200 protein-coding genes and 3 pseudogenes are annotated in these 216,667 nt (G+C 64.4%); 96 read left to right on the forward strand and 107 right to left on the reverse strand.

Features of this window, described 5'->3' with window-relative positions; all coding sequences use genetic code 11:
* Positions 1 to 165: 165 nt before the first annotated feature.
* Both AC1DN9_RS12120 and AC1DN9_RS12125 read right to left on the reverse strand, forming a co-directional pair.
* The gene (locus AC1DN9_RS12120) at positions 166 to 1,635 is read right to left on the reverse strand and encodes a DUF2252 domain-containing protein (protein WP_478100393.1); all 1,470 of its coding nucleotides are present in this window, start codon (positions 1,633 to 1,635) and stop codon (positions 166 to 168) included.
* A 74-nt stretch (positions 1,636 to 1,709) separates the two neighbouring features.
* Positions 1,710 to 2,675 (reverse strand): AraC-like ligand-binding domain-containing protein, encoded by a 966-nt coding sequence (locus AC1DN9_RS12125; RefSeq protein ID WP_478100395.1) that lies wholly within the window; start codon positions 2,673 to 2,675, stop codon positions 1,710 to 1,712.
* Positions 2,676 to 2,830: 155 nt separating this feature from the next.
* Between AC1DN9_RS12125 and AC1DN9_RS12130 the strand changes: the two genes are divergently transcribed.
* Positions 2,831 to 3,874, forward strand: a complete 1,044-nt coding sequence (locus tag AC1DN9_RS12130) for a carbon-nitrogen hydrolase family protein (protein ID WP_478100397.1) — start codon at positions 2,831 to 2,833, stop codon at positions 3,872 to 3,874.
* Between the two features lie 8 nt (positions 3,875 to 3,882).
* Here AC1DN9_RS12130 and AC1DN9_RS12135 read toward each other — a convergent pair whose 3' ends face one another.
* The 25 genes from AC1DN9_RS12135 to AC1DN9_RS12255 form a co-directional block, all read right to left on the reverse strand.
* The gene (locus AC1DN9_RS12135) at positions 3,883 to 4,194 is read right to left on the reverse strand and encodes a helix-turn-helix domain-containing protein (protein WP_478100399.1); all 312 of its coding nucleotides are present in this window, start codon (positions 4,192 to 4,194) and stop codon (positions 3,883 to 3,885) included.
* The gene (locus tag AC1DN9_RS12140; RefSeq protein ID WP_478100401.1) at positions 4,187 to 4,585 is read right to left on the reverse strand and encodes a type II toxin-antitoxin system RelE/ParE family toxin; all 399 of its coding nucleotides are present in this window, start codon (positions 4,583 to 4,585) and stop codon (positions 4,187 to 4,189) included. The genes AC1DN9_RS12135 and AC1DN9_RS12140 overlap by 8 nt, the downstream gene beginning before the upstream one ends.
* A gap of 43 nt (positions 4,586 to 4,628) precedes the next feature.
* Positions 4,629 to 5,072 (reverse strand): acyl-CoA thioesterase, encoded by a 444-nt coding sequence (locus tag AC1DN9_RS12145; protein WP_478100403.1) that lies wholly within the window; start codon positions 5,070 to 5,072, stop codon positions 4,629 to 4,631.
* Positions 5,069 to 5,608 carry a MarR family winged helix-turn-helix transcriptional regulator gene (locus tag AC1DN9_RS12150; RefSeq protein ID WP_478100404.1) on the reverse strand — a complete coding sequence of 180 codons (540 nt, stop codon included), beginning with the start codon at positions 5,606 to 5,608 and terminating at the stop codon, positions 5,069 to 5,071. The genes AC1DN9_RS12145 and AC1DN9_RS12150 overlap by 4 nt, the downstream gene beginning before the upstream one ends.
* A complete protein-coding gene (locus tag AC1DN9_RS12155) occupies positions 5,608 to 6,381 on the reverse strand; it encodes an SDR family NAD(P)-dependent oxidoreductase (RefSeq protein WP_478100406.1) in 774 nt (257 codons plus the stop codon). Before AC1DN9_RS12155 ends, AC1DN9_RS12150 begins: the two co-directional genes overlap by 1 nt.
* A 57-nt stretch (positions 6,382 to 6,438) precedes the next feature.
* Entirely contained in the window at positions 6,439 to 7,188 is a 750-nt protein-coding gene (locus AC1DN9_RS12160; RefSeq protein WP_478100408.1) for an SDR family NAD(P)-dependent oxidoreductase, read from the reverse strand.
* 4 nt (positions 7,189 to 7,192) lie between these two features.
* Positions 7,193 to 8,806 (reverse strand): ATP-dependent acyl-CoA ligase, encoded by a 1,614-nt coding sequence (locus tag AC1DN9_RS12165; RefSeq protein ID WP_478100410.1) that lies wholly within the window; start codon positions 8,804 to 8,806, stop codon positions 7,193 to 7,195.
* Positions 8,793 to 9,524 (reverse strand): ABC transporter ATP-binding protein, encoded by a 732-nt coding sequence (locus AC1DN9_RS12170; protein WP_478100412.1) that lies wholly within the window; start codon positions 9,522 to 9,524, stop codon positions 8,793 to 8,795. The genes AC1DN9_RS12165 and AC1DN9_RS12170 overlap by 14 nt, the downstream gene beginning before the upstream one ends.
* Positions 9,521 to 11,236, reverse strand: coding sequence for a branched-chain amino acid ABC transporter ATP-binding protein/permease (locus AC1DN9_RS12175; RefSeq protein WP_478100758.1), 1,716 nt, complete (start codon positions 11,234 to 11,236; stop codon positions 9,521 to 9,523). Before AC1DN9_RS12175 ends, AC1DN9_RS12170 begins: the two co-directional genes overlap by 4 nt.
* A gap of 140 nt (positions 11,237 to 11,376) precedes the next feature.
* Positions 11,377 to 12,432 carry a branched-chain amino acid ABC transporter permease gene (locus tag AC1DN9_RS12180; protein ID WP_478100414.1) on the reverse strand — a complete coding sequence of 352 codons (1,056 nt, stop codon included), beginning with the start codon at positions 12,430 to 12,432 and terminating at the stop codon, positions 11,377 to 11,379.
* A gap of 64 nt (positions 12,433 to 12,496) precedes the next feature.
* On the reverse strand, positions 12,497 to 13,654 hold the full coding sequence (locus tag AC1DN9_RS12185) for an ABC transporter substrate-binding protein (protein WP_478100416.1): 1,158 nt from the start codon (positions 13,652 to 13,654) through the stop codon (positions 12,497 to 12,499).
* Between the two features lie 40 nt (positions 13,655 to 13,694).
* Positions 13,695 to 14,165, reverse strand: a complete 471-nt coding sequence (locus AC1DN9_RS12190) for an aromatic-ring-hydroxylating dioxygenase subunit beta (RefSeq protein ID WP_478100418.1) — start codon at positions 14,163 to 14,165, stop codon at positions 13,695 to 13,697.
* Positions 14,162 to 15,487: an aromatic ring-hydroxylating dioxygenase subunit alpha gene (locus tag AC1DN9_RS12195; protein ID WP_478100419.1), complete on the reverse strand. Its 1,326-nt coding sequence runs from the start codon at positions 15,485 to 15,487 to the stop codon at positions 14,162 to 14,164. The genes AC1DN9_RS12190 and AC1DN9_RS12195 overlap by 4 nt, the downstream gene beginning before the upstream one ends.
* A 26-nt stretch (positions 15,488 to 15,513) precedes the next feature.
* Positions 15,514 to 16,656 (reverse strand): ABC transporter substrate-binding protein, encoded by a 1,143-nt coding sequence (locus AC1DN9_RS12200; protein WP_478100421.1) that lies wholly within the window; start codon positions 16,654 to 16,656, stop codon positions 15,514 to 15,516.
* A 2-nt stretch (positions 16,657 to 16,658) separates the two neighbouring features.
* Complete coding sequence (locus AC1DN9_RS12205) at positions 16,659 to 17,816, reverse strand: ABC transporter substrate-binding protein (RefSeq protein ID WP_478100423.1); 1,158 nt, start codon at positions 17,814 to 17,816, stop codon at positions 16,659 to 16,661.
* Positions 17,817 to 17,945: 129 nt separating this feature from the next.
* Positions 17,946 to 18,677: an SDR family NAD(P)-dependent oxidoreductase gene (locus tag AC1DN9_RS12210; RefSeq protein WP_478100425.1), complete on the reverse strand. Its 732-nt coding sequence runs from the start codon at positions 18,675 to 18,677 to the stop codon at positions 17,946 to 17,948.
* A complete protein-coding gene (locus AC1DN9_RS12215; protein ID WP_478100427.1) occupies positions 18,674 to 19,489 on the reverse strand; it encodes a cyclase family protein in 816 nt (271 codons plus the stop codon). The genes AC1DN9_RS12210 and AC1DN9_RS12215 overlap by 4 nt, the downstream gene beginning before the upstream one ends.
* Before the next feature lie 16 nt (positions 19,490 to 19,505).
* Complete coding sequence (locus AC1DN9_RS12220) at positions 19,506 to 20,759, reverse strand: SDR family NAD(P)-dependent oxidoreductase (RefSeq protein WP_478100429.1); 1,254 nt, start codon at positions 20,757 to 20,759, stop codon at positions 19,506 to 19,508.
* Positions 20,756 to 21,925 carry a thiolase family protein gene (locus AC1DN9_RS12225; protein WP_478100431.1) on the reverse strand — a complete coding sequence of 390 codons (1,170 nt, stop codon included), beginning with the start codon at positions 21,923 to 21,925 and terminating at the stop codon, positions 20,756 to 20,758. The genes AC1DN9_RS12220 and AC1DN9_RS12225 overlap by 4 nt, the downstream gene beginning before the upstream one ends.
* Positions 21,922 to 23,544, reverse strand: coding sequence for an AMP-binding protein (locus tag AC1DN9_RS12230; RefSeq protein ID WP_478100433.1), 1,623 nt, complete (start codon positions 23,542 to 23,544; stop codon positions 21,922 to 21,924). Before AC1DN9_RS12230 ends, AC1DN9_RS12225 begins: the two co-directional genes overlap by 4 nt.
* A 7-nt stretch (positions 23,545 to 23,551) precedes the next feature.
* Complete coding sequence (locus AC1DN9_RS12235; protein WP_478100435.1) at positions 23,552 to 24,037, reverse strand: aromatic-ring-hydroxylating dioxygenase subunit beta; 486 nt, start codon at positions 24,035 to 24,037, stop codon at positions 23,552 to 23,554.
* Positions 24,037 to 25,350 (reverse strand): aromatic ring-hydroxylating dioxygenase subunit alpha, encoded by a 1,314-nt coding sequence (locus tag AC1DN9_RS12240; RefSeq protein WP_478100437.1) that lies wholly within the window; start codon positions 25,348 to 25,350, stop codon positions 24,037 to 24,039. The genes AC1DN9_RS12235 and AC1DN9_RS12240 overlap by 1 nt, the downstream gene beginning before the upstream one ends.
* Positions 25,351 to 25,361: 11 nt before the next feature.
* On the reverse strand, positions 25,362 to 26,354 hold the full coding sequence (locus AC1DN9_RS12245; RefSeq protein WP_478100439.1) for a PDR/VanB family oxidoreductase: 993 nt from the start codon (positions 26,352 to 26,354) through the stop codon (positions 25,362 to 25,364).
* A 16-nt stretch (positions 26,355 to 26,370) separates the two neighbouring features.
* On the reverse strand, positions 26,371 to 27,864 hold the full coding sequence (locus AC1DN9_RS12250) for an indolepyruvate oxidoreductase subunit beta family protein (protein ID WP_478100441.1): 1,494 nt from the start codon (positions 27,862 to 27,864) through the stop codon (positions 26,371 to 26,373).
* A 12-nt stretch (positions 27,865 to 27,876) separates the two neighbouring features.
* The gene (locus tag AC1DN9_RS12255; RefSeq protein ID WP_478100443.1) at positions 27,877 to 30,036 is read right to left on the reverse strand and encodes a thiamine pyrophosphate-dependent enzyme; all 2,160 of its coding nucleotides are present in this window, start codon (positions 30,034 to 30,036) and stop codon (positions 27,877 to 27,879) included.
* An 84-nt stretch (positions 30,037 to 30,120) separates the two neighbouring features.
* Here AC1DN9_RS12255 and AC1DN9_RS12260 point away from each other — a divergent pair, with 84 nt between their 5' ends.
* Positions 30,121 to 30,660: a MarR family winged helix-turn-helix transcriptional regulator gene (locus AC1DN9_RS12260; protein WP_478100445.1), complete on the forward strand. Its 540-nt coding sequence runs from the start codon at positions 30,121 to 30,123 to the stop codon at positions 30,658 to 30,660.
* Between the two features lie 6 nt (positions 30,661 to 30,666).
* Here AC1DN9_RS12260 and AC1DN9_RS12265 read toward each other — a convergent pair whose 3' ends face one another.
* The 5 genes from AC1DN9_RS12265 to AC1DN9_RS12285 all read right to left on the reverse strand — a co-directional run bounded on the left by AC1DN9_RS12265 (position 30,667) and on the right by AC1DN9_RS12285 (position 35,098).
* Positions 30,667 to 31,611: a quinone oxidoreductase family protein gene (locus AC1DN9_RS12265; protein WP_478100447.1), complete on the reverse strand. Its 945-nt coding sequence runs from the start codon at positions 31,609 to 31,611 to the stop codon at positions 30,667 to 30,669.
* Entirely contained in the window at positions 31,608 to 32,408 is an 801-nt protein-coding gene (locus AC1DN9_RS12270) for an alpha/beta fold hydrolase (protein WP_478100449.1), read from the reverse strand. Before AC1DN9_RS12270 ends, AC1DN9_RS12265 begins: the two co-directional genes overlap by 4 nt.
* Positions 32,405 to 33,403 carry a 3-hydroxybutyryl-CoA dehydrogenase gene (locus AC1DN9_RS12275; protein WP_478100451.1) on the reverse strand — a complete coding sequence of 333 codons (999 nt, stop codon included), beginning with the start codon at positions 33,401 to 33,403 and terminating at the stop codon, positions 32,405 to 32,407. Before AC1DN9_RS12275 ends, AC1DN9_RS12270 begins: the two co-directional genes overlap by 4 nt.
* Positions 33,393 to 34,466, reverse strand: a complete 1,074-nt coding sequence (locus tag AC1DN9_RS12280) for an NAD/NADP octopine/nopaline dehydrogenase family protein (protein ID WP_478100453.1) — start codon at positions 34,464 to 34,466, stop codon at positions 33,393 to 33,395. Before AC1DN9_RS12280 ends, AC1DN9_RS12275 begins: the two co-directional genes overlap by 11 nt.
* Positions 34,467 to 34,567: 101 nt before the next feature.
* Positions 34,568 to 35,098: a hypothetical protein gene (locus AC1DN9_RS12285; RefSeq protein ID WP_478100455.1), complete on the reverse strand. Its 531-nt coding sequence runs from the start codon at positions 35,096 to 35,098 to the stop codon at positions 34,568 to 34,570.
* Positions 35,099 to 35,340: 242 nt separating this feature from the next.
* Here AC1DN9_RS12285 and AC1DN9_RS12290 point away from each other — a divergent pair, with 242 nt between their 5' ends.
* Positions 35,341 to 35,733: a hypothetical protein gene (locus AC1DN9_RS12290; protein WP_478100457.1), complete on the forward strand. Its 393-nt coding sequence runs from the start codon at positions 35,341 to 35,343 to the stop codon at positions 35,731 to 35,733.
* An 81-nt stretch (positions 35,734 to 35,814) separates the two neighbouring features.
* Here the strand turns inward: AC1DN9_RS12290 and AC1DN9_RS12295 are convergent, their stop codons facing one another.
* Positions 35,815 to 37,650: a DEAD/DEAH box helicase gene (locus AC1DN9_RS12295; RefSeq protein WP_478100459.1), complete on the reverse strand. Its 1,836-nt coding sequence runs from the start codon at positions 37,648 to 37,650 to the stop codon at positions 35,815 to 35,817.
* A gap of 217 nt (positions 37,651 to 37,867) precedes the next feature.
* Entirely contained in the window at positions 37,868 to 38,458 is a 591-nt protein-coding gene (orn, locus tag AC1DN9_RS12300) for an oligoribonuclease (protein ID WP_478100461.1), read from the reverse strand.
* A 78-nt stretch (positions 38,459 to 38,536) separates the two neighbouring features.
* On the opposite strand from orn, the gene AC1DN9_RS12305 reads away from it, so the two are divergent.
* Genes AC1DN9_RS12305 through rsgA form a run of 3 tightly spaced genes read left to right on the forward strand, consistent with a single transcriptional unit; the run spans position 38,537 to position 41,118 of the window.
* Entirely contained in the window at positions 38,537 to 39,811 is a 1,275-nt protein-coding gene (locus AC1DN9_RS12305; protein ID WP_478100463.1) for a M48 family metallopeptidase, read from the forward strand.
* 9 nt (positions 39,812 to 39,820) lie between these two features.
* Positions 39,821 to 40,159: a 4a-hydroxytetrahydrobiopterin dehydratase gene (locus tag AC1DN9_RS12310; RefSeq protein WP_478100465.1), complete on the forward strand. Its 339-nt coding sequence runs from the start codon at positions 39,821 to 39,823 to the stop codon at positions 40,157 to 40,159.
* A gap of 20 nt (positions 40,160 to 40,179) precedes the next feature.
* A complete protein-coding gene (gene rsgA / locus AC1DN9_RS12315; protein WP_478100467.1) occupies positions 40,180 to 41,118 on the forward strand; it encodes a ribosome small subunit-dependent GTPase A in 939 nt (312 codons plus the stop codon).
* On the opposite strand, the gene hisC is transcribed toward rsgA, so the two are convergent.
* The 7 genes from hisC to rpsP form a co-directional block, all read right to left on the reverse strand.
* Positions 41,112 to 42,197, reverse strand: a complete 1,086-nt coding sequence (hisC, locus tag AC1DN9_RS12320; RefSeq protein ID WP_478100471.1) for a histidinol-phosphate transaminase — start codon at positions 42,195 to 42,197, stop codon at positions 41,112 to 41,114. The genes rsgA and hisC overlap by 7 nt on opposite strands.
* A 19-nt stretch (positions 42,198 to 42,216) precedes the next feature.
* Positions 42,217 to 43,218, reverse strand: coding sequence for a CobD/CbiB family protein (locus AC1DN9_RS12325; RefSeq protein WP_478100473.1), 1,002 nt, complete (start codon positions 43,216 to 43,218; stop codon positions 42,217 to 42,219).
* A 42-nt stretch (positions 43,219 to 43,260) separates the two neighbouring features.
* Positions 43,261 to 43,977: a CoA pyrophosphatase gene (locus AC1DN9_RS12330; RefSeq protein WP_478100475.1), complete on the reverse strand. Its 717-nt coding sequence runs from the start codon at positions 43,975 to 43,977 to the stop codon at positions 43,261 to 43,263.
* A 168-nt stretch (positions 43,978 to 44,145) separates the two neighbouring features.
* The gene (gene rplS, locus AC1DN9_RS12335) at positions 44,146 to 44,526 is read right to left on the reverse strand and encodes a 50S ribosomal protein L19 (RefSeq protein ID WP_478100477.1); all 381 of its coding nucleotides are present in this window, start codon (positions 44,524 to 44,526) and stop codon (positions 44,146 to 44,148) included.
* 87 nt (positions 44,527 to 44,613) lie between these two features.
* Positions 44,614 to 45,360, reverse strand: a complete 747-nt coding sequence (trmD, locus tag AC1DN9_RS12340; RefSeq protein ID WP_478100479.1) for a tRNA (guanosine(37)-N1)-methyltransferase TrmD — start codon at positions 45,358 to 45,360, stop codon at positions 44,614 to 44,616.
* 21 nt (positions 45,361 to 45,381) lie between these two features.
* On the reverse strand, positions 45,382 to 45,936 hold the full coding sequence (rimM, locus tag AC1DN9_RS12345) for a ribosome maturation factor RimM (RefSeq protein ID WP_478100481.1): 555 nt from the start codon (positions 45,934 to 45,936) through the stop codon (positions 45,382 to 45,384).
* A gap of 14 nt (positions 45,937 to 45,950) precedes the next feature.
* Complete coding sequence (gene rpsP, locus AC1DN9_RS12350; protein ID WP_478100483.1) at positions 45,951 to 46,214, reverse strand: 30S ribosomal protein S16; 264 nt, start codon at positions 46,212 to 46,214, stop codon at positions 45,951 to 45,953.
* 166 nt (positions 46,215 to 46,380) lie between these two features.
* Here rpsP and AC1DN9_RS12355 point away from each other — a divergent pair, with 166 nt between their 5' ends.
* Together AC1DN9_RS12355 and AC1DN9_RS12360 are read left to right on the forward strand one after the other, a co-directional pair.
* Positions 46,381 to 46,905, forward strand: coding sequence for an N-acetyltransferase family protein (locus AC1DN9_RS12355; RefSeq protein ID WP_478100485.1), 525 nt, complete (start codon positions 46,381 to 46,383; stop codon positions 46,903 to 46,905).
* Positions 46,902 to 47,354, forward strand: coding sequence for a TM2 domain-containing protein (locus tag AC1DN9_RS12360; protein WP_478100487.1), 453 nt, complete (start codon positions 46,902 to 46,904; stop codon positions 47,352 to 47,354). Before AC1DN9_RS12355 ends, AC1DN9_RS12360 begins: the two co-directional genes overlap by 4 nt.
* Before the next feature lie 10 nt (positions 47,355 to 47,364).
* Here AC1DN9_RS12360 and AC1DN9_RS12365 read toward each other — a convergent pair whose 3' ends face one another.
* The 5 genes from AC1DN9_RS12365 to hda all read right to left on the reverse strand — a co-directional run bounded on the left by AC1DN9_RS12365 (position 47,365) and on the right by hda (position 51,883).
* Positions 47,365 to 48,375, reverse strand: a complete 1,011-nt coding sequence (locus AC1DN9_RS12365; protein WP_478100489.1) for an inorganic phosphate transporter — start codon at positions 48,373 to 48,375, stop codon at positions 47,365 to 47,367.
* A 15-nt stretch (positions 48,376 to 48,390) separates the two neighbouring features.
* On the reverse strand, positions 48,391 to 49,035 hold the full coding sequence (locus tag AC1DN9_RS12370) for a DUF47 domain-containing protein (RefSeq protein ID WP_478100491.1): 645 nt from the start codon (positions 49,033 to 49,035) through the stop codon (positions 48,391 to 48,393).
* A 95-nt stretch (positions 49,036 to 49,130) separates the two neighbouring features.
* On the reverse strand, positions 49,131 to 49,589 hold the full coding sequence (gene folK / locus AC1DN9_RS12375; RefSeq protein ID WP_478100493.1) for a 2-amino-4-hydroxy-6-hydroxymethyldihydropteridine diphosphokinase: 459 nt from the start codon (positions 49,587 to 49,589) through the stop codon (positions 49,131 to 49,133).
* Positions 49,586 to 51,166: a polynucleotide adenylyltransferase PcnB gene (gene pcnB, locus AC1DN9_RS12380; protein ID WP_478100495.1), complete on the reverse strand. Its 1,581-nt coding sequence runs from the start codon at positions 51,164 to 51,166 to the stop codon at positions 49,586 to 49,588. Before pcnB ends, folK begins: the two co-directional genes overlap by 4 nt.
* A 30-nt stretch (positions 51,167 to 51,196) precedes the next feature.
* Complete coding sequence (gene hda, locus AC1DN9_RS12385) at positions 51,197 to 51,883, reverse strand: DnaA regulatory inactivator Hda (protein WP_478100497.1); 687 nt, start codon at positions 51,881 to 51,883, stop codon at positions 51,197 to 51,199.
* A 268-nt stretch (positions 51,884 to 52,151) separates the two neighbouring features.
* On the opposite strand from hda, the gene purM reads away from it, so the two are divergent.
* From purM to AC1DN9_RS12410, 5 genes are all read left to right on the forward strand, one after another.
* Complete coding sequence (purM, locus tag AC1DN9_RS12390) at positions 52,152 to 53,192, forward strand: phosphoribosylformylglycinamidine cyclo-ligase (RefSeq protein WP_478100499.1); 1,041 nt, start codon at positions 52,152 to 52,154, stop codon at positions 53,190 to 53,192.
* A gap of 15 nt (positions 53,193 to 53,207) precedes the next feature.
* Positions 53,208 to 54,263, forward strand: coding sequence for an AI-2E family transporter (locus AC1DN9_RS12395; RefSeq protein WP_478100500.1), 1,056 nt, complete (start codon positions 53,208 to 53,210; stop codon positions 54,261 to 54,263).
* 111 nt (positions 54,264 to 54,374) lie between these two features.
* On the forward strand, positions 54,375 to 54,932 hold the full coding sequence (locus AC1DN9_RS12400) for an isochorismatase family protein (protein ID WP_478100502.1): 558 nt from the start codon (positions 54,375 to 54,377) through the stop codon (positions 54,930 to 54,932).
* Positions 54,929 to 55,231: a DJ-1/PfpI family protein gene (locus AC1DN9_RS12405; RefSeq protein ID WP_478100504.1), complete on the forward strand. Its 303-nt coding sequence runs from the start codon at positions 54,929 to 54,931 to the stop codon at positions 55,229 to 55,231. Before AC1DN9_RS12400 ends, AC1DN9_RS12405 begins: the two co-directional genes overlap by 4 nt.
* 70 nt (positions 55,232 to 55,301) lie before the next feature.
* Positions 55,302 to 56,324, forward strand: coding sequence for a GlxA family transcriptional regulator (locus AC1DN9_RS12410; RefSeq protein ID WP_478100506.1), 1,023 nt, complete (start codon positions 55,302 to 55,304; stop codon positions 56,322 to 56,324).
* Here the strand turns inward: AC1DN9_RS12410 and AC1DN9_RS12415 are convergent.
* From AC1DN9_RS12415 to murJ, 3 genes are read right to left on the reverse strand one after another with little or no spacing between them, the layout of a single operon-like run.
* Entirely contained in the window at positions 56,321 to 56,740 is a 420-nt protein-coding gene (locus AC1DN9_RS12415) for a bleomycin resistance protein (protein WP_478100508.1), read from the reverse strand. The genes AC1DN9_RS12410 and AC1DN9_RS12415 overlap by 4 nt on opposite strands.
* Positions 56,740 to 57,591: a SirB1 family protein gene (locus tag AC1DN9_RS12420; protein ID WP_478100510.1), complete on the reverse strand. Its 852-nt coding sequence runs from the start codon at positions 57,589 to 57,591 to the stop codon at positions 56,740 to 56,742. The genes AC1DN9_RS12415 and AC1DN9_RS12420 overlap by 1 nt, the downstream gene beginning before the upstream one ends.
* 44 nt (positions 57,592 to 57,635) lie before the next feature.
* Positions 57,636 to 59,201, reverse strand: coding sequence for a murein biosynthesis integral membrane protein MurJ (gene murJ / locus AC1DN9_RS12425; RefSeq protein WP_478100512.1), 1,566 nt, complete (start codon positions 59,199 to 59,201; stop codon positions 57,636 to 57,638).
* Positions 59,202 to 59,318: 117 nt separating this feature from the next.
* On the opposite strand from murJ, the gene rpsT reads away from it, so the two are divergent.
* A complete protein-coding gene (gene rpsT / locus AC1DN9_RS12430; protein WP_478100514.1) occupies positions 59,319 to 59,633 on the forward strand; it encodes a 30S ribosomal protein S20 in 315 nt (104 codons plus the stop codon).
* A gap of 118 nt (positions 59,634 to 59,751) precedes the next feature.
* Here the strand turns inward: rpsT and AC1DN9_RS12435 are convergent, their stop codons facing one another.
* Positions 59,752 to 60,102, reverse strand: coding sequence for a DUF3579 domain-containing protein (locus AC1DN9_RS12435; RefSeq protein WP_478100760.1), 351 nt, complete (start codon positions 60,100 to 60,102; stop codon positions 59,752 to 59,754).
* Positions 60,103 to 60,265: 163 nt separating this feature from the next.
* Between AC1DN9_RS12435 and AC1DN9_RS12440 the strand changes: the two genes are divergently transcribed.
* The 6 genes from AC1DN9_RS12440 to AC1DN9_RS12465 all read left to right on the forward strand — a co-directional run bounded on the left by AC1DN9_RS12440 (position 60,266) and on the right by AC1DN9_RS12465 (position 66,779).
* Positions 60,266 to 61,471, forward strand: coding sequence for an acetylornithine/succinylornithine family transaminase (locus tag AC1DN9_RS12440; RefSeq protein ID WP_478100516.1), 1,206 nt, complete (start codon positions 60,266 to 60,268; stop codon positions 61,469 to 61,471).
* Positions 61,468 to 62,394 carry an ornithine carbamoyltransferase gene (gene argF, locus AC1DN9_RS12445; protein ID WP_478100518.1) on the forward strand — a complete coding sequence of 309 codons (927 nt, stop codon included), beginning with the start codon at positions 61,468 to 61,470 and terminating at the stop codon, positions 62,392 to 62,394. The genes AC1DN9_RS12440 and argF overlap by 4 nt, the downstream gene beginning before the upstream one ends.
* A 316-nt stretch (positions 62,395 to 62,710) precedes the next feature.
* Positions 62,711 to 63,352 (forward strand): arylformamidase, encoded by a 642-nt coding sequence (gene kynB / locus AC1DN9_RS12450; RefSeq protein ID WP_478100520.1) that lies wholly within the window; start codon positions 62,711 to 62,713, stop codon positions 63,350 to 63,352.
* Entirely contained in the window at positions 63,349 to 64,647 is a 1,299-nt protein-coding gene (gene kynU / locus AC1DN9_RS12455; protein WP_478100522.1) for a kynureninase, read from the forward strand. Before kynB ends, kynU begins: the two co-directional genes overlap by 4 nt.
* 9 nt (positions 64,648 to 64,656) lie before the next feature.
* Complete coding sequence (kynA, locus tag AC1DN9_RS12460) at positions 64,657 to 65,493, forward strand: tryptophan 2,3-dioxygenase (protein WP_478100524.1); 837 nt, start codon at positions 64,657 to 64,659, stop codon at positions 65,491 to 65,493.
* 47 nt (positions 65,494 to 65,540) lie between these two features.
* Positions 65,541 to 66,779 carry an SMI1/KNR4 family protein gene (locus AC1DN9_RS12465; protein ID WP_478100526.1) on the forward strand — a complete coding sequence of 413 codons (1,239 nt, stop codon included), beginning with the start codon at positions 65,541 to 65,543 and terminating at the stop codon, positions 66,777 to 66,779.
* Position 66,780: 1 nt separating this feature from the next.
* Here the strand turns inward: AC1DN9_RS12465 and AC1DN9_RS12470 are convergent, their stop codons facing one another.
* From AC1DN9_RS12470 to AC1DN9_RS12485, 4 genes are read right to left on the reverse strand one after another with little or no spacing between them, the layout of a single operon-like run.
* Complete coding sequence (locus tag AC1DN9_RS12470) at positions 66,781 to 67,959, reverse strand: FAD-dependent monooxygenase (RefSeq protein ID WP_478100528.1); 1,179 nt, start codon at positions 67,957 to 67,959, stop codon at positions 66,781 to 66,783.
* 9 nt (positions 67,960 to 67,968) lie between these two features.
* The gene (locus tag AC1DN9_RS12475) at positions 67,969 to 68,244 is read right to left on the reverse strand and encodes a DUF6587 family protein (RefSeq protein WP_478100529.1); all 276 of its coding nucleotides are present in this window, start codon (positions 68,242 to 68,244) and stop codon (positions 67,969 to 67,971) included.
* Position 68,245: 1 nt separating this feature from the next.
* Positions 68,246 to 70,144 carry a ferrous iron transporter B gene (feoB, locus tag AC1DN9_RS12480; protein ID WP_478100531.1) on the reverse strand — a complete coding sequence of 633 codons (1,899 nt, stop codon included), beginning with the start codon at positions 70,142 to 70,144 and terminating at the stop codon, positions 68,246 to 68,248.
* Positions 70,137 to 70,418, reverse strand: coding sequence for a FeoA family protein (locus AC1DN9_RS12485; protein WP_478100762.1), 282 nt, complete (start codon positions 70,416 to 70,418; stop codon positions 70,137 to 70,139). Before AC1DN9_RS12485 ends, feoB begins: the two co-directional genes overlap by 8 nt.
* Before the next feature lie 473 nt (positions 70,419 to 70,891).
* Between AC1DN9_RS12485 and AC1DN9_RS12490 the strand changes: the two genes are divergently transcribed.
* From AC1DN9_RS12490 to AC1DN9_RS12575, 18 genes are all read left to right on the forward strand, one after another.
* A complete protein-coding gene (locus tag AC1DN9_RS12490; RefSeq protein ID WP_478100533.1) occupies positions 70,892 to 71,251 on the forward strand; it encodes a hypothetical protein in 360 nt (119 codons plus the stop codon).
* Entirely contained in the window at positions 71,251 to 72,099 is an 849-nt protein-coding gene (locus AC1DN9_RS12495; RefSeq protein WP_478100535.1) for a VirB8 family type IV secretion system protein, read from the forward strand. The genes AC1DN9_RS12490 and AC1DN9_RS12495 overlap by 1 nt, the downstream gene beginning before the upstream one ends.
* Complete coding sequence (locus AC1DN9_RS12500) at positions 72,096 to 72,863, forward strand: TrbG/VirB9 family P-type conjugative transfer protein (RefSeq protein WP_478100537.1); 768 nt, start codon at positions 72,096 to 72,098, stop codon at positions 72,861 to 72,863. The genes AC1DN9_RS12495 and AC1DN9_RS12500 overlap by 4 nt, the downstream gene beginning before the upstream one ends.
* Positions 72,860 to 74,056, forward strand: a complete 1,197-nt coding sequence (locus tag AC1DN9_RS12505; RefSeq protein ID WP_478100539.1) for a TrbI/VirB10 family protein — start codon at positions 72,860 to 72,862, stop codon at positions 74,054 to 74,056. Before AC1DN9_RS12500 ends, AC1DN9_RS12505 begins: the two co-directional genes overlap by 4 nt.
* Positions 74,057 to 74,083: 27 nt before the next feature.
* Positions 74,084 to 75,124, forward strand: a complete 1,041-nt coding sequence (gene virB11, locus AC1DN9_RS12510) for a P-type DNA transfer ATPase VirB11 (RefSeq protein ID WP_478100541.1) — start codon at positions 74,084 to 74,086, stop codon at positions 75,122 to 75,124.
* 28 nt (positions 75,125 to 75,152) lie between these two features.
* Positions 75,153 to 75,950 (forward strand): lytic transglycosylase domain-containing protein, encoded by a 798-nt coding sequence (locus AC1DN9_RS12515; protein WP_478100543.1) that lies wholly within the window; start codon positions 75,153 to 75,155, stop codon positions 75,948 to 75,950.
* 21 nt (positions 75,951 to 75,971) lie between these two features.
* Positions 75,972 to 76,478 (forward strand): TrbC/VirB2 family protein, encoded by a 507-nt coding sequence (locus AC1DN9_RS12520; protein WP_478100545.1) that lies wholly within the window; start codon positions 75,972 to 75,974, stop codon positions 76,476 to 76,478.
* Positions 76,471 to 76,779 (forward strand): VirB3 family type IV secretion system protein, encoded by a 309-nt coding sequence (locus tag AC1DN9_RS12525; RefSeq protein WP_478100547.1) that lies wholly within the window; start codon positions 76,471 to 76,473, stop codon positions 76,777 to 76,779. The genes AC1DN9_RS12520 and AC1DN9_RS12525 overlap by 8 nt, the downstream gene beginning before the upstream one ends.
* A 2-nt stretch (positions 76,780 to 76,781) precedes the next feature.
* Entirely contained in the window at positions 76,782 to 79,244 is a 2,463-nt protein-coding gene (locus tag AC1DN9_RS12530; RefSeq protein ID WP_478100548.1) for a VirB4 family type IV secretion/conjugal transfer ATPase, read from the forward strand.
* Between the two features lie 112 nt (positions 79,245 to 79,356).
* Positions 79,357 to 80,106 carry a hypothetical protein gene (locus AC1DN9_RS12535; protein WP_478100550.1) on the forward strand — a complete coding sequence of 250 codons (750 nt, stop codon included), beginning with the start codon at positions 79,357 to 79,359 and terminating at the stop codon, positions 80,104 to 80,106.
* A gap of 42 nt (positions 80,107 to 80,148) precedes the next feature.
* Complete coding sequence (locus tag AC1DN9_RS12540; protein ID WP_478100552.1) at positions 80,149 to 81,258, forward strand: TrbL/VirB6 family protein; 1,110 nt, start codon at positions 80,149 to 80,151, stop codon at positions 81,256 to 81,258.
* A gap of 92 nt (positions 81,259 to 81,350) precedes the next feature.
* Positions 81,351 to 81,755, forward strand: coding sequence for a DUF4189 domain-containing protein (locus tag AC1DN9_RS12545; protein WP_478100554.1), 405 nt, complete (start codon positions 81,351 to 81,353; stop codon positions 81,753 to 81,755).
* A gap of 77 nt (positions 81,756 to 81,832) precedes the next feature.
* Positions 81,833 to 82,375, forward strand: coding sequence for a hypothetical protein (locus AC1DN9_RS12550; RefSeq protein ID WP_478100556.1), 543 nt, complete (start codon positions 81,833 to 81,835; stop codon positions 82,373 to 82,375).
* Positions 82,372 to 83,865: an XVIPCD domain-containing protein gene (locus AC1DN9_RS12555; RefSeq protein ID WP_478100558.1), complete on the forward strand. Its 1,494-nt coding sequence runs from the start codon at positions 82,372 to 82,374 to the stop codon at positions 83,863 to 83,865. Before AC1DN9_RS12550 ends, AC1DN9_RS12555 begins: the two co-directional genes overlap by 4 nt.
* Positions 83,866 to 83,891: 26 nt before the next feature.
* Positions 83,892 to 84,281 carry a hypothetical protein gene (locus AC1DN9_RS12560; RefSeq protein ID WP_478100560.1) on the forward strand — a complete coding sequence of 130 codons (390 nt, stop codon included), beginning with the start codon at positions 83,892 to 83,894 and terminating at the stop codon, positions 84,279 to 84,281.
* Between the two features lie 76 nt (positions 84,282 to 84,357).
* Positions 84,358 to 85,038, forward strand: a complete 681-nt coding sequence (locus AC1DN9_RS12565; protein WP_478100562.1) for a hypothetical protein — start codon at positions 84,358 to 84,360, stop codon at positions 85,036 to 85,038.
* Positions 85,039 to 85,098: 60 nt separating this feature from the next.
* Complete coding sequence (locus AC1DN9_RS12570) at positions 85,099 to 86,394, forward strand: XVIPCD domain-containing protein (RefSeq protein WP_478100563.1); 1,296 nt, start codon at positions 85,099 to 85,101, stop codon at positions 86,392 to 86,394.
* A gap of 13 nt (positions 86,395 to 86,407) precedes the next feature.
* Positions 86,408 to 88,081 carry a type IV secretory system conjugative DNA transfer family protein gene (locus AC1DN9_RS12575; protein WP_478100565.1) on the forward strand — a complete coding sequence of 558 codons (1,674 nt, stop codon included), beginning with the start codon at positions 86,408 to 86,410 and terminating at the stop codon, positions 88,079 to 88,081.
* Here AC1DN9_RS12575 and AC1DN9_RS12580 read toward each other — a convergent pair.
* Positions 88,078 to 90,942, reverse strand: a complete 2,865-nt coding sequence (locus AC1DN9_RS12580; protein WP_478100567.1) for an aconitate hydratase — start codon at positions 90,940 to 90,942, stop codon at positions 88,078 to 88,080. The genes AC1DN9_RS12575 and AC1DN9_RS12580 overlap by 4 nt on opposite strands.
* A gap of 93 nt (positions 90,943 to 91,035) precedes the next feature.
* Positions 91,036 to 91,452, reverse strand: a complete 417-nt coding sequence (locus tag AC1DN9_RS12585; protein WP_478100569.1) for a hypothetical protein — start codon at positions 91,450 to 91,452, stop codon at positions 91,036 to 91,038.
* 131 nt (positions 91,453 to 91,583) lie between these two features.
* Here AC1DN9_RS12585 and AC1DN9_RS12590 point away from each other — a divergent pair, with 131 nt between their 5' ends.
* Entirely contained in the window at positions 91,584 to 92,411 is an 828-nt protein-coding gene (locus AC1DN9_RS12590; protein ID WP_478100571.1) for a helix-turn-helix domain-containing protein, read from the forward strand.
* Positions 92,412 to 92,477: 66 nt separating this feature from the next.
* On the opposite strand, the gene AC1DN9_RS12595 is transcribed toward AC1DN9_RS12590, so the two are convergent.
* The 5 genes from AC1DN9_RS12595 to AC1DN9_RS12615 all read right to left on the reverse strand — a co-directional run bounded on the left by AC1DN9_RS12595 (position 92,478) and on the right by AC1DN9_RS12615 (position 98,504).
* Positions 92,478 to 95,063: a bifunctional aconitate hydratase 2/2-methylisocitrate dehydratase gene (locus AC1DN9_RS12595; protein WP_478100573.1), complete on the reverse strand. Its 2,586-nt coding sequence runs from the start codon at positions 95,061 to 95,063 to the stop codon at positions 92,478 to 92,480.
* 73 nt (positions 95,064 to 95,136) lie between these two features.
* The gene (locus AC1DN9_RS12600) at positions 95,137 to 95,679 is read right to left on the reverse strand and encodes a hypothetical protein (protein ID WP_478100575.1); all 543 of its coding nucleotides are present in this window, start codon (positions 95,677 to 95,679) and stop codon (positions 95,137 to 95,139) included.
* A 26-nt stretch (positions 95,680 to 95,705) separates the two neighbouring features.
* A complete protein-coding gene (locus AC1DN9_RS12605) occupies positions 95,706 to 96,713 on the reverse strand; it encodes an HpcH/HpaI aldolase/citrate lyase family protein (protein WP_478100577.1) in 1,008 nt (335 codons plus the stop codon).
* Positions 96,714 to 96,723: 10 nt separating this feature from the next.
* Entirely contained in the window at positions 96,724 to 97,500 is a 777-nt protein-coding gene (tam, locus tag AC1DN9_RS12610; protein WP_478100579.1) for a trans-aconitate 2-methyltransferase, read from the reverse strand.
* Between the two features lie 17 nt (positions 97,501 to 97,517).
* Positions 97,518 to 98,504: a malate dehydrogenase gene (locus AC1DN9_RS12615; protein WP_478100581.1), complete on the reverse strand. Its 987-nt coding sequence runs from the start codon at positions 98,502 to 98,504 to the stop codon at positions 97,518 to 97,520.
* Positions 98,505 to 98,693: 189 nt separating this feature from the next.
* On the opposite strand from AC1DN9_RS12615, the gene AC1DN9_RS12620 reads away from it, so the two are divergent.
* The 19 genes from AC1DN9_RS12620 (at position 98,694) to accD (ending at position 118,106) form a co-directional block, all read left to right on the forward strand.
* Positions 98,694 to 99,455 (forward strand): GntR family transcriptional regulator, encoded by a 762-nt coding sequence (locus AC1DN9_RS12620; protein WP_478100583.1) that lies wholly within the window; start codon positions 98,694 to 98,696, stop codon positions 99,453 to 99,455.
* Between the two features lie 232 nt (positions 99,456 to 99,687).
* Positions 99,688 to 100,134 carry a succinate dehydrogenase, cytochrome b556 subunit gene (gene sdhC / locus AC1DN9_RS12625; RefSeq protein ID WP_478100585.1) on the forward strand — a complete coding sequence of 149 codons (447 nt, stop codon included), beginning with the start codon at positions 99,688 to 99,690 and terminating at the stop codon, positions 100,132 to 100,134.
* Between the two features lie 13 nt (positions 100,135 to 100,147).
* On the forward strand, positions 100,148 to 100,513 hold the full coding sequence (gene sdhD / locus AC1DN9_RS12630) for a succinate dehydrogenase, hydrophobic membrane anchor protein (RefSeq protein WP_478100586.1): 366 nt from the start codon (positions 100,148 to 100,150) through the stop codon (positions 100,511 to 100,513).
* An 87-nt stretch (positions 100,514 to 100,600) separates the two neighbouring features.
* The gene (sdhA, locus tag AC1DN9_RS12635; RefSeq protein ID WP_478100587.1) at positions 100,601 to 102,409 is read left to right on the forward strand and encodes a succinate dehydrogenase flavoprotein subunit; all 1,809 of its coding nucleotides are present in this window, start codon (positions 100,601 to 100,603) and stop codon (positions 102,407 to 102,409) included.
* 33 nt (positions 102,410 to 102,442) lie between these two features.
* Positions 102,443 to 103,144 carry a succinate dehydrogenase iron-sulfur subunit gene (locus tag AC1DN9_RS12640; protein ID WP_478100588.1) on the forward strand — a complete coding sequence of 234 codons (702 nt, stop codon included), beginning with the start codon at positions 102,443 to 102,445 and terminating at the stop codon, positions 103,142 to 103,144.
* Positions 103,145 to 103,161: 17 nt separating this feature from the next.
* On the forward strand, positions 103,162 to 103,464 hold the full coding sequence (locus AC1DN9_RS12645) for an FAD assembly factor SdhE (protein WP_478100590.1): 303 nt from the start codon (positions 103,162 to 103,164) through the stop codon (positions 103,462 to 103,464).
* 23 nt (positions 103,465 to 103,487) lie between these two features.
* On the forward strand, positions 103,488 to 104,798 hold the full coding sequence (gene gltA, locus AC1DN9_RS12650; protein WP_478100592.1) for a citrate synthase: 1,311 nt from the start codon (positions 103,488 to 103,490) through the stop codon (positions 104,796 to 104,798).
* 151 nt (positions 104,799 to 104,949) lie between these two features.
* Positions 104,950 to 105,090 carry an entericidin A/B family lipoprotein gene (locus tag AC1DN9_RS12655; protein ID WP_478100593.1) on the forward strand — a complete coding sequence of 47 codons (141 nt, stop codon included), beginning with the start codon at positions 104,950 to 104,952 and terminating at the stop codon, positions 105,088 to 105,090.
* A gap of 125 nt (positions 105,091 to 105,215) precedes the next feature.
* The gene (locus AC1DN9_RS12660; protein ID WP_478100595.1) at positions 105,216 to 106,160 is read left to right on the forward strand and encodes a LysR family transcriptional regulator; all 945 of its coding nucleotides are present in this window, start codon (positions 105,216 to 105,218) and stop codon (positions 106,158 to 106,160) included.
* A gap of 30 nt (positions 106,161 to 106,190) precedes the next feature.
* Complete coding sequence (leuC, locus tag AC1DN9_RS12665) at positions 106,191 to 107,612, forward strand: 3-isopropylmalate dehydratase large subunit (RefSeq protein WP_478100597.1); 1,422 nt, start codon at positions 106,191 to 106,193, stop codon at positions 107,610 to 107,612.
* A 14-nt stretch (positions 107,613 to 107,626) separates the two neighbouring features.
* A complete protein-coding gene (gene leuD / locus AC1DN9_RS12670; RefSeq protein ID WP_478100599.1) occupies positions 107,627 to 108,277 on the forward strand; it encodes a 3-isopropylmalate dehydratase small subunit in 651 nt (216 codons plus the stop codon).
* Between the two features lie 33 nt (positions 108,278 to 108,310).
* Positions 108,311 to 109,399 (forward strand): 3-isopropylmalate dehydrogenase, encoded by a 1,089-nt coding sequence (gene leuB / locus AC1DN9_RS12675; protein ID WP_478100601.1) that lies wholly within the window; start codon positions 108,311 to 108,313, stop codon positions 109,397 to 109,399.
* 90 nt (positions 109,400 to 109,489) lie between these two features.
* Positions 109,490 to 110,632 carry an aspartate-semialdehyde dehydrogenase gene (gene asd / locus AC1DN9_RS12680; RefSeq protein WP_478100603.1) on the forward strand — a complete coding sequence of 381 codons (1,143 nt, stop codon included), beginning with the start codon at positions 109,490 to 109,492 and terminating at the stop codon, positions 110,630 to 110,632.
* 166 nt (positions 110,633 to 110,798) lie between these two features.
* On the forward strand, positions 110,799 to 113,513 hold the full coding sequence (locus AC1DN9_RS12685) for a motility hub landmark protein FimV (RefSeq protein ID WP_478100605.1): 2,715 nt from the start codon (positions 110,799 to 110,801) through the stop codon (positions 113,511 to 113,513).
* 26 nt (positions 113,514 to 113,539) lie between these two features.
* Entirely contained in the window at positions 113,540 to 114,352 is an 813-nt protein-coding gene (gene truA, locus AC1DN9_RS12690; protein WP_478100607.1) for a tRNA pseudouridine(38-40) synthase TruA, read from the forward strand.
* Positions 114,349 to 115,035, forward strand: a complete 687-nt coding sequence (locus tag AC1DN9_RS12695; protein WP_478100609.1) for a phosphoribosylanthranilate isomerase — start codon at positions 114,349 to 114,351, stop codon at positions 115,033 to 115,035. The genes truA and AC1DN9_RS12695 overlap by 4 nt, the downstream gene beginning before the upstream one ends.
* A 54-nt stretch (positions 115,036 to 115,089) precedes the next feature.
* On the forward strand, positions 115,090 to 116,367 hold the full coding sequence (trpB, locus tag AC1DN9_RS12700; protein WP_478100611.1) for a tryptophan synthase subunit beta: 1,278 nt from the start codon (positions 115,090 to 115,092) through the stop codon (positions 116,365 to 116,367).
* On the forward strand, positions 116,364 to 117,209 hold the full coding sequence (gene trpA, locus AC1DN9_RS12705) for a tryptophan synthase subunit alpha (protein WP_478100613.1): 846 nt from the start codon (positions 116,364 to 116,366) through the stop codon (positions 117,207 to 117,209). The genes trpB and trpA overlap by 4 nt, the downstream gene beginning before the upstream one ends.
* 24 nt (positions 117,210 to 117,233) lie before the next feature.
* A complete protein-coding gene (gene accD, locus AC1DN9_RS12710) occupies positions 117,234 to 118,106 on the forward strand; it encodes an acetyl-CoA carboxylase, carboxyltransferase subunit beta (RefSeq protein WP_478100615.1) in 873 nt (290 codons plus the stop codon).
* An 18-nt stretch (positions 118,107 to 118,124) separates the two neighbouring features.
* On the opposite strand, the gene AC1DN9_RS12715 is transcribed toward accD, so the two are convergent.
* Positions 118,125 to 118,685 carry a YggT family protein gene (locus AC1DN9_RS12715; protein ID WP_478100617.1) on the reverse strand — a complete coding sequence of 187 codons (561 nt, stop codon included), beginning with the start codon at positions 118,683 to 118,685 and terminating at the stop codon, positions 118,125 to 118,127.
* A gap of 50 nt (positions 118,686 to 118,735) precedes the next feature.
* Here AC1DN9_RS12715 and AC1DN9_RS12720 point away from each other — a divergent pair, with 50 nt between their 5' ends.
* From AC1DN9_RS12720 to AC1DN9_RS12735, 4 genes are all read left to right on the forward strand, one after another.
* Entirely contained in the window at positions 118,736 to 119,383 is a 648-nt protein-coding gene (locus AC1DN9_RS12720) for an LON peptidase substrate-binding domain-containing protein (protein ID WP_478100619.1), read from the forward strand.
* Positions 119,384 to 119,507: 124 nt separating this feature from the next.
* Positions 119,508 to 121,064 carry a lysine--tRNA ligase gene (lysS, locus tag AC1DN9_RS12725; protein WP_478100621.1) on the forward strand — a complete coding sequence of 519 codons (1,557 nt, stop codon included), beginning with the start codon at positions 119,508 to 119,510 and terminating at the stop codon, positions 121,062 to 121,064.
* Positions 121,058 to 122,338 (forward strand): Hsp70 family protein, encoded by a 1,281-nt coding sequence (locus tag AC1DN9_RS12730; RefSeq protein WP_478100764.1) that lies wholly within the window; start codon positions 121,058 to 121,060, stop codon positions 122,336 to 122,338. Before lysS ends, AC1DN9_RS12730 begins: the two co-directional genes overlap by 7 nt.
* The gene (locus tag AC1DN9_RS12735; RefSeq protein ID WP_478100623.1) at positions 122,335 to 122,844 is read left to right on the forward strand and encodes a M48 metallopeptidase family protein; all 510 of its coding nucleotides are present in this window, start codon (positions 122,335 to 122,337) and stop codon (positions 122,842 to 122,844) included. Before AC1DN9_RS12730 ends, AC1DN9_RS12735 begins: the two co-directional genes overlap by 4 nt.
* Here AC1DN9_RS12735 and nagZ read toward each other — a convergent pair whose 3' ends face one another.
* The 21 genes from nagZ to AC1DN9_RS12840 all read right to left on the reverse strand — a co-directional run bounded on the left by nagZ (position 122,845) and on the right by AC1DN9_RS12840 (position 142,158).
* Complete coding sequence (gene nagZ / locus AC1DN9_RS12740; protein WP_478100625.1) at positions 122,845 to 123,918, reverse strand: beta-N-acetylhexosaminidase; 1,074 nt, start codon at positions 123,916 to 123,918, stop codon at positions 122,845 to 122,847.
* Positions 123,915 to 124,310: a holo-ACP synthase gene (gene acpS, locus AC1DN9_RS12745; protein WP_478100627.1), complete on the reverse strand. Its 396-nt coding sequence runs from the start codon at positions 124,308 to 124,310 to the stop codon at positions 123,915 to 123,917. Before acpS ends, nagZ begins: the two co-directional genes overlap by 4 nt.
* Positions 124,307 to 125,062: a pyridoxine 5'-phosphate synthase gene (locus tag AC1DN9_RS12750; protein ID WP_478100629.1), complete on the reverse strand. Its 756-nt coding sequence runs from the start codon at positions 125,060 to 125,062 to the stop codon at positions 124,307 to 124,309. The genes acpS and AC1DN9_RS12750 overlap by 4 nt, the downstream gene beginning before the upstream one ends.
* On the reverse strand, positions 125,059 to 125,808 hold the full coding sequence (gene recO, locus AC1DN9_RS12755; protein WP_478100631.1) for a DNA repair protein RecO: 750 nt from the start codon (positions 125,806 to 125,808) through the stop codon (positions 125,059 to 125,061). The genes AC1DN9_RS12750 and recO overlap by 4 nt, the downstream gene beginning before the upstream one ends.
* A 41-nt stretch (positions 125,809 to 125,849) precedes the next feature.
* Positions 125,850 to 126,821: a GTPase Era gene (gene era, locus AC1DN9_RS12760; protein ID WP_478100633.1), complete on the reverse strand. Its 972-nt coding sequence runs from the start codon at positions 126,819 to 126,821 to the stop codon at positions 125,850 to 125,852.
* Positions 126,818 to 127,516 (reverse strand): ribonuclease III, encoded by a 699-nt coding sequence (rnc, locus tag AC1DN9_RS12765; protein WP_478100635.1) that lies wholly within the window; start codon positions 127,514 to 127,516, stop codon positions 126,818 to 126,820. Before rnc ends, era begins: the two co-directional genes overlap by 4 nt.
* Before the next feature lie 47 nt (positions 127,517 to 127,563).
* On the reverse strand, positions 127,564 to 127,920 hold the full coding sequence (locus AC1DN9_RS12770) for a DUF4845 domain-containing protein (RefSeq protein ID WP_478100637.1): 357 nt from the start codon (positions 127,918 to 127,920) through the stop codon (positions 127,564 to 127,566).
* Positions 127,921 to 127,952: 32 nt separating this feature from the next.
* Positions 127,953 to 128,924: a signal peptidase I gene (gene lepB, locus AC1DN9_RS12775; protein ID WP_478100639.1), complete on the reverse strand. Its 972-nt coding sequence runs from the start codon at positions 128,922 to 128,924 to the stop codon at positions 127,953 to 127,955.
* A 2-nt stretch (positions 128,925 to 128,926) separates the two neighbouring features.
* Complete coding sequence (gene lepA / locus AC1DN9_RS12780; RefSeq protein WP_478100641.1) at positions 128,927 to 130,738, reverse strand: translation elongation factor 4; 1,812 nt, start codon at positions 130,736 to 130,738, stop codon at positions 128,927 to 128,929.
* Between the two features lie 522 nt (positions 130,739 to 131,260).
* The gene (locus tag AC1DN9_RS12785) at positions 131,261 to 132,742 is read right to left on the reverse strand and encodes a DegQ family serine endoprotease (protein ID WP_478100643.1); all 1,482 of its coding nucleotides are present in this window, start codon (positions 132,740 to 132,742) and stop codon (positions 131,261 to 131,263) included.
* Positions 132,743 to 132,833: 91 nt separating this feature from the next.
* Positions 132,834 to 133,883, reverse strand: coding sequence for a MucB/RseB C-terminal domain-containing protein (locus tag AC1DN9_RS12790; protein WP_478100644.1), 1,050 nt, complete (start codon positions 133,881 to 133,883; stop codon positions 132,834 to 132,836).
* A gap of 22 nt (positions 133,884 to 133,905) precedes the next feature.
* A complete protein-coding gene (locus tag AC1DN9_RS12795; protein WP_478100646.1) occupies positions 133,906 to 134,547 on the reverse strand; it encodes a sigma-E factor negative regulatory protein in 642 nt (213 codons plus the stop codon).
* A 13-nt stretch (positions 134,548 to 134,560) separates the two neighbouring features.
* Entirely contained in the window at positions 134,561 to 135,235 is a 675-nt protein-coding gene (gene rpoE / locus AC1DN9_RS12800) for an RNA polymerase sigma factor RpoE (protein WP_478100648.1), read from the reverse strand.
* 495 nt (positions 135,236 to 135,730) lie between these two features.
* Positions 135,731 to 136,975 (reverse strand): beta-ketoacyl-ACP synthase II, encoded by a 1,245-nt coding sequence (gene fabF, locus AC1DN9_RS12805; protein WP_478100650.1) that lies wholly within the window; start codon positions 136,973 to 136,975, stop codon positions 135,731 to 135,733.
* Between the two features lie 75 nt (positions 136,976 to 137,050).
* Positions 137,051 to 137,290 (reverse strand): acyl carrier protein, encoded by a 240-nt coding sequence (gene acpP, locus AC1DN9_RS12810; RefSeq protein WP_007830471.1) that lies wholly within the window; start codon positions 137,288 to 137,290, stop codon positions 137,051 to 137,053.
* A 99-nt stretch (positions 137,291 to 137,389) separates the two neighbouring features.
* A complete protein-coding gene (gene fabG / locus AC1DN9_RS12815) occupies positions 137,390 to 138,133 on the reverse strand; it encodes a 3-oxoacyl-ACP reductase FabG (protein WP_478100652.1) in 744 nt (247 codons plus the stop codon).
* 24 nt (positions 138,134 to 138,157) lie between these two features.
* Complete coding sequence (gene fabD / locus AC1DN9_RS12820; RefSeq protein WP_478100654.1) at positions 138,158 to 139,111, reverse strand: ACP S-malonyltransferase; 954 nt, start codon at positions 139,109 to 139,111, stop codon at positions 138,158 to 138,160.
* A gap of 51 nt (positions 139,112 to 139,162) precedes the next feature.
* On the reverse strand, positions 139,163 to 140,140 hold the full coding sequence (locus AC1DN9_RS12825; RefSeq protein ID WP_478100656.1) for a beta-ketoacyl-ACP synthase III: 978 nt from the start codon (positions 140,138 to 140,140) through the stop codon (positions 139,163 to 139,165).
* On the reverse strand, positions 140,140 to 141,192 hold the full coding sequence (gene plsX, locus AC1DN9_RS12830; protein ID WP_478100658.1) for a phosphate acyltransferase PlsX: 1,053 nt from the start codon (positions 141,190 to 141,192) through the stop codon (positions 140,140 to 140,142). The genes AC1DN9_RS12825 and plsX overlap by 1 nt, the downstream gene beginning before the upstream one ends.
* A 95-nt stretch (positions 141,193 to 141,287) precedes the next feature.
* Positions 141,288 to 141,470: a 50S ribosomal protein L32 gene (rpmF, locus tag AC1DN9_RS12835; RefSeq protein ID WP_028248601.1), complete on the reverse strand. Its 183-nt coding sequence runs from the start codon at positions 141,468 to 141,470 to the stop codon at positions 141,288 to 141,290.
* A gap of 139 nt (positions 141,471 to 141,609) precedes the next feature.
* Positions 141,610 to 142,158: a YceD family protein gene (locus tag AC1DN9_RS12840; RefSeq protein ID WP_478100661.1), complete on the reverse strand. Its 549-nt coding sequence runs from the start codon at positions 142,156 to 142,158 to the stop codon at positions 141,610 to 141,612.
* Positions 142,159 to 142,195: 37 nt separating this feature from the next.
* On the opposite strand from AC1DN9_RS12840, the gene AC1DN9_RS12845 reads away from it, so the two are divergent.
* Genes AC1DN9_RS12845 through AC1DN9_RS12855 form a run of 3 tightly spaced genes read left to right on the forward strand, consistent with a single transcriptional unit; the run spans position 142,196 to position 144,697 of the window.
* The gene (locus AC1DN9_RS12845; protein ID WP_478100662.1) at positions 142,196 to 142,777 is read left to right on the forward strand and encodes a Maf family protein; all 582 of its coding nucleotides are present in this window, start codon (positions 142,196 to 142,198) and stop codon (positions 142,775 to 142,777) included.
* The gene (locus AC1DN9_RS12850; RefSeq protein ID WP_478100664.1) at positions 142,774 to 143,541 is read left to right on the forward strand and encodes an SAM-dependent methyltransferase; all 768 of its coding nucleotides are present in this window, start codon (positions 142,774 to 142,776) and stop codon (positions 143,539 to 143,541) included. Before AC1DN9_RS12845 ends, AC1DN9_RS12850 begins: the two co-directional genes overlap by 4 nt.
* 37 nt (positions 143,542 to 143,578) lie before the next feature.
* Entirely contained in the window at positions 143,579 to 144,697 is a 1,119-nt protein-coding gene (locus tag AC1DN9_RS12855) for an MFS transporter (protein WP_478100765.1), read from the forward strand.
* Between the two features lie 5 nt (positions 144,698 to 144,702).
* On the opposite strand, the gene AC1DN9_RS12860 is transcribed toward AC1DN9_RS12855, so the two are convergent.
* From AC1DN9_RS12860 to AC1DN9_RS12875, 4 genes are read right to left on the reverse strand one after another with little or no spacing between them, the layout of a single operon-like run.
* A complete protein-coding gene (locus AC1DN9_RS12860) occupies positions 144,703 to 145,734 on the reverse strand; it encodes a S49 family peptidase (protein WP_478100666.1) in 1,032 nt (343 codons plus the stop codon).
* A 1-nt stretch (position 145,735) separates the two neighbouring features.
* Complete coding sequence (locus AC1DN9_RS12865; RefSeq protein ID WP_478100668.1) at positions 145,736 to 146,101, reverse strand: Rieske (2Fe-2S) protein; 366 nt, start codon at positions 146,099 to 146,101, stop codon at positions 145,736 to 145,738.
* Positions 146,102 to 146,111: 10 nt separating this feature from the next.
* A complete protein-coding gene (locus AC1DN9_RS12870) occupies positions 146,112 to 146,780 on the reverse strand; it encodes an HAD-IA family hydrolase (protein ID WP_478100670.1) in 669 nt (222 codons plus the stop codon).
* A complete protein-coding gene (locus AC1DN9_RS12875) occupies positions 146,777 to 147,838 on the reverse strand; it encodes an RluA family pseudouridine synthase (protein ID WP_478100672.1) in 1,062 nt (353 codons plus the stop codon). The genes AC1DN9_RS12870 and AC1DN9_RS12875 overlap by 4 nt, the downstream gene beginning before the upstream one ends.
* 530 nt (positions 147,839 to 148,368) lie before the next feature.
* Here AC1DN9_RS12875 and AC1DN9_RS12880 point away from each other — a divergent pair.
* The 9 genes from AC1DN9_RS12880 to AC1DN9_RS12920 all read left to right on the forward strand — a co-directional run bounded on the left by AC1DN9_RS12880 (position 148,369) and on the right by AC1DN9_RS12920 (position 160,620).
* Positions 148,369 to 151,356: an Rne/Rng family ribonuclease gene (locus AC1DN9_RS12880; protein WP_478100674.1), complete on the forward strand. Its 2,988-nt coding sequence runs from the start codon at positions 148,369 to 148,371 to the stop codon at positions 151,354 to 151,356.
* A gap of 601 nt (positions 151,357 to 151,957) precedes the next feature.
* Positions 151,958 to 152,677: a sugar transferase gene (locus tag AC1DN9_RS12885; protein ID WP_478100676.1), complete on the forward strand. Its 720-nt coding sequence runs from the start codon at positions 151,958 to 151,960 to the stop codon at positions 152,675 to 152,677.
* Positions 152,674 to 154,113: a mannose-1-phosphate guanylyltransferase/mannose-6-phosphate isomerase gene (locus tag AC1DN9_RS12890; protein ID WP_478100678.1), complete on the forward strand. Its 1,440-nt coding sequence runs from the start codon at positions 152,674 to 152,676 to the stop codon at positions 154,111 to 154,113. Before AC1DN9_RS12885 ends, AC1DN9_RS12890 begins: the two co-directional genes overlap by 4 nt.
* A gap of 38 nt (positions 154,114 to 154,151) precedes the next feature.
* Positions 154,152 to 155,117 (forward strand): GDP-L-fucose synthase, encoded by a 966-nt coding sequence (gene fcl / locus AC1DN9_RS12895; RefSeq protein WP_478100680.1) that lies wholly within the window; start codon positions 154,152 to 154,154, stop codon positions 155,115 to 155,117.
* Between the two features lie 24 nt (positions 155,118 to 155,141).
* Entirely contained in the window at positions 155,142 to 156,119 is a 978-nt protein-coding gene (locus AC1DN9_RS12900) for a hypothetical protein (protein ID WP_478100682.1), read from the forward strand.
* Positions 156,116 to 156,790, forward strand: coding sequence for an acyltransferase (locus AC1DN9_RS12905; RefSeq protein WP_478100684.1), 675 nt, complete (start codon positions 156,116 to 156,118; stop codon positions 156,788 to 156,790). Before AC1DN9_RS12900 ends, AC1DN9_RS12905 begins: the two co-directional genes overlap by 4 nt.
* The gene (locus tag AC1DN9_RS12910; protein WP_478100686.1) at positions 156,787 to 158,148 is read left to right on the forward strand and encodes a hypothetical protein; all 1,362 of its coding nucleotides are present in this window, start codon (positions 156,787 to 156,789) and stop codon (positions 158,146 to 158,148) included. Before AC1DN9_RS12905 ends, AC1DN9_RS12910 begins: the two co-directional genes overlap by 4 nt.
* Positions 158,145 to 159,356 (forward strand): glycosyltransferase, encoded by a 1,212-nt coding sequence (locus AC1DN9_RS12915; RefSeq protein ID WP_478100688.1) that lies wholly within the window; start codon positions 158,145 to 158,147, stop codon positions 159,354 to 159,356. The genes AC1DN9_RS12910 and AC1DN9_RS12915 overlap by 4 nt, the downstream gene beginning before the upstream one ends.
* 7 nt (positions 159,357 to 159,363) lie before the next feature.
* On the forward strand, positions 159,364 to 160,620 hold the full coding sequence (locus AC1DN9_RS12920; RefSeq protein ID WP_478100689.1) for a WcaI family glycosyltransferase: 1,257 nt from the start codon (positions 159,364 to 159,366) through the stop codon (positions 160,618 to 160,620).
* A 94-nt stretch (positions 160,621 to 160,714) separates the two neighbouring features.
* On the opposite strand, the gene AC1DN9_RS12925 is transcribed toward AC1DN9_RS12920, so the two are convergent.
* The 7 genes from AC1DN9_RS12925 to hemC all read right to left on the reverse strand — a co-directional run bounded on the left by AC1DN9_RS12925 (position 160,715) and on the right by hemC (position 168,906).
* Positions 160,715 to 162,979, reverse strand: a complete 2,265-nt coding sequence (locus tag AC1DN9_RS12925; protein ID WP_478100691.1) for a polysaccharide biosynthesis tyrosine autokinase — start codon at positions 162,977 to 162,979, stop codon at positions 160,715 to 160,717.
* Positions 162,979 to 163,416, reverse strand: a complete 438-nt coding sequence (locus AC1DN9_RS12930; RefSeq protein ID WP_478100766.1) for a low molecular weight protein-tyrosine-phosphatase — start codon at positions 163,414 to 163,416, stop codon at positions 162,979 to 162,981. The genes AC1DN9_RS12925 and AC1DN9_RS12930 overlap by 1 nt, the downstream gene beginning before the upstream one ends.
* Before the next feature lie 17 nt (positions 163,417 to 163,433).
* On the reverse strand, positions 163,434 to 164,519 hold the full coding sequence (locus AC1DN9_RS12935) for a polysaccharide biosynthesis/export family protein (protein WP_478100693.1): 1,086 nt from the start codon (positions 164,517 to 164,519) through the stop codon (positions 163,434 to 163,436).
* Between the two features lie 303 nt (positions 164,520 to 164,822).
* On the reverse strand, positions 164,823 to 166,106 hold the full coding sequence (locus tag AC1DN9_RS12940) for a heme biosynthesis HemY N-terminal domain-containing protein (RefSeq protein WP_478100695.1): 1,284 nt from the start codon (positions 166,104 to 166,106) through the stop codon (positions 164,823 to 164,825).
* A gap of 4 nt (positions 166,107 to 166,110) precedes the next feature.
* Positions 166,111 to 167,190 carry a uroporphyrinogen-III C-methyltransferase gene (locus AC1DN9_RS12945; RefSeq protein ID WP_478100697.1) on the reverse strand — a complete coding sequence of 360 codons (1,080 nt, stop codon included), beginning with the start codon at positions 167,188 to 167,190 and terminating at the stop codon, positions 166,111 to 166,113.
* Positions 167,187 to 167,957: a uroporphyrinogen-III synthase gene (locus AC1DN9_RS12950; RefSeq protein ID WP_478100699.1), complete on the reverse strand. Its 771-nt coding sequence runs from the start codon at positions 167,955 to 167,957 to the stop codon at positions 167,187 to 167,189. The genes AC1DN9_RS12945 and AC1DN9_RS12950 overlap by 4 nt, the downstream gene beginning before the upstream one ends.
* A 1-nt stretch (position 167,958) precedes the next feature.
* Positions 167,959 to 168,906: a hydroxymethylbilane synthase gene (hemC, locus tag AC1DN9_RS12955; protein ID WP_478100701.1), complete on the reverse strand. Its 948-nt coding sequence runs from the start codon at positions 168,904 to 168,906 to the stop codon at positions 167,959 to 167,961.
* Positions 168,907 to 168,958: 52 nt separating this feature from the next.
* On the opposite strand from hemC, the gene ppc reads away from it, so the two are divergent.
* From ppc to AC1DN9_RS12970, 3 genes are all read left to right on the forward strand, one after another.
* Positions 168,959 to 171,802, forward strand: a complete 2,844-nt coding sequence (gene ppc, locus AC1DN9_RS12960; RefSeq protein ID WP_478100703.1) for a phosphoenolpyruvate carboxylase — start codon at positions 168,959 to 168,961, stop codon at positions 171,800 to 171,802.
* Positions 171,803 to 171,955: 153 nt separating this feature from the next.
* Complete coding sequence (locus AC1DN9_RS12965; RefSeq protein ID WP_478100705.1) at positions 171,956 to 172,174, forward strand: hypothetical protein; 219 nt, start codon at positions 171,956 to 171,958, stop codon at positions 172,172 to 172,174.
* On the forward strand, positions 172,171 to 177,486 hold the full coding sequence (locus AC1DN9_RS12970; RefSeq protein WP_478100707.1) for a glucoamylase family protein: 5,316 nt from the start codon (positions 172,171 to 172,173) through the stop codon (positions 177,484 to 177,486). The genes AC1DN9_RS12965 and AC1DN9_RS12970 overlap by 4 nt, the downstream gene beginning before the upstream one ends.
* 18 nt (positions 177,487 to 177,504) lie before the next feature.
* On the opposite strand, the gene AC1DN9_RS12975 is transcribed toward AC1DN9_RS12970, so the two are convergent.
* The 3 genes from AC1DN9_RS12975 to AC1DN9_RS12985 all read right to left on the reverse strand — a co-directional run bounded on the left by AC1DN9_RS12975 (position 177,505) and on the right by AC1DN9_RS12985 (position 180,570).
* Complete coding sequence (locus tag AC1DN9_RS12975; protein ID WP_478100709.1) at positions 177,505 to 178,692, reverse strand: AI-2E family transporter; 1,188 nt, start codon at positions 178,690 to 178,692, stop codon at positions 177,505 to 177,507.
* Between the two features lie 61 nt (positions 178,693 to 178,753).
* Complete coding sequence (locus AC1DN9_RS12980; protein ID WP_478100711.1) at positions 178,754 to 179,503, reverse strand: LytR/AlgR family response regulator transcription factor; 750 nt, start codon at positions 179,501 to 179,503, stop codon at positions 178,754 to 178,756.
* Positions 179,500 to 180,570 (reverse strand): sensor histidine kinase, encoded by a 1,071-nt coding sequence (locus AC1DN9_RS12985; protein WP_478100768.1) that lies wholly within the window; start codon positions 180,568 to 180,570, stop codon positions 179,500 to 179,502. The genes AC1DN9_RS12980 and AC1DN9_RS12985 overlap by 4 nt, the downstream gene beginning before the upstream one ends.
* 49 nt (positions 180,571 to 180,619) lie before the next feature.
* Here AC1DN9_RS12985 and argH point away from each other — a divergent pair, with 49 nt between their 5' ends.
* The 7 genes from argH (at position 180,620) to AC1DN9_RS13020 (ending at position 187,635) form a co-directional block, all read left to right on the forward strand.
* Complete coding sequence (argH, locus tag AC1DN9_RS12990; RefSeq protein ID WP_478100713.1) at positions 180,620 to 182,017, forward strand: argininosuccinate lyase; 1,398 nt, start codon at positions 180,620 to 180,622, stop codon at positions 182,015 to 182,017.
* A 139-nt stretch (positions 182,018 to 182,156) separates the two neighbouring features.
* Positions 182,157 to 182,999 carry a glycosyltransferase family 2 protein gene (locus AC1DN9_RS12995; RefSeq protein ID WP_478100715.1) on the forward strand — a complete coding sequence of 281 codons (843 nt, stop codon included), beginning with the start codon at positions 182,157 to 182,159 and terminating at the stop codon, positions 182,997 to 182,999.
* A 33-nt stretch (positions 183,000 to 183,032) separates the two neighbouring features.
* Positions 183,033 to 184,004 carry a UDP-glucuronic acid decarboxylase family protein gene (locus tag AC1DN9_RS13000; protein WP_478100717.1) on the forward strand — a complete coding sequence of 324 codons (972 nt, stop codon included), beginning with the start codon at positions 183,033 to 183,035 and terminating at the stop codon, positions 184,002 to 184,004.
* Between the two features lie 4 nt (positions 184,005 to 184,008).
* Entirely contained in the window at positions 184,009 to 185,382 is a 1,374-nt protein-coding gene (locus AC1DN9_RS13005) for a UDP-glucose dehydrogenase family protein (RefSeq protein ID WP_478100719.1), read from the forward strand.
* 80 nt (positions 185,383 to 185,462) lie between these two features.
* Positions 185,463 to 186,038 carry an RNA polymerase sigma factor gene (locus AC1DN9_RS13010; RefSeq protein ID WP_478100721.1) on the forward strand — a complete coding sequence of 192 codons (576 nt, stop codon included), beginning with the start codon at positions 185,463 to 185,465 and terminating at the stop codon, positions 186,036 to 186,038.
* 10 nt (positions 186,039 to 186,048) lie between these two features.
* The gene (locus AC1DN9_RS13015) at positions 186,049 to 186,801 is read left to right on the forward strand and encodes an anti-sigma factor (protein WP_478100723.1); all 753 of its coding nucleotides are present in this window, start codon (positions 186,049 to 186,051) and stop codon (positions 186,799 to 186,801) included.
* 72 nt (positions 186,802 to 186,873) lie between these two features.
* The gene (locus AC1DN9_RS13020; RefSeq protein WP_478100725.1) at positions 186,874 to 187,635 is read left to right on the forward strand and encodes an SGNH/GDSL hydrolase family protein; all 762 of its coding nucleotides are present in this window, start codon (positions 186,874 to 186,876) and stop codon (positions 187,633 to 187,635) included.
* On the opposite strand, the gene opgC is transcribed toward AC1DN9_RS13020, so the two are convergent.
* Complete coding sequence (opgC, locus tag AC1DN9_RS13025; protein WP_478100727.1) at positions 187,612 to 188,754, reverse strand: OpgC domain-containing protein; 1,143 nt, start codon at positions 188,752 to 188,754, stop codon at positions 187,612 to 187,614. The genes AC1DN9_RS13020 and opgC overlap by 24 nt on opposite strands.
* A 29-nt stretch (positions 188,755 to 188,783) precedes the next feature.
* Positions 188,784 to 190,025, reverse strand: coding sequence for a glycosyltransferase family 4 protein (locus AC1DN9_RS13030; RefSeq protein ID WP_478100729.1), 1,242 nt, complete (start codon positions 190,023 to 190,025; stop codon positions 188,784 to 188,786).
* Between the two features lie 120 nt (positions 190,026 to 190,145).
* Here AC1DN9_RS13030 and AC1DN9_RS13035 point away from each other — a divergent pair, with 120 nt between their 5' ends.
* The 6 genes from AC1DN9_RS13035 to pbpC all read left to right on the forward strand — a co-directional run bounded on the left by AC1DN9_RS13035 (position 190,146) and on the right by pbpC (position 201,070).
* The gene (locus AC1DN9_RS13035) at positions 190,146 to 196,067 is read left to right on the forward strand and encodes an alpha-2-macroglobulin family protein (RefSeq protein WP_478100770.1); all 5,922 of its coding nucleotides are present in this window, start codon (positions 190,146 to 190,148) and stop codon (positions 196,065 to 196,067) included.
* Between the two features lie 82 nt (positions 196,068 to 196,149).
* Positions 196,150 to 196,425 (forward strand): DUF2277 domain-containing protein, encoded by a 276-nt coding sequence (locus AC1DN9_RS13040; protein WP_478100731.1) that lies wholly within the window; start codon positions 196,150 to 196,152, stop codon positions 196,423 to 196,425.
* A 19-nt stretch (positions 196,426 to 196,444) separates the two neighbouring features.
* Entirely contained in the window at positions 196,445 to 196,867 is a 423-nt protein-coding gene (locus tag AC1DN9_RS13045) for a PaaI family thioesterase (RefSeq protein ID WP_478100733.1), read from the forward strand.
* 300 nt (positions 196,868 to 197,167) lie between these two features.
* Positions 197,168 to 197,794, forward strand: a complete 627-nt coding sequence (locus tag AC1DN9_RS13050) for a LysE family translocator (RefSeq protein WP_478100735.1) — start codon at positions 197,168 to 197,170, stop codon at positions 197,792 to 197,794.
* A 141-nt stretch (positions 197,795 to 197,935) separates the two neighbouring features.
* Positions 197,936 to 198,856 (forward strand): polysaccharide deacetylase family protein, encoded by a 921-nt coding sequence (locus tag AC1DN9_RS13055; RefSeq protein WP_478100737.1) that lies wholly within the window; start codon positions 197,936 to 197,938, stop codon positions 198,854 to 198,856.
* Between the two features lie 33 nt (positions 198,857 to 198,889).
* Entirely contained in the window at positions 198,890 to 201,070 is a 2,181-nt protein-coding gene (gene pbpC, locus AC1DN9_RS13060; RefSeq protein WP_478100739.1) for a penicillin-binding protein 1C, read from the forward strand.
* A gap of 343 nt (positions 201,071 to 201,413) precedes the next feature.
* Here the strand turns inward: pbpC and panE are convergent, their stop codons facing one another.
* Together panE and AC1DN9_RS13070 are read right to left on the reverse strand one after the other, a co-directional pair.
* Entirely contained in the window at positions 201,414 to 202,346 is a 933-nt protein-coding gene (gene panE / locus AC1DN9_RS13065) for a 2-dehydropantoate 2-reductase (protein ID WP_478100740.1), read from the reverse strand.
* Between the two features lie 69 nt (positions 202,347 to 202,415).
* On the reverse strand, positions 202,416 to 204,080 hold the full coding sequence (locus AC1DN9_RS13070) for an L-lactate permease (protein WP_478100741.1): 1,665 nt from the start codon (positions 204,078 to 204,080) through the stop codon (positions 202,416 to 202,418).
* A gap of 93 nt (positions 204,081 to 204,173) precedes the next feature.
* On the opposite strand from AC1DN9_RS13070, the gene AC1DN9_RS13075 reads away from it, so the two are divergent.
* The gene (locus tag AC1DN9_RS13075) at positions 204,174 to 205,331 is read left to right on the forward strand and encodes an alpha-hydroxy acid oxidase (RefSeq protein WP_478100743.1); all 1,158 of its coding nucleotides are present in this window, start codon (positions 204,174 to 204,176) and stop codon (positions 205,329 to 205,331) included.
* Positions 205,332 to 205,423: 92 nt separating this feature from the next.
* Positions 205,424 to 206,761, forward strand: a complete 1,338-nt coding sequence (locus AC1DN9_RS13080) for an MFS family transporter (protein ID WP_478100744.1) — start codon at positions 205,424 to 205,426, stop codon at positions 206,759 to 206,761.
* A gap of 13 nt (positions 206,762 to 206,774) precedes the next feature.
* On the opposite strand, the gene AC1DN9_RS13085 is transcribed toward AC1DN9_RS13080, so the two are convergent.
* Entirely contained in the window at positions 206,775 to 209,804 is a 3,030-nt protein-coding gene (locus AC1DN9_RS13085; RefSeq protein WP_478100746.1) for a helix-turn-helix transcriptional regulator, read from the reverse strand.
* 79 nt (positions 209,805 to 209,883) lie between these two features.
* Entirely contained in the window at positions 209,884 to 210,141 is a 258-nt protein-coding gene (locus AC1DN9_RS13090) for a DUF4242 domain-containing protein (protein WP_478100748.1), read from the reverse strand.
* Positions 210,142 to 210,342: 201 nt separating this feature from the next.
* Here AC1DN9_RS13090 and AC1DN9_RS13095 point away from each other — a divergent pair, with 201 nt between their 5' ends.
* The gene (locus AC1DN9_RS13095; RefSeq protein WP_478100750.1) at positions 210,343 to 211,725 is read left to right on the forward strand and encodes an FAD-binding oxidoreductase; all 1,383 of its coding nucleotides are present in this window, start codon (positions 210,343 to 210,345) and stop codon (positions 211,723 to 211,725) included.
* A gap of 13 nt (positions 211,726 to 211,738) precedes the next feature.
* Here AC1DN9_RS13095 and AC1DN9_RS13100 read toward each other — a convergent pair whose 3' ends face one another.
* Positions 211,739 to 212,299: a putative glycolipid-binding domain-containing protein gene (locus AC1DN9_RS13100; protein WP_478100752.1), complete on the reverse strand. Its 561-nt coding sequence runs from the start codon at positions 212,297 to 212,299 to the stop codon at positions 211,739 to 211,741.
* A gap of 58 nt (positions 212,300 to 212,357) precedes the next feature.
* On the opposite strand from AC1DN9_RS13100, the gene AC1DN9_RS13105 reads away from it, so the two are divergent.
* A complete protein-coding gene (locus AC1DN9_RS13105) occupies positions 212,358 to 213,614 on the forward strand; it encodes a Y-family DNA polymerase (protein ID WP_478100754.1) in 1,257 nt (418 codons plus the stop codon).
* Positions 213,615 to 213,627: 13 nt separating this feature from the next.
* Here the strand turns inward: AC1DN9_RS13105 and AC1DN9_RS13110 are convergent, their stop codons facing one another.
* The gene (locus tag AC1DN9_RS13110; protein ID WP_478100755.1) at positions 213,628 to 214,656 is read right to left on the reverse strand and encodes a purine-nucleoside phosphorylase; all 1,029 of its coding nucleotides are present in this window, start codon (positions 214,654 to 214,656) and stop codon (positions 213,628 to 213,630) included.
* 213 nt (positions 214,657 to 214,869) lie between these two features.
* Here AC1DN9_RS13110 and AC1DN9_RS13115 point away from each other — a divergent pair.
* Positions 214,870 to 215,037: pseudogene (locus AC1DN9_RS13115) on the forward strand (DNA topoisomerase IB); the annotation flags it as partial.
* A 147-nt stretch (positions 215,038 to 215,184) separates the two neighbouring features.
* Positions 215,185 to 215,410: pseudogene (locus AC1DN9_RS13120) on the forward strand (transposase); the annotation flags it as partial.
* A gap of 591 nt (positions 215,411 to 216,001) precedes the next feature.
* Here AC1DN9_RS13120 and AC1DN9_RS13125 read toward each other — a convergent pair.
* Positions 216,002 to 216,214 (reverse strand): hypothetical protein, encoded by a 213-nt coding sequence (locus tag AC1DN9_RS13125; RefSeq protein WP_478100756.1) that lies wholly within the window; start codon positions 216,212 to 216,214, stop codon positions 216,002 to 216,004.
* 52 nt (positions 216,215 to 216,266) lie between these two features.
* Positions 216,267 to 216,411, reverse strand: a pseudogene (locus AC1DN9_RS13130) (transposase); the annotation flags it as partial.
* Positions 216,412 to 216,667: the final 256 nt, after the last annotated feature.

Raw genomic sequence — 216,667 nt, forward strand, 5'->3', positions numbered from 1 at the left:
CCGAAGCGCGCAGCCTCAGGCGGATCAGGGCCGCGTGTGTCTGAGCGAAGCGAGTTTCACGCGGACCCCGCCTGAGGCGAGCACTGCAGGGAAGCCCGAAGGGCCGGCGCAGCGGGGTCGCACAGCCCGCACCGCATACCGGGCGGACCTTCCAAGAGACTTGAGCTATCCAACGCCTTGAGCCACGAGCCGCCCCAGCGCCGCCACCTCCACCACGCCTTCGCGTGCCGCGGCGGCGAAGGTGTTGTAGTCGTGATGGGTCTGTTCCGCGTAGGCGCCGGCGAAGCACACCATCGCGTCGTCGAACACGTCCGACTTGCCGAGATAGCCGCCGATCATCGCCGCGTCACCCGACTTGGCGTGCGCCAACGCCAGCGCCCAGCCGCAGATGCCGCAGTACTCGGCAAAGACCGCCGGACTGGTCGCGCCAGGTTCCAACTCGATGCTGCCCTTCATGTCGCGCAACTGGCGCACATAGAAGTCGATGCCGTCGAGCCGGCCCCAGCCGAGGAAGATGTCGGGCGAGCCCTGGATCAGGCGCTGCCCGATCACCACGCGGCGCCCCTGGTTCGAAGGCAGGCCGACGTCGGGGTTCGGAGGCAGGTAAGGCGAGAGCACGGAGGCCTGGGCCTCCTTCATCTGCAGGAACAGCGGATCGTCCTTGTCGCGGCCCTGCAGCAGCAGCACCCAGCAGCGCGTGCCGACGCTGCCGACACCCACCACTTTCTGCGCCGCATCCATGACCCGGTAGCGCGACAACAGCAAGCGCCGCTCGGGCGCCAGCGAATCGACATAGGCGGCCAGGAAGTGACCCAGGGCGTCCCGCACCGGTCTTCCCATCGAGGTATGGGTCGCGCGCACGATGAAGGGGTGCTGCTCGATGATGTGATGCCGGTCGTCGATCAGATCGGTCATCTTGTCGAGCACCTGCAGGTGGGTTCGCTTGCGCGCCTTGTCGAGCGCGGCCGCCGCGCCGGGTTGCAGCCAGGGTGGCAGTGCATCGAGCAGGCGGGCGCTGTCGATGGTGTCGTACCACACGTCGAGCAGTCCCATGCCTGCGTAGCGCCGTATGCGCTGCCGGTAGCTCTCCACGCCCGCACGTGCCGCCGCCTCGCACGCAGCCGTATCGCCGCCCAGATACTGGGTGGCCACGAACGCGCTGGCGGCCAGTCGCTTGACATCCCATTCCCAGGGACCGGGCTGTGTCTCGTCGAAATCGTTGATGGCGAAGACCAGTTGTCGCTCGGCCGATGCGAAGACGCCGAAGTTCGCAACGTGCATGTCGCCACAGGTCTGCACTTGAAGCCCGGTGGTCACGCTCGGCGCCAGATCCGCCGCCATCACCGCCGCGGAACCGCGCAGGAAGGCGAAAGGCGACTGCATCATGCGCATGTGGCGCACCGGCACCAGTTCGGGGATGCGCGTCAGGGCCTGGGCGCCAAGGATTGCGACGGGATCGACATTCGAGGGACGCTGGAACTCACCGTGACTCGCCCGGGGAATGCGCTCGCGCAACGACTTGCCGGCGGCCATGCGCTGCTCGACGCTCGGCCTCTTCGTGGTGAACGCATCCGACAGCTCCTGCGCCCTTGCCTCATGGTCGCTGTCGGGCTCGCTCCGGTGGTTCCGCGCCATGCCTCGCTCCGTCTTCTTGTTTCGTGTGCATCATTCTGAATCCAATTCGAGAGCCGATGTGGGTTCAGTGGGGCTCAGTGCGGGATCTGCTGGCGCCATTCGCGCGGCGAGCAGCCGAAGCGCTCGCGGAAGGCGCGGCTGAAGTGCGCTGCGTCGCTGAAGCCCCGGCCATAGGCAATATCACCCACCGTGCGGCCCGCAAGACGCGGATCGAGCAAGTCGCGGCTGCAGGCTTCGAGCCGGCGTTCCCAGATGTACTGCGATGGCGTCAACGGCTCGCTCTTGAACACGCGGTGGATCTGGCTGACCGACATGCCGAGTTCCTCCGCCAGCGCGCCCACCGACAGGGCAGGATCGTCCAGCCGCGCGTCGATGCGCCGCTTGATGCGCGCGAGATGGAATGCCGTCAGGTTGCTCAGGGCCGGCGAGCGCGCCGCCGGCAGCGTCTGCAGGCCCGCGACGAGGATGTTGAGGACCCCGTTCGCCACGGCGAGCGCCGATGCGGGCTGCAGCGTGTCGATGTCTTCGCGCAGCGTCCGGATCATCCCGAGCAGCAGATGGCCGGCACCCTCGCGGCCCGACACGGTCGTGGCGGTCAGCGCTTCCGTCTCGCGCAGTTCGCTGCGGAGCCGCTCGCCCGGCAGCTTGAGCACGATCTGCTCGAAGGCGTCGTCGAACAGCAGCTGATAGGGCCGCGTGCTGTCGTACAGCGCGAAATCCCCCACCGACAGCACGGCGTCCCGCCCGTCCTGCCGAACCACACCGCGGCCGCGCGCCTGGATGCTGACCAGGAAGTAGTCGTCGGAAGACCGCGCAATGTGGCCGGGCGTGCGCATGACTTTCTGCGGCCCGGAGGTCACCACCGACACGTCGAGACTCGGCAGGGTGTGCTGCCGGATGCTGCCTTCGAAATCGCCCCGGCCACCCGGGCCCGGGACCGGATCGCAGCCGAGCTGGACGTAGACATTGCAGATCATGTCCGTCCAGTACGCGAGACGCTGGTCGTGGGGAACGAGGTCGGTGCTGAGCAGCCGGGCCATCAGAGGCTCCTTCCGAAATTCGGCGTTGCAACGCTGAATCAAGAACGCCGCGCGTTCCGGACAAGGCGCATTCTGGCGGCGAACTTACGCTTCAAGCAACGCGCATGCCACCGCGCTAACCCGAAGAGATTCCTTCCAACCACCCGGAGCCCATGATGTCCAGCAAAGCCCATCCCCGTCTTCGCGTCGCCGCCGTGCAGGCGGCCCCCGTGTTCCTCGACCTCGACGGCACGATCGACAAGACCATCGACCTGATCGCGCAGGCGGCAGGCCAGGGCGTGAATCTGATCGCATTCCCGGAAACATGGGTGCCGGGCTATCCGTGGTGGATCTGGCTCGATTCGCCAGCCTGGGGCATGCAGTTCGTGCAGCGCTATCACGACAACTCGCTCGTCGTCGGCTCGGCCGAATTTGATCGCGTCAGGGATGCCGCGCGCAAGCACAAGATGTGGGTTTCGCTCGGCTACAGCGAGAAAGCAGCCGGCAGTCTGTATATCGCGCAGGCGCTGATCGACGACCAGGGCAATACGCTGCAGACGCGCCGCAAGCTCAAGCCCACGCACGTCGAGCGCACCGTTTTCGGCGAGGGCGACGGATCGGACCTCAGCGTGATCGAGACGCCGGTCGGCAACATCGGCTCGCTCTCCTGCTGGGAGCATCTCCAGCCGCTCAGCAAGTACGCTATGTATTCGCAGAACGAGCAGATCCATTGCGGCGCGTGGCCCAGTTTCTCGCTCTATCGGGGCGCCGCCTATGCGCTGGGCGCGGAAGTCAACAACGCCGCAAGCCAGGTGTATGCGGCGGAGGGTCAGTGCTTCGTGATCGCGCCCTGCGCCACGGTGTCCAAGGCGATGCACGAGATGCTCTGCACCGATCCTGGAAAGCAACAGATGCTGCTTGCGGGTGGCGGCTTTGCGCGCATCTACGGGCCGGACGGCTCGCCACTGGGAACCAACCTGCCGGAAGACCAGGAAGGCCTGGTGGTGGCCGATATCGACCTCGGAATGATCTCGCTGGCCAAGGCGGCTGGGGACCCCACGGGCCACTATTCGCGGCCGGATGTCACGCGACTGTTGTTCAACAAGACGCGGCGTGAGCCGGTGGTGGTGCAGCGGCCGGGAGAACTCGAGGCGGGAGGCTTCGAGGCGGTTGCGCCGCAGGGCGAAGCTGCTGACAAGCGCCAGACAATATCGGCCTGAGCCGCGGATCAGCGTGCCAACGCGAACGGATGCACCTGGATCTCCGCATCCGGAAAAGAGGCAACGAGCTTCAATTCGCCGCCAAGCGCCTTGATGTATTCACGGAGCGTGCTGACGTACATGTCTTCGCGACGCTCCAGCTTGGAGACCGCAGCCTGCTCCACGCTCATGGCCTTGGCCACCTCGACCTGCGTCACATGACGGGCCTTGCGCAGTTCCCGAAGCTGCATTTCGAGAAGCATGGCCTCGGCACGCGCTGCCGCGCGGGCCTGCGACTCGGGCGACATCTTGGCGCGCAATTCGTCGAACTTCCTAGCCATCGATCAGCCCTTCCTTTCTCAACATATCGAGATGTGCGTCATACAGCTTGTCGGCCATTGGCACATGCACGTCGTACCAGCGATCGTTGCCCGTCTTGTCGCCACCCATCAAAAGGATGGCGCATCGACGAGGATCGAATGCATAGAGGATCCGGTACGGCCGCCCTTCGTGTTGCACTCTCAGTTCGCGCAAATGAGCGTGCCTTGATCCTTCGATCCCCGAGGTGTGCGGGAAGCCAAGGTTTGGACCCCCTTCTTCAAGAAGCCTGACCGATGAGTCGATGGACTCCTGCTCCGCTTCCGAAAGATCCGACCACCACGCGCCCAATTCATCGGTGTACTCAATCTCCCATCGAGCCAAAATTATTCCCCCTGAATAATATTCCGTCAAGTGCATATTTTTGCACTTTCCGGCGCGCGCTTGGAAGCTCGATTCAATCTGCGCGCGGGCTCGCTCCTCCGCGGACGATCGCTTCGCGCAGCGCCGCCGGAATCTCGATCGCGCGATGGCTTTCGAGCGAGGTGGTCACCAGCACCTGCCGCATGCGCATGCGCGTCTCGCCGTCGTGATCGAAGCAGTGCAGTCCCAGCGTGATCGACCGTGTGCCCAGGCGCTCCACCGTGAGTCCGAGGTTCACGCGGTCGCCCATCCGGCTCACGGCGCGGAAGTCGGCCTCCAGGCGCACCGTGGGCAGGCCGATGCGCTGGTCGACGATGAGCTCGCGATAGCCGATGCCGAGTCCCTCATTCACCCAGTCTTCCACCAGGCCATTGAACATCACGAAGTACTGCGGATAGAAGACGATGCCCGCGGGATCGCAGTCTGAGAAGCGGATGAGCCGCTCGCGGCGGAATTCCGCTGCAACGTTTTCGCTCACGAGTTCTCCTCGGAAGAGGGTTCGCTGCGCATGACATGCACGCGCAGTTGCCCGAGTTGGCTGTGCAGTTGCCGCACCGTCTTCATGTCGAGCCCGGAGAACATCTCGAGGATCCATTGCTCGTGTTCCTTGGCCATGGCCTCGAAACTTCGCCGGCCCTTGGCCGTGAGGCTGACGATCCATGCACGGCGGTCGTCGGGGCTCGGCGTGCGCGACACCACGCCTTCGCGCTCCAGCTCGTCAGTGAGTCCGGTCACGTTGCCACCGGTCACCATCAGATAGCGCGACAGCACGCGCATCTTGAGCCCGTCGCGATAGCGATAGAGCTGCGCCATGTAGTCGAAGCGCGCCAGCGTGATGCCGAAGCGTTCCCGCAGGCGCTTGCGGATCTCGGACTCGATCTGCGTGGTGCTCGCGAGCATGCGCAGCCAGAGCTTGAGCACCGCATGGTCCTCGTGGCCTGCGCGCGCCTCGTGGCCCAGTTCCTCGGCGTCGCTCAGCGCGGCGTGCGAAGGGTCGTTGGTGCTGTCGTCCATCACGTCACTTCTCCTCCAGACACGGAGATGGACTGCCCGGTCATCGAGGCAGCACTCTCTCCGCAAAGCCAGCGCACCGCGTCGGCCACTTCGGCGGGCTGCACGATGCGGCGCTGCGGGTTGACGCCGGCGAATTCCGCCAGCGCATCGGCTTCGCTGCGGCCGGTCTTGCCGACCACGTTGGCAACGCTGGCGCGCAGGATGTCGGTGTCGGTGTAGCCGGGACAGACGGCGTTGACGGTGATGCCCTTGCGCGCCACTTCGAGCGCGAGTGAGCGTGTGAGTCCGATCACGCCGTGCTTGGCGGCCGTGTACGCGGCCACGTAGGCGTAGCCTTTCTGCCCCGCCGTGCTTGCGATGTTCACGATGCGGCCCCAGCCCGCGTCGAGCATGTCCGGCAATGCGACTTGTGCACAAAGAAAGCTGCCGGTGAGATTGACCGCCAGCATCCGCTGCCACAGTTCCAACGATGTCTTCAGGAACGGGGCGCTCTCCGCCTGGCCCGCGTTGTTGACGAGGATCGCCACCGGCCCGGATGCGGCACGGAGTGCCTCGAAGGCGGCACGCACCGATTCCGCATCGCTCACGTCAACGGCAGCGACGCCGTGACCGGTGCCGGGCAGTTCGTCCTGCACGCGCTGCAACGCGGCGCGATCACGGCCGAGCAGGGTGACGCGGGCGCCTTCGGCGGCCAGGGTTCTCGCGATCTCTGCACCGATTCCGCGTGCGGCACCGGTGACGACGGCATGGCGACCGTTCAGGGCATTGTTCATGGCGGACTCAATTGGTTGACAACTAAATAATTTTATCCGTACGTATCTCGGCCGCCGTCAGCGCATCAACCGCCCGCCGTTGAGATCGAGCGTCGCGCCGGTGGTGAAAGCGCCGGCGTCCGATGCAAGGTAGACGACGGCCGCGGCCACTTCCTCCGCCTTGCCGAATCGGCCCAGAGGGATCGAGGCCTGCACCGCGCGCTGCCGCGCCTCGTCCATCGCGTCGAGCAAAGGGCTGCGGATCGCGGCGGGAGCGACCGCATTCACAGTCACGCCTTGCGGCGCGAGTTCCTGCGCGAATGAGCGAGTCAGCGCGAGCAAGGCGGCCTTCGACGCCGCATAGTGGGCTCCAGTCGCCGCGCTCGCTTGTTGGCCGGCAATCGATGACAGGTTGATGATCCGACCCCAACCTCGGTCACGCATGTGCCGCCCGGCAATGCGGCAGCCGAGGAAGCTGCCGCGCAGGTTCACGGCCATCACGCGGTCCCATTCGTCGGCGTCGATGTCCCACAACGAAGTCGATGGTGTCAACGCGGCGTTGTTCACCAGGATGTCGACCGCGCCGAAGTGCCCCACGGCGGTGTCGAAACAGCGGACGAAGGCCATTTCGTCACGCACGTCCAGCGGCATCGCGATGCATTCGTGCCCGGCGTTGCGCAGACCGGTTGCGCCTGCGTCGGCCGCTGCGCCGTCGATGTCGGTCAGGACGACACGCGCCCCCGCTTCAGCCAATCCGTGCGCGATCGCCGCGCCGAGCCCCTGCCCCGCACCGGTCACGAAAGCCGTTCGGCCGAACAGCGAGAACATCGTGCTACTTGCGCCCGGTGGGGCGGCGGTCCCAGGTGGCTGCGGTCACGCCGCGTTCGCGCAGCTTGTATTTCTGCACCTTGCCGTTCTCGGTGCGCGGGAGGTCGTCCAGCAAGTCGATGTAGCGCGGCACGGCGAAGTAAGGCAGGCGCGCCTCGCAGAAGACCATCAGCTCCTGCGGATCCACGCGGTGATCGGGACGAGTCACCAGCGCAGCCATCACTTCGTCTTCCGCGAGCTCGGACCGCACGGGATAGACCGCGCACGAGGCCACGCCGGGATGGCTCAGCAACACCTGTTCGACCTCGAAGGAAGAGATGTTCTCGCCGCGCCGCCGGATCGCGTCCTTGATGCGATCGACGAAACGGAAGGCCCCGTCCGTGTCGCGGACCACGCGGTCGCCGGTATGGAACCAGAGATTGCGCCACGCCTCGACGGTCTTGGCCGGCATGTTGAAGTAGCCGCTCGCGAATGCGTAGGGCTCGTCGGCGCGCAGCAGAAGTTCGCCAGCCTCGCCGGGTGGCAGCTCGACATCGTCATCGTCTGCCACGCGCGCCTGGAAGCCCGGACGCAGCCAGCCCATCACGCCGCCGCGCGGCGAATCCGGCGCGGTGGCAATCGCGAAATTGGTCTCGGTCGAGCCGTAGCCTTCGAGCAACTGCACCCCGGTGCGCTCCATGAAGGCCTTGCCTGCCGCCGCCGGCACGCCGGGGCCGAGCCCGGTGCGAACGCGATGGTCGCGCTCGCCGTTGCCCTCGGGCTGCGCGAGCAGGATCGGCACCATCGCGCCCAGCAAATAGACGACGGTCGCCCCACTGGCCCGCATGGCCGGCCAGAAGCCCGATGCCGAAAAGCGCGATTCGAACACCACCTCGCAGCCGGTGATCGCAGCCTGCGCGAAGGTGTTGAGCGCGTTGATGTGGAAGAGCGGCAGCGTCGTGCACAGCACGTCGTCGACGCCGACGCCGAGCACCTCCGCGCTGTTCAAGCCCCACCAGAAGTACTGCGCGTGCGGGCAGACCACGCCTTTGGCGGGACCCGTGGTGCCGGACGTGTAGAGGATCGCGAGCGGATCGCCCGGCTGCACATCGGCCGGGGCGATGGACTCAACGCCTGCAGGATAGGACCTGACGCGCACCGCGGCAGCCGGCTGCCAAGCGTCGGCGCCATCACCCTGTACCCCCTGTGCCTCACCGATCACCCAGACCTCGCGCAGCTTCGTGCCGGCCAGATCCGCGGTGCGAAGTCGCTCGACGAATTCCGCCTCGATGACCAGCAGATTCGCCTCGCTGTTGTCGAGGAAGTATTCGATCTGCGGACCCATCGAGGCGGTGTTGATCGGCACCGTCACGGCACCGATCCAAGCCGCGCCGAGGAAGACTTCGAGGAATTCGATGCGGTTGCCGCACATCAGCGCGACCCGGTCGCCGCGCGTGACCCCAGCCTGCGCCAACGCCGATGCCCGCGACGCAGCCGCGGCGGCGGCATCGCCATGCGTCCACGCGCGCCCCGCGATTCGAAGCAGCGGCCCGCCTGCGAAGAGCGCAACCTGTCGCTGAAGCATCGCCGGCAGCGTACGCTGCGCGGGCGGCAGGGCGCGGGCCTCAGTCGTCGTCATGTGTGCCTCCGCCGAGATAGGTCGCCTGCACGCGCGGATCACTGGCGAGGTCGCCCGAGGCGCCGGACAGTGCGATCTCGCCGGTTTCGAGCACGTAGCCGTGGTCGGAGCTTTCGAGCGCAGCGCGGGCGTTCTGCTCCACCAGCAGGATCGACACGCCGTCGTCGCGCAGCTTGCGCACGATGGTGAGAATGTCGCGCACGATCAGTGGCGCGAGGCCCAGGCTCGGCTCGTCGAGCATCAGCAGGCGCGGTGCCGACATCAATGCACGACCCACCGCGAGCATCTGGCGTTCACCGCCCGAGAGCGTATCGGCGCGTTGGGCCCGGCGCTCGGCCAGGCGCGGAAAGCGGTCGTAGACGGATTGCAGGCGGCGCTTGAGCGCATCGCTGCGCAGACGCTTCGAGAACGCGCCGAGCTGAAGGTTGTCGAGCACGCTCAACTCGCCGAAGAGTTCGCGCTTCTCGGGCACGAGGCAAAGGCCGCGCTCGACGCGTGCCTCCACATCCAGGCCATGCAAGTCCTCGCCTTCGAAACGCAGAGTGCCCTTGCTTGGCAGCAAGCCCATCGCGGCAGCAAGCAAGGTGGTTTTGCCAGCGCCGTTCGGGCCGATCACCGAGATGATCTGGCCCGGATCGAGGTTCAACGACACGCCGCGCACCGCATCCACTTGCCCATAGGACACATGCAGATCCCCAATCTCCAGCATTGCCGTCATGCAACGCTCCCAAGATACGCAGCCTGCACGCGCTCGTCCGCACGCACCGCGGAGGGCACGCCCTCCACCAGCTTGGAGCCGAAGTTCATCACCACGAGCCGATCCACCAGTTTCATCACGAAGTCCATGTCGTGTTCGACGATGAGGATGGTCACGCCCTCCTCCCGCAGTTTGCGCAGCAGGTCGCCGAGCGCCATCTTTTCCTTGCGACGCAGACCGGCGGCCGGCTCGTCCAGCACCAGCAGCACCGGGTCCGCCGCGAGTGCGCGCGCGATCTCCAGGATGCGCTGCGTGCCGAGCGGCAGGCTGCCCGCCAATTCGTGCGCGCGGTCACCAAGGCCGATGCGGTCGAGTTGCCGCTGTGCTTCCTGAAGAATCTGGCGCTCCTCGGCGCGGTCGAGCCGCAAGCCCGCCTTGAGCAGGCCCGAAGTCGTCCGCGAATGCGCGCCGAGCGCCACGTTGTCCAGCAGGCTCATGTGCGGCCGCAGCTTCACGTGCTGGAAGGTGCGAGCCAAGCCGAGCCGCGCGACCTTGCGTTGCGGCATGCCGGCAATGTCCTGCCCGAGGAAGCGCACCTGTCCTGCCGTCATCGGCAGCGTGCAGGTCAGCAGGTTGAACATGGTCGACTTGCCAGCGCCGTTCGGCCCGATCAGGCCGATGATCTCGCCGGCGTTCACATCGAAGCTCACGTCGTTCACCGCGACCAGCCCGCCGAAGCGCTTGACCGCGCCCGTCACGGACAGGATCGGCGAGCCGCGTTGCGGCAGCGTGCGATGCGCCAGCGGCGCCACGGGTGCCATCGCCTCGCGCGAGGGCGCGGCGAAGCGGCCGTGCGTCCAGCGGCGCACGAAGCCCATCAGGCCGCCGCGCGCGAAATGCAGCAGCAGGATGAAGAGCGTCGCGAAGGCCACCGCCTCCAACTGGCCCGCGCGTTGCGTGAGCATCGGCAGCACATCCTGCAGCGCGTTCTTCAGCACCAGCACCAGCGCCGAGCCGACCAATGCGCCGGCGAGCTGCCCCAGCCCGCCGGCCACGGCCATCAGCAGGTATTCGATGCTTGCCCGCACGTCGAAGGGCGATGGGCTCACGAAGCGGTTCATGTGCGCGTAGAGCCAGCCTGCGAGGCCGGCGAACAGCGCGGCTGTGACGAAGAGCGAGAGGCGCACGCGATACGCATCCTCGCCCACGCTCGCCAGCAGCGTCGCCCCGCCGCGCAGGCTGCGAATCGCGCGACCCGGCCGCGATTGGAGCAAGTTGACGCTGAACAGAAAGGCCAGCCCGACGAGCGCCCAGATCAGGTAGTAGATCGCGCGCGGATCGGCCAGCGACCAGCCGGCGATGGTCAAGGCCGGGATGTTCGACAGGCCCGTATGACGCCCCAGCGCATCAACATTGCCGAACAGCATCGCGATCGACAGTCCCCAGGCGATGGTGCTCAGCGGCAGGAAGTGCCCGCCCAAGCGAAGCGTGAGCATGCCGATCGCCAGCGCCGAAAGGCCGGTCAGGAACAACGCGAACAGCAGCCCGATCCACGGCGACATGCCTTGCGCGGTCGTGAGCCATGCCGTCGCATAGGCCGCGATGCCGACGAAGGCCGCCTGGCCGAACGACGTCGCGCCGCCGATGCCGGTGAGCAGCACAAGCCCCAGCGCAACGAGCGCGCCGATGCCGATGTCGTTCAACAGCGAGACAGTGAAGTTGCCGGCCAGCATCGGCGCGACAGCCAACGCTGCGATGAGCAGGCCGATCCACACACGGCGCTGGCTCAGCAGGCTGCCCTGCGCAACCGTCGCCTTGCTTGTCTTTTCGCCGAGCGCGAGCGACGCCTCGCCCGGTGTTCCGATCGATTGGCTCATTGGTCCACCTCGTCGTCTTCCTCTTCGGAGTGAACGGTGAGGTACGACCTCAGCATCAGCACCGGGATCAGCAGGCTGAACACGATCACGTCCTTGAACGCGCCGCTCCAGAACGATGCGAAGCTTTCCACCACGCCCACCGCGAGCGCGCCGATGGCCGTCATCGGGTAGCTCACGAGGCCGCCGATGATCGCCGCCACGAAGGCCTTCAGGCCGATGATGAAGCCGGAGTCGTAGTACATGGTTGTCACCGGCGCGATGAGCACACCGATCAGTCCCGCCAGCAACGAGGCACTGCCGTAGGCCAGCAGCGCGGTGCGCGCCGGACGGATGCCGACCAGCCGCGCGCCGACACGGTTGACGGCCGTGGCGCGCAGCGCCTTGCCCGCGACCGTGCGTTCGAAGACGAGGAAGAACAGGCCGCTCAACACGATCGCCGAAGCCACCATCAACACCACCTGCCCGCTCACCGTGAAGCTTTCCCCGATGGAGATGACGCCGCTGGCGAGCGGGTTGGTGCGCGAGCCTTCAGGCCCGAAGAACAGCAGGCCGAGGCCCGACAGCAGGAAGTGCAGCGCAAGGGAGACGATCAGCAGCACCAGCACCGACGCGTCGGCGATCGGCTGGAAGACCACTCGCGCCAGCAGCGGCGCGATCGGCACCACGAGCAGCACCGTCACGGCAATCTGCACCGCGGCCGGCGCGCCGGCCCGCGACGCGGCCCAGGCCAAGGCGCACGGCACGAGCGGCAGCACGCCCCAGGCCAGGATGGCCTTGGGAATCTTCGCGGCCTCGCCCCTTCGGATCAGGCTTCCGACTTCGGTGAGCACCGCGAGCGCGGCCAGCACGATCACCAGCCCGATGGTCGGCGGCAGACGGCCGGTCTCGAAGGCCGCCAGCGTCAGCGCTGCAAAGGCCGCGATGTCGCCGAAGGGCACGAACACCACCCGGGTGACGGAAAAAATCAGCACCAGTCCCAGCCCGGCGAGCAGATAGACCGCGCCATTGGCGAGTCCGTCAGTGCCCAGGATGAGCGCCACGTCCCATGTCATTGCAGAAGTCCTCAGAAGTGTTGGAATGCCCTGCGCAGGGTGCCCCTGTTCGTGGGGTGGGCCATCATTGCGCCAGCTTCCACTGGCCGTTGTCCAGCTTCACGATCACGCGGGCGCGCTCGTCCACGCCGTAGAGATTTCCCGGCTTGAAGTTGTAGACGCCGTGCGTTCCCACCACTTCCTTGGTGCTCGCGATGGCGTCGCGCAGCGACAGCCTGAACTCGGGCGTGCCCGGCTCGCCCTTGGCCCGCGCAGCGGCGTCGGTGAAGACCAGCCAGCCGTCGAAGGAATAAGCCGAGAAGGCATCGCTGGTCGGCGCGTTGTTGACCTTCTGGAAGATCTTGCGGAAGTCCAGCGCGATCTTCTTGGTCGGGTATTCGTCCGGCAATTGCTCGGCGACGATCACCGGGCCGGTCGGCATCAGCGCGCCCTGCCCCGCGGCGCCGACGACGCGCACGAAGTCGGGGTTGATGAGGCCGTGTTGCCCATACACCGGGCCCTTGAAGCCACGTTCGTTCAATGCCAGGAAAGGCAGCGCGCCCGGCGTGCCGGCACCGCCGGTCATCACCGCGTCAGGCTTCATCGCCAGCAGCTTGAGGATCTGCCCGGTGACCGAGGCATCGGCCCGTGCATAGCGCTCGTTGCCCAGCACCTTGATGCCGGCAGCGGGCGCCGACTTCATCAGCGCTTCGTAGACGAGGTCACCCCAGGCGTCGGAAAAGCCGATGTAGCCCACCGTCTTGACGCCGTCCTTCTTCATGCGCTGGACCACGGCGTCGATCATCAACTGCGTCGGCTGCGCGACGGTGAACACCCAGGCGTTTTCTGCCGGGTCGAGCTGGATCGGCGTGAGGCCGATCATCGGCACCTTGGCGTCGCGGCCGACCTGCGCCATCGCGATCGCGGCGGGCACGCCCGAAGTGCCCATCAGGATGTCGACCTTGTCTTCTTCCACCAGCTTGCGCGCGTTGCGCCCGGCCGTGGTCGGATCAGAGCCGTCATCGAGCACGATCAACTGGATCTTGCGGCCGTTGACCTCCGGCTTGTAGGCAAGCGCGGCCTGCATGCCCTTGGCGTACGGGACGCCCAGAGACGAATTGGGACCGGAAAGCGAAACGCTCAGGCCGACCTTGAGATCGGCGGCGAACGCGGTCATCGCGAGACCGGCGCCCAGCGCGGCAACAAGCGCGGTGCGCGTCAAGGTCTGCATCAAGCTCTTCATGTCGTGACTCCTGGTGGGGTGAAATGGATGAGCAACTCGCTCAGATGAACAACTGGATGGCCGGCAGGGCGCGCCAGGCATTGAGAAGATCGATGCGCTTGAGCCGGATGGACCAGCCGGCCGCGTCGCGAACGAGAAGATGGCGGCAGGTGCCGGCGAGCGTCACCTGGTCCTCGCCGCGCGCCTCGACATAGATGAAAGGCGTGCGCAGCGCGACTTCGCCGCTCGCGGCGTCCTCGCGCTCGACGACCGAGCGTTGCAGCACATGCTGGCAATGGCTGGCCGGATGCTGCGAATGCGCACGCGGGTTCTTGAGACGGTCGATGCGCAACTGCAGCAGCAGGCGGTCTTCGTAGGCGATGGAGTTGTGCGATTGCGGATCGACCTGCGCCGCACCCAGCAACGGCACCCAGTAGCGACCGTCTTCGGCGAACAGCGCCAGCCAGTCGTCGAAGCGGCGTGCGTCGAGCAGCGCGGCTTCCTCGGCGATGAAGTCGCGGGGATCGGTCATGGTTGGGTCTCCATGCCTGCCGTCATGAACTTCGCCCAGGCGCGGAACTGGTTGCGCATCAGCAGTTCGTTGGTGCCGTTGGTGGTGATCGACGACTGCGCGAGCTCGGCAGGATCGAAATCCCGATGCAGGCTCACCCACTCGTTGCCTTCCGCGCGGAGGCCCTGCTGGATGCTCTCGAAGAGATGCACGTCGTCGTGCGCCACGACCGACATCGGCGAGAAGACGAGCCGGTTGTAGCTCATGGCCCGCTCGAAGAGCAGGTCGGGCGCACCGACAGCGCGGAAGCTCCAGGCTTCGATCAGCGTGCGGTTCGCGGCCAGCGGGCGAATCACCCGGATGGCCTGCGGCGAGCCCTTGACGGACAGGCTGGGGAAGAAGACCGAGTTCTGCGGTGAGCGCTGCAGGATTTCCATCGCACGCTCGGCACCGTGAGCGGCGCGCATCGCCGCTTCGTAGTCCGGCAACTGCGCGTAGTTCGAGTGGATGCTGAAGTTGACGCCGAGCACGCTGTGCCCGTTGGCGAACACGCGGCCGCCCATCTTGTCGAAGAAATCGTAACCAGAACCGAAGGGCAGGATCTGCTCCATCGCCATCGGCTTGGGCTCGTCGGGCGCGCGGCCCTGCCAGAGCGCATCGGCGGCCTGCGTGGCGGATTCGTGCGTCGACATCGGATGCACCGTGTCGTTGATGTTCTCCAGGTACATCTTCCAGTTGCAGTGGATGACGTTGCGCATCACACCCCCGCCGACGGTCAGCCGACCCTCGGGCGAGCGATCGACCATGTTGTCGATGGCGCTCAGCACCTCGCCGAAGTACTCGCCGAACTCCGGGCCGTCGTCCGACAGCCGGGCGAAGACGAAGTCGCGGTAGACGGTGACATGCTTGAGCGCCGTCAGCCCCTGCCCCGATTCGCATTCCTTCAGGCGCGTGCCTTCATAGCCACTCTTGAGCGGAATGCCGAGGGGCGCCCCGTCGAGCTTGTAGGTCCAGGCGTGATACGGGCAACGGAAGAACTTGCCCGTGTTGCCGCACTCGTCGGACACCAGCCGGCTGCCCTTGTGCGCGCAGCGGTTGTAGAACACGCGGACCGTGCCGTCGGGCTGGCGGACCATCATCACCGGCCGGCCGGCGAGGTCGAGCGACCAGAAATCGCCGGCATTGGGCACCTGGCTCGCGTGACCCACGTAAAGCCAGGTGTTGGCGAAGAATTGCTCCTGCTCCAGCGCGAAGAGTTCCTCGCTCAGGTAGACGTCACGATGCACGCGGTCGTCCTGCACAAGCGCTTTGATTGCGTCGGGGCGATTGCGGTAGGTGTTCATCGCGGGTCTCCTGGATTTGCGTCAGGTCAGGGAACCAGCTTCCACTGGCCCTTTTCGCTTCGCACGATGACGACTGCGCGCTGGTCCGAACCGTAGCGGTTGTCGGGCTTGAAGTTGTAGATGCCGTGCGTCCCGGTCAGCTCCTTCGTGCTCACGATGGCGTCACGCAGCGCCGTGCGGTACTGCGGCGTGCCAGGCTCGCCCTTGGTGCGGGAGGCCGCATCCGCGAGCAGCAGGTACGCGTCGTAGGTGTAGGACGAGAAAGCATCGTTCGGTGCCGAGCCGTTGGCCTTCTTGTAGGCATCGCGGAAGGCCATCGACACCTTCTTGATCGGATTGCTGTCGGGCAACTGGTCGGCGACCAGCACCGGCCCGCTCGGCACTTGCAGCCCTTCGATGGAGGCGCCGCCCACGCGCACGAAGTCTGCATTGATCAAGCCGTGCGTGCCGTAGATCTGGCCCTTGTAGCCGCGATCCGCCAGCGCGAGGTAAGGCAGCGCGCCCGGCGTGCCGGAGTTGCCGGCGAACACCGCATCGGGCCGCGCCGAAATGATCTTCAGCACCTGGCCGGCGACCGACGAATCGCTGCGCGCATAGCGCTCGTTCGCCACGACCTTGATGCCGGCCGCGTCCGCGCTCTTCACGAGCGAGTCGTAGGCCAGGTCGCCCAGCGCGTCCGAGAAGCCGATGTAGGCCACGGTCTTCACGCCGGACTTCTTCATGCGGTCGACGACCGCCGACACCATCAGCGGGAAAGGCTGCGAGACCGTGACGGTCCAAGCGCCTTCCGGCCCGGGAATGGTGACGGGCGTGGGCGAGATCAGCGGCGTGTTGAGTTCGCGCGCGACAGCGGCGATGGCCATCGCACCGGGAACGCCCGAGGTACCGATGAGCACGTCGACCTTGTCCTCCACCACCAGCTTGCGCGCATTGCGACCTGCGGTCGTCGGATCGGAGGCATCGTCGAGCACGATGAGCTCGACCTTGTGGCCGGCCAGCATCGGGTGCTCGGCGATGGCAGCGCGGATGCCTTTTTCATAGGGAATGCCAAGCGCAGAAACCGGGCCCGAGAGCGAGCTGATGAAGCCGACCTTGAGGTCCGCGGCTGTTGCGTGTGCTGCAGCGAGAGCGATGGCGGTCAGGCCGAGGAGTCGAGTGAGATTGCGCATGTTCAGTTCACCAGCTTCCATTGGCCTTTATCGAGCTTGACAATCACGCGGGAACGCTCGTCGGAGCCGTAACGATCGGTGGGTTTGAAGTTGTAGACGCTGTGCGTGCCGACCAGCTCCTTGGTGCTGACGATCGAATCGCGCAATGCCACGCGGTAGGCCGGCGTTCCGGGCTCGCCCTTGGTGCGCGAGGCGGCATCGAGGAACAGCAGCCACGCGTCGAAGGAGTACGCGGAGAAAGCATCGGTCGGCATGGCGCCGTTGGCCTTCTGATAGGCGTTGCGGAAGTCCATCGACACCTTCTTGATCGGATTGCTGTCAGGCAACTGCTCAGCGACGATGACCGGCCCGGTCGGCGCCAGAAGGCCCTCGACCGAAGCGCCGCCGACGCGCACGAAATCGGGGTTGATCAAGGCGTGCGTGCCATAGATCTGGCCCTTGTAGCCGCGCTCGGCGAGCGCCAGATAGGGCAGCGCGCCGGGCGTGCCCGACGTGCCGGTGATCACCGCATCGGGACGCAGCGCGACGATCTTCAGCACCTGGCCCGTCACCGACGCATCGGCGCGCGCATAGCGCTCATTCGACACGACCTTGATGCCGGCCGGCTCGGCGCTCTTCTGCAGCGCGTCGTAGACGAGGTCACCCCAGGCGTCGGAGAAGCCGATGTAGCCGACCGTCTTCACGCCCGACTTCTTCATGCGTTCGACCACCGCGCTCACCATCAGCGGCGCGGGCTGCGGCAGCGTGACCATCCATGCCCCTTCTTCGCCGGGCAAGTTGGCGTTGGCGATGGAGATCAGCGGCGTCTTGGTTTCGCGCGCGACGGCGGCGATCGCGAGTGCGCCCGGCGAACCGGCCGTGCCGATGATGACGTCGACCTTGTCCTCGTCGATCAGCTTGCGCGCGTTGCGTGCGGCAGTGGAAGGGTCCGACGCATCGTCGAGCTGCACCAGCTGGATCTTGTGGCCGTTGAGTTCGGACTTGTACGCGACCGCGGCCTTGATGCCCTTGTCGTACGGAATGCCGAGCGAGGAAACCGGCCCCGACAGCGAAGTGATGAACCCGACCTTGAGGTCGGCGGCCCACGTGTTCGCTGCGGTGAGCACACCGGCGGCGGCGGCAACGCCGGCCATGGTGCGGATGCGGGTCAGGACTTTCATGCAAGGCTCCTAGAAATGAACAACCACATGATTTGTGAAATATTTAGAGTTAAACAATACTATCGAGCCAGTGGCGCGACGACAAGGGAGAGAAAACGATAGGTGGGTGAATTTGCGGACGGTGCACTGCTACAGGGCCAGACTGCCCACGCTGGTGCCGCCGCACACGTAAAGAACCTGCCCCGTGACAAAGCTGTTCGCCGGGTCGGCAAAGAAACGCACGGCCCGTGCCACATCGGCCGATTCGCCGAGTCGCCGCACCGGCACGGATGCCGCGAGCGCGCGTTCCTTTTCGCTGCCGGCTTCGACGACGTCGTAGAACATGTCGGTGCGGATCGGCCCCGGCGCGACCACGTTCACCGTGATGCCCTCGGGCGCGAGTTCGAGCGCCCAGGTGCGCGCCATGCCGAGCATGCCGGCCTTGGTGGCCGAGTAGTTCGTGCGCGTGGCCAGGCCGAGCGCTGCGCGCGACGACAGCAGCACCACACGGCCGAAGCGCTGCGCGCGCATCGCGGGCAATGCGGCCTGCACGAGCTGGATCGCGCAGCCCAGGTGCAAGTCGACCAGGGCATCGAGATCATCGAGCTTGACGTCGGCGAGCAGCGCGGGGCGGATCACGCCGGCGTTGTGGACGACGGTCGTCACCTCGAAGCGACGAACCAATTCAGCCACGGCCTGAGTGGTGGCGGCGCGGTCCGCGAGATCAACCTCGATGCTGTGCAGCTTCGGATGGTCGATGTCAGCACGCCGCCTTGCCAGCGACACCACTTCGTAGCCCTGTGCGAGCAAGTCTTCGCAGATCACCTTGCCGATGCCGGCGCTGCCGCCAGTGACTGCGGCCACCTTCGCTGATGCACTCATGCCGAAGCTCCCACCAGCGCAAGCACGCGCAGCGGGCTTCCACTGCCCTTCTCGATCTTGAGCGGCGGGCAGATCAGCACCGCGCCGGCCGGCGGCAGCAGGTCGAGGTTGCTCAGGCACTGCAAGCCATAGCGTCCCGCGCCATGCATGTAGTAGTGGCACGGATACGGCGGCCGCAGGTGATAGCCCTGGCCCGCGTCGGTGCCGATGGCCTCGGAGCCGAAGCCGAGCACATCGCGCTGCTCGACCAGGAAGCGCACGGCCTCCGTGCTCGGGCCCGGCGTGTGCTGGCCGGTCTCGTCGAAGTTCTGATAGGCCTCGGGGTCCTGGCGCTTCGACCAGTCGGTGCGCATCAGCACCCAGGCGCCCTTTGGGATGCGGCCATGACTCGCCTCGTATTGCTCGATGTCTTCGATGGTGAGCAGGTAGTCGGGATCGTCCTTCACCTGCGGCGAGCAGTCGATGACACAGGCCGGCGCGACGAAGTGCTGAACGGGGATCGTGTCGACCGAGTTGTTCGGCAGATCGCGGCCCGAGATCCAGTGGATCGGCGCATCGAAGTGCGTGCCCGTGTGCTCGCCGCAGGAGAAGTTGTTCCAGTACCAGCCGGGTCCGCGCTCGTCGTACTTCGACACTTCCTCGATGCGGAAGGGCCAACACTGGCCCATCTCGGGCGGCAAAGCGATCTGCGGAAACTCGGGCGTCAGGGTCTGCGTGAGGTCGACGACGCGGATGCGGCCGGTCGACATGGCGCTCACCAGGCCGCCGAGGATTTCGGCGGTGGACATCAGTTCGGTTGTTGCTGTGGTCATTGATCTTCTCCTGGGCTCAGCTTCCGCCCGCCGCCAGTTCGCGCTCCAGCACCTTCGGGTTGTCGCGCCAGCGCTCCAGCCACTCCTGGGCCACATCGCCGGGGTACACGTCCTCGACGCCATCGCGCAGCGCCTTCACGATGGCGTTGGCCAGCGCGCCCGGCGCCAGCTTCGGCGGCGGCGTGTGCTGGTTCCATTCGTCGTCGATCGGACCGGGGAACAGGTTGATCACGCGGATGCCGGCCGGCCGCATTTCGGCGCGCAGGCATTGGGCCAGCGAATGCGCAGCGGCCTTCGACGCGCTGAACGTGCCGTGGGGCGGGAAGTTGCTCAGCGCGTAGATCGACAGCAGGTTGACCCACGCCGTCGCGCCGGTCACCCCGTCAGCCGAACGACCCTTGAGCGCCGGCCCGAACTCCTGTGCGAGACGCAGCAGGCCAAAGTAGTTGATGTCCATCTCGGCCTTGGCCACGTCCGTGCCGCGCCGCGCGCCGATGCCGAAGCTGCGATGCACCTCGGCGTTGTTGATCACGATGTCGACCTTGCCGCCGATCTCGCCGGCCAGTTCGCTCACCGAGCGCCCATTGGTGAGATCGAGCGGCACCAGCGTGACTTGCGGCAAGGCGGTGATGTCCTCCAGGCCGCCCATCTTCTTCCAGGGCTCGGCATGGCCGACCCAGACGATGTCGGCCCCGGCCTTGACCAGTGCGCGCACGATGGCTTGCCCCACTTCGGTCTTGCCATCGGTCACGAGCACCTTGCGGAATTTCGGGTCGCTCGTCATTTCTCTCAGCATCTTGTCGTCAGCCATGTGGGGGCTCCCTTCGTTCGGAAATCCAATGAGTACGGCCTGCCCGGCGCGGTCGAGCCGGGCGCCGACACGCACGCGCGCCGGGGCATCGCCGACCTCGCCATGCAGGTGGACCATGAGCGTCGGACCGGCATCGAGGTGCACCAGGCCCAGTCGCCAGGGCAGTCGCTCGCGGAAGAACAAGTCGTTGCTGTGATGCAGCGTGGTGCTGCTGAGCAACTCGCCTTCACCGCTCTGCTCGCGCCAGTGGAGTCGCGGCGACAGGCACTTGTGGCAGGCTTCGCGCGGCGGGTATTGCACCGTGCCGCAGTCTTCGCAGGTCTGCAGTTCGAAGCGGCCCTCGGCGGCAGCGGCGGTGATGCCCAGCGCGACACGGCCGCGCGCCCATGGCGGCAGGTTCATCTGCCGGGTGCGCAGCACCGGGTTCTTGCGCTTGGGGCGCATCAGGGGCATGGTCATGACGGCCTTCCGAAAATCACTGCGCCCGTACACAGGCAGCGGTCGTAGGTCACCATGCCGAAGCCGGCGACCAAACCCAATGTCGCATCAGGCACGGTGCGCGCCTCGGCGGTGCCGGTCAATTGACGGATGGCTTCCGTCATCCCGAGGAAACCGCCCGCCGCACCCGCCTGCCCGGCCGACAGTTGGCCGCCGCTGGTGTTGTTGGGGAAGGTGCCGTCGTTCGTCATGCTGTGCGATCGCACGAAGGCCGAGCCTTCGCCCTTCTCGCAGAAGCCGAGGTCCTCGAACTGCATCATCACGATGACGGGGTAGTCGTCGTAGGTCTGCACGAAATCGATGTCGGCAGGCTTCGCGCCGGCCTGGGCATAGAGATCGTCGCGGTCCATGCGCCAGCCGCCCTGGACCATCACCGGGTCTTCGGAATACGCGTTGTGCCGCTCGATCGCGCCGCGAATCACCACGTGGGCCAGTCCGAGGTCGCGCGCCCGCTCTTCGCTCATCACGAGGAAGGCTTCCGCGCCGGCGCAAGGCATCACGCAATCGAAGAGATGGATCGGGTCGGAGATCGGACGCGCCGAGATGTACTCTTCGAGCGTCAGCGGCTTCTTGAACATGGCATGCGGGTTCTTGAGCGCGTTGCTGCGCTGGTCGACGCAGATGCGGCCGAAGTCCTCGCGCGTCGCACCGAACGTGCGCATGTAGTTCGACGTGATCATGGCGAAGATCGAGTTCGGTCCGCCAGAGCCGTAGGGATAGGTCGCGTCGCGCGCGAAGTTGCTGAAGCTGCCCAACGTCTGCCGGAACGAATCGACATGGTTGGTGTCCGCCGCGACGCATGCCACCACGTCGGCGTCGCCCGACTGGACTGCGCGCGCTGCACGGCGAAGGCACATCACGCCCGATGCGCCACCGGTCGGCACATGGTCGAGCCAGCGCGGCGAGAGACCCAGATGCTGCGTCACGCCGACCGCGGTATCGGGCGCCAGCGAGAAGCTGCTCACGCACAAGCCGTCGATCTGATCCTTCTTGACGCCGCTGGCCTTCACCAGCGATTCGATGGCCTGGCCGAGGAACCAGTGCGCCGTGTGCGTCGAATAGCGCATGTAGGGCACCGTCACGGGCACCGCTACGGCCACGCCTTCGTAGGAAAGCCTGCGCTTCATGACTGCCTCTTCTTCATTGAGCGGGTGTCGATGCAGTGCGGTTGGCCCGGCAATGCTTGGGCCAGTTCGCGCAATTGGCCGCGCTGAATCTTCTGCGAGGCCGTGAGCGGCAGTGCATCGACAAAGGCGACGTAGCCCGGAGCCTTGTAGTAGGCCAATTGCGCCAGCGCGTGTTCGACAATGCTGGCCGCGATCTCCGCCGGCGAAGATCCATCGATGTCATCGCACATCACGATGCATGCCAACACTTCATCGCCGCGCACGGTGTCCGGCGTGGCTGCGACGGCGGAGGTCTTCACGGCCGGGTGCTGGTTGAGCACACTTTCGACTTCGACAGCGGAGATGTTCTCGCCGCTGCGACGGATGACATTCTTCTTGCGGTCGACGAAGTAATAGTTGCCTTCGCCATCGCGTCGCACCATGTCGCCGGTGTGGAACCAGCCATCGGCCCAGGCATCACGTGTGGCTTCTTCGTCTTTCAGGTAGCCGGAGAAGAAATAGCGCTTCGGATCGGCGCCGGAAGACCGCACGAGCAGTTCGCCCGGTGTGCCATCGGCGACATCACGGCCCTCGTCGTCGACGAGGCGAATCTCGGCGAATTCCTCGCAGCGGCCGAAGCAACTCGTGCCGACATGGCGCGGTTCGTGGTTCGCCATCACGCACGCGGCAGCGCCGGTCTCGGTCATCGCCCAGGCCTCGACCAACGGGAAGCCGAAGCGCGATTCGAACGGCGCGTGGTTCTTGCGGTCCACGCCGGCACCGAAGCCCCAGCGGATGGCGTGCTCGCGGTCCGATGTCGCCGCGGGCGCCGACAGCAGCATCGCCGGCATCACGCCGAGGTAATGCGCGATCGTGGCCCGGCTCTCACGTGCACTCTGGAGCCAGCTCTTCGGATGGAAGCGATCGAGCTGCACCAGGCAACCGCCCGCGACCAGCACCACCATGGTCGAGAACGCCATCGCGTTCACATGGTTGAGCGGCAGCGGCGTGATGATGCGTTCGGCATCGGGCCGGACCGGGCAGAGATCGCCCAGCTCCGCGTACCACTGGCCTGCACGCAGGAAATACTCGTTCGACAGCATGCAGCCCTTGGGCCGCCCGGTGGTGCCCGAGGTGTAGAGCAATGCGCATTCTGTCGCGAGGCCGATTGGCTCGCCAGCATGTGGTGGCGCGGTCTTCGATGGTGGAACGGCATCATCCGGCCCCATGGTTTCGAAGGGCCGGCCGGCGGTCTCGGCCGCGGCGCGCAGGTCGGCCGCGCGGTGCGGCAAGGTCACGGCCAGTGCGATCTCGCTGTGGCCGATCAGGTAGCTCAGTTCGGCCGACCGCATTTCCGCGTTGATCGGCACCACGCTCACGCCCAGTGCATTGAGAGCGAACCAATGGAAGAGAAAGGCCGGCCGGTTTTCCAGCAACAGGCCGACGCGATGGCCATGGCCGTAGCCAGCCTTCGCATAGGCGGCCCGGAGCCGATCGACCTCGGCCGCGGCGGCGCCCCAGAGGATCGGGCCGGGTGCGATGCCATAGGCCTCCGCCGTGACCGATTCGGTGAACAGGAATTCGCCCCGCGGCGTACGCCGCGCGCTCGCGCTGAAGGCCCCGTGAACAGTTGCGTGCATGGCGGACCTAGATGAAGAGCTGCACAGCGGGCAGGGCCGCGTCGCAGTTGAGCAGGTTGACGCGCTTGAGCGTCATGCGCAAAGCGCCGTCCTGCACCGTGAGGTGGTGGAAGAAGGTGCCGACGTAGAACTGAAGCTCGTCGCCCTGCGATTCGGTGTAGTGGAACTCCGAGCGCACGACGAAACGGTTCGCCGCCGCATCGAATTCCTCGACGGTCGGTGTCTGCAACAAGTGGTGGCAACGGCTCGCCGGCTGCTGCGAAAACGCGCGCGGACTCTTGAGCCGCTCGATGCGCAGGTCGCGCAACAGCTTGTCTTCGTAGAGGTGCGAGGTGTGGTTGATGCCGTCTTCCTGGTCCGGCACCAGCGGAACCCAATAGAACGCGTCGTCCGTGAAGAGTGCGTTCCATTCCTCGTAGCGCTTGGCGTCGAGCAGGCGGGATTCGTTGACGACGAAATCGATGAGATCCTGGCGGGTCACGTCGGGCTGCATCACATCGTCTCCGTGATGTATTGGGCCCAGCTTCGGTACTGGTTGCGCATCGGCAGTTCGCTCGTGCCGATCGTCGTGATCTCTCCGCCCTTGGTTTCAGCCGGGTCGTAGTTGCGATGCAGGCTGACCCATTCGTTGCCGCTCGCGTGCAACCCTGCCTGGATTCCTCGATACGCCTGCAGATCGTCATGTCCGACCACCGAGAACGGCGAATTGATGAGCCGGTTGTACATGGTCGTGCGCTGCAGCAATTCGGGCGGTGCGCCCTTCAGGCGGAAAGTCCAGCTCTCGATCAAGGTCTTGTCGACCGAGATCGGCCGAACCACGCGGATCGCCTGGATCGCGCCCTTGATGGTCAGGTTGGGGTAGTAGACGGTGTTGTGCCGCGCCATGCCGAGGATCTGCGCAGTGCGCTCCTCGCCGTAGCGAGCCTTCATCGCGTCGTCGTACGCGGGGATCGCCTTGTACTTGCTGTGGATGCTGAAGTTGACGCCGGTGAAGCTGTGGCCGTTGTCGTAGGTGCGAACGCCCATGTCCTCGAAGAACTTGTAGTCGGACATGAAGGGCACGAACTGCTCGATCGCCATCGGCTTCGGTTCATCGGCGGACTTGTCGGCCCACATGTTCTTGGCCGTTCCGGCGGAGGACTCGTGCGCCACCATCGGATGCATGGTGTCGTTGAGGTTCTCGACGAACATCTTCCAGTTGCACTGGTGCATGAAGCGCAGGCAGCCGCCGGCAATCTCCAGTTCGCCTTCAGGCGAGCGGTCGGCCATGTTGTCGATGGAGCTCAACGAGTCGCCGAAATACGCCTCGAAGTCGGGGCCGACATCGTTGATCTTGATGAAGATGAAGCCGCGGTAGCTGCGCACGTTCTTCAGCGTGGTCAGGCCCTTGGCAGACTCGCACTCGTGTAGTTGCGTGCCCTCGTAGCCATTCTTGAGCGGGATCGACAGCAGCGAGCCGTCAGTCTTGAAGGTCCATGCGTGGTAGGGGCAGCGGAAGAACTTGCCGGTGTTGCCGCAGGGCGCCGTCACGAGTCGCGAGCCCTTGTGGGCGCAGCGGTTCATCATCGCGCGCACCGAACCGTCGGTGTGGCGAACGATGATCAGCGGCCGGCCGGCGAGCTCGGTGTTCAGGTAGTCGCCCGGCTTCGGGATCTGGCTTTCGTGGCCTGCGTAGTTCCAGGTGTTCGCAAAGAAATGCTCCTGCTCCAGCTCGAACAGTTCGGCGCTGGTGTAGAGGTCGCGGTGCACGCGATCGGCCTGCACCAGCGCACGCACGGCGTCGGGGTTGCCTCGGTACGAAGTCATGTTGTTCTCCTTCAGATGTCCAGCACCAGTCGCTGTCCCTTGACGCGCGAGATGCAGATCTGCATGACGTTGCCTTCCGCCTTCTCACGCGCGGTCAGCACATAGTCGCGGTGGTCGATGTCGCCCTCGATCACCGGCGTCGCGCACACGCCGCATTCGCCGCGCTTGCAATCGAACATCGGGTCGCAGCCATGCTCGATCAGGCAGTCGAGGATGCTCTGGTCGGCGGGCACGGTGAAGCGCTGGCCGGACTGGAGAAGCTCGACCTCGAAGGGGTGATCGCCCTCTTCCACCATCGGCGTGGTGAAGAGCTCGAAGTGCACGCGGTCATGACTCCAGCCCCGCGCCTGCGTCTGGGCGAGCACGGCGTCGAGCATGACCTTGGGGCCGCACACATAGAGGCGATCACCCGCAGGACACGCATCGAGCAGTGCGCCGATGTCGAACGGTCCGCCGCGCTCTTCATCCGAATGCACGAGCAGGTCATCGCCCAACACCGATTGCAGTTCGGGCAGGAAGGCCATCAGCTCGCGGTTGCGGCCGGCGTAGTGCATGCGCACGGGCAGCCCTTCAGCTCGGCGGCGCGTGGCCATGCTCGCGAGCGGCGTCACGCCGATGCCGCCTGCCAGCAACACGGTACCGCCAGGGCCGGTGTGCAGTGGGAAGTCGTTCTTCGGCACTTCGATGGTGACCGTGTCGCCTTCGTGCAGCCGCTCGTGCATGAAGCGCGATCCGCCGCGGCCTTCGGCTTCCTTGCGGACGGCGATCACGTAGTCGGCCGGAGCATCGGTGGCATCGGCCTGCGCGGCGAAGTTGATCAGCGAGTAGTGGCGCCAGTCCTGCGTACCGTCGGGCAGTTCGACCTGCACGCGGATGTGCGCCCCGGCGGTGTAGCCGGGCAGCCCCCCACCGTCCGCCGCACGCAGTCGGAAAGTCTTGATCAGTGGATTCAGTTCGCGCGCTTCGACGACGCGCAGTTGCAATGTGGCGGGCTGGGCAGACATGGGCAGGTTTTCCGGTTCAGGCGAGCGCGTGCTGTGTGAGCGCGGCGCGCAGCTTGTGGCCGTGCTCGTCGGCCAGTGCGGCATCGCGCAGCTCGCGCAGGGTGGCAGGCGCGATGGCGCTGCCCGCGCGCTGCAGGGCATCCATCACGGTGTCGTAGTTGCGCAGGCCACGCTCGTGGGTGTCGCTGTAGCCCTTCACCAGGCGCTGGCACTGGGCGATCTCGACGGCGAGTTCGGGGTTGCGCCCGGCGATGTCGGCGATGCGTCGCAGCCATTCCTCGATGCGGCGGTTCTCCTCCGCATAGCGCAGGGTCGAACGTCGCCAGCGCTTCATCCAGGCGACAGTGCTGAGCATCAGGTAGCCGTGCAACGAGCTGGTCTGGATGACACGGCCGCGCTGCGTGAGGCGCTCGACGAGCTTGCGCGGCAGGGTCGAGTTCATCAGCCAGCGGCCGATGCCGGCCGGCAGCGTCTCGCAGATTTCCTGCAGGCGCGGATGCATGTATTCGTTGATCGCCAGCACCTGGCCGTCCTGCACGCTGGCCTCACCGCGCACGCGCTCGAAGCGCGATGAACGGGTCTTGAGGGCGGCGACGCGTGCCGTGTCTTCGTAAGACATCCACAGCGCCAGATGGCGGGCGGTTTCGCGCAGCAGCTTGCCGTCGTCATTGGCGGGCAAGGCGGCGACGGAGGCCATGCGATCGAGATAGAGGCCGGCATAGTCGACGTCCTGGTAGTCGATGAGGCGGCGGATGCCTTCGAGCAGAAACGGTTGCGCGCCAGCGGGAAAGTCGCGCTGCACTCGTTCGACCAGCGCGCGCACGGCGGGATGGCGTGGCTGTGGCGGGGCGACTTGCACCGGCGCGGCTTCCGGCTCCGGTTCGCCCTGCGCACGCGCGAAGGCACCGCCGAAGGCCTTCAGGCTTGGCTTGACGCCGACGCCGCCGTGTTCGATGGTGGCCTCGAACTGCGCGCGGCTGAAGGGCAGCACGCCGGAACCGGCCAGTGCACCGAAGAGCACCGCACTGATCACGCTGCCGGAAGCCTCCGCGGCCTTCGCCATGTCGAAGCGGATGAAGCGCTTCGCGGCGCGTTCGGCGTGCGCAAGAAGTTCGGTGCTGTCGACGCGGCCGTCACCCATCGAGCTCTTCTCGGCGATCGAGTACACGCGGTGGGTCGATGCGATGAGCGTGGTGCGGTCGCCTGTGACCAGGCCGCGCTGCACGGCTCGGCCGGCTTCCATGAGTTCCGACGCGAGCACGATGTCGACGTCGCCGGGCAGCGGCATCAGCGCCAGCACCGGCTGGCCGTGATCGGCCTCGGCCTGCGCCTGCGGGTATAGCTCTACGTAGTAGATGGTTGCGCCGGTCCGCTGGGCCACGCCCGGCACCGAGGTGGTCTGGGCGAAATAGCCGTTGGCTTCGCCCATCTCGACGATCCAGTCGGCGAGCACGCCGCCGCCTTCGCCGCCCATGGCGAGGATTGCAATCTTGATTGGTTGATGTCGCATCGTGGTCAATCTTCAGAACGCATAGTCCGCGCGGCGCTTGGCCTCGCTCTTCTGCAACCAGCCGATGACGCGCTGGCGCACGCTGTCGCGCAGGCGATCCCAGCGGCTCGGGTTGCTCACGATCTGTGCCTTGTAGAAAGAGGGACACAGCACCGCTGCATGCGAGACCTCGCCGCACACACCGCAACCGACACAAGTGTCGAGCACGGTCGCGACCGGGTCGACGCGCAGCGGATCGGGGTTGGGCTTGATTGACAGCGACGGGCAACCCGACAGCCGGATGCACGAATGGTCGCCGGTGCAGGTGTCGGAATCGACGCCGAACTTCTCGCGCACCATGCGCTTGCCGTCGGCGATGGCCTTGCGCACCATCGGCTTCTCGCGGCGCTGCTTGTTCAGCATGCATTCCGATTGCGCGATCAGGACCTTCGGTCCCTTCTCCTTCGTGGTCAGGGCTTCCTTGAGCGTGTCGCGCATGCCCGCGACGTCGTAGGTGCGGCGCATCGTCCGCACCCACTTGACGCCGACGCCGCGCACCGCGCGCTCGATCTCGTGGCCGGTGCTGCGGGTTGCATTCACCGCCTTGGACGACAGGATGTCCTGGCCGCCGGTCGCGGAGGTGTAGTTGTTGTCGACGACGATGGTGAGGTTGTCGCTCTCGTTGAAGACCGCGTTGGCGATGCCGCTCGTCAGGCCGTTGTGCCAGAAGCCGCCATCACCCATCATCGAGATCGCGCGCTTGCCTGCCTGCGTGTTGAGCGCCGCAGCGCCCGCGGCACCGAGGCCGTAGCCCATCGTCGTGTTGCCGATGTTGAACGGCGGCAAGATGGAGAACAGGTGGCAGCCGATGTCCGCGCTCACATGGTGCGGGCCGAGTTCGCGCTCGACCAGCTTCATCGCGCTGAAGATCGGACGCTCAGGGCAGCCGGTGCAGAAGCCCGGCGGGCGCGCATGCACGCTGTCGCCCAGCGGCTTCGCGGGTTCGGCCATCGCGACGAGCGGAATCACCTTGCGCACCGGCGCGGGCACCGGCAGAGGTTGGAGGCGGCCATAGCGTTCGCAGAAGCTGCGCGCGCCCTTGAGCAGTTCGGCGGCGGTGTATTCGCCGGCGACGGGCAGCATGTCCTTGCCATGCAGCGCCGTGGTCGAACCCGCCTGGCGCAAGATGGTCGCGAGGTTCTGCTCGACGAAGTTGGGCTGGCCCTCTTCCACGATCATGACGGCGCGCTTGCCTTCGCAGAAGCGCAGCACCTCGCTCTCGATGACGGGATAGGCCACGTTCATCACATAGAGCGGCACCTTCGAGTTGCCGTAGACGTCGGCCAGATCCAGCCGTTCGAGCGCACGGATGAGCGTGTTGTAGCTGCCGCCCTGGACGATGATGCCGATGTCGTCGGCGCCTTCGGAGAAGAATTCGTTGAGCTGCCGCTCTTCGATGAAGCGCACGGCGGCGGGCCAGCGGTCCTTCACCTTTTCCTGCTCGTGCTGGAAGCTGGCCGGTGGCAGGACGATGCGGCTCACGTCGCGCTGCGGGTTTTCGAGTGCTTCCTTGAGCGTGAACTTCGAGCGGCGGTTGTCGCCGGCAATGAATTGCCCGTGAACGTGGCATGCGCGAATGCGCAGTTGCAGCATCACCGGCGTATGGCTGGCCTCCGACAGATCGAAGCCCTGCTTGACCGCGTCGACGATGCTCGGCAGGTTGGGCCGCGGGTCGAGCAGCCACATCTGCGACTTCATCGCGAAGGCGTGACTGCGCTCCTGCATGATCGAAGAGCCTTCGCCGTAGTCCTCGCCGACGATGATCAGCGCGCCGCCGGTCACGCCGCCCGAAGCCAGGTTGGCCAGGGCGTCAGAGGCGACGTTGGTGCCGACCGTGGCCTTGAAGGTCACGGCGCCGCGCAGCGGGTAGTTGACGGAGGCCGCCAGCGTCGCGGCGGCAGTCGCCTCGCTCGCGCTGTTCTCGAAGCGGATTCCGTGCTCAGTGAGGATGTCCTGGGCGTCGGCCAGGACATCCATCAGGTGCGAGATCGGCGCGCCCTGGTAGCCCGCGACGTACGAAACGCCGGATTCGAGCAAGGCCTTGGTGACTGCCAGAATGCCTTCACCCCGAAACACCTCGCCACCGGTCAGCCGTAGCTTCTTGACTTCCTCGACGAATGATCGTTCTGCCATGGCGCCCTCTCCGGTTAGGGATTTGCTGGGTTCCCAACGGAACCGCGGTCTCTATAATGTTGACAACTGAATGTATTCACAATCATGAATAACCCTAGACATGCAAGCAGCGTGCCCGCCGCGGATCCGGGGCCATTCACAGTCGACACGCCGGGCGAGAAGCCTCGATTCGTCGACGACTACCTGCCTGCGTTGCTGGCGCAGGCAAGTCAGCTGATCTCCTCCGAATTCCACGTGGTCGCGCGCAAGCACGGCTTTTCGGTGTCGGAATGGCGCGTCATGGCGTCGCTGGCGGGCGGCGAGGCGATCAGCATCGGCCAGCTTGCGCAGGTGACGGTGACCAAGCAGCCCACGGTCACGCGGCTGCTCGACCGCATGGAAGCGCGCGAACAGGTGGAGCGCCTGCCCCACGACAGTGATCGGCGTATCACTCTGGTGCGGATCACGCGCAAGGGCACGAAGGCGGTGGAACATCTGATGGAATTGGCGCGCGAACACGAGCGGCGCGTGCTCGAGCCCTTCGGCCTCCAGCGCGCGGAAGAACTCAAGGACACGCTGCGTCACATCATCGAACTGCATGCGCGTGTGCCGGGCGAGGCAGGCGAGACGGCCGAAGAGGTTTGAAGCGCGTCAGCGCCCGGGTACAAGAACCGCCCGGCCGCGATGGCCGCGCTGGCTGATCCAGTCCATCGCCTTTGCGGCTTCTTCGAGGGCGAAGGGCTGGACATCCAGCCGTAGCCGGCCATCTGCCAGCCGGGCCAGAAGTTCAGGCGCCGCCGAGCGGCCCGCTGCTTCGCGGCGGAACATGTTGAGCGGCAGCAACGACACGTCTCTCTGCAGAAAATGCGCGATGTCCAGCGAGAGCGCGTTGCCGGCCGTGTAGCCGACAAGCACGGCTCGGCCGCCGGGCCGAATGCGCGGCAGCGCGACGCTCAAGACATGTCCACCGACGGTGTCGACCAGCAGGTCGGCCGAAACGCTCTCCAGGGCCCGCGCCGGGTCATCGCCGAGCACCACGACCTTTGCGCCGGACGGCATCGATTGCGCCTGCGCCGGGTTGCCGACGGCTGCTGTCACGTCCGCACCGACATCAAGCGCAAGCTGCACCGCCATCGATCCGACCGCACCCGTCGCACCTGTCACGAGCACGCTCTCGCCTGCGGAGAGATGCGCGATGTCATGCAGCGCGACCCATGCGGACGTGCTGGGCGAGAAGAAGGCTGAGCCGATGGCGGCAGACACGCCGTCCGGCAGCAGGCCGAGCGCTTCGTCGGGCGAATCGATCAGTTCGGACCAGGTACCGTCGAAGAGCGTGCCCAATCCGCTGCCGCGCAGCCATACGCGCTGGTCCTTTGCGTACTGCGCGCTGTCGACCACGACGCCAGCCGCCTCGACGCCTGGTGTGTAGGGAAAAGGCGGATGCTTCAAGAAACTGCCGCGCCACACCGTGCGGTCGATATGGCCGACTGTCGCTGCTTCCATGCGCACGATCGTACGGCCGGCTCGCGCGACTGGGTCTGCAACATCCTCCAGTACGGGAGGCGCATCGAATGCGTGCACGCGTATGGCTTTCATGCCAGCGTCTCCAGAAAGGAGAGGACCACTTGCGCAAATTCCTCAGGCAACTGGTCGGGCAAGGGCACCATGCCGCCCGCGATGTCGACGATGCGCGCGTTCGCGAGATGCTCTAGCAGTTCAGCCGCATGCGGAGCGGCGAAGGGATCGTCGGTGGCGCGGATGATCAGCGTGGGTTGCGTCACGCGATGGATGCGATCCTCCATGCGGTAGGCGGCCACGGCGCGATGGCCGTCTTCGGGGCTGCCGCTCACCTTCAGCGCATCGCGTACGAAAGCTTCGAGCAATTCGGGCCGGCCGGCCGGGTAGAAACCTTGCCTTCGTTGCCACAGCGCGGCGAGATGCGTCCCGTCATCGGTGGGTTCGACCTCATCGATCGGGGGACGTCCGGCACGTGCGCGGCGGAACGCGTCATCGGTGAAAGGCGTCGACGACAAAACCAGCCCGCGCACGCGATCCGGAAAAGCCGCCGCCAGTTCGGCCGCGATCACGCCACCGGTGTGATGGCCCACCACAGCGGCGCTTCGGATCTGCAGTGCATCGAGCAATTCGCACGCGACCCGTGCCCATTGCTCAATGCTTGCCGGTCCATCGCCGGCCGCGGAATCGCCGAAGCCCACGGTGTCCATGGCGATGGCGCGATGGTGCGCGCCGATCAGCGGAAGCACCGCGCGGTACTCTGACCAGCTGCGCGGGGACTGATGCAGCAGCAGCACGGCCGGCGCCTCGCGATCGCCGCATTCGGCGTAGTGGATCTGCCCAGGCGACAGGTCGGCGAAGGCACGCCGGATGGTCATGAGTGCGTCTCGGTCGCTGGCGGCTGCCAAAGCCCGGCGTGCCTGAGCATGCCGAGCGTTCGCGAAAGCACATCGCGGCGATACGCCGCCACGTCGCGACCTTCGTAGTCGTAGAAACCGCTACCGCTCTTGAGGCCGAGCCGCCCTTCTTCGACCATGCGGTCCACGATGGCAGGCGCGGTGTAGCGTGCGCGGTCGATCGATGCTGACATCTCACGGCTCGCGTGATGCAGGATGTCGCAGCCGCCGAAGTCGATGAACTCGACGACGCCGAGCGCGGCGAAGCGCAAGCCCAGGCCGTAGCGCGTGGCCTTGTCGATTTCTTCGGCGGTGGCGGCGCCCTCCTCGATCATGCGGGCCGCCTCGTTCATCACCAACGCCTGCAGGCGCGGAACGATGTAGCCCGGCGCCGCGCCGCACACGACGGGCAGCTTGCCGATGGCCTCCATCAGGGCCTTGGTGCGAGCGAGCACGGCAGGATCGGTGCCAGGGTGGCAGCTGAGCTCGACGACCGGGATCACATACGCCGGGTTGAGCCAGTGCATGTTGAGAAAGCGCTCGGGCCGCCGCACCAGCGCCGCAAGCTGCGTCACGAGGATGCTGCTGGTGGTGGAGGTGAGGATCGCGTCGTCGCTGCAATGCCGATTGATGTGCTCGAAGGCATCGCGCTTGGCCTCCAGCGTTTCCGGCACGCCCTCGAACACCAGTTCGGCTGCTGCCAGAGCGGCAGGCGCATCGGCTGCGTTCACGAAGTCGACGCGCGCCGCGATCGCACGCACCTGCGCGGAGTCGATCACGCCGAGTTGAGCGAGCCCGGACAGGCTGGCCTCGATCTCGGTCTGCGCTTCGCCGCGAAGCTTGTGCCACGCCTCATCGCTACGCGGGCGCAGGTCGATCAGCGAAATGCGGTGACCGGCGTACGCGAACGCGATCGCGATGCCGCGCCCCATGCGCCCCGCGCCGACGGCGGCGAATCTCGGCAGTTCACTCGCCATCGTGCAATCTCTGCTTGAGTTGCGCCGGCGTCAATCCGGAGAGACCGAGCGCTTCCAGCGTGCGCGGACCCTTGCGCAGATCGCGGCCGAGGAAACCGCCGACGATCGCCAGCAACCCGTGCGCAATCGGTGCGTCGACGCCGGCATAGCGGGCCGCGGAAGCCAGGAACGCCAAGCCGAGCTCGGTGTCCTCGGTGATGTAGCGGTGCGCATAGAGGTCGATGTTTTCGCGCCAGTCGCCCGATTTCACCAACTGCTTGTGCGCGTCGCCGTACATCCACTGATCGTTGTTGTAGTGGTCCGCCAGCGGATAGTGCGGCGCGCCCTGACCGAAAGCCTCGCGCACCGCCATGCGTTCCTGGTCGAGACGGTCGGTCACGTCGCGCACTGCGCGCTGCGTGCCTTCGTTGTGGATGTCCCAGCGCTCGAAGTGCTGCAACGGCGCGGCGTTCATCACCATCAACGGTGGATGGATGACAGGGCCTGCGTTCATCAGCGCGCCGGAGAGCGCATCGCCGCAGCCGTGCACGCTGGGATAGGCCTTGCGGATCACCTCGATCGCTTCCTGCGATTTACGCGCCGGGTACACGCCGGTCGGCAGGCGAATGGCACGGATCGTCACATTCACCTCGCGCTCACCATGCTTGCGCGCGAGATAGGGCAGCGTGCCGGTTTCGGCCCAGGCCACGTCGGCACGGTTGCCGGCTTCGGCCACCACGCGCGCCATGACGTAGCTGCCGAAGGTGCCGGGCGGGAGGAACACGACCTGCCCATCGACGAGGTGCGGGGCCATCGCACGGGCAATGTCTTCCTGCGCGATAGCCGGCGTGGGAATGACGATCAGGTCGGCGCCGCGCAATGCGGCTGCGATGTCGGACGTGGCGAGCGCCAATGGTACGTCGCGCGTGCCGGCGGCGTCCTTGAGCGTGATCGAACTTGTTCGAAGGAGCGGCTCCAGCGCCGCGGCATCACGACGCCAGAGACGCACTTCATGGTCAGCTTCGGACAGGTCTGCGGCAGCCGCATAGGCGCCGTGGCCGCCGCCGAGAATCGCGATTTTCATAAGGCAACAGTTGAAGAAACGAGGTGGACGAACCGGCCGCAGAAGCGGTCACGGAGGATTCGAGGCCTCATTACATTACTTTTCAACTGTTCATATGTCAATTAAATTGAGGTCGTATTAGCGTTTGTCACTAGGCGCGCGGAGCGGGAACGGCCGCCAGTCGACCTTGCAATTCGGCGGTGCACCCGGTAGGCGCCCTTGGGCTTGCGCGTGCGTGATTCGACCTGGGCCCGCGTGCGCAACGGGTTCGCTTCAGGTGGCACCGGAGAGGCATGGTGCATTTCGAACCTTTGCTCCTTTTGCTTCAGGTAGTGCATGAGCACGTGCGAAGTCATGTTGATGCCCAATGTTCCGAACGCGGCCGGCAGGATGTAGAGCGCGATCGAGAGTTCCGACGCAAAGACGACGTCGTCTGCGAGCGAAGGTGTCGCGCGGGCCGAGACCGACAGCGCGTGCAGCAGAAAGATGTCCGCCGCTGCCAGTCCGATGAGCAGCAGGCCGAACACCAGCACCGTCGTCTTCGAGAACTCGCGCCGCACGAAGAGCGTGACGAAGATGGCGGCGGGCATCACGACCGAGAACAGCACCAGGGACCAGAAACGAAGCTGCGTGAAGACCGTTGCATCCGACATGGACGGATTGAGCCATCGGCCACGCCCAGGAGTCTGTCCGCCGTGTGAATCCGGCGTAAAGGCTGTTTTCGGCCTCCGTTTTCGTAAAGTCACCGGGCTTTACGCTGCGTTCATCAGATTGCCATGCCGCGAGGCCAACATGCTTAGCTCGAATGAGAAGCAGACGAGAAGCAAACGCCATGGCACATACCCCATTGCAATCCAAGAGCAACTCTCAGACGACCCCCGAGCCTGACTCGGACATGACCATACCCAACCTTGTCGCGGAGGTTTTCGAGGAAGCGCCCATTGCAGAGCGCCGCAGCCTCGTCGAGGCGCTGATGCGGCCACTGGGCGTGTTGTCTCTCGTGGCCATTGCCAACGGCATCTTCGCGAAGATCCGGTTCCGCAATGCCGGCCATGATCTGAGCGTCCGGCTCGAGGACATCCAGAACGTCCATACCGCCGACGTGGTCGCGCTCGTCCATCACGCCCAACAGGTCAGCGTCGAGACTGTCGACGGACTGGCCCAACTGCTGGGGTCGTCGGGAGGCATGGCGAGTTCGGCTGCCGCGACATTGCTGATCGCGCTGCTCGTGCAGCGCGCGCGGTCGCGGAGTAGTTCGCAGGCAGCCCCTGACGACCCGTCACCGTAGCGACCCAACAAAACAAAAAGCCCGTACTTCCGAAGAAATACGGGCTTGCGAATTGCAAGGCAGCCTCACGGCCGCCGTCACTCAGCGGCCAGGCTTGAATCCACGCTTCTGCGCGTCGCGCGGAACGAAGACCTTGCCGCCGCCGCCGGCATGGCCGCGGGGCGCGAAACCCTCGCCACGGCCACCGCCGGCTCCGCCGCGCGGTGCGCTGTCACCCCAACCCGGCTTGCGACCGTAGCCGCCGCCTTCGTTGCGGTCGCCGCCGAAGCCTGCATTGCCCTGGTTCTGGAAGCCACGCGGTGCCGGAGCGCCCGGGCCGCGGGCGTTGCGATCGTTGAAACCGCTGGCGCCGGCATAGCCGCCGCCGAAACCGCCACGATGACCGCCACCGCCGCCGCCGCCGCCGAACTTGCGATCGCGTGAATGGGGTTCACGGCTATCGCGGCCACGGCCGCCGAAGTCGCCTTGCGGGCGCGATTGCGGCGCGCGCTGTTGGGGCTCCAGGCCGGGGATCACTTCGGACTTGAACTGCTGGCGGCTATAGGCCTCGATGTCGAAGATCCTGCGGCGGTCGCGGAACTCGGCGAAGGTGATGGCCAGGCCGTCGCGCCCTGCCCGGCCGGTACGGCCGATACGATGCGTGTAGTCCTCGGCCTTCATCGGCAGGCCGAAGTTGAAGACGTGGGTGATGGTCGGCACGTCGATACCGCGCGCGGCGACATCGGTTGCGACAAGGATCTGCACCTGGCCCTGGCGCAATGCCATCAGGCGGCGATTGCGCAGGCCCTGGCTCAGAGCGCCGTGCAGCGCAACGGCGCTGAAGCCGTCCTGCTGCAGGTCATTGGCGAGGCCGTCGCACTCGACCTGCGTGCTTGCGAACACGATGGCCTGGTTGATGGTGGTGTCGCGCAGCCAGTGGTCGAGCAACTTGCGCTTGTGCTGGGTGTTGTCTGCCCAGAAGAGCGCCTGCTTGATGTTGGCGTGCTTTTCTTGCGGGCTATCGATGGTCAGGCGCTGCGGTTCGCGCATCACGCGCTGCGCGAGCTGCTGGATGCGTGGCGCGAAGGTCGCGCTGAACATCATCGTCTGCTGGCGTTCGATGGTCAGCTGGTTGATCTCGGCGAGATCGTCCGAGAAGCCGAGGTCGAGCATGCGGTCGGCTTCGTCGACGACGAGGAACTTGACCTGTTCGAGCTTGATCTGCATCGAACGCTGCAGGTCGAGCAGACGGCCCGGCGTGGCGACGACGAGGTCGGCGTTCTGCAGCTTGGCAATCTGCAGTTGATAAGGCATGCCACCAACCACGCTGGCGATACGCAGGCCGCGGCAATGCCTGACCAGATCGATCGCATCGTGCGCAACTTGCTGTGCCAGTTCGCGCGTGGGGCAGAGCACCAGCGCGCCGGGTGTGGCAGGCTTGAAATTGCGCGTGTTGGTGGGATCCTTGCGCTTTGCCTTTTTCGGCGGCGCTTCGCCGCGGGCGGCGGCCTCGGCGGCAAGGCGCTGGAATTCGGCCTTGGCGGTAGCTTCGGCTTCGGCTTGGCGCTGCAGCAGGGTGTGCAGCACGGGCAGCAGGAAGGCCGCCGTCTTGCCGCTGCCGGTCTGGCTGGAAACCATCAGGTCGACGAAACGAGTGGTGCCGCCGGCATCGCCGCTGATCGTCATTGCGCGAGGGATCGCCTGTTCCTGCACGACGGTCGGCTGGGTGAAGCCGAGGTCTTCGACAGCTGCGATCAGTTCGGGCGCGAGGCCCAGCTTGACAAAGCCGTTGGGGAGCTTGGGTTGCTCGACAGCCTCGGCTTCGAGCGCCTCGAGCACGGGCGTGGTGATGGAGATGGATTCGGCTTCGCCCGAAATGGCGAAGTTGTCGGATTGCACAGGCGCGAAGTCGCCCTGCGCTTCAAAAGCGTCGGTCATTGAAAAGTCTCATACGCGAGCGCTGCCGTAGGCGGCGCCCCGTCGGGTGGTGAAAAACATCAACCATCCAACGACGTTCAGCTTCGACTTTCGTCGCGGCTGCGGCCCATTCAGTCGGGCGCGATGTGCAAGATAGGGAGATGCAGGAAAACGCTGTCTGAACCCCTGGGTACTCAACAGCGAAGCCCGTGATTATTGCACGGCTCCGGGTTTTTACCTAATCCTGGATGCGAAGGAAGGTCTCGCGGTAATGCGCAAGTTCCTCGATCGATTCATGGACGTCGGCGAGCGCCGTGTGGGCTTGTTGCTTCTTGAACGCGTTGTAGGCGGCCGGTTTCCACCGCTTGGCAAGCTCCTTGAGCGTGCTGACGTCCAGGTTGCGGTAATGGAAGTAGGCCTCCAGCTTGGGCATGTACTTGACCAGGAAGCGGCGATCCTGCCCGATGGTGTTGCCACACATCGGCGAACCGCTCTTCGGGATGTAGCGAGAGATGAACTGGATCAGTTGTTGCTCGGCCGCTGTTTCGTCGAGCTTGGAGGCCTTGACCTTGTCGATCAGTCCGCTGCGACCGTGCGTGCCCTTGTTCCAGGAATCCATGCCGTCCAGCACTTCATCGCTCTGATGGATGACGAGGACGGGGCCGTCGATCCGCGGCGTGAGGTCGGGGCCTGTGACGACTACGGCAATCTCGAGCAGCCGCTCCCTTTCGGGGTCAAGGCCGCTCATTTCGCAGTCCAGCCAGACGAGGTTCTGGTCGCTCTTCTTGAGCGTGGCCGCGGACGCAGCCGGTTCGATGGATTCGGGCATCCGCCGATTGTCGTCGATGCCCCTTCAGGCGACCGGCCCGCAGGCGAGCAGAGGGCCTGCGGGCTAAACTCGACCGTCATGCCTACCACCTCGTCCGCCCCCCTTGCCTTCACCCTGGCCTTCGCCGTGGCGCTGGTCGTCGGGCTGGTCGTGAAGTTCTGGCTTGCCACACGACAGGTGCGGCACGTTGCGCGCCATCGCAACGCGGTTCCGGAGGCCTTCGCGCAGGCGATCGCGCTGGAGGCCCACCAGAAGGCGGCGGACTACACGATCGCGAAAACGCGACTGGGGGTGCTCGAGATGGCGTGGGGCGCCGCCGTGCTTCTTGGCTGGACGCTGCTCGGCGGACTCGACCTGCTCAACAAGGCACTGCTCGCCTGGATGGACGGCGGCATGCTGCAGCAGTTGGCACTGCTCGCCGCTTTCGCGCTGATCGGCGGACTTCTCGAGCTGCCCTTCACGCTGTGGCAGACCTTTCGGCTCGAAGAGCGTTTCGGATTCAACAAGATGACCTGGCGGCTATGGTTCGCAGACGCGATCAAGGGCCTGGTTCTGGGTGCAGTGATCGGCCTGCCGATCGCCGCGCTCATCCTCTGGCTCATGAGTGCGGCCGGCGCGCTATGGTGGCTCTGGGCCTGGGGCGTGTGGATGGCATTCAACCTGCTGCTGATGCTTGTCTATCCGACTTTCATCGCCCCGATCTTCAACAAATTCCAGCCGCTGGACGATGCCGCTCTCAAAGCCCGCGTGACTGCGCTGATGCAACGCTGTGGCTTTGCGGCCAAGGGACTGTTCGTGATGGACGGCAGCACGCGCAGTGCGCATGCCAACGCCTATTTCACCGGCTTCGGCGCCAGCAAGCGCGTGGTTTTCTACGACACACTGCTACGCCAACTCAATGCCGGAGAGGTCGAGGCCGTGCTCGCACATGAGCTGGGTCACTTCAAGCACCGGCACGTCGTGAAACGCATGGCAGCCATGTTCGCGCTGAGTCTGGCCGGCTTCGCCCTACTGGGCTGGCTGTCCGTGCACACATGGTTCTTTGTCGGGCTGGGTGTGCAACCCAATATGTCGGCGCCCAACAGTGCGCTCGCCATCCTCCTCTTCATGCTCGCCGTGCCCGTGTTCGGGTTCTTCGTGGCGCCGCTGCCGGTGCTGATCAGCCGACGACACGAGTTCGAGGCAGATGCCTACGCGGTCGCCCAAACCAGCGGCGCCGACCTGTCCGCTGCGCTGCTCAAGCTTTATCAGGACAACGCTTCGACGCTCACGCCCGATCCGGTGTTCGTCAAGTTCTACTACTCGCACCCACCCGCGTCCGAACGCCTCGCGCGCATGGCCGGGGCAACCTGAAAGCCGACGATGAGCAGCATGTTGACATTCAAAGACTGGAAGTCCCACCCACGACGCGCCATGAGCGCCACGGAAATCGTGGCAAGCCTGGCACGTCTCGAAGGCTGGAAGTTGGCAGGCGACGGCGCGAACGTCGCGATCGAAAAAACCTTCACCTTCGCGAACTATTTCGAGACCATCGCTTTCGTGAACGCACTCGTCCTGGTGGCGCACAAGCAGGATCACCACCCGGATCTCTCGGTGCACTACGACCGCTGCGTCGTGCGATTCAATACACACGACGTGGACGGCATCTCGGCGACGGACTTCGAGTGCGCATCGCAGGCCGACGCACTGCTTGCAAACTGAGCCGCCCATGGAACGCATCCTTGGCTAAGCAGCGCGCCGGCACGAACGGCGCGGCACTGCGCGACGGACTTGTTGTCGCCGGTCACGGCCGCCACTGCATTGTCGAAACGCCGGAAGGCGAGCGCGTCATCTGCCACCCGCGCGGCAAAAAGAGCCAGGCCGTCGTCGGCGATCGCGTTCAGTGGCAGGCGAGCCAGGACGAAGGCACGATCGAAAAGGTGCTGCCGCGCAAGAATCTCTTCTATCGACAGGATGAGATCCGGACCAAGTCGTTCGCGGCCAATCTCGACCAAGTGTTGATCCTCATCGCCGCGGAACCCGAATTCTCCGAAACCCAGTTGACGCGCGCATTGATAGCCGCCGGGGCTGAACGCATCACGCCGCTGATCGCGCTCAACAAGAGCGACCTGAAGGCACCTTTCGAGCGCGCGTGGAACCGACTCGCCCCTTACCGGCGCATGCACTACCAAGTGCTGCCGCTGGCTCTCACAGCTTCGGGCGATACCGATCGCGCCACACTGACGACACTGCTGACCGGCAAGACCACGCTGGTGCTGGGCCCCTCCGGCGCCGGCAAAAGCACGATGATCAATTTGCTGGTGCCCGGCGCCACGGTCCTGACAGGCGAGATCTCGCAGGCTCTCAACTCGGGCAAGCACACGACGACCAGCACGACGTGGTACTGGATGGACAAGGCGAGCAGCACCGCGTTGATTGACTCGCCGGGCTTCCAGGAATTCGGCCTGCATCACATCGAACCGATGCAACTCGCGCATCTGATGCCCGACATCGCCGAGCATGCGACCGACTGCAAGTTCTACAACTGCACGCACCTGCACGAACCGGGTTGCGGCGTGATCGGGCAGTTGGATTCGGCCTCGCACCCGGGCGCCATCAGTGCGTCCCGCTACCGCATCTACGGCGAGTTGTTCGCCGAACTCAGTCAGACGCGCTACTGAGCGCCGAGGATGGCAGCCAGCGCATCGACCAGTGCCGAGCACTGATCACGCGTTCCGACGGTGATGCGCAGATATTGCGCGATTCGCGGTTGGCGAAAGTGGCGCACTAGAACCGCTCTTTCGCGCAACGACGCGGCAAGACCGCCGGCATCAAGTGCAGGGTGCCGCACGAACAGGAAATTGGCCTGGGACGGCAGCACCTCGAAGCCCAGGTCTTCCAGTTGCAGCACCAGCCCTTCGCGAGTGTCGATCACGTCGTTGCGGGTCCGCTCGAACCAGGCTTGTTCCTCGATGGCTGCCACGGCACCCGCCGACGCGAGGCGGTCGATCGGATAGGAGTTGAAGCTGTTCTTGACGCGCTGAAGCCCATCGACGAGATGCGCCTGACCGCAGGCAAAGCCGACCCGCAAACCGGCGAGCGAGCGCGACTTGGAGAGCGTCTGCACGACGAGCAGGTTCGGATAGCGGTCGATCAAGGGAAGCGCGCTTTCGCCGCCGAAATCGACATACGCCTCGTCCACCAGCACCACGCGACCCGGGCACGCCTGAAGCAGCGCCTCGATGCGAGCGAGCGGCAATCCGATGCCGGTCGGCGCGTTCGGATTGGCGATGACGATGCCCGCGCAGCCGCCCGCAGCACGCGCAACCAGTGCCTCGGCATCGATGCGCAGACCCTCGTCAACGGGCGGGAGTTCGCATGCGATCCCGTAGAGCTGCGCGTAGACACGGTAGAAGCTGTAGGTGATGTCCGGGATCAGAAGGGGTTCGGCCTGCTGAAAAAACGCGAAGAACGCGTGGGCCAAAACCTCATCGGAGCCATTGCCCACAAAGACTTGCGAAGCATCCAGCCCATGCCGTGCGGCAAGGGCCTCGCGCAACACCGTCGATTCGGGGTCGGGGTAGCGCTCGAGACCGCTTTCCGCCGCGCTTTGGATGGCATGGATCACGTGCGGCGACGGCGGATAGGGATTCTCGTTGGTGTTGAGCTTGACGAGATTGGCGATACGCGGCTGCTCGCCAGGCACATAGGGTTCGAGCGCCTCGATGCGCGGGCTCCAGAAGATCGGGGATTTCGACACGATCGCGCCCTCTTGAGGCTCAGCCCAGCAAGCGCGCCAAGGTGAGCAGCGCCAGTAGAACCATCCACATCACGACCGATCGCCAGACAAGACCGACGACGCTGCGCAGGTGTGCCGGCTCGGGCTCGCGTCCCGGAGTACTGCCGCTGTCCGGGATCTGGCCGTCGGCGAACGAATCTCCGGCTTGCGCGCGCGGCAATGGATCGGTCATCGGCACGGCGCTCAACGTACCCCCACCGAGCCGCACGTTGATCGCACCGGATGTCGCGGCAAGGATGACGCCGTCGTTCCGGTTCGGAAAACGGCGAGCGTCGTTGCGCCAACAGTCGATGGCCTCTTCAAAGCTACCCACGACCGCAAAGCCCAGGGCCGTGATTCGGGCAGGCAGCCAGTCGATCAGTCCCCAGGCGCGCTCCGCGGCTTGCTGAACCCAGATGCTGGAAGGTTGCGTCGATGCGCCGCTCTTGTGCGCCCAATAGCGCGCGACGAATTCGCTCATCCGGTAGAACACCGCCCCGGCAGGACCGAGCCCCACCGCCGCGAGGATCGAGAACCACGCAAGCACGCCAAAGACGTGCCGATGCGCGGCGATCACTGAGTGCTCGATCACGTGTCGCACGATTTCGCTGCGCGGCAGGTTGACGGCGTCGACATGCTGCCAATGCGCGAGCAACGAGCGCGCCAACGGTTCGTCGCCCTCGTCGAGGGCATCGCGAATGCCGGTGAAATGATGGCTGAACTGTCGGAATCCCAAGGTGACGTACAGGATCGCAATGCTCCACAAGACCGCAAAGGGCAGCCCTATCGTCAGAATCAGAAGCCAATGCACGGCCAGCGCAAGCACGGTCGGCACGAACACCGCAAGGGACCAAGCCACCCAGCCGTGATTTGGCTTGCCGGCGTCGAAATTGCGGCTGGTCCAGCGCGTCCATGCAAGCACGCCGCCATAGATGGGGTTGTGGTACGCCAACGGACGCACCTGCTCGATCAGCAACGCGCACAGGATCGCAAAGAAGCTCATTCGTCGATGATACGAGAGCCTTTGCGGGATCCCATGGGCCGCTCAGGCAGAGAGAAAACGGTAGAGATTGCGCAGCATGCCTGCCGTCGCGCCCCACACGAAGCGCTCCTGGTCGCCATCCTGATATGGCATCGAAATCCATTCGCGCGACTTGAGGTCGTTGCCGGTCATGCTGTGATGACGGTGGTTTGCCGGATTCATCAGAAACGAGAATGGCACTTCGAAGGCCTCTGCGACTTCGTAAGGATTGATCGTCAGCTCGAAATCCGGCCGGACGAGCGCGACGACCGGCGTGACGATGAACGACGTGATGGTCGTGTAAGTCGGCAGATTGCCCAACACTTCGATGTACTCGGCCGACAGACCGACCTCTTCCCAAGCTTCGCGAAGCGCAGCGGCGGCAATGTTGGCATCCTCTGGATCAACCCGGCCGCCAGGAAATGCCACCTGTCCCGAATGGTTCGTCAGGCCCGCAGAGCGTTCGGTCAGCAGGACGGTGGGCGTATCCCGCATCACAACGGGCACGAGCACGGCCGCTTGGGCGGGCGGCCGGTCCATCATCCGGGGTTCGCGCCGCAGTTCGGGAGTCCATGCAGGCGGTGCGGCAAAGCGCGCACGCAATGCGCGGGCGCTGAGCTGATCAGGCGACACCGCCGGCAAATCGGCATCAACGAAGGTCACCGGCACCTCGCGCGGGTCGAACGACGGCAGAACCGGCGGGAGCACGGCATTGATCGTTTCGACGGGAGAAGCGCGCATGGCCGATGGGAGAGTGGTCAAGTGAATGGACTTGGTAAGTTAAACGCAAAAACGGTGCAAACGTGGGACACGGCACCACAACAAAAATCACGAATACCCCGCTCGAGCGGTGGACCAATGCAAAAAGCCGCCTCGAACGGCGGCTTTTTGCATGACATGGTCTACCTATTATTGGGCGGCCGTGGCTGCCGACTTGCCCGGCAACTTTTCCTTGATGCGAGCCGAGCGGCCGCTGCGATCACGGAGGTAGTACAGCTTGGCACGGCGCACATCGCCGCGACGCTTGACTTCGATGCCGGCGATCAGCGGGCTGTAGGTCTGGAATGTACGCTCCACGCCTTCGCCGCTGGAGATCTTGCGAACGGTAAAGCCGCTGTTGAGGCCGCGATTGCGCTTGGCGATCACGACGCCTTCGTAGGCCTGTACGCGCTTGCGGGTGCCTTCGACGACGTTCACGCTGACGATGACCGTGTCACCGGGCATGAATTCGGGGATCTTCTTGCCGAGACGGGCGATTTCTTCCTGCTCGAGGGTCTGGATGAGGTTCATGATTTCCTGATGTCGATCATGTCCGCGCTACACAAAAGGCACCTTCGGATGAAGGAGCGGCCGGGCAGAGGATCGGGGAACCGAAGATTATAGCTTTTTTTGGAGGGCTATCTCATCCGACTTGCTAAGGCGGCCCGCGCGCCGTGCGGCATCGATGAGATCAGGACGTTTCTGAAGCGTGATCGCCAGCCGCTGATCGCGGCGCCAACGTTCGATCTGAAGGTGATGCCCCGACATGAGGACCGCTGGCACTCCCTCCCCATTCCACAACTCGGGCCGAGTGAAGTGCGGGCAATCGAGCAATCCGTCGAGGGCGGGATTGAAGCTGTCCTGAACGTGGCTGGCCTCGTCGCCCAGCACACCAGGTTGCAACCTGGCCACGGCATCCAGAAGCGCCATGGCGGCAATCTCGCCGCCCGACAGCACGAAATCGCCCAGACTGATCTGATGCGTGACCCTTGCATCGATGAAACGCTGATCGATGCCCTCGTAGCGACCGCAGACCAGAATTGCGCCATTGCCGACCGACCAGCTTTCGACCGCTTCATGGCGCAACGTTTCACCAATGGGTGAGAACAGTATGACTGGCGCTGCTGCGCCGCGCGATGACAGGGCGGCATCCAGGCAAGCCGACAACGGCTGCGCCATCATGACCATGCCAGGTCCGCCGCCGAATGGCCGGTCGTCGACGCGCCGGTAGTTCCCTTCGGCGAAGTCACGCGGATTCCAAAAGACGACCTCGACCTGCTTCGACTCGTAGGCGCGACGGGTGACGCCGCTCGAGAGAAGCGGCGTGAACAACTCCGGGAACAAAGTGATGATGTCGAAGCGCATGACGGCGCCAACCCGGACCGGTCAGTAGTCCGGCTGCCAGTCGACCGTGATCAGCCGACCCGCCAGGTCCACCTTGTCGACGAAGGCCGATACAAAAGGAACCATGCGCTCGACCGGCTTGCCGTCTTCTTCGGCAGCTAGGACCAACGTGGTCTGCGGGCCGGTGGCGAGCAATTCGCGCACCTTACCTAGTGCGATGCCTTCGCGATTCACGACGGCGAGCCCTATGAGATCGACCCAGTAGTACTCGTCATCGCCGGCAGTCGGAAAACTTGAACGAGGTACGAAAACACGCGCGCCGCGCAGTGCTTCGGCCGCATTGCGGTCCGGAACCTCAGTGGACGAGGCGACGATGCAATCGGAATGTTCCTTGGCCTCGCGGATCGCGAGCCGGAATGCGTGGCCAGCCGCAGCGCCCGGGGGCTGCAGGAACCAGCGCTTGGATGAAAAAAGCGCCTCGGGTTGGGCGCTGTGGGGCAGAACCTTGAACCAGCCCTTGATGCCCCAGGCATCGACGATGCGCGCCACTTCGATTGCATCCGCCGGAAGGTCGGCGGCCTCGAGGGTGGGCAGCATCGCGTGCCAGCGGCTTAGGCTGCTGCCTTGGGCACGGCTGCGGCCGCTTGCTTGATCAGACGGGTGACCGTGGGCGAAGCTTGCGCGCCAACGCTCTTCCAGTAGGTCAGGCGATCCTGAGCGATGCGGATGCTTTCTTCATTTTCCTTGGCGATCGGGTTGTAGAAACCCAGGCGCTCGATGAATCGGCCATCGCGACGGACACGCTTGTCCGACACGACGATGTTGAAGAACGGACGACCTTTGGAGCCGCCGCGGGAGAGTCGAATAACGACCATGATTTATCCTTCGGGTGGTGCGACGAACCCGACTGGGCCCGCCCACAATGTTCTTCCAGCGTCGAGACACGCGACATGGCCACCCGGCCAGCGACACGCTGAAAAGCCCACGATTATAGCCCGGACCCACTTTTTTCTACACCTCGGCCCTGCCGGGAGTTGCTGTATGACGACCATCCGCCCCAGTTGCGACGAAGACGTCGCCGCCATCACCGCCATCTATGCGCATCACGTTCTGCACGGGACGGGTACCTTCGAAACCGAGCCACCGAGTCCTGCCGACATGGCCGCACGACGCGCCGATGTCCTGTCGAAGAACCTTCCCTACCTCGTTGCGGAGCAAGACGACGAAATTCTGGGCTTCGCCTATTGCAACTGGTTCAAGCCACGTCCTGCCTATCGCTTTTCGGCCGAGGACTCGATTTACCTCGCAAACAGTGCGCGGGGCCAGGGCCTCGGCGCGAAGCTGTTGGCGGCGCTCTGTGAGGCGACAGAAGCGGTCGGTGTGCGCAAGTTGATCGCGGTCATCGGCGACTCGGCCAATGCCGGCTCCATTGGCGTGCATCGCGCGCAAGGCTTCAGCCATGTTGGCGTCTTGAAGGACTGCGGGTGGAAATTCGGCGAATGGCGGGATGTCGTGCTCATGGAAAAGGTCCTGGGTGAAGGCAGCTCAACAAGGCCGGAGCAATGAAAAACAAGACGGTGGCGGCGTGGCTGGCCTTCCTGGGCGGCCCCTTGGGCCTGCATTGCTTCTATCTCCGCGGCCCATCGAGCATCCTGGGTTGGCTGCTCCCGATTCCTACAGCCCTCGGCCTGTACGGAGTCGAGCGCGTGCGGACATACGGCCTTGACGACGCCTGGAGTTGGCTGCTGATCCCCCTGCTGGGATTCACGATCTCCGGATGTGCGCTGACCGCCATCGTGTATGGCCTGATGACGCCCGAAAAGTGGAATGCTCGCTACAACGCGAAGCTTTCCACCGACTCGGCACCTGCGACCGGAGGCACGAACTGGCTCACCATCGGAGCCGTCGTGCTGGCATTGCTTTTCGGGAGCACCATCCTCATGGCGAGTCTGGCATTCAGTTTTCAGCGCTACTTCGAGCACGAGGTCGAAGCAGGCAGAAAGATTTCGCAGTAGGACCCGAGCCTCAGAACACCTGGATACCGATCCAGTAAGCGATTGCCGCCACAAAGGCCGCCGCCGGGATCGTGAATATCCAGGCCCAGACGATGTTGCCGGCCACGCCCCAACGCACCGCGCTGGCGCGCTGCGCCGAGCCCACGCCGACGATCGCGCCAGTGATGGTGTGAGTGGTCGATACCGGAATGCCGAGCGCGGTCGCCAGGAAGAGCGTCAGCGCTCCGCCGGTTTCGGCGCAAAAGCCGCCGACAGGCTTGAGCTTGGTGATCTTCTGGCCCATGGTCTTGACGATGCGCCAGCCGCCGAACATCGTGCCTAGCGAAATGGCTGCATAGCAGGCCACGATCGTCCATGTAGGCGGGAGTTCGGCATCCGCGGCCGCGTAGCCGGTCGCGATCAACAGCATCCAGATGATGCCGATGGTCTTTTGTGCGTCATTGCCGCCGTGACCCAGACTGTAGGCACCGGCCGAGATCAATTGCAAACGCCTGAACCACCGGTCCACGCGCGAAGGCGTGGACCGCCTGAACGCCCAGGCCACCACGATCATCATGAACGAGCCGAGCAGGAACCCGAGCAGCGGCGAAACGAAGATGAATGCCACGGTCTTCCAGATGCCCGAGGCGATCAGCGCACCTGAGCCTGCCTTGGCGATGACTGCGCCCACAATGCCGCCGATGAGTGCGTGCGACGAGCTGCTGGGAATACCGTAGTACCAGGTGACGAGGTTCCAGCTGATGGCGCCGACCAGCGAGCCGAAGACGACGTGCACATCCACGACGCCCGGCTGCACGATGCCTTTGCCGATCGTTGCCGCCACGCTCAGGTGGAACACGAAGATCGCGATCAGGTTGAAAAAAGCCGCAAACACCACAGCCTGACCTGGCTTGAGCACACCTGTCGAAACGACTGTGGCGATCGAGTTCGCCGCGTCGTGGAATCCATTCATGAAATCGAAGGCGATGGCCAGAACGACCAGCACCACTACCACCCAGAGGGCGACCTGAACCGTTGCCATTCGAAGCCCGCGGTTTCAGGAATTTTCGAGGACGATGCCCTCGATCACGTTGGCGACGTCTTCGCACTTGTCGGTGATCGTTTCGAGCAATTCGTAGATGGCCTTGAGCTTGATGACCTCGCGCACATCGGGCTCTTCGCGGAAGAGTTTGCTCATCGCGCTGCGCATCGCGCGGTCGGCGTCCGATTCGAGACGATCGATTTCCTCGCAGGTCTTGAGTGTGGCTTCAGCAGTCGCCGGATCCGTAATCCTGCCCAGGAACTTCACGGCGTCCTTCACCCTTTCGCAGCACTTGACACTCAGCGCAGTCAGGCGCGTGATTTCTTCCGTCATGTGGCGAACGTCGTAGAGTGCCATGGTCTCGGCGGAATCCTGGATCAGGTCGGCCACATCGTCCATCGTGTTGATCAGCTTGTGGATCTGCTCACGGTCGATCGGCGTGATGAAGGTCTTGTGGATCAGCCGGTTGACATCGTGCGTGACGCGGTCGGCGGCGCGCTCGGCGTTGTCGACGTCACGGTTGTATTGCTCGCGCAGGTGCAGGTCGCCGTAGTTCGCCACGAGTTGCTCGAATGCGCGCGCGGCTTCGACAATGCGGTCGGCATGCTGGTTGAACATCTCGAAAAAATTCCCCTCGCGGGGCAGCAGCTTGCCGAACATGGCGGTCTCCTGGGTTCGCGGCCGCCACAGCACATTTGTGTGACGCCATCGTGAAAAAATCCGCGCAAGTGTACTGGGCAGCCCGGGCGCAGGGGTCAGAGGCGTTCGATCTGCTGGTCGGCGACTCGTTGGATCTGGGCCGCCGTGACAAGGACCGGCGCGATTTCTGCCAGAGGCAACAAAACGAATGCACGCTCCGTCATCCGGGGATGGGGGAGCGTGAGCGTCGCTGTATTCATGACGACCTCGCCATGGCAAAGCAAGTCAAGATCGAGGGTGCGCGGCGCATTCCGGAACGGTCGCTCACGGCCCGCGCCGGCTTCGAGACGGTGGAGTTCTTCCAACAGGGCCTGTGGTTCCAAACGTGTATCGAGTTCAACGACGGCGTTGATGAAGTCCGGCCCCGACGCATCGACGGGCGCGCTCCTGTAGAGCGACGAGCGTGCAGTCACCCGCGTCTGGAGCAACCCGTCCAGGTCCGACATGGCGCGCAACACGGCCGCGCGCGCATCGCCAAGGTTGGCGCCGATCGCGACATAGGCGCGGCCTTTCATTCCACGGTTGCGCCGCCTGCTTCGCCACCGCTGCGCGGCAAGCGCCGACGCCGGCGCTTGCGTGGCGCCGTGGCAACTTCGCCATCGGGCGGTAACGCGGAATCGACTTCGGCAGCCGGTGAAGCCGCTTGCCGTCCGGGGCCCGTGCCGCCTGGCGTTCGCGCGGGAACGCGCTGCCGAGTCTTCTTGTGGTGCTCGTCGCGGACCTGGTCCATCAGGTCCTGCCGCCGCAGGTCATCGGCCGTGCTGAACTCCTGCCACCACTCGGCGATCGCTTCGCCGACTTCGCCAATGTCTGCGCGCAGCCGCATGAAGTCGAATGCCGCACGAAATCGAGCCTGCTCGACCAGGCTGTACGGCGTGGCGCCGATGCGCTTGTCGAAGCGCGGCTGCATCATCCAGATTTCGCGCATGTCGGCGGCGAGCTTGCCACGTCCTGAGACGTCACCGATGCGCGCATTGAAGACATCGTCGATCGCGTCCTGCAAGGCGGGGAATGGCGGTTGAGGACGCTGCCCATGCCGGCCCTGCTGACGCTGCGCCCAGCCGTCGCGGACGTCGGCCCAAAGCACGCATGCGAGCAGGAAGCTCGGCGCCACGGGCTTGCCTTCGCCCACACGGCGATCGGTGTCCTGCAACGCCGCTTTCACGAATGGCTGGTCGGCGCGTTCCACAACCACGTCGAGCAGCGGATAGATGCCTGTCGAAAGGTCGAGCGCACGAAGCTGCGCGATGGTCGCGACCGCATGCCCCGTTTGCAGCAACTTGAGCATTTCATCGAACAAGCGGCTTTGGGGCACGTCCGCCAGGAGGCGGCTCGACTCGACGAGCGGCGCGGCGGACTTGGGTTCGAGCTTGAAGCCGAGCGCGGCCAGCTTGGCGGAGAAGCGAATCGCACGAATGATGCGCACCGGGTCCTCGCGGTAGCGCGTGATCGGATCGCCGATCATGCGCAGCGTGAGCTTCTTCGCGTCCTTGATGCCATTGTGATAGTCGACCACGATCTGGCTGGCCGGGTCGTAGTACATCGCGTTGACGGTGAAATCGCGCCGTGCAGCGTCTTCTTCCTGCGGGCCCCAGACGTTGTCACGCAACACGCGGCCGCTGGCGTCCACGGCGTGCTTCATGCCGGCGAGTTCGCCCTTGCTGGTGCGCTCGTTGCCCGCTACCTGCTCGGCGCCCGCGCTGTCCATGTAGGCGCGGAAGGTCGAGACCTCGATCACTTCGTGCTCGCGGCCGCGGCCGTACACCACGTGCACGATACGAAACCGCCGCCCGATGATGAAAGCGCGACGGAACAGGCTCTTGACCTGCTCGGGCGTGGCATTGGTCGCGACATCGAAGTCCTTCGGCCGCAAGCCCAGCAGCAGGTCGCGAACCGCTCCGCCGACCACGTAGGCCTCGAAACCGGCTTCCTGAAGGGTCGTGACGACGTTCTTGGCCCGCTCATCGACGAGGGCCGGATCGATGCCGTGCACCGAGGCGGCCACCTCCTGGCGCTTGCCGAAACGGGCCTTGCCGGTGGATGAGCCGCCGCCGGATTTGCCGAGGAGTTTGTCGATGAATTTCTTGATCATTGGAAGGAAGGGTTCGGCGCGCGAAGCGCCTCATTCATTTTCGAGCATCGACCGGATCAACGGAATCGTGATCGCGCGCTGGGTTTGCAGGGCGTAGCCGTCGAGCTGCGTGAGCAGTTCCATCAGGCTTCCGAGGTCTCGGCTGAACCGATGCAGCATGTAGTCGAGCACTTCGTCCGACAACATCACGCCGCGGCTGTCCGCGGCCTTCCGCAGTACGGCACGACGCTCAGCTTCGCTCAGGACCTGCAAGTGGAACACATGGCCCCAGCCGAGGCGCGTGCGCAGATCCTCGCGCAAGGGCAGGTCGGCCGGCGGCACTGCACCGGCCGCCACGACGCCACGCTGGAGGCTCTGCGCGTTGACGAACCAGTTGAACGCCGCGTGCTGCTGCACCGCTGTGTAGAGATGCACTTCATCCAGCACCACCGCGCCCCAACGCTCGTCAAATTCGGGAGGATCGGTCACGCCCGCATGGAGCCAGCCGGCGCTGGCGCCCTGGTCCTTCAACGCTGCCCGGACGGCTTCGAGCAGGTGTGTCTTGCCACTGCCGCTGTCGCCCCACAGATAAGTCGGCACCGGCGAATGGAGCGTCGGGACGTGCGCGTCGCCCACCCATAGCGTCAAATGCCGCAACGCCGGTTCGTTCGGCCCGGCGAAGAAGCCGGCCAGCGTCGGACCGGTCGCGATGCCGATGTCGAGCGCGAGCTGCTTCATGCCGCGACTGCCGCGAGCGGTTGAGGTGGCGCGTAGGACGCGAAAAAAAGATTCATAGGACAGGGCAGAGCGCCGCGCGACTGCCGGAAGGCGCCCACCCCTTTCCGGGAGGGGTGGCGCAAATACACGGAGACACGGAGTGACCAGCCCGGGAGAGGGTCAATGAGCGCCCTTAAAATCGTGGCGAATTCTATCGGCCCGACCGCATCGGTCGCCGGCGTCATTCTCCTCTTCCTTCCGCCTCCCCTCCCTCAGCCCGGCCCAGCCCATGAACTCCAACTCCTCCTCTCCGCTCAGCTACAAGGATGCCGGCGTCGACATCGACGCCGGCGATGCGCTGGTCGACCGCATCAAGCCGCTCGCCAGGAAGACGATGCGCGAAGGCGTGCTGGCCGGCATCGGCGGCTTCGGCGCCCTGTTCGAAGTGCCCAAGCGCTACAAGGAGCCTGTCCTCGTGAGCGGCACCGACGGCGTGGGCACCAAGCTCAAGCTCGCCTTCGAATGGAACATGCACGACACCGTCGGCATCGATCTCGTGGCGATGAGCGTGAACGACGTGCTCGTCCAGGGGGCTGAGCCCCTCTTCTTCCTCGACTATTTCGCCTGCGGCAAGCTTGACGTCGACACGGCGGCTGCAGTGGTCGGCGGCATCGCCCGCGGCTGCGAACTCAGCGGCTGCGCCTTGATCGGTGGCGAGACGGCTGAAATGCCCGGCATGTATCCCGCTGGTGAGTACGACCTCGCAGGATTCGCTGTCGGCGCGGTCGAGAAATCGCTGATCCTCACCGGCCAGAACGTGAAGCCGGGCGATGTGGTGCTGGGTCTGGCATCGGCCGGCGTGCACTCCAATGGCTTCAGTCTGGTGCGCAAGGTCATCGAACGCGCGGGCAACGCGCTGCCCGCTACGCTCGACGGCAAGCCGTTCCGCGAGGCTGTCATGGCGCCGACGCGGCTCTACGTGAAGCCGGTGCTGGCAGCGCTCGCCAAGCATCCGATCAAGGCGCTGGCGCACATCACGGGCGGCGGCCTGCTCGAGAACATCCCCCGCGTGCTGCCCGAGGGCACCGCCGCCCACCTTCGCAAGGGCAGCTGGCCGCAGAGCGAACTCTTCGCCTGGCTGCAGAAAGTCGCCGGCATCGACGACATCGAGATGAACCGCACCTTCAACAACGGCATCGGCATGGTGGTCGTGATCGACGCTGCCGAGGCCGTAGCCTGCGCGGCGACGCTGCGCTCGGAAGGCGAGACCGTGCACGAGATCGGCGTGATCGCCGAGCGTGGGTCCGGCGCGCCCGTCGTCGTCGCCTGAGCAACCCTGCGCCGCGTGAGCGAGTCCACACCCGTCCCTTCGCGCGCGCTGATCGCGTCCAGCTACCTGCTGATTGCCGGGGCCCTGCTGTTGGTCATGTGGCAGGGCTTGCTGCCCGGCCTGCTGTGCGTCTGCATCGGCTTCCTGGGCACTCGATGGATCGCCCGCCTGCTGGACGCAACACTTCGAGGCTCCCGACGACTGAGTGCGAACGATCCGGCTTGGTCCATGACCCCGCAGTTTCCCCGTGTTGCCGCGGCGACCTTGGTGATGCTGGCGCCGATCGGCCTGCTGACGCTCGGGTTCGCGGAGGCTCGAGAATTCGTTCTGAACGCGCCTGAGCAATACCAGGAACTTCTCGACTTCATCGCCCGCACGGTGCTGGAGTTGCGGCTCAAGTTGCCCGCCATCGCCGCCTATCTCCCTGAAGGCTCTGCGGAGGTGCAACGTGTCATCGCCGGCTACCTGCGCGCCCAAGCCGGCTCGCTCGCGCTGACCGGTCGTGCGTGGCTGGGCGGCGTGCTGTTCGCGTACGTCGGCCTGATCGTCGGCTCATTGGCCGCCATTGCCAATCAACCTCCTTCGAACCGCCCGCTGGCCCGGCAACTCAGACATCGCATCGTCCTGTTCGGCGAAGCGTTCGGACAGATCGTCGCCGCGCAGTTCTGGATTGCGGCCTTCAATACCTTCCTCACGGCCATATTTCTGCTGTTCCTGCTACCGCTTTGGAAGATGGAGTTGCCCTACACCCCGGCGCTCATCACCCTCACCTTCGTCGCCGGGCTGGTGCCGATCGTCGGCAATCTCATCTGCAACACCGTCATCACGCTGGTGGGGCTTTCGGTTTCGCCGTTCGTGGCGCTGGCTTGCCTTGCGTTCCTGATCCTGATCCACAAGGCCGAATACCTTATCAACGCCAAGGTGGTCGGAAGCCGCACGCAAATGTCGGTCTGGGAGTTGCTGGCCGTCATGTTCGTGGCCGAAGCGGTTTTTGGTCCAGCGGGTCTGGTGGCGGCTCCGCTGTTTTACGCCTATCTCAAGAAAGAACTGAAGGCGGCCAGGCTCGTCTAGGGCATCCAATGTCCTGAATTGATCGATTCCAGTCCGACTCGGGATGGTTGATCGCCTTCCATTGCTGGAAAATCGGTCGCATCATCCACCGACATTCGAAAGTCGCCGCCCATGAAGACCTGTCTCATAGTGATCGATGCGCAGGAATCCTTTCGCCATCGCCCGTATTTCGACGATCGCAGTCTGGCACCCTATCTGGCGGCCCAGAATGCGTTGATCGCGGGCTTCGCTGCGGTCGGGGCGCCCATCGTGCGGGTCCTCCATAGCGATGGGCCAGCCGTTTCAGACAACCCCTTCGCGCTGGAATCCGGGCAGGTGCGGCCCATCGAAGGCCTGGCTGCCTTCGAGCCCGCGGCCACATTCACCAAGGGCCGCCACAGCGCACTTGTCGGCACCGGACTCGACGTCTGGCTGACCCGGAATCGCATGGATCGCATCGTGATCAGCGGCATCCGCACCGAGCAATGCTGCGAAACGACGGCGCGCCACGCCTCGGACCTGGGCTGGCAGGTCGACTACGTTCTCGATGCCACGCTGACCTTCGACATGATTCAGCCCGATGGCAAGACGCTACCGGCGGCCGACATCAAGATGCGCACAGCCACGGTGCTCGAAGGCCGGTTCGCCACGATCTGTGGCGTAGATCAGGCGCTGGCGCGGCTGGCATGAGTCCCATCCCTCGAAGCTTGCGCGTCGCAATCCTCGCGTTCGACGACGTAGAGGCGCTGGACCTGGCGGGGCCCTACGAGGTCTTCACCACAGCCAGCCGAATGCAGCAGCGAGACACGCCAGCCAGTCCGCCTCTTTTCGAGGTGACTTGCGTCGCACGTTCCAGGGGGCCGATCCGCATGCGAGCGGGGCTTTGCGTGCTGCCCGGTCACAGTTTCGACGACGCGCCGAATCCGGATGTGTTGATCGTGCCCGGCGGCGTGGTCGATGTCGCGATGCAATGCAGCGCGACGACATGAGCCTGCACCTCGTCGCACGCCTCGCCGGCGAGCCGCTGGCACAGCGGACAGCAAGACAGATGGATTTCGCATGGACCCGGCTCGACTGACGGGCGAAACGCCGATCCGCGTTGTCTTCGCGCTGCTGCCTCAAAGCCTGGTGCTCGACTGGGCCGGTCCGGCGGAAGCGCTCCGGATCGCGAATCAGCTGCTCGTGTCCGGGGGGCAGTCGCCGCGATTTGAATTGGTGTTTGCAAGTCCACAGTCGACCTCGGCGAGTTCGGCCGGCATTACCCTGACGGGCCTGCAGCCGCTGCCTTCGGACTGGAACGGTCCATCCTGGGTGGTCCTCGTCGGCTCGCCCGGCGAAACGATCGCTGTCGACAACGACCCGGCGCGGGCCCTTCTGCACTGGCTGCGCGGCTTGCGCCTCGAACGCGGACAACTGGAAGTCGTCACGGTGTGCGCTGGCGCCTTGCTGGCTGCCCATGCCGGCCTGTTGGCGGCCCGGCGGGCTACCACCCACCACCATCACCTCGATGAACTGCAACAGGTCGAGTCTCGTTGCGACGTCGTAGCCAATCGCGTTTTCGTGCTGGACCCGCCGATCTACAGCAGCGCGGGCGAAACGACCGGTATCGATCTGATGATTCACCGCATTGCCGAGACCTGCGGCGAACCGCTCGCGGCAAGGGTCGCGCAAACAATGGTCGTCGCGCTGCGGCGCGGGCCGAACGACCCCGAGCTCTCGCCCTTCCTGGCTTATCGCAATCATTTGCATCCCGCGCTGCATCGCGTGCAGGATGCTGTCAGCGCACAACCCCAGGCCGACTGGTCCGTGCCCCGCATGGCCGATGTTGCGCGCACCTCTCCGCGTCACTTGACCCGGCTGTTCGTGGAGCATGCCGGCGTGGCGCCGCTCGAATACCTGCGGCGCCTGCGCCTTGCTACGGCGCAACTGGCACTCCAGTCAGGTGCCAACGTCACGCGTGCCGCGGAAATCTCGGGATTCGGTTCCGATACGCAGTTGCGCCGCGCATGGCGGCAGTTCGGGCGACAGGATTCGTCGCCCTCGTCCGGCAAATTCCGCGCAAGCCGCTCTGCGGCGAACTAAAGGTATCCGCAGAAGCGCAGGACATGCCCGTCGGGCTCGCGGATCGCAAATTCGCGCAAACCCCAAGGCTGAGAGGTTGGCGGCTCCAGAACCACGACGCCGCGCCTCACATAGGCGGCATGCAATCCGTCGACATCGCGCCCTACATGGATCACGATCTCGCCGCGCCACGGCGAAGCTTCACGCCGGCCGCATTGCCAAAGGCGGATGTACACCGGGTCGCCGTAGCTTCGATCACCCTTTTTCACTCTCGCATAGCTTGGCGGTTCGCCGGCGATGAAGTCGAGTTCGAAGCCGAGCACGTCGCGGAAATAGCGGGCCGCGCGCGCCGCATCGGCCACCGGAAGCACCGGCTGGATGCCGTGAAATTCGTGCAGCGTGCCCAGATCAGCCGCAACGGGCGGTGTGGATTCCATCAGCTCTCCGCGCGTCGCAATGCGGCGACACGTTCGGCGATGGCGTCGATATCGAGCGCATCTTCGGCGTGCGCGAGATACGTCTCGAGGTCGCGCACGGCCTGCGCGCAATTGCCCTGCTCGGCATGTGCCAGCCCCCGATCCCGGTGTTCGGCCCAAGCCTCGGGAAGCAGCGCGATCAGCCGGTCTTGCACCGCGATCGCGCGCTGCCAGTCCTCCTGGGCGTGATGGATTTCCTTCAGGTTGCGCAGCATTCGTCCGATGATTTCGCGCGGCGTTGCGGGCTGAAGGTAAAGTCCCAACGGCACATCGAAGTCGCCGACCAGCCCGTTGCTGCGCTTGTAGGGTTCGAGCCGTTCGCTGAGCTCCTCGCGGGAAAGAGACTTTCCGGTGAAGGGATCGATGACCACCTGCCCTTTCGGCAAAGTGACCTTGAGCATGAAATGCCCAGGGAATCCGACGCCGCGCGCCTGCAGGCCAAGGCCGTGTGCAAGCTCCATCCACAGGACCGCGAGCGAAATCGGAATGCCGCGCCGGGTTCGCAGCACGGCATTGAGAAAGCTGTTGTCGGGGTCGTAGTAGTCGTTGACGTTGCCGCCGAAGTTCAGGTCATGAAAAAAGAACTGGTTGAGCGCCCGTAACCGTTGGAGCGGCGCCGCATCAGCCGGCAGTCGACGCTTGAGACGCGCGAGGAGTTGATCAACGTCGCCGAGCACCTGCTGCACGTCGAGTTCCGGATATTCGTCCTGGGCCAGGCTTGCTGCCGCCTCGAGCAATGGAAATTCTTCATCGCTCTTGACAAGCGAATCGAAATACTCGAGAGCGGTGGGCGCCGAGAAGCTGAACGTCATGTGGCTTTGTAGAGGAGCGGGCGGGGACCGTCAAGGCGTGCCGTTCAGTGCCGCGCGAAACTGCGCAGCTTGACGCCGACGACCGCGAGAACCGCGAAATAGAGCACGGCGCCGCCCGCAATCAACGCCGCCAGCAGCCCGATGCGTTGCAGACGCTCCGAACGCATACCGATCCAATCGAAATGCTGCGCACCCCAGATCAGCAGGGCGGAGAGCACCGCCGTGCCGATCAAAACCTGCAATAGGAACTTGCCCCAGCCCGGCTCGGGTTTGTAACTGCCGCGCCGGATCAATCCGATCAGCAGCCAGACCGCATTGACGAGCGCTCCAATGCCGATCGTGAGGGTGAGCGCCGCGTGCTGCAGCACCGGCACCAGCAAGAAGTTCAGAGCCTGTGTGAGGACCAGCACACTGACCGCGATCAACATCGGCGTGCGCATGTCATGCTTCGCGTAGTAACCGGGCGCCAGGACCTTGATCGCTACCAGGCCCATCAGGCCGACGCCATAGCCCATGAGCGCGACAGTCGTACGCTGGACATCGGTTTCGCCGAATGCACCGTTGTGGAAGAGCACGGCAACCAGCGGCTGCGAGAAAACCAGCAACGCCAGCGCGCACGGCGCCGACAGCAGGACCACCAGGCGCAGACCCCAATCCAGCATCGACGAATAGCGCGCGTCGTCCTTGGCGGCACGGGCGCCAGCGAGCTGCGGCATCAGAACCACGCCAAGGGCCACGCCCAGCATGGCGGTGGGAAACTCCATCAGGCGATCGGCATTGGTGACCCAGGTGACGCTGCCAGTCGCGAGGTGCGACGCGATCTGCGTATTGATGAGCAACGAAATCTGCGCCACGCTGACACCGATCAGCGCAGGGAGCATCAGCTTGGTGATTTTCCGTGTCGTCGGGTCATTCCACGAAGCACGAATCGCGCTGGCGCTGGCGCCGATCCGCGGCATCATGCCGAGGCCGCGCAATGCGGGAATCTGGAGCGCGAGCTGCAACGCGCCGCCGACCATCACGCCGACGCACTGGGCGTAGATCGGCTCGATGCCGTGCCGGCTAAACAAGGGCGCGCCAACGACGATCGACAGGATCAGCGCCACATTCAGCAGCACCGGCGAAGCTGCGGGAACCGCAAACTTGCGCCAGGTATTGAGCACACCGCCCGCCAATGCGACCAGCGACATGAAGCCGATGTACGGGAACATCCACCGCGTCATGACGACCGCGGCGTCAAAGCCGTGGGCGGTCTGCTTCAGGCCACTGGCCATGGCCCACACCATGAGAGGCGCCCCGATCACGCCGAGCACGCAGACGACTACGAGCGTCCAGGTCAGCAGGGTCGCCACATGGTCGACCAGATTTTTCGCTCCTTCGTCGCCCCGCTCGGTCTTGCAGGCCGCCAGAACGGGGACAAAGGCCTGGCTGAAGGCGCCCTCCCCGAACACCCGCCGGAACAGATTCGGGATCCGGAAAGCGACGTAGAAGGCGTCAGTCATCGCGCTGACGCCAAATACTGAAGTCATGAGGACGTCGCGGATGAGGCCGGTCACCCGGGAAGCGAGCGTCAACAACGAGACGGTAGAGGCGGATTTGAACAGGGACACGGGGCAGAAGTGTATGTGCCTGCCCGTGTTCTCCGGATGGAATAGGACGGGTCTGAACGCCTCGCCTATAATGGAGGGCTTTGCTGCATCATCCCCAGACACTCAAGGAATATCACCGTGGCATCCACCAAGCCCAAGAAAAAGAACCCGCGCCTCGCGTCGGGCCGTAAACGCGTCCGCCAGGACGTCAAGCTCAACGCCGCGAACACCTCGCTGCGTTCCAAATACCGCACCGCCGTGAAGAACGTCGAAAAGGCCGTCCTGGCCGGCGACAAAACCAAGGCGGCAGAACTCTTCGCGAAGGCCCAGAGCGTCGTCGACACCGTCGCCGACAAGGGCATCTTCCACAAGAACAAGGCTGCTCGCGACAAGAGCCGCCTCGCGGCCAAGGTCAAGAACCTGGCCCTCGCCCCTGAAAAGGCCGCCGCCTGACGCTTTCAGGCAAACAGCCCGGACTGGTTCGCTGGTCCGCCGTTTGATCGGGGTGCGCTGCAGCAAAGTAAAAAACCGCCTTCGGGCGGTTTTTTCATGGGCGCTCCCTTGAACGCTTCTATTTCTTATCGACTGCGACAGGCCTCGCGACGGCCACAGGCAGGGAATCCGGTACCAGGCAGGCTTCGGCGACTTGCAAGTCGTTGTCCTTGGCGAAATTGAGACAGAAATCCCAGGCCATGGGTTCGGCGTCGCGCAGTTCGCGATTGACGACGACGCACTTCACGCCGTTGATGACGGTTGGGACACACCAGGGCGAATAGTTCAGGTGGCTTCCCGGTTGGGGGCCACCGGGACGGAACGAGCACATCACGCCCGCCAAGCGTTCCGCCCAGTCACTCGGGCGAAATGTCCGGCCATCTCGAGTGATGCCCTGGATGAAAACTTCTTTGGCGTTGGGAGAAACCATCGGTTGGCGAGAGTGAATGCACGGGCTCGTGCTGCGCCGCACAACGATTCTATCCGGGGGTCCCTTGGGCGACATGCACAGGGGCATTGCTGTGATGAGCAATCCTCACTGAAGCCGTCAAACTGGACGCCTAGAATCCGCGTTCCCTTTTCCGGAGATACGCATGAGCGCCACTGCCGCCCCCTCCTCGCCCCACGTCATGAACACCTACGGGCGCCTGCCGATCGCGCTGTCGCACGGTCAGGGATGCCGAGTCTGGGACACCGAGGGGCGTGCGTACCTCGACGGCCTGGGCGGTATCGCGGTCAATACCCTGGGTCACAACCATCCCGAACTGGTGCCCGCGCTGCAGGACCAGATCGCCAAGCTGATCCACAGCTCCAATTACTACTACGTGCCCGGCCAGGAGCAGCTCGCAGCCAAGCTGACCGAACTCTCGGGACTGACCAACGCCTTTTTCTGCTGTACGGGCCTGGAGGCCAACGAGGCTGCGCTGAAGCTGGCGCGCAAGTTTGGCCACGACAAAGGCATCGAAAGGCCCGAAATCGTGGTTTACGAGGCCGCGTTCCATGGCCGCAGCATCGCCACGCTGTCCGCCACGGGCAATCCCAAGGTGCAAAAGGGCTTCGGCCCGCTGGTTGAGGGCTTCATTCGCGTTCCGCTCAATGATTTCGATGCGCTCAAGAAAGCCACCGAAGGCAACCCGAACGTCGTGGCCGTGTTCTTCGAGACCATCCAGGGCGAAGGCGGTATCCATCCCATGCGCTGGGAATACCTGCGCCAGGTCCGCCAGCTCTGCGACGAGCGCGACTGGCTCATGATGATCGACGAGGTGCAGTGCGGCATGGGGCGCACGGGCAAGTGGTTTGCTCATCAGTGGGCCGGCATCAAGCCGGACGTGATGCCGCTTGCCAAGGGCCTGGGTTCGGGCGTGCCGATCGGCGCCGTCGTTGCGGGACCACGCGCCGCCCACATTTTCGGGCCGGGCAATCATGGCACGACCTTCGGCGGCAATCCGCTCGCCATGCGCGCCGGCATCGAGACGATCCGCATCATGGAAGAGCAGAAGCTCCTGGATAACGCAGCCAACGTCGGGTCGCACCTGAAAGGCGCGCTGGAGCGCGAACTGGGCACCGTGCCCGGCGTGACGGAGATCCGCGGCCAAGGACTGATGCTCGGCATCGAACTCGACAGGCCCTGCGGCGTCATCCTCAACCGCGCCTGTGACGCAGGTCTGCTCCTGAGCGTGACGGCCGACAGCGTGATCCGCCTCGTGCCGCCGCTGATCCTCAGCATTGCCGAAGCGGACGAGATCGTCGCGATCCTGGCGCCGCTGGTGAAAACCTTTCTCGCGGAGCCTCTGCCATGACAGCCCAGCCGACCATCAGACACTACCTGCAGTTTTCGGATTTCACCGCAGACGAGTATGCGTACGTGCTGGCGCGCGCCGCACTGATCAAGAAGAAGTTCAAGGCTTACGAAAAGCACCAGCCGCTGGTCGACCGAACGCTGGCCATGATCTTCGAGAAGGCCTCGACCCGCACGCGCGTGAGCTTCGAGGCCGGCATGTACCAACTGGGCGGCAGCGTGGTGCATCTCACCACAGGCGATAGCCAACTGGGCCGTGCCGAGCCCATCGAGGACAGCGCCAAGGTCATTAGCCGCATGGTCGACCTGGTGATGATCCGCACCTTCGAGCAGACCAAGATCGAGTCCTTCGCCGCGCATTCGCGCGTGCCGGTGATCAACGGGCTGACCAACGAATTCCACCCTTGCCAAATCCTCGCGGACATCTTCACCTACATCGAGCACCGCGGCTCGATCGCGGGCAAGACGGTGGCCTGGGTCGGTGACGGCAACAACATGGCCAATACGTGGCTGCAGGCCAGCGAGATCCTGGGCTTCACGGTCCATGTGAGCACGCCGAGCGGCTATGAGGTCGACCAGTCGATCGCGGGAATCCGCTCCTCGGAGAGCTACAAGGTGTTCAAGGACCCCATGGAAGCCTGCCGCGGCGCCGACCTCGTGACCACCGACGTCTGGACCAGCATGGGCTACGAAGCCGAAAACGAAGCTCGCCGCGCGGCCTTTGCCGATTGGTGCGTCGATGCGGAAATGATGCGCGAGGCGCAACCCGACGCTCTGTTCATGCACTGCCTGCCAGCACACCGTGGCGAGGAAGTCGAGGCCGATGTGATCGATGGACCGCAATCGGTCGTCTGGGACGAGGCCGAGAACCGGATGCACGTCCAGAAAGCCCTCATGGAGTACCTCCTCCTCGGGAGGGTCTAGCTCGCCCCCAGGTTGCCCCGCACTTCGTGTCGGGGCGCCCACCCCCTGCCGGGGGCGCAGCCCGTGGCCCGGCGGAGCCGGTTCCACGGCTACCCACGAACAGGCGCGCTACGCGCAGCCGAAGACAAAGCGCAACGCCGGTATTCACCGGCCGGCGAAGCCAAGCCCGTTGGTGAAACACCGCGGAACCGGCTTTGCCGGGCCGCTGGTGTTGCCCCCGGTAGGGGGTGGGCGGGCTACACGAAGTGAGCCCAACCTGGGGGCGAGTTGTTTTAAAACGACACCACGACCCCATTCGCGGCGCTAACTTCGCGCCATGAACCAAAAACTCTGGGATATTTCGCCGCCGGTGCATGAAGGCGCGCCAGTATTTCCGGGCGACACGCCCTATCGGCAGCGCTGGGCCGCCACCATTTCACCGGGCTGCCCGGTGAATGTCAGCGAGATCACGTTGTCGCCGCACGTCGGCGCCCATGCCGACGCGCCACTTCACTACGACCCCGCCGGCGCCACGATCGGCAACGTCGACCTCTTCCCGTATCTGGGCCCTTGCCGGGTGATTCATGCCATCGGATGCGGGCCGTTGATCGAATGGCGGCATCTTGCGCATGCTGTCGAAGGTCTGCCACCGCGCGTGCTGGTGCGTACCTACGAACGTGCACCAACCGCTTGGGACGGTGCCCTCGCGGCCTATGCCCCCGCCACCATCGAGCGCCTCGCCGCGATGGGCGTGAAACTGATCGGCATCGACACCGCGAGCATTGACCCGGCCGAGAGCAAGACGCTCGAAAGCCATCAGGTCATTCGCCGCCTCGGCCTTCGTGTGCTCGAAAACCTCGTCCTCGACGACGTTCCCGAAGGCGACTACGAACTCATCGCCCTGCCGCTCAAGTTCGTGAGCGCGGATGCCTCTCCTGTTCGCGCGGTTCTGCGCGAACTTCACCCAAGCCAGCCATGACACTCGACGACTGCCGCCAACTCGATGCCCAGGACACTCTCGCTATCCTGCGCGACCAGTTCTCCCTGCCCGAGGGCGTGATCTATCTCGACGGCAACTCGCTGGGCGTGCTGCCCAAGGCCGTCCCCGCGCGCATCGCCGCCGTGATCGCCCAGGAATGGGGCGAGGGGCTCATCCGATCATGGAACAGTGCCGGCTGGTTCGACCTGCCGCAGCGACTGGGGGACAAGGTGGCTCGGCTGATCGGCGCGGCGCCCGGCGAAGTTGTCTGCACCGACAGCACGTCGATCAATCTCTACAAGGTGCTCTTCGCCGCCCTCAGTCAAGTCAGCCAGGCGGCAGCCGGCGACAAAGGCAAGCGTCGCATCGTTCTCAGCGAGCGCAGCAACTTTCCGACCGACCTCTACATCGCCGAATCGATGTGCCGCGAGCGCGACTTCACGCTCCGACTGATCGACGTGAGCGATCTGCCCGCCGCGCTCACGGACGAGGTTGCAGTCCTGATGCTCACCCATGTCAACTACCGCACCGGCGCGATGCATGACATGAAGGCAGTCACCGCCGCGGCCCACGCAGCCGGCGCACTCACGGTGTGGGACCTCGCGCACAGCGCGGGCGCGGTGCCGGTGGCACTGAACGACAGCAATGCCGACTACGCGATCGGCTGTGGCTACAAGTACCTGAACGGCGGTCCCGGCGCGCCGGCCTTCGTCTGGGTGCACACCCGGCACGCCGGCCAGTTCCAACAACCGCTTTCGGGCTGGTGGGGGCACGCGGCGCCCTTCGAGTTCACGCCGCACTATCGCCCCGCGCCGGGCGTGGCGCGCTATCTCTGCGGCACCCAGCCCATCGTTGCGCTGGCTGCCCTCGAATGCGGCCTCGACACGGTGCTCGCAGCAGACGCGTTGGCGGACGGCCAGGGCAGCATGGCGGCGTTGCGCCGAAAGTCGCTGGCGCTGACCGACACCTTCATCGCGCTCGTGGAAGCACGCTGCCCCGGCAAATTCACGCTCGTGACCCCGCGCGATCACGACCTGCGCGGCTCCCAGGTCTGCCTCGCACTTCGCGACGGCGGCCCGGGCGCCTACGCGATGGTCCAAGCACTGATTGCGCGCGGCGTGATCGGCGACTTCCGTGCCGGAGACGCGCAGATGCCCGACATCCTGCGCTTCGGGTTCACGCCGCTGTATCTCCGGTTCGAGGAAGTGTGGGATGCGGTCGAGCACCTCGTCCAGGTGCTCGAGCGCGAGGAATGGAAACGCCCCGAGTTCAATCAAAAACAGGCCGTGACCTGAGGAATTACGATGAGTACCGAAAAAATCGTCCACGACGAAAAGGCGCAGCTCGATTTCAGCGGGTCGATGAGCTACACCGACTATCTGAGCCTGGACGCGATCCTGACATCCCAGCACCCGCGATCGCCGGCGCACGATGAACTGCTCTTCATCATCCAACACCAGACAAGCGAGCTATGGATGAAGCTCATGCTGCATGAGCTTCGCGCGGCGATCCGCTGTATCGCGGGAGACGATCTGTCGAGCGCCTTCAAGATGCTGGCGCGCGTGTCGCGCATCATGGAGCAGCTGGTGCATGCATGGGATGTGCTGGCGACCATGACGCCACCCGAGTACAGCGCGATGCGTCCCTACCTCGGGAGCTCCAGCGGCTTCCAGAGCTGGCAGTACCGGTGCATCGAGTTCGCGCTCGGCAACAAGAACGCCGCCATGCTCAAGCCGCACGAGCACCGCGCCGACCTGCTGGCCGAGGTTGAGCAGGCCTGGCGCTCGCCGTCCCTCTACGACGAGGCGCTGCGCCTGCTGGCACGCCGCGGCATCGACGTGCCAGCGGATCACCTCGAACGCGACTGGTCGCGCCCCTACGAGGCGAGCGACGGCGTCGAGCAAGCCTGGCTCAAGGTATACCGCGACCCGAAGAATCACTGGGAGCTCTACCAGCTCGGCGAGGAACTCACCGATCTCGAGGACGCCTTCCGCCTTTGGCGTTTCCGCCACGTGACGACGGTTGAGCGCGTCATCGGCTTCAAACGTGGCACAGGTGGCACCGGCGGCGTAAGCTATCTGCGCAAGATGCTCGACGTTGTGCTCTTCCCCGAAATCTGGAAGCTGCGAACGGATCTGTGACCGAGGGGGAGCACCCCATGACGGAGACAAGAAAATGGAGGTGACCCATGTTCAGTGACGACGAACTCGCTCAATTGCGTGCACACGGCATCGTTCTCTTTGCCAAGCGCGTGATCTTCGACGCGCAACCGCCGATGTCCGCCGAGCAGATCGCCGCCGTGCAGGCGGTCTGCGCCGGGCCGCTTCCACCAGACATCCTTTCGCTCTGGCGCGCGACGGCTGGCGGCCGCCTCGACTACGACCTCCATCTGCATATGAACGGCAACGAGGAGTCCTTCAACTGGAATGAACTCTTCTGGAACGGCAGCGACACCTACCACGACCTGCAAGGCTGGATCGACCATGAACTCGCGGGTGCCAAGGAAGCCGCCGCCGAAAGCGCCGACGCCTGGGACGGCAAACTGACCCTGCTGCCTTTCGGCGGCTTCGAATACTGCGACCGTGTCTATGCGGTGGTCGAATCAGGCGCCGACTACGGCCATGTCCTCGCCTGGAAGCAAGGACTCCCTTCGGCCTGGGCGCATGAGATGCACGAAGACGGGATGACAACCGTGGCCCACGATCTGTGCGCGGCCTTCGAGGCGCTGCATCTCGACGAAGATCCGCTCAAGCCGGCAGGCGAATATTTCACCGGGCAGACGCTCATCGAATACCTTGACGAAAGGCACGAGGACCACGGCCTGTCCATCGAATTGATGGACAAGCTGATCGCCTTCTATCGACAGGCGATGGTCGACTGGCGATCCGCGCTCGCCGACGGTACGCTGGGCCAAAACGGCGCGCTCTCGCGCATCGCACTACGGCATGCGGTCGCCACGGACGACGCAACGCTGGTCGAAAAGCTGGCCGCCTCAGGCGTTGCGCTCGACGGACCGTTGGCCGGCAGCGCGATCGCAACCGACTTGGCGCTCAGCCACGGCGCGCACGCGGCGGCGGCGGCCCTCGTGCGTGCCGGTGCGCCTGTGGCGCACGACGCGCTGGACTACATCGACAGCGCTGTGTCACCGGAACTCGTCGACCTGCTGCTCTCGCGCGGCGCCGAGCCCACTGCCACGGCCATCGCCGAGTGCGTGGCCTGCGGCGCACCCGCGGCCGCGCGCCTGATCGCCGACGCCTATGGGCGGCAGCATGACGACCTTCCGACCGCATACGCCACCGTCAGGGACGGAATGCTCGCAGAACTCGAATCGTCGCTGGTCGAGGTCCACGCCGGGAGGCTGACCCACTACCTGGGGCCCGTCGGTCTCGCAAAGCGCGTAGACCACCTGCAGAGCTTCAGCCTCTGAATCAAGCGTCGTAGAGCCAGGGGACGTCTAGCAGCTTGGCGCCGAACAAACGCAATGCCGCATCGCGTCCCATGCGCACGAGGCCGGTCGCGTGAAAGATCTCGCCGTTGCGCCGGGCCCGCGCCTGCACATTGGCATTGCGTTCCCAACGCGCGCTGGCGTAACGCGCGAAGGCTGCTGGCACCTCTGCCGCGGTGCCGCCGTCCAGTGCCTCCGCCAGTGCAACGGCGTCCTCGATCGCCATGCCCGCGCCTTGCGCCAGATAGGGCAGCATGGGATGCGCCGCATCGCCGACCAAGGCGACGCGGTCGCCGGCCATCTGACGAGGACTGGTGAGCGGTGGCCGGTCATTGAGCGTCCATGCTCGCCATGAAGGCACCGACTCGAGCAAAGCCTGAAGCTCACCGCAGGTGCGGCCGGTCGCATATTGCAGCGCCGAGAGGCTGGTTGCTTGATCCCAGTCGCGCGCATCGCCGACGGGTGCCGCCTCGGCGAGCACGACGACGTTGAGCGCGTCGCCTCGGCGAACAGGATAAGCCACCGCATGCAGCCGGGGACCCAACCACACATCGACCCTCGTGCTGCGGAGCGCGGCGGGCAACGCCGACTGGTCGACCATCGCGCGCCATGCCGTATGACCGGTGGCACGGGGCGGTGTCGCGTCTTCGATCACACAGGGGCGCACCGTGCTCCATAGGCCGTCGGCACCAATCAGCGCATCGCCCTCCCACACACGAGCGTCGGTACTGGCCACACAGACGGTGTCGCCGCGCGCAGTCACCTCCGTCACGCGAGCGCCGGTGGTGAGCTTGACGGCGCCGCTCCCGCGCACCGCCGACAGCAGGACCGCGTGCAGATCGGCGCGATGGACGCAGAGATAAGGCGCCGCGTAGTTGTGCAGCATGGCATTTCCGAGCCGCAGCCGGGCGATTTCCTTGCCATCGATCGCGCTCTGAACGACGAGCGCTTCCGGCCTCGCGGCAATGCGCATCAGGCCTTCCGAGACACTGAGTGCCTGCAGTCGCCGCGTCACGTTGGGGCCGAGTTGAATGCCAGCGCCGATTTCTGCAAAGGCGACAGCTTGCTCGAGCAGGTCGATCCGATGGCGCCGGCGCCCCAGCGCGAGCGCACTCGCGAGGCCCGCGATGCCTCCTCCTGCAATCAGGACGTGCGCAGACATCGTGCGGTCTCAGTGCGAGCGCGCGACGCTCGATTTGCTTCCGTCGACCGCCTTGCCGCTCGCCGTCGAGCAACTGCCGCAGCTCTCGCACGAACCGCAGCCCGAGGTCTTGCCAAGCGACGCCGCCAGTTGCTGCGCGCGTTCAGCATCGACAAGGCCCGCGCGCTGCGAGCCGGCGGCGACCTTGGCCGCGGCTGCGCGGCGCCAGCTGCCGGGCATCCAGCGCCAAACGGCATAGATCGCGGCGAGTGCGACGATCAGCGCGACGACGATTTGTTGTGTCATCTCATCCTCCTGTGAGCGCCAGGGCCACCCGATAGGTGATCCAGCACGCAATGTAGGCGAGTCCGAACAGGTAGCCGGCCATGATCCATACATAGCGCCAGGAACCCGTCTCGCGTTTGACGGCCGCCAGCGTCGAGATGCATTGTGGCGCGAACACATACCAGACCAACAACGACAGTGCGGTCGCGAGCGACCAACTGCCCGCGATCAGCGGAGCCAGCTGCCCCGCAACGTCGTCGCCGGTGGCCGAAAGCGCATAAACCGTACCCAGCGCGCCTACTGCCACCTCGCGTGCCGCCATGCCCGGCACGAGCGCGATCGAGATCTGCCAGTTGAAGCCGATGGGCGCGAAGATGTGCTCCAGGCCACGGCCTATCATTCCGGCCAGGCTGTACTGAATCGCAGGGCCGGTCGCGCCTTCGGGCGGCGACGGAAAGGTCGACAGGAACCACAGCAGGATCGTGAGCGTCAGGATGATCGTCCCGACGCGCTGAATGAAGATCCATGCCCGCTCGTAGAGCCCCAGCGCCAGATTTCGCAGGTTGGGCCAGCGGTAGGCCGGCAGTTCCATCATCAGTGGCGAATGCTGCTTGTTGTCGCGGAAGCGCTTCATGACCCAGGCCACGGCCATCGCGGAGACGATGCCGAAGAGATACAGCGCGAACAACACCACACCCTGCAGATTGAACACACCGCCGATGGTGCGCGCCGGAATGAACGCCGCAATCAGCAACGCATAGACCGGCAGACGCGCCGAGCAGGTCATCAGCGGCGCGATCATGATCGTCGTGATCCGGTCGCGCCAGTTGGTGATGGTGCGCGTGGCCATCACGCCAGGAATTGCGCAGGCGAAGCTCGACAAAAGCGGAATGAATGAGCGGCCCGACAGGCCGACGGTGCCCATCAAGCGGTCGAGCAGGAACGCCGCGCGCGGCAGGTAGCCGGAATCTTCCAGGGCCAGGATGAACAGGAACAGGATCAGGATCTGCGGCAGGAACACGATCACCCCGCCGACGCCGGCGATGATGCCGTCGACCAGCAAACTCTGGAGCATTCCTTCCGGCACGTAGTGCTTGATGAACTCGCCGAATGCGGTGGTCGCATCCTTGATGGCGTCCATTGGCACCTCGGCCCAGCTGAACACGGCCTGGAACATCAGGAACATCGTGAGCGCCAGCACCAGCATGCCCCACACCGGATGCATCACGACGCGATCGATGCGGTCGCTGGTCGCCAGGCTGCCCACCGGCTCATGCACGGCGACGGAGAGGATTCGCCTCACCTCGCGCTGGGTTTCGAGCACGTCGTCGAGTGCCGGGGCCTGCCAGGCGCGCGGCACCGCGGCAGCCACCGGCAGGTCAAGCGCTTCGATGAGGTCCTGTGCGCCGTTGCTGTGCACGCCTACCGTCTCGACCACCGGCACGCCGAGTTCTCGAGCGAGGACGGCGCTGTCGACCACGATGCCCTGCTTCCTGGCCATGTCGGTCATGTTCAGCGCCACCACCATCGGCAGGCCCAGGCGCTTGGCCTCGAGCACGAGCCGCAGGTTGAGACGCAGATTGGTCGCATCGGTCACGCACACCAGCAGCTCGGGGGGCGCCTCCTTGCTCTTGCCCGTGACGACGTCGCGCGTGACGGCCTCGTCGGCGGACAGCGCGTTGAGGCTGTAGGCGCCCGGCAGGTCCAGCACGAAAACGCGGCGACCGGCTGCCGTCCGCAAAGTGCCTTCCTTGCGCTCGACGGTCACGCCCGCGTAGTTGGCGACTTTCTGGCGGCTGCCCGTCAGCAAGTTGAACAACGCCGTCTTGCCGCAGTTGGGATTGCCCAGCAGCGCGATGCGCTCCGGCGGGTTCGTCGACACGGCGGCACCAGGCTGGAACGTGAGGGTCGCCTCAACCATGGCCGGCTGCTCCCGGCGTCACGCGAATCAACGATGCCTCGTGACGGCGCAAGGCAAAGGTCGTGTGGCCCAGCCGAACGGCCAGGGGCTCACGACCGGGAACGCCATTGGCGACGATGCACACCGCTTCACCGGGGACGAATCCGATCTCTGTGAGCCGCAAGACCAATTCGCGGTCTTCCGACGAATCGGGCCGAAGCACGTCGAGCACGGTGGCCCATTGGCGGCTGGGAAGCTGATGGAGGCTGATGGCGGCCAAGGCCGCACCGGTCATTGTGGTCACCCGCGGAATCCGAATCTTCAAAATGAGAATTATTCTCGAAATCGAGGACCAGCGGGCGAATAGGCTGGCGAAGGCCACAAGCATTCATGAATTGGCACAACAACGCGCGCTTTCAGGCCCTTCAGATTCATTTGTCAGAAACGTCTCGAAAGCTCTCGGATGAGTTACTGAAAGATACATTGAAGGCTACACTGCGCCGATAAAAAATCGGTTCAGGGAGTTTCAGTGATACATAGCAACGCTATCGGCCAGCGGTTTTTGGCACGCCTGTCCAATGCCCGGACGGGGCCCGCGAACTTCGCGCTTCGCGGCTTCCATCAGTTCGGCCTTCCTCGTCATCCAGCGATCCAGCCGTGAGCGCGGCTGCGATGACGCGCGCCCTGCGGGGCTGCGCAGCCTTGCCCGTCGTTTTTGTACTTGGCGCATGCGGGACACCTCCGGCACAGGACTACGGCGGCAGTTGGATGCCCGTGAACAGGTTCCAGGACACGCCGGCTGAGATTCCACTGTCTCCGGCCTACACCTTCTACGCCACGCCCATCGATGCAACGCTGAAGACGATGCTCGAGCGATGGGCGACGGACAGCGGCCTGAAGCTCTCCTTCCGCTTGGGCTCCGACTTCGCGCTGTACAAGCCCGTCGCCCGGATCCGCACCACGGATCTCCAGGCGGCGGCATCCGAGCTGACCGCCGTCTACGCGGCGCAAGGCGTCTCCGTCACGGCTGATAGCAAGCAAATCCTGGTGCAGCCCGCCAGCGATACCCACGTCGGTCCAGTGTCGCCCAACGACCGAGGCGATCCTTGCCAAACCGGGCTTTGCTGATGTTCAACAAGAATTCCTCCACTCCGAAAATCGACGAGGCCGTTGCCAAGGCCGTCGATTTCGAGCTCACCATTGCCGATATCGCGCGCCGCAGCGAGCGGCGCGCATGGGGCGTGGCAATCAGCGCCATCGCCATGGCGCTGATTCTTGCGGGCGGCTGCTTCTACATGCTGCCGCTCAAGGAAAAAGTGCCGTTCCTCGTCATGGCCGACGCCTACACGGGCACGAGCACCGTCGCCCGCCTCACCGATGACGTCGTCAACCAGCGGATCACCGCCAGCGAAGCCATCAATCGCAGCAACGTCGCTCATTTCGTGCTGGGGCGAGAGTCGTACGACCTGGCGCTGACAAACCTGCGTGACTGGACCACCGTCCTGACGATGTCATCGCCCGGCGTCGCTGCTGCCTACACGAGCCTGCATTCGTCACTCAACCCGGACAGCCCTTTCAAGACCTACGGCAAGGACCGCGCGATACGCGTGAAGATCTTGAGCATCGTCCTGCTCAACGGCGGCGCCAAGGCCACCCCGAGAGGAGCCACGGTGCGCTTCCAGCGCAGTCTCTTCGACAAGCAGACCGGCGCCAGCCGGCCGTTGGACAGCAAGGTCGCGACGATGGAGTTCACCTACAAGCCCAACCTGAAGATGGACGAACAGCACCGGATCGAGAATCCGCTGGGCTTCCAGGTCACAAGCTATCGCGTCGACCAGGATTACGCCTCGGCGCCGCCCGAAGAAATTCCCGTCTCGTCAGCGCCCGATCTCGTCGTTCCGCCGCCGCCAATCGCCGAGCAGGGCGCGACCGAAGCGCCCGCGACAACTGCAAGCGCCGGGGCGCAGCGCCGATGAACCCGTCGAATCGATTTTCTCTGGCCGCCGTCGTGTGCGTCGTCGCGGCCATTGCCATGCACAACGCCAGCGCACAGGCGGTGCAGCTCTACGAATACCAGACTGACAGCATCTATCAGGTACGCGCCGGATTGGGCATCACCACGCAGATCGAGCTGAGCCCCAATGAAAAGGTCCTCGACTACAGCACTGGGTTCAGCAACGGCTGGGAGCTGACCCGGCGCGACAACGTCTTCTATCTGAAGCCCAAGAATGTCGACGTCGACACGAACATGTCGATCCGCACGGAGACGCACGCCTACATCTTCGAGTTGAAAGTCGTCGCCACCGATTGGACGACGCTGGAATCCGCGCGCGCCGCTGGCGTCCAGTACAAGATCAGGTTCAGCTATCCGTCCGATGCGAGCTTCTCGAATGAAGTCGTCAAGGCCGAGCGCGCGCCGGAACTCAGCACCTCGCTGGTCAAGGGCCGCGCATACAACTTCGACTACGACTACGCGACCCGCAGCACGGGCGCGCCGTGGCTGATCCCCGCGAGCGTCCACGACGACGGGCGATTCACGTACATCAAGCTGAGCGACATGAAGCAGTTCCCTACCGGGAACTTCCCTTCGATCTACATGCGCCAGGCCGAGCACGGCGAAGACTCGGTGGTGAACACCACCGTCGAGGGCAACACCATCGTCGTTCACGGCACCTACCCCTACCTGATCGTTCGCCATGACAGCAACGTCGTGGGCCTCAGAAGGAACACCGTCAAGTGAGCCAGAACGACACTCCGGGGAGCGACAACACCTTCGCGCCCGACAACCCCTATTTCGACCGCTTTCAACAGGCCGATCCCCCCGATCTGGATGCTGCCGCGCCCGAATTGAGGAGCAGCGAGATGCGTCGCATGAACCGACGCGCCCTGGGCTTTCTGGCGGGCATCGTCGTTCTGCTCGCGGCAGCTGCGCTATGGATGTTCGACAGCGTGCTCCAACGCAAGGACGGCCAAAAAAAGCCGCTCGAAGAGACGGTCACCGTCCCTGCGGCGCCACAGCCACACCTGCCGCCGCCTCTTCCCGCGACACGCCAGGCCGAAGCCATAGCGCTCGCACCGCCGCTGCCGGCGCTACCCCCGCAAACCCAGCTGGCCACGACCAGACAGGGGCCGCATCAACCAAGCTTGATGGAGCGCCGCATGATGTCGGCCGAGAGTTCCGCCGCCATCGGAGTGGGCAGCAACAACGCGCGGCCACCCTCCTCGCCTGCGGCTCAGTCTGCAGGCCCGTTCGGCGGCCCAGGCTCGGAACAGGGCATCCCGCCCAATAGCGCATATTCGGCGAAGGCACTGGCGCAGACATCCAGCGCCGAGCCACTCATCCGGCCTGACACATTGATGCTGCGCGGAACCTACATCCGCTGCGTGCTCGAGACCCACGTCGTTACCGACATCCCCGGCTTCACTTCGTGCGTCGTCACCGAGCCCGTCTACTCTTTCAGTGGCAAGCGCCTGCTGCTGCCCAAGGGTTCCAAGGTGCTCGGCAAGTACAGCACCGAACCGAACGGTCCTCGCGTGGCCGTCATCTGGGACCGCATCGTCACGCCCACCGGCATCGACGTGAACATGGCCAGCCCAGGCGTCGACAGCCTCGGCGGCGCGGGCCATCCAGGCCACCTCGACGAGCATTGGGGGGCGCGTATCGGCTCGGCCATGTTGATCAGCCTCTTCAGCGACGCATTCAAGTACGCGGCCGCCGAATACGGCCCCAGCGGCACGACTGTCGGCAGCGGCGGAGTCGTCGTCCAGTCGCCCTTCGAAAGCTACACGGCCCAGACGCTGCAAAGCCTTGCCACGCAAGCCGTCAGACGCGCGGCCAATCGGCCGGCCACCGTGACCATCCATCAGGGGACCGTCGTGAATGTCTATGTCGCCAAGGACGTGGATTTCAGCGGCGTGGTCGCGCGCTACTGAACCATCGACACGATCGGATTGCACGCCATGACTGACGAACCCGTTGCCGCCGTCTCGAACGAATTCCTGGCCTACCAGTATGAAGTACTGGGCATCCAGGACTACATGACCTCTTCGGAGGTCACCGAAATCTGCATCAACCGACCGGGCGAGCTCTATCTGGAAAGGCGCGATGGCTGGCACCGGAAAGAGGCGCCTGGCCTGACCTTCGCCCGAGCCCTGCAGTTCTGCACCGCCGTCGTCAACGAAAGCAACACAGGCCAGCGCATCACGGACGCCAATCCCGTCGTGTCGCTGACCTTTCCCACCGGCCAGCGCGCTCAGTTCGTCATTCCACCGGCCTGCGAAGCCGGCAACATATCGATCACGATCCGGCTGCCCTCGAAGCAAATGAAAACCCTGGCCCAGTACCAGGAGGACGGCTTCTTCGATCAGATCCTCGAAGAGGGGAACGGCATCGGCGAGCAAGACCGCGAACTGCTCGAACTGCGCGCGGCGCGCCGCTACGCCGACTTCTTCCGGCAGGCCGTTCTCAGCAAGAAGAACATCGTGGTCTCCGGCGCCACCGGCAGCGGCAAGACGACCTTCATGAAATCGCTGGTCCGCCACATCCCGGCGGAAGAGCGGCTGGTCACCATCGAAGATGCGCGCGAGCTTTTCATCGACCAGCCCAACGTCGTGCATCTTCTCTACGCCAAGGGCGGCCACAGCACCAGCAACGTCACGGCCAAGAGTTGCATGGAAGCGTGTCTGCGCATGAAGCCCGATCGCATCATCCTCGCGGAGCTGCGCGGCGACGAATCGTTCTACTTCATCCGGAACTGCGCCTCCGGGCATCCCGGCTCCATCACGAGTTGCCACGCCGGCAGCACCGACCAGACCTGGGACCAGCTCGCGCTGATGGTCAAGGCCTCCGCCGAAGGCGCAGGACTGGAATTCGCCACCATCAAGCGCCTTCTGATGATGACCATCGACATCGTGGTGCACATGAAGGCGCACGCCGGGCGCCGCTACCTCACCGGCATCGACTTCAGCCCCGGTCGAATGTCCCCCCCGAACACCGCCTAGTCATCGGGCCGCAACGAACAAACAAGAAATGGGAGAACGCGTTGTGCTACCTGGAATTGAAATGATGGGCTGCCCGAACCTCGCGGTTCCGGCAACCGTGATGCGCCACGTCGTCGATGTCGAATCGGGCGCCAACCCCTATGCGATCGGCGTTGTGGGCGGACGGCTGGCACGTCAGCCGAAGAGCCTGGACGAAGCGGTGGCAACGGCACGCATGCTGGAGGCCAAGGGATACAACTTTTCCCTCGGCATCGCCCAGGTCAACCGGGCCAACCTCGGGAAGCACGGGCTCGACACGCACGAGAAGGCCTTCGATCCCTGCTCGAACCTGCTGGCCGGCTCCCGCATCCTCGCCGATTGCCACACAAGCGCCGGCGGGCACTGGGGGAAGGCATTCAGTTGCTATTACTCGGGCAACTTCGTGACGGGATTCGAGCACGGCTACGTACAGAAGATCTACGACTCGATCAGCCGCGGCAGCACGGTCGCCGGCACTGGCACCACGGCGGCGACGATTCCGCTGCGACAGGCCGCACGTTCGGCAGTCTCCTCGTCCATTGGCGCCAAAGGAAACACGACTGCGCGCGCAACCAGCGCACCTGACCGGATCGCCATGCGCAGCATGACGATGGACCACGAACCAAGCATGCCGATTGCACCCGACACCACGACCGCTGGACCGGTGACCAACGCAGGCGCCGGCGGCGGATCGAACATCTTCGTGCCGCAGGTGCGCGGCCCGGGCGATTCGCGAGCCACTTCGACAGCTCCCGCCGGCCGGACTGGCCAGCGCAAGGGAGGCCTGGACGGCGCGTTCGTCTTTTGACGGCCCAGGCGATCCGGCTGCGTGATCGCGGCCACCCAGAAAGCGGCGCAGACCGCCTTTTCATCCAACCAGAGAGGAAAACCTGAAATGCAAACTCAACACGTCACCTGCAACCTTGCCCATTCATCCCGACGCGCCCGTCTGCGCTCGCTCCTCGACACGACGCTCGTCGCTGCCCTCCTCGCGCCCGGCCTGGCCGCGGCCCAGGTCGGTGGCTCTGAAGCACTGACCACCACCTGCGGATTCCTCGGCAGCATCCTGAGCCTGCTGAATGCGGCATCGGTCGTGGTCGTCACCATCGCGGTCATCTTTTCGGGCTACCAGATCGCCTTCGCGCACAAGCGCATTTCCGATGTCGCCCCCGTCATGATCGGCGCCATCCTGATCGGCGCGGCGAGCCAGATCGCCAAGATGTTCCTCTCCAGCAGCTCGGGCAGCAACGCCTGCTCTACCGGCACCTCCAGCATCTGGACGCCCACGATGGATCACCTGGCCTCGGCGGTGCAGCTGCTGGCCTCGCATGCTTGAGAACCCGATGTTCCGCGGCTGCACCCGCCCGCCCATGTTCCTGGGCGTGCCCTACGTGCCCTTTTTCATGGGCGCGGGCGGATGCATGTTGCTCGCGATGTACTTCAACCTGTTCTATCTGCTGTTGACCCCGCCGGTGATCTTCGTCATGCGACAGATGGCGCGACGCGACGAAATGATCTTCCGGCTGCTGGGGCTTCGGCTGCAGTTCCGCCTCAGGGCCCGGAACATCCAACAGCACGACGGCATGTGGGTCTTCACGCCCAACAGCTACCGAGGCCAATCCAAGGACGACAGCTGACCATGTCGAAACCACTATTCAGTCCCGATACAGCCATCGGTGAGTTCGTCTCGCTGTCCACCCACGTCTCGCCGGCAGTCATCAAGACCACCGGAGGCGATTTCCTCCTGACCTGGCGTCTGGAGGGCCTGCCATTCGTCGGACGCGAAGAGTGGGAACTCGAGCACCGTCACAACACATTCAACCGGATGCTGCAAACCCTGCGCGCGCCGGATTTCGTCAATGTCGCCTTCTGGGTTCACGACCTGCGCCGCCGCCGCGCCATCACGGACACGAGCCGCTTCGAGCACACGTTCAACCAGTCCCTGTCCGATGCCTACTATGGCGCGCTGTCGGCGCAGAAGCTCATGCAGAACGAGCTGTACCTCACCATGATGTACCGCCCGGTGGTAGGCGGAAAACGCCTCGTCGAAAAATCGAGCGACCTGTCCAGGCTCGAATCCGAACAGCAGCAAGCCATCAGCAAGGTGCACGAGTTGGCCGGCAACGTCGAAGCCGTCCTCAAGGACTACGCACCTACCCGCCTGGGCATGTACGAGACCTCCAACGGCACCGTGTTCTCCGAGACGCTCGAATTCTTCGGCTACCTGCTCAACCACATCGACGAGCCCGTGCCGGTGCTGCAGGCGCCGGTCCACCGCTATCTGGCGGTCAGCCGGCAGCGCTTCTCCGCCAAGACCGGTGACTTCGCTCTCACCACGCCGGCCGGCGTCAACCACTTCGGCGCCATCCTCAACATCAAGGAATACCCGAGCGGCACCTATCCAGGCATCCTCAACGGACTGAAGTACCTCGATTTCGAGTACGTCATCACGCACTCCTTCAGTCCCATGGGCCGGCACGACGCGCTCAAGGCGCTCGAGCGCACCAAGGGCATGATGATCTCCTCCGGCGACAAAGCCGTCAGCCAGATCGTCGAGATGGACCAGGCCATGGACCAGCTCTCATCCGGCAACTTCGTGCTCGGCGAATACCACTTCACTATCGCCATCTACGCGCCGGACCAGGCGACGCTGACCCAGCACATCGCCACCGCGCGTGCGGAGCTCTCCAATGCCGGCTTCGTGTCGGTCAAGGAAGACCTCGCCATCACGGCTGCTTTCTATGCGCAGTTCCCCGGCAATTGGAAGTTCCGCACCCGCCTCGCGAATGTCAGCTCGCTGAACTTCCTCGGCCTCTCGCCGCTGCACAACTTCGCCAAGGGCAAGAAGCATCGCAACCCATGGGACGACTGCGTCACCACCTTGCAGACGACCAACGGCCAGCCCTACTACTTCAACTTCCATGCCACGCACCCCGGCGAAAACTCGCTGGGCGAAAAGGCCATCGCCAACACCATGGTGATCGGCAAGTCAGGCACCGGCAAAACGGCGCTGATCAACTTCCTGCTCAGCCAGGTGCAGAAGTTCGAGCCATCGCCGACCATCTTCTTCTTCGACAAGGACCGTGGCGCAGAGATCTTCGTTCGCGCTTGCGGGGGCAACTACCTCGCGCTCGAAAACGGCATGCCCACCGGCTTCAATCCCTTCCATTGCGAACGCACGGAAGCGAACGTTCAGTTCCTCTCCGACCTCATCAAGGTCCTGGCCGGCAAGACCGTCTACAGCTCGCGCGAAGAGGAAGACATTTTTCGCGCGGTCGAGAACATGCTCGACACGCCCATGCACCTGCGCAGCATGAGCAACTTCCAGAAGAGCCTCCCCAACATGGGCGACGACGGCATCTTCATTCGCCTGCGCAAGTGGACCGCGGGCAACTCGCTGGGCTGGGTGTTCGACAACCCGGCGGACACCATCGATCTGGATCGCGCCAACATCATCGGCTTCGACTACACCGACATCATCGACAACCCCGAAGTTCGGGTGCCGGTCATCAACTACCTCCTGCACCGGCTCGAAGCCTTGATCGACGGCCGCCGGCTGATCTACGTGATGGACGAATTCTGGAAGATCCTTGCCGGCGAGGGCGGTCTCAAGGAGTTTGCGAAGAACAAGCAGAAGACCATCCGCAAGCAGAACGGCCTCGGCATTTTCGCGACGCAAAGCCCGGAAGACGCGCTCGCCAGCGACATCGCCGCCTCGCTCATCGAGCAGACGGCCACCATGATCCTGCTGCCCAACCCGAATGCGAGCCGCGAGGACTACGTCGACGGCCTGAAGCTCACCGAATCCGAATACCAGGTCGTCGTGAGCCTCGACGAACGCTCGCGCCGCTTTCTCGTCAAGCAAGGGCACATGTCGTCGGTGTGCCAGCTCGACCTTCGCGGCATGGACGATGCGTTGGCGGTCATTTCGGCGTCGACCGACAACATCGAAATCATGCACAGCGTGCTGCGCGAGCGCGCCGCCGCTGAAGGGGTCGCAGTGAATGATCTGCGACCTGACCAGTGGCTCCAGACCTTCTACGGAAGGCGCAAGGGCAGCGGCAAGACACGGCCGGATTCGCGTCAGACGGATGGTCGCTGAACGGTGCCAGACCACGCTGCCTATCGCCCATCCTCCAAGCACAACACCGATGTTCCCCAGTCCCCTCCGAACCCACCGGCCGGCTCGACGTCGCCATCTGCACATCTCGCTGATGCTCGCCTCCGCGCTGTCCGCATCCGTTGCGCATGCGCAATGGTCCGTTGTCGACCAGGACGCCAACAGCAAGCTCGACGACATCGAGCGCAAGATCGCCAGCACCAACGAGCAGTTGGGCAGCGCCCAAGAGGGTGGCGACGCGAGCATCAACAAGAACCTCGACACGCTCAACAAGCGCTTCGACCTTGACACGTCCAACGCATCACATTCACCCGGTATGCGTGTCGAGGATCCGAAACAGCCTTGGGCCCAGTTGCAACTCGAGCAAGGCGCGGAGCAATGCAACCAGATCGCGGCTTCGCAGCAGGCTTTCTGCATCGAGCTCGTCAGGACCAGGAATGCGCAATACATGTACATGAAGACCATGTATGACAACACTGGTGCGCGCAACAAGCGCTTGACTGACCTGGTAGACGCGCGCGGTCGCCTCGAGGCCCATGACTTCGGCAAGCTCGAAGACAACACCAATCAGATCCTGGCGCTCCAGACCCTCATTGCGCTCGACCGGCAGCAGATGGAATCCGTCAATCACGCCTATCAGGCACGCATCGACTATCTCAACACCCAGATCACCAGGCAGGCCAGCGCGGCGACCAGCGGGATTCCCGTGGACGGGGGCGACCTCAGCGGCGCGATCGGTTCGATCGTGGGCAGTGTGGTCAGCGGCGTCGTGCTGAAGGGTGGCTTGAACATTTCCAGGCATGAGAGCGCTCCGGGCCAGCGAACGCTGAGCATCGAACAGTAGTCCGCACGCACGCCATCTCACGCAAAGCAGGAACACATGCCCATGGCAGACGCCAGCAATTTCGTCTTCTTCCAGTTGATCAACGACTACCTCCGCGACGAGATCAACACCTTCCAGTGGAACCTGCTGACGAGCACGGCCCGGTTGATTGGTGCGATCGGGCTGATGTTGCTCACGGTCTGGATCGTGTATCAAGGCTTTCGCATCGTCACGGGGCGCACGCAGCAGCCCATGATGGCGTTGGTGGGTGATGCGCTCAAGGCCACGCTCGTCATCGGCATCGCCACGAGCGCGGCAAGCGCGTCCTCCTCTCTTTACTGGACGCTGACTGATGGCACGGCCAGCGCCATCACCTCGCTGGTTTCGCCGAACTCCGAGAGTCCTTACCAGAGCATCGACAAGAACCTTGCCTACATGCAGGGCATGCTTTCGACAATCGATATGCTGGCCAGCGGCGGCGATCCTTCCGTGGACAGCGCCAAGGAGAGAGCCAAGTGGTTTTCCGGCATCGGCATTGCCGGCCCGGGCCTGGTTGGCGGATCGATTCTTCTACTCAACAAGATCGCCATAGCCCTGTTCGTGGGGTTCGGGCCGCTGTTCATCGTCTGCCTGTTGTTCGAGCAGACGAAGTCGCTGTTCAGCAAGTGGCTGTTCTATGGCATCGGCACGATGTTCTCGCTGGCAGTCCTCAGCTTCATGGTGGGGCTGGCGAACAACGTGATCCAGTCCGTGGCGGCGGCGTTCCTGACCAAGTACGCGGCGATGCTGGCCGGTAGCAATGGCGGTGTCGACGGCGAGGGGATCACATCGATGGCGCTGCAGCAAGGCGGCCTGGGCTTGATCCTCACCACGCTGATCGTGAGTGCGCCGCCGATGGCTGCGGCGTTTTTTCAGGGGACGCTCGGGAGTTTCATGTCGTATTCGGCGTTTGGAAGCGTCGGCGCGAGTGGGGCTGCGCGTGATGCGCATGCGCTGGCGCAAGGGCGGGGGCCACAAGTTGGCCTGCCGCTGGGGCAAGGCGCCGCGAACGGCGGCGATCCTGCGTCGTTTCCCAATTCTTCCCAAGGAGGCGCCATGGTCCGAGCCACGCCTCAACCAGATGCAATCAAACAGGGCGTCGCCCGCCTTGGTAACACACGAGGAGTCGTATGAGGCATTCAAGAAACCTTGCTCTGCTAGCCGTTCTAGGCGCAATGTACATACCAACGGCATTCTCGGAGGGCCCATGCCCATCGGGACAGCGAATGGTCGGTCAGCAGGGTGCTCCCGGTGCAGTCTTTCCCATCTGTCAGCCCATTCCTGGCCATGGCAGTTCTCCGCCACAGCCGCGCGAGGTATGGGCCAACCGGTTCGGAGCCATAGCTTTTGACGGAAAGGCGGGCGCCGCAGGCATCGTCGCCGATCAGGACAGTGAATCCAAAGCGCAACAGATGGCGCTGGCAGAGTGCGCGAAGGATGGTGCCCAGAACTGCAAGATCAAGATGTCGTACGGCAACCAATGTGTTGCAGTTGCCTCCAGCGCCAACCGAAGCGGCTTTGCCCGCTCACCGGCTTTGCAGACTGCAGGGACCGAAGCCGTTGCCGCTTGCGGGGAGCCTTCTTGCGAAGTCGTCTACAGCGCCTGCAGTCTTCCCGTGCGCGTGCGATAGGCCCCAGAACCATGAAGCCACGTCTTGCCGGCGCTTTCATGCTTCTGGCGCTCCTCACCTCTGCATGCAACTCATCCATGAAAACACTCGACATCAAGCGCAACCCGAATCCGAAGATGCGATATGAGATCACGCTGGCTGTTCACGATGCGCCAGGCCCGTTCGAATCCGTGTCGGGATATATGCAGCATCAAGTTCTAGACAAAGCGTGCGTCCCGGAAATTCCATTCGAGGGGGCGAAGGTGATGCCCGACCACCCTGTCGACTTCGCGTTCACTCGTATCAACGATCAAGAGTACGTGGGCACCGTTTATCTCGATCTGCTCCAAGACGACGACTACTACGGACTGGGCGAGTGTCACTGGACCATGACACTCGCAGGCGTCGTCCTCAAGACGCAATCCGCGTCCTTCGTTTCATCCATTCCGTTGTCAAGCATCGTTGCGCGAACCCCAAATTCTGCATACCTTCCAAAGAAGGCCTACTTCGCGAAGGCCAGCGAACCCGCTGTCATGTCCATCAGCGGCATGCCGTTCGGAACACCCGTCGCTGAATATGCCGCCAAGCACCCTGAAGAATTCTTCGTCGTCACCTTGACGAGCAGTGAGATCCGCCAATGATCGCGGGCACTCGCGAACACGCTGCGCTTGCAAATGACGCCTACAGCGATCGATCGAAAGACATAGGTGGAGACAAGTTCGTCTTCATCGATGAAGTCCGCTACAGGATCCTTGCCACAGCGGACCGATCGTCCGGCTACCAGGGTACGGCTTACGAGCGCCTCGACACAGGCGCCGTGGTGATCGCCCATCGCGGTACCGAATCGGTCAAGGATGGCATCACAGACGCAAGCATGGTTGTCGTCGGCCGAAACAATCAACTCGACGATGCCATGGCCTTCACTCAGCGCGTTGTGGAAGAGGCCAGGAAATGGGCTGAACTGAAACACCAATCGCTCAATGTCACCGTCACCGGGCATTCTCTCGGCGGCACTCTGGCTGAGATCACAGCCGCCAAGTACGGCCTGCCCGCCGAGACGTTCAATGCCTACGGCCCCGCGAGCCTGAAGGACCTCCGCGACCATGACGTCGATGTGAACGGCCGGTACCCCCATATCGTCAACCACGTCCGTGCCACCGATGTCGTGGGGGCCGGCAGCCCTCATTTCGGCGAGGTCCGCACCTATGCCGCTCCGCAGGATATCGAGAGTTTGAAGCGGGGGCGCTACCTCGAAACGGGATTGCTTCACCTGCCCACCAATCCGTTCCTCACCGCTGACTTGTCTGCACACAAGATGAGCAACTTTCTGCCCAACAACGATGCCACTGGCAGTTCGATCATCAACGCGGACAACGAAGCGCGGGCACGCACCTACCACGGTGCCATCGAACATTTCCACAAAGACGTTGTGCAGAACCGAATCGATCTGACGATGGTGGTCAATCGCGCTCCCTCACCGCTGCACGCACTGAATCCGCTCGACCCCGCAGTCAAGCTCAAGTTGCAGGCAATCGATGCGGGGATGACCATGACAGGTCAGATCGTGGCGAACCAGGTGACGCAGGGCGTGCGTGTGGCTGAGCGCACGGGCCAGCAAACTGCACAGCTTGTGAGCGATGGCGCTGCCCGTGCGTACGAAGCGCCGACTCGTTCAGGCTCGTGGTCTGACAAGAAGACCGCAACGAATCCAGCTTCAGCTACGCGCCTGGATCAACCAGATCACCCCGACCACGCACTTTTCAAACAGGCCCAAGGTGGCGTGCATCTGATGGATGCAAAGGTCGGTCGCACGCCCGACGAGCGCAGCGACAACCTGGCCGCGGCGCTGGTGGTGGCTGCGCGCAGCGACAGCTTGAAGCGCATCGATCACGTGGTGCTGAGCACCGACAACTCCAAGGTGTTCGCCGTGCAGGGCGCGTTGGATTCGGCGCTCAAGAAGATTGCAAGCGTGCCAACGGTTGACGCCCTCGACACGCCGGTCGCGCAGAGCACCCGGATCCTGGATCAGGCCATTCAGCAGAAGGCGGTGGAGCAACAAGCACAGCGACAACGCCAAGACCCAATGCCCTCGCAACTTCAGCAGCGCTCCGGGGCAACGATGGCAATCTAGAACACGCGCGAACAGGGAGAAAAAGGATGAACCAAAAAAATGTGTCGAGCACAACCCATGACCGTATTCGCAGAAGGACGATGAAACGTCGCATGGGTTGGCTCGCCCTGGGTCTGGTGCTGCCGGCATACGGCCAGTTTTACGAGCCGCTCCAATTCCGCGCCAACGATCCATTTGTCTTTTGCCACTACGGGTACGAGCCACTGCAGATCAATGCCTGCTGGATCCCTGTTTCGCCGTACACGGGTGCGTTGGCATTGACGGGCGTGTGCGATCCACCCAATACCTACGGGCGGCCCTGGACGGCACGCGACATCCAGGCATTGCAGCAGTATGTGACCGCATGCCCCGCAGCCGTGAACAGCGGCGAGTGGTCGGGCAGTGGCGATCCTCAAACGACGCCTTTTCAGCATTGACCCGCAAGGGGCGGGTCCCTTCGAGTCGTCGCGGACGCATGCGCCACGACGTCGCCCAAATCCAATAGGTCTTGACATGAAACAAATCATCCGTCCTTCCGCACTCGCGCTCTGTCTTGCGCTGGCGGGCTGCAGCGGCAGCGACTCTTCAGCCGCGACCACATCGAGCACGGCGCAAGCATCGCGTGCTGTTCCGGACGCTGTCGCACCGACGACTTCTCCCACAGTCGCACCATCAAACCCCTACAAGAAGGACGAGTTGCAGGCCTTTGCAGGCGGCGGCACCCGGATTCTGAGTTCGCAGATCGGCGACTTGAATGGCGATGGTCGGCCTGACGCCCTGATCGTTCTCGATCCGCCGAGTACCAGCCAGACGGCAGGAGAAGGCCCATCGAGACCAATGCTGCTGGTGACTCGCAACGCTGATGGCCATCTCCAGGTGGCTGCACGCAACGACAGGATCGTTCCCTGCGAGCGATGCGGTGGTCTTGCGGGCGATCCCTTTGGTTACGCGCGCATCGACAAGGAGGGATTCACCTTGGTGACGGAAGGCGGCTCTCGCGGGCACTGGTGGAACGAATACACCTTCAAGTACGACACAGCGCGACGCAATTGGATGCTCGAAGAAGTCCGACGCGGCGTCAGGGACACGGTGGATGGCAGCGCCAGTGAGATCACGCTGACAGAGAAGAATTTAGGGACGGTGCGGTTTGAGGACTTCGACCCGTCCACATTGCCGCAAGTGACATTGCCCTGACTGCATCCTGCCGCAGAGCAGGGACGCAGAAAGCTCGACAGAAATGGAAAGAGGGAGTGAATGACGACAAATCGAGAAGCCCAGCTAATGCTGGATGCCGTGGCCGCGGGCATCAGGGCGCCGAAGGAATTGGCCAACTTCATGGCTCAGGTGACCTACGAATCCAGTGATCTCAAGCGGCTCGAAGAAGGTTTTCGATACACCAGGAACATCGCTCAGATCCCCGTTGACTCGGCGTTGCGAAAGGGTCGGGAAGCATTGGAGGCGGCTCGCCTGGAGGCATTGAGCGGCCGCCCTGAACAGCTGGCTGATCTTATGTACGGCGGTCGGATGGGCAACAACGAGCCTGGGGATGGATTCAGGTACCGCGGTCGCGGGTACATACAGTTGACCGGGAAGAATGGTTACCGTGAAGCGGGTGAGGTATTGGGTCTTGATCTTGTCGGTCACCCGGAGTTGGCCGCCGAACCGGAAACTGCCTCGAAGATTGCAGTCTGGTACTGGAACAGGTATGTGCACCGCGTCGCGCCCGAAGACGTCACAAGCGTCACCCATATCATCAACAATGGCGAAATCGGCCTGGCAGAGCGGAAGGCCCGCTTTGCAATTTGGGAAACCAAGCTCACTCCTGAGTTGATGGCAAGCCTGACCGGGAGCGAAGCGATCATTCCAGTGTCGACCGTGGCGCATCGACAAGCGGCGGCCAAGGTTGGCGCTCACGGTGAGGCCGTCCGCGAACTGCAAAACCAACTCAACAATCTCGGCTATACCGACAAGCGCGGCAATGCGCTCAAGGCTGACAGCCACTTCGGCGCCAACACCCTCTACGCCGTCAAAGCTTTTCAGCTGACCCATGGTCTGACGCCGGACGGCATCGCCGGCCCCCATACATTGGGCAAGCTTGATGCGTTGGTCCAACAGACAAGGCAGGCGCAGCAGGTTCCTGCTGCGCCCGTCGCTCAGATCGACAACGCCATGCATCCCGACCACGCGCTGTTCAAGCAGGCGCAAGGCGGTGTTCACAAGCTCGATGCCCAGGTCGGCCGCACACCCGATCTGCAGAGTGACAATCTGGCCGCTGCACTGGTGGTCACTGCGCGCAGCCACGGAATGAGCTCCATCGACCACGTGGTGCTGAGCACGGACACCTCCAAGGTGTTCGCAGTGCAGGGCGCATTGGATTCGGCGCTCAAGCGGGTCGCCAGCGTGCCGACGGTCGAAGCACTCAACACGCCGGTCGCTCAAAGCACGCAATGCCTGGATCGGACCATCGAGCAACAGCAACAGGCCGCGCTCACCCAGGCCCAGCTCGCGCAACAGTCGATGCGCGAGCCATCGCCTTCGCGCGTGTCATGAGCAGGCGACACTCGTGAACAAGTCCAAATTGTGCTGGGCAATCGGCCTGACTTTGATCGTCATGGTGGCGGCCAGCTACTTGTCTGGCTTCATCGTCCTGGTGTTGCTCCACCTCGGCGCCGAATCGCTCAGGTGGGACACCTACCTGGGCTACGTCAGGGCGCTCGACGTTCCACAGGTGCGACCCTATGCCGGCCACATCAAATGGGCCGGCTATATCGGCTTCGGCCTCCCGCTTGCCGCCTGGTCCGCCGCGCTGCTTCTGCTGGTCAGGAAAAAGCCACCCTCCCTCCACGGCGACGCGCGATTCGCGGAAGCCGGTGATCTGAGCAAAGTCGGCATGTTCAAGCCTTCGAGCAATGGCATCCTGGTGGGAAAGTTCAGGGGCGAACTGGTCCGGCTGGGCGGCCAGCAATTCGTGATCCTGGCTGCGCCGACGCGCTCCGGCAAGGGCGTGGGCGTGGTGATACCCAACCTGCTCGACTACCAGGAATCGATGGTGGTCCTGGACATCAAGCAGGAAAACTACGAACTCACCAGCGGCTGGCGAGCCACCCAGGGCCAGGCCATCTATCTGTTCAATCCGTTCGCCGAAGACCGGCGCACGCACCGCTGGAATCCGCTGAGCTATGTGTCGAAGGACCCCTCTTTCCGCGTGTCCGACTTGATGAGCATCGCGGCGATGCTCTACCCGGACGGATCGGACGACCAGAAATTCTGGGTCAGCCAGGCGCGGAATGCGTTCCTGGCCTTCACGCTGTACCTGTTCGAGAAACTGGAATTCGAAGTCAGGAACGGACTGCCACAAGAAGCACGAGCGACGCTTGGCGGCGTCTACCGCCTGTCATCGGGCGACGGCACGGATCTGCGCAAATACTACGAGGGCCTCTCGAAGGAACCGTTTCTCAGTGACAACACGAGGTCGGCCTTCGCGAACCTGTTGTCGCAAGCGGACGAGACTTTCGCTTCGATCCTGGGCTCGTTCAAGGAGCCTCTCAACGCCTGGATCAACCCGGTACTGGATGCGGCGACCAGCGCCGATGACTTCCTGCTGACGGACGTGCGGCGCAAGAAGATGACGATCTACATTGCCATTCAGCCCAACAAGCTGGCCGAGAGCCGGCTGATCGTGAATCTCTTCTTCAGCCAGCTCATCAATCTCAACACGCGCGAGTTGCCGCAGAACAATCCCGGCCTGAAGCACCAGTGCCTGCTGCTGATGGATGAATTCACTTCCATCGGAAAGGTGGACATCATTGCCAATGCGGTCTCCTACATGGCCGGCTACAACATCCGCCTGTTGCCCATCATCCAGAGCGTGGCGCAACTTGACGCCACCTACGGCAAGGAAGTCGCCCGCACCCTGATCACCAACCACGCGCTGCAGATTGTCTATGCGCCACGCGAGCAGCAGGATGCCAACGACTATTCGGAAATGCTCGGCTACACCACGGTGCGCAAGGAAAACCTGACGCGCAGCCGCGGCGACGTTTCACGCGGGCAGTCCGAGGAACGGCGCGCGCTCATGCTGCCGCAGGAACTGAAGGCCATGGGGCCGGACAAGGAAGTCTTCCTGTATGAAGGCATTCCTCATCCGGTGATGTGCGAGAAGATCCGCTACTACCAGGACCGCCGCTTCACGGCGCGTCTGCTGCCCAAAGTGGATATTCCCGCGCTGGCGATCTAGGCGGCCAGCAATTGCCGCAGCACGAACGGCAGGATGCCGCCGTGCTTGTAGTAGTCGACCTCGATCGGTGTATCGATGCGCAGGCGCACGGTCACCTCCTGGTGGCTACCGTCCGAACGGTGCACGACGAGCTTGACGTCCATCTGCGGCTTGAGTTCGCCGCCGATCACCACGTCGATCTTTTCTTCGCCGGTGAGCCCTAGGCTTTCCCACGAATCGGCACCGCGGAACTGCAACGGCAGCACGCCCATGCCGACGAGGTTGGCGCGGTGGATGCGCTCGAAGCTGCGGGCCACCACGGCCTTGATGCCGAGCAGCTGCGTGCCCTTGGCTGCCCAGTCGCGCGAAGAGCCGGTGCCGTATTCCTCGCCCCCGAAGACGATCGTCGGCACGTCTTGTGCGATGTATTTCATGGCGGCGTCGTAGATGAACATCTTCTCGCCACCCGGCTGGAAGAGCGTCACGCCGCCCTCTTCACGCGAGCCGTCGGCTCCGGCGGGAATCATGAGGTTCTTGATGCGCACGTTCGCGAAGGTGCCGCGCATCATCACGTCATGGTTGCCGCGGCGCGATCCGTAGCTGTTGAAATCAGCCTTCGACACGCCGTGTGCCTTGAGCCAGATTCCGGCGGGCGAGCTTTCCTTGATCGAGCCGGCCGGAGAGATGTGGTCGGTCGTGATCGAGTCGCCGAAGAGCGCCATGATGCGTGCGCCGGTAAAGCCGGCGTCGGTCGCATGCGGCTCCATCTTGAAGTCTTCGAAGAACGGCGGCTCGGCGATATAGGTGGACTTGGGCCAATCGTAGACCTGCCCGGTCGTCCCCTTGATGCTGCTCCACAGCTTGCCGGGGTTGTCCTTGATCTGCTCGTAGTTCTTGCGGAATGCCTTGGCGTTCATGGCGTAGCGCAGGTTCTCGTCGATCTCCTTTGCGGTGGGCCAGATGTCGCCGAGATAGACGTCCTTGCCCTTCTTGCCCTTGCCCACGGGCTCGGTCATGAGATCGACCATGACGTTGCCGGCGATTGCATAGGCGACGACCAGCGGCGGCGAGGCGAGGAAGTTGGCCTTGATGTTGGGATGAATGCGTGCCTCGAAATTACGGTTTCCGGAAAGCACCGCAGCGCCGACCATGTTGTTCTTGGTGATCACCTCGTTGATCTCCGGCGCCAGGTCGCCGGCGTTGCCGATGCAGGTCGTGCACCCGTAGCCCGCGAGATAGAAGCCGAGCTTTTCCAGGTACGGCAGCAGTCCCGCCTTTTCGAGGTACTCGGTCACGATGCGCGAGCCGGGCGCCAGCGATGTCTTGATGTGCGGCTTGACGGTGAGCCCGGCCTCCACCGCCTTCTTGGCCAGCAGGCCGGCCGCGAGCATCACGCTTGGGTTGGACGTGTTGGTGCACGACGTGATGGCGGCGATCAGCACGTCACCGTTGCCGATCGTCACCTTGCCCGAGGGCGACTTGGGCGCCGCGGCGCCGACGTGTGCGGCTTCGCGCGTCGAGCGGTTCGCGACCATTTCGACATTGGGTCGCGGTGAGCCCGGCACCGGATCGTGATCCTGCTCGGCCGTCTCGCCTTCGTGCGTCAGGGGGAAGCGCACGTTCAGCGTCTCGGCCGGCAGATTGAAGCCGTTGGCCTCGATGGGCTTGCTGTAAAGCTCCGAGAACTTGGTGGCGAGATGCCCGAGGTCGATGCGGTCCTGCGGCCGCTTCGGGCCGGCGAGGCTGGGCGTCACGGTACCGAGGTCGAGCTTGACGACCTTGGTGTAGTTGAGCGCGCCAGGCGCGGGCATTCCGAAAAGCCCTTGCGCCTTGTAGTAGGCCTCGAAGCGCTCGACTTCCTTGTCGGTGCGGCCGGTGCCCTTGAAATAAGCCACCGTCATCTCGTCGACGGGGAAGAAGCCCATCGTCGCGCCGTACTCGGGCGCCATGTTGCCGATGGTGGCGCGGTCCGGCACCGCGATCGATGCCGCACCCGGACCGAAGAACTCGACGAATTTGCCGACCACCTTCTCGCCGCGCAGGATCGCCGTGACGTAGAGCACCAGGTCGGTGGCCGTCATGCCCTCGCGGAGTTTGCCGGTGAGTTCGAAACCGACCACGTCGGGGGTCAGCATGTAGACCGGCTGTCCCAGCATCGCCGCTTCGGCCTCGATGCCGCCCACGCCCCAACCGACAACGCCAATGCCGTTGATCATGGTCGTGTGACTGTCGGTACCCACCAGCGAGTCTGGGTAGTACACGGGAGGATCGCCGCGGTCACTCGCGCTCTTGTAGACGCCGCGCGCAAAGTATTCGAGATTGACCTGATGCACGATGCCGAAGCCGGGCGGCACCACGCCGAAGGTGTCGAAGGCCTGCATGCCCCACTTCATGAACTGGTAGCGCTCGTTGTTGCGCTGGAATTCGAGCTTCATGTTGAGGTCAAGCGCCTTGGGCGTGCCGTAGTAGTCCACCATGACCGAGTGGTCCACCACGAGGTCGACCGGCACCAGCGGCTCGATGGTCTTGGGCGACTTGCCGAGCGACTTCGCCACGCTGCGCATGGCTGCAAGATCGGCCAGGAGCGGCACGCCGGTGAAATCCTGCAGCACCACGCGCGTCACGACGAAGGGAATCTCCTCGGTGCGCTCCGCATTGGGTGCCCAGTTGGCGAGTTGTTCGACGTGTTCCACCGTCACTTTCTGGCCATCGCAATTGCGCAGCACGGACTCGAGCACGATGCGGATCGAAACCGGCAGCTTCTCGACGTTCGGATACTGCTTGGCCAGGTCCTTGAGAGACCAGTACTTCCCGGCCTTGCCCGACGCGGTCTTGAAGGTTTTCAACAGGGGGGCAAAGGCGTGTGCCGGTTCTTTGGCCATAGGGAAACTCCTGTGAGGTCGTGGAAGCTCCGCAAAGATAGCAGGGTTCCACGACATCGGCAGTAATCTGGCACGCCGAACCACATCAAAGGCTCAGGTCGCCAGTGCCGCGCGTCCTGTATTGCGGCTTTGGCGAAGGCCGACCCACTGCAGTTCGGCTAGCACGACGACGGTCAGGGCCTGCGCCAGCACCCAGGCCCAGCCCAGCGCCGTGATGACGGACCCGGCAGTGGCCAGCAGCGCCACACAGGCCACCGCCCAGGCGAAGTTGCCTGCGACCACCAGCCCGATAAGGCGGCGCGGCGGCAACGCGCGACTCGCCATCCAGGCCGCCGCGGCGGCGTAGGCCAGCAGGAAGGTGCCGGTCGCGAGCAGCAGCGGCGCCGGCAGCCCGGTCATGCGGGCCATTCCATTCAAGAGCACGAACTGCAACGCCCCGGTGGCTGCACACGAAACGGCATCGACCCACATCACGCGGGACAGAAAACGAGGGGAAGCAAAGACGGACATGACAGACTCCTTGATCGACACGCTGCAGGCCCTTCCTGCTGCGTTGGGGTCCATCATTCCGGCTGTCCGGCGGCCGGTCGATGACGTGAAAGGTCATGGCCGCGGCGCAAGGCTTCACTAGGATGGCAGCCATGAGCACCCACCAACCCTCCCCCACAGCGGCCGATCCGTTCGGCACTCACCTGCGCCACTGGCGCCAGCATCGCCGCCTGAGTCAACTCGATCTGGCCAACGAGGCGCAGATCTCGACCCGCCACCTCAGCTATGTGGAGACCGGGCGCGCCGAGCCGAGCCGGGAAATGGTCCTGCGCCTGGCCGAACGACTCGAAGTGCCCCTGCGGGAGCGCAATGCCCTGCTGGTGGCTGCGGGTTATGCGCCGATGTACCGGCAGCGTTCGCTGGACGATCCCGCGCTGGCCTCGGCCAAGCGGGCGGTGGACCTGGTCCTGAAAGGGCACGAGCCATTTCCCGCGCTGGCCGTCGATCGGCACTGGAACCTGGTCGCGCACAACGCGCTGGTGCCCTTGCTGATGGCCGGCGCGGCACCGGAACTGGTCGAGCCGCCGATCAATGTCCTCCGCCTCAGCCTGCATCCAAACGGCCTGGCCCCCAGGATCGCCAACCTGCACCAATGGCGCGCGCACCTGCTCGAGCGCCTTCAACAGCAGATCGCCGCAACGGGCGACGCCTCGTTGTCGGCGCTGCACGACGAACTGGCCGCCTATCCGTTGCCGAACGTCAGCCACGACGCCCCCGCCGCCGGCGGCGAACTGACCAACGTGGTGGTGCCCTTCCAACTCGTGACACCGGACGGTTTGCTGAGCTTCATCAGCACCACGACCATCTTCGGCACGCCGGTGGACGTCACGCTGCAGGAACTCGCGGTGGAATCGTTCTTTCCGGCGGATGCGCAAACAGCAAAGGCGCTGGCTGTGCTGGCCGGGCAAAAGCCGGGCTGAGTCGGCTCGATCGCGACAAACAAAAAGCCCCGCCAAGGCGGGGCTCTCTGAAGGTTTGTGCGTCGATCAGGCAGCGACCGTCGCCGCAACTTCCTTGTAGTCGTCGATCTTGTCGAAGTTCAGGTACTGGTAAATCTGCTTGCTGGAAGCGTCGATCACGCCGACATCCGTCATGTACTCCTCACGCGTCGGGATGCGGCCGAGGCGCGAGCAGATCGCGGCAAGTTCGGCGCTTCCGAGGTAGACGTTGGTGTTCTTGCCCAGGCGGTTCGGGAAGTTCCGCGTGCTGGTCGACATCACCGTCGCGCCTTCGCGCACCTGCGCCTGGTTGCCCATGCACAGCGAGCAACCCGGCATCTCGGTGCGGGCGCCGGCGTTGCCGAACACGCCGTAGTGGCCTTCCTCGGTGAGCTGATGCGCGTCCATCTTGGTCGGGGGCGCGATCCACAGCTTGACCGGGATGTCGCGCTTGCCTTCGAGCAGCTTGGACGCCGCGCGGAAGTGGCCGATGTTCGTCATGCACGAGCCGATGAACACTTCGTCGATCTTCGCGCCGGCAACGTCGGACAGCGTCTTCACGTCGTCAGGATCGTTCGGGCAGGCCACGATGGGTTCGTGGATGTCGGCCAGGTCAATCTCGATCACGGCCGCGTAGTCGGCATCGGCATCGCCCTTGAGCAATTGCGGGTCCTTGAGCCAGGCCTCTTGCGCGGCGATGCGGCGAGCCAGCGTGCGGGCGTCGGCGTAGCCTTCGGCGATCATCCACTTCATCAGCGTGACGTTGCTGTTGATGTACTCGATGATCGGTTCCTTGTTCAGGTGCACCGTGCAACCGGCGGCCGAACGCTCGGCCGAGGCGTCGCTCAGCTCGAAGGCTTGCTCGACCTTGAGATCCGGCAGGCCTTCGATTTCGAGGATGCGGCCCGAGAAGATGTTCTTCTTGCCCTTCTTCTCGACCGTCAGCAGTCCCGACTTGATGGCGTAGAGCGGAATCGCGTTGACCAGGTCGCGCAGCGTCACGCCCGGCTGCATCTTGCCCTTGAAGCGCACGAGCACCGATTCAGGCATGTCGAGTGGCATCACGCCGGTAGCGGCCGCGAAGGCCACGAGGCCCGAGCCGGCCGGGAAGCTGATGCCGATCGGAAAGCGCGTGTGGCTGTCGCCGCCGGTGCCGACGGTGTCGGGCGTCAGCAGGCGGTTCAGCCAGCTGTGGATCACGCCGTCGCCCGGACGCAGCGAGACACCGCCGCGCGTCGCCATGAAGTCAGGCAGTTCATGGTGCATCTTCACGTCGACCTTCTTCGGATAGGCCGCCGTGTGGCAGAACGATTGCATGACCAGGTCGGCGCTGAAGCCCAGGCAGGCCAGGTCCTTCAACTCGTCGCGGGTCATCGGGCCGGTGGTGTCCTGGCTGCCGACCGAAGTCATCTTCGGCTCGCAGTACGTACCCGGGCGCACGCCCTGCCCTTCGGGCAGACCGCAGGCGCGGCCGACCATCTTTTGCGCGAGCGAGAAGCCCTTCCTGGTGTCGACCGGGCTGACCGGCAGACGGAACAGCGTCGACACCGGCAGGCCCAGGGCTTCGCGCGCCTTGGCCGTGAGGCCGCGGCCGATGATCAGCGGAATGCGGCCACCGGCGCGCACTTCGTCGAAGAGCACGTCGCTCTTGACGGAGAACTCGGCAATCACCTTGCCATCCTTGAGCGCCTTGCCCTCGTAGGGGCGCAGTTCGACGACGTCGCCCATGTTCATCTGGCTGACGTCGAGTTCGATCGGCAGCGCGCCCGAGTCTTCCATCGTGTTGTAGAAGATCGGCGCAATCTTGCCGCCCAGGCAGACACCGCCGAAGCGCTTGTTCGGCACGAAGGGAATGTCTTCGCCGGTGAACCAGAGCACCGAGTTGGTCGCGCTCTTGCGCGACGAGCCCGTGCCGACGACGTCGCCGGCGTAGGCAACCAGGTGGCCGCGTGCGCGCAGGTCTTCGATGAACTTCACCGGGCCGCGCTTGCCGTCCTCCTCGGGAACGATGCCGGGGCGTGCATTCTTGTGCATCGCGAGTGCGTGCATCGGGATGTCCGGACGCGTGGTCGCATCGGGTGCGGGCGACAGGTCGTCGGTGTTGATCTCGCCCGCCACCTTGAAGATGCTGACGGTGATGCTTTGCGGCACTTCGGGACGGCTGGTGAACCACTCGGCGTCGGCCCAGCTCTGCAGCACGGCCTTGGCGTTGGCATTGCCCTTGTCGGCCTTTTCCTTGACGTCGTGGAATTGGTCGAACATCAGGAGCGTTTTCTTGAGGCCTTCGGCCGCGACGGCGCCGACTTCGGCGTCGTCCAGCAGGTCGACCAGCGGTCCGATGTTGTAGCCGCCGAGCATCGTGCCGAGCAATTCGGTGGCGCGAGCGCGCGACAACAGTGCGCTCTTTTCGGTACCGTGTGCCACGGCGGCGAGGTAGCTCGCCTTGACCTTGGCTGCGTCGTCCACGCCCGCAGGCACGCGATGCGTCAGCAGGTTGAGCAGGAACTCGGCGTCGGCCGGGGCCGGCGCCTTCATGAGCTCGATCAGTTCGGCGGTCTGCTTGGCGGTCAGCGGCAGCGGCGGGATGCCGAGCGCGGCGCGCTCGGCGACATGGTCAACGTAGGCTTGCAACATCTTTCTTTTCTCCGGAAACACAAATGGGCGGGCGGCTCCCGCTCGGGAAGCAAGAGCCGCGCCTTGGGGACGTCTACTTCTTGACGGGGGTCGCCGAGTCGGCGCCTTCGAACAGGCTCTTCGGCGGATTCTTCTTCATGTCCTCGGCGACCTCGACCTGCTTGGCCGCCTGGCATTCGTCGGCCAGCCGCAAGCCTTGCTTCTGGCTCATCAACATCGACTTGTTGCCGAGCTGCAGCCACATCGCGCCTGCGGACGGGTCCTCCAGGCGGATCGCGCCGGTACGGCTTTCGACCGGATGGATGCGATAGCGCTTGCCGTCATGCGTCAGGATGAAGAAGCCTGGCTTCTTCTCGTCGGCCTGGATGTTCACGCTGGCGCCGAGTTCGCACTTGATAACGCCCGTGTAGACGCGTTCGGCGACTTTCAGGTCTTCAGCCGACAGGGTGACGTCAGTCTCCTCACTGATCGGCTGCTTTTCTTCCATCTTCTTGACGATCTTCTTGGGCAGCACCTTGTGGGTGACCTTCGGCTTCTTCGCCGGGGCATCGGTTTGGGCCATTGCTGCCAGCGGCATTGCGAAGGCGGCAGCGGCAATCAGCGCAATTGTCTTCATGGTGTGGTTCTTTCGCGGGTTGGGTTTCAGGATGACGACGGGGCAAACCACGCCTGCGCCTCGGTTGGCAAGGTGCGGCCTGTGGCATGCGCCCGTTCTAGGACCTGCCAGAAATGTCGGTAACTGGCGCGGTCATGCAATGTGCCATCGATGCTGACCGGTGCCCAAGCGGCACCAGCCGCGGTCGCAATGATTTTTGTAGCGATTTGAATCTGCCGATCATCGGGCGCGAATGCTTCGAGGATCGGGCGGATCTGGCTGGGATGGATGCTCCACATGCGCGTGAAGCCGAACTCGTTGGCCGCTTTCTTCGCCGCGCTGCGCATCGCTTCGACATCGTTGAATTCGGTGACAACGCAATGCGAAGGCACCTTGCCGTGCGCATGGGCGGCGGAAGCGATTTCGAGCTTTGCACGCACCACGAGCGGATGGGTGAACTGTCCCGCAGCCCCCATGCCCTCGGCAGGAATCGCGCCTCCATGGGCGGACACGAAATCCATCAGGCCGAAGCTGAGTGATTGCACCCGTGGATGCGCGGCGATCTCGAAGACATGGTGAACCGCGAGCGGCGATTCGATCAGCACGTGCAGCGGCAGTGCCTCGGCGCTGGCGGCGTCGAGGGCCTCGACCGCAGCGTGCACGTCTTCGACCGACTCGACCTTGGGCACCATCAGATGGCTCAGCCGATGTCCCGCCCGCCCCGCAATGGTGATCACATCGCCGGCAAAAGCTGGATGATCGACCGGATGCACCCTCGCGCCGACACGCATGCCTGGAGCGGCGGAGAGCGCAAGTTCGGTGACGAGTGCCGCATGTTCGGCCTCGCCACCCACGGGCGCGCCGTCCTCGCAATCGAGCGTGACGTCGAAGACGCAGGCACCAAACTCCGCGGCCATCTCGGCCTGCAACGCGAGGCTCTTGCGCATACGCGCTTCGACCCCGCTGTAGTGATCGCAAACCGGCAGCACGACCGCGCCGGCCTGGGCGCCAAGAAGAACCTGGCGCGGATGAACAACTGAAGAATCCGCGCTCATCGTGACAACCTCATGCCTTTCGTTTCGCGACGATGAACATGCGCGGAAATGCAAGCAGCAAGCGGCCATCGGCGCGCGGCGGATAAGCCGTTGCGATCCGACGTTCGTATTCCGCCAGGTAGCTGGCCTGCAACTCGGGCGTCAAGCGATCGACGAAGGGCTTCAGACCGGTGCCGCGAACCCATTCGACGATCGCGGCCGCGGAAGCCATCGGGTGCTGATAGGCAGTGCGCCAGACATCGACCTTTTCTGCATCTGCGGCGAAGAGGTCGTAGTAGCCCTCGATCCCCAGCAGATCCGTCCGCAGCTTGTCGGCATTGCCGATTGCGTGCGCCCAGGGAGCTTCTCCGGCGACTTCGCGCATCAGGCGATGCGTGGGTTCTTGCCGGTTGTCGGGCATCTGGATCGCCAGGACACCGCCCGGCGCCAAGGCTGCGAAGAGTCTCGGGATCAGGGTCTCGTGATCAGGTACCCATTGAAGGGCGGCGTTGGCGTAGATGAGGTCGGGCGGCGACTCGGGCCGCCACGTTGCGATGTCGCTCAGTTCGAAGCGCGCTTGCGGCAGGCGCTCGCGCGCGCTCGCCAGCATGGCATCGGAATTGTCGGTCCCGACGACTTGCGCCGTCGGAAACCGATGCACCAGCAGCTCGGTGGAGTTGCCCGGCCCGCAGCCGAGGTCGAACACGCGCGCGGCTTCGGCCAGTGGCACCCGCGCAAGCAACTCCTGCGCGGGGCGCGTGCGCTCATCCTCGTAGCGACGATAGAGCGCGGGGTTCCAGTCGAGCATGGCCGGCGGATGCGTGCTCAGAGCAGATGGGCGACGCCAGCCTGTTCGTCTTGCAATTCCTTGAGCGTCTTGTTGATGCGCTCCTGGCTGAAGGCGTCGATGTCGAGGCCCTCGATCAGCTTGTACTCGCCGTTTTCGGTGGTGACCGGGAAGCCGAAGATCACGTCCTTGGGAATGCCGTACTGACCGTCGGACGGGATGCCCATCGTGACCCACTTGCCATTGGAGCCCAGTGCCCAGTCGCGCATGTGGTCGATGGCGGCATTGGCAGCCGAGGCGGCCGAAGAGAGGCCGCGCGCATCGATGATGGCGGCGCCGCGCTTGCCGACGGTCGGCAGGAACACGTCGGCATTCCAGACCTGGTCGTTGATCAAGTCCTTGACGCTCTTGCCACCGACGGTGGCAAAGCGGTAGTCGGCGTACATCGTGGGCGAGTGGTTGCCCCAGACGGTGAGCTTTTCGATGTCGCCCACGGCGGTGCCGGTCTTGGCGGCAATCTGGCTGGCGGCGCGGTTGTGGTCCAGGCGCAGCATGGCGGTGAAGTTCTTGCGCGGCAGGCTGGGCGCGCTCTTCATCGCGATGTAGGCATTGGTGTTGGCGGGGTTGCCGACCACGAGCACCTTGACGTTGCGGCTCGCAACCTGGTCGAGGGCCTTGCCCTGGGCCGTGAAGATCTGGGCGTTGGCGGCCAGCAGGTCTGCACGCTCCATGCCGGGGCCACGGGGACGCGCACCGACGAGCAGTGCATAGTCAGCGTCCTTGAAGGCGACGAGCGGGTCACCGGTCGGGATGACGCCGGCGAGCAGCGGAAACGCGCAGTCTTCGAGTTCCATGATCACGCCCTTGAGCGCCTTCTGGGCTTTCTCGTCGGGGATCTCGAGCAGTTGCAGGATGACCGGCTGGTCCTTGCCGAGCATTTCGCCGGAGGCGATGCGGAACAGCAGGGCGTAACCGATTTGGCCAGCGGCACCGGTGACGGCAACGCGAACAGGCTTTTTGCTCATGGGAAAACTCCAGGAAATGGTGAAACGGTGCATGGCCGCGGAGTGCGGCCGCGAGGTCGGCCCGGACGGTGGCGCCCTGGCTTCAGGCCGTCTCGGATTTTATGCCGATTTACTGTTTTGATGGCGCCTGTCTTATGTCTTATATAAGATGTCGACCCGAAGACGCCATTGAAGCGCGCGACCGATGCCATGACCACCACCCCTACCGCCATCGCGGATCTCTCGACACCGTCGTTCAGCCCGCTCTATCAGCAGATCAAGTCGTTGATCCTGCAGAGCCTGCACGCCGGCGAATGGAAGCCGGGGGAACCGATCCCGAGCGAAATCGACCTCGCCGCGCGTTTCCGCGTCAGCCAAGGCACGGTACGCAAGGCGATCGACGAATTGGCGGCCGAAAATCTCGTGGTGCGGCGCCAGGGCAAGGGCACCTTCGTCGCGACACACGCCGAGCAACACGTCCAGTATCGTTTTTTGAAGCTGGTGCCCGACAGCGGCGATGTCGACAGCGAAGGGCCGGCCGAGCGCGAAATCGTCGACTGCCGTCGGCAGCGCGCCGCCGCCGATGTCGCCCGCGCACTGGCCCTGCGCACCGGCGATGCAGTGCTGCAGGTGCGACGCGTGCTGGCCTACCGCGGCACACCCACCATCCTCGAAGACCTCTGGCTACCGGGAGCCCCCTTCAAGGGTCTGACGGCGGAGCGCCTCACCGCGTGGCACGGCCCCATGTACTCATTGTTCGAGACGGAGTTCGGCGTTCGCATGGTCCGCGCCGAAGAAAAGATTCGCGCCGTACTGCCCGACGAAGAACAAGCGACGCTTCTCGCCGTCACGACGGCGACACCGCTGCTGAGCGTAGAGCGCGTGGCCCATACGTACCACGACACCCCGATGGAATTGCGTCGCGGCCTCTACAGGACCGACACCCATCACTACCGCAACGAACTCGGGTGATGATCTGTCTCTTCCCTTCCCTTCAAGCAATGCGCGCACACTCCCGTCCCGGGGCTGCCGCGGAACCGGCTTCACCCGGCCGCAGGCAACTCCCACGACTAGGGGTTGGTAACCATACGACGTGGGCAAGCCTGGGTGCGAGCAACAAGCGTGTTGCGTTGCAATAGAATTTTGAGTTGTTTGCATTTCTGCTACAGATTGCCGCCCCCCTAAAAAAATACTGAAAGCCCCCATGACAGAGCTGGCCACACCACCCCGACCGCAGCGGCGCGAGTTCCGCAACATCAACGCCATCACCGATCTGACGACCTACCGGCTTCCTCCGGCCGGCCTCGTGTCGATCCTCCACCGCGTGAGCGGCGCGCTGATGTTCCTGCTGCTGCCCTTCATCATCTGGATGTTCGACACGTCGGTGTCTTCCGAGATTTCGTTCGCTCGCTTCAAGGCTGCCTTCAACAGCGGCCTTGGTTTCGTTCCGGGCTGGTTCATCAAGCTCGTTGCGCTCGCGCTGATCTGGGCCTACCTGCACCACATCATCGCCGGCCTGCGCCATCTGTGGATGGACGTGAGCCACGCTGCGGTGAGCAAGGAATTCGGCAAGAGCTCGGCCATTGCCACGCTGGCGCTCAGCATCCTGCTGACCGTCGTCCTCGGCGCCAAGCTGTTCGGCCTGTACTGAAAGGGAGCAATCGATGTCTGTGAACTACGGCTCCAAGCGCACCGTCGTCGGCGCGCATTACGGCTTGCGCGACTGGCTCAGCCAGCGTGTCACCGGCGCCCTGATGGCGCTCTTCACCATCATCCTGCTGGCACAGGTGATCTTCTCGCGCGGTCCGATCGGCTATGACACTTGGGCCGGCATCTTTGCCGCGCAATGGATGAAGGTGCTCACCTTCGTGGTGATTGCCTCGCTGCTCTATCACGTCTGGGTCGGCATGCGCGACATCTGGATGGACTACGTCCAGCCCGTCGGCATCCGCCTCGTGCTGCAAGTTTTCACGATCGTCTGGCTTCTGGCGTGCGCAGGTTGGGCCATTCAAGTGCTTTGGAGGCTGTGATGCCCCCAAGCTTTTCGTTTCACGTAATCGCTGCCCCCCGAGGGGGCGAGGCCTCCCTTGGGGCGGCCCGGCAGGAGTCCTGACCCCATGACCTATACAAAAGAACAAATCACGAAGCGCAAGTTCGACGTCGTCATCGTCGGTGCCGGCGGCTCCGGCATGCGCGCCTCGCTGCAGCTGGCGCGGGCCGGCCTCAATGTCGCCGTTCTGTCCAAGGTGTTTCCGACGCGCTCGCACACCGTCGCGGCGCAGGGCGGCGTTGGCGCCTCGCTCGGCAACATGAGCGAAGACAACTGGCACTACCACTTCTACGACACGATCAAGGGTTCCGACTGGCTCGGCGACCAGGATGCGATCGAGTTCATGTGCCGCGAAGCACCAAAGGTTGTGTACGAGCTCGAACACTTCGGCATGCCCTTCGACCGCAATCCGGACGGCACGATCTATCAGCGCCCTTTCGGCGGCCACACGGCCAACTACGGCGAGAAGCCGGTGCAGCGTGCCTGCGCGGCGGCTGACCGCACCGGCCACGCGATGCTGCACACGCTCTATCAGAAGAACGTCGAAGCACGCACGCAGTTCTTCGTCGAGTGGATGGCACTGGACTTGATCCGCGACGCCGAAGGCGACGTGGTCGGCGTGACGGCACTCGAAATGGAAACCGGCGACCTGCACATCCTGCAGGCCAAGACCGTGCTGCTGGCCACCGGCGGCGCCGGGCGCATCTTCGCGGCATCGACCAACGCATTCATCAACACCGGCGACGGGCTCGGCATGGCCGCACGTGCGGGCATCCCGCTGCAGGACATGGAGTTCTGGCAGTTCCACCCGACCGGCGTGGCCGGCGCCGGGGTGCTGTTGACCGAAGGCTGCCGCGGCGAAGGCGCGATCCTGCTGAACAGCAACGGTGAACGCTTCATGGAGCGTTACGCACCGACGCTCAAGGACCTCGCACCGCGTGACTTCGTCTCGCGTTCGATGGACCAGGAAATCAAGGAAGGCCGAGGCTGCGGGCCCAACAAGGACTACGTGCTGCTGAAACTCGACCACCTCGGCGCCGAAACGATCCACAAGCGCCTGCCCTCGGTGTATGAGATCGGCATCAACTTCGCCAACGTCGACATCACCAAGGAACCGATCCCGGTCGTGCCGACCATCCATTACCAGATGGGCGGCATCCCCACCAACATCAACGGCCAGGTCGTCATCCAGAAGGGCGAGGAAAACAGCGCCGTGGTTCACGGCCTCTACGCCGTCGGCGAATGCTCGTGCGTGAGCGTGCACGGCGCGAACCGCCTGGGCACGAACTCACTGCTCGATCTGCTGGTGTTCGGCCGCGCAGCCGGTAACCACATCGTCGAGTTCAACGACAAGCTCAAGGAGCACAAGGACCTGCCGGCCGACGCCGCCGACCGCACATTGGAGCGTCTCAACCAACTCGAGCGCTCCACCAGCGGCGAATACGCCCAGGACGTGGCCAACGAAATCCGGTCGGTCATGCAGCAGCACGCCGCGGTGTTCCGCAAGCAGGCATCCATGGACGAAGGCGTCCAGAAGATCGCAGCCGTGCGTGAACGCGTCGCGGAAGTCACTCTCAAGGACAAGTCGCGCGTTTTCAACACCGCGCGCATCGAAGCCCTGGAAGTCGACAATCTCATCGAAGTCGCGCAGGCCACGATGGTTTCGGCCGCCGCTCGCAAGGAATGTCGTGGCGCGCACACGGTCGAGGACTACGAGCGCCCGGCGGACGATCCGGTCGCGCCGCTCGGCCGGGACGACGCGAACTGGATGAAGCACACGCTCTGGTACAGCCAGGACAACCGCCTCTCGTACAAGCCTGTCAAGCTGCAGCCGCTGACCGTAGAGTCCGTGCCGCCCAAGGTCCGCACGTTCTGAGATTCCACGACACAAGCATTACAAGGCATCACGATGAAGCGCACATTCCAAATCTACCGTTACGACCCGGACAAGGACGCCAAGCCCTACATGCAGACCATCGAGATCGAACTCGACGGCCACGAGCGCATGCTGCTGGACGCCCTGATGAAGCTCAAGGCGCAAGATCCTTCCTTGTCGTTCCGCCGCTCCTGCCGCGAAGGCGTTTGCGGCTCGGACGCCATGAACATCAACGGCAAGAACGGCTTGGCCTGCCTGACCAACATGCTCACGCTCAAGGGCACGATCGTGCTGAAGCCGCTGCCCGGCCTGCCGGTGATCCGCGACCTGATCGTGGACATGACGCAGTTCTTCAAGCAGTACAACTCGATCAAGCCGTACCTGCAGAACGACACGGTGCCGCCCGAAAAGGAACGTCTCCAGTCACCCGAGGAGCGCGACGAGCTCAACGGCCTCTACGAGTGCATCCTGTGCGCGAGCTGCTCGACCAGCTGCCCAAGCTTCTGGTGGAATCCCGACAAGTTCGTCGGCCCCGCCGGGCTGCTGCAGGCCTATCGCTTCATTGCCGACAGCCGTGACGAAGCCACCGGCGAGCGCCTCGACAACCTCGAAGACCCGTACCGCCTGTTCCGCTGCCACACCATCATGAACTGTGTGGACGTGTGCCCCAAGGGCTTGAACCCGACCAAGGCCATCGGCAAGATCAAGGAATTGATGGTGCGCCGCGCCATCTGACAAAAGCCTTGGACATCATGCAAGCCACCGACGATCTCAACCAGCCGATCGGCGTACGCGCGCTGAGCAAGCTGAAATGGCGTTGCCGGCGCGGCTTGCTCGAAAACGACCTGTTCATTGCCCGTTTCTTCGAGCGGCACGAGGCAAGCCTGACCCTTGGGCAGGCGCAGGCACTGGAGACATTGATGGACCTGTCAGACAACGATCTGCTCGACCTTTTGCTTCGTCGAAAGGAGCCCGAGCCCGGATGGGCCGGTGCCGGAGTGATCGAACTGCTGCAGTTGATGCGCACCGACGGCGCGCAATTCCTATCTTCCTGAACATATCCATTGAAAGACCCGAAATGAAAGCATCCGAGACCAAGGCCACGCTGTCGTTCAGCAACGGCGGACAGAACGTCGACCTACCGATCTACAAGGGAACGATGGGCCCCGACGTGATCGACATCCGCAAGCTCTACGCCCAGACAGGTATGTTCACCTACGACCCGGGCTTCATGTCGACGGCCTCGTGCGAATCGGCTATCACCTACATCGACGGCGACAAGGGCGAACTGCTCTACCGCGGCTATCCCATCGAGCAACTCGCGACCAACTGCGACTTCCTCGAGACCTGCCACCTGCTGCTGTACGGTGAACTGCCCAACCCGGACCAGAAGGTCAACTTCACGAAGCTCGTGACCAACCACACGATGGTCAACGAGCAGATGCAGTTCTTCCTGCGCGGCTTCCGCCGTGATGCCCATCCGATGGCCATCATGACCGGCCTGGTCGGCGCGCTCTCGGCCTTCTATCACGACAGCACGGACATCAACAATCCGAAGCACCGCGAAATCGCCGCGATCCGCCTGATCGCCAAGATGCCGACGCTGGTGGCCATGGCCTACAAGTACACCGTGGGCCAGCCCTACATGTACCCGAAGAACGAACTCAGCTATGCAGGCAACTTCCTGCACATGATGTTCGCGACGCCGTGCGAAGAGTACAAGGTGAGCCCGGTGCTCGAACGCGCGCTCGACCGCATCTTCATCCTGCACGCAGACCACGAGCAAAACGCCTCGACCTCGACCGTGCGCCTGTGCGGCTCGTCGGGCACCAACCCGTTCGCGGCGATCGCGGCCGGCGTGGCCTGCCTCTGGGGCCCTGCCCACGGCGGTGCCAACGAAGCAGCGCTCAACATGCTCTACGACATCCAGAAGGCCGGCGGCGTCGAGAAGATCGGCGAGTTCATCAAGCAGGTCAAGGACAAGAACTCGAATGTCAAGCTGATGGGCTTCGGGCATCGGGTCTACAAGAACTACGATCCGCGCGCGAAGCTGATGCAGGAAACCTGCAAGGAAGTGCTCGGCGAACTGGGCCTCGAGAATGATCCGCTGTTCAAGCTGGCCATGGCCCTCGAGAAGATCGCACTGGAAGACGAATACTTCGTGTCGCGCAAGCTCTACCCGAATGTCGACTTCTATTCGGGCATCGTGCAGCGCGCCATCGGCATCCCGGTCCCGCTGTTCACCGCCATCTTTGCGCTCGCGCGCACTGTCGGCTGGATTGCCCAGTTGAACGAAATGATCGGCGACCCCGACTACAAGATCGGCCGTCCTCGCCAGTTGTTCGAAGGTTCGCCCAAGCGCGACGTCAAGCCGATCACGCAACGCTGATCGCTGCTTTGCCCTCACCCAGGAAAGCTGCCTTCGGGCAGCTTTTTTGCGTTTTGGCTTACATGGCCTGAATGGGCGGGACGGTAATTTTGGAATCGGAGGGTCACTGCTTCATTCACCTGTTCCTTTTCGATTCCTAAGGAGTTCCGTCATGAAAAAAATCGCTGCAATGATGGCCGTCACTTTTGCCTTCGTCATCCCGCTCGCTGGATGCAACACCATGAAGGGCGCAGGCCAGGATATTCAGAAGGGTGGCCAAAAGATGGAAGACGCGGCGACGAAGAAGCAGTGAGGATTTGGACGCCCGCGGCGCTCATCGCGCCGCGGCAATGAAGTCATCGCAGATCACGATGACTCAACCCCCAAAACAAGGAGAAAATAGGGCCCACCATCTCTGAACGAGATGCCAGAGCCCTTATGACTTCCTCCGAACGCAGTTTCGCCCGCCGCATCGACCTGACGTCGCTGCAGTTGTTCGTGGCCGTCTGCGAACTGGGCAGCATCGGACGGGCAGCGGAGCGCGAGTTCATTGCGGCTTCGGCCATCAGCAAGCGCCTGTCGGATCTGGAAGCCACCCTTGGCACCCCCCTCCTCTATCGCCACGCGCGCGGCGTCGACCTGACACCCGCGGGCGAAAGCCTGCTCCATCACGCCCGCTCGGTGCTCTACAGCCTCGAAAAGATGCAGGGCGAGCTCAGCGAATACGCGGACGGCGTGCGAGGCCACGTTCGCGTCCACGCCAACATCTCGGCCATCGTCCAGTTCCTGCCGGAAGACCTCGGCGCATTCACGCGCGAGCACGACGCCATCAAGATCGATCTTGAAGAGCATCTCAGCAGCGAGGTCGTGCGGGCGGTCCACGAAGGCGCCGCCGACCTGGGCGTCTGCCATCTGCCGGAGGGCACGAGCGAACTGCAGAGCCTTCCCTATCGCAAGGATGCGCTGGTGTTGGTCGTGCCGGCGCGACATCCGCTTGCGTCGAAACAGGCGGTCGACTTCGCCGATTCCCTGGATTTCGACCACGTCGGACTGCACACCAACAGCTCCATCTACGTCGCCATGCACCAAGCCGCGCTGGCCCAGAACCGCGCGATCAAGCTTCGCATTCACGTGACGGGACTCGACGCGATGTGCCGGATGATCGACAACGGCCTCGGCATCGGCGTGATGCCGCTTCGCGCCTTCGAGCTCATGCAAGGCGGCATCGGCCGCGGCCTGAAGAACATCGCGCTCAACGACCGGTGGGCCGCGCGGGAGATTCGCTTGGTCGCGCGCGATTTCTCCACCCTCCCGGTAGCGGCCCGCATGCTCGTCACGCACCTGCACTCGCCTTCCTCGGCGCCCGAACAACTCGCCGCATAAGACATTCATTTCCCCACGAAAGAGACCACCATGTCACGCACGCTTTACGACAAGCTCTGGGACGAACACGTCGTCCACACCGAGGAAGACGGCACCGCGATCCTCTACATCGACCGTCACCTCGTCCATGAAGTGACCAGCCCCCAGGCTTTCGAAGGCCTGCGCGAAGCCGGGCGCAAGCTGTGGCGTATCAGCTCCGTGGTGGCGACCGCCGACCACAACACACCGACCACCCACTGGGAGCGCGGCTACGACGGCATCGAGGATCCGATCAGCAAGGAGCAGATCACCACGCTCGACAGCAACATCAAGGAATTCGGCGCCGCCGCGTTCTTCCCGTTCCTGAGCAAGCGCCAGGGCATCGTGCATGTGATCGGCCCCGAATCGGGCGCCACGCTGCCGGGCATGACCGTCGTGTGCGGCGACTCTCACACCTCCACGCACGGCGCCTTCGGCGCGCTCGCGCACGGCATCGGCACCAGCGAGGTCGAACACGTCATGGCCACGCAGACGCTGCTCGCCAAGAAGGCCAGGAACCTGCTCGTGAAAGTCGAGGGCAAGCTGCCCCTGGGCTGCACGGCGAAGGACATCGTGCTCGCGATCATCGGCAAGATCGGCACCGCGGGTGGCACAGGCTACACGATCGAATTTGCCGGGTCCGCGATTCGAGACCTGACCATGGAAGGCCGCATGACGGTCTGCAACATGGCGATCGAAGCCGGCGCGCGCGCGGGAATGGTGGCCGTTGACGAAAAGACCATCAACTACGTCAAGGGCCGCCCCCTCTCGCCCACGGGTGTCGAGTGGGACCAGGCCGTGGCCTACTGGAAGACGCTGCACTCCGATGCCGACGCGCATTTCGACACGGTGGTCGAACTCGACGCAGCGCAGATCAAGCCGCAGGTGACCTGGGGCACTTCGCCCGAAATGGTCGTCCCGGTGGACGGCCGCGTGCCGGATCCCGACAAGGAAAAGGACGCGAACAAGCGCGGCGCGATCGAACGCGCCTTGACCTACATGGGCCTGGAGCCGAACAAGCCGATGAACGACATCCTCATCGACAAGGTGTTCATCGGCTCCTGCACCAACAGCCGCATCGAGGACATGCGCGAAGCCGCTGCGATGGTCAAGAAGCTCGGCCAGAAAGTTGCCAAGAACGTCAAGCTGGCAATGGTCGTTCCCGGCTCGGGCCTCGTGAAGGAACAGGCTGAGCGCGAAGGTCTGGACCTGATCTTCAAGGCGGCAGGCTTTGAATGGCGCGAACCCGGCTGCTCGATGTGCCTCGCCATGAACGCCGACCGGCTGGAGCCGGGCGAGCGCTGCGCATCGACCAGCAACCGCAATTTCGAAGGACGGCAAGGCGCCGGCGGCCGCACGCACCTCGTCAGCCCCGCCATGGCCGCGGCCGCCGCTGTCCACGGTCATTTCGTCGACGTACGTCAATTCGCCTGATTAGGAGCCACACCATGCAGAAATTCACCGTGCACAAGGGCCTCGTGGCACCGATGGACCGCGAGAACGTCGACACCGACGCCATCATCCCCAAGCAATTCCTGAAGTCGATCCGCAAGACCGGCTTCGGCCCGAACCTGTTCGACGCCTGGCGCTACCTGGATCCGGGCGAGCCGGGCCAGGACCCCAAGTCGCGCAAGCCCAATCCGGACTTCGTGCTGAATCAACCGCGTTACGCGGGCGCCTCGGTGCTGCTTGCGCGCAAGAACTTCGGCTGCGGATCGTCACGCGAGCACGCGCCCTGGGCGCTCGACCAATACGGCTTCCGCGCCATCATCGCGCCGAGCTATGCCGACATCTTCTTCAACAACAGCTTCAAGAATGGCCTGCTGCCGATCGTGCTGAGCGAATCGCAGGTCGCGCAGCTTTTCGACGAGACCTTTGCGTTTCCGGGCTACAGCCTGACCATCGACCTTGAACGCCAGGTCGTGATCAAGCCGGACGGCACCGAGATTCCGTTCGAAGTCCAGGCTTTTCGCAAGTACTGCCTGATCAACGGACTCGATGACATCGGCCTGACGCTGCGCCACAAGGACAAGATCAAGGCCTTCGAGACCGAGCGCCTGGCGACGAAACCGTGGCTGTCGCACCAGTTGATCGCCTGATTGCCCACAATCAAAACTTCCAGACGAACCTTCATGAAAATCGCAGTACTCCCCGGTGACGGCATCGGMACCGAAATCGTCGCCGAGGCGCTCCGTGTCCTCGAAACGCTCGATCTCTCGTTCGAGACCGAAACCGCACTCGTCGGCGGCGCAGCCTACGAGGCCCACGGCCATCCGCTACCCGAATCCACGCTCAAGCTCGCCAAGGAGGCCGATGCGGTGCTCTTCGGCGCCGTAGGCGACTGGAAATACGACAAGCTGGAACGCTCGCTGCGGCCCGAGCAGGCCATTCTTGGCTTGCGCAAGAACCTCGGCCTGTTCGCGAACTTCCGTCCGGCCATCTGCTACGAGCAGTTGGTCGATGCATCGAGTCTCAAGCCCGAGCTGATCGCCGGACTCGACATCCTCATCATTCGCGAACTGACGGGCGACATCTATTTCGGCCAGCCACGCGGCCGCCGCACGGCCGTCGACGGCCACTTCCCGGGCGCCGAAGAAGCCTTCGACACCATGCGCTACTCGCGCCCGGAGGTCGAGCGCATCGCCCGCGTCGCGTTCCAGGCGGCGCGCAAGCGCAGCAAGCGCGTGACCAGCGTCGACAAGGCCAACGTGCTTGAGACCTTCCAGTTCTGGAAGGACATCGTCACCGAGGTCGGCAAGGAATATCCCGACGTCGAACTCGACCACATGTACGTCGACAACGCAGCCATGCAACTGGTCAAGGCGCCCAAGAAATTCGATGTGGTGGTCACCGGCAACATGTTCGGCGACATCCTCTCGGACGAGGCCGCGATGCTCACCGGATCGATCGGCATGCTGCCCTCCGCATCGCTCAATTCAAGCAACCAGGGCCTCTACGAGCCCAGCCACGGCAGTGCGCCAGACATCGCAGGCAAAGGGGTTGCCAACCCTTTGGCTACAATCCTGTCCGCTGCCATGATGCTCCGCTTCTCCCTGAACCAACCCGAGGCTGCCGACCGAATCGAGTCGGCGGTCAAGCACGTGCTGGCTCAGGGCTTGCGTACGGCAGACATCTGGTCCGCTGGTACCACCAAGGTAGGCACCCGCGAAATGGGCGATGCCGTGGTGGCTGCCATCACCAAAAAGACGATTACCGGCTAACCGCAGCCCGATTCGTCACGCCCCTCCCCGGCTCTGACGAGCCGGGCGCAAAGAGAAGACAACTTTCTTTTTTCACAAGGGCAAACTGAAATGGCGAACGCAAATCAACCTCTGGTCGGCCTCGTAGGCTGGCGCGGCATGGTCGGCTCGGTCCTGATGGACCGCATGCAGGCCGAAGGCGACTTCGGACTGATCGAGCCGGTCTTCTTCTCGACTTCCAACGCCGGCGGCAAGGCCCCGGCCATGGCAAAGAACGAGACCACGCTCAAGGACGCCCACGACATCGATGCACTCAAGAAGTGCGACATCGTCATCACGGCCCAGGGTGGCGACTACACGACGGAGGTCTTCCCTAAGCTGCGCGCAGCCGGCTGGAAGGGCCACTGGATCGACGCGGCATCCACGCTGCGCATGAACGACGACGCGATCATCGTTCTCGATCCTGTCAATCTCCCGGTCATCGAGAACGCGCTGGCCAAGGGCGGCAAGAACTGGATCGGCGGCAATTGCACGGTCAGCTGCATGCTGATGGGCGTCGGAGCGCTCTACAAGGCCGGCCTGGTCGAATGGATGACCAGCATGACGTACCAGGCGGCATCCGGCGGCGGTGCCCAGCACATGCGCGAGTTGCTCACCCAGTTCGGCACGATCAATGCCGAGGTGCGCGCCCTCCTCGACGACCCGAAGTCGGCCATCCTTGAAATCGACCGCAAGGTCCTGGCCAGGCAGCAATCCTTCTCTGCCGCTGAAACGGCGAACTTCGGTGCTCCCCTCGGCGGCAGCCTGATTCCCTGGATCGACAAGGACCTGGGCGACGGCATGAGCAAGGAAGAATGGAAGGGCGGCGCCGAAACCAACAAGATCCTCGGCCAGGGCGCGGGCTTCGGAACGGCTGCGACGCCGGTGGACGGCTTCTGTGTGCGGATCGGCGCGATGCGCTGCCACAGCCAGGCGCTGACCTTCAAGCTCAAGAAGAACGTCCCCGTGGCTGATATCGAGGCGTTGATCGCCGCCGACAACCAATGGGTCAAGGTCGTGCCGAACAACCGCGAAGCCACGGTCAAGGACCTGACGCCCGTCGCAGTCACCGGAACCATGACGATCCCGGTCGGCCGCCTGCGCAAGCTGGCCATGGGCCCCGAATATGTCGGCGCCTTCACCATCGGCGATCAACTGCTCTGGGGCGCGGCCGAACCGCTGCGCCGCATGCTGCGCATCCTTCTGGAAGCCTGAAGCGTCCCGAGCGCGTCCTCCGGGACGCGCGCCGTTGCTGTGCCGCAACGGCCAATGCATGACGAAGTTTGCACGCACTGGGTAGATAAGGCCTGTCGCCTTGTCAGTGGGGGGTGTTGATGTTAACGTCCCCTTACACTTTTGGGCCGAGCTGCCCCCTTACAGCATGACACGACAACCGTTGACCGCGGCCCGCCTCTCGGCCACACGCCCCGCTCCGACGACCTTGGGTCGCGGACAGCTTTCAGTACTCAGTGCAGCTGTCKCGGTGGCGTTGGGGGCCTTCAGCGCCGACTCCAGTGCAGTGACGCTCGGGCGCCTCAACATCCAATCAGCCCTCGGCGAGCCGCTGCGCGCTGAAATCGAGGTCGCCGACCTCACTCCGGCAGAGGCGGATGGCCTCAAGGTCAACATCGCTTCGTCCGCCGCCTTCAAGGCTGCCGGCGTTCCCTACAACTCCGCGCTGTCCGATGTTCGCGTCGGCGTCCAGCGACGGGCCGACGGGCGCTACGTCGTACGGCTCACCAGCAACCGGCTGGTCAGCGAGCCCTTCATCGACCTGCTGCTCGAAGCCAATTGGAGTTCGGGACGGATCGTCCGGGACTACACGATGCTGCTCGATCCCCCGACCAGCCGCCAGGCAGCCGCACCCGTCGCACCGACTGCGCCGCAGATCAGCGCGCGCCCACAAACCGCAGCGCCTGTCGTGGTTCAGGCGCCGCCGGTGCGTTCGCAGCGCCCCGCTGCGACACCAGCAGTTCCGCCGGAACCCGATGCAATTCGCACCGGAACAGGCAGCGCCACGGGAGATCAACAGGTCACCGTGAAAGCAGGTGACACAGCGAGCAAGATCGCGGGCGCATACAAGCCGGCCGACGTGTCGCTCGACCAGATGCTGGTGGCACTTCTGCGCGCCAATCCCAATGCCTTCATCGGTGGCAACGTCAACCGGATCAAGGCCGGCGCGGTGCTGGATGTACCCGGTGCTTCCCAAGCCGAAGCGATTCCGCCGGCCGAAGCCAAGCGCACCGTGGTGGCACAGAGCCGCGATTTCGGCGACTACCGTCGGCGCCTTGCGGAAAACGCACCGACGTCCCAGGTGGCCGATGCCAGCCGTCAGGCCACGGGCAAGCTGCAGGCCAATGTTGAGGACCGCAACGCTGCGAACGCTGCCAGCGACAAGCTGAAGATCTCCCAGGGCATCACTCCCGGCCACCCGACCGAAGAGCAGATCGCTCAGGCGCGACAAGCGCAAGAGAGCAACGCGCGCGTCGCCGAGTTGTCGAAGAACATCAGCGATTTGAACAAGCTGCAGGCTACCGGAGGCAGCGCCGCCCCGGCCGCTGCGCCGAGCCCTGCACCCGCTCCTGCCGCTACTCCCGCTCCTGCCCCTGCCCCTACTGCGGCGGTTGCCGCGCCCGCAATTCCGCCCGTAACAACAGCGGCACCCCCTGCCGCAGCACCAACGCCCAGCGAGACCGCTGCGACCCCCGCCCCTCCAATTGCGGCTGCCCCTGTGGTCGCCGCCGGCACAACGCCGGCTGCTGCCGCACCGGCGCCCGCACCTGCGCAGCCGCCAGCCGCCGCCGCGACGCCCGCGCCCAAGGCAGCCAAGCCTGCAGCGCCTCCGGCACCCGCAGAGCAGGGCTTCTTTGCGGAACTGCTCGAAAACCCACTCATGGTCGGGGCGGCTGCGCTGATCGCGTTGCTGATCGGCTTCCTGCTCTACCGCGTACTCGGCCGCAAGCGTCGCGACGCAGGCGACAGCGTCTTCATCGAGAGCCGAATCCCCAAGGACTCCTTCTTCGGCGCCAGCGGCGGCGAATCGGTCGACACGAAGAATCGCGGCAATTCAGTGGTGTCCTCACTCTCGTACTCGCCCAGCCAACTGGATGCCGGCGACGTCGACCCCGTGGCGGAGGCCGATGTCTATCTGGCCTATGGTCGCGACCTGCAGGCCGAGGAAATTCTGCGTGAGGCGTTGCGCGTGAACCCGGAACGCACCGCAATTCACCTCAAGTTGCTGGAAATTCACGCCAAGCGCCGCGATCTTCGCGCTTACGAGGCACTCGCCGCGGACGTTCACAAGCTCACCGGCGGCACCGGGACCGACTGGAACCGCGTCGTGGAACTGGGCAAGGATCTGGATCCTGGCAACCCCTTGTACGAATCGGGCGGCCGCGGCGCGTCGGCGGCAGAAGCTGCTGCCTTCGCCGGAACGCTGGCAGCGGCGTCGACTGTAACGGCACCTGCAACCGCACCCGCCCCTCTGGCCGCTGCGGCCGAGCCGGCCGAAGCCCCGCCTCCGGCTTTCGTGCCCTCCGTGGCGCCGCTGGACTTCGATCTCGATCTGAGCAAGCCGCCGGTACCTGCGGCAACCGCGCCGGTGCCCATCAGCGCGACCCTGCCGCCCGTGCCGGTTCAGCCCGCTCGCGAAATTCCGCGCGCCGTACCCGTTTCGGGGGGCATGAATGGCCATGCAGCGGCGAGCCACGCGCCTCGCCTCGATCTTGAAAACGACTTCGACACCGCCCCCGGGGCCCTGGAGCCGATCACGCGCGCTCCCTCGTCGTCCGATGAAGAACGCACACAGCCGGCGCCGCTGCGCGCCGGTCTCCCGGCAGACTCCGGGTTCATCGAATTCGACATGAGTTCGCTGGCCGGCCTGTCGAGCCGCAACCCCGGCGACACGGAACGTGGCCGCCTAGAACCCGTGGAGGAAAGCGGCGAGGGTCCGCACGCGATCAAGCTCTCCCTGGCACGCGAACTCAAGGCGCTCGGCGACGTCGAAGGCGCCCGCTCGCTGGTGGAAGAAGTCGCCGCCGAAAGCTCCGGCGACATCAAGGCCGAGGCCAAGCAGCTCCTCGGTCAGTTGCGCTGAGTGGCCATGCGGCCGCCGATCCTGTCGTGAGGCTGGCTCTCGGTGTCCGTTACAACGGTCAGGCTTACGAAGGCTGGCAAAGCCAGCTTTCGGGCCGGACCGTGCAGGACAAGCTCGAAGCCGCCCTGACCAAATTTGCCGCACAGCCGATCTCCACGCTCTGCGCAGGCCGCACCGATGCAGGTGTCCATGCCCTGATGCAGGTGGTGCATTTCGACACTTCCGTCGATCGCGCGCCCTTTTCCTGGATGCGTGGCACCAACCGATTTCTCCCCGACGATATCGGTGTGCAGTGGGCGCAGCCCGTCCCCGATCAGTTCCATTGCCGCGCGAGCGCGCTCGCGCGCCGCTACGTCTACATCCTTTCGCAATCGCCGGTTCGCCCCAGCCTTGACGCCGGGCGCGTGGGCTGGTCAATGTACCCGCTGGACGGCGATGCCATGCGTGCCGCCGCGGAAATGCTCCTGGGTCAGCATGATTTCAGTTCGTTCCGGGCCTCGGCTTGCCAGGCGCGCTCGCCGATCAAGAACTTGCGCCGCATTGTCATCACGCGGCACGGAGATACGGAGCGTTGCCGCTGGCACTTCGAGTTCGAGGCCGATGCGTTCCTTCATCACATGATCCGCAACATCATGGGCTGTCTCGTGCGCATCGGCCGGGGCGACGAACGGCCGGAATGGATGCTCGAAGTCCTGGAAGCGCGCAGTCGCGTGGTCGCGGCGCCAACCTTCTCGCCGAACGGCTTGTACTTTCTCGGACCGTTGTATGCCGCCGGCTGGGGTCTCCCGCCCGAGGCGACCCTGGACGGAGGAGGCGCTGCGTATGATGGCCCGCCATGAACGCCACCGTCTCGAGCAGCCGCACTCGAATCAAGATCTGCGGGCTGACGCGCGAACAGGACGTTGACGCCGCCGTGGAGGCTGGTGCCGATGCGATCGGATTCGTCCTTTATCCGCCCAGCCCGCGCGCGGTGACGGTGGAGCGAGCGGCGGATCTGGCCTCTCGGCTTCCGCCCTTTGTCACGCCGGTATTGCTGTTTGTCAACGAAGACACGACACGAAGCGTGGGAGCCCTCTCCTCGGTAACCGGCGCCATCGCCCAGTTCCACGGCGACGAGACGCCCGAACAATGCTGGGAAGGCTGCGGCCGGGGCGCCCACCGGTTCATGCGTGCAGCCCGGATTCCGCTGGGCGCCGCCGGCGCGGGCTTCGACCTCGTAAAATACGCGTCCGATTACTCCCGCGCCCAAGCCATCCTGCTCGACGCTCACGTCGAAGCCTATGGCGGCGGCGGCAAGGCATTCGATTGGTCACTTCTTCCACCCGCCGTCGACGCTCACCTCGTCTTGAGTGGTGGGCTCACACCTGCAAACGTGGGCGATGGCATTCGCCAGCTGCGGACGCGCTGCAAGTCGCTGTCCGTTGACGTGAGTTCGGGCGTCGAAGCCTCCAGGGGCATCAAGGACGCCGGAAGGATTCGCGAGTTCGTCGCCGCAGTTCGCGCGGCCGATGCCTCTTCCTAGTTTGCTGCCGGCAGCCCGTCTCGATCGTCGGGCGCTGGCCCACTGATCGAGACCATGAACACCTATCAGCAACCAGACGCCACCGGCCACTTCGGCATCTACGGCGGGACCTTCGCCAGCGAAACGCTGACCCACGCCATCAATGAATTGCGTGACGCCTACGCAAAGTACAAGGACGACCCGGAATTCCTTGCCGAATTCCGCTACGAACTCGCGCATTTCGTTGGCCGGCCGTCGCCGATCTATCACGCCGCACGCACCAGCCGCGAAATGGGCGGTGCGCAGATCTATCTGAAGCGCGAAGACCTCAACCACACCGGCGCCCACAAGGTAAACAACACCATCGGCCAAGCCATGCTGGCCAAGCGGATGGGCAAGCCAAGGGTGATCGCAGAGACCGGCGCTGGCCAGCACGGTGTGGCTACCGCCACCATCTGCGCGCGCTATGGCCTCGAATGCGTGGTCTACATGGGCAGCCAGGACGTCAAGCGCCAAAGCCCCAATGTCTACCGGATGAACCTGCTGGGCGCGACCGTCGTTCCGGTGGAGTCCGGCAGCAAGACCCTGAAGGACGCCCTCAACGAGGCCATGCGCGACTGGGTCACGAACGTCGAGAACACGTTCTACATCATCGGCACGGTCGCCGGGCCTCACCCCTACCCGACCATGGTGCGTGACTTCCAGAGCGTGATCGGCAACGAATGCATCGATCAGATGCCGGCCATGCTCGCGGCGCAAGGCATCACCGGCGAAGCCGAAGGCAGGCAGCCCGACGTGGTGGTCGCCTGCGTGGGCGGGGGCAGCAATGCGATGGGCATCTTCCATCCCTACATTCCGTTCGAGGGCACGCGGCTGATCGGCGTCGAGGCGGCCGGCGAAGGCCTGGACAGCGGCAAGCACTCCGCTTCGATCCTGCGCGGCAGCCCCGGTGTGCTGCACGGCAACCGTACGTACCTGCTACAGAACGAAGACGGTCAGGTGACAGAAACCCATAGCATCAGCGCGGGTCTCGACTACCCCGGCGTGGGGCCCGAGCACGCCTACCTTGCCGACATCGGTCGCGCCGAGTACGTCGGCATCACCGATACCGAAGCGCTCGAGGCGTTCCACTATCTCTGCCGCACCGAAGGCATCATCCCCGCGCTGGAATCGAGCCATGCAGTGGCCTATGCCATGAAGCTGGCAAAGACGATGCGCCCGGACCAATCGATCCTGGTCAACCTGTCCGGCCGCGGCGACAAGGACATCGGCACGGTCGCCGATCTCTCAGGCATCGACTTCTACGACCGGCCGTCGATGCGCGGCCTCAACGTGAAGGGAGGCAAGGCATGAGCCGCATTGCAGCCACCTTCGAAGCCTTACAGAAAGACGGCCGCAGGGCACTGATTCCGTACGTGACAGCGGGCTTCCCTTACGCCGACATCACGCCCGATCTCATGCACGGCATGGTCGAGGCCGGCGCCGATGTGATCGAGCTCGGCGTTCCGTTCTCCGATCCGATGGCGGACGGTCCCGTGGTCCAGCAGGCCGGCGAAGCCGCCCTGGCCCTGGGCATCGGCACGAAGCAGGTTCTGGCCATGGTTGCGGCCTTCCGCCAGAAGGACCAGGCCACGCCCGTCGTGCTGATGGGCTACGCCAACCCGGTCGAGCGCTATGACGGCGTGCATGGCAAGGGCAGCTTCGTCCGCGATGCAGCGGCGGCTGGCGTCGACGGCATGCTGGTGGTCGACTATCCGCCCGAGGAGTGCGAGGAATTCGCCGCCGACCTCAAGGCGAAAAACATCGACCTGATCTTCCTTCTCGCGCCGACCAGCACCGACGAGCGCATGGCGCAGGTCGGTCGCATTGCTTCCGGATACGTCTACTACGTCTCGCTCAAGGGTGTGACCGGTGCCGGAAACCTCGACACGGAAGCGGTCGGCCAGATGATTCCACGCATCCGCCAGCACGTGAAAGTGCCTGTCGGCGTGGGCTTCGGCATCCGCGACGCACGCACCGCGCAGGCCGTGGGCTCGGCGGCCGACGCCGTCGTGATCGGCAGCCGGATCATTCAATTGATCGATGGCCAGCCGCGCGACGCAGTCGTGCCCCTGGTGCGGGAATTTCTGGCCGGAATCCGGCAAGCACTCGACGCCCTGCCCGCAGCCATTCCGAAGAACGCGGCTGGCCGATAATCGCCGCCAACACAAGGAGCCCCCATGAGCTGGCTTGAAAAACTGCTACCCCCAAAGATTGCGCCGACCGACCCGAGCGAGCGCCGCCAGATGCCCGAGGGCCTCTGGATCAAGTGCCCGAGCTGCGAGACCGTGCTCTACAAGACGGATCTGGAACACAACCAGAATGTCTGCCCGAGCTGCGGCCATCATCACCGCATCGGTGCGCGAGCGCGTCTCGACGCCTTTCTCGATTCCGAAGGCCGCTACGAAGTGGGCCAGGAAGTCCTCCCGGTCGATGCCCTCAAGTTCAAGGACAGCCGCAAGTACCCCGAACGCCTCAAGGAAGCGCTGGAAAACACCGGCGAAACCGATGCGCTCGTCGTCATGGGCGGCTCAGTCCACAGCATCAATGTCGTGGTTGCCTGCTTCGAGTTCGACTTCATGGGCGGCAGCATGGGCAGCGTGGTCGGCGAGCGCTTCGTGCGCGGCGTCGAAACCGCCATCGAGCAGAAGGTGCCGTTCATCTGCTTCACCGCAACCGGTGGTGCGCGCATGCAGGAAGGCCTGCTCTCGCTGATGCAGATGGCGAAGACCAATGCGGCGCTGACGCACCTCGCCAAGAAGGGACTGCCTTACATCAGCGTGCTGACCGATCCGACCATGGGCGGCGTGAGCGCAGGTTTTGCGTTCGTGGGCGACGTGGTCATCGCCGAGCCGAAGGCGCTGATCGGTTTTGCCGGCCCGCGCGTGATCGAATCGACCGTGCGCGTGACCTTGCCCGAAGGCTTCCAGCGCGCAGAATTCCTCCAGACCAAGGGCGCCATCGACTTCATCTGCGATCGGCGCGAGCTGCGCAAGACGGTGGCAAACACCCTGGCGATGCTGTTGCGTCAACCCGCGGACGCGGTGATCTGACAGGCGCGAAGACCCGGCTTACGGCCCCAGGGTGAAGACCGAAGCCATCGCGCTGCCCAGGACGATCGCGCCGACCTGCAGCAGCACGATGGCGACCAGCGGTGAGAGGTCCACGCCGCCGACCAGCGGAACGAAGCGCCGCAACGGCCGCACCAGCGGGTCCGCCAGGCGCGCAATCAAGTCGTGCAGCATCGAAGACGCATTCGGCACCCACGACAACACCGCGTAGACAATCAGCAGCGCAGTGAGCCCCGACACCGCGAGCTGCAGCAGACCGATGAGCGACACCAGCGGAAGGATCGTCCAATGGCCAAGTCCGCCCATCAGCAACCACAGCAGCACGAACTTCGCCATGACGAGCAGCCAGGCGGCCACCGCGCTGGCCAGGTCCCAGCGCTTGACCGAAGGCACGATTCGGCGCAGCGGCAGCACGATCCAGTCAGTGATGGCGAACACGAAGCGCCCCAGCGGATTGCCGAACGGCACCCGGTGGTATTGCATGTAGAGACGCAGCAGGCAAGCGCCGCCCAGAAGGCCGACGATCACGTCGAGCAGGAACGATGGGATCTGATAGAGCATGGCGCGAGGTCGTGAGCGGAATGCGATGATAGCCACGCCAAGGTTCACCAATGACGACACAACCCGTTCTGCGCTCCCTTCCCTTGTTCCCCCTGGGCACCGTGTTGTTTCCCGGCGGCCTTCTGCCCTTGCGCATCTTCGAGGTGCGCTACCTCGACATGATCGGCAGATGCCACAAGAACGGCTCGCCCTTTGGCGTGGTCAGTCTCACGCAGGGCTCGGAGGTTCGCAGGGCGGGGGCTGAAGCCGAGCGCTTTGCCACGCTCGGTACCTTCGCAACCATCCGCGAATTCGAATCGCCGCAAGCCGGGTTGATGCAGATCGAATGCGTCGGCACGCAGCGCTTTCGCATTCGCTCGAGCGAATTGCAGAAGCACGGGCTGTGGACGGCCGAGGTCGAATCCATCGCCGACGATCTGCCTCTCGAGGTTCCCGACGACCTTCGCCACGCGGCCGACGCGCTGCGTCGACTGGTCGACACGCTGGAAGAGCGTCGGCGCAACGAAGGCGACCCGAACGTTCGCTTGCCCATTCCGGAACCCTGCCGCTTCGGCGATTGCGGATGGGTCGCCAATCGCTGGTGCGAACTGCTGCCGGTGCAGCCCGAACTCAAGCAGCGGTTGATGGAACTCGACAGCCCGCTGATGCGCCTCGAACTGGTCAGCGATTTGTTGGCGCGCACCGGCATCGTCAAGTAGCCTGCTACAAGTTCGATAGCAATCGATCCAGCATCGGTGCGCCATGGAGGGCGGTTCGCCACGAGCCCTGCAAGGCTAAAATGGCGGGTTGCGCGCGCCTCCGCGCGCGCCACCATCCAGCCCCATGTCCGACCACCTGACACCCTCTGTTCCCACCCCCGCCGCAACGCCAGCCGCGGCCATTGACGACAACCAGCTCATCGCCGAACGGCGCGAAAAACTGAAGGCGCTGCGCCAAGCCCAGGCCGAGGGCAAAGGGGTCGCGTTTCCGAACGACTTCAAACCCGGTCACCGCGCAGCGGCATTGGTTGCCGCACACGGCGAGACGTCGCCCGAAGTGCTCGAGGCCGCTCCCATCGAGGTCAGTGTCGGCGGACGCATGATGCTCAAGCGCGTGATGGGCAAGGCCAGTTTCGCCACCGTGCAGGACGCCACCGGACGCATCCAGCTCTACGTCACGCGCGACGCCGTCGGCGAGGACGCCTACGCCGAGTTCAAGCGCTGGGATCTGGGCGACATCGTGGGCGCCGAAGGCACCGTCTTCAAGACCAAGACCGGCGAACTCTCCGTCAAGGTCACGAAGCTGCGCCTCCTGACCAAGAGCCTGCGGCCATTGCCGGACAAGTTCCACGGCATGGCTGACCAGGAACAGAAGTACCGCCAGCGCTACGTCGACCTGATCACCGATGCAACGGCACGCGAACGCTTCGCCGCGCGCAGCCGGGCCGTGAGCGCCCTGCGCGAGTTCATGGTGGCCAATGACTTCCTCGAAGTCGAGACGCCGATGCTGCATCCCATTCCAGGCGGCGCCAATGCCAAGCCGTTCGTGACGCACCACAACGCGCTCGACCAGGAGATGTTCCTGCGCATCGCGCCGGAGCTGTACCTCAAGCGACTGATCGTGGGCGGCTTCGAACGCGTGTTCGAAATCAACCGGAGCTACCGCAACGAAGGCATCTCGGTGCGGCACAACCCCGAGTTCACGATGATGGAGTTCTACGCGGCGTACTGGAACTACCGCGATCTGATGGACTTCACCGAAACGCTGATCCGCACGATCGCCGACAAGGCGGTCGGCACCCAGCAGTTGACCTACCAGGGCAAGGAAGTCGACCTGACCCAACCTTTCGAGCGGCTCACCATCCGCGAGGCGATCCTCAAGCACACCGATGCCGGATCGAATGTCGACGACGCGGCCTGGCTGGTCAACGCCCTGCGCAAGCTCGGCCTGAGCGAAGAGAAGGACAAGCTCTCGCAGCGCAGCCTCGCAAGCCTGCAGGTGATGTATTTCGAAGAGACCGTGGAAGAGAAGCTCTGGCAGCCGACCTTCATCATGGAACACCCCACCGAGATCTCGCCGCTCGCACGCGCCAACGATGATCGCCCCGAAGTGACGGAGCGCTTCGAGCTCTACATCACTGGTCGCGAGTTCGGCAACGGCTTCAGCGAGCTCAACGATGCCGAAGACCAGGCGGCACGACTGAACGCGCAGGTCGCGGCCAAGGACAGCGGCGACGACGAAGCGATGTACTTCGACCACGACTTCGTGCGCGCGCTGGAATACGGCATGCCGCCTACCGGTGGCTGCGGCATCGGCATCGATCGCCTGATGATGCTTCTGACCGATTCGCCGAGCATTCGCGACGTGATCCTGTTTCCGGCATTGCGGCGGGAATCTTGAGTACACGCGGCCCGGCGATCGGGATCGACTTCGGCACGTCGAATTCCGCCGTCGCCTTCGTGGCGGACGATGGAATGGCGCGTCCGCTGCCGATGGAAGGTACTGCAACGACGATCCCGACAGCCGTGTTCTTTAACGCCGAGGAACGCACCACGCACTTCGGTCGCGAGGCGATCTCGCTCTATCTGGCGGGCACCGAAGGCCGGCTGATGCGATCGCTCAAGAGCCTGCTGGGCAGCTCTCTCATGCAGGAGCAGACCGAGATCTTCAACGAGCGGATGCGCTTCGAGGACATCATCACCCTGTTCCTGTCGGAACTGGGTATGCGGGCCCGCAAGCAACTCGGAGCGCAGCCGAGCCGCGTCGTGGTCGGGCGCCCGGTTCGCTTCGTCGATGATGATCCGGAACGCGACAAGCTGGCGGAGAGCACCCTGAGGCGCGCAGCGAAGAACGCCGGGCTGGGTGAAGTGTCATTTCAGTACGAGCCGATCGCAGCGGCATTCGACTACGAGCGGCGCATCGATCGGGAGTCTCTGGTCCTGATCGTCGACATCGGCGGCGGGACCTCCGATTTCACGGTGGTGCGCCTGGGTCCCGAACGCATGGCGAACGGCGACCGAGCGGCCGACGTGTTGTCCACTACCGGCGTGCACATCGGCGGCACCGACTTCGACCAGCGACTGAGCCTCGAATGCGCGATGCCGGAACTCGGCTTCCGCCATATCGGGCCCCAGGGCCGCGAAGTGCCGAGCCGCACATTCTTCGACCTCTCCTCCTGGCACCTGATCAACTGGCTCTACGCGCCCAAGGCGATTCGGCAGGTGCAGGATCTGCGAACCAGCTACCTCGACACGCGCCTGCATGACCGCCTGATGAACGTGCTCGTGCACCGCGAAGGCCACCGGATCGCTAACGAGGTGGAAGGCGCCAAGATTCGCGCGTCCATGTCGGACGACAGTGTCGCCATCGACCTGTCGTGCGCGGAATCCGGCCTGGCGGTGACCCTCGGAGCCGATGCCATGGCACAACACCTCGCCGTCGCGCTCGACAACGTCGTCGCCTGCGCTCGGGATTGCGTCCAGCGTGCCTCGCACGGCAGCGGAAAACTCGACGCGATTTATCTGACAGGTGGATCGTCGGCGCTCCGTCCATTCCAGAGCGCACTTCGGACGGCGTTCCCCGGCGTCGAGATGGTCGAAGGCGATCTTTTCGGCGGTGTCGCCGCCGGACTGGCCTACGCCGCGGCTTCGGAACGTGTACCGGAACCCGCATGAAGTATCTCGCCGCATACCCTGCGGCACTTCGCGCCCAGGTCGAGCAACTCATCGCACAGGGTCGCCTGGGCGACTTGCTGAAGAAACGCTACGGCAGCACGCACGACATACGCACCGACCGAGCGCTGTACGACTACGTGAGCGATCTCAAAAGCGAGTTCATGCGCAACGCGGAGCCGCTGTCCAAGGTCGCGTTCGACAACAAGCTCCACGTGATCCGGAACGCGCTCGGTACCCACACGACCGTCTCACGCGTGCAGGGCAGCCGCTTGAAGGCAAAACGCGAGATCCGCGTGGCGAGCCTGTTCAAGGAGGTGCCGGAGGAATGGCTGCGGATGATCGTGGTCCATGAGCTGGCCCACACCAAGGAGCGCGAGCACGACAAGGCCTTCTACCAACTGTGCACGCACATGGAGCCGGACTACCACCAGTACGAGTTCGACCTGCGTCTCTATCTGACGCATCTCGATCAGGGCGGCGACCGTCTTTGGTCGACCGCAGTCTAATCAAGGGCGCGGCAGCATCTCGACGGCTTGGCAGTACGCGGTCGACTGCATCAACGCCGTCCACTCCAGCGCCGGGGTCCTGGGCAGCAGGCTCAAGCGGCGCGCTTCACTCGCACCGTTCGGTTTCCACTGCCCGCTCCGCGCGGCTGCAGCGAAGCCATCGAGCAACTCGTCAAGCGCAGAACCCTCTCCGACGCTCTGGTTGCAAAGCAGCGCCAAGTCGCAGCCCGCCTGGAGAGCGGCCAGCGCCGCATCGGTATAGCTCAGCAGATTGCCCTGCACCCGGCGCGCTGCTTCCATGCTGAGGTCGTCGCTGAACACGGCGCCGTCGAAGCGCAACTTGCCGCGCAGGATCTCCTGAAGCCACTTCGAGGAAAACCCGGCCGGCCGCGCATCGACCTTCGGATAGACCACGTGCGCCGGCATGACCGCCGCGAGCGAGCCGACCAGCCAGTCGTAAGGGCGGGCATCGTCTGCAAGGATCGCCTTGAGGCCGCGCCGATCGACAGGAATCGCGACATGCGAATCGGCCTTGACGAAGCCGTGTCCGGGAAAATGCTTGCCGCAATTGGCCATGCCCGCCTGCAGCAATCCGTGCATCAGACTCCTGCCGAGCAGGGCCACAACGCGAGGATCGCGGTGAAAGCTGCGGTCACCGATCACGCTGCTTTCGCCGTAGTCCAGGTCGAGCACGGGCGTAAAACTGAAATCGACGCCACAAGCCCGGAGTTCGGTTGCCAGAACGTGCCCGCAGGCAACCGTCGCCTGGGTCGCCCGGAGCGGATCATTCATCCACATCTCGCCGAGGGTGCGCATGGACGGCAACCGCGTGAAGCCATCGGTGCGGAAACGCTGAACGCGGCCGCCCTCATGGTCCACGCAGATCAGGATGTCGGGTCGCAGCGCCTTGATTTCGGCATTCAGCGCGCACATCTGGGCGCGGTCGCGCCAGTTCCGCGCGAAGTGAATCACGCCGCCGACCAGCGGATCTGAGAGACGGCGGCGGTCGGCGGCGTTGAGTTCGGCTCCCGCGACATCGATGATCAGCGGGGCATGTTGTGCTTTGTCGGTCATTCCTTGCGCTCGATGACGACGAAACTCGCCGCATAGTCGGTTTCATCGGTCACGGTCACGTGGGCGCTCAGGCCCTGCCCTTCGAACCAGTCCTTGAGGGGGCCGTGCAGCACGATCACGGGCTTGCCGCTCTTCAGGTTGGCAATCTCGCAGTTCCGCCAGCTCATCGGCATGCGCATGCCCATGCCGATCGCCTTGCTGAAAGCCTCCTTGGCGGAAAACCGGGTGGCCAGATAGCGCAAGCCCCGATGGGGCCAACGGGCGCTGCGCGCCTGCCAGGTAGCGTACTCGGCGTCGCTCAGGACCTTCCGCGCGAATCGATCGCCCTGGCGCTCGAAGGTGGCGGCGATGCGCCGGACATCGCAGATGTCGGTGCCGATGCCGAAGATCACGTTGCCTCGTCGATACGGCGCAAATACTCGCGCGTGGCCGCGACGTAGCCGAGTTCGAGAGCGTCCGACACGAACGCGTGGCCGATCGACACCTCCCGCACGCCGGGCACGGCGCGCAGGAATTCCGTGAGATTCTCGCGGCTCAGGTCGTGTCCGGCGTTGACCTCGAGGCCGGCGGCATGCGCGGCGCGCGCGGCTTCCACATAAAGCTGCAGAACGGCTTCCGCCTTCGAGGTATCGCGCGAGGCGGCGTAGCCCTCGGTGTAGAGCTCGACGCGATCGGCGCCGACCGCCTTGGCCGCCGCCATCATTTCCGGATTCGGATCCATGAACAGGCTCACGCGCACGCCCAGCGAACGCGCCTCGGCGATCACGGGCCGCAGGCGATCGGCATCTTCAGGGAAGCTCCATCCGTGGTCGCTGGTCGACTGGGTTTCGCTGTCCGGCACGAAGGTGGCCTGGTGCGGACGCAGTTCGCGCACGAACTCCATCAGATTGTGGAAAGGATTGCCCTCGATGTTGAACTCGGCCGCCGGCCAGTCCCTGTGCAGCAAGGCCGACAGATCGTGCACATCCTGCGGGCGGATGTGCCGCTCATCTGGCCGCGGATGCACCGTGATGCCGTGCGCCCCGGCGTCGAGACATAGCGCGGCCGCGAACAACACGCTCGGAATGCCGAGCTGCCGCGTATTGCGCACCAGCGCGACCTTGTTGAGATTGACCGAAAGGGCGGTGGAAGTGGAAGAGCTCATAGGGCTTGCAGGTCCCGCATCATCTGCCGCGTACGCAGCGTTGCAACGCCGCAATGGTAGTTGAGCAAGGCGCGCAATTGGGTACGAAGTGCGCCGTTGACGCCGGCACATGCCCTGAGTGTCGACGCGAATGGCGCACGGTCGTCGAGCGCGGCCTGCAGCATCAGCCAATCGGCGCCCTGCAGTGCGGCCTCGTCGTCAAAGGCTTCACGCAGGCCGGCTTCGGGGACGAGCGCATAGCGGTCGCCCGGCGTCAGTGGCGCCAGCGTGAGCGTCTGGGCGTTGAGCGCCGGCAGGAAGCCGACCTCGCGCAGCAACAGCAGTTCGAAGGCGCGCAGCGCGGCGGATTGCGTGGCGGCCTGCGCACCGGCATGGTCGCCGGCCAACACCTGGACCACCGCGGCATAGGCATCGAAAAGTGCCTCGTGCGGGTCGTCCCGGGCCAGTAGGCGCAGCAGCAACTCGTTGACGTAGTAGCCCGACAGCAGCGCCTCGCCCGTCGGCATCACATGGCCACCCATCCACTCGGCGCCCTTGAGGGTGCGGATTTCGGCGTCGCCACTGAAGTTCAGCTGCAGCGGCTGCAGCGGCAGCAGCACGGGCCGGAAATTGGAGCTGGGTCGCTTGGCGCCCTTGGCCACCAGCGCGATACGGCCATGGTGCCGGGTGAAGGTCTCGAGGATCAGGCTCGATTCGCTCCAGTCGTAGCGATGCAGCACATAGGCCGGCTCATGAGTGGCTCGCATACCCGCAGGCTTGCTCCGATCGGGGGAGCATCAGCCTCTGCTCATTCGTAGCCGAAGGAACGGACGCGGGCTTCGTCGTCGGCCCAGCCGGACCGCACCTTGACCCAGAGCTCGATGAACACCTTGGCGTCCATCAGCTTCTCGAGTTCCTGGCGCGTCTCGGTGCCGATGCGCTTGATGCGCTCGCCCTTGTCGCCGATGACCATGGCCTTGTGGCCGTCTCGCTCCACGACGATCGTCGCAGCGATCTTGAGCAGGCGCTTGTGGCCCTTGCGCGCGGGCGGCTCTTCCTCGAACTTGTCAATGATGACGGTCGACGTGTAGGGAAGTTCATCGCCGGTCAGGCGGAACAGCTTCTCTCGTACCATTTCGCTGGCCAGGAACTGTTCGCTGCGATCGGTGAGTTCGTCTTCGGCATACCACCAGGCTTGCTCGGGCAGGTATTTCTCGCAAATGCCGAAGACGCGCTCGATGTCCTTCGAATTCTTTGCCGACATCGGCACGAACTCGGCGAAGGCATGCTTCTGCTGCATGGTCTGCAGCCACGGCGCGATGTCGGCGCGGCGATGCACGTTGTCCAGCTTGTTGGCGATCAACACTGTGGGAATCCCGCTGCCGAGCAGCTTCAGCACGCGCTCATCCGCCGCGGTGAAACTGCCGGCTTCCACCACGAAGAGGATCAAATCCACGTCCGACACCGCCCCGACGACCGTCTTGTTGAGGGAGCGGTTCAGTGCGTTGGCATGGAGCGTCTGGAAGCCCGGCGTGTCGACGAACACGAACTGCGTGGCGCCGAGCGTGCGCATGCCGGTGATGCGGTGGCGCGTGGTCTGCGCCTTGCGCGAGGTGATGCTGATCTTCTGGCCCACCAGTGCATTGAGCAGGGTCGACTTGCCGACGTTGGGCTTGCCGACGATGGCGACCAGGCCGCATCGTTGAGAAGACGAAGCCGGGTTGGCAGCGTCCATCCCGCCTTCCGGCGGATGGGGAGCGGAGTCTTTGGGGTCGTTCATGGGGATGCCTTCGCGCCGCGCGCCTTGAGCCGGATCAACATCGCCGCCGCGGCAGCCTGCTCGCCGGCACGGCGCGAGCCGCCGATACCGTGCTCGCGCAGACCCAGATCAGGCGCTTCGCATTCGACCTCGAAGGTCTGCTTGTGCGCCGCGCCGAGTGTTCCGACCACGCGATAGACCGGCAACTTCATTTTGTGGCCCTGGAGCCATTCCTGCAATTCGGTCTTGGGGTCCTTGGCCGCCGCATCCATGCGTGGATTGATCTCGACGGCCACGTACAGACGCTGCACGAGCGCTTGAGCGGCAGCGAAACCAGCATCCAGATAGACGGCGCCGATGACAGCTTCGAGCGCATCGGCCAGGATCGATGGCCGATTCGATCCGCCCGAACGCGCCTCGCCCTCGCCAAGCCGCAACAGCGGCGACAACGCCAGCTTGATCGCGAGCTGATGCAGCGTGTCCTGCTTGACCAGATTGGCCCGAACCCTGGACAGATCGCCTTCGGGCATTTCCGAAAGGCGCGTGAAGAGCAGGTGCGATACGGCGAGATTGAGGACGGAATCGCCGAGAAATTCGAGCCGCTCGTTGTGATCGGCCGAAAAACTGCGATGGGTCAGGGCCCGCTGCAGGAGCCGCGGATCCGCAAACGAATGCTGAAGGCGCGCCTGGAGCGCGGCGAGGCCACTCTCGGTCACGGCGCGATCGACGCCGCCAACCCGGCAAGCCTGGGGGTGCGTTTCATCTAGCTCGATTGGCCTCGGTACTTCAACACGAGATAGGCCGGCCCGAAGAGGTGGATTTCGCGGTCGTAGGCAAAGGACACAATCACCTTGTCACCATCCTTCTTCACGTCGAGATCCCTGCCGCTGACGGACTTGAAGTCATCGATGGCCTGCGCGCGGTCGAAGATGGCGCGGACTTCGGGCACCGTCGTGCCTTCCTTGGCCTTGTTCGCGGCCTTGGTGATCGCCTGATACTCGATCAACGTCGGAATGACCTGCGCCACCACCACGCCCACACACGCGACCACGATGGCCACGAACAAAAGCCCCACGAACGAGATTCCGCGCTGTTTCTGTTTTGCCTGCTGAGTTCTCATGCCCTCTTTCCCCTCGATGAAATGCCGAATATTTATTGGAACGTGCCGATGCGCCTCAGGTCACCGAAATTCATCCAGATCAGGAACGCCTTGCCGACGATATTCTGGTCTGGAACGAACCCCCAATAGCGCGAATCGAGCGAATTGTCTCGGTTGTCGCCCATCATGAAGTAATAGCCCGGCGGCACTTTGCACACGACACCTTCAACACTGTAGCGGCAATTTTCCTGGTTCGGGAACGGCATGATTTCAACTTCGGAAAGGCCGGCGCGGCGCGTTTCATCGTTGAGCAGCTTGTGCTGCGTGTCGCCGAGCTTTTCCGTGTATTGCTTGAGGTAGCGCATCGTCTCCTCGTCAAAATAGTCCGGCACGGCGTCCTTGCTTACCGGCTGGCCGTTGATCGTGAGCTTCTTGTTCAGATAGGCCACCTCGTCGCCCGGCACGCCCACCACGCGCTTGATGTAGTCCATGCTCGGCTTGGGCGGATATCGGAACACCATGACGTCCCCGCGCGCTGGCGGTCGACCGTCAGTGATCTTGGTATTGATTACCGGCAGGCGGAGCCCGTAGACGAATTTGTTGACGAGGATCAGGTCACCCGTCAGGAGCGTCGGCATCATGGAGCCCGACGGAATCTTGAATGGCTCGAACAGGAACGAACGCAGCAGGAACACCACCAGGATCACGGGGAACAGACCGGCAGTCCAGTCCAGCCACCATGGCTGCATGACCAGGCGTTCGCTGGCCTTGGCGTCGACCGTGTCGACCTGTGTGATGCCCTGGCGAGTCAGTTCCTCGCGCCGTTTGGCGAGTGCGGCGTCGAGCGCCTCGGCCGCACGCCGGCGCTTGGGCAGGAAATAGAAGCGCTCGGCGAGCCAATAGATACCGGTGACAACGGTCGCCAGGAAAAGCAGCAGTGCGAAGTTGCCTTCGACCGCGCCGAAATACCAGGCACCGACATAGCCGACGAAAGCCGCGAGAATCAGTGAAGTGAGGAATGCCATCTTTAGTCTTCGACTTGCAGGATGGCGAGAAAGGCCTCTTGCGGGACCTCGACCGAGCCGATCTGCTTCATTCTTTTTTTGCCCGCTTTCTGCTTTTCGAGCAGCTTGCGCTTGCGGGTGATATCGCCGCCATAACACTTGGCAAGCACGTTCTTGCGCAGGGCCTTGATTGTCTCACGCGCAATGATGTTGGCCCCGATGGCCGCCTGGATTGCAACGTCGAACATCTGGCGCGAAATGATCTCGCGCATCTTTGAAACCACCGCCCTGCCGCGGTACTGGCTCTGGCTCCGGTGCACGATGATCGACAGGGCATCGACCTTCTCGCCGTTGAGCAGGATGTCGACCTTGACGACATCCGACGCGCGGTATTCCTTGAACTCGTAGTCCATGGACGCATAGCCACGGCTGACCGATTTGAGCTTGTCGAAGAAATCGAGCACGATCTCACCCAACGGCATTTCGTAGGTCAACATGACCTGCCGGCCGTGATAGGCCATGTTCATCTGGACGCCGCGCTTTTGATTGGCAAGCGTCATGACCGCTCCGACGTACTCCTGCGGCATGTAGAGATGGACGGTGACGATCGGCTCGCGGATCTCGGACATGCGGCCGACGTCGGGCATCTTGGAAGGGTTCTCCACCATGATGACCTCGCCGTCGCTCTTGACGACCTGGTAGACCACACTGGGCGCCGTCGTGATCAGGTCCTGGTCGAACTCGCGTTCCAGGCGCTCCTGCACGATCTCCATGTGCAGCAGGCCGAGAAAGCCGCATCGGAATCCAAAGCCCAGGGCCTGCGACACCTCCGGCTCGTAATGCAGCGACGAATCGTTGAGCTTGAGTTTTTCGAGCGCGTCGCGGAGCGAGTCGTACTCGCTCGCCTCTGTCGGATAGAGGCCGGCGAAGACCTGGGGCTGGATCTCCTTGAAGCCCGGCAATGCTTCGGTCGCGGTAGCGGCCGCACCGCCGGTGCCAGCCTTGATCAGCGTGACGGTGTCGCCCACCTTGGCGGCCTGCAGTTCCTTGATCCCGGCAATGATGAAGCCAACCTCACCGGCTTCGAGGGACTCACGCGCTTCCGTCGCGGGAGTGAACACCCCCAGGTTGTCGGCGTTGTAGGTTGCGCCCGATGCCATCATCTTGATTCGCTCGCCCTTGGCGAGACGGCCATCGACCACGCGCACCAGCATCACGACACCCACGTAGGCGTCGAACCAGCTGTCGATGATCATGGCGCGCAACGCGCCGTCGGGATTGCCGCGCGGCGATGGGACCTTCGCGACGATGGCCTCGAGAATTTCGTCGATGCCCATGCCGGTCTTTGCCGAACATGGGATCGCATCGGTCGCATCGATGCCGATGACATCCTCGATCTCGGCCTTCGCGTTGTCGGGATCCGCCTGTGGCAAATCCATCTTGTTGAGCACCGGCACCACTTCAACGCCGAGGTCGAGCGCGGTGTAGCAGTTGGCCACCGTCTGCGCTTCGACACCTTGGCTCGCATCAACAACGAGCAGCGCGCCTTCGCATGCAGAGAGCGAGCGACTCACTTCGTAGGAGAAGTCGACATGGCCCGGTGTATCAATCAGATTGAGGTTGTAGACCTGTCCATCGCGTGCCTTGTAGTGCAGTGCGGCGGTCTGTGCCTTGATGGTTATCCCACGCTCTTTCTCGATGTCCATCGAGTCGAGCACTTGCGCCTCCATCTCGCGGTCGGCGAGTCCACCGCAACGCTGGATCAAGCGATCCGCAAGCGTCGACTTGCCGTGATCGATGTGCGCAATGATCGAAAAATTTCTGATGTGATTCATCAACGGGAACGCTTAAGTACTTGAATTGGCTCGCGCGAAGTCGGGAGCGCACAAGAAAAAAGGGCGCGTCTACAAGAGACGCGCCCTGAACCAACAAGCAATGGCAACTGCAGTAGTTGGAACTTCATTGTAGGCAAAAAGGGGGGCGCGTACAGCCGGGCCAGAGCCCTCGGACGGTCGTTGCAGGTCAGCAACATGGTGCTTATGAACAGCTTATCAACAGCATCGGTGGAGCAATTCCTTAACAACTTGTGGGTGAACTGTGGACCGACAGTGGACGGATAGCGGGCATCTCGCATCGTGAAGATCACCGGCCCGCTTATGCACGGACCGGCGTCTGGAAGGCCTCTATTCTACCGAAACTCGTCATTAGATGACTGTTAAGTTAGTGAGTACAAACTAAATTGAAGGATCAGGGACGGGAAAAATTTTTTCATCGCAATGCTGCCCGCGCGCGACAACCTCGAAAAAAAGGCCCCAAACCCGACTGTTGGGTGGGGCCACTTGACGCAGGACCCGAGTTCAGCGTGCAGGCCGGAGCAGCGCATATTGCGCCCAGTCGCCTCGACGGAAAAGCAGGCTGACAGGCTTGCTCTTATCTGACTTCGCCAAGACGGTCTCGAAATCCTTCACGTTGGCCACTTCCACATTGCTGATCGCCAGCACGACATCGCCTTCGCGCAGTCCGGCCCGGGCCGCAGCGCCGGTGGCCGCATCGATCTTCACGCCGCCCTTGAGCTTCAACTCCTTCTTCTGCACTTCAGTGAGATCGCTCAACGTCAGCCCCATGGACTTTGCGGCAGCGGACGCCGGCGTCTTGCTGGAAGAATCATCACGATCCGACGCTTGCCTGGCGGGTTTGTCAGGCTCGATCTCCGCGATGGTCACGTTCAGATCGCGCACATTGCCACGGCGGAACACAGTCACCGAACTCTTGGTGCCGGGCTTCGTGTTTCCGACAAGACGCGGCAGATCGCTGGGCTTCTCGATGGATTTGCCATCGAACTTGGTGATGATGTCGCCCGGCTCGATCCCGGCTTTCTCGCCTGGCGATCCGGTCTCGACGCCACGGACCAAGGCACCTTGCGCCTTTCCGAGACCGATCGATTCGGCCACATCCTTCGTGACTTGATCGATCTGCACGCCGATTCGCCCACGCGAAACGCGGCCGAACGCGCGCAATTGATCGCTCACACGAATGGCCTCATCGATCGGGATCGAGAAAGAGATGCCCATGAACCCACCAGAGCGCGAGTAGATCTGGCTGTTGATGCCGACGACTTCGCCGCGCATGTTGATCAAGGGGCCACCGGAATTCCCGGGATTGATGGCCACGTCCGTCTGGATGAAAGGCAAGTAATCCCCGGTGTCGCGCTGCTTGGCGCTCACGATGCCTGCTGTGACGGTGTTCTCCAGGCCGAAAGGCGATCCGATCGCCATCACCCACTCGCCGACACGCAGTTTCGAAATGTCGCCGACCTTGACCGCGGGAAGACCGGTCGCGTCAATCTTCACGACGGCAACATCGGTCCGCTTGTCGGCGCCGACGATCTTTGCCTTGAATTCACGCTTGTCCGTCAAGGTCACCAGCACTTCGGATGCGCCGTCGACCACATGCGCGTTGGTCATGACGAAACCATCCGGCGAGAGGATGAAGCCGGATCCCACGCCGCGAGGCCGCTCCTCTTCCTGTGGTGCTTGGGGCCTGTTCGGCCGGGGGCCCTGGCGCGGAATGCCTGGCATCGGCTGGCCGAAGAAGCGCCGGAAGAAGTCCTGCATCTCCTCATCCATCTCGCCGTTGCCGGCTCCCTGCGTCACCTTCTCGACGGTGCGAATGTTGACCACCGCAGGGCCGACCTGATCGACCAGATCGGTGAAGTCCGGAAGCACGCGCGCTTGCGCGAACGCAGGGGTTGATGGCAGCAACGCGGCGGTCGACACGACGGCGAAAGCACAGGCAACCAGGCATGAGCGGAATGTGTTCCCCTCGACTTTGAACATCATCAGCTTCTTTCGTTTGAGAGTCTTAGACAAAAACACCATCTATGAGCGCACACGAAACGTGAGGTTCAACCCGCGGTTTCGGCCCGGCGATTCAACGCGCTCGGACAAGACCTTGCGCAAGGGCGTCGAGCGTCTGTGGCGGCACTTCCCCCACCGCTGTCAGCCACCAATCGCCGTCCTTGTCGGCCAACCGGCGTGTGAGCGTAAAGGTTGCTCCCAGCGCAAGCAGAACTTCGCGAGGCTTGCGCTGCGCATCGTAAGGCTCCAGGAACAGCGAGACCGAAGCAAGACCGTCCGAGAAGGTCCACTGCATCGTATGCCCCTGGCCCTCGCCAGCCAAGGGACGCCGATAGCAATTGATCGGCTTGAAGCCGGCAACACCTTTCTTGAGCGCCCATCCCTCGCGCTGCGCCGTGGTGCGCTCGAGCTCGGACTTCTCGATGCGATAACCAGCCGTGCTGCCCATCATCTGCACCAGCGCGTGGATCTTGATCGGTGCATCGAGCTGAAGTTCGGAAAACGCCGACTGTTCGATCACCTTGTTCTCGCCATCGATGGTCTGCAACTTCACCACCAGCCCCGAGCGCCGCTCGCTCCAGACTCGGTAACCGAACCGGAGCTTGTCCCTTGGTTCAAGTTGCACCACATCGGTGTCAAAGCCAGCCACGCGGTCTTTACCGATCACATGAACATCATAGAAATCCGCGATGGACGAATCGGGCGAACCCAACAGGTTCGGGAACAACTCAAGGCTTTCGCGCTTCTCGCTTTTGACGACCTTTGATTCCGGCAGGAAGGTCACGACATGATCGTTACGCCGAAATGTCGAACGGGGGGGCCCCGACAAGGCTTCGATGCGCTCCATCTGAAGATCGCCTTCGCACACATGCCAGATCCGTGCACTTGAGAGGTTTCCGGCTTCGGCAGAGACGACGAATGTGCCCGCGTAGCTACGTTGCCGCGACGCGGCGTGCATGCGCTGGAGCCATTCGACGACGCCCAGCGACGGGGCTTCGCTGACGTTGGCGCCTTTGGCTGGCGGCGAGGAGATCCGCGTCTGGGCGACAGCAGCCTCCGCCATGCAAAGCGCAGCCATCAAGATCACAGACCTACGCGCGGGAATTGGCATCGAAACAGTCATCGCATGAGGCACAGGCACGCAATCAGCGCGAAGGTCTTTCGAAAGTGGCGTTGCGCAGGAAGCCCGATGGCAGCTGCGCGCCGCCAACCTGCTGATGAGCCTCCAGGAGCTGATCGAGCCTCGGATCGCGCAGCATGACCTGCGGGTTTCCGTTTCCAACCAGCACGCGTGTAGGGACAAGGGTCTGAGACGCCTGCTGAGCGACATTCGCGGTCGCGACAACCGCAGTCGGAGCCTGTTGCTGCGCCAACTGCGCGCCCACCGGCCGAGCCCCTTCGACACCTACCCAATTCCACCCAATGGCTGCCGCGGCCGCCAAAGACGCGGCGCCGGCGACCAGTTTCCACCGAAACACAGGCTCATTGGCAGCCTTGAGGTGCCGAGCCTGCAACCGCTTTGCATTGGTCGGGACCGCGACAAGTGCCGGTGTAGCGGGCTCCGCAGCCAGTCGACTTTGAAGGCGGGACAGAAACGATGAGGTGTCGCTGCATGCCGCATGCCCCCCCGAACGCAGCACATCACCGACCAAATGATAGGTCTGCCATGTCGCACGCAATTCTTCGTCGACACCGACCTTGCCAATTACCTGGGCGAACTCATCGTCGCGCAGGTGGCCATCGGCGAGCGCGGACACCTGCTCACGAGCTATGTTTGTGTGGTTCATCTCATTCACCTGCTTACCAACGCTTGCCAGACTGGTTGTCCAGCAAGGGCTTGACCCTGGCCGAAATCGCTTCGCGTGCCCGAAAGATCCGCGATCGCACCGTGCCGATCGGACAACTCATGACCTCGGCAATCTCTTCGTAACTCATACCCTCGATCTCGCGCAGCGTCACTGCCTGCCGAAGCTCGGCAGGCAGCGCTTCCATCGCCGCTTCGACCGCCGCCGCAATTTCGTTGGCAGCCAGAACGGATTCGGGGGTCTCGTCGCTGATTGGTTCGTTTCCGGGTCGGTAAGTTTCATCGTCGTCTTCGGAAGACGAACGCAGAGCGCTCTCCGTGACGGTCGGGTCGCGCTTCATGTCCACCAATGCCTTCTTGGCAGTGTTTACCGCGATCCGGTAGAGCCAAGTGTAGAACTGCGCCTCGCCACGAAACTGATGCAGGGCGCGGTAGGCGCGGATGAAGGTTTCCTGGGCGATGTCTTCGACCAGATTTACATCTCGCACCATGCGGCCGATCAATCGTTCGATCCGACGCTGGTACTTGATGACGAGCAGTTCAAAGGCCTTCTGATCCCCGGCCACGGTGCGCTGAACAAGCTGAAAGTCAACCTCTCCCGGTCTCGCGGCTTCGACCGGCGCGTCGGTGAGACCGGCGTCCGGTGGTACGGGAGGTGGCGAAACTGTCATGGCGAGGAATAAGGCGCATTGGCCGCGATCGGATCCTGCGCCCGTGCGGCCGGATCATCCGGAGCGGCGCGCGAATATAGCGCACGGCGCAAATCCCGCCATCGGGCAGGCACGGCATTCCGATCAAGCCAGATCCAGCGTCGCGTCCGGACGGACTCCGTCAGGCAAATCAGCAGCAAGAACTGGAGGTCCAATGCCACGCTCGCCCGGGCCGTTCGAACTGGGATGCGTCCCGACATCGTCCAGTGTTGCCCGTCAAAGGTCAAATCGGCCGGGGCTGAGCATCTGAGCACACCAGTCCATGCCGCCATCCCGGCGACGACTGCGCTGAGCAGCAGAATGCCCTCCCGCCAACCCAGGGTAGCCGATTGAAGACAGGCAACGGAGACGCCGCAGACGCCCAGCCCCCACAAAATAAGGAGGAGGCGCTCGGCATTGCGCGAGCGCCCCACCGGATAGCTCACCGATGGGGCGCTGTGCATGAGTCGGGCAGGATCAAACGCGCTTGAACACCAGCGTGCCGTTGGTGCCGCCAAATCCGAAGTTGTTCTTGACCGCGACATCGATCTTGAGATCACGCGCTTCATTTGCGCAGTAGTCGAGATCGCACTCCGGATCTTGATTGAAGATATTGATCGTCGGCGGGCTCTTCTGATGATGCAGCGCCAAGACGGTAAACACTGATTCGATACCGCCGGCGCCGCCGAGCAAATGACCTGTCATCGATTTCGTCGAGTTGACGACAAGCTTTTTGGCGTGATCGCCGAAGGCGTTCTTGATCGCGTTGGTCTCGTTCAGGTCACCCAGCGGCGTCGACGTTCCATGCGCGTTGACATACTGCACCTGATCAGCGTTCACGCCGGCATTGGCGAGCGCCATCTTCATGGACCGGCGCGGGCCATCCACATTCGGCGCAGTCATGTGATAGGCGTCCCCACTCATCCCGAAGCCAGAGACTTCCGCGTAAATCTTGGCGCCCCGCGCCTTCGCATGCTCGTATTCTTCAAGAACCAGCACGCCAGCACCCTCGCCGAGCACGAACCCGTCACGATCCTTGTCCCACGGCCGAGAGGCGGTCGTCGGATCGTCGTTGCGAGTGGACAAGGCTCTTGCTGCCGCAAACCCGCCCAAGCCAAGCGGAGATACCGTGGATTCAGCACCGCCGGCAATCATCACATCGGCATCGCCGTACTCGATCATGCGCGCGGATGTCCCGATCGCATGCAAGCCCGTGGTGCACGCAGTGACGATAGCGATATTGGGGCCCTTGAAGCCGTACTGAATGGAGACGTGGCCCGAGATCATGTTGATGATCGACGCCGGCACGAAGAACGGAGACACGCGGCGCGGACCACGGTTCACCAGTTCGGCATGGGTGTCTTCAATCAACGGCAGCCCGCCGATACCCGAGCCGATATTGCACCCGATGCGTACCGCCTGCTCGTCCGACAACGCATCGCCCGTCGGAAGGCCGCTGTCTTGCACCGCCTGCATTGCTGCGGCGAGCCCGAGGTGAATGAAGCGGTCCATATGGCGCGCTTCCTTCTCCGGGATGTACTGCTTGATGTCGAAACCCTTCACTTCACCTGCGAACTTGCAAGAGAAGCCGCTCACGTCGAACTTGGTGATGGTGTCGATGCCCGATTTCCCGGCCAATAGATTGGCCCAGGACTCGGCGACGGTGTTTCCGACAGGAGCGAGGCAACCGAGTCCGGTCACGACGACGCGGCGTTTGGTCATGCCGGCAAACCTTTCTGGGAGCACTGAGACCATTGCACGGCGCAGGCCTATGGAATGGAGACTCAGCTTGGCCGATCAGGCCTTTTGATTCTTGGTGGCGTAGTCGACGGCGTTCTGCACCGTCGTGATCTTCTCGGCGTCTTCGTCCGGGATCTCGATGCCGAACTCGTCCTCGAGCGCCATCACGAGTTCGACCGTGTCGAGCGAGTCTGCACCGAGATCGGCAACAAAGGCCTTTTCGTTGGTGACCTGGGACTCTTCAACGCCGAGTTGTTCGGCAATGATTTTCTTGACACGTGCTTCGATATCGCTCATTTGGTTCCCTCTGAGGGTTGTAAGTAATCGGTGGATTTTAGCCGGCCGCGTTGTGGCATTTGCCGCACAGCGGTCGTTGAAAGGGATTGCGTCTGGAGCTTACATATGCATGCCGCCATTCACGTGCAGTTCCTGCCCCGTGACATAGGCGGCTTGCGGAGAAGCCAGGAAGGCGACGGCATGGGCAATGTCCGCCGGTTTGCCCAGGTGGCCGAGCGGAATCTGGGCGAGCAGCGCCTGCTGTTGCGCCTCGGGCAGGCTGGCGGTCATATCGGTTTCGATGAAGCCCGGGGCAACGCAATTGACAGTAATGTTGCGACTCCCGAGTTCGCGCGCCAAGGCGCGCGTCATGCCCGCGACGCCGGCCTTTGCAGCGGCATAGTTGGCTTGGCCTGCGTTGCCCGAAGCGCCGACCACACTGGTGATGTTGATGATGCGGCCGTAGCGCTGCTTCATCATGGGCCGAATCACCGCGCGGGAAAGACGGAAAACCGCCTTCAAATTGGTGTCGAGCACGGCATCCCAATCCACATCCTTCAGGCGCATTGCAAGCGTGTCGCGGGTGATGCCTGCGTTGTTCACCAGCACGTGGACTGCGCCGTAGACCTTCACGATTTCATCGATCAGCGCCTCGACCGCCGCACCGTCATTGACGTCGAGCGCGCATCCGCGGCCGTCATATCCACCCAAGGCCGCCGTGATCTTGGCCGCGCCCTCTTCGGTGGTGCCGGTACCGATGACCTTGAGCCCGCGTTGGGCCAACTCGAGCGCGATCGCCGCACCGATACCACGAGACGCGCCAGTAACCAGCGCGACCTGTCCTTCAAATTTGGGTGTGCTCATGAAAACAACCTTGGGGCTCGGGCCTCAGATGCCGAGCATTTGCCTGGTTTCGGCGAGGGTCGCCGGGTCGTAGACCGAAACTGCGGCCATCTCGGGTGCGATTCGCTTCGCCATGCCGGACAGTACCTTGCCTGGACCGCACTCGACGACGGCTTCAACGCCTCGGGACTTCAAGGCCTGTACGGTCTCAACCCATCTCACGGGACCCGCGGCCTGACGCACCAAGGCGTCGCGAATCAACTCGGGATCGTCTGTGACGCTCACGTCGATATTGTTGATGACAGGAATCTGAGGCGCCAGAAGCGCCATCGGTGCGAGGCGCTCACGCAACGCCTGCGCAGCAGGCTTCATCAGACTCGAATGGAAGGGCGCGGAAACAGGCAAGGGCAATGCCCGCTTTGCGCCGCTCGCCTTCAACACTTCGCAAGCCTTGTCGACGGCAGCCTTGCTTCCCGCAATCACGGTCTGCATCGGATCATTGAAATTCACCGCTTCGACGACCTCGCCGCTGCCCGGTCCGAACGCAGCGGTCACTTCAGCGCAACCGGCCTTCACCTTTTCCGCGTCCATGCCCAGGATGGCCGCCATCGCCCCCACTCCGACCGGAACAGCCTGCTGCATGGCCTGGGCGCGAAAGCGCACCAGCGGTGCAGCCTGGGCCAACGTGAGGACTCCGGAAGCGACCAGCGCGGCGTACTCGCCCAGTGAGTGGCCAGCTACGACCGACGGACGACCCCCTCCCTCTGCCAGCCAGGCACGCCAAGCGGCCACACCTGCGACCAGCATCACCGGCTGGGTATTGGTGGTCAGGGCCAGGGCCTCCTTGGGGCCTTCATGAATGAGACGCGCGACGTCTTCGCCGAGGGCATCGGACGCCTCGCGCAAAGTTTCGGCGACTGCAGGGTGATCGCCCCAGGCGTCGAGCATCCCGACAGCTTGCGAGCCCTGTCCCGGAAAGACAAAAGCGAAGGTTTTCATTGTTCGTGTGTGTCCTGGCGCGCAATTGCCCCGTCGGGCAGCGCGCAAGTATCAATAGTCCAACAACACCGCGCCCCAGGTGAAGCCACCGCCAACGCCTTCGAGCATCAAGGTGTCGCCCTTCTTCACCTTGCCGGAGCGCACGGCATGATCCAGGGCCAACGGTATGGAGGCAGCCGAAGTATTGCCGTGCTCATCGACTGTCACGATCAGCTTTTCACGGGGCAATTTCAGTTTCCTGGCGGTGCCTTCCATGATCCGGATATTTGCCTGATGAGGAATCAGCCAGTCGATATCGTCGTCCGTCTTGCCCGCTTTTTGCAGGGTGGCGCGAGCGGCTTCCTCGAGGACACGCACAGCCAACTTGAATACCGCCTGTCCATCCATGTGAAGCAAAGGCGTGCCGAGCACGGATCCACCTGACACGTGACCTGGCACACAGAGGATGCCGACATGCTTGCCATCAGCATGCAGATCGCTGGAAAGTATCCCGGGTTCGTCGCTGGCCTCGAGGATGACGGCACCTGCGCCATCGCCGAAGAGCACGCACGTGGTGCGATCGTTGAAGTCCAGAATGCGGGAGAACACTTCTGCCCCCACGATGAGAGCGCATTTGGCGCTGCCGGTGCGAATCATTGCATCTGCAACGGTCAACGCGTAGACAAAACCGCTGCACACTGCCTGGACATCGAACGCCGGGCAACCGGCGATTCCCAGCTTGTGCTGGAGAATGGCGGCCGACGACGGAAAGACCATATCTGGCGTCGAGGTCGCAACGATGATCAAGTCGATATCGGCCGCACTGCGGCCCGCAGCCTCAAGTGCATGCCGTGCCGCCTCGAGACCCAGATCGCTGCTTGACACATCTGGTGCAGCGAAATGTCGAGCCCGGATACCGGTGCGCTCGATGATCCATTGGTCCGAAGTCTCGACGCCGCGCGCGGCCAAGTCTCGGGCGAGGTCGTCGTTGGTGACGCGGCGTGGCGGCAGGTAGCTACCGGTGCCTGTAATACGAGAGAAAGGGGTCATCAAACGTGGAGCGCCGCGGTGTCGGCCGACGCCGCCGATTCTTGCCGCGCGAGCAGTGGCGCGGCGTGGGCGATGCGGGCCCGCACGCGATCGAGCAGGTTGTTGCGAGCGGCATCATAAGCGCGATCAAGGGCATGTCCGAAGGCCACTTCGTCGGCAGAGCCATGGCTCTTGAACACCAACCCTCGAAGGCCGAGCAATGCCGCGCCGTTGTATCTACGATGATCCAAACGTTTTTTAAGCGCTTTTAGAACAGGATAGGACACGATCGCAGCAAATTTGCTGAACAAGCCGCTTGTGTACTCGATGCGAAGAAAATCGACAATCATTGAGGCGACGCCTTCGGTCGCCTTGAGAGTGACATTTCCGACAAACCCGTCGCACACGACGATGTCAGTTGTCCCCTTGAAGATGTCGTTGCCTTCCACGTTACCGTAGAAGTTCAAGTCCTGTGAAGCAGCCGCTTTTCGAAGCAGTTGGCTCGCTTTCTTGATGGTTTCGCTGCCTTTGATGGCCTCTTCCCCAACGTTGAGGAGCCCAACAGTCGGTGATTCATTGCCGGTCAAGGCAGACACCAGCGCCGACCCAAGCACTGCAAATTGCAAGAGATCTTCGGCGTCGCAATCGACATTGGCCCCAAGATCAAGGACCGTCGTCGCACCACCCTTGCTGTTTGGCAATTGAGGCGCGATGGCAGGCCGATCGATCCCGTCGAGGGTCTTCAGCAAATATCTCGCGATGGCCATGAGCGCGCCGGTGTTCCCGGCCGAAACCGCAGCCTGGGCTGCGCCGTCCTTTACTTGCTGGATAGCGACCCGCATCGACGAGTCTTTTTTCTTGCGAAGCGCGACTTCAATGGGATCGTCCATGCCGACCACTTCGCGCGCGGGAATGACGGTTGCACGAGGATGCGAGAAGCCGGCAAGTGCGTCAGGCATTCCAACGAGAAGCAGCGAGGCCTCCGCATGACGATCGAGAAACGCTCGGCAGGCCGCGAGCGTGACGCGCGGGCCATGGTCGCCGCCCATGCAATCAACAGCAAGCGTGATCACGGACGGGGCGGGAGCAAGTGCAGACGGTGTGGCCATCAAAACAAAGGCCCGACGCTACGGAAAAAGTAGCTTCGGGCCTTGGCCTTGAAACGAAATCAGGCTTCAGATTTGGTCTTAAGAACCTTGCGGCCACGATAAAAGCCGTTCGGGCTGATGTGGTGACGCAGGTGCGTCTCGCCCGTGGTGGGCTCAACGGCGATGCCGGGCACGCCCAGCGCGTTGTGCGAACGATGCATGCCGCGCTTCGACGGCGACTTCTTGTTTTGCTGGACGGCCATGCTGGCTCCTGGAAGTATTCGGGTGGGTTGGTGTGCATGCGGGGCGGCGATAACGCTTTCAAAGCACTAGCGGCGGCGCGCGCGAAGCCCATGAGTATAGCCTAACAGGGCACCGAGCGCCAATGGACTTGCCTCCGGGCTACTTTGACTTGTCCGATCGCAGTGCGCCCAGGACCGCGAAAGGATTGGGCCGTTCGGCCTCTGCTGCCTCGAAATCGGGATCCACGGCCGAAAGCCGCGTCGGTTCGGGGCAAGCCTCGTGCCGCGGGGTCACTGGAATTTCCATCAGAAGTTCGTCTTCGATGAGTTCGTGAAGATCAAAGTCGCGGCTCGCCACCAGCACGTCCTCTTCCGCTTCCTCGTCTTCGGCGGCTGCGGTGGCCTCGTCGGCGGCAAAGCGGTACCAGCGGTCGACATGCAACGGCACATCGACCGGCGAAAGGCACCGTTGGCAAACAAGGGGGGCAAGGACATCCGCCGTCAGGTGCAGCCACGAAACAACCGCGCCGTCGGGGCCAGCGCGGCCCTGGCCGACAGCTTTCCAGCGAACCATCAAGTTCTCGGCGGGATCGACCAACTCAGCGCGCAAGCGCTTGTAGTTTCGGATGGGGTCGTTTCCGGAAATGGCAGCAGCGGCTTCGGCGAAGCCGTTCACGTCAAGGCGACCGGGGGCAAATTCTCTCGTCATCCACGCCAGTCTAAACCGCTCGCGCACAATCCTGTCCATGCAACGCCAAGTGATACTTGCTTCGACCTCGCGCTATCGGCGAGAACTCATGCTCCGATTGCGCCTGCCTTTCGACGTCCACGCGCCGGAAGTCGATGAAACGCCCATGGCGGACGAGACGCCACGCGTGCTCGCCGAGCGACTCGCGCTTGAAAAGGCGACGGCGGTTGCGCGTCGTTTTCCCGAGGCCGTCGTGATCGGATCCGATCAAGTGGCCGACCTGTCCGGCGAGCCCCTTGGAAAACCCGGGGACCACGCTCGCGCCACTGCCCAGTTGCGACGCATGCGTGGGCAGACGCTGATATTCCAGACGGCCGTAGCCGTGGTGTGTCAAAACACGGGCTTCGCACAGCGGGATCTGGCGCCCGTGAAAGTGACGTTTCGCGACCTGAGCGATGCAGCCATCGAGGCCTATTTGAATGCCGAGCAACCCTACGACTGTGCCGGGAGCGCTAAAAGCGAGGGCCTGGGCATCGCATTGCTCGATTCCATAGAGAGCGATGACCCGACCGCGCTCGTCGGCCTGCCGCTGATTCGAACGGCCAAGATGTTGCGGGCGGCAGGAGTCGACCTGCTGTGAACACCAAGGCGTATGGAAAGCTGTATCTCGTCCCAGCGCCGCTCGATTTCGGATGCGACGAGCAGACGGATCTTCAAGATGCATTGCCCCTAGGTACCTTGCAAGTGGCTGCGCAGATCACCCACTGGATCTGCGAAAACGCGAAGTCTGCCCGCGCCTATCTCAAGCGCATCGACGCCGTCGTGCCGCTCGCCGCTCCTTTGCAGGCCCTGCAGATCCAGGAGCTGCCGCGTGAGGTCCATAAGAAGGGCGATCACGGCGGGCAATTCGATGCACGACCACTTCTGGCCGCCGCCCTGGAAGGTCATGACGTGGGGTTGCTCAGTGAAGCGGGCATGCCTGCCGTCGCCGACCCCGGCTCATCGGTGGCGAAGGCTGCCCACGAACTGGGCGTTGCAGTCGTCCCGCTGACCGGCCCCGTGTCGCTCCTGCTGGCATTGGCGGCAAGCGGTCTGAACGGCCAGAACTTCGCCTTCGTTGGTTATCTCCCGCAGGACGCCGACGCGCGCGTTCGGCGAATTCGCGAACTCGAGGCGCTCGCACTCAAGACCGGCCAGACGCAGCTTTTCATCGAGACGCCCTATCGCAATGCTGCCGTGCTGCAGGCACTCACGCAGACGCTGCAGCACAACACCCGCCTGGCAGTGGCCAGAGGGCTCACGCTCGCGTCTTCGCACGTTCGCAGCGAGACCGTGAAAGCCTGGCGTGCAAAGCCGGCGCCTGCGGATGAGCGCACACCGGCCGTGTTCGCCATCGGCCGCTAGAGGCCAGTTCGACGCGATGACGGTCGTTCCCGCAAGCATGCGCTTGGCTTCGCGGGCGCAATTCTTCTGTTCAGGGTTTGTCTTCGCGACGTGGGGAGTCCACATCCCTACCGTGAAAGCGCACTACGGCGTCAACGAAGCCCAGTTGGGCCTCGCACTGCTGGCAGCGGGCATCGGCGCGCTCCTCGGTCTGACGCAGGCGAGCCGCTGGATCGGCCGCTACGGCGCTGGCCGCATGGCCGGTCTTTGCGGCTCGGCCTACGCACTGCTGCTCGCGGGTCTATTGATGGCGCCGGGCTATGCCGCGCTACTGGTCCTGCTCGCGACATTCGGCATCGCGACGAGTGTGTTCGACGTCGCAATCAACACCGAAGCGGCGCAGCTCGAACTCCAAGGCGACAAGCCACTGATGAGCGGCATGCATGGCATGTTCAGCCTGGGCGGCATGGTCGGCGCGACCACGGGCAGCGCGGCCATCGCGGCGGGATTGGGCGCGCAACACCATTTGACGCTTGTCGCCACGACCATGGCGCTCACGGTGGCGGTATCCGCTCAACGGATGCTCCCCAAGGAGGCGACCGCATTCGCCAGCGGAGACAGCGGTTTTCGGCTGCCTCGCGGCACCCTCGCGGTACTCGGGCTCCTGGCCGCGCTCGGACTGATTGCGGAGGGCGCGATCTACGACTGGAGCGTCCTCTACCTGCAACAGGAACTGGGTAGCCCTCAGCAGCAGGCAGCCCTCGCCTATGCGAGTTTTTCGGCGGCAATGGCAACCGCGCGCTTCGGCGGCGATGCGATGCGGGCACGCTTCGAGCCGGCCGTACTCCTGCGTGCGAGCGCCCTGCTGGCGGCCGCGTCCATGACGCTGGTATTGATCACCGACACACCCTGGTTGGCCTTGGTCGGATTTGCAGGCGTCGGCATTGGATTCGCCAACGTGGTGCCCGTTCTTTTCGCAGCATCCGCCCGCGTGCCCGGCGTCGAGCCGGCGCAGGGCATCGCCGCGGTATCGGCGGTCGCCTATCTGGGCTTCATGGCGGGACCGCCAGTGATCGGGTTCCTGGCGCAAATCAGCACGCTGACCGCTGCGCTGTACGTCGTGGTGCTTTTCGCCGCGGGACTGGCGGCTTCGGCGCGCCACGCCAATACGACCTGAATCGGTCAGTGCAGCACAGGCGCGGCGCGCATCGCCCGCACTGACGCGTCGCCAAGGGCGGCGCCGAATTTCTTGGCGAGCTTCTCGGCGACGTTGTCGCGACGCGTGTAGTCGATGACTTCTTCGGCCTTGATCACTTCGCGTGCCACGTAGTCGACATTGCCGAGTTGATCTGCGAGGCCCAGCTCGATCGCCTGCTGGCCGCTCCAGAACAGTCCACTGAACAGGCCCGGGGTATTGACCTTGAGACGATCGCCGCGACCGCTCTTGACCACCTCGATGAACTGCGCGTGGATCTGATCCAGCATCTGCTGCGCGTGCGCGCGCTGGGGTTCGCTCATCGGACTGAACGGATCCAGGAAGCCTTTGTTCTCCCCGGCCGTGAGGAGCCTTCGCTCCACGCCCACCTTGTCCATGAGGCCGGTGAATCCGAAGCCGTCCATCAGCACGCCGATGCTTCCGACGATGCTGGCCTTGTCGACGAAAACCTTGTCGGTGGCAGCGGCGATGTAGTACGCGGCGGAAGCGCAGGTCTCTTCGACGACGGCGTAGATCGGCTTGTTGTATTTGGCGCGCATGCGCTTGATTTCGTCGTTGATGATGCCCGCCTGCACCGGGCTGCCGCCCGGCGAGTTGATCAGCAGTACGATGCCCTTGGCACCTTCGTCTTCGAAGGCCGTCTTCATTGCTGCAACGACGAATTCAGCGCTCGCATCCGCGCCGCTGGCGATTTCGCCCTTGATTTCGACCACTGCGGTATGCGCTGTCGTCTTCGCCGCCGTGGGCGTGGCGCGCGACACGGCAAACCACGCCAGGAAGATGAAGAAGGCCAGCCAGGCAAGACGCACGAAGATCTTCCACCGCCGGGCCGCTCTTTGTTCGCGCAAAGCCGCAAAGGCCAGTTTTTCCAGGGTCGCGCGTTCCCAGCCGGCCTGCTGCGTCGGGTCGTTCTTTGACATGTTCATTGAAGTAGAGACGGGCGCAGCGCGCTCGAAAGGCTCGAAACCCTCGGGCTCCTTGCGGTTGGAATCTGTCATTTCAGAAGGCGAGAGGTTGGAGGTTCCAGTCAGTATGCCAGTGGACAACGCCGTCCCGTTCGCTCAACGTGATCTTCACGAGGCCGCCACGACAAGGGCCCCCGGCGCATTCACCGGTATCCGGCTTGTAGACCGCGCCATGCGTCGCGCACAGGAGCCATTGCCCGCTGTCGTCGAAGAAGCGATCGGGCTGGAAATCCAGTTCCATCGCGACATGGCTGCAGCGGTTCAGGTAGGCATGCGGCCTGCCCTCGAATCGGATGGCGAAGGCGCGGCATGTCTGGCCACCATGCACCACATCGAACGGCACTCCGCGGCCGCCCTCGACCAAGTCAGCGGCATTGCAGAGAGGAACGCATTCGCTCATGCCCGAATTGTCACGCGTTCGCGAGAAGCCATTCCGTCAGACCGGAAACCGAATGAGCCACATGCACGGGCGACAAGGCCTCGAAGTCGTCGGATTCGTGGGCCCCATAGCTCACGCCGAGGCTCGCGCAGCCTGCATTGATCGCGAGTTGGAGGTCGTGTGTGGTGTCTCCGATCATCAGGGTTCGTTCGGGCGGCACATCGAGCTCTTCCATCAGTTCGAGCAGCATGCGCGGATGAGGCTTCCCGAAGGTCTCGTCCGCCGTGCGAGAGGCGTCGAAGCGATCACGCAAGGCGACAGTCGCCAGCGCCTCGTTCAGTCCGCGCCGAGACTTGCCGGTCGCAACGGCCAGCAAGTGGCCGCGCGCCCGGAGCGCATCGAGCATCGGCAGTACGCCGTCGAACAGCACAAGATCGTCCTGATGCTGAAGATAGTGGTATCGGTAGCGAGCGCCGAGTTCGGGGTACTTTTCCTTCGGTACGTCCGGTGCCGCGCGAGCGAGCGCTTCCGCAAGGCCGAGCCCGATCACCCAGGCGGCGTCGTTTTCGCTCGGCTTGGCGCCGCCGACGTCGACCACCGCGGCCTGAATGCAGCGAACGATCAGGCGTGTCGAGTCGTAAAGCGTTCCGTCCCAGTCAAAGGCGATCAGGTCGAAGCGGCGTGGGCGGATATCAGTCATTGAGGGGTTGTCACGGGGTGAGTCGCAAGCACTTCCAGTGCAGGTTTGGGCATCAGTACATGCAATTCCGGCGGCAGGTCCGCCTGCAGTGCCATGCGTTCATTGCTCGCGGGATGGGTGAACTGCAGGCGCCATGCGTGCAGGAACATGCGCTTGAGGCCGAGTTTCTGAAGCGCCCGGTTGCGCTCGAAATCGCCGTACTTGTCGTCCCCAGCGATGGCATGTCCAGCCGAAGCCAGATGGACGCGAATCTGGTGTGTTCGGCCGGTCTTGATGGTGACTGCCAGAAGCGACACCGGCGCGGCATCTCCGGCCAGGGTGAAACGGGCCAGCACTTTCACCAGCGTAACGGCTCGCATCGCATCGGGATGGTCCTTGGCTACGACGCGCACGCGACGCTCGCCAGCCTCGGAAGCGCCGGGCGGACCCGCCAGGAGATATTTGGCCAGGGGCGCGTCAAGCACTTTCTTATTAGCGGGCCAACTTCCTTCGACCAGAGCGAGGTAGGTCTTTCCCGTTTCGCGCTCCCGGAATTGGTCCTGCAATGCGGTCAACGCGCTGCGCTTCTTCGCAATCAGAAGAATGCCGGACGTTTCCCGATCGAGTCGATGCACGAGTTCCAGGAAGCGGGCAGCAGGCCGCGCCCTGCGCAACTGCTCGATGACGCCAAAGCTGACGCCGCTGCCGCCATGAACGGCAACGCCCGCAGGTTTGTCGATCGCGATCAGTGAGTCGTCTTCGTGCAACAGGGGGAATTCACGTGCGGGCACGGGAGAGGAAGCGCCCTCCTCCGTTCGAGGCGATACGCGAACCGGCGGCAAACGCAGCACATCGCCGGCGGCCAGGCGGGTCTCGGCCTGCGCGCGCCCCTTGTTGACCCGCACCTCTCCCGACCGAATGATCCGGTAGACGTGGGTCTTTGGTACGCCCTTGAGATGGCGGAAGAGGAAGTTATCCAACCGTTGGCCCGCAGACTCCTCGTCGACTGTCAGAAAGCGAACTTCGGCCACCGCGGGACTCGGCTTCGCACCTATAATGTTTTTCACCAGCGCGGTCATGTAAGTGCTTGATTAATCAGAAGTTTAGAGCACTGCAGGAGGCGCTGTGAGGTCGATGCCGCTTTGATGTCGAGTTCGCAAGCCACGCGCAAATGCGCAAGGCGGCGGGCGCTTCACCCGAGTCAAGCCGACGCCCACGAAACACCGATACGGAATACCCCAGCCGGCAGGCTCAAAGCTGCCGGCGGATCGAAGCGAGTACCTTGTGTTGATGCTATTGGTTCAACTTGTTCTGCGTTGGCTGATGCCGACGAGTTCAGGCATTGAGCCGCCAGCTTCGCGCGCCACCATTGCGCCAATCGCTATAAAAAGTGTAGCGAGTCAACATCACATCGGGCTCGCGCCCATCCATGCGCCCCCACCCTGGCCGGCATTGAGTTGACTCTCGATGCGGCTGTCCGCGCTCGCGCGGTGGCCACCATCCGCCAGGGCTTAGCGGCAATTCCTTCGTTTCGCGACGCGTCGTCCGTGCATCGTTAGGTCCGTCATGGACCGGTAGAACGAGACGAACATACAAAGGACAACGCATCATGAAACGGATGCTGATCAACGCCACGCAGGCTGAAGAACGCCGCTTGGCCATCGTCGACGGGCAAAAGCTCCTCGACTACGAAATCGAGATCGAAGGGCGCGAACAGCGCAAGGGCAACATCTACAAGGCAGTGGTGACGCGCGTCGAGCCGTCGCTGGAAGCCTGCTTCGTCGACTACGGCGAAGACCGCCACGGCTTCCTGCCGTTCAAGGAAATCTCCAAGCAATATTTCGCAGAGGGCGTGTCGGCCAGCCAGGCACGGATTCAGGACGCGATCAAGGAGGGCCAGGAACTGGTCGTCCAGGTCGAAAAGGAAGAGCGCGGCAACAAAGGTGCGGCGCTGACGACATTCATTTCGCTGGCCGGACGCTACGTCGTGCTGATGCCGAACAATCCGCGCGGCGGCGGCGTGAGCCGGCGGATCGAGGGTGACGACCGGGCCGAACTGAAGGAAGCGATGGACCAGCTCGAATATCCCAAGGGGATGAGCATCATCGCGCGCACTGCAGGCATCGGACGCTCGGCACCCGAACTGCAGTGGGACTTGAACTACCTGCTCAAGCTCTGGGCCGCCATCGACGGCGCTGCCAAGGGCGGCAAGGGCGCCTTCCTGATCTACCAGGAATCCTCGCTCGTGATCCGTGCCATCCGTGATTACTTCAATCACGACATCGGCGACATCCTGATCGATACCGACGACATCTACGACCAGGCGCAGCAGTTCATGGCGCACGTGATGCCGGAGCATGCTTCGCGCGTGAAACGCTATCGCGACGATGCGGCCCTCTTCAGCCGATTCCAGATCGAGCATCAGATCGAGTCGGCCTATGCCCGCACGGTGCAGTTGCCCAGCGGCGGCGCCATCGTGATCGATCACACGGAAGCACTCGTCTCGGTCGACGTCAACTCGGCACGCGCCATCAAGGGCGGCGATATCGAAGAGACGGCCACTCGCACCAATCTCGAGGCCGCGGACGAAGTGGCGCGCCAGATGCGTCTGCGCGATCTGGGCGGCCTGATCGTGATCGACTTCATCGACATGGACGAGTCGAAAAATCGCCGTGAAGTCGAAAGCCGGCTGCGTGACGCTCTGCGGCAGGACCGTGCGCGTGTGCAGTTCGGGTCGATCAGCAAGTTCGGCCTCATGGAAATGAGCCGCCAGCGGCTGAAGCCCGCGCTGAGCGAAGGCTCGTCAATCCCCTGCCCCCGTTGTGGCGGTTCCGGCCACATTCGCGACACCGAATCGAGCGCGCTGCAGATCCTTCGCATCATTCAAGAAGAATCGATGAAGGACAACACGGCGGCAGTGCACGTGCAGGTTCCGGTCGAGGTTGCCTCGTTCCTCCTGAACGAGAAGCGCCCAGAGATCGCCAAGATCGAACTCAAGCAGCGCGTGACCGTGCTGATGGTGCCCAACAAGACGCTCGAAACGCCCAATTACAAGCTGGAGCGCCTCAAGCACGACGATCCGCGTCTCGATCACATCGAAGCCAGCTACAAGATGGCTGACGAGATCGAAGACCCGACCTCCGTCACGCGCCGCTCGCAAGAGCCTACCAACAAGCAAACGCCGGTCATCAAGGGCGTCCTGCCCGACGCACCGGCGCCCGTGGTGGCACCGAAGCCCGAGACCGCTCGCCCACCCGTTTCTGCTCAGGCAGCCGCAACCCCGGCAACAGCCGCCCCAGCGGTGGCCAAATCGGCCGAATCCGGCCTATTCGGTTGGATCAAGAGCCTCTTTGGCGCCACACCGGCGCCCGCACCCGCGCCGGTCATTCCTGTCGAAGCTCCAAAGCCGCGCAAGGAAGGTCGCACGGGCCGCGACGGCGAAACGCCGCGCACCGCGCGAGACGGTGAACAGCGCCGTGGACGCGGCGAGGGCCGTAGCGGCCGCGACGGCGAGCGCCGCGGAGGCCGTTCAGGCGAGCGCCGCGAAGGCGAACGTCGGGACGGACGCAACGAGGCTCGCAACGACAGCCAGGTTCGGGAGCCGCGCGAAGCACGGCCCGCCCGCGACGGTGAGCGCCGCGGACGTGGCGAGCGTCGCGAAGGCGATGCGCGGCAGCAGCCGGTCGAGACGACGGAAGTTCAGTTCGACGCTCAGGCAGCCGCCGCAAACAGCCCTTCTGGCGACTTGGGCGCCCCGTCGGAACGCACGCCGCGCGGACGCGGCGAGCGCCGGGACCGCGGTGGCGAACGCAACGCGGACGCTTCGCGCGAACGCAGCGGCGATGCGACGCGCGACGCAAGCCTGAGTGGAGAGGCAACGCCAAACGCCGGACAGGCTGATCGCGGCGGACGCAACGGTCGGGAAGACCGGGCGCCCCGCAACGAGCGCGGTGAAGGTCGTCGGGAACGGCGCTACGAGGGCCCCGCGCAAATCAGCGAGTTGCCCACGCCTGACCAGCAACCGGTGCTCGACCGCAACGCCGTCAATGAAGCCAGCACCCAAGAGGCCCAGGGAGCGGAACTTGCACCGCGTCGCGAGGGCGACGAGCGTCGCGGGCGCTCCCGCGATCGATACGGACGCGACCGCCGCGACCGTGGACCTCGCGAAGACGGCGATGTGAATGAATCCGCTTCGATGCCCGTCTCGACCGCAGAAAGAGACGATGCCCAAGAAGCGCCGGTTCCGGTTCGCACCCCACAGGTCGTCACCGCGCCGGCCGCACCCATCGTGGTGGAAGCCAAGGCCCCATCTACGCGTGCACTCCCGAAGGTCCAGCCATTCGTTCTACCCCTCGACGAACTGGCTCAAGTCGCCGAGGGCTCGGGCCTTCACTGGGTCAATTCGGACGCCGAGCGGGTTGCGCAGGTCCGCGCAGCCATCGCCGCTGAACCCAGGCCCCTGCACGTTCCTCGCGAGCGCCCGCCCGCGATCGTGATCGACGAAGGTCCGTTGGTGCTCGTCGAAACCCGGCGCGATCTGGCTGGAATGGTGTTGCCGTTCGAGAAGGCGGCTCAAGACTCGGGCGCTCGCCCCTGAGTCACAGGGAGGCTCGCCCTCCCTTTTTTCTCGTCTCAAAAAATGGCATGGCCGGCGCCCGCGCGCGCCGGCTCCCGAGGGAGAACGCCCTCGGCGCCAGAATTGGCCGACACCATCGTCCGTGCGACGCTGGCATCAGGCGGCCAGTGCCACCCTGAAGATTCCGCTATCAGTGCGTTCCTGACGCCGCCCGTGGGGCTGCGCGCGCACCAAAAACTGGCCTTCGACCCAGGCTCCCGGTTTCTGTATCGAGACCCCGCGTCTCGAAGCGACGTGTGATGCTGCATCGCACAAAACGAAGCCTTCTGGACTTATTCACGTTTCGCCAAACGGCGTATGTAAACAACACCTTCTCCTACAGCCCCGTTAACAATTTGTCATACCAAAGGACTACACTGTGCTCGAGCATGCTGCGATGCATCAAACGCGTTCGCACTTCTCATTACAGAGGAAGAAGACTAGGCCGTTTGGCGGACGATGTACGGCTTTTGTTGACACGACAGCGGCAGGCGCATATGTTCAAATTCTTGCCGATAGTAGTAAAGCGTTACACTGCCCCGCTCACCCGATTGAGGCAGCACCCGTTACGGGAGAATTGCAAATGTTTCGTTCTGACTCGACCGCAAATGGCAACGTGGTCCGACGTTTTTCTCCTGATGGGGGCGGCCCTTCTGCACCCGCATATGCACAGCCACGCCGGCTGACCTACCTTGAACGCACGGCAAAGCGGACCATCGACATCGTCGGCGCGCTGACTTTCTTCGCCCTCTTCGGCCCGCTTTATCTGATCGTGGCCTTGAGCGTTGCTGTCAGCATGGGTCGGCCGGTTCACTTCTGGCAAAACCGGCTTGGCGAAAGCGGTCAGCGCTTTCGCTTCTACAAGTTTCGGTCGATGGTGCGCAATTCGGAGGATGTGCTGGACGAGTTCCTGAGCCGCAATGACATGGCCCGGACCGAGTGGGACACCTTCCAGAAACTCGAGAAAGACCCTCGGATCACCCCCATCGGCGTTTTCATCCGCAAGCTCAGTCTGGACGAACTGCCCCAGTTCTGGAATGTGCTCAAGGGTGACATGAGCCTGGTCGGCCCGCGCCCGTGCATGGAGCGCCAACGGAGTCTCTATGGCAAGGGCTGGGAGCACTATTGCGCGGTGCGCCCCGGCATTACCGGGCTGTGGCAGGTGAGCGGCCGCAACCGTCTTTCCTACGCGCGCCGCGTCGAACTCGACGTTGAGTACGTCTGCAACTGGTCGCTTTGGCTGGACGTCAAGATCTTGTTGAGGACTGTTCGCGCGGTCGTGAGCGGCGAGGGGTCGCGGTGACTTCCGTGCAGCCCGTGGTGCTCTGCGGCGGCAGCGGCACCCGCTTGTGGCCTCTTTCGCGCAAGACACTGCCCAAGCAGTTCGCCCCGCTGGTGGGCAACAAGAGCCTGCTCCTTCTCACACTGGAGCGTCTGCGCAAGCTCAACACCGAAGTGACTTGCGTGGCCGCCGAAGAGCATCGATTTCTTGTTCAGGAAGGCATCGATGCGGCACAGGTCAGCGGCAAGCAGTTGCTCGAGCCCGTCGCTCGCAACACCGCTGCCGCGATGGCGGCGACTGCGCTGCTCGCCGATCCGGATCAACTGTTGCTCTTTGCACCGGCCGACCACCACATCCCCGACGCCGACCGCTTCGTCGAGACAATCCGGCAGGGCATTCCCGCAGCGTTGCAAGGGTACCTGGTGACTTTCGGCGTCGAACCCACCTTCCCGAGCACGGCCTATGGCTACATTCGCCAGGGCGAAAAACTCAACGGCGACTTGGCAGCCGAGGCAGGTCACGCCGTGGCCGCCTTCATTGAAAAGCCCGCAGCGCCGCGCGCCGAACAATTGCTGCTCGAAGGCGGCAACCTCTGGAACGCCGGCATCCTGCTCGTGCAGGCCAAGGTACTGATCGCTGCGCTCCAAGAGCACGCCGGCGACATTCTCGACTCATGCAAGGCTGCTACCGCAGCCATCGAGACCGACGGGGATTTCCTGCGAATGGACAGTGCAGCCTTCGCACGCTGCCGCAGCCAAAGCATCGACTATGCGGTGCTCGAGAAATGCGACCGGGTGGCCGTCATCCCGTTTCAAGGCCGGTGGAGCGATGTGGGCAGTTGGAATGCAGTCGCCGATCTCCACGAAACGGATGTCAATGGCAACCGCATCAGCGGACACGGCTTTGCGATGAGCGCCAGCAACACCTTCATCCACGCGCCCAGCCGCCCGGTGGTCGCCCTGGGGACCAAGGATCTGCTGGTGGTCGACACGCCCGATGCATTGCTCGTCGTTCACAGGGAATATGCGGAACAGGTCAAGGACGTGGTGGCCCTGCTGACCGCGCAAGGTCATAGCCAGGCGACCCGGCATCGTCGGATTCCCAGGCCGTGGGGCGCCTACGACAGCATTGACGACGGCGAGCGCTTTGCCGTCAAGCGGCTGACCGTCAAGCCGGGAGCGCGACTCGCGCTGCGGATGCACCATCACCGCGCCGAACACTGGGTCGTCGTCAAAGGGGCGGCGCGAGTCGTCTGCGACGAGGCAGTGCGACTCGTGAAGGAAAACGAATCGATCTACATCCCCGTGGGTGCGGTCTATCGCCTTGAAAACGCGGGCAAGACCACGCTCGAGGTGATCGAAGTACAGACCGGCGGCTACCTGGGCGACGACGACGTCGTGCGCTTCGACGAGGCGTCGCTGGCCGCGCAGGGCGAAAGAAAACTCGCCTGCGCCTGATTCTTGATTCTTCAACCTTGCGTCGAGGGTGATTCCCAATGAACGAGTTCCAGAAGCGAATCTTTGTGGCGGGTCACCGCGGCATGGTGGGCAGCGCGATCGTCCGCAGCCTGACCGACAAGGGTTACACGAACATCATCTGCCGGAGCCATTCGGAACTCGACCTGACCGACCAGTCACAGGTGAGGGCCTTCTTTTCCATGGAAAAGCCGCAGGAGGTGTATGTGGCAGCCGCCAAGGTCGGCGGCATCCATGCCAACAACACCTACCCGGCCGAGTTCATCTACTCGAACCTGATGGTCGAGGCAAACCTGATTCATGAATCCTGGCGCACGGGCGTGAGCAAGCTTCTGTTTCTCGGGTCCAGTTGCATCTACCCGCGCCTCGCGCCGCAACCGATGGCCGAAGACGCCTTGCTGACAGGCAAGCTGGAGCCCACCAACGAGCCCTATGCCGTCGCCAAGATCGCGGGCATCAAGCTCTGCGAGAGCTACAACCGCCAATACGGATGCGACTTCCGCAGCGTGATGCCGACCAATCTTTACGGCCCCGGCGACAACTATCACGCCGAGAACAGCCATGTGTTGCCGGCGATGATCCGACGCTTTCATGAAGCGAAGTTGTCGGATGCGCCCTCGGTCGTCATCTGGGGCACAGGCTCACCGAAGCGGGAGTTCCTGTACGTCGACGACATGGCGAGCGCTTGTGTCCACATCATGGACCTTCCGCGGGAGGTCTACGCCGCCCACACGGAAGTCATGGCAAGCCACATCAATGTCGGAACCGGCGAAGACCTGTCGATCGCCGAACTCGCGCAGATGGTGAGCGACGTCGTGGGCTATCGGGGCGAGATCCAGTACGACACGAGCAAGCCGGACGGCACACCCCGCAAGCTGCTCGAGATTTCCCGGATCCGCAAGTTGGGTTGGATGCCGAGAATGACGCTGCGCGAAGGAATTGCGCATGCCTACGAAGATTTCTGCAGCGAAGAACTGGTCGCCTGAGCCGGCTTGCCCGCCGGGTTCGTCATGATGCAAGGATCCTCGGTTTCTCTGATTCCACCGGGCGGCGGCGGTGTGCAGGACTATGCGACCGTCGTCGGTGGCCCACTTCATGCGCCGCCGCTGGAACTCACGCCCAGCACCGACTCGTCGTCGTGGTCCGGGGACCTGCTGTTGCTGCACTTCAGCGGCTACGGCTTCCAGAAACGCGGCGTGCCGATGTGGCTGATCAAGAAGATCAACAGCCTGCGCACGCAGTTCAAATCCTTCGGCGTGGTCTTCCATGAGCTCTTCGCGTTCGGACCGCCATGGGGCTCGGCATTCTGGCTCAACGGATTTCAGAAGGGGATCGCGCGCGAGCTGGTATCGATTTCCGACTTCTGGCTGACCAACCGGGACGAGTCGGCCCGATGGCTGCTCGATCAATGCGACGGCATACCGCATCGCGTCCTTCCGGTGTTCTCGACCGTCGGCGAGCCGCAGTCCATCGAAACCGAGAGGCAGCCACGGGTGGTCGTATTCGGGAGCTCGGGCGTGCGGGCGAACGTCTATCAGTGGGCTGACGGCGAGATCTTCCACTGGGCCCGCAAGGCGGGCCTAGAGATTCACGACATCGGTCCCCGTTCGCCGGACAGCTCGCTCGTGCAACGGCTTCAACAGGAAGGCGTCGTTTCGCATGGAAGGCTTTCAGTGGAAGAGGTCAGCAAGGAGCTGGCGGCGGCAATGTGCGGTGCCCTGGCCTACCCCACCGACTACGTCTCGAAAAGCAGTGTCTTTGCTGCCTACTGCGCGCACGGCATCTGCCCTGTATTGCTCTCCAAGGAATATGGCTCTCATGACGGCCTGACGCCCAACGTGCACTATGCTGCGGGATTCGGCTCGCTGGACCTGGCGAGCTCGGATACACGCGCCATCGGCCGCGAAGCGCGCCAGTGGTATGAACCACATCGCATCGATGCGCACGTGTCTGCCCTGAGGACGTTGGTGACCGAGGTCCAAAAGTGAACGACCTGCAATTTCTCTGGACATCACGCGAGCGACCCGAATTCGGTTCGAGGCGCTGGCTGGTGGTATGGGCGAAGCGGGCGCTCCAGTTTCGTGCCTTGATGGCCATGACCTGGCACCGGCGCAAGCTGCGTTCCAAGGGCACTCGGATCGGGCAGCTTTCCGTGCTGGACTCGCCCGACCTGAAGGGCTCGCCAGCCAATATCAGCGTCGGGGAGCGGACGTTCATTGCCCGCTCCGCGGAGATCGTCGCGCTTGAAAAAGTCACGATCGGCTCGCGCGTCGTCATCAACGACCGGGTGACCATCCTGACGGGGAGCCACCATGTCGGCGATCCCACCTGGCGCCAATTCAGAAAGCCGGTCCGCATCGACGACTACGCCTGGATCGCCGTCGGCGCGACCATCCTGCCCGGTGTCACGATCGGCTATGGTGCTGTCGTCGGGGCGGGTGCCGTTGTCGCCAAGGACGTTCCAGCCCTGGCTGTGGCAACCGGCAATCCCGCAACCATTCGCCTTGACGTGCGGCCGCGGGATCTGGACTACGACCCTGTCATCTTCCTCGCACCCTACGAAGCATGGGTCGGGCGCAGCAAGGGCGCGCTTGTCTCTCCGGCCGATGGCTTCCCGGCGGACAAGGCGGCCATGAAGCACGAGAAGCCCTCGCCATGAACGGGACGACGCTCGCCACCCCCGCCTCCTATCCGAAGGCGTTGAACAAGCCCCTGGCACTCAGTCGCGCCGGATGGATGTTCATCACTGTGTTCCTGATCGTCGTGTACGAGGGCGCCGTGCGAAAGTGGGTGGCGTCTTCCGTCACCCTGCCATTGATCCTGCTGCGCGACCTCGTGGCGCTGGCCTTGATTTTTTACGCCTGGAAGAACGGCCACCTGCGGCGCCAGATGAAGGTCGTGGCCGTCCTGATCACCTGGTCCTGCCTGGTGTTCGGATGGGGCCTCCTGCAACTCGTCGCAGGCGAAAGCTCCCCCGTCATCTTGATCATCGGCATTCGCTTCTGGCTGCTCTATACATGGTTCGCGGTGGCTGCCTTCGCTTCCATGACCGAGGCCGACTATCGCGCGGCCATGCTGTTGGGCGCCTGCATGATGCTGCTGATGGCGCCGCTTGCGATATTGCAGCACTTCTCTCCGCCCGGCGCGCGCATCAACGCACAGTTGGACACCGAAGACGAGGAAGGCATCTTTCTCGCCGTGGTCGGCGTCGTGCGCACCACCGGGACGTTCAGTTTCACCTCCGGCTACGCCACATTCATGACCATGGTGGCCCCACTCGTCTTTGGTGTCCTGTCCGCCAGGAAGCACCGGACAGGGCAATACGTGTTCGCCATCTCGGCTTTCGCGGCCTTCGCTGTGGGCGCGTTGGTGAGCGGCTCCAGAACTGCGGTGATCTCGTCAGGGCTGATGTTTGTGACCTACCTGGTGGGCAGGCTGTTTTTCTCGAAGGTGCAGCACAAGGCGGCGGCCGCTCTCGCGGTCGTCGCGGCGGTGGCCTTTTTTGCCGTTTTCGCTTTCTTCTTCCAGGAGTCCATCAGCGTCACGCAAACGCGTTTTGAACAGGCATCGGAGGTAGAAGACTTCTGGGGGCGCGTTCTCACGATCCTCATCGGTGAGCCCGATGTGTTCAGGGTGGTCAATTGGTTGGGCAGCGGTGTGGGCTACGGTTCGAACCTGGCAACCTTCGTGCGCGTCGGCACCTCCGAGGCGTTCGCGCTGGCCGAATCCGAGGGTGGACGCATCCTTCTGGAAGGCGGACTCCTGGGCTTCGCCTACGTGTTCTTCAAGCTCATCGTCATCGCTGTCGGTGTTTTCAAGAGCCTGCGGGTCGCCGCGAAGACGAACTCACCCTACCCGCCGGTCATGTGGGTCACCGCTACGCTCGCCATCCTCACATGGCAAGCGAGCGGCCAACTGACCGCCAACGGCATGCTCGGCATCGTGCTCGCTTTCGCCCTCTTGCTCTTCCGATACCCGCGGCTTGAGATTTTCCCGACGCGTGCCCCCCAAACGTGAGACTGCTTCACTTCGTTCCTTCGGTCGATCCCCGCAGCGGAGGCACCATCGAAGGCGTCAGGCGGCTTCGGGATGCCCTCGCAGATCTCGGCCACGAGTGCGATCTGATCAGCCTCGACAGCCCGGATGCGGATTTCGTGACCGGGTTTCCTGGCCAGGTCACTGCGCTCGGCCCCCCGACCAGTAGCTATCTCTACAACAGTCGGGTGGTCCCGTGGCTCGAAGCGCATGCCGACAGCTACGACGCGGTGATCGTCAACGGTCTCTGGCAATACACCGGCTTTGCCGCGTGGCGCGCCCTGAGCCGCTCGACGACCCCGTACTTCGTCTACACGCACGGCATGCTCGACCCCTGGTTCAAGCGCCGCTATCCGCTCAAGCACTTGAAGAAGTGGCTGTATTGGCCGTGGGCCGAATACCGGGTGTTGCGCGATGCGGCCGCGGTGATCTTCACCTGCGAGGAAGAACGCCTGTTGGCACGTCAGTCGTTCTGGCTCTACCGGGCCAGGGAAGTCGTGGGCTCGTACGGCACGTCCACGCCGCCTTCGAACGCGCCGGCGCTGTCGTCGGCATTCCTCTCGACATACCCTGAGCTTCAAGGCAAGCGGTTGCTGCTCTATCTCGGCCGCATTCACGAGAAGAAAGGCGGCGATCTGCTGGTAGACGCCTTCGCGCGTGTGCTCGGCGACTCGCCGGATCTGCACTTGGTCATGGCCGGTCCGGGGGATGACGACATCGTGGGCCAACTGAAGGGTCGCGCCGAGCAGCTGGGCATCGCTTCCCGCATCAGTTGGACAGGGATGCTGTCCGGCGACCTCAAATGGGGAGCGTTCTACGCCGCCGATGTGTTCTGCCTGCCCTCGCACCAGGAGAACTTCGGCATTGCCGTCGTCGAAGCGCTCGCGTGCGGCAAGCCCGTGCTCATCAGCGACAAGGTGAACATCTGGCGCGAAATCATGAACGACGACGCAGGCATGGTCGGCTCCGACACGCTCGAAGGCACCGTCGCCACGTTGCAACGCTGGCTGGCATTGCCGCGCGCAGAGGTCGCCGCCATGCGCATCGCGGCATTGCGATGCTTCCAGGAACGGTTCCAGATCGGTCAGGTGGCGGAAACGCTCGTCCGGATCATCGGCGACCACTCGCCCGGGACTTCGCATTTCGGCCCCATCGAGCGCGCGCCGAGCCAGCATCGGAACGCTGCCTGAGGGGTCAATGAAGCTTCTCGTCTACGGCATCAATTTCGCGCCCGAACTGACCGGCATCGGCAAATACACCGGCGAGATGGTCGCGTGGCTCGCCGCGCAAGGGCACGAAGTGCGCGTGGTGACGGCGCCGCCCTACTACCCCGATTGGGCCGTCTGGCCTGCCTACAACGCATCGCGCTATGCCCGTGAAGAGTGGCATGGGGCGACGGTCATCCGCACGCCGCTGTGGGTGCCTCGCAAGGTGACCGGGCTGCGTCGCCTCCTCCACCTAGGCAGTTTTGCGCTGACCAGCATTCCCGCACTGTTCGCGCAATGGAACTGGAAGCCGGACGTCGTCTGGGTCACCGAACCACCCTTGTTCTGTTCGCCCGCGGCGCTGGCCTTTGCGCGCCTTCGCTCGGCCAAGTCATGGCTGCACATTCAGGACTACGAAGTGGATGCCGCCTTCGAACTCGGGCTGCTGAAGGGCGCGCGGCTGCGATCGCTCGTCGCGTCCGTCGAGCGCAGCCTGATGCGGCGCTTCGACCGCATTTCGACCATTTCCATGCGCATGCGGGAGCGCGCGAGCAGCAAGGGCACCGAAGATGCGCGGCTCGTCTCGCTGCCCAACTGGGCCCATGTGTCCGGCATCCAGCCCCTGGGATGCGAAAGCCCCTACCGCGCCGAGCTTGGTATTCGATCAGACGCCGTGGTCGCGCTCTACTCGGGAAACATGGGCTCCAAGCAGGGACTCGAACTGCTTGCGGAGACTGCCTCCGCGCTGGCGGGTCGGCCGGACATCGAATTCGTGTTCTGCGGCAACGGCGCGGGCCGGGCCGAACTCATGCGGCGCTGCGAAAAGCTGTCCAACGTGCGCTTTCTCGAGCTTCAGCCAAGGGAGCGGCTGGGTGATCTCCTGGGCCTTGCGGATATCCATCTGCTGCCGCAGCGCGCGGATGCGGCGGACCTCGTGATGCCATCCAAGCTCACGGGCATGTTGAGCAGCGGCAGGCCGGTGGTGGCCGGCGCCCGCCCCGAGACCGAACTCGGCCAAGTCGCCTCGCAATGCGGCATCGCTGTCCCGCCGGACAACCCCAAGGCCTTCGCGGACGCGGTCGTGTCGCTCGCTTCGCAACCCGAACTGCGGCGTGAACTCGGACTTCGCGCCCGGCGCTACGCCGAAGAACGCTTCGACCGCGATGCGGTGCTCAAGCAGTTCGAGCGCGACCTCCAGGATTGCATCAGCCCCGAGGCCTCCGGCCGGCGCGGCCAGGCCCGTTCGTGAAACACCGCGGAACCGGCTTCGCCGGCCCGCTGGTGTTGCCCCCGGCAGGGGGTTGGCGGCCACACGAAGTGGGCAAGCCTGGGGGCGAGCACTCCTACTGCTCTTCGGGCAGGATGCTCTCGTAGTTGTAGTTGGTGTGGCGGTAGCGGCCGTACTTGTAGGCACTGTAGCCTCGGCGTCCGATATTCATCGCATTCAGCAGCACGCCGGTGGCGACCTTGCCGCCCATGGAAAGCCGGCGCGTGCTTTCCTTGATCTCACCCATGGTCGACAGGTCGGACCGTGCCACCAACAGCACGGTGCCCGTATGTGAGGCAACCGTGCTGGTATCGGCGGCCACCAGTACCGGCGGCGTGTCGATCACGACCAGGTCGTACTGCTCGGACAGACGATCCAGCGTCGACTTGAAGGAGTCCGACACCAGCAGCTCGGCCGGGTTCGGAGGCAATTGGCCGGTCGCCAGGAAATCCAGGCTCGGAACCACCTGCCGGTGAACGGTTTGCTGAATCGTCAGGCTGCCGGMAATCAATTCCGACAGCCCGCCGTGGCGCTGCAAGCCGAAATACTGGTGCGTATGGCCACGGCGAAGGTCGGCGTCGATCAGCAAGGTGCGGCGTCCGGCGGCGGCCATCAGTGCCGCGAAATTCGCCGACACGAAACTCTTGCCGACACCCGGCGTCGGCCCGGTGATCAGCACCCGGTTGTTGGGCGACTCCAGCATCGCGAACTGCATCGCAGTGCGCAGGCTCCGCAGGCTTTCCACGGCGGGGTCATCCGGATGTTCGATCGCGAGCAGCCTGACGCCGGTCGCGCCAGTCAAGCGCCGTTTGGCGATGGCGTCCTGGTTGCCGCTCAGCGGAATGGAAGAGAACACCGGCAACCCGGTATTGGCCTCGACTTCGTAAGGATCGCGAATCCGGCGTTCGACGAAGGCATTGCGCACGAACGCTGCAACGATGCCGAGGAACAGCCCCAGCGCCAACGCGGCCGCCATGATGACATTGCGATTCGGCTTGATCGGGTAGAGCGGCAACACAGGCTCGTCGAGCACGCGAACGTTGCCGACCTTGCCTTCCTTCACGAGACGCAACTGCAGCGCGTTGTTGAGCAGCGACTGGTAAAGCTCGGTGTTCACCTTCACGTCGCGCTCCATGCGAACCGCTTCCTGCTGGATCGCCGGCAGCCCCTTGATCTTCGTCTGGATCTCGGCCATGTCTGTCTTCAGGGCCGCGATCTGCGAGTCCAGTGTCTGGATCAAGGGGTGGTTCGAGGTGAAGCGGGCCTCCAGTTCGCGCCGGCGCTGCTGCGCGTCCAGCAACTTCGTCTGGCGATCCACCGCCTGACCCAGCACGAGATTGGCTTCCTCGCTGAAGGCCACCGTCCCCTTCTGGTTGCGATAGCGGTTGTAGACTTCTTCCGAAGCCTCGAGCTGCTTCTTGAACTGCGGCAACTGGACGTCGAGGAAGGCGAGTGTCTTCTGCGCTTCCGCCGATTTACGTTCGACGTTTTGCTTGACGTACTGGTCGCCGACCGCGCGCAGTATCCGTGTCAGCCTGTACGGATCGGTGTCCTGCCGCGACACATTGATGATGCCGGATGCCTTGCCCCGTTCCGACGCGCTCAGGCTGTTCTGAAGGGCGATGATGGTCGGCAGTTTGGCGAATCGCTGGACGTTGAAGTCCGCGCCGGACTTGCCGGCGAGCTTGGCGACCAGCAACTCGATCTGTCCGCGCGCCGAATCGGTCTTGAGGAGCGTGCCGACGGTGCCTGCCACCGGCTCGGGCAACCCCGGCCCCGAAAGCGTGTAATTGCCATCGCCCTTGGCGGTGATGGTGAAGAGCGTGCCTTCGAGTTCTGCCGGCACCTCGAATTGGTCGACCACGATGGCTTCCTGGCCCGAAACATAGCCCTGGAGCCACAGGAAACCGGGCTCCGAGAGGCCGCTCGAGCGGCGGGCCATCCAGCCTCCGATATAGGGAACGTAGCGCGGAGCCGCCGCGATATAGAGCCTCGTCGCGTCGGCCGCTTCGGCTGCGATCATGCGCGAGCGGAGGATTTCGATTTCCGCACTCGCCGGCGTCTTCAGGTCGATCAGGCCGCCGGCCTCTCCCAGGACGCCCTTGCCGCCGGTGTCCGGCTCTTCGACCTGGATGACCATATTGGTCTCATACACGGGCCTTTCCAGGAATGCGTAGACGAATCCGACCGCGAACACGACCAGCGTGATCGCGGCAATCAGCCACTTGTTCGCCAGCAGCACCTCGACATATCGCCCGAGGTCGAAATCCTCCTCTTCGGTCGGGCCGAACGAGCTGGGACTGGGACTGGGACTGGGCTTGGGGGTGGTGGGGGAGTTCATCAGCTGGATACTCTAGAAATGCGTTTGGCCCACTGCTGGGCACCATCCTCTATGAGCGACAGCGCGCGCCGGAATGCATCGCGGCCCGCGCGATACGGGTCGGGCACATCCTGATCGCTGAACTCGCAAAGCCGAAATACCTTGCCGGTGGCAAATTGATAGCGCTCCTCGATCTCGCGCCGTTGTTGGCGGTCCATCACCAGAATCAGGTCGGCCCGCTGGCACATGTCCTTGCTCACCTGCTGCGCGCGATGACCGGCAATGTTGATTTCGCGTTCATCCATCAACTCGCAGGCGATCGGATCCGCCGACTGCCCGAGCAGCGCTTCGAGCCCGGCGGAGGTGATCTGCGTTTCCGGCAACGCGGCTCGCAACAAGCCCTCGGCCATTGGACTGCGGCAGATGTTTCCTATGCACACGATGAGGACGTTTCGGATGGTCACGTCGGTCGCGCCTACGGGGTCGGCCTGATGACCGCGCGATACGTCGTCGCGGTGGTGGCGGTCGGGAGAACCAGGTTCAGGACGCGATTCCACTGCACCAGCGGCACCGGGTCGACATAAACCACATCCTTCGCACGCAAGTCGAAGCCGTCCGCCATCGCGATGGCTGTCGGCGTGGCCGCATCGAGATGGAAGATCGCCTGGCCGCCCTTTTCTTCGTTCCGGATCACATAGATCTGAAGCGGATTCGCGGTGGTCAGATTCACACCACCCGCTTCGGTCAGGGCGTCGTTGAGCGAGAGCTTTCCATTGCGCATCAGCAGGCCGAGTTGCTGCGTCACTTCACCCATCACCGTGACCTTGCTCTCGTCGCGATTGCGCACATAGATCATGTCGCCGGATTTCAAGGGAATGCGGCTGGGATCGATGCCCGCGTCCGCCATGGCCATCAGGTTGATGCGCGTCGTCTTGCCATCGCGCGTCAGGTTGATGGCCGAGCGATCGCCCGTGGGCGCTATGCCGCCGGCGCGATTGATCGCCTCGGAGAGCGTCATCGGAATATCGGTGAACACAAGCAGGCCAGGCGCCCGAATCTCACCTTCCATGTAGGCGCGCTTGCTCCGGAAGGCCTCGACACGCACGCTCAGCTGGGGGTTCTTGTAAACACGCGACAGACGCTTGACGAGCGCGTCTTCCATTTCCTGGATGGTCATGCCGGCCACGTTGAGCGAGCCGGCGAATGGAAAGCTCAACTGTCCCGTGTTCGACACGATGTAGCCGGGCGCCGGCGAAACGCTGGCCGGGTCAGCCACCGTTGTAGCCGGAGTGGTGCTGAACACAATTTCCGGGTGGTCCAGCACAGTGATGCCCACGACGTCACCCGGTCCGATCCGGTAAGGACCCGGCTCACCCAGCAGCCCCATGACTTCGGGACCCAGCGTGGTCAGCTGAGTGGCCGCGCGCTGGGCCCGAATCAACTCGGGCGTGATCTCGGTGATGGCACCGGCCGGCGGCGGGTCGATCCCGGGCGACGAGAAACCTGAAGGCGAAACGGCTTTCGCAGCGTCATTGCCCGAGGAACGGAACCCGGGGGCCAACGGCGCGCAGCCTTGCACCAACAGCCCTACGGCGATCAAACAAGCTGCATGTAGTGAAAAGCGTTTCAAGACCGACCTCATCGTGACCCAAGAATGAATACTTTTGCAAACAGTTACGCACTGTACAACAGGAAAGGTTGCCACTCAAACCCTTTCTTGGCGTAGTTCATTAGGCAGAGGAAGACGTAGGAAAAAGACGATCCGAGACGTCATCCAAAATACCCGGCCCCGTCCGAATGGCCGAGGCTATTGGTCAGAGTGCTATGAATTCAATAGCACGTTTCCTCACGCCGCCGCGAAGGATCAAGGGTTTTCAGTTTGCGCGGCACGCTTCCAGGCTGCAGAGGCCTGATCGGCATCGTCGCGGGCTTCGGCGAGTTGCGCAAGCGCCTGCCAGGCCCGCCTGTGTAAATTAGCGTCTTGTAAGCCCAGTCCTGCCTGTGTGAGCAACTGTTGCGCCTTGCCCCAGAGCTGTCGCTTCATGCAGGCCATGCCGGCCAGATACTGCAAATTGGCGTCTCGGGGGTTGTTCCGTTGCGCCGATTCGATGCGAGCGAGCCATTCGGCATCGACCGAATCGAGGCCCGCCTCGAGCGCCCGCACGAGCTTCACGCGAAGGGATTCGCCGAGACTGTTCGGCTGCTGGACCATCCGTTCCCAGACCGGCAGCAGCCAGGCGCGCGCCGTCGTCAGGTCGCCGCGCAAAGCCACCATGCGCTGGGCGGCGTGGATCGCGACTTCGGGCATTTCGCGCTCCCAATCCTCAAATGCACCCCATGCACGCATCAATTGGGCCGAGTCATGCACGCCCGACAGCAGTTCTGTCGCCAGGCCGCGCACGATGCTTTGGGCGGCGGATTCAGAGAACGCGCGGTGCTTGGCGAGAAGACGCGCGGTTTCGAGCGCCTCCAGCGTTCTCCCATCCTGCCGGGCCGCCTTGAGCCGAAGCCTCAGCGCCAGGGTGCGTCGTTGCGCGCCATGAGGCAACTCCTCGAGCCGCGCCAAGGCGGCCGGTGCGTCGCGATCGTCGAGCGCCCACCGCGCGGCACGCAACTGCACGCCCTCGCGGGTTTCCGGCGTGACCGTCAATCCTCGCTCCGCACTCTCGTTGAGCGCCTGCTGTAGATGGGCGTCGCGTGCCGGGCGATCCTGCAGCGACTGGGCGCTCTCCGCCGCCAGAAGATGTGCCATGACGCGCACCTGGTGCGCCTGCGGGAGCCGGGCATCCAGCGCGGCAAGCGCCCTCTCCTGACCCAGCGCAGCCAATGCAGCCTTGCGCGAGCGCGAGAAGCGGCCCGCGAGAAGCTGAACCGCCGCGTCAAGCAGGGAAGCGTGCAGGGCGCGCTCCTTTTGCTGCAGGCGCCACTGGCGCGCCTGCTTCGGCAGGGAAAACAGCGCCGACAACCCACGCAACGCGAAATGCAGGAAAACAAACGCGACAAACAGGAGCAGCAGGACGAGATTCAGCGACAGATCCACGCGCCATGGCGGCCAGAAGACAGTGATCGTGCCCTGGTTGTTGCCCGCGAAAAGCGCCACCGCGGCCGCGACGGCAAAAAGTCCGAGAATCCAGAGAGCTGCGCGCATGACCCTAGCGACCGGCGGCGGCCGTGGCAAGTGCGGCCAGGGTTTCTTCGACCTGCGGCGGCTCGCTGGTCTTGACCTGCGCCTGGATCTCCTGGAGCAAGGTCGCCGCGGCCTGGACGCGGCGCGAGGCGGGATCGAAATAGCGATTGATCGATGCCGACACGGAAGCCAGTTCACTGCGGGCTGTCTCGACCTGCCGCGAAAACACGGAAAGCCGGGCGTTGAGCAGCTTGAGCTTCAGGTTTTCCCGCAGGAAGAATGTCTGGTCGGGCGTGAGCAGCACCGCTTCGGGTCGCTCGATGCGACCGACGCGCAGCAACGAGCGGGCCTCGTTCTGCACCAAGAGAAGGAAGCGTTCCCACCATGGCGCACCGGGCGGCAAGGGTTCGGTCTGGAGCGAATTCACGCCCCTGCCACGTACCGCGACCGCGTTGCCCACTGGCAGGTCATCGACGCTGCGGATCAGTTCGTCGATTCTCTGAAGCGCGTCGCCCGCATCGCCGTTGGCAGTGGCGCGCAGCCTGTCGGCATCGTGCTGCATCGCGCGCTGCAACGGCGCGAGACGCGGCTGCGCGGCGCGCGCGATCCGCAGATCGCCGGCCTTGAGTGCCGCCAACAGCGGCTGCACATTGCCCGTGACCTGTGCCTGCTGCAATGCCAACCGGACGGCGGCCTCGATGTCGACCACCAGGTTCTCGTCGCGGGAGCGCGACAGGCTCTGCATGAGTTCCTCGAGTTGCGAGCGCTGGAGTGCAACTTCACCGACGCGCGTTTCGGTCAGGGCAAGACGCGCGGCCGTGTCGCGAACGACCTCCTGCGCCTGCCGGGCAAGGGTCCGGGCTTCCAGGGACTGCGCCAGGGCGTCGGCGCTCTGGCGCGCGAGTTGTTCCTGCATGCCGCTGACCCGTTGCCAGAGCGTGATCGAGACAATGAGGGCGACCACCGCGACGACCGCAAGCAGTCCGAGCAGCACCCTCGACAGCAGCGCAGCGGCGGCCGAAGCGCCGGCCAGGGGAGCGGCCTGCACGGTGGGGCGTGCGGTGGAATCCGGCACGGGCTCGATCAGGACGGAAGCGTCGCTCATGCGAAGGATTCTATCGACGCGATCAGCGCCGGCAGGGACGGGTTCGAGATGCGGACGCTGCCGAAACCCGCGGCACGCGCGGCATCCGCGATGCGTTCGTGCGTGGCGATTGCACGCGCCGCGCGCCAATCGGTGTCGGGGGTCATGCGACGCAGGTTGGCGATGGATTCCGAGCTGCTGAACAGCCAGATCAGCGAGCCGGCCGCGGCTTCGACCGCCGCGCGTCGCTCGTCCTCGCCGAATGCGGGTGCCAGCCGCCGGTAGGCGGCCACGGCGTCGCAAGTGCCTCCCGCCTCAGTGATCTCGCGCGCGAGCCATTCGCGACCGGTGGCCTGTCCGGACGCGTCCCCGCCCCGAACGATCAGCACCCGCGTGCCGGGCCGCACTTGCGGTCGCACAAGCTGCCAAAGGGCCTCGGAATCGAACTGCGCGGCGTCGGAGGACGGCGCGTCGATCGACGACGCAGGCACCCCGGCTTCGCGCAGTCCGCGTGTCGTACCGGGGCCGGTGGCCCAGAAGCGGCAGCGCGCGTCGGCTGCGACAGCCGTATCGCGAAAGAAATGCCCGGCCGCCGCCGCGCTCACGAACATCAAGGCGTCGTAGTCGTGAATCCGCTGCCGCGCGGCATCGAGGGCTTTGGGGTCATCGAGCGGCGCGATGGTGATCAGCGGCAACGCGACGGCATCGCATCCCGCCGCACGCAGCGCGTCGACCCATTTCGCCGCCTCTTGAGCGGGGCGCGTGACGATCACTCGTCGCGGGATCATTTCAATGCGCACCCGCCGCGCGGAGCATCCTGGCAGCGGTGTCGCCGAGTGCCCCTGCCTGGGCAGAGTCAGCCGCCTCCGCGACGGCATGCACGCGCACCAGCGGCGCTGCGCCTTCAGGGTCGCCCCAGGCCGCGTCGATACGCAGCGCGCCCGTGGGCTGCCACCGCGCATGTGCCGCCAAGGGCATCGAGCAACTGCCGCCCATTGCGCGGCTCACCGCGCGTTCGGCTGCCGTGGCGAGCCCGTCGGGTCGGCTCGACAAGGGCGCCAGCAACGCGATCAGGTCCGCACGATCTGCACGGACTTCGATGCCGAGCGCGCCCTGGCCGGCAGCGGGCAGCATGGTGTCAGGCTCGAAAGTCTCGCGAATACGGCCTTCGAGACCGAGCCGCTTGAGCCCGGCGGCCGCCAGCACGATCGCGTCGTATTGCCCTTCGTCGAGCTTGCGCAGTCGTGTGTCGAGATTGCCGCGCAAGGGTTCGATCCGCAGATCGGGTCGGAGCGCGCGAAGCAGCACCACGCGCCGCAAGCTCGACGTGCCGACCACCGCATTCATGGGCAGCGCCTTCAGCGAGGGATAACGTGGCGACACCAGTGCATCGCGAGGATCCTCGCGCTCCAGCACGCAGGCCAGCGCGAAGCCTTCAGGGAGATCCATCGGCACATCCTTCAATGAATGCACCGCGATATCGGCGCGCCCTTCTTCGAGCGCGAGTTCGAGTTCCTTGACGAACAGGCCCTTGCCGCCGACCTTGCTGAGCGAGCGATCGAGGATCTGGTCGCCCCGCGTCGTCATGCCGAGCAGACTGACGGTGTGGCCCTGTTCTTGCAGCAGCGCCTTGACATGTTCGGCCTGCCACATTGCCAGGCGGCTTTCGCGCGTGGCGATCACGATGTTGCTCAAGACCGTTCCAGTGAGAGAGAGTACCTGTGGGGATGCTAGCATGTTGCGCCGCAGCAACGTCGCCGCAGGCCCATCTGACGAGGAGAAGTTTCGAATGAAGACGACCCCCTCCCCTGCAGCCCCCAAGCGCAGGACGAGTGATGAAGACCAGCCGCTGATTGCTGACATCCGACTGCTCGGACGCATCCTGGGCGACGTGATCCGCGAGCAGGAAGGCGAGGAAGCCTATGCGCTGGTGGAGAAGATCCGCACGCTGTCGGTCGCATTCCGGCGCGATGCGGACCACGCGGCGGACCGCGCTCTCAAGAACCTGCTCAAGGGCCTGAGCGCTGCCGAGACGGTGAGCGTGATTCGCGCCTTCACCTACTTCAGCCACCTCGCCAACCTGGCCGAGGACCGGCATCAGATCCGCCGCCGCACCGAGGCCGAACGTGCCGGAGACAGCGCCGAGGGCAGTCTGGACGTTGCGCTCGCACGCATCCGAAAGGCCGGCATCAAGCCTGAAGCGGTGGTGGAATCGCTCGCGCACAGCTACGTCTCCCCGGTGCTCACGGCGCATCCGACCGAGGTGCAGCGCAAGAGCATCCTCGATGCCGAGCGCGCGATTGCACAACTGCTGGTCGCGCGCGACGAGATCGCGTTGCGACAACTCGCCTTCGCAGGCAAGAAGGACGCGCTGACGCCGCACGAGTACGCGGAAAACGAGAAGCAGATGCGCACCCGCGTCACGCAGTTGTGGCAGACGCGCCTGCTGCGCTTCTCCAAGCTCACTGTGGCCGACGAGATCGAGAACGCGCTCAGCTATTACGAAGCGACATTTCTGCGCGAGATCCCCCGCGTGTACGCCGAGTTGGAAAAAGCCCTGGGCAGCGGCGGCAGCATCCCCTCCGTGGCGCCCTTCCTGCGCATGGGCCAGTGGATCGGCGGGGACCGCGACGGCAATCCCAACGTGACGGCCGAAACGCTCGAATACGCATTGCGCCGCCAAGCCGAGCTTGCACTTCGCCACTACCTGACCGAAGTGCACTTCCTGGGCGGTGAACTCTCTTTGTCGGCCACACTGGTGGACGTGTCGGTGGAGATGCAGGCACTGGCCGAGCGCTCGCCCGACAAGAACGAGCATCGCGTGGACGAGCCCTACCGCCTCGCGCTCACCGGCATCTATTCGCGGCTTGCGGCCACGTTGCGCGACCTCACCGGCGGACAGGCCGCGCGCCACGCGGTGCCGCCGCAGAACCCCTATCTCCATGCCGAGGATTTCCTGGCCGACCTGCGCACCATCGAGGAATCGCTCGTGGACCAGCACGGCGCGGTGTTGGCCACCCCGCGCCTGCATCCGCTGATCCGTGCGGTGGAAGTGTTCGGCTTCCATCTCGCCACGGTGGACCTGCGGCAGAGCTCGGACAAGCATGAAGCCGTCGTGGCCGAACTGCTCGCCACTGCACGCATCGAGCCTGACTACGCCGCGCTGGCCGAAGAGGCCAAGCAGACGCTGCTGCTGCGTCTTCTGGATGACGCACGCCCCTTGCGCGTGCCCGATGCGGACTACTCCCCGCTGGCAAAGAGCGAACTCGCGATCTTCGCGGCGGCACGCTCCGCGCGCGCGAGGTTCGGCGCGGCAGCCATCCGCCACTACATCATCAGCCATACCGAGACAGTCAGCGATCTGCTGGAAGCCCTGCTCCTCCAGAAGGAAGTGGGACTGCTGCGCGGCACCCTGGCCGAGAACGCCACCTGCGACCTCATCGTCGTGCCGCTGTTCGAGACCATCGAGGACTTGCGCAACGCAGCGCCGATCGTGCGGGCCTTTTATGCACTGCCCGGCATCCATGCCCTGATCCAGCGTTCGGGCGCCGAGCAGGACGTGATGCTCGGCTACAGCGACAGCAACAAGGACGGAGGCATCTTCACCAGCAATTGGGAGCTCTATCGCGCCGGCCTGGCGCTGGTGGCGCTGATCGACGAACTCAATGCGGAAAGCCGTGTGCCGATCCGGCTGCGGATGTTCCACGGCCGCGGCGGCACAGTGGGACGTGGCGGCGGTCCGAGCTACCAGGCGATCCTCGCGCAGCCGCCCGGCACGGTGCGCGGGCAGATCCGGCTGACCGAGCAGGGCGAGGTGATCGGTTCGAAGTACGCCAATCACGAGATTGGCCGGCGCAACCTCGAGACGCTGGTAGCGGCCACGCTGGAGGCGACGTTGCTGCCGACAGCAAAGGCGGCGCCAAGCGCCTTCATGGCCGCGGCGGCGGAACTGTCGACTGCCAGCATGGCCACCTACCGCGCGCTGGTGTACGAGACGCCCGGCTTCATCGACTACTTCTTCAGCGCCACGCCGATCCGCGAAATCGCGGAACTCAACATCGGCTCGCGGCCTGCTTCACGCAATCCGAACCGCAACATCGAAGACCTGCGCGCGGTACCGTGGAGCTTCAGCTGGGGGCAATGCCGGCTCACGCTGCCCGGCTGGTACGGCTTCGGCTCCGCGATCGAGCAGTTCCTGGCGGCGGGCAATCCGGCGGCTCGCAAGGAGCGCCACGCGCTGCTGCAACGCATGTACGTGCAATGGCCCTTCTTCCGCACGCTGCTGTCGAACATGGACATGGTGCTCGCCAAGAGCGACCTCGCCCTGGCCTCGCGCTACTCGGAACTGGTGGCGGAACGCAAGCTGCGGCAGAAGATCTTCTCGATGATCGAGGCCGAATGGCACCGTACATCGGACGCGCTGGTCGTGATCACAGGCGCCCGGCAGCGGCTGGAGGGCAATGCCGAGATGCAGCGTTCGATCCGGCATCGCTTTCCCTACATCGATCCGCTGCACCACCTGCAGGTCGAATTGATGCGGCGCTATCGCGCCGGGCAGGTGGACGAGCGGCTGCAGCGCGGCATTCACATGTCGATCAACGGCGTCGCAGCGGGGCTGCGGAACACCGGCTGAGGAAGGGCGAGAACACGCGTCGTCCGCCGACACCTACACCAACCAGCGGCGAATGAGAAATAAAGGGTATGCAATGAAGAGTACCCTGTCCCCTACGTTCACAGCTCTCGCAATCGCGCGGCGGCTCAAGGGTCGTTCACAGGAATCTTCGCCATGTCTTCCCCGCAATCGCTTGCCCGTTCCCCAATCGACTTCGTCAGCGGCGACTTCGATGCTCTGGCAGCTCACATGCGACATTGCGCGCTGGCACAAGGGCGATGGTTTGCCGTCGGGAGCCATCTACAGCGGGTGCGTTCGGTCGCCGCCGGCCGCATCGTGACGATGGCCTGCGTGGCCATCGTGCTCGCCATCGGACTGTTCGCGGTCGCTTGAGCGCCGCCGCGGTCGTCGACCGGCTCAACGCGCTCAGCCGGTACGCACGCCATCTCCTCCTGGGTCCGCACCAACCGGTCGAACCACCGATCCGCGCCGAACTGTTCGGCGCGCAACGCTTCGAACAGCACGGCCACAGCCTGGCCCGTGCACAGGTGGTGGAGCGCGGCAGCTCTCGCGGCGACGCCACGCCTTTTTTCCCGCGGGTCGACAAGAACCTCGAATCGCTGCGCGGGGCCTTCGACTACATCGCGCTGATTTCACAGAGCGGGCGCTATGTGCCCCCTGCGGCCGAATGGCTGCTCGACAACTTTCATCTCGTCGAAGCGCAGCTCCAACAGATTCGCGAGGGCGTGCCCCGCAGCTACTACGCGCGCCTGCCCAAGCTCGCGGCGGCGCCGTTGGCCGGGCTGCCGCGCGTCTACGGCATCGCCTGGGCCTATGTGGCCCATACCGACAGCGTGCTGAACAATGAGCTGTTCACCGCCTTTCTCAACGCCTATCAGGACGTCGACGAACTTACGCTGGGCGAACTGTGGGCGCTGCCGACCACGCTGCGCGTGGTGCTGCTGGAAAACCTGCGGCGCGTCACCGAAAGCATCGCCGAGAACAAGGTAGCGAGCGAAGTCGCGCACGCGGCGTGGGATGCGGGCGAGTCGCTTTCCGTGCAAGACCTCGATGTGCTCTACCGTGCGCTGCAAAGCCGCGGCATGCAGGAAAGCTATCTCACCCAACTGTGGCAGCGCCTGCCGGTCGAGCACGGCAACGACGCGCCTGCGCTCGTCAAATGGACCGAACAGCACTGCCCGAACGGCCCCGCGCTGATCGCGGACGCGCAGACCGCGCAGGCCGCCGCCAACCTCACGGTGGGCAATATCATCACGACGCTGCGCATGATCGGCCAAGTCGAGTGGGCCGACCTGATCGAGCCGGTCAGCCGGTCTTTGCGCGTGCTGCGCGAGCTTCCGAGCTTCAGCCGCGAAAGCGAAATCACGCGCCAGCAGATTACGCACGCGATGGAGCAGGTCGCGCGCATCAATCGCCGCCCCGAGCGCGAAGTCGCCCAGGCGGTCGTGCGGCTGGCCTTCGATGCCGCGGCCAATCCGCACGAGCTGGACGACGCGAACCGCTGGTCACTGGCCGAGCGAACGGCAGGCTACTACCTTTTCGGCGAAGGCCGTCCGGCATTGACCGCCGCGCTGGCGCCTGCGCGCGGCAACGGCGCGCTGCCGCTTTCTCTGCGCAAGATCGCCCACCGCAACTGGCGCCTGCCGCTCTACCTGCTCACGATCGTCACCGGCACTGCGCTGTTGCTGGCTGCGGCGGTACACGGCTTGAATCGCGCCGGATGGCCGGACGCGGCGTGGACTTCGATCGTAGCGCTGGTGCTGCTTGCATGGCCGCTTTCCGAAGCCGTGATCGCGCTGGTGCACCGCATCGTGGCAGAGTCGACCCGGGTGCGCCCGCTGCCGCGGCTGGATTTCGCGGAAGGCATTCCGCAAGTGCATCGCGTGCTGGTGGTCATTCCGTCCATGCTGAGTTCGCTCGAAGCCAACGCGCAGCTCGCCCATCGCCTCGAACTCCACTGGCTCGCGAACCGGGAGGACCATGCGCAGTTTGCGCTGTTGACCGACTGGGCCGATGCGCCGCTTGCCTCGATGCCTGACGACGCGGCCTTGCTGGACGATGCGGTGCGGCGCATCGCAGCGCTCAACGAAACGTATCCCGCACCGGCGGGCGCTCCTCCGCGCTTCGCTCTGCTGCATCGTCCGCGGACCTGGTCCGATACCGAACAACGCTGGATGGGCTGGGAGCGAAAGCGGGGCAAGCTCGAGATGCTGCTGCGCCTTCTTGCCGTCGACGATGCGAGCGGCTTCGTACCCACGGCCGGGGGACTGCAGCTCGCGGCACGCATCCCCTATGTGTTGACGCTCGACAGTGACACGGGCCTGCCCCCGGGCACGCTGCGCGAACTCGTCGCGGTGGCGGCGCATCCGCTGAACGCGCCGCAGATCGACGGGGCCGGCCAGCGCGTGACGGCTGGTTTCGGCATCTTCCAGCCACGCATCGTCACACCCTTTCCCGAGCGGCGCGAGCGCTCGCCGTTCCACTGGATGTTCGCGGGCCAATGCGGACTCGACCCCTACAGCAACAGCGCTTCCGACCTCTACCAGGACGTCTTCGGCACCGGATCTTTCACCGGCAAAGGCCTGCTCAACGTGCAGGCCGTCCATGCCACGCTGGACCGGCGCGTGCCCGACGGCGTCGTGCTGAGCCACGATCTGCTCGAAGGCACGGTGGCCCGCTGCACCGTGGTGAGCGACCTGGTCCTGATCGAAGACCATCCGCACCATCCCGGCGTTGCCGCCTCGCGCGTCCACCGCTGGACGCGCGGTGACTGGCAGCTGTTGCCGCTGATGCTGCGCGCACGACGCTTCGGCATCGACGCACTCGGACTGTGGAAGATGGGCGACAACCTGCGGCGAACCATGGTCGTGCCGGCGTCGACGGCGTTGCTCGCATGGGTCGTCTTCACCGATTCGTTCCCGTTGAACTGGGCGCTCGCCGCCGTCGGCGCGGCGCTCGTGCTCGGCCCGTTGCTGGGGGCGCTCGCAGGGTTGGTGCCGACGCGGCGCTCGATCGAACTGCCCCACTTCTTCGATGTCGGCGTCGCGGAGTTCCTGCGCGCCACGGCCAGCGCCGCGTGGCAATTCGTGCAACTGGCAGCGCAGACGCGCCTGCTGCTCGATGCCTCCGCGCGCGCCGCGTGGCGGCTCGTCGTGAGCCGCCGGCATCTGCTCGAATGGACGACTGCGGCCCAGGCGCAGACACAGGCGCGCTATGACCTGCAGGCGTTCTTGCGCAGTGCAGCGCCCACGAGCGCCGTCTGCATGGCATTCGCCGTCGCGTCGTTGTGGAGCCCGTATCCGCAGCTGGGCGCCGCTCTCTTCGTGCTGTGGGCGCTGGCCCCCGTCGCCGCGTGGTGGAGCAGCCGCATGCCGGCGAAGACCGAAGGCGAACTGAGCACCGAACAGCGCGGCTACCTCGAAACGTTGGCACGCGACACCTGGCACTTCTTCGAGCATGTGGTCGGGCCCGAGGACAACCACCTGCCGCCCGACAACCTGCAGCTCGAACCCGAACCCACCATCGCGCACCGCACATCGCCGACCAACATCGGCATGTACCTGTTGGCGTGCTGCTGCGCGCGCGAGTTCGGGTGGATCGACACCAAGGCGCTCGCCGCCCGGCTCGCCGCGACGCTCGACACCATCGACCGCCTCGACAAGCACGAGGGTCATCTCTACAACTGGTACGACACACGCACGCTGAGGATGCTGCCGCCGGCCTACGTGTCGAGCGTGGACAGCGGTAACCTGGCAGGCCATCTCATTGCCGTGGCACAGGCCTGCCGGAGGTTCTCCGCCGGAAACGCCGAGCTGGAGATGCTCGCCCAGCGTTGCGAGACCTTGTGCGCCGGCATGGATTTCCGCGGGCTCTATGACACCAAGCGCCACCTCTTCCACATCGGTCTCCGGGTGGAAGAGAACGCGCTGGATGCGAGCTACTACGACTTGCTCGCCTCCGAATCGCGCCTCCTGAGCTTCCTTGCCATCGCCAAGGGCGACGTGCCGCGGCGCCACTGGATGGCGCTCGGCCGGCCCTTTCTTTCGGTGGGCGTCAAGCCGGGCCTCAAATCCTGGTCGGGTTCGATGTTCGAATACCTGATGCCGGCGCTCGTGATGGCGGAGCCGGTCGGCGGCTTGCTGCAGGTGGCGAACCTCGCCGCGATCTGCGAGCAGCAGGCCTTCGGCTCCATGCAGAACCTGCCGTGGGGCGTTTCCGAGTCGGCCTATTTCGCGCAGGACCATTCGCTCGCCTACCAATACTCGCCCTTCGGAGTGCCGCGGCTTGCGCTGCGTCGCACGCCGCCGACCGATCGCGTCGTCGCGCCTTATGCCACCGTGATGGCGGCGCTGCTCCGGCCGGCCGACGCGGTCGTGAACCTGCGGCTGCTCGAGTCGCTCGGCGGACGCGGCGAGTTCGGCTTCTTCGACGCGATCGATTTCACCGTCTCGCGTCAACCCGCGGGGCAGCCTTTCACTGTCGTGCGCAACGTCATGGCGCATCACCACGGCATGTCGCTCGTGGCCTTGTGCAATGCCGTCCGCGACGATGCGCCACGCCGCTGGTTCGGCAGCGCGCCGCTGGTGCAGGCGCACGAGTCGCTGCTGCACGAGCGCACGCCGCGACAGATCATCGGCAGCGCCGATCCGCGCACGCCGCCGGAGCCCGCGACTGGCGAGGCGCCGCCGATCTTCCAGCCGCGCGTGGTCGATCCCATGGAGCCAAGCTTTCAGCCCACGCACTTGCTGTCGAACGGCAAATACACGGTGGCCCTGCGTGCCAACGGCGCCGGCGTGAGTCGCTGGCGCTCGTTCAACGTGAGCCGTTGGCGGGACGATCCGCTGCGCGACAGCTACGGCACCTTCTTTTACGTGCGCGACACGCACAGCCCCGCGCTCTCCTCACTGACCGCCCTTCCCGCCCCCGGAGAGCACTGGCGCTACCGCGCTCGCTTCCTGGCCGACCAGGTCCAGTTCGACGCGAGCGGGCCCGGGCTGCAGGCGCGCATCACGGTGCTCATCAGCCCGGAGGACGACGCCGAACTGCGCACGGTTTCGCTGCACAACACTGGCAGCGAAACGCGCACGCTGGATCTCATCTCCTTTTTCGAGCCGATGCTGTCCAACCCCAAGGCTGACGAGGCGCATCCGGCTTTCGCCAACCTCTTCGTCGAAAGTCGCTGGGAGCCGGCCTGGCGCGCGCTGCTGATGTCACGCAAGCCCCGTTTGCACGGCGACCCGGGGGTGGCTGCCGCGCACTTCGTCGCGGCGGTCGATGCACGGGTGCTGTCCGTCGACTGCATGACCGACCGGCGCGCCTTCGTCGGACGCAATCGCGCACCCGCGACGCCGGCGTTCGACCCACAACCTTTGGCGCCCGGCGGCACGCCGATCAACGGCCTCGATCCGATCGCCTGCCTACGCGTGCGTCTTTCGATTGCACCGGGCGCCACCGCACGCGTGACCTTCGCGACCGCCGCCGACGAAAGCGTCGAAGCATTGATGCCCAGCATCGATCGGTACCTGCAGCCGATGCACGTCGAACGCGCGACACGCATGGCCGCCACGCTGGCGCAGTTGAGGTTGCGCGATCTCAGCATCGATCCCGCCAAGAACATCGCGCTGCAGGACCTCACCACTATCCTGGCCAACACCACGCCCCGCGTGATGCGCGATCGGGGCTGATCGACCTGCGGCAGATGACTAATCCCCCAACAGCTCCCCGATCGGCTGCAGGTCCTCCACGTGGTCGCAGATGGCCTTCGCGACCATCATGATCGGAATCCCCAGCAGCAGCCCCCAGATTCCCCAGAGCCAGCCCCAGAAGATCACGCCGACGAACACGGCGACCGGATTCATGCGGCTCGAACGACTCGTGAGGAAGGGCATCAGCAGACTGCCCACCAAGGTATGGATCAGCAGCGAAACCCCACCGACCAGCAGCCCCATCTGAACGGTATTGAATTGCAGGAAGGCCAGCAGCCCCGCGGCCGCCATGACGATGACCGACCCGATGTAGGGAATGAGGTTGGTGATCGCCGCCACGATGCCCCACACCGCGGCGTTCTCCAGCCCGATGGCCCAGAAGGCAAGGCCCGTGGCAACGCCGACCAGTGCGCTGGTCAGGATCTGGACGATCAGGTAGCGCTCGATGTGGTAGGTGATGTCGTCCAGCACATGCACGGTGATTTTTTTCTTCTGAAGGCTGGGGCCCGTGATCTTCACGAGCTTGCGGCGAAAGGTATCCCCCGAACCGAGGGCAAAAAAAGTCAGGAAACCAACCAGCGTGAGCTGCCCGGCCGCAGCGATGAGGCCGACAGTGCCGCTCCACAGGTAATCGCGCACGTTGAAGGACGGCCGCTCGACGATCACTCGCGCCACGCCTTTCCGGGCCGCGACCTTGGCCGAGTTTTCTTCCGCAGCCTGTTCGATCTGCGCCGCGGCTTTCTGCACCGTATCGAGCGCGCTCGGGTCAGCGTTGCGGGGACCTGTGTGCATCGCCAGACGAAGCTTCTGCGCGGCGACGGGCAATGAATCGAGCAGCGCCGAAGCATTGCCGGAAAGCGAATAGCCGGTCCAGCCGAAGGCGCCGCCGATGCCGAGCAGGATCACGGCCGCGCCGATCCAGCGCGAGATCTTCCAGCGCTCGAGCAGATCGACCAACGGCGACAGGGCGTAGGTCAGCATCAGGCTCACCAGCAGTGGAATGAAGACTGCCGCCGCCCAATGCAACGCAAACACGCTGGCGAACACGGCCAGCACCACCAGCGACGCACTGCGCACGTCGACCGGCATGTGCAGCAGGACGCGTTCGGGTTGCGTTTCCGCAGACAGGGCTTCCTCTTCGGTCTCCGCCTGGGCCTTCGATTCGGACTCGATCACGTCACTCATGACCTAACCTCCGTGCTGCGCACTGCGGTGCGAGCTTGCTTGGGGCGGCCCGGCGCGGCACTCATCGCGGCTCCTTCAGCACTTCTCGGACCGTCGACAGCTGACGACGCGAAACCACGACGGGCTCCGGAACGCCGTCGAGCCGCAGGGCCCAGCCTTCGGCATCCTCGCCATCGTCGTATTTCTCGAGCGCGCGAATCGCCGAACGTGCCACCAGCGCATTGCGGTGCACCCGCACGAAGCGCGCGGGATAGCGCTCCTCGAGTTCGGAAAGCGAGCCGTCGAAGATGTGGCTGCGAGACACTGTGCGGACGGTGAGGTACTTGAACTCGGATTTGAGATACAGCACCTCGGACAACGGCACGCGCTCGGTGCGGCCGCGATCCTGGATGAGCAGCACGTCTTGCGGTTCCTCCGCGGGCGCCGGCCGCCGGTCTCGGAGATGCCGCTCGACCTTCTGCAAAGCCTGTTGAAGGCGTTCGCCCCTGACGGGCTTCGTCAGATAGTCGACCGCTTCGAGCTCGAAGGCTGTCACCGCGTGCGCGGCATAGGCCGTGACGAACACCACGGCTGGCGCACCTTGCTGGCTGCGAAGGCTGCGCGCAAGTTCAAGGCCGTCGATGCCGGGCATGTGGACGTCGAGCAGCACGACATCGAAATGGGTGGCGGCCAGGCATTTCAATGCCGCGTCGCCGTTCGCGGCCTCGGCCACGACTTCGGCGGCGGGCGAGTTGCAGTCGGCCAGGAGCGCGCGCATGCGGGAGCGCGCCAGCGCTTCGTCATCGACGATCAGGGTGCGAAGAGTGCTCATGATCCAGCGGGAATGGCAATGCGGACACGGTAGTTCTTCTGGTCCATGCCGGCGCTGAATTGCGCCTGCATGTCGTGCAGAAGGCGCAGCCGGTCGCGCACATTGGCGAGTGCGATGCCGTGGCCGCGCGGAAGGGGTTCGTCGGCCCAGCGCAGAGGAGGAAGACTGTTGATGACCTCGATCAGCACCATGCTGCCCCGGCGTTCCGTGCGGATGCGCAGCTTGGCGGTTTCCGGGCTCGGCTCGACGCCATGCTTGACCGCGTTTTCCACGAGCGGCTGCAGCAGCAGGGGCGGCAGGCGGGCCGAGTTGGCATTGGGGTCGATGTCCCAGCGCACGCGCATGCGGTCGCCGAAACGCACCTGTTCGATGGCAAGGTAGCGCTCGGCCAGCGCGATCTCATCAGCAAGGGTGACCGACTCGCCGGGGTCGGCCAGCGCCTGCCGGAACAGTTCACTCAGGTCCTCAAGCATCGCTTCGGCCTTCGCAGGCTCTTCGCGCACGAGTGCGATCGCGCTGTTGAGCGTGTTGAAGAGAAAGTGCGGCCGGATGCGCGACTGCAGTTCCTCGAGCCTTGCGGTGGTCGCCGCCGGGGTCTGCCCCCTGGCTCGCAGCACCAGCGCCGCCATCATCAAGCTTGCAAACAAGGCGCCCGCCAACGCACTGGCTACCCAAGGGGCTGTGCCGACGACGCCCGTCAAGCGCAGCAGCCCGCACCCGTAGAGGCCCGAGACCGCCCCAAGCAGGGCCCCGGCCACGTATTGCCCTCGCAGCGGCAGCCGGCCAAGCAGCTTCTTGAGCGCACATGCGGCAAGCAACCAGAGCAAGGTCGCGGGCAACGCGCCGCCCGTCACCGTTGCGGCAAGCAGCAGCCACTCGGACACCGTGGGCGCGAGAAACAGCGCGACAATCGCGACGACTGTCTCCACGAACAGCACCGCGCGCAGCACCACGCCGATCTGGCACGCATCGAAAACCACCGACCCGGCGCGCAGCGGCGCGCGCACCCCGGCCTGCATGGGCGTCGACGATGAAGGGGCGGCCGATAAAATCGACGGGTTGCGCATCAATGAAACACTGGGTGACAAACCCATTATTGCCTCCCGATCGTTTCCCATGACCCAAAACCAACTCGACAAGAAATCCGAAGCCTGGTCCGCCCTGTTCTCCGAACCGATGAGCGACCTGGTCAAACGCTATACATCGAGTGTCTTCTTCGACAAGCGGCTGTGGCAGGCCGACATTGAGGGTTCGCTGGCGCATGCGGCGATGTTGGCAGCACAGGGCATCATCGCCGCGCAGGACCATGCCGCAATCGAACGCGGGATGATGCAGATTCGCAACGAAATCGAATCTGGAAGCTTCGAATGGAAGCTCGACCTCGAAGACGTGCACCTGAACATCGAGGCCCGCCTCACACAATTGGTAGGCGACGCCGGCAAGCGGCTCCACACCGGCCGCAGCCGCAACGACCAGGTGGCGACGGACGTCAGGCTCTGGCTGCGTGGCGAGATCGACCTGATCGGCGGACTCCTGGTCGACCTTCAGAAGTCGCTGCTCGACATCGCCGAGAAGAATGTCGAAGTGATCATGCCGGGCTTTACCCATCTGCAGGTGGCGCAGCCGGTGAGCTTCGGCCACCACATGCTGGCCTACGTGGAGATGTTCTCGCGCGACGCCGAGCGCATGGCGGACGTCCGCAAGCGCGTCAATCGCCTGCCGCTCGGTGCAGCCGCCCTCGCAGGCACGAGCTATCCGCTGGACCGCGAGGCCGTGGCCACGGCGCTCGGCATGGACGGCGTCTGCCAGAACAGCCTCGACGCCGTGAGCGACCGCGATTTCGCGATCGAATTCGCCGCGGCCGCCTCGCTCGCCATGGTTCACATCAGCCGGCTGAGCGAAGAACTCGTGTTGTGGATGAGCCAATCCTTCGGTTTCATCGACATCGCCGACCGCTTCTGCACGGGCAGCTCGATCATGCCGCAGAAGAAAAATCCGGACGTGCCTGAACTGGCGCGCGGCAAGACCGGCCGGGTGGTTGGTCACCTGATGGGGCTGATCACCCTCATGAAAGGCCAGCCGCTGGCCTACAACAAGGACAACCAGGAAGACAAGGAGCCCCTGTTCGACACCGTCGACACGCTCAAGGACACGCTGCGCATCTTCTCGGAAATGGTCGGCGGCATCACGGTGAAGCCCGAAGCCATGGAAGTCGCGGCCCTGCGAGGCTATGCCACTGCCACCGACCTGGCCGACTACCTGGTCAAGAAGGGCCTGCCTTTCCGCGACGCCCATGAGACCGTGGCGCACGCGGTCAAGGCGGCGATTTCGCACAAGGTGGACCTGTCGGAACTCCCGCTGACTGTGCTCCAGGGCTTCAATCCGACGATCGAAAAAGACGTTTACGGCGTGCTCAGCTTGCGCGGCTCGTTGACGGCGCGCAACATCCTCGGCGGCACGGCACCGGCGCAGGTGCGCCAGCAGATCGCCCGGCACCGCGCGCGGCTTTCCTGAGCAATACGCCATTGGACGGGCCCATGCCGGCCGTCAGATGTGTTCCCAATTGTAAATTTGTAGTGCTAAAGTTTGGCATGCTTTGCGCTTGCGCTCCTGGAGGCCGCCGCCCGAAGCCCGTCATCGAGCGCCCAATCCCATGGAAACATCCAGCTGCGTCGTCGTCATCCTGACTTTCAATTCCGCCTCGATCATTCGGGAAACCGTGTCGCAGGCGAAGAAGGTGAGTCCTCACGTGTTCGCGGTCGACTCGCATTCGACCGACGGCACGCCCGCGATCCTGGCCGAATTGGGCTGCACCGTCGTGCAGCGTCCTTTTTCGAACTACAGCGACCAGCGCAACTGGGCCATTTCGCAGATCGAGCCGTCTTACGGCTGGCAACTCCACCTCGACGCCGATGAAGTGCTCGATGACCGGGCGGTCGCCGAAATCAATGCGGTTCTGGCCGACACGCCCGAGTTCGACGCCTACCTGATCCGCCGGCGCGACTATTTCATGGGCAAGATGCTGCGCTTCAGCGGCGTCAATCCGTGGCACCTGCGGCTCTTTCGCTCGGGTGTCGGGCGCTGCGAATCGCGGCTCTACGACCAGCACTTCATCAGTCCCGCAAAGCCCGGCCGGCTGAACGGCTTCATGCACGACAAGAACTCCGCCCGGTTGAGCGACTGGATCGCAAGCCACAATCGCTGGAGCGATGCCGAAGCCAAGGAAAAGCTCGGCCCCTGCACCGCGTCCGACAACGTCTTGCAGCCGCGGCTGACAGGCGATGCGCGCGAACGCACGCGCTTCATCAAGGAAATCTATTACAAGCTTCCCACCGGCCTGCGTTCGGTCAGCTACTTCGTCTACCGCTATGTGTTTCGCCTGGGCTTCCTGGACGGCAGGACGGGGTTCTACTTCGCTTTCTTCCAGGCACTGTGGTTTCGCATGCTGGTCGACGCGAAGATGTATGAAAAACGCACCCAGCAATCCCTGAATTGACCCTGAATCGACATTTACGGAGTGATCACGCGCATGCGTCAATACAACGCCTCCAAGCGAATGCTCGTCACCGGCGGCGCCGGTTTTCTCGGCAGCCACCTGTGCGACCGCCTCCTCGAACAGGGGCATGACGTGCTGTGCGTCGACAACTTCTTCACCGGCACGAAGCGCAACGTCGAGCACCTGCTGGACCATCCGCGCTTCGAACTGATGCGGCACGACGTCACCTTTCCTCTTTATGTCGAAGTGGACGAGATCTTCAACCTCGCCTGCCCGGCGTCGCCGATCCACTACCAGCACGATCCGGTGCAGACCACCAAGACCAGCGTGCACGGCGCCATCAACATGCTCGGGCTGGCCAAGCGCGTGCGCGCCAAGATCCTGCAGGCTTCCACCAGCGAAGTCTATGGCGACCCCGAGATCCATCCGCAGGTCGAAGAATATTGGGGCCGCGTGAACCCGATCGGCCTTCGCAGCTGCTACGACGAAGGCAAGCGCTGCGCCGAAACGCTGTTCTTCGACTATCACCGCCAGCACAAGCTGCGCATCAAGGTCGTGCGCATCTTCAACACCTACGGGCCGCGCATGCACCTGAACGACGGCCGCGTGGTGTCGAACTTCATCGTGCAGGCGCTCCGTGGTCAGGACATCACCATCTACGGCGACGGCCAGCAGACGCGCAGCTTCTGCTACGTGGACGACCTGATCGAAGCGATGCTGCGCATGATGAACACCGGCGACGAGGTGCCCGGCCCGATCAACATCGGCAACCCGGGCGAGTTCTCGATGCTCGACCTGGCCAACAAGGTCATCGAACTCACGGGCTCGAAGAGCAAGCTGGTGCGCATGCCGCTGCCCGCGGACGACCCCAAGCAGCGTCGCCCCGACATCTCGATGGCGCAAAAGGAACTCGACGGCTGGGCGCCCCGCACCCAGTTGGATGAAGGACTGAAGCAGACAATCGCCTTTTTCGACAAGATCCTCGCGGAATCCACCGCGACCTGACCTCATGAATATCACGATCATCGGCACCGGCTACGTCGGGCTCGTCACGGGCGCGTGCCTTGCAGACATCGGCAACAACGTCTTCTGTCTCGACGTGGACGAACGCAAGATCGCCACGCTCAACTCGGGCGGCATTCCGATCTACGAACCCGGCCTCGGCGACCTGGTCGAGTCGAATGTCGCGGCCAAGCGCATCTCCTTCTCCACCGACATCGAAGCCGCCGTCGCGCATGGCGACGTCCAGTTCATCGCCGTCGGAACGCCGCCTGACGAAGATGGCAGCGCCGACATGCAGTATGTGCTGGCCGCCGCCCGCAACATCGGCAAGTACATGGACAGCTTCAAGGTCGTGGTCGACAAGTCGACGGTGCCCGTGGGCACGGCCGACCGCGTCACGGCAGTCATCCAGGAAGAACTCGACAAGCGTGGACGCTCCGACCTGCGCTTCTCCGTCGTCAGCAACCCCGAGTTCCTGAAGGAAGGTGCGGCGGTCGAGGATTTCATGCGGCCCGACCGCATCGTCATCGGCTATTCGGACGACGATCACGGCCGCGAAGCGCTGGGCTGGATGCGCAAGTTGTATGCACCCTTCAACCGCAACCACGAACGCACGCGCGTGATGGACGTGCGCTCCGCCGAGTTCACCAAGTACGCCGCCAACGCGATGCTCGCCACGCGCATCAGCTTCATGAACGAGCTGGCCAATCTGGCCGATCGCGTGGGCGCCGACATCGAAGCGGTGCGCCAGGGCATCGGCTCCGACCCGCGCATCGGCTACAGCTTTCTGTACTCCGGCACGGGCTACGGCGGAAGCTGCTTCCCCAAGGACATCCAGGCGCTGGCGCGCACCGCGCGCGGCAACGGCCAGACGCTGCGCGTGCTCGAAGCGGTGGAAGCCGTCAACAACGAGCAGAAACGCGCACTCACCAACAAGGTGCTCGCCCGCTTCGGCAAGGACCTGAGCGGACGGACCTTCGCGCTGTGGGGCCTGGCCTTCAAGCCGAACACCGACGACATGCGCGAAGCACCCAGCCGCGTCGTGATCGACGTGCTGCTTCGCGCGGGCGCCAAGGTGGTGGCGCACGACCCGATCGCGGTCGAGGAGACCCGGCGCGTGCTGCAGCTGGATTTCGCGGACGCACCCTCGCTGCTCGACCGGATCAGCTTCTGCTCGCCCAAGGACCCGATGAGCGCCCTCGACGGTGCGGACGCGCTGGTCATCGTCACCGAGTGGAAGGCCTATCGCAGCCCCAACCTCGAGCGGCTCAAGTCGCTGATGAAGTCGCCGGTGATCTTCGACGGCCGCAACCTGTACGAGCCGAGCACGATGAAGGAAGCCGGCATCGTCTATCAAGGCATCGGGCGCAACAGCTTCTGAGCCCGAAGACGTCGCGCTGAATCCGAGCGGGCGTCTGGTCCGTACCCACGGCATGCCCACCGTTGGCACACAATCCGCCCATGAGTGCTCCCAGCCCCGACGCCGAATTGATCGCACTGATCGATCGGGTCGGGCAGCGCGACGAATCAGCCCTCCGCCAGCTGTACGAACGCACCTCGCCGAAGCTGTTCGGCCTCGCGATGCGCATCGTGCGTCAGCGCGAATGGGCGGAAGATGTCCTGCAGGAGACGTTCTTGACGATCTGGCGCGTGGCGGGCGACTACCGCAACTCGCTCAGCCCGCCGATGGCATGGATGGGCCTCATCGTGCGCAGCCGGTCGCTGGACCTGCTGCGCCGTCGCACGGCAGACCGCGCCCAGTCCACGCAAGAGTTCGACGAGGTGATGGCCGAGACCTTCGAATCCGATGCCGCCAGCCCCATGGACACGGCTGACGCGAGCGAGCAGGCATGGGCGCTGCACCAATGCCTGCGTCAGCTCGAAGGCCGGCAGCGCGAACTCGTGAGCCTGGCCTACCTGCGCGACCTGAGCCACGTCGAACTGGCCGAACAGCTCAAGCTGCCGCTGGGCACCGTCAAGACATGGATTCGGCGCGGGCTTGAAAAGCTCCGCACCTGCATGAAGCAATTCGCGTGAGGGCTGCCACATGAACCTCTCCGCCCACCCCGAATTGCTCGAATTGCTTGCGGCGAGCCACGCGCTCGGCACGCTGCGGGGTGGCGCCCGCCGACGCTTCGAAGCCATGGCACGCGAGCAGGCGCCTGTGCGTGCCGCCGCGCTGGCCTGGCAAGGCCGGCTCGCGAGCATGGCCGAGCTTCAACCGTCCGTGACGCCGGATCCGGCGGTCTTGACACGCATCCGCAACCTGATCGATGCGGAAAAGCAGCAGGAAGCGATTGCGGCCCAGCGTCAAGCGCCTGCGCCGCCTGCCCCCGAGAACGGTGGCTGGATGCACAGCCTCGCGCTCTGGCGCGGCGCCGCGGCGGCCGGGGTGTTCGCCGCCGTGGTGGCGATCGTGGTGGGCCTGAATCTCCAGCAGCAGTTGCGCAATGCGCCGAGCGAGCAATACGTTGCCGTGCTGTCCGATGACAAGGCTGCCGCGTCCATGCTCGTGACCTTCGATCCGAAGAACCGGCAACTCGTGCTCCAGCGCCTCGGCGACTTTCGCGAGAGCGAGGACAAGTCGCTTCAGCTGTGGGCGCTTCCCCCAGGCCGTGCGCCACGCTCGCTCGGTGTGCTCGGCAGCGAATCCACGATCAGGCTGACAGCTTCGGAGGCCGATGTGCAAGGCGTCCCGGCGCTGGCGATCTCGCTCGAACCGAAGGGCGGTGTTCCGGCCGGGCAACCGCCGAGCGGCCCGATCCTGTTCAAGGGCCCGCTGATCCAGAAGGCGATCTGACGACCCGTTACCATTTGCCGACGCGTGGGCACGACTCGCCAACGCATTCAAGTCGAAGGACGTTTTGATTCCATGGTGTCGATGAAAGCTTCCCGCCTTGCCGTTCTCTCGCTTGCGCTGCTGACCGCGCTCGCATCGCAGGCGCAGACCACCTCGGTCAACGACGCCACCGCACGCTCGCCCGCCTACGTTGCTGCCCAAGCCCGCTGGCAGAGCGAATTGGACGCCTTCGCGAAAGCCGACCGCGAACATCCGCCCGCCAGCGGCGGCGTGCTGTTCGTCGGCAGCTCCACCATCCGCATGTGGCCGGACATCGCGCGGGACTTCCGACAGCAGCCGGTCGTGATCAACCGCGGCTTCGGCGGTTCGACGATGGAAGATTCCAGCTTGTTCGCCCGCGAACTCGTCGTACGCTACAAGCCCAGGCTCGTGCTGGTCTACGCCGGCGACAACGATCTCGCCGAAGGCCGTACGCCGATGCAGGTACTCGAAAGCTTCGCGCGCTTCGCGAACACCGTGCGCGCCGAACTGCCCGACACCCGAATCGCATTCATCTCGGTCAAGCCGAGCCCTTCGCGCGAGAAGCTGATGCCGCAGATCCGCGAGACCAACGACGTGATCGCAGCCTACCTCCGAAGGCTCCCCAACAGCGAATTCATCGACGTGTACACGCCCATGCTGGGTGCAGACGGCCGACCGCGCGCCGAGTTGTTCCGCGCCGACGAGCTGCACATGAATGACCAGGGCTATCGCCTCTGGCAGTCGTTGATCGAGTCGCACCTGCCGGATCCCGCGACTCGGCCCGATCCTTCAGTCGCCCAGGGGCTGCGTTAAGCGGCCAGGCGTCTTCTTCCGTTCGTCCCCCCACTGGCTGATGCGCGCGACAGCGTAGAGCCCGCAGAACACCACGGCCAACAGCAGCGCATCGCCCCACCAGGGGCGTGCGGTCTGGCTGTCGCCGTAGATGGCCAGCACCAACAGCACCACCACCAGGTGCGCGCAGAACACGGGCAGCGAAGCCCGCCCCATCGCCTCCAGCCAATGCAGCCGCGGCATGCGCCGCATGAACGCCGGCCCGAACCGGATGGTGAGAATGCCGAGCACAACGAGGTTCACGATCCGAAGTGGTCCGAGCTGCCATTTGTCGAACAGCAGGTTGAGTTCCGCGTCACCGCCGAATGGCGCCTGCCCGTTGATGCCGTGATGCCGCCAGTAGACGCCGTAGACCGCCACCGCAGCGGCGACTGCGACCACCCACTTCGGAAATTGGAAAGGCCGGGCGCCGGGTGCATTGCGGCTCGCGCCCATCCACAAGCCGGCGAACCACAGGAATTGCCACGCCAATGCGTTGAAAGCGCCCGTCTCGTGAAACGGCACCGACAGCCCGAGGTGCCGAGCAGCGAATTCGTAGAGCCATTCGCTCAAGCCGAACTGCGCCACCGCCCAGATCGTCGCGCTCACCGTCATCACGCCAAGCCAACCGCGCCGCAATGCAAAGGCCAGCACCCACGGGCTCATCAGCATGAAGAAGATATACATCGGCAGGATGTCGAGGAGCGCCGGCTCGTAGATGAGCAGCAGCGAATAGATGAAGGCCTCGTGCGGATTGGCGAGATAGAACGACAACAGGTTCTTGACCGCCGGCTGGTCGATGCGCAGCCCCACTGCCGTGATGATCGTGAACAGGAACAGCAGCGTTGCCGCTTGGCTCAGATAGACCTTGAGCGCGCGCCGCCAGAAGGCCCGGCGCATGGAGTTCACGCCCTGGTTGTAGCTGACGCGGCTGTAGACCAGTCCCGACACAAAGGCCGACAGCAACACAAAACCTTCCGCGGCCGAGACGAAACCGAAGGGCTGCCCCAACGGATCGGTGAGGCGGGTTGGCAAATGGGTGACTGTCATCAACACGAGCATGAGCCCGCGCAGCGCGTCGATTTCCCAGTAGCGTTTCACTGGATGACCAAAATTCGTCGGGGGAATACCTACGCCAGCCTGCGGATCGCGTCGATGACGGTGGCGCTGTAGTTGCGCCATGTATAGGTGGCGGCGTGCTGCATCGCCTGCACCTTCATGGCAGGAAGCTCTTGCCTGTTCTGATTGAACCAGGCGAGCTTCTCGGCGATTTTCTCCGGCGAGCGAATCGGCACCAGGAAGCCGGTCTTGCCCTCGATGACCAGGTCTTCACCACCCGTGTTGGGCGTGATGACCAGCGGCAACCCCTGGCTCATGGCTTCCTGCATCACGAGCGCACGTCCCTCGAACAGCGAAGGCAGGCAGAAGACGTCGCAGCTTCGCATCAGCGTCAGCACTTCGGCGTGCGGTCGGCCACGCTCATAGGTGAAGTCAGCGTACTGCCGGCGGTAGAAGTCGTGGCCGCTGAGCGGTGTCCCCATCACGATCAGTTCGATGTTCTCGCCCTCGAGCAGGTGCATCGCCTGCAACAAATCGGCGAGTCCCTTGCGTTGGCCCATCGAGCCCGCGAAGAGCACGCGCAACGGGCGCGACGGGTCGACCGTTTCGGTCTGCTCGATGGGAGCCGAGAGCGGCGAGCCGAAAGGGGACACCACCCGCGCCTTGTCCGCTGCCCATGCCGGCAATGAATCGGCGACAAAGCGGCTTGGAACGACCACCAGGTCGGCAAGCTCGAGTTCCTGGACCTTGCGCCCCACCTTGGCCTCGGAATCGGACATGCCGCCGCCCAGCGTATCGACCCACTCGGGAAGGCGCTGCGCTTCGTCCTGCATCAGCCGACGGCCGACTTCCCAGTAGGCGATCGGAAGGTCATAGACGCGATGAATGCCGAGTGCCTTCGCCGCCTTGAAACTTTCGACCGCCGAGTCCTCGTAGGCGTAGACGGCGCCGAGGCGCTCCTGCCGGTGCACGCGCGGCAACACCCGCGCCACGAAGCGATCGAAATCACGGAGCACCCCGTCGATCGACGCGAACCCTTCTTCATGGCGCCGCAAGTAGTCCCAGCCGTATCGATTGCACATCATCCGCGCGAACTCGCGCCACGGATGCAGGAGGAGCTTTTCATTGGGCAGATCGAAGCGTCGCCGAAGGAGGTCTCGACCGAACTTCTCGGGCACCAGCTTGAGGGCGAGGCTGTCCGAACGAACGGCGAAAGTGGTTGCAAAGCGAGCCAACATATCGGCGGCTTCCAGGCCATCGAGCATGGCTCGAACGTTCTGGTTGCCGGCGGGGTGGCTGAACAACAATTTCATACCGATCGATCATAGTGGAGGCACATTGCGTGCCAGAGCCGCGCGTCGCCCATGCGCTACCCTTCGTGCCGAAGGAGAAGTCCGTTGAAAACAAGAACGACATCGCGCTGCCTGGCCACCATGACGCTGGCCCTGTGCGCCCTGGGTGCGCACGCCTTGCAGGTCACCAGCCTCACGCCGCAGGGCGAGATCGCGCGCATTCGCCAGGTCGTTGCCAAGTTCGATCAGGCCGCCGTCAACTTCGGCGACCCCAAGGCGCCGGCACCGCTCGCGGTCAGTTGCACCGACGCGCAAGCCGCCAAAGGCACGGGGCGCTGGACCAGCGACAAACAATGGGTCTTCGATTTCGAGAACGATCTGCCCCCCGGCGTGCGCTGCACGGTCACGCGCGTGGCTGGATTCAAGTCGCCCGCTGGTGCCGATCTGGCCGGGCCCGAGCGCTACCAGTTCAACAGCGGCGGCCCTTTCATTCGCAACTGGCAGCCGAGCTACGGAAAGATCGACGAGCAGCAGTTGTTCATGCTCGAACTCAGCGGCCCCGCCATGCCCGAGAGCGTTCAGGGCAACGTGTGGTGCGCAGCGGACGGCATTGGTGAACGCATCCCGGTCAAGCTGATCGATGGTGCGCAGCGCAGCGCGCTGCTCAAGTCTTTCGGCCGCGACAAGGACGCAGAAAAGTCCCCCCAGCGTTTCGTGACGCTGCAGTGCAATCGAACGCTGCCCGCCGGCAGCCGCGTGCAGCTTGTCTACGGCAAGGGCGTCGCCACGCCTTCGGGCGTGGTCAACAACGTTGAACGACGTCTCAGCTTCGAGGTGCGGGAACCCTTTGCGGTCTCGTTCAGTTGCGAGCGCGAGAACGCGCAGTCCGCGTGCCTGCCGCTGCGGCCGATGGAACTGCGGTTCAACGCATCGGTGACCCGCAAGCTGGCCGCACAGATCGCGCTCAAGGGCGATGGCAAGACCTTCAAGCCGAAGTTCGAAGACAACGTGGCGAACGACGAGGACGCGGTGGTCGAATCGGTGAGCTTCCCGGCGCCCTTCGCCGAGCAGACGCAGTTCACCATCGAACTGCCGCCGACGTTCCAGGACGCCTCCGGCCGCGCGCTCGCTTCGCCCGACAGTTTTCCGCTGAAGGTCTCGACCGGCGCGATGCCGCCGCTCGCCAAGTTCGCCGCATCGCCCTTCGGTGTGGTCGAGCGCCTGGCCGAGCCGGATGGCGTGGCGCTGATGCCGGTGACGGTACGGCGCGTCGAGCCCGCGCTGCAGGTCCAGGCACTCACGCCCGGCAAGGTCAGCGACATGAATCCGAAGACCGACGCGGAAATCATCGCGTGGTTCCGCAAGGTGCGCCGCTACGACAACTACACCGTCTCTCGCAAGCAGGCGGCCCGGGACGTGAAGGGCGCGCTGCCGAAGGTGATCGACAAGGACGATCGCGACAACATCCAAACGCGCATGGTCTCGTTGCTCGCAGGACAGAGCGGCGTCAAGTCGCTGGACATGCCCAAGACCGAGGGCACGGACCCTCGGCCTTTCGAGGTGGTCGGGATTCCGCTGACGCCGGGCTTTCACGTATTGGAGATCGCATCGCAGAAACTCGGAGACGCGCTGCTCGACGAACGCTACGGCAACGGCCGCACGATGTACGTGCGCACCACTGCACTGGCGACCAACCTCGCCGTGCACTTCAAGCTGGGCCGGGAGAACTCGATGGCCTGGGTGACCACGCTGGACAAGGGCAAAGTGGTGGCGAACGCCAGTGTTCGCGTGTCGAGTTGCGACGGCAAGGAAGTGGCCACGGGCACGACCGACGTGAACGGCGTCGTGCAGTTGTCGGGTATCTCGTCCAATGCACCCGGTTGCTCAAGCGACGAGGACTACAGCGCCGACGCCTACTTCGTCAGCGCCCGCGCCAAGGATGCGACGGGCGTCGAAGACCTCGCCTTCACCTGGACCGATTGGCAGCGCGGCATCGAGCCCTGGCGTTTCAATGTGCCGACGAGCCTCGAAGCCGAGCCCGACCGCATTGCCCACACCGTCTTCGACCGCACGCTGCTGCGTGCCGGCGAAACGGTGTCGATGAAGCACCTCATCCGCACGCAGACCCGCAACGGCTTCGGGCTGCCCGCGGACTTTCCCGACACCCTGGTCGTGACGCATGTCGGCAGCGGCCAGCAGTTCACCCAGCCGATCAAATGGCGCAACACCGCGACCGGCGGCCGCAGCGCAGAGAACACCTTCGACATCCCATCTGCCACCAAGCTCGGCATCTACCAGGTCGAGTTGCACAGCGGCGCCGGCGACGGCCAACGCAGCTACGGCACCGGCCAGTTCCGCGTGGAGGAGTTCCGCCTGCCGGTGCTCGAAGGCCGTATCGCGCCCAGCGACAAGAACCCGCTGGTCGCCGCCACCGCAGTGCCCGTCGACGTGCAGATCAACTACGTGGCTGGCGGCGGCGCGGCCAATCTGCCGGTGCGCGTGTCGGCGATGGTGCGCGGCAAGAGCCTCTCGTTCCCCGACTTCGATGCCTTCAGCTTCTCCCCACCCCGAAAGGAACGCACCGCGGCGAGCGACACCGGGGAAGAGGATTCGGCCGCGGACGACGCGCGCATCGTCGCCGACAAGCTGCCGCTCACGCTTGACCGCAACGGTGCCGGCAAGGTCGTCATCGACAAGATTCCGGCCGACAAGGCCACGCCGCGCGAACTGCTGCTCGAAGCCACCTATTCCGACCCCAACGGCGAGGTCCAGACCTTGCGCAGCACGCAGACGCTCTGGCCCGCCGCCGTCATCGCCGGCATCAAGACCGAAGGCTGGGTCTCGACGCGGCAGAAGATGCGTTTCCAGGCGCTCGCGCTCGACCTCGCCGGCAAGCCGCAGGAGGGCGTGACGCTCAATGTGCGTGCCGTGGCTCGCATCACCACGACGAGCCGCAAGCGGATGGTGGGCGGCTTCTACACCTACGACAACAAGACCGACGTCAAGGACATCGGCACCGTGTGCAGCGGCAAGAGCGATGCACGTGGCCTGCTCCTGTGCGAAGTCGACCTCAAGGAATCGGGCGAGATCGAACTCATCGCCAGCGCCACCGACAAGGACGGCCGCGACAGTCGTGCCGCCAGTTCTGTCTATGTCACGCGGCAGGGCGAACTCTGGTTCGGCGGCGCGGACAACGATCGCATCGACGTGCTCCCGGAAAAGAAGAGCTACCAGCCCGGCGACGTCGCCCGCTTCCAGGTGCGCAGCCCTTTCCGCTTTTCGACGGCGCTGGTGTCCGTCGAACGCGAGGGCGTGATCGAGACGCACGTCGTGCAGCTCAATGGCCAGGATCCGACGATCAGCCTGCAGATCAAGCCCGACTGGGGACCGAATGTCTACGTCAGCGTGCTCGCGCTGCGCGGGCGGCTGCGCGAGGTGCCGTGGTACAGCTTCTTCACCTGGGGCTTCAGGGCGCCGCGCGAATGGTGGACGGCCTTCTGGTACGAGGGCAAGGAGTACGTCGCGCCGACGGCGCTGGTGGACCTCAGCAAGCCGGCATTCAGGCTCGGATTGGCCGAGATCCGCGTCGGCACCCTGGCCCACCAGATCGACGTGAAAGTGGCGAGCGACAAGATCAGCTACCCGGTGCGCGGCCAAGCGCGAATCACGATCACCGGCAAGCTCCCCGACGGCAAGCCTGCAGCCGGCGCCGAAGTGGCGCTCGCGGCGGTGGACCAGTCACTGCTGGAACTGATGCCCAACGACAGCTGGAACCTGCTCGAAGCCATGCTCCAGCGGCGCAGTTGGGGCGTCAGCACTTCCACTGCGCAGATGGAAATCGTCGGCCGGCGGCACTACGGCCGAAAGGCGGTGCCGGCCGGTGGCGGCGGGGGCAAGAGTCCGACCCGCGAACTGCTCGACACCCTGCTGCTGTGGAAACCTGCGATCGTGCTCGACGCCAGCGGACAGGCCACGGTCACGGTCCCGCTGAACGACGCGCTGACCACCTTCAGGATCGTCGCCGTCGCCGATGCCGGTACCGGGCTGTTCGGCACCGGCCAGACCTCGATCCAGTCGACGCAAGACCTGCAGATCATCAGCGGCCTGCCGCCGCTGGTGCGCGAAGACGACCAGTTCCGCGCGCAGATCACGCTGCGCAACACGACTCACAAGGACATGAAGGTCGAGGCCACGCCGCGTGCCGCGCTGCTGACGCTGGCGCCTCAGACGGTGGACATCCCGGCCGGCGAAGCCCGCGAAGTGGCGTGGACCGTGACGGCGCCGGCGCAGCTCGCGCAAACACGCGCCGAAGCCATCCTGTGGGAAATCGAGGCCCGGGACACCCTGGGCGATGCGCGCGATGCGCTCAAGGTGCGCCAACGCATCGTGCCCGCCGTGCCGCTGACGGTGCAGCAGGCCACGCTCGCGCAGGTCGATGGACCCTTCACCCTCGACGTGTCGCCGCCGGCCGACGCCCTGCCCGGGCGCGGCGGCCTGCGTCTCTCGCTGCAGCCTCGATTGGCCGAAGGCCTGACCGGCGTGCGCGACTGGTTCGCCGCCTATCCCTACGCTTGCCTGGAGCAGAAGACCAGCAAGTCCATTGGCCTGCGCGATGTCAAGGCATGGCAGGTGGTCGTCGGGCAGTTGCCGAGCTACCTCGACAGCGACGGACTCGCCAACTACTTCCCGCCGCGCGACGGCGAAGCCAATCGTGGCAGCGACATCCTCACGGCCTATCTGATGGCGGCGACGCATGAAGCGGCGGCGCTCAACCCGGCTTTCGCACTGCCCGACGCCGCGCGGGCCCCCATGGAACAGGGCCTGATTGCTTTCGTCGAAGGCCGCATCCAGCGCGAGTTCTGGAGCCCCCGCAAGGACCTCGACGTGCGCAAGCTCGCCGCGCTCGAAGCGCTCTCGCGTTACGGAAAGGCCCAAGGCCGAATGACCGGGAGCATCGCCATCGCGCCCAATCAGTGGCCAACCAGCGCAGTGATCGACTGGCTCAACATCCTCAAGCGCGTGCAGGACGTGCCACGGCGCCAGCAACGCATCGAGGAAGCCGACAACGTCCTCAGGGCGCGCCTCGGCTACCAAGGGACGCGGCTGGTCTTCAGCACCGAACAGGACGACTATTGGTGGTGGCTGATGGTCAATGGCGATGTCAACACGGCGCGCCTGCTGCTCACGGTGATGGACGACCCGGCATGGAAGGATGACATTGCCAAGCTCGCCAACGGCTTCATCGGCCGGCAGCAGAACGGCGCCTGGCACACCACCACGGCCAACCTGTGGGGCGGCCTGGCGCTCGAGAAATTCTCGAAGCAATTCGAAAGCACGCCTGTCACAGGCATCACGGCCGCCAGCCTCGGCGCTGCCAAGGCACAGGTGGACTGGAGCAAGGTCGAACGCGTCAAGCCTGGCGATGTCGGCGGCGCGCCCAACCAGACCACGGCATTCGGCGCACCGGCGTCGCCGGGGAACCTGCGCAACAACAGCATGTTCCTGCCATGGCCCACATCGCCTGCTTCGCCTGCAGCCCACGACACGCTGCTCGTGACGCAGAGCGGCACCGGCAAGCCGTGGTTGACGGCGCAGTCGATCGCCGCCGTCGAACTCAAGGCGCCATTCGCGGCGGGCTATGCGATCAAGAAGGCCGTCACCCCCGTCGAGCAGGCAGTGCCCGGCATCTACACGCGCGGCGACGTGTTGCGCGTGAGCCTCGAAGTCAATGCAAGCGCTGACATGACGTGGGTGGCGATCACCGATCCGATCCCCGGCGGCGCGACGATCCTCGGCGGCGGTCTGGGGCGCGATTCACAGATCGCGACGCAGGGCGAGAAGCGCTCCGGCCGCGGCTGGCCCGCCTTCGAGGAACGCAGCTTCGAGGCCTTCCGCAGCTACTACGAATACCTGCCCAAGGGCGTCGTGAAGATGGAATACACCGTGCGGCTGAACAATGTCGGCGACTTCGCGCTGCCGCCCAGCCGCGTCGAGGCGCTCTATGCGCCGGAGATGTTCGGCGAGGCGCCGAATGCGCGGGTGAAGGTGGAGGCGGCGAAGTAGCGGCGCACGTCACGAACACCGCCGGCTTGAGCTTCTGCCCGATCTTGAGCAAACTGCGCGCTGCCCTCAAGGAGTGATGACGATGTGCAGAAGCATCAAGACCCTGTTCAACTTCGAGCCGCCCGCGACGGAAGAGGAGATGCGCGCCGCATCGCTTCAGTTCGTCCGCAAGCTGAGCGGGTTCAACCATCCATCGAAGGCCAACGAAGCGGCCTTCGATCGCGCGGTCGAAGACGTCACGGCCGCGGCGCGCGCGCTCATCACGTCGCTGGTGACGACCGCCGATCCGCGCGACCGCGAGATCGAAGCGGCGCGCGCCCGCGCCCGCACGGCTGCGCGCTTCGGCGCAGGCCAGTAGAGAGAAAGAAAGGACCCCGATGCCTTCCGTGACCTCCATGCCCTCCCCTGAGCAAATCCAGAAGATTCTCGATCCCCTCTTCCCCGGCCTGATGGGCGTCCGCGTCGTGACGCTGGAGCCCGAGCGCGTCGTCGCCGAGCTTGAAGTGCGATCGGACCTCTGCACGGCCGGCGGCATCCTGCATGGCGGCGCGTACATGGCCTTTGCCGACACCCTGGGCGCCGTGGGCACCATCGTCAATCTGGCGCAAGGCAAGCGCACCACGACGACGGACTCCAGCACCAAGTTCATCGGCGGCGCGAAGGTGAACACGACCGTGGTCGGCGAATCCGTCGCGCTTCATCGCGGGCGCACCACCATGGTCTGGCAAACGACGATCCGATCGCAGGAAGGCAAGCTCTGCGCGGTCGTGACGCAGACTCAACTTGTGCTGGACGCCTAGGGCCTGTTAACACATGAATCACCCTCGCGTGAGGCCCCAGAGAGGGCCCAATCTAGGCGCCAAGCGGAACTGGGGTGCGCCCCCAGTGAGCATTGGCAACGACGAGTGGGTCCTCTCTGGGGCCTCACCCGAAGGGCCGGGGCGGCAAGGGGCGCAGGGCGTCGTTGCGGKCCTTGCCCGGGGGATCACCCCGGGCTGCGGCCCGCGCCTAGCCCTGCACCCCTTGCCGCCCCGGCGCGAGGGTGATTCATGTGTTAACAGGCTCTAGCCGCCCGTGCGCACCCACTCGGAAATACCTCCATGTCCATTGAACTCTGGCTCACTTTCGTTGCCGCATCGGCGGTGCTGCTGATCATCCCGGGGCCGACCATTCTCACGGTCATCAGCTATTCCGTGGCGCACGGCCGGCGCGCCAACGTGCCGCTGGTGGCGGCGGTGACGCTGGGTGATTCGACCGCACTGGTGGTCTCGCTGCTCGGCCTGGGCGCATTGCTCGCCACCTCGGCGTTCTGGTTCATGGTGATCAAATGGGTGGGCGGCCTGTACCTGCTCTTTCTGGGTATCAAGCTGTTGCGCGCCGGGATCTCGCCGGCCGAACTCGCGGCGCCCGCTGCGCCGGGTTCACGCTGGAGGCTGTTCGGCAACACCTATCTGGTCACGGCCCTGAACCCGAAGGGCATCGTGTTCTTCGTGGCATTCCTGCCGCAGTTCATCAATCCGCGCGCCGATGTGACGCAGCAGCTCTGGCTCCTGGCGATCACCTTCGTGGCGATGGCGACGCTGAATGCCACGCTGTACGCGGTGTTCGCAGGCTCCGCGCGCAGGCTGCTGGCCTCGCCTCGGGCCCAGAGGCGCTTCAACCTCGCGGGCGGTTCGCTGCTCTCGGTCGCGGGGATCTGGGCGCTCCTTGCGCGGCGTCCCGGCTGAAAAGGGGCGCGCGCGATCGGCGCCGTCACGCACGGGTGGTCATGCAAATGCGGCCCGGATGGTCAACCATGGGCACGCGTCTTGCTGGTCGGATGACGTCGCGCGGTCTTGTTCCCGCGCACGCCTCGACCTGGAGACTGCATGAACGCGCGCTACCTCGGCCTCTTGCCCACGCACGGCCGGTTCGACTACACCCCCATCACCCGGCGGACCGACCATGCATGGCCGAACGGCGCGCGCCTGGCGGTCTACATCGGGTTCAATCTCGAGCATTTCGCCTTCGGCGAAGGCCTGGGCGCCTGCATCGGGCCGACGGCGCCGCATCCCGACGTGTTGAACTTCTCGTGGCGCGAATACGGCAATCGCGTGGGCGCGTGGCGGTGCCTCGAACTGTTCGACAGCCTGGGGCTGGTCTCCAGCACGCTCCTCAACACTGCGCTCTATGACCATTGCCCCGAGTTGGTTGCGGCCTCGGTCGCACGAGGGGACGAACTCATCGGCCACGGGCACAGCAACGCCGAGCGGCAGGCGGACATGGACGAGGCCGGCGAAGCCGCGCTGCTTGCGCACTGCCGCGCCCGCATGCGGGCACACAGCGGCACGGCACCCGATGGATGGCTTTCGCCCTGGATCTCGGAAAGCCATCGCACGTCCGACCTGCTCGCTGAGGCGGGCTACAGCTACACGCTCAACTGGTGCCACGACGATCAGCCTGTGCGCATGCGTACGCGCAGCGGACGCTCGCTGTGGTCGGTACCGTACCCGCAGGAGCTCAACGACATCCCGATGATCGTCGCGCGCCAGATGGACGCCAAGGACTTCGCCCGGATGATCATCGACAACGCCGACGAGATGCTCGACCAGTCTCGCCGGCAGCCGCTGGTGATGGGCGTCGCGCTGCATCCCTACATCGTCGGTCAGCCCTACCGTCTGCGGCACCTGCGCCGCGCGCTCTCGCATCTCGCTCGCATGCGCGATCGCGGCGAAGTCTGGTTCACCACGCCGGGCGCCATCTGCAAGCACATGGAATCGATCGCGCCCGTCGAGGCTGTGGCAAGCTAGCAAGCCGGTCGCCATGCGCGGCCGCCCTTGCTCATGCCACGCCGACTGTCGACCTTCCTCTTTCTGCTGCCGACCCTGACCGCAGTGCTCGCCGCGCCCGCGTGGGCGCTCGCCACCTTCGACGAAGTTCGGCGCGATTTCCGTCCTTCCGACACGATGGTGCTGGATCGCGACGGCGAGCTGCTGCAGCGCGTGCGCACCGACTCGACTGTTCGACGCGGCCAGTGGATCGAGCTCGCCGACATCTCGCCGGCCCTGCGCACGGCGATGGTGTTGAGCGAAGACAGGCGCTTCTACGAACACAGCGGCGTCGACTGGCGCGCCGTGTCCTCTGCGGCCTGGGGCAACCTGTGGAACACGCGCACGCGCGGCGCCTCGACGATCACGATGCAGCTCGCAGGTCTGCTCGACGACGACCTGCGGCGCAGCGGCAGCGGACGGAGCCTGACGCAGAAGCTCGGGCAGACGGTTGCCGCACAGCGGCTGGAGCATGGCTGGCGCAAAGACCAGATCCTGGAGGCGTACCTCAATATCGTGCCGTTCCGCGGAGAGATCGTCGGCATCGACGCACTCGCGCGCACCCTCTTCGGCAAGGCGCCGCACGGGCTCGACGCGCGCGAAGCGGCTGTCGCGGCGGCTCTGGTTCGCGCGCCCAATGCCAAGCCGACGGCGGTGGCGCAGCGCGCCTGCGAACTGATGCGGTCAATGGAGCCTGGGAGCAGGCCCGACTGCGATTCGATCGACATGCTCACCAGCGCGGCATTGCAGCGGCGGAGCTTCGATGCCAGCGAAGGTATCGCGCCGCATCTTGCGCGGCGGGTCGTTGCCTCTCGCGGCGACAACGGACCGGAGAGCATCCGCACCACCTTGCGCGCACCGCTGCAACGCGTCGCGCTCGGCAGCCTGCAGCGGCATCTGCGCGAGCTGCGCGGCCGCAACGTGGAAGACGGCGCCGTGATCGTGCTCGACAACGCATCCGGCGAAGTGCTCGCCTGGGTCGGCTCGTCGGGTGGTTTGAGCCGTGCATCGGAGGTCGATGGCGTGCTTGCGCAACGGCAACCGGGCTCCACGCTCAAGCCCTTCCTGTATGCCGAAGCCATCGCCGAGCAGCGACTGACGGCGGCTTCGCTGCTGGACGACTCATCGGCGCAGATCGCCACGGCGAGCGGCCTCTACATCCCGCAGAACTACGACCACCAGTTCAAGGGCTATGTGTCGGTGCGTACCGCGCTTGCCGCTTCGCTCAATGTGCCGGCGGTTCGCACGCTGATGATGGTCTCGCCCGAGGCTTTCGCGCGCCAGTTGCGATCGGCCGGCATGGCGCTCGCGCAGGGCGGTGACTACTACGGGTACAGCCTCGCGCTCGGCAGCGCGGAAGTCTCGCTGCTGGGGCTGGCCAATGGCTACCGGACCCTGGCCAACGGAGGCCGGTTCGGCGAGACGCTGTATCTGCCGGCACGGCCGTCGATCGCGCCGAACGCCGGCAAGACAGCGAGCAATGCGCCCGCCATCGATCCCCGCGCCGCGTTCATCGTGGGCGACATCCTGAGCGATGCCAATGCACGCGCACGCACCTTCGGGCTCGACAGCGTGCTCGGCACCCGCTTCTGGACGGCGGTGAAGACCGGCACCAGCAAGGACATGCGCGACAACTGGGCCATCGGCTGGTCGCAGCGCTACACGGTCGGCGTGTGGGTGGGCAACGCCGGCGGCGCACCGATGTGGGATGTGAGCGGCACCAGCGGCGCTGCGCCGGTGTGGGCCGAGGTGATGGGGTTCCTGCACCGCAACGAACCCAGCCGCGCGCCATCTCCACCGCCCGGGCTGGTGCAGGCTCGCGTGCGTTTCGGCGACGAACTCGAGGCGGCGCGCAGCGAATGGTTCATCGCAGGCACCGAACAACCGATGTTCTCGCTGGCGCCGGATGTATCCGTGGCCGAGAGCGCGCCGCGCATCACATCGCCGTCGAACGGAACCATCATCGCGCTCGATCCCGACATTCCGCCCGATCGCCAGCGCGTGCGTTTCGAGGCGGAAGGCCGCGGCGTGCAATGGCGCATCGACGGCAAGCCTTTCGTGCGCGGCAGCAACGCACTCTGGCTGCCCTGGCCGGGCCGGCATGTGGTGGAACTGCTCGATGCGCAAGGTCGCGTGGTCGACCAGGTCAGGCTCGAAGTGCGCGGCGCCGGGGTCGTCGCCAATGCAAAGCGCTGATCCAACGCCAGGGTGCTCATAGGCGCATTCGTCCGACACCTGTCAGCGCGCACCGATAGCCACGTACCGCCAAACGACGGACAGAATCGGCGCACGCCAGCCCACGACCGAGAGCGTCGAAGGCCGCTGGAGCCAGGCATCGGTGTGGCCTATCACTGTTTCCACAGTCCACACAAATGGGGCGAAAAATGTTGATCAGGATGAGAACCGTGCCGCAGGCCCAGGACCCGCGAATCGTCATCGCATGGATCCGCGCATGCATCTGGGCAAGCGTCGAAGGCTGGCCCTTCTGCCGGCTGAAGTAGGTCCGGAGCGAAGCCTCAAGTGCGCTCAGGTGGCGCGCTCAGGTGCGGCTCGACTCTCTTGTGCGCCGCGCTTCGTAGGTCTTGAGGTGCGCATAGGCGACGCGCAGCAACGACAACTGCTTGCCATCGCCGCCGCGTCGCATCAGGTCACCCACGATGTGATCCGCCTCGATGGGCGCTCCGCGCTCGATGTCCTTGAACATCGATGCGGTCATCAGGGAATCCGGCGCCGTGACGATGGCACGGGCACGCTCCAGAGCCACAGGGCGCAACGTGAATCCATTGCGGGCGGCGATGGCGGCGCATTCGTCCACCATGCCAACGGCGAGGTCCACGGCCCCACCCCGCACGATGTCGCCGACCGCACCCCGCATGAGACAAGTCATGCTGGCGGCCGAGGCAATGAGCACCCATTTCTCCCACATGTCCTGCAGGATGCTGTCGGAAGCGTGGCCGTCGAAGCGAGCCTTGCCGAAGGCCGCTTCCAGGGCCTGAACGCGCGCGGAGCGCGTACCGTCCAGTTCACCGTAGGTCAGGCCATGCACGTCGCTGAGATGCAGAACGGTGCCTTCGTCATCGAGCACCGCCGAGATCATGCAGAGGCCGCCAAGCACGCGCTCCTTGCCGAAGCGCTGCGCCAGGTCGTCCAGGTGACGCATTCCATTGAGCACCGGGAGGATCGCGGTGTTCGGCCCGACAGCCGGCGCGAATGAATCCATCGTCTCGGCCAGGTCATAGGCCTTGCAGCCGACGATCACCACGTCGTAAGGACCACCGATGGCGTCTGCCTGCACGGAGGGCGGCGACGGCAGAGTGAAATCGCCGTGCGGACTCTTGATCACGAGGCCGGTCTTCGCGAGCTGTGCCGCTCGCCGAGGACGCAGCAGGAAGGTTACGTCTTCTCCAGCCTGCAACAACCTGCCACCGAAATACCCGCCCAGCGCACCCGCGCCCACAACCAAGAAACGCATCGGATTTCCCCGCTCAGAAGATGAAAGAGCGGATTCTGCGCTGCTGGCGCGCGTCTTGCCGGCGCAGTGCTACTTGACGACCATGAGCGTGAACGGCCACACGTACGCCTGCAGCGTCACGAGGACGCCGACAAGGGACGCCAGCGCGATCGAGTGGAAGAACACGTAGCGGAGGATGTCGCCTTCGTGGTTGAACCAGCGGGTCGCAGTCGATGCGACCACGATGGATTGCGCGTCGATCATCTTGCCCATCACGCCGCCCGCACTGTTGGCCGCGCCCATGAGGTTGGGCGACAACCCAAGCTGGTCTGCCGCCACCTTCTGCATGCCGCCGAAGAGCACATTGGACGCGGTGTCCGAGCCCGTCAGCGCCACGCCCAGCCAACCCATCAAGGTGCCGAAGAAGGGGTACAGCACGCCGGTGTTGGCGAAGGCCAGGCCGAGCGTGCTGTCGAGCCCCGAATACCGCGTGAGCGTGCCCAGCGCGAGCATCAGCGCGATCGTGAGCAACGAGAACTTCACGAGGTTGAGCGTACGGCCGTACGCAACGACCAACTGGCCGACGCTGTACTTCGCGACCAGGCCGCCGACGATGGCAGACAGGAGGATGCCCGTGCCCGTCGCCGACAGCAGCGTGAACGCATACACCGCGCCCTCCTTGGTCGGCTGCGGCACCACGGGCGGCACCTTCTCGACCAGGTTGTGCAGCCCTGCGATCGGGAAGTTGGGCGCAAACAGGCCATTGAGCCACGCCTTGACCGGCGGCAGGCCCCAGAGGAACACGAACACCGTCATGATCGCCCAGGGCGTCCAGGCGCGCACCAGTTCGGCGGTCGAATGGCGGGTTCGTGTCGTCGTCGTTGCTGCCGGCGCGCCACTGTCGTCCTCATGTCCCTTGAGCGATACCGAGCGCCAGATGGTTGCGGGCCGCCACACGCGCAGAAAAAGGACCAGCGACACCATCGAGACAATGGCCGCGATGATGTCCACCAGTTCGGGGCCGACGAAATTCGACACCAGGAATTGCGGCACCGCAAACGACACGCCGGTGACCAGGATCGCCGGCCAGATTTCCATCATCGCCTTGCGGCCGGCGAAAGCCCAGATCAGCCAGAAAGGCACCAGCAGCGAGAAGAATGGCAACTGCCGACCGATCATCGCCGTGACCGCCATCAGGTCGTAGCCATGCACCTTGGCCAGCGTGATGACCGGGGTACCCAGCGCGCCGAAGGCGACCGGCGCGGTGTTGGCGATCAGCGAAAGGCCCGAGGCCGCAAGCGGCGAGAAGCCCAGGCCGATCAGGATCGCGGCGGTCACCGCCACCGGCGTTCCAAATCCCGCCGCACCCTCGAAGAAGGCGCCGAACGAAAACGCGATCAGCAGCAACTGCAGGCGCCGATCCTCGGTGACGTCGGAGAGCGAATCCTGAAGCACCTTGAAGCTGCCGTTCTGCTCGGCGAGCTGTTGCAGATAGATGATGTTCAGCACGATCCAGCCAATGGGCAGAAGGCCGGTGATGCCACCCAGGAACGCCGCGCGGCCCGCCAGTCCGGCCGGCATTCCGAAGGCGAAGACGGCGATCAGCAGCGCACTCAGCAGGCCCAGCCCCGCAGCGAAATGCGCCTTGACGTGAAGGAGACCGAGGCAAACGAGCATCACGACGACGGGGATGGCCGCCAGTGCCGTCGAAACCACCATGCTGCCGAACGGGTTGTACACCTGCTGCCATGTCATGGAGCCCACCTTTTCTTGTCGAAATTTGGTCGGAGGAGGCCCTGCGGATAATAGGCACTGGACAACGAACAGACAACCTAGGAGCCCATTCCCGTGCCAGACCTCTCCAAGATCACGAACATCGAAGACCTGCGAGTCATCGCCAAGCGCCGCGTGCCACGCATGTTCTACGACTACGCCGACTCCGGAGCCTGGACCGAAGGCACCTATCGCGCCAATGAAGACGACTTCCAGAAGATCAAGCTGCGCCAGCGCGTCGCAGTCAACATGGAAGGCCGCTCGACCCGCAGCACCATGATCGGCGAGGAGGTCGCGATGCCCGTGGCCATCGCGCCGACCGGCATGGCAGGCATGCAGCACGCCGACGGAGAGATCCTCGGCGCGCGCGCGGCCAAGGCCTTCGGCATTCCGTTCACGCTGTCGACGATGAGCATCTGCTCGCTCGAGGACATTGCCGAGGCCACCGATCGCCATCCGTTCTGGTTCCAGCTGTACGTCATGCGGGACCGGAAATTCATCGAACGACTCATCGAGCGCGCCCGCGCGGCCAATGTGTCGGCGCTTCAGTTGACGCTCGACCTGCAGATCCTCGGCCAACGGCACAAGGACATCAAGAACGGCCTGACCGCGCCGCCCAAGCCCACGCTGAAGAACCTCATGAACCTCGCGACCAAGCCGCACTGGTGCATGGGCATGCTGGGGACCAAGCGCCGCACCTTCCGCAACATCGCAGGCCACGCCGAGAGCGTGAAGGACCTGTCGTCGCTGTCGTCCTGGACGGCAGAGCAGTTCGACCCCACGCTCAGTTGGGCTGACGTCGAATGGATCAAGAAGATCTGGGGCGGCAAGCTCATCCTCAAGGGCATCATGGACGTCGAGGATGCGCGCCTCGCCGCATCCAGCGGCGCGGATGCGCTGATCGTCTCCAACCACGGCGGCCGCCAGCTCGACGGCGCCCCTTCGTCCATCGCGGCTCTCCCGGCCATCGCCGAAGCGGTGGGCACCGAAATCGAAGTCTGGATGGATGGCGGCATCCGAAGCGGCCAGGACGTGCTCAAGGCCCGCGCGCTCGGCGCCCGCGGCACGCTGATTGGTCGCAGCTTCCTTTACGCGCTGGGTGCGTACGGCGAAGCGGGTGTCACGCGTGCATTGCAGATCATCCAGCGCGAACTGGACCTGACCATGGCCTTTTGCGGCCGCACGCAGATTGACGAGGTCAACTCCAGCATCCTGCTGCCCGGGACGTTCTGAGGAGCTCGCGGCGCCGGCTGACAGCGCGCGCCTCTCGGGTGCGGCAATATGTCGACCGCCGCAAATAGCAATCAGAGAGGCGCGATTTCCCCATGAGCACAGTCACATCCACCGCGGGGGCCACGCCCTTCGATCCTTCGACATCCCACCGGCCCTACACCAGCGAAGAAAAGCGCCACCGCATCTTCGCGATCATGGCGGCCTCCTCGGGCAACCTGGTCGAGTGGTTCGACTTCTACGTCTACGCCTTCAGTGCGCTCTATTTCGCGCCCTCGTTCTTTCCCAAGGCCGACCCGACGGCGCAATTGCTCAACACGGCTGGCGTGTTCGCTGCCGGTTTCCTGATGCGCCCCATCGGCGGCTGGCTCTTCGGCCGCGTGGCTGACAAGTACGGCCGCAGGACATCGATGCTGATCTCGGTGACGATGATGTGCGCCGGATCGCTGGCGATCGCGTGCCTGCCCACGTACGCGGCCATCGGCGCGTGGGCGCCCTTCCTGTTGCTGGTCTGCCGGCTGTTCCAGGGCCTTTCGGTGGGTGGCGAGTACGGCACCACGGCGACCTACATGAGCGAGGTCGCATTGCGCGGCCAGCGCGGCTTCTTCTCGTCGTTCCAGTACGTCACGCTGATCGGCGGCCAGTTGCTTGCCGTGCTGGTGATCGTCGTCCTCGAACAGCTGCTGACCGAGGCCGAACTCAAGGCCTGGGGCTGGCGCATTCCATTCGTGATCGGCGCCATCGCGGCAGTGGTCGCCCTATTCCTGCGCCGCACGCTGCAGGAGACACAGACCGCCGAAGTTCGCGCCAACAAGGAAGCCGGCAGCCTCGCCGGGCTGTTCCGCAACCACAAGGCTGCCTTCTTCACGGTGCTGGGCTACACGGCGGGCGGCTCGCTGATCTTCTACACCTTCACGACCTACATGCAGAAGTACCTGGTCAACACGGTCGGCATGCCGATCAAGACCACCAGTTACATCATGACGGTCGCGCTCTTCGTCTACATGTGCATGCAACCGGTGTTCGGCGCGTTGTCGGATCGCATCGGCCGTCGCACGAACATGCTGCTGTTCGGCGGCCTCGGGGCGCTCGCCACGGTGCCCATTCTCACCGCGCTGCAGAGCGTGACGAGTCCGGTCGCGGCCTTCCTGCTCATCATCCTGGCACTGGCGATCGTGAGCTTCTACACCTCCATCAGCGGCATCGTGAAGGCGGAGATGTTCCCGCCCGAGGTCCGTGCGCTCGGCGTCGGGCTTGCCTATGCGGTGGCCAATGCGCTCTTCGGCGGCTCGGCGGAATATGTGGCCCTGGGCCTCAAGTCCATCGGCCACGAGACGGCGTTCTATTGGTATGTGACCGCGATGATGGTGCTTGCCTTCGTCGTGAGCTGGCGGCTGCCGCGCCAGGCCAGCTACCTGCAGCACGATCACTGACGACGGGCTGCGTTCACCGGACATCCTGCTTGTCGACCAGCGCGTGCCGGATCGCGAAGGCCGCGGCCTCGGTCCGGTTCGCCGATTGTGTCTTGCTCAGGATGCTGCTCACATGGTTGGCGACCGTGTTGGGGCTGACGAACAGTTCCCGCGCGATCTGCCGATTCCCCTTTCCGGCCGCCACGAGGCGCAGCACCTGAGCCTCTCGACTGCTCAGCCCGGCCGGGTAGCGCGGCGCCGTCGTCGTGGCGATCCTCGTGCGGCAGACTTCGACACGGACCGCCAGAGCGCGCATGTCGAGTGCCGCGGCCTCTGCCGCGGCCTCATCGAGCACGCTCAGTGCGGCTTCGCGATCGCCTGACGCATCCCTCGCCAGCAGCACCCGCGCGTAACCCAGGCACGCATGCGCGAAGGCGGGCCGCGCCTGCTGGGCGCGATTCATCGACACGGCCGCCTTGAAGTGCGCCTCCGCCTCGCCCCATTGCCGCATGGCGGCCGACAGCAGCCCCAGGAAGGCGTCTGCCGCGCCAAAGCAGGCGATGGACGTGCCAACGAAAAGATTTCGGCCGCGACAGGGCTCGAGCAGACGGTAGAGCACCGCCGCACGCGCGGCGTCACCCAGGGCCGCGCACACCTGCGCCAGGTAGGCCAGGCTCGCCAACCAGATGCCGTCGCGCGGCAACGATTGAAAGCCGCCCGCCGCCAGGATTTCGAATTCGGAGCGCGCGTCGTCGAGCTGGTCCAGCTCGACGTAGATCAGCGCCAGGCCGGGTCGCCACAGGTTCGTCTGTGCGTTGTGATGCACGAAGTGCCGCACCAGGGGGGCCACTTCCTGCAGACGGCCCTGCTCGCGGCGCAAGGTGAACATCTGCACTCCGTAGACGCCTGCGGCATCCAGGCCCGGCATGCGATTGCCGATTTCAAAGGTGCGCCGTGCCAGTCGCTCCGCATCTTCGAAGCGTCCTTCGAAAAGCGCGTGCATGGCACGCGACGATGAGGCGACGTATCGGAAGAAAGGCTGCCTGAGTTCATCGCTGCCGCGCTCGTAGCGCTCCAACTGCTCCCGCCAGGTGGCCATGTCGCCAAGTTCGAAGGTGTCGAACATGCGCCACGCCAATGCGGAGAACATGAGGAAGCGGTCGCCCTGCTTCATGGCGATCTCCATCGCCTCGTCGGCATTGGCCACTCGCTCTCCGATGCGATCGTGGTGCCATCGGGCGGACAGCGTTGCGAGCAGCGTGATCGCGAGCGTCGACGGGTCGCCAGCCTCTCGGGCGACGCTCACGGCCTCCGCGTGCACTCTCGTCGCCTGGACTTCCTCGCCGCTGAAGATGAGCGCCCGGGCGAGCGAACTCAGCAACTGCGCCTTCAGTGCGCGATCGTCCGCGCCCAGGGCATTGAGCGCGTCGCGCAGAAGCCGCGCCGCCGCAATGCCGGGCAAGCCAGGGCACCAGCTTGCCATTTCGAAGCCGATGGCGGCCCGGGCAAGCTCGTGGGCGGCGTCGAGTGGCATGCTTGTTCGTGCCGCCTGTTCGAAGACTTCACGCGCCTGCAGGTATTCGCCGGCGCGGGTATGGGCCTCGCCGAGTGCATTGAGGGTGCGGCAGCGCGCCAGCCCGTCGCTGCCTCGGGCGACATCCATCGCCTGGAGCGCCAGGCGGTAATAGCGTGCCGCCTCTTCGTGAGCCAGCAAGGCATCAGAGCTCTCCGCGGCCTTCTGGGCGTAGTGAATCGCACGCGCTGCATCGCCGCCCGGCAGCGCGGCCCAGTAGTGGTAGGCGAGCGCAGGGAGTTGATTCGCCGTGGCATCGCCATGGATCTGCTCGATCGCGCGCCCGACCTTGAGATGCAGCCGGCTGCGGCGCGGCGGCGGGATCTCGTCATACAGCGTCTCCCGAAACAGCGCGTGCCCGAAGTGATAGCGACCGGGTTCGTCGAGGGCCTCGATCACACGCGACTGCAGCGCCTCTTCCAGTGCACCGATGCATGCGTCCTCCTCCACGTCATCAATGGTACGGACCAGAAGACCGACGTCGAAAGTGCGGCCGATCACCGATGCGCAGGCAAGCACCTGATTGGTGAGGGGCGACAGGCGATTCAGCCGCTGGCCGATCACTTCGCGGACCCCTTCGGGAATGCGGCGCGGCCCGTTGACGGCCAGCATCGAGGCCGCGGCTCGCGGTCCGTCGGCGAGCACCTGCTCCTGAATCAGCAGGCGGGTCATCTCCGAGATGAAGAGCGGATTGCCCTCGGTCTGGCGATGCACGGCTTCGGCAAGTGCGAGCGGCACCGTGGCGCCGCCGGCAGCCAGCGTCATCATGCGAATCGTCTCGTCGTGGCCCAGGCCGGTCAGGCGCAAGCGCTCGAAGCCCTGGTGCCTGGCCAGTTCACCCAGCGTGCTCGACAGGGGATGCTGGCGCGACAGTTCGATGTCGCGGTAAGTGATGAGGACGAGAATCCGGCAGGACAACAGATCAGGGGCGATGAATTCGAGCAGACGCAGCGACGAAGCATCGGCCCAATGCAGGTTGTCCAGCACGAGCAGCAACGGCTGTTCCGCGGCGGCGCGTTTCCAGAACCCGGTCATCGCGTCGAAGAGACGGAATCGGGCCTGCGCCGGGTCGAACATGGGCAGCGTCTGCGCGCCCGCGGCTGGGTTTTGCTTCAGGTCGGGCAGGATCTCCCCCAGCGGCGACGCGGCGTGCACCAGGATGCGCCGCGCAGTCTCGTCGTCGTGCGTCTCGATCCAGCCGCGGAGAAGTTGCAGCCAGGGCCAGTACGGCGGCGCGCCGGGTTCCTCGTTGCAGCGGCCCCAGAGCACCTGCATGCCGCGCGCCGTGGCCCGCTGGGCCAGGATCTGCGCGGTATGCGACTTGCCGATGCCGGGTTCGCCCGCCAGCGCCGCAGTGCCGCCGGTGCCGGCCAGAGCGCGTGTCAATCCGCTTTCGAGCGCGACGAGTTCGCGCTCGCGGCCGACGAATCGGTCGGTCGGCAGACGCGCAGTGTCGTCAGCTTCAATCGTCGCGGGAGGTGTGCGCTGCAACGGCGCACCACAGCCGTCGCAGAAGGTCGCATCCGATCGGGCATCGCGACCGCAGCGGGCGCATTGCACGGCGCGACCGCTAGACGATGGCTTCCGGACGAATCTGGCTGACCTCGATCACCACGTCCGCGGGAACCTGGGCGATGCGCGCCGCCTTGTAGATCTCCTCAGCGCTCGGTGCCTCGTAGAGGCAGTACGTCTTCTTGCGGTCCGCGGAAAGGAATGAGAACAGCCAGTTCACGCCGACGTCCGCGTTGATGCGCTGGATGACCGCGACGTCCGCCGCAGCAAGCTCCAACTCCTCCGCGAACTGTCGCTCGATCAGGAACAGTGGCATACGACCTCCTTACCCGGCAGGCCACGATCGGCCCGAGTCGGAATTGGGCGACAAATCCACCGCACGGTCAACGCAACGACCGGCATAGTCAATCCTGACCATTCGACCTGTCTCGAACGCATTCTCAAAATGATCAAACCGGCGGATCGTCAAACCGTCGGTGGCTTCCTAGACTTCGCTCACCTACAAAAGGAGTGACTCATGCTCGACGAAGCCAATCTGGAGGCCTTCAAGGGCCAACTGCGCGGGACCCTCATCCAGCCGGGAGACGCCGCCTACGATGAAGCGCGCAAGGTCTACAACGCGATGATCGACAAACGGCCGCGGCTGATCGCGCGCGTCGCCGACGTTGCCGATGTGATCGGATCCGTCAATTTTGCGCGCGAGAACAAGTTGCTCCTGGCCGTGCGCGGCGGCGGGCACAACGGCGGCGGCCTGGGCATGTGCGACGACGGGTTCGTGATCGATCTTTCGGGGCTGCGCGGCATCCGGGTCGATCCGAAGGCCCACACCGTGCGCGCGGAAGGCGGCTGCACCTGGGGCGACATCGATCATGCGACGCACGCCTTCGGCATGGCGACGCCAGCCGGCATCATTTCCACCACCGGCATCGGCGGCCTGACGCTGGGCGGCGGCATCGGGCACCTGTCTCGTCGCTTCGGCCTGACGATCGACAACCTCCTGAGCGTGGATGTCGTGCTCGCAGACGGAAGCTACGTGACCGCCAGCGCCAAGGAGAACGAAGACCTCTTCTGGGCCGTCCGCGGTGGCGGCGGCAACTTCGGCGTGGTGACCTCGTTCGAATACCGCCTCCATCCGCTCAGCACTGTCGTGGCAGGGCCCACGCTCTGGCCGCTGGAACGCTCCGCGGAAATCCTCGCCTGGTATCGCGACTTCATCGGCAAGGCGCCCACGGAACTGAACGGCTTCTTTGCTTTCCTGACCGTGCCGCCGGGGCCGCCATTTCCCGAAGAACTGCACCTGAAGAAGATGTGCGGCGTGGTCTGGTGCTACGCAGGTGACCCGGCCCGTGCCGAAGAAGCGCTGGCACCGGTGCGAGCCATGAATCCGGCGCTGTACGGCGTCGGGCCCATGCCCTACCCGATGCTGCAGAGCGCCTTCGACGGGCTGTATCCACCAGGCCATCAGTGGTATTGGCGCGCTGACTTCGTGAACGAGCTTTCGGACGAAGCGATCGCACAGCACGTGAAGCACGGCGCGCTCATGCCGACGATGCAATCGTCGATGCACTTGTACCCGATCGACGGCGCCGTTCAGCGCGTCGGGCGCAAGGACACACCCTTCAGCTACCGCGATGCGCGCTGGGCATCTGTGATCGTGGGAGTCGATCCCGACCCCGCCAACCGCGAAAGCATCACTGGCTGGTGCAAGAACTATTGGGATGCGCTGCATCCCCACTCGGCCGGCGGCGCGTACATCAACTTCATGATGGACGAAGGCGAGGATCGCGTGAAGGCGACCTACCGCGAGCACTACGACCGGCTGGCTACCGTCAAGAAGCAATACGACCCGGGCAACCTCTTCCGCGTGAACCAGAACATCCGCCCGGCGGCAAGCGCCTGAGGGCGCCTGAAGATCAGGGTTCGGCTTCCCAAAGCGTGGGATAGCGCCGCACGAAGCCGTCCTCGGTCACTTCAAGCATCGCCGCGTAGTCGAAGCGCGGCGCCGCGTACCAGTAGTCCGATTCGCCGCGCCGCTCGTAGCGCTGGCCGAGTTCGACCAGGCTTGCGCTTTCGAGATCGAGCCAGGCGGCCGGCGCATCGGAGGCCTCACCGGGCGCCAAGTGGAGCCGGCGCACATGCAGCAGATTGGTGGCGGGCGTGAATCCGAGATCGAGATCGATGCAATGGCCGAGTTCTGCCACCGGCGCGTCGTTGAGCTTCCAGGCACCATGGGCGTCGCGCACGATGGAAAGGTCGATCGCCTCGCTGCCCAGCCAGCCGCGCACCGTTCCCCACTGCGTGTGCCAGGCACGGTCGCATCGCACACGATAGTGCAGTTGGGCGTAGCGCCCGTCTTCGTGGCGGAACGCCGCCGCCCCGTCGATCTGCCAGTTGTCGCCATTGCGGTCAAGGCGGCAGACATCGTGCCCCGGAGAGCCGAGGCGGCGCCAGAGCATGGAAGCGACGGTCTGCATACGTCGGATGATGGCACCGGGTGCCTGCTCTGCGCAACCCTGCATTGGGCAGACGACAATGACGGCCGTGACGACAGCACCGATTCGCCGCATCGCGCACCTTGACATGGATGCCTTCTACGCATCGGTCGAGCTGCTGCGCTATCCGCAGCTCAAGGGCCTTCCGGTTGTGATCGGCGGCGGACGCCGCAGGGTCGACGAGGTCCTGCGCGACGTGCCGGAGGGCGGAACGCTGGCGGACATTCCGGTCACTTCCTTTCCGCTTCTCAAGGACTACGCTGGCCGCGGGGTGATCACCACGGCAACCTACCCGGCACGTCAGTTCGGCGTCGGCTCGGCGATGGGCCTCATGAAGGCTGCGAAACTGTGCCCACAGGCGATCATCCTGCCCGTGGATTTCGACGAATACCGCATGTATTCACGCAAGTTCAAGCAGGTCATCACCGAGATCGCGCCGGTGATGGAGGACCGGGGCGTCGATGAGGTCTACATCGATTTCACCGAGGTGGCGGGCGGGCAGCGAGAAGGTGGGCGGGTGCTGGCACGGCTGATCCAGAAGTCGATCTTCGATGCGACCGGTTTGACCTGCTCGATTGGCATCGCGCCCAACAAGCTGCTGGCCAAGATGGCGAGCGAATTCCACAAACCCAACGGCATTTCGGTGGTGTTCGAGAGCGACCTCCAGGGCAGCATCTGGCCGCTGCCCTGTCGGAAGGTCAATGGCATCGGCCCCAAGGCCGACGAAAAGCTGCAACGGCACGGCATCCGCACCATTGGCGAGCTTGCAGCACGTGATCGCGACTGGCTGATCACGAACTTCGGCAAGGCCACCGGCGCGTGGATGCATGAAGTCGCCTGGGGGCGTGACGACCGGCCGGTGGTCACCGAAAGCGAGCCGGTTTCGATGAGCCGCGAAACGACCTTCGACCGCGACCTTCAGGCCGTGCGAGACAGGTCCGAACTCGGCGCCATCTTCACGTACCTGTGCGAGAAGCTCGCCGAGGATCTGCAGCGCAAGGGTTACGTCGGCAAGACCATCGGCATCAAGCTGCGCTACGACGACTTCAAGATCGCGACCCGCGACCAGACGATCGACCACTTCACCGCGGACGCCAAGGCCATCCGGCACATCGCGGGACTCTGCCTCAAACGGGTGCCGCTGGAACGGCCGCTGCGTCTGCTGGGTGTACGTGTCGGTGCGCTGGCGAAGGCTGGTGAAGCCGACGCGATACCAGCAGCCCCACCCACGCCTGGGGGGCGGCGCGCTTCGTCCGACGACGCCGGCTCGGCGGCACGGACCGCCTCGCTCTTCTAGCGCTTGCGCAATTTCAGAGCGGGGGGACGCCGTTCTGCCATTGCGCCCAGTTTGAAACGATGTAGTCCACGACGCGACTGCCCACCAACTCGACGTTCTCGACTGCCTCGGCGAAGCCGCCGGCCGTTTCGCCCGGCGCAGGATCCAAGTGCTGTAGAGTGGTTTCGCGCGGATTGCCTTGATCGAAGTTGACTGCGCCGCGCAGACTCATCACGCGATCGGTGCCGTGACTGCGCTTGATCACGAGTGTGACCGCCGCCGCTTCCATCTCGGTGATGACGTAATCGTCCGCACCATAGAGCTTGGCGATGTACTGCGCCTGGTTCGACATGCCGGGACCGTGGAAGAAGGTGTCGCCGGTCATGTGGGTTCCGGTGCCGACGAAAGGTGCGCGGCGGGCGGCGGCCTGCGGGTAGCGCTGACGATAGGCTCGGGCGGCGTCCGAATCCTTCAACGGCGTGCCGGCGGACAGCTTCATGGCCCACGCCACGAGTTCGGGGTTCAGTTTGAACCGGCGATACTCCTCATAGCCCTTGCGCGGCATGAAAGTCGGTTCGCCGGCCTTGTTCTCTTCGGGCGCCCAGCGATGGCCGAGGTCATAGTCGACCAGCCAGGTGGCCCAGCTCACTTCTCCGATCGTGCCGCGCGACGGCGGCGTGCCTGCCACGCCCGAGATCACGTAGTAGGCCTTGGAGAAATCGAATTTCGGGTTCTGCAGGATTGCCTGCATCGAGGACGACGAGTTCACCTTGCCCATGCCGAGGACCGCGCCGCAGACGCCGTCGGCGTTGCAGTACACAGGCTGCAGCGCACCTGGAACGCTGATGGGCGTTGCGTTCATCCAGTAGCGTTCGTACCAGTGCTGGAATTCGCCGGCACGGTCTCCCGTGTTCTTGCCGATCTCGAACATCGAGGCGACGAACACCTTCACCTTGATGGGCTCGGCAACGTGAGGTTGCGACGTCGAGGCGCAACCCGCGGCGAATAGCGCCACGGAAAACAGCGCAAGCAGACGCGTACGAACAGACCGAACAGGGGACATGAAGCTTCTCCGAGTGAATGAGAGAAATGGAATTTCGACGGCAGACGGCGGCGCACCGACATCGTTCGCAGCGTCCTACAGCGGCAAGGGGGCCGTTCGGTGAGGCTGGAGCCCTCCGTGCTGCATTCGCTCGAGATTGTCGCAAACCTCATGCCTTCCAACGGATTTCGCCCCATTCCACTCGCCAATGGTCTGGTCTACATCAACCCGGCCATGCCCGGACTTCGGCGCTACAAGCGCGGCGACACATTCCGGTATCGGGATGCCAATGGCGCCTGGGTACGAGACCCTGATCAACTCGCCCGCATTCGGGGTCTCGCGATTCCTCCCGCCGACAAGGACGTCTGGATTTGGTCGCTCCAGAACGGTCATCTTCAAGCAACCGGCGTCGATGGACGCGAAGACGCCGATCTCACGCCGATGATGCGTGACCTCGGGCGGTTGCTCTTGCAGATGTGGAGTCAAACTGAGCAGATCATCGAAGAACTCAACGCCCGGATCGGGCATTTGGCCAGGGGCAGTGACCTGTGCCGGCGGTTGCAGACGATCCCTGGAGTCGGTGTACTTCTGGCAACGGCAATCGTCTCTGCCATTGGTAACGGCGCTCACTTCAGTCGAGCACGCGACCTGTCAGCCTGGGTGGGCATCGTGCCGCGGCAGTTCTCCACGGGCGGCAACACACGTTTGCTCGGAATCACCAAACGCGGCAACAGCTATCTCCGTCGGCTGTTCATCCAAGGCGCTCGCGCCTTGTGGGTCTGGAAGGACAAACATCCGGACGATCCACTGCAACGCTGCTGATCGAGGTTGGCCAGCGTCGGCACGCCCACGTGGCGATATGTGCGTTGGCCAACAAGCTAGCGCGTATCGCTTGGGCCGTCATGCGATCGGGTTGCGACTTCGAGTCGCACTATCGACGGCCACCGATGGCGGCAGCGACGAACTGACAAGATCTCGAAACTATCCGCAGCCCGCGCAGCACTGAGCATGGCGCAAACGACCATCCGTCGCCCCTGGCAACCCGTCTGGACCTCCGGCGCCTGAACGCCTTTGCACTAATTGGGACAGGAGCGCGCGGCTTCATCATGCAGGCCAAGGGTCTGACAGGCAGAGACCTCGACAGGCCGGATAGATAAACGCGAGTCGTTCTACGCCCACCAGTTGGGAGCTTGCGGTTTCGGGGCGGACCATAGAGAAGTCCATGCTCCACACCTCGTTGGGGTGCAACGGGCGGACGAGCGGCTGCCGCTCAGGCACAGGCAGCTTCTTGCGCCGGCGCTTGCGCACCATCAGACCTTCCTCGCGATAAAGCCGATAGGTGCGCTTGACGTTGATGGCCCAGCCATCAATGCGTAGCCTGCCGGCTGTGCAGCATTCGGTAGCCGTGGCGGCGATGCTGGCCCGCGAGTTCCTTCAGGCGCTCACGCAAGGCCTTGTTGCCGTCGTCGCGAGGTGCGTAGCGCAGCGTGCTGGCGCTCATGCCCACCAGCCTCAATGCCTGGCGTTCGCTCAGGCCCCGACCCTGGAACTGCCGCACGACCTCGCGTCGTGCCGACACGGCCACTATTTTCCCTTGAGCACCTCGCGCATCGCATCGATCTCCAGCATCGAGTTCGCCAGCAACCGTTTGAGCTTGCCGTTCTCGGCTTTCAGGGCTTTCAAACGCTGTGCGTCCGAGGCCTTCATTCCGCCGAACTTGGCCTTCCAAGCGTAGTGGCTCGGTTCACTAAAGCCGTGCTTCCTGCACAGCTCCTTGCCCGAACACGGATACAGTGCCCTCGGGGCGAAGATTGCCGAATGCACGCGGGATGTTCGCCTGTTACACGCGGCCGAAGCACGCTTGCTCACGTTTTTGGATCAATACCGTTCTGACGTGTGTTGCGCTTTGGTGTTTGGAAACGCAAAAAGCCCAGCCTGATAGGGCTGGGCTTTTTGGGGCTGTAAGAGCCTGACGATGACCTACTTTCACACGGGAACCCGCACTATCATCGGCGCTGAGGCGTTTCACTGT

It is taken from the genome of Variovorax sp. 05L425, assembly GCF_056397705.1.

What these genes read in the sequence shown, in the direction of transcription:
- sdhD (WP_478100586.1), top strand. Translation starts at nt 100,148, where the DNA reads ATGTCTGTGAACTACGGCTCCAAGCGCACCGTCGTCGGCGCGCATTAC.
- AC1DN9_RS12525 (WP_478100547.1), top strand. Translation starts at nt 76,471, where the DNA reads ATGCTTGAGAACCCGATGTTCCGCGGCTGCACCCGCCCGCCCATGTTC.
- AC1DN9_RS12295 (WP_478100459.1), bottom strand. Translation starts at nt 37,650, where the DNA reads ATGACCGACGCTTTTGAAGCGCAGGGCGACTTCGCGCCTGTGCAATCC.
- AC1DN9_RS12975 (WP_478100709.1), bottom strand. Translation starts at nt 178,692, where the DNA reads ATGAGTGACGTGATCGAGTCCGAATCGAAGGCCCAGGCGGAGACCGAA.
- AC1DN9_RS12500 (WP_478100537.1), top strand. Translation starts at nt 72,096, where the DNA reads ATGAACCCGTCGAATCGATTTTCTCTGGCCGCCGTCGTGTGCGTCGTC.
- AC1DN9_RS12885 (WP_478100676.1), top strand. Translation starts at nt 151,958, where the DNA reads ATGTTTCGTTCTGACTCGACCGCAAATGGCAACGTGGTCCGACGTTTT.
- AC1DN9_RS12845 (WP_478100662.1), top strand. Translation starts at nt 142,196, where the DNA reads ATGCAACGCCAAGTGATACTTGCTTCGACCTCGCGCTATCGGCGAGAA.
- AC1DN9_RS12440 (WP_478100516.1), top strand. Translation starts at nt 60,266, where the DNA reads ATGAGCGCCACTGCCGCCCCCTCCTCGCCCCACGTCATGAACACCTAC.
- era (WP_478100633.1), bottom strand. Translation starts at nt 126,821, where the DNA reads ATGAACGACCCCAAAGACTCCGCTCCCCATCCGCCGGAAGGCGGGATG.
- AC1DN9_RS12235 (WP_478100435.1), bottom strand. Translation starts at nt 24,037, where the DNA reads ATGCAGCCCGACGTGACCCGCCAGGATCTCATCGATTTCGTCGTCAAC.
- rpmF (WP_028248601.1), bottom strand. Translation starts at nt 141,470, where the DNA reads ATGGCCGTCCAGCAAAACAAGAAGTCGCCGTCGAAGCGCGGCATGCAT.
- AC1DN9_RS12825 (WP_478100656.1), bottom strand. Translation starts at nt 140,140, where the DNA reads ATGACCCCTTTCTCTCGTATTACAGGCACCGGTAGCTACCTGCCGCCA.
- AC1DN9_RS12305 (WP_478100463.1), top strand. Translation starts at nt 38,537, where the DNA reads ATGCCTACCACCTCGTCCGCCCCCCTTGCCTTCACCCTGGCCTTCGCC.
- AC1DN9_RS13095 (WP_478100750.1), top strand. Translation starts at nt 210,343, where the DNA reads ATGCTCGACGAAGCCAATCTGGAGGCCTTCAAGGGCCAACTGCGCGGG.
- folK (WP_478100493.1), bottom strand. Translation starts at nt 49,589, where the DNA reads ATGAAAGGCCGCGCCTATGTCGCGATCGGCGCCAACCTTGGCGATGCG.
- AC1DN9_RS13015 (WP_478100723.1), top strand. Translation starts at nt 186,049, where the DNA reads ATGAACCTCTCCGCCCACCCCGAATTGCTCGAATTGCTTGCGGCGAGC.
- AC1DN9_RS12435 (WP_478100760.1), bottom strand. Translation starts at nt 60,102, where the DNA reads ATGGTTTCTCCCAACGCCAAAGAAGTTTTCATCCAGGGCATCACTCGA.
- AC1DN9_RS12365 (WP_478100489.1), bottom strand. Translation starts at nt 48,375, where the DNA reads ATGGCAACGGTTCAGGTCGCCCTCTGGGTGGTAGTGGTGCTGGTCGTT.
- AC1DN9_RS12840 (WP_478100661.1), bottom strand. Translation starts at nt 142,158, where the DNA reads ATGACGAGAGAATTTGCCCCCGGTCGCCTTGACGTGAACGGCTTCGCC.
- lysS (WP_478100621.1), top strand. Translation starts at nt 119,508, where the DNA reads ATGTCCGACCACCTGACACCCTCTGTTCCCACCCCCGCCGCAACGCCA.
- AC1DN9_RS12155 (WP_478100406.1), bottom strand. Translation starts at nt 6,381, where the DNA reads ATGAACAATGCCCTGAACGGTCGCCATGCCGTCGTCACCGGTGCCGCA.
- AC1DN9_RS12880 (WP_478100674.1), top strand. Translation starts at nt 148,369, where the DNA reads ATGAAACGGATGCTGATCAACGCCACGCAGGCTGAAGAACGCCGCTTG.
- AC1DN9_RS12770 (WP_478100637.1), bottom strand. Translation starts at nt 127,920, where the DNA reads ATGAGAACTCAGCAGGCAAAACAGAAACAGCGCGGAATCTCGTTCGTG.
- AC1DN9_RS12795 (WP_478100646.1), bottom strand. Translation starts at nt 134,547, where the DNA reads ATGAACCACACAAACATAGCTCGTGAGCAGGTGTCCGCGCTCGCCGAT.
- virB11 (WP_478100541.1), top strand. Translation starts at nt 74,084, where the DNA reads ATGACTGACGAACCCGTTGCCGCCGTCTCGAACGAATTCCTGGCCTAC.
- fcl (WP_478100680.1), top strand. Translation starts at nt 154,152, where the DNA reads ATGAACGAGTTCCAGAAGCGAATCTTTGTGGCGGGTCACCGCGGCATG.
- AC1DN9_RS12600 (WP_478100575.1), bottom strand. Translation starts at nt 95,679, where the DNA reads ATGAAGACAATTGCGCTGATTGCCGCTGCCGCCTTCGCAATGCCGCTG.
- AC1DN9_RS12595 (WP_478100573.1), bottom strand. Translation starts at nt 95,063, where the DNA reads ATGTTGCAAGCCTACGTTGACCATGTCGCCGAGCGCGCCGCGCTCGGC.
- AC1DN9_RS12605 (WP_478100577.1), bottom strand. Translation starts at nt 96,713, where the DNA reads ATGAGCGCGGATTCTTCAGTTGTTCATCCGCGCCAGGTTCTTCTTGGC.
- AC1DN9_RS12230 (WP_478100433.1), bottom strand. Translation starts at nt 23,544, where the DNA reads ATGCACGCAACTGTTCACGGGGCCTTCAGCGCGAGCGCGCGGCGTACG.
- gltA (WP_478100592.1), top strand. Translation starts at nt 103,488, where the DNA reads ATGAAAGCATCCGAGACCAAGGCCACGCTGTCGTTCAGCAACGGCGGA.
- AC1DN9_RS12470 (WP_478100528.1), bottom strand. Translation starts at nt 67,959, where the DNA reads ATGTCTGCGCACGTCCTGATTGCAGGAGGAGGCATCGCGGGCCTCGCG.
- AC1DN9_RS13010 (WP_478100721.1), top strand. Translation starts at nt 185,463, where the DNA reads ATGAGTGCTCCCAGCCCCGACGCCGAATTGATCGCACTGATCGATCGG.
- AC1DN9_RS12240 (WP_478100437.1), bottom strand. Translation starts at nt 25,350, where the DNA reads ATGACTTCGTACCGAGGCAACCCCGACGCCGTGCGTGCGCTGGTGCAG.
- AC1DN9_RS12170 (WP_478100412.1), bottom strand. Translation starts at nt 9,524, where the DNA reads ATGACGGCAATGCTGGAGATTGGGGATCTGCATGTGTCCTATGGGCAA.
- AC1DN9_RS12265 (WP_478100447.1), bottom strand. Translation starts at nt 31,611, where the DNA reads ATGAAAGCCATACGCGTGCACGCATTCGATGCGCCTCCCGTACTGGAG.
- feoB (WP_478100531.1), bottom strand. Translation starts at nt 70,144, where the DNA reads ATGGTTGAGGCGACCCTCACGTTCCAGCCTGGTGCCGCCGTGTCGACG.
- AC1DN9_RS12420 (WP_478100510.1), bottom strand. Translation starts at nt 57,591, where the DNA reads ATGACGTTCAGCTTCTCGGCGCCCACCGCTCTCGAGTATTTCGATTCG.
- AC1DN9_RS13110 (WP_478100755.1), bottom strand. Translation starts at nt 214,656, where the DNA reads ATGTCCCCTGTTCGGTCTGTTCGTACGCGTCTGCTTGCGCTGTTTTCC.
- AC1DN9_RS12175 (WP_478100758.1), bottom strand. Translation starts at nt 11,236, where the DNA reads ATGCTGGCCGGCAACTTCACTGTCTCGCTGTTGAACGACATCGGCATC.
- AC1DN9_RS12860 (WP_478100666.1), bottom strand. Translation starts at nt 145,734, where the DNA reads ATGACAGATTCCAACCGCAAGGAGCCCGAGGGTTTCGAGCCTTTCGAG.
- acpP (WP_007830471.1), bottom strand. Translation starts at nt 137,290, where the DNA reads ATGAGCGATATCGAAGCACGTGTCAAGAAAATCATTGCCGAACAACTC.
- AC1DN9_RS12910 (WP_478100686.1), top strand. Translation starts at nt 156,787, where the DNA reads ATGAACGGGACGACGCTCGCCACCCCCGCCTCCTATCCGAAGGCGTTG.
- AC1DN9_RS13080 (WP_478100744.1), top strand. Translation starts at nt 205,424, where the DNA reads ATGAGCACAGTCACATCCACCGCGGGGGCCACGCCCTTCGATCCTTCG.
- AC1DN9_RS12565 (WP_478100562.1), top strand. Translation starts at nt 84,358, where the DNA reads ATGAAACAAATCATCCGTCCTTCCGCACTCGCGCTCTGTCTTGCGCTG.
- fabG (WP_478100652.1), bottom strand. Translation starts at nt 138,133, where the DNA reads ATGAGCACACCCAAATTTGAAGGACAGGTCGCGCTGGTTACTGGCGCG.
- AC1DN9_RS12660 (WP_478100595.1), top strand. Translation starts at nt 105,216, where the DNA reads ATGACTTCCTCCGAACGCAGTTTCGCCCGCCGCATCGACCTGACGTCG.
- AC1DN9_RS13100 (WP_478100752.1), bottom strand. Translation starts at nt 212,299, where the DNA reads ATGCAGACCGTCGCTTCCATGCTCTGGCGCCGCCTCGGCTCTCCGGGG.
- AC1DN9_RS12180 (WP_478100414.1), bottom strand. Translation starts at nt 12,432, where the DNA reads ATGACATGGGACGTGGCGCTCATCCTGGGCACTGACGGACTCGCCAAT.
- AC1DN9_RS12130 (WP_478100397.1), top strand. Translation starts at nt 2,831, where the DNA reads ATGTCCAGCAAAGCCCATCCCCGTCTTCGCGTCGCCGCCGTGCAGGCG.
- AC1DN9_RS12995 (WP_478100715.1), top strand. Translation starts at nt 182,157, where the DNA reads ATGGAAACATCCAGCTGCGTCGTCGTCATCCTGACTTTCAATTCCGCC.
- AC1DN9_RS12875 (WP_478100672.1), bottom strand. Translation starts at nt 147,838, where the DNA reads ATGACCGCGCTGGTGAAAAACATTATAGGTGCGAAGCCGAGTCCCGCG.
- AC1DN9_RS12515 (WP_478100543.1), top strand. Translation starts at nt 75,153, where the DNA reads ATGGGAGAACGCGTTGTGCTACCTGGAATTGAAATGATGGGCTGCCCG.
- AC1DN9_RS13030 (WP_478100729.1), bottom strand. Translation starts at nt 190,025, where the DNA reads ATGAAATTGTTGTTCAGCCACCCCGCCGGCAACCAGAACGTTCGAGCC.
- pbpC (WP_478100739.1), top strand. Translation starts at nt 198,890, where the DNA reads ATGCCACGCCGACTGTCGACCTTCCTCTTTCTGCTGCCGACCCTGACC.
- AC1DN9_RS12360 (WP_478100487.1), top strand. Translation starts at nt 46,902, where the DNA reads ATGAAAAACAAGACGGTGGCGGCGTGGCTGGCCTTCCTGGGCGGCCCC.
- AC1DN9_RS12280 (WP_478100453.1), bottom strand. Translation starts at nt 34,466, where the DNA reads ATGAAAATCGCGATTCTCGGCGGCGGCCACGGCGCCTATGCGGCTGCC.
- AC1DN9_RS12720 (WP_478100619.1), top strand. Translation starts at nt 118,736, where the DNA reads ATGACGACACAACCCGTTCTGCGCTCCCTTCCCTTGTTCCCCCTGGGC.
- AC1DN9_RS12870 (WP_478100670.1), bottom strand. Translation starts at nt 146,780, where the DNA reads ATGACTGATATCCGCCCACGCCGCTTCGACCTGATCGCCTTTGACTGG.
- AC1DN9_RS13045 (WP_478100733.1), top strand. Translation starts at nt 196,445, where the DNA reads ATGCCTTCCGTGACCTCCATGCCCTCCCCTGAGCAAATCCAGAAGATT.
- AC1DN9_RS12260 (WP_478100445.1), top strand. Translation starts at nt 30,121, where the DNA reads ATGAATAACCCTAGACATGCAAGCAGCGTGCCCGCCGCGGATCCGGGG.
- leuC (WP_478100597.1), top strand. Translation starts at nt 106,191, where the DNA reads ATGTCACGCACGCTTTACGACAAGCTCTGGGACGAACACGTCGTCCAC.
- tam (WP_478100579.1), bottom strand. Translation starts at nt 97,500, where the DNA reads ATGCTCGACTGGAACCCCGCGCTCTATCGTCGCTACGAGGATGAGCGC.
- AC1DN9_RS12855 (WP_478100765.1), top strand. Translation starts at nt 143,579, where the DNA reads ATGCGCTTGGCTTCGCGGGCGCAATTCTTCTGTTCAGGGTTTGTCTTC.
- AC1DN9_RS12215 (WP_478100427.1), bottom strand. Translation starts at nt 19,489, where the DNA reads ATGACCACAGCAACAACCGAACTGATGTCCACCGCCGAAATCCTCGGC.
- AC1DN9_RS12985 (WP_478100768.1), bottom strand. Translation starts at nt 180,570, where the DNA reads ATGCGCAACCCGTCGATTTTATCGGCCGCCCCTTCATCGTCGACGCCC.
- AC1DN9_RS12355 (WP_478100485.1), top strand. Translation starts at nt 46,381, where the DNA reads ATGACGACCATCCGCCCCAGTTGCGACGAAGACGTCGCCGCCATCACC.
- AC1DN9_RS12475 (WP_478100529.1), bottom strand. Translation starts at nt 68,244, where the DNA reads ATGACACAACAAATCGTCGTCGCGCTGATCGTCGCACTCGCCGCGATC.
- AC1DN9_RS12410 (WP_478100506.1), top strand. Translation starts at nt 55,302, where the DNA reads ATGGACCCGGCTCGACTGACGGGCGAAACGCCGATCCGCGTTGTCTTC.
- AC1DN9_RS12750 (WP_478100629.1), bottom strand. Translation starts at nt 125,062, where the DNA reads ATGAGCTCTTCCACTTCCACCGCCCTTTCGGTCAATCTCAACAAGGTC.
- AC1DN9_RS13055 (WP_478100737.1), top strand. Translation starts at nt 197,936, where the DNA reads ATGAACGCGCGCTACCTCGGCCTCTTGCCCACGCACGGCCGGTTCGAC.
- AC1DN9_RS12615 (WP_478100581.1), bottom strand. Translation starts at nt 98,504, where the DNA reads ATGAGCAAAAAGCCTGTTCGCGTTGCCGTCACCGGTGCCGCTGGCCAA.
- trpA (WP_478100613.1), top strand. Translation starts at nt 116,364, where the DNA reads ATGAGCCGCATTGCAGCCACCTTCGAAGCCTTACAGAAAGACGGCCGC.
- AC1DN9_RS12540 (WP_478100552.1), top strand. Translation starts at nt 80,149, where the DNA reads ATGGCAGACGCCAGCAATTTCGTCTTCTTCCAGTTGATCAACGACTAC.
- purM (WP_478100499.1), top strand. Translation starts at nt 52,152, where the DNA reads ATGAACTCCAACTCCTCCTCTCCGCTCAGCTACAAGGATGCCGGCGTC.
- AC1DN9_RS12250 (WP_478100441.1), bottom strand. Translation starts at nt 27,864, where the DNA reads ATGCGACATCAACCAATCAAGATTGCAATCCTCGCCATGGGCGGCGAA.
- AC1DN9_RS12940 (WP_478100695.1), bottom strand. Translation starts at nt 166,106, where the DNA reads ATGCGCGCAGCTCTCTGGATTCTCGGACTTTTTGCCGTCGCGGCCGCG.
- hemC (WP_478100701.1), bottom strand. Translation starts at nt 168,906, where the DNA reads ATGCTAGCATCCCCACAGGTACTCTCTCTCACTGGAACGGTCTTGAGC.
- AC1DN9_RS12945 (WP_478100697.1), bottom strand. Translation starts at nt 167,190, where the DNA reads ATGAGCGACGCTTCCGTCCTGATCGAGCCCGTGCCGGATTCCACCGCA.
- AC1DN9_RS13050 (WP_478100735.1), top strand. Translation starts at nt 197,168, where the DNA reads ATGTCCATTGAACTCTGGCTCACTTTCGTTGCCGCATCGGCGGTGCTG.
- AC1DN9_RS12545 (WP_478100554.1), top strand. Translation starts at nt 81,351, where the DNA reads ATGGTCGGTCAGCAGGGTGCTCCCGGTGCAGTCTTTCCCATCTGTCAG.
- kynA (WP_478100524.1), top strand. Translation starts at nt 64,657, where the DNA reads ATGAGTACCGAAAAAATCGTCCACGACGAAAAGGCGCAGCTCGATTTC.
- AC1DN9_RS12485 (WP_478100762.1), bottom strand. Translation starts at nt 70,418, where the DNA reads ATGACCGGTGCGGCCTTGGCCGCCATCAGCCTCCATCAGCTTCCCAGC.
- AC1DN9_RS12225 (WP_478100431.1), bottom strand. Translation starts at nt 21,925, where the DNA reads ATGAAGCGCAGGCTTTCCTACGAAGGCGTGGCCGTAGCGGTGCCCGTG.
- AC1DN9_RS12125 (WP_478100395.1), bottom strand. Translation starts at nt 2,675, where the DNA reads ATGGCCCGGCTGCTCAGCACCGACCTCGTTCCCCACGACCAGCGTCTC.
- AC1DN9_RS12165 (WP_478100410.1), bottom strand. Translation starts at nt 8,806, where the DNA reads ATGACGACGACTGAGGCCCGCGCCCTGCCGCCCGCGCAGCGTACGCTG.
- AC1DN9_RS12195 (WP_478100419.1), bottom strand. Translation starts at nt 15,487, where the DNA reads ATGAACACCTACCGCAATCGCCCCGACGCAATCAAAGCGCTTGTGCAG.
- AC1DN9_RS12210 (WP_478100425.1), bottom strand. Translation starts at nt 18,677, where the DNA reads ATGAGTGCATCAGCGAAGGTGGCCGCAGTCACTGGCGGCAGCGCCGGC.
- AC1DN9_RS12400 (WP_478100502.1), top strand. Translation starts at nt 54,375, where the DNA reads ATGAAGACCTGTCTCATAGTGATCGATGCGCAGGAATCCTTTCGCCAT.
- AC1DN9_RS12535 (WP_478100550.1), top strand. Translation starts at nt 79,357, where the DNA reads ATGCTCGCCTCCGCGCTGTCCGCATCCGTTGCGCATGCGCAATGGTCC.
- AC1DN9_RS12950 (WP_478100699.1), bottom strand. Translation starts at nt 167,957, where the DNA reads ATGATCCCGCGACGAGTGATCGTCACGCGCCCCGCTCAAGAGGCGGCG.
- rplS (WP_478100477.1), bottom strand. Translation starts at nt 44,526, where the DNA reads ATGAACCTCATCCAGACCCTCGAGCAGGAAGAAATCGCCCGTCTCGGC.
- AC1DN9_RS12415 (WP_478100508.1), bottom strand. Translation starts at nt 56,740, where the DNA reads ATGGAATCCACACCGCCCGTTGCGGCTGATCTGGGCACGCTGCACGAA.
- AC1DN9_RS12325 (WP_478100473.1), bottom strand. Translation starts at nt 43,218, where the DNA reads ATGAGCTTCTTTGCGATCCTGTGCGCGTTGCTGATCGAGCAGGTGCGT.
- AC1DN9_RS12190 (WP_478100418.1), bottom strand. Translation starts at nt 14,165, where the DNA reads ATGACCGATCCCCGCGACTTCATCGCCGAGGAAGCCGCGCTGCTCGAC.
- AC1DN9_RS12270 (WP_478100449.1), bottom strand. Translation starts at nt 32,408, where the DNA reads ATGACCATCCGGCGTGCCTTCGCCGACCTGTCGCCTGGGCAGATCCAC.
- rimM (WP_478100481.1), bottom strand. Translation starts at nt 45,936, where the DNA reads ATGCTGCCCACCCTCGAGGCCGCCGACCTTCCGGCGGATGCAATCGAA.
- trpB (WP_478100611.1), top strand. Translation starts at nt 115,090, where the DNA reads ATGAACACCTATCAGCAACCAGACGCCACCGGCCACTTCGGCATCTAC.
- argF (WP_478100518.1), top strand. Translation starts at nt 61,468, where the DNA reads ATGACAGCCCAGCCGACCATCAGACACTACCTGCAGTTTTCGGATTTC.
- AC1DN9_RS12135 (WP_478100399.1), bottom strand. Translation starts at nt 4,194, where the DNA reads ATGGCTAGGAAGTTCGACGAATTGCGCGCCAAGATGTCGCCCGAGTCG.
- lepB (WP_478100639.1), bottom strand. Translation starts at nt 128,924, where the DNA reads ATGGCATTCCTCACTTCACTGATTCTCGCGGCTTTCGTCGGCTATGTC.
- AC1DN9_RS12555 (WP_478100558.1), top strand. Translation starts at nt 82,372, where the DNA reads ATGATCGCGGGCACTCGCGAACACGCTGCGCTTGCAAATGACGCCTAC.
- rpoE (WP_478100648.1), bottom strand. Translation starts at nt 135,235, where the DNA reads ATGACAGTTTCGCCACCTCCCGTACCACCGGACGCCGGTCTCACCGAC.
- AC1DN9_RS12560 (WP_478100560.1), top strand. Translation starts at nt 83,892, where the DNA reads ATGAACCAAAAAAATGTGTCGAGCACAACCCATGACCGTATTCGCAGA.
- AC1DN9_RS12980 (WP_478100711.1), bottom strand. Translation starts at nt 179,503, where the DNA reads ATGAGCACTCTTCGCACCCTGATCGTCGATGACGAAGCGCTGGCGCGC.
- AC1DN9_RS12290 (WP_478100457.1), top strand. Translation starts at nt 35,341, where the DNA reads ATGACCATACCCAACCTTGTCGCGGAGGTTTTCGAGGAAGCGCCCATT.
- AC1DN9_RS13020 (WP_478100725.1), top strand. Translation starts at nt 186,874, where the DNA reads ATGGTGTCGATGAAAGCTTCCCGCCTTGCCGTTCTCTCGCTTGCGCTG.
- AC1DN9_RS12790 (WP_478100644.1), bottom strand. Translation starts at nt 133,883, where the DNA reads ATGACTGTTTCGATGCCAATTCCCGCGCGTAGGTCTGTGATCTTGATG.
- AC1DN9_RS12620 (WP_478100583.1), top strand. Translation starts at nt 98,694, where the DNA reads ATGACCACCACCCCTACCGCCATCGCGGATCTCTCGACACCGTCGTTC.
- kynU (WP_478100522.1), top strand. Translation starts at nt 63,349, where the DNA reads ATGACACTCGACGACTGCCGCCAACTCGATGCCCAGGACACTCTCGCT.
- AC1DN9_RS12920 (WP_478100689.1), top strand. Translation starts at nt 159,364, where the DNA reads ATGAAGCTTCTCGTCTACGGCATCAATTTCGCGCCCGAACTGACCGGC.
- AC1DN9_RS12590 (WP_478100571.1), top strand. Translation starts at nt 91,584, where the DNA reads ATGAGCACCCACCAACCCTCCCCCACAGCGGCCGATCCGTTCGGCACT.
- lepA (WP_478100641.1), bottom strand. Translation starts at nt 130,738, where the DNA reads ATGAATCACATCAGAAATTTTTCGATCATTGCGCACATCGATCACGGC.
- AC1DN9_RS12865 (WP_478100668.1), bottom strand. Translation starts at nt 146,101, where the DNA reads ATGAGCGAATGCGTTCCTCTCTGCAATGCCGCTGACTTGGTCGAGGGC.
- AC1DN9_RS12275 (WP_478100451.1), bottom strand. Translation starts at nt 33,403, where the DNA reads ATGGCGAGTGAACTGCCGAGATTCGCCGCCGTCGGCGCGGGGCGCATG.
- AC1DN9_RS12655 (WP_478100593.1), top strand. Translation starts at nt 104,950, where the DNA reads ATGAAAAAAATCGCTGCAATGATGGCCGTCACTTTTGCCTTCGTCATC.
- recO (WP_478100631.1), bottom strand. Translation starts at nt 125,808, where the DNA reads ATGCGAGCCACTCATGAGCCGGCCTATGTGCTGCATCGCTACGACTGG.
- AC1DN9_RS12405 (WP_478100504.1), top strand. Translation starts at nt 54,929, where the DNA reads ATGAGTCCCATCCCTCGAAGCTTGCGCGTCGCAATCCTCGCGTTCGAC.
- AC1DN9_RS13090 (WP_478100748.1), bottom strand. Translation starts at nt 210,141, where the DNA reads ATGCCACTGTTCCTGATCGAGCGACAGTTCGCGGAGGAGTTGGAGCTT.
- AC1DN9_RS13000 (WP_478100717.1), top strand. Translation starts at nt 183,033, where the DNA reads ATGCGTCAATACAACGCCTCCAAGCGAATGCTCGTCACCGGCGGCGCC.
- leuD (WP_478100599.1), top strand. Translation starts at nt 107,627, where the DNA reads ATGCAGAAATTCACCGTGCACAAGGGCCTCGTGGCACCGATGGACCGC.
- AC1DN9_RS12580 (WP_478100567.1), bottom strand. Translation starts at nt 90,942, where the DNA reads ATGGCCAAAGAACCGGCACACGCCTTTGCCCCCCTGTTGAAAACCTTC.
- panE (WP_478100740.1), bottom strand. Translation starts at nt 202,346, where the DNA reads ATGCGTTTCTTGGTTGTGGGCGCGGGTGCGCTGGGCGGGTATTTCGGT.
- argH (WP_478100713.1), top strand. Translation starts at nt 180,620, where the DNA reads ATGACCCAAAACCAACTCGACAAGAAATCCGAAGCCTGGTCCGCCCTG.
- AC1DN9_RS13005 (WP_478100719.1), top strand. Translation starts at nt 184,009, where the DNA reads ATGAATATCACGATCATCGGCACCGGCTACGTCGGGCTCGTCACGGGC.
- AC1DN9_RS12255 (WP_478100443.1), bottom strand. Translation starts at nt 30,036, where the DNA reads ATGGCAGAACGATCATTCGTCGAGGAAGTCAAGAAGCTACGGCTGACC.
- AC1DN9_RS12585 (WP_478100569.1), bottom strand. Translation starts at nt 91,452, where the DNA reads ATGTCCGTCTTTGCTTCCCCTCGTTTTCTGTCCCGCGTGATGTGGGTC.
- trmD (WP_478100479.1), bottom strand. Translation starts at nt 45,360, where the DNA reads ATGCGCTTCGACATCATCACTTTGTTCCCGGAGTTGTTCACGCCGCTT.
- AC1DN9_RS12465 (WP_478100526.1), top strand. Translation starts at nt 65,541, where the DNA reads ATGTTCAGTGACGACGAACTCGCTCAATTGCGTGCACACGGCATCGTT.
- ppc (WP_478100703.1), top strand. Translation starts at nt 168,959, where the DNA reads ATGAAGACGACCCCCTCCCCTGCAGCCCCCAAGCGCAGGACGAGTGAT.
- fabD (WP_478100654.1), bottom strand. Translation starts at nt 139,111, where the DNA reads ATGAAAACCTTCGCTTTTGTCTTTCCGGGACAGGGCTCGCAAGCTGTC.
- kynB (WP_478100520.1), top strand. Translation starts at nt 62,711, where the DNA reads ATGAACCAAAAACTCTGGGATATTTCGCCGCCGGTGCATGAAGGCGCG.
- AC1DN9_RS13070 (WP_478100741.1), bottom strand. Translation starts at nt 204,080, where the DNA reads ATGACATGGCAGCAGGTGTACAACCCGTTCGGCAGCATGGTGGTTTCG.
- AC1DN9_RS12900 (WP_478100682.1), top strand. Translation starts at nt 155,142, where the DNA reads ATGATGCAAGGATCCTCGGTTTCTCTGATTCCACCGGGCGGCGGCGGT.
- AC1DN9_RS12310 (WP_478100465.1), top strand. Translation starts at nt 39,821, where the DNA reads ATGAGCAGCATGTTGACATTCAAAGACTGGAAGTCCCACCCACGACGC.
- AC1DN9_RS12550 (WP_478100556.1), top strand. Translation starts at nt 81,833, where the DNA reads ATGAAAACACTCGACATCAAGCGCAACCCGAATCCGAAGATGCGATAT.
- AC1DN9_RS12785 (WP_478100643.1), bottom strand. Translation starts at nt 132,742, where the DNA reads ATGATGTTCAAAGTCGAGGGGAACACATTCCGCTCATGCCTGGTTGCC.
- AC1DN9_RS12205 (WP_478100423.1), bottom strand. Translation starts at nt 17,816, where the DNA reads ATGAAAGTCCTGACCCGCATCCGCACCATGGCCGGCGTTGCCGCCGCC.
- AC1DN9_RS12640 (WP_478100588.1), top strand. Translation starts at nt 102,443, where the DNA reads ATGAAGCGCACATTCCAAATCTACCGTTACGACCCGGACAAGGACGCC.
- AC1DN9_RS12570 (WP_478100563.1), top strand. Translation starts at nt 85,099, where the DNA reads ATGACGACAAATCGAGAAGCCCAGCTAATGCTGGATGCCGTGGCCGCG.
- AC1DN9_RS12200 (WP_478100421.1), bottom strand. Translation starts at nt 16,656, where the DNA reads ATGCGCAATCTCACTCGACTCCTCGGCCTGACCGCCATCGCTCTCGCT.
- AC1DN9_RS12645 (WP_478100590.1), top strand. Translation starts at nt 103,162, where the DNA reads ATGCAAGCCACCGACGATCTCAACCAGCCGATCGGCGTACGCGCGCTG.
- AC1DN9_RS12220 (WP_478100429.1), bottom strand. Translation starts at nt 20,759, where the DNA reads ATGACCATGCCCCTGATGCGCCCCAAGCGCAAGAACCCGGTGCTGCGC.
- AC1DN9_RS12245 (WP_478100439.1), bottom strand. Translation starts at nt 26,354, where the DNA reads ATGTCTGCCCAGCCCGCCACATTGCAACTGCGCGTCGTCGAAGCGCGC.
- sdhC (WP_478100585.1), top strand. Translation starts at nt 99,688, where the DNA reads ATGACAGAGCTGGCCACACCACCCCGACCGCAGCGGCGCGAGTTCCGC.
- AC1DN9_RS12495 (WP_478100535.1), top strand. Translation starts at nt 71,251, where the DNA reads ATGTTCAACAAGAATTCCTCCACTCCGAAAATCGACGAGGCCGTTGCC.
- AC1DN9_RS12150 (WP_478100404.1), bottom strand. Translation starts at nt 5,608, where the DNA reads ATGGACGACAGCACCAACGACCCTTCGCACGCCGCGCTGAGCGACGCC.
- AC1DN9_RS13040 (WP_478100731.1), top strand. Translation starts at nt 196,150, where the DNA reads ATGTGCAGAAGCATCAAGACCCTGTTCAACTTCGAGCCGCCCGCGACG.
- AC1DN9_RS12715 (WP_478100617.1), bottom strand. Translation starts at nt 118,685, where the DNA reads ATGCTCTATCAGATCCCATCGTTCCTGCTCGACGTGATCGTCGGCCTT.
- AC1DN9_RS12695 (WP_478100609.1), top strand. Translation starts at nt 114,349, where the DNA reads ATGAACGCCACCGTCTCGAGCAGCCGCACTCGAATCAAGATCTGCGGG.
- sdhA (WP_478100587.1), top strand. Translation starts at nt 100,601, where the DNA reads ATGACCTATACAAAAGAACAAATCACGAAGCGCAAGTTCGACGTCGTC.
- AC1DN9_RS12490 (WP_478100533.1), top strand. Translation starts at nt 70,892, where the DNA reads ATGCCCGTGAACAGGTTCCAGGACACGCCGGCTGAGATTCCACTGTCT.
- accD (WP_478100615.1), top strand. Translation starts at nt 117,234, where the DNA reads ATGAGCTGGCTTGAAAAACTGCTACCCCCAAAGATTGCGCCGACCGAC.
- AC1DN9_RS12330 (WP_478100475.1), bottom strand. Translation starts at nt 43,977, where the DNA reads ATGCGCGCTTCTCCCGTCGAAACGATCAATGCCGTGCTCCCGCCGGTT.
- fabF (WP_478100650.1), bottom strand. Translation starts at nt 136,975, where the DNA reads ATGACCAAACGCCGCGTCGTCGTGACCGGACTCGGTTGCCTCGCTCCT.
- AC1DN9_RS12965 (WP_478100705.1), top strand. Translation starts at nt 171,956, where the DNA reads ATGTCTTCCCCGCAATCGCTTGCCCGTTCCCCAATCGACTTCGTCAGC.
- AC1DN9_RS12735 (WP_478100623.1), top strand. Translation starts at nt 122,335, where the DNA reads ATGAAGTATCTCGCCGCATACCCTGCGGCACTTCGCGCCCAGGTCGAG.
- orn (WP_478100461.1), bottom strand. Translation starts at nt 38,458, where the DNA reads ATGCCCGAATCCATCGAACCGGCTGCGTCCGCGGCCACGCTCAAGAAG.
- AC1DN9_RS12160 (WP_478100408.1), bottom strand. Translation starts at nt 7,188, where the DNA reads ATGTTCTCGCTGTTCGGCCGAACGGCTTTCGTGACCGGTGCGGGGCAG.
- AC1DN9_RS12185 (WP_478100416.1), bottom strand. Translation starts at nt 13,654, where the DNA reads ATGAAGAGCTTGATGCAGACCTTGACGCGCACCGCGCTTGTTGCCGCG.
- AC1DN9_RS12370 (WP_478100491.1), bottom strand. Translation starts at nt 49,035, where the DNA reads ATGTTCGGCAAGCTGCTGCCCCGCGAGGGGAATTTTTTCGAGATGTTC.
- AC1DN9_RS13035 (WP_478100770.1), top strand. Translation starts at nt 190,146, where the DNA reads ATGACGCTGGCCCTGTGCGCCCTGGGTGCGCACGCCTTGCAGGTCACC.
- AC1DN9_RS12285 (WP_478100455.1), bottom strand. Translation starts at nt 35,098, where the DNA reads ATGTCGGATGCAACGGTCTTCACGCAGCTTCGTTTCTGGTCCCTGGTG.
- AC1DN9_RS13105 (WP_478100754.1), top strand. Translation starts at nt 212,358, where the DNA reads ATGACGGCCGTGACGACAGCACCGATTCGCCGCATCGCGCACCTTGAC.
- asd (WP_478100603.1), top strand. Translation starts at nt 109,490, where the DNA reads ATGGCGAACGCAAATCAACCTCTGGTCGGCCTCGTAGGCTGGCGCGGC.
- rpsP (WP_478100483.1), bottom strand. Translation starts at nt 46,214, where the DNA reads ATGGTCGTTATTCGACTCTCCCGCGGCGGCTCCAAAGGTCGTCCGTTC.
- AC1DN9_RS12120 (WP_478100393.1), bottom strand. Translation starts at nt 1,635, where the DNA reads ATGGCGCGGAACCACCGGAGCGAGCCCGACAGCGACCATGAGGCAAGG.
- pcnB (WP_478100495.1), bottom strand. Translation starts at nt 51,166, where the DNA reads ATGATCAAGAAATTCATCGACAAACTCCTCGGCAAATCCGGCGGCGGC.
- hda (WP_478100497.1), bottom strand. Translation starts at nt 51,883, where the DNA reads ATGAAGCAGCTCGCGCTCGACATCGGCATCGCGACCGGTCCGACGCTG.
- nagZ (WP_478100625.1), bottom strand. Translation starts at nt 123,918, where the DNA reads ATGACCGACAAAGCACAACATGCCCCGCTGATCATCGATGTCGCGGGA.
- AC1DN9_RS12530 (WP_478100548.1), top strand. Translation starts at nt 76,782, where the DNA reads ATGTCGAAACCACTATTCAGTCCCGATACAGCCATCGGTGAGTTCGTC.